Raw genomic sequence first — 230,686 nt, 5'->3', positions numbered from 1 at the left:
TCCCATGATGCATTGAGGGTCATCGCCAATGCGTTCATTACTTCTTCTATACTTTCATCATTAAAGGTGGTGCTGACAGTCAGTTTTAGCAGCGCGGTATTTTCCAGTTCCACTTTTACGTCATACACTTCCGTGATGGTTTGCAGTACTTCCTCCAATGGGGTATCGTGAAAAGCAAGTGATTTTTTCTCTATATCAGCTACATGCGTCGCAATACGGAAAGCGGGGCGGAGACTATCATGCCGCAGCAGCATGCCTTGTGTAAGCACTACGCTGTCTGCCTTGTCATGATTGATCACCATTACTTTACCGCTGGCCACATGCACCGAAACGGCCTGCCGGCCGGGTACATAGTGTACGGTAAAGCGGGTGCCCAGCACTTTTATTTCCGTATGGCCCAGCAGCACTACAAACGGCTGGCCTGCGTTTCCGGCCACATCGAAGGTGCCCGCGCCCTGCAGGCTAACGGTCCGGTTGCTGTTGTTATAGCCTTTGGCCAGTTCCAGCCTGGAATCTGACAGCAGCTGCACGCTGCTGCCGTCCGGCAGTTGAGCGGTAGCCGGCCCTGCAAAAACAGCTGAAGGCTGCTTTCCTGTCAGGAACCACCATCCCGCGCCCAGCGCTATCACTAATACGGCTGCCACTTTCAGCAGGGTATAAATATAACCTTTTTTACGGATAGGTATGGCCTGCTCCGGTTCCGGTATGGTAAACGCCGTTGGCGGCGTTACGTTCATTTTGGCATACAACTGCTGCCAGGAGCGGTCGGTTTCCACCGGCACCGTTACCGCCTGATCAGCGGCCGTTTGCAGTACCTTACCCAACGATGCCAGTAACCTGGCATTGCCGGTATCATCCTGCAACCAGGCTTCCACCCAGGCACGCTCCTCCATATCCGCTTCATTCAGCAGATACTTGCAAAGCAAGGTATACAGTGCCTCATCAGAATAGCTTGATGTCATGCGCAGTTGTACGTTTTTTTATCAGGTCCGCCTTAGGCGGCTGTCCATATAAGTAGACGCATGGAGAAATGTGCCTCCCCTATGCGCCCCTCCAATTTTTTAAAATAAAAAACCAGTTAACAACGGCAGGTACTCCTTCAGCTCCTGGTGCAGGATACGAAGGGCCTTGCCCATGTGGTTCTCGACTGTCTTTACTGAAATGTCAAGGGTCGCTGCAATTTCGGCATATTTCATCTGTTGCTGGCGGCTCAGGACAAATACTTCCCGGCATCTCTCCGGTAACCTGTCCAGCGCCTGCTGGTACAGCCTCTCCAGTTCGCGGGCCTGGTCGGTGGCCTCTGTGGCTGTTTCCCGTATGGTACTGTAATGGGTTTCCCTGTCCACCCTCACCGTCTCCTTGCGCCACTGGCTGATAGCGGTGTTCCGGATGGCTGAAAACAGATACGCTTTCACCGGCCCGGTGATAGTAATACTATCCCGCTTTTCCCAGAGCCTCAAAAACACTTGCTGTACGACCTCCTCTGCCGCATGGGAGTCTCCCATATAGTGAGTGGCAAAGGCGACGCATTGCGCATGATTTTCCCGGAACAATGATTCGAATGACTGGAGTTCCAACATGATGAGGCACAAATATAACTATGATTTAGATGATTTCTACCGATTCGCCGGATGAGCCAATATGAATTATGCCAATTTTTTGTTATATTTTTTCAAAAAAGATTTTTGGGGACACCGCCATGGGGTACAACTCCAGGCAAATAACTATATAAAGATCCATGCAACACAGCAGACACAAATACCTGTGCAAAAATATCTATATCCGCTGAATCAGGCTAATCAGTAGAAATCATCTAAATCATAGTTATCTTTGACCCCGCAATGTATCAACTGATTAAAAAACTGTTATTCCGCGTTCAGCCGGAAAAGATCCACCACACTGTGATGCGTGGGATGAAAACAATTTATGCGCTCCCTTTCGGTAAAAATATACTGCGGGCCTTTTGCGACGTTAAAACCAAAGGGCTGGAGAGGGAACTGTTTGGCCTCCGTTTCTCCAACCCGGTAGGACTGGCCGCGGGGTTTGACAAAGACGCCAAATATATTGATGAACTGGCCTGCCTGGGATTCGGTTTCGTGGAAATCGGCACCGTAACACCGCTGGCACAACCCGGCAACGATCAGCCCCGCCTCTTCCGCCTGCCGGCAGATCAGGCACTGATCAACCGTATGGGCTTCAACAATGAAGGCGCCGCGGCCGCAGCCAAAAGGCTGCGCCGGAGAAAATCCGGCATCATCGTGGGAGGCAACATCGGCAAAAATAAAAATACGCCCAACGAAGAAGCGGTAAGCGACTACGAAAAATGTTTCCATGCGCTCTATGACGTGGCCGACTATTTCGTGGTGAATGTAAGCTCTCCCAACACCCCGAACCTGAGAGCCTTACAGGAGAAAGAACCGCTGAAACAGCTGCTGCATCATCTGCAGCTGCTCAATGCGCAGAAACTGAAACAAAAACCCATCCTCTTAAAGATAGCACCCGATCTGACGAACGAACAACTGGACGATATTATCGAGATCGTACAGGAGACGAAACTGGCAGGCATTGTGGCTACCAACACCACCATCAGCCGTGAAGGACTGGCCACTCCGGCGGCTACCATCGCGGAGATCGGCGCCGGTGGCCTTAGCGGCCGCCCGGTAAGGGAGAAATCCACCGCCGTTATTAAGTACATTCATCAGCACAGCCAGGGCAGCATTCCCATCATCGCCGCAGGTGGCATCTTCACCGCAGCCGATGCTCAGGAAAAACTGGACGCAGGTGCTTCGCTGGTACAGGTATATACCGGCTTCATCTACGAAGGACCGACCATTGCGAGAAAAATTTGTGCCGGCCTGGGCAGATAAAGCAGCATTTCAACTACAACCTATATGGAACAATTCCTGACAGCTGAATCTATCATCAGCCTTCTGACGCTGATACTCATGGAAGTGGTACTGGGTATCGACAATGTGATCTTCGTTTCTATTGTCATGAACCGCCTGCCCCCGGAAAAAAGACCTGCGGCACGCCGCATCTGGATGTTTACCGGCATCGCTGTACGCATCATCCTCCTCCTTTGCATCGGTTACATCGTGAAGGCCGTTGACCCGCTGTTCCACATCGGCAGCCACGGCTTCAGCCTCCGCGACCTGATCATGCTCGGCGGTGGCCTCTTCCTGCTCATCAAAACAACCCTGGAAATCCACCACAAACTGGAAGGTGAGGAACCCGGCGGCCAAACCCAAAACGGCAACAAACCCGTCGCTTCCATGCTCAATGTGGTCGGACAGATCATCCTGATCGATACCGTGTTCTCGTTCGACAGTATCATCACCGCCGTTGGCCTGGCCAAACAGGTGCCCGTGATGATCATCGCCGTGATTATCGCCATGATCGTTATGTTCCTGTTTGCTCCCCGCATCAGTGACTTCATCCACAAACACCCCACGCTCAAAATGCTGGCCCTTTCCTTCCTGGTGATGGTTGGCGCCATCCTGATCGTGGAAGGCTGGAATGCAGAGAAAGCACACGAACTGCACCTGAAGAACTATGTCTACTTCGCCATGGCCTTCTCTTTCGGCGTGGAAATGCTCAATATGCGCATGCGGAAAGGCACTGCTCACCCGGTAGAACTCAAGGAACCTACCCTGAAAGCCACAGAAAAACAGGATTAACACTTACGGGTAAACGATAAAAAAAGACAGCCCGGAACATGGTGTTCCGGGCTGTCTTTTTTTATAATATCCCTCCGCTATTCAGAAGCATCGGTATTTAACATATTCATGACCGTTACAGACACCATTCCCGCCGTTTCCGTCCTCAGCCTGTTCTTTCCCAGCGACACCGGCTCAAATCCCTTGTCCAGCGCCAGCTGTATTTCTTCCGGCGTAAAATCCCCCTCCGGCCCGATTAAAATAATAGCATCTTTTCCGGGCTGAAAGTGATGTATCAGCTCCCGCTTCTGTCCGGGCTGACAATGTGCGATCAGCCGCTGCGGATCGGTATTGGTGCCCACCACCCTCTCAAACGGCTGCGGTTCCAGCAGCTGCGGCAGATGAAACTGCTGCGATTGCAACATGGCCGATACCAGTATATTCTGCAGCCTCTCGGCTTTGATCTTTTCCTTTTCCGTGCGCTGGCTCACCAACGGAATAATCGTAGTGATCCCTATTTCAGCGGCCTTTTCCAGGAACCACTCTATCCGGGACGTGTTTTTGGTAAATGATATGGCTATACGAAGCGCCGGCGATGGCGCCGGCAACGTATCGCAGGCGGTAATCCGCACACCGCAGCGTTTGCGGTTATCATCCGTGATCACCGCGTGAAACCGGTGCCCGCGGCCATCGGCCAGCAACACCTCGTCACCGTTTTCATGCCGGAGCACCTGAATACAATACCTGGATGTATCCTCGTTCATAGTGTAGGCCGCAGCGTCTGCAGCTATATCCGGCGCATAAAAGATAGGCTTGTCCATGGGCGCAAAGATAAAACCATTTGAGATTTGGGGATTTTTTGATTTACAGATTTTGGGATTTCGGGCACTAAATAAAGGGAGATGATAATATGAGCATTCCTGGTATTAATCCTGAAATGCGTAAATCAAAAAATCCCAAAATCACAGAATCTACTTACCCGCGACAAGCTTCCGGCTCTTGATATGGAACCTGAAAAACAACAGCACGGAAGCGGTCAGCAGCCCCAGTAGCAGCGCCCACCATACGCCTTCCACACCATAATTCAACCGGATACCCAGCACATAACCCAGCGGGATGCCAATGCCCCAGTAAGCCAGCAGCGTGATAAACGTAGGCACCCGCACATCGCCAAGGCCGCGAAGGATGCCCAGTCCCACTACCTGTGTACCGTCAAACAACTGGAAGAAGGCGGCGATCACCAGCAGTCCCGCAGCGATATGTATCACCTGCGGATCGTTGATATACATGGCGGGCAACAGGTTTTTAAACAGCATAAATATCAGCGCGGTAGTACCCATCAGCACCAGCACCATATGGTAACTGGCAATGGCGGAATGGCGCAGGGACTGGTAGTCTTTTTTACCGAAGTTGTTACCGCTCCTGATACCGGCGGCAGCGGAGATACCGCTGGCCATCATGTAGGTCATGGCCGCCAGGCTGAGCGCGATCTGGTGTGCTGCCAGTTCAGCGGCGCCCATCCAGCCCACGATCACGGCCGCGCCACTAAAGGCGCTGATCTCAAAAATATACTGCAGCGCCACCGGCGTACCGATGCCCAGGATCTTTTTGACAGAGGCCCACTCCAGGTGCCGGAAGCCGAATGATTGCAGGTAAGGCTTGAAACGTGGGGATTTCAGGACATAAAAAGCCATGGTAATGCCCATGATCAGGCGGTCGGTGAAAGTGGCGATACCCACGCCGGCCACGCCCATGCGGGGCATACCGAAGAGACCATACACCAGGGTGATACCGATAATAATATTGATGACGTTACCGATAATGCTGATGTTCATCGCCTGCCGGGTGAAGCCCAGCCCTTCCGCGAACTGTTTGAATGACAGGAACAGCATCAGCGGGATAAAAGAGAAGCCGAGATAACGGAGGAAAGGGCGGGCCTGCTCCGCTACGTCCGCCTCCTGTTTGAGCAATACGAGGTGACTGCTGCCGAAGTAGATGACCGCAGACAACAGGAAACCTACGGCCATATTGATGATCAGGCTGTGGCTCAACAGGTGGCCGATGGCTTTTTTATTACCGCGGCCGTTTTCCTGCGCAATAAGCGGGGTGAGGCCGTAAGACATGCCGATGCCGGTCACCATAAAGATACTGAACAGGCTATTGCCCAGGGATACCGCCGCCAGGGGCACTTTTCCGGTGTGACCGATAATGATACTGTCAGACAGGGCTACCAGCGTGTGGCCCAGCTGGGAGATAACAACAGGATAGGCTAAATGGAAATTGTCCTTGTAATAGGGCCGGTATTTTAAATAAAGCTGTTTCATTGATTCGTCTGATTAATTATTTACTGACTTCTTGTTTATAGACTGATAACCGGGTATTTTTTTCCGGTAGTGATAAATTTGTCCGGTACCAACAAAAAGGCCGGCGATCAGGTGATGCCGGCCTTTAAGCAAATATCGTTACAGGTGCTAAAATGGTGCATCTTCAAAACCTTCGTCAAAGTTCATGTCATTCATTTTGGAGCCTTTCTGTATGTACAGCTTCGCCTCATCGTTGCCGCCTTGCGGGCGGGAGATGCCGGCGAACGGACTTCCTCCCCCTCCGGGGTTTTCCAGGCTGCCATCATCTTCAAAGCGCTGGAATTCCAGGACCGCCCTTAATTTGATGGTATCCAGCTGACCGTTACGGTGTTTCGCAATACGGACGTGTGTTTCCCCTTTGTTGGATTCGCCCATTTCGTTGGCGTTGATCTCGTAGTATTCGGGGCGGTACAGGAACATTACCATGTCAGCATCCTGTTCGATCGCACCGGATTCACGGAGGTCACTCAGCTGGGGCATTTTATTACCGTCTTTACGTTTTTCCACATCACGGCTCAACTGTGACAAGGCGATCACCGGTACCTGCAGCTCTTTTGCGAGGCCTTTCAGGTCACGGGAGATCTTACTGATCTCCTGTTCGCGGTTGGAGCCTCTGCCATCGCCGCTGCCGCTCATCAGCTGGAGGTAGTCGATGATGATCACCCCCACGCCGTGGTTGTGTACCAATCGCCGGCATTTGGCTCTCAGCTCGAAGATGTTGAGGGCCGGGGTATCGTCGATGAAGATGGGCGCTTTCGCCAGGCGTTCGATACCGTGGGTCATCAGCTTCTTCATTTCGTATTCTTCCAGTTTACCACGGGAGATTTTTTCCAGTTTGATTTCCGATTCCGCGGACAGGATACGTTGTACGATCTGGCCGGAAGACATCTCCAGCGAAAACACGGCCGCTCCTTTCGGGAAGCGGGGGTGAAGGGCCGCGTTACGGGCGAGGTTAAGGGCGAAAGCCGTTTTACCTACCGAAGGACGGGCCGCGATGATGATAAGGTCAGTAGACTGCCAGCCGTAGGTCACTTTGTCGAGTGACGGGAAGCCGGAGGGCACCCCGGTAATATCATCGCCTTTATTACGCAGGTCCTCGATGCGTTTCATGGTGTTTACCAGTACGCGGTCGATGGAGTCGTAGTTTTTACGAAGGTGGTTGTTGGTGATCTCGAAGAGTTTGGATTCGGCGCTGTCGAGCAGGTCGAACACGTCGGCCGTATCTTCGTAGGATTCGGTAAGGATCTCTCCGGAAATGCGGATCAGTTCCCGCTGAATGAATTTCTGCAGGATGATACGGGCGTGCGCCTCGATATTGGCCGACGACACCACCGCATTGGTGAGTTTCATCACGGTAAAAGGTCCGCCAACCGCCTCCAGCGAGCCCATGGACTTGAGCTCTTCTGTCACGGTGAGAATGTCTACCGGCATCGATTTCGACGCCAGACGGGTCATGGCGGAAAAAATCAGCTGGTGTGCTTCCACATAAAAACACTCTCCTTTCAATATCTCTACAACAATATCAAAAGCACCCTTTTCCAGCATGATGGCTCCCAAAACAGCTTCTTCCAATTCTTTAGCCTGTGGTGGTACCTTGCCGTACACCAAGGACGACACTTCAATGGCCGGTTTTCTGCGAACATTGCGGTCCTTCTTAAGATTGAGATCCATTTATGGTCAGAGTATTAAAAAAAGTTAATAAAAGGTTACAGTCAATGGGCCTTTCCGGTATTTATTTGCATTATTCCTGTATCCGGCAGCATTTGCCGCTTTAAGAAATTGTAAATTTTTCTCGAGCCGTACAAACTAAGGTAAAGGCATTTTTTTAATTAACCTTTTTTATTTGACGACTAAATTTATTAAGCCCCGTGCACAGTTTATCCACCGTCAATAAGTAGGTTATCCACTATGCATCACAGGTTATCCACCAAAAACCGGAAAAACCACATGCAAAGGTCTGATTATTCACACACATTGTGTGAAAAAGATTTTCACATCAGCCGGCGGGGCCACCGGCAGGCTGTCGTAACAGGGGCCTGGCAGGGATATACGGGAAAACGGAGGCCGGGAAACCGCTGTTCATCCCTCCTCCGGGATATTTTTTCCCGGCAATGCGGCTGTAAAGGGGTAATTCGCAATTCGTAATTTGTAATTCTTTAACTTTACGCTTCTTTATAAACCAAGCAGACAAATGACGATTTCATACAACTGGCTTTGTGAGTATTTACCGGTCAAACCTACACCGGAGGAACTGTCCACCATCCTGACAAGAATAGGCCTGGAAGTTGAGAGCCTTGAAAAGTTCGAGGCGGTAAAGGGCAGCCTTGCCGGCTTGGTAATTGGTGAAGTGCTGACAGCCGAGAAGCACCCCAATGCTGACAAACTGAAACTGACCACTGTCAACACCGGCAACGGCGAACCGCTGCACATTGTATGTGGTGCGCCCAACGTTGCGGCAGGACAGAAAGTGGTGGTAGCGCCCATCGGCACCACCATCTATCCCCTGGGCGGCGAGCCCCTGACCATGAAAAAAGCGAAGATCCGCGGCGAAGAAAGCCAGGGTATGATCTGTGCAGAAGACGAAATCGGCCTGGGCAACAGCCACGCCGGTATCATGGTGCTGGACGCCTCCCTGCAGCCCGGCACACCGGCCGCCGATGTGTTTAAACCGGCACAGGACTGGACCTACGAAATAGGCCTCACGCCCAACCGCATGGACGCCATGAGCCATATCGGCGTAGCGAAAGACGTATGCGCTTTCCTCAATAACCTGGAACATACCCACAAATACCAGGTACAGCTGCCGGAAATCAAAGCCCTGCCTGCCGCAGCGGCGCAGCTTCCGATCAGCGTTACCCTCGAAAATACCGATGCCTGCCCCCGTTATGCCGGCATCAGCATCACCGGTGTTACGGTAGCCCCTTCTCCGGAATGGCTGAAGAACTACCTGCAGACCATCGGCGTACGCCCGATCAACAACATTGTGGATATCACCAACTTCGTACTGCACGAAACCGGTCAACCGCTGCACGCTTTCGACGCAGCCGCCATCAAGGGCAACGCGGTGGTCGTGAAAAACCTGCCGCAGAATACTCCTTTTGTGACGCTCGATGAAAAAGAAAGAAAACTGGACGCTACAGACCTGATCATCTGCAATGGCGCCGGAGAAGCGATGTGTATTGCCGGTGTTTTCGGCGGACTGCACTCCGGTGTGAGCGACAGTACACAGAACGTGTTCCTGGAAAGCGCTGTTTTTGCTCCGGGCGGCATCCGTACCACCTCTTTCCGGCATGGCCTCCGCACCGACGCCGCCACCCGCTTCGAAAAAGGCGTGGACATCTCTAACGCGGTCTTTGCCCTGCAACGCGCTGCGGCCCTCATCTGTGAACTGGCCGGCGGCAAAGCCGCGTCCGACATCATCGATGTATATCCGGCACCGAAAGTGAAAACACAGGTGGAAACCACCTATGCTTATATCCACAGACTCAGCGGCAGCAACTATGCGCCGGAAAAAATCAAAAATATCCTGCGCAGCCTGGGCTTTGACATTATCGCAGCAACCGCCGAAAGCCTGCGGGTAGCCGTTCCCTTCAGCAAACCGGACATCAGCCTGCCGGCTGACCTGGTGGAAGAAATCATGCGGATAGACGGACTGGACAATATCGAAATCCCGTCCCATGTCACCATTTCCCCCTCCCTGTCTGCCCATCCTGATGAGGAAGGTATCCGGGAAAAAGTGGCCAACTACCTGGCCGGCAATGGCTTCAACGAAATTTTCACCAACTCCATCACCAACAGCAAATACTATACGCCGGAGGTGCTGGAGCACGCCGTAAAAATGATGAACAGCCTTACCGTAGAGCTGGACATCATGCGCCCTTCTATGCTGGAAACAGGCCTGGAGAGCATTTCCTACAACCTCAACCGTAAGAATGAAGACCTGTTCTTCTTCGAATTCGGTAAGACTTACCAGGTACTCGAAAAAGGTTATGCAGAGAACAACCACCTCGTTTTATACCTGACCGGTAAAAGAACAACGGAAACCTGGATGCAAAAAACCAGTCCGGTTGACTTCTACGACCTGAAAGGGTTTGTACTGAACGTCCTGAAACAGCTGGGTTACCAGCAGTTTCAATGGGTGGAAGCCACAGACGCCAGCCTGCAGCCAGCCTGGGAAATCAAAGTAAAAAACCAGGTGGTGGCCACCCTGGGAGGCGTTACCACACAGAAACTGAAACAGTTCGATATCAGGCAGCCGGTATGGTATGCCACTTTTAATTGGGATAAAATACTCGGACTGTTACAAAAAAGTGATAACTTTTACAAAGAAATCCCCCGCTTCCCCGCCGTTAGGAGAGACCTGGCGCTGGTGCTGGACAAACAGGTGCGGTTTGCAGCCGTTGAGGCCGCTGCCCGCGCTGTAAAATCACAGCTGCTGCAGGACATCAACCTCTTCGACGTATTTGAAAGCGAGAAGCTGGGAGCCAATAAAAAATCATATGCAGTAAGCTTTACCTTCCTGGACACCCAGAAAACCCTGACCGACAAAGAAATCGACGGGGTGATGGACAAGCTGGTAAAGACTTTTGAAACGCAGCTGCAAGCGGAAATACGGAGATAATTTTCGATTTTCGATTTTTTGATTTACAGATTTGAGCGATTGATCAACATCTTTTAATCCCGAAATCCGTAAATCAAAAAATCGAAAATATATTAATTGTTTAAAATGGTATTGGAGCAATATATTCAACGGGTAGAAGAAAAGCTGCAACTGCTGGTGAAACGGCTTCACCAGGTGCAGTCGGAGAATACATTGCTAAAAGACGAAATCAACCAACAACAACAGACACTGCAACAGCAACAGCTGGCCATACAGGCAATGGAAGACAAACTGCATCTGTCGAGGATTGCAGCTACCGCCCATGGAGGCGCCACAGCAACAGAAGACGCAGCTTTTAAAAAAGAGATCCGGAACAAAATCAATGAGTATATCAAAGAAATTGACCGTTGTATCGCATTATTAAACGGCTGATATAAAATAATTTCAACATATGGAACAACTCATTCCCATCAATATTGTCGTATCTGACCGCTCTTACCGGATAAAAATACGCCCGGAAGAGGAGGAAGAAGTACGTCGTATCATGAAGGAAGTGAATGAGAAGATCGTTGATTTTAAGACTGCCTACGCTGGTAAAGACCAGCAGGACTACATTGCTATGGCCCTCATTATGTACGCGACCCACCCGGGCACCAGCGGCGGCAAGGCACAGGCCGTTACTGCTCCCTTTCTGCAGGAGAAACTGGAAAAGCTGGAAGAAATCATCAACCAGGCATTGGGTTAAATTCACTTTACCCGTTGCTAAACAATGACTTAGCTAATTCGCTAATTATCACGTATTAAACACGCTTTACTGCTATTTTTTTGTATTTTCGCGGGTCAGTTCTCGCCCCTGTCGCGTTTTAGCAGTGACTTGGGTATGAGGATACTACATAAATCAAGTATAAATAATTCATATGGATGTTACACTTTATACGACAATAGCTGCAGTAGTGGCATTGATCATAGGAATAGTGCTAGGTAAGGTGATATTTGCCAAGAACACACAGCAAAAAATTGACGAAGCCGAACAACAGGCTAAAAAAATCGTCGCAGATGCACAGGTAAGCGCTGAAAATCTGAAAAAAGACAGGTTACTCGAAGCAAAAGAGAAATTCCTGCATTTGAAGAGCGAGCATGAGAAAGAAGTTACCCAGCGCAACCAGAAAATAGCGGAGTCTGAAAACCGCATCAAACAGAAAGAGCTGTCCCTGAATCAGAAAAATGAACAGCTCCAGAAGCACATCAACGAAAATGAAGCCATCAAGGAAACGCTGAACCGCCAGATGGAACTGGTAACGATAAAGCGTACCGAGCTGGAAAAACACCAGGAAGAGCATATCCGCCGCCTGGAAAAGGTAGCCGGCCTTACAGCCGAAGAAGCCAAACATCAGCTGGTGGAGAGCCTGAAAGAAGAAGCCCGCAGCCAGGCGCTTTCCCATATCCAGGAAATCATCGAAGACGCCAAGCTGAAAGCCAACAAAGAAGCCAAGAAAATCATCATACAGTCCATCCAGCGTACTGCTGCAGAGCAGACGATCGAAAACACGATCACTGTATTTACCCTGGAAAGCGACGAAATCAAAGGCCAGATCATTGGCCGTGAGGGACGTAATATCCGCGCCATCGAGGCCGCTACCGGCGTTGACCTTATCGTGGACGACACCCCTGAAGCGATCGTACTCTCTTCTTTCGACCCGCTGCGCCGCGAAATCGCCCGCCTGTCTCTCCAGCGCCTGGTACAGGACGGCCGTATCCACCCTGCCCGTATCGAGGAAGTGGTAGAAAAAACCAAGAAACAACTGGAAGAACAGGTAATGGACATCGGTGAAAGGACCGTGATCGAACTGGGTATCCATGGCCTGCATAAAGAGCTGGTACGCCTGGTAGGTAAAATGCGTTTCCGCTCTTCCTACGGCCAGAACCTGCTGATGCACTCCAAAGAAACAGCCAACCTCTGCGCTGTGATGGCTGCCGAACTGGGCCTCAACCCTAAACTGGCCAAACGCGCGGGCCTGTTGCACGATATTGGTAAAGTACCGGACGAAGAAACAGAACTGAGCCACGCCCTCCTCGGCGCCAAACTGGCTGAAAAATATGGCGAACATGCCGCAGTGGTAAACGCTATCGGCGCCCACCACGATGAAATGGAAATGCAATACGTGATTTCTCCGATCGTTCAGGCCTGCGACGCCATCAGCGGCGCCCGTCCCGGCGCCCGCCGCGAAATCATGCAGAGCTACCTGCAACGTATCAAAGACCTGGAAAATCTCGCCCTCGCTCACGACGGTGTGGAAAAAGCCTACGCTATCCAGGCCGGCAGGGAACTGCGCATCATTGTGGAAAGCGATAAAGTATCCGACAACGACGCCGACCGCCTGTCCTTCGAAATCGCCAATAAGATCCAGACCGAAATGCAATACCCCGGTCAGATCAAGGTGACGGTTATCCGCGAAAAACGTGCGGTGAACATCGCCCGTTAATCATTTCTGATTTAGATATCTGGAATTTTGATATTATATTGGAGTCCTCCGGCCAACACCGGGGGACTTTTTTATCCGGTGAACAACGAAACCACGTTTATAATACTCATCTCAAAAATCCAATAATCTATATGAAGCGGTCTTTTTTAAAATTTGTATTGGGTGCCGCCCTTGTACTGGGCACCAGCAGCACGTTTGCACAGAAAGCCCAGTCCCTGTTCAATGGTAAAAACCTGGACGGCTGGAAAATACACGGTACTGAAAAATGGTATGTGGAGAAAGGCGAATTAATCTGCGAAAGCGGTCCGGATAAAGAATACGGCTACCTCGCCACGGATAATAAATATCAAAATTTCGAACTCACCCTCCAGTTCAAACAGGAAGCCGACGGTAACAGCGGCGTATTCTTTCACTCCTCCCTCGAAGGCACCAAAATCGCCGGCTGGCAGGCAGAAGTAGCGCCTCCTAACATGCATACCGGCGGTATCTACGAATCTTATGGCCGCGGATGGCTCATCAAACCCGAAGCGGAAAAAGAAAAATACCTGAAAATGGGCGAGTGGAACACCATGAAGATCCGGGTAGATGGCGATCAGGTGACGACCTGGCTCAATGGCCATGAAATGATTACCCTGAAAGACGAAAAAATCGGCGCCATCGACGGACAGATTGCCCTGCAAATCCACTCCGGCGGCGGTATCAAGGTAAAATGGAAAAATATTAAACTGGTTCCCCTGAAGGGATAATACAACCTTATGTCCTACCAAGACCAGGTGATCTTTATTACAGGCGCCAGCTCCGGTATAGGCCGGCAGCTGGCGCTTTTGTTGGCGCAGGAAAAAGCCCGGCTGATTCTCGCCGCCAGGCATACAGACACATTGGAGACCGTACAGCGCGAATGCCTGCAATACACCCCCTTCTGCGATATCCTCACCATGGACATCACTCACCCCGAACAGGTAGATGCCGGCGCACAAAAAGCCTGGCAACTGCATGGCCGGATCGACGTGCTGATCAACAATGCCGGCGTTACCCAACGCTCCAAACTCATAGATACACAGGTGTCTGCCATCCGGCAACTGATGGAGGTCAACTTTTTCGGCCCCGTGATGCTTACCAAAGCCCTGCTGCCTTACTTCCGGCAACAGCAACACGGCCAGATCGTCGTTGTCAGCAGTATGGCCGGCCTGATGGGCTACCCCTGGCGCTCCGGCTATAATGCCGCCAAACATGCCCTGCAAGGTTACTTCGAAACGCTGCAAACGGAGCAGCCCATCCCTCAGCTACACACCACGATCGTTAGCCCCGGCCGTATTCACACGCCTATCACCTACGCCGCCATCACAGCCGATGGCACTCCCTTCGGCAAAATGGACCCCGGCCAGGCACACGGCATCCCGGTGGAAAAATGCGCCCGCCGTATTATCACTGGTATGCGTAAACGAAAAAAACAAGTCCTGATAGCCCGGGAAGAACGGGTCCTGTTATGGTTCAAACGTTTCTTCCCTCCGCTGTTTTATGTTATTGCCCGCAAAGGGAATTGATACCACCCTCTCAATAGAGAATGTTGATTATCTGCAAATGCCTGATTGACAGCACAAACAACTAACGAACTGATCCAATCATCAAAAATGTTTAAAAACGTCAAAAAAATCACTTTTTTGAAAAATCCGACTTTAAACAACGGCTACTATAGTTCAAACATTATGTCATTTTGACGATCCCCATCAGGTAATGTATGCATGACCAGGAAGAACGCTGATGTCTGCCGTTGTAGCTATTGCTAACTCACAAGGAAAAATCAGGCTGCCATACCCTGGAAAAGGAGTCGATAGCGCCCCCTCAGCCATGCACGGAAAGAAAGCAGGATTCCGCTGTTTTTGCCATGTCCGGAAAGAAGCTTGATAACACCGCTCCGGGCATTCACGGAGTGAGTCAGATTCCGCTGATTTAGTGTTGCCAGGCAAGAAGCGGAGTTTTGCCCCGATAGATTAATGGGATTATCGCCATGTCTTAATGACATAAAAAAATGAACCGAAGCACATCATGGAGACGTACGTCCATCTAAAAATGTCGAAAATCGTCAAAAAACATTTCATTTTCCAAAAAACAACCCGACACATCACCCAACCTGATGACATCCTGACAATACTCAAGGATGTAACGTCGCGCGCAGCGCATAAAAAAAGCCTGCAAAAAAGCAGGCTGTTATATTAGTCTTTTTTCTCTGTATCTTCGTCAGTTGCACTTTCCTCATCATCCTCATCATCCTCATCATCCTCATCATCCTCATCATCCTCATCATCCTCATCATCCTCATCATCCTCATCATCCTCATCATCCTCATCATCCTCATCATCCTCATCATCCTCATCATCCTCATCATCCTCATCATCCTCATCATCCTCATCATCCTCATCATCTTCTTCTCCCTCATCTTCATCGTCCTCATCTTCAGATGCGGGCTCATCGTCTTCCGAAGGAATTTCCAGGGCGTCTTCCATCATACCGTCCGGATCTTCGTCGCCGTGTTCATCTACGGTTTCCGTGTCTTCGGAGGTTTCATCTTCCATGGCAGGCGCTTCCTCCTGTTCATCGGCTTCGGGAGCCACTTCTTCATCGGCTGGCATTTCTTCTTCACCGGTTATCTGCGCGCCCTCAGCAGCCACATCTTCGTCCGGGGTTTCTTCCTGTTCTTCATCGGTTAGCTCCGAAACGACGGCGTCTTCCGGGGCGGGGGTATCTTCGGTGGTATCGTCTACGGTATAAGTATTAAAAGCGATGATTTCATCATCGGGTTCTGCTTCTTCATCTTCAGCGGCGGGTATCTCCGGGGTATTCAGCTGGTCCAGTTCATGGTCGGGATCCAGCAGTTCGCCGTCTTCAGAGACCATCATACTGTGTGTCGTTTCGGTAGCCACATTGTCTCCGCGGCCGATAGTGGCGGTGTCGTCGTTGATCAGCGTGGGCTGCACGAGATCTTCTTCAAAGAGTTCTTTGAGTTTGGGCAGATCGGCGGCGGAATTGATACCGAAATAGTCCATAAAAGAGCGGGAAACGGCGTACAGCAGCGGTTTACCGGGGAGATCTTCACTGCGGCCGGAGATAACGATCAGCTCTTTCTCCAATAGTTTCTGGATAGAATAATCCGTGCTCACGCCGCGGATGTATTCAATTTCCCCTTTGGAGATAGGCTGGCGGTACGCGATGATGGCCAGTGTTTCGAGGGCGGCGGTAGACAGGCGTTTCAGGAATTTATCGCCGTTGAGCTGGGCCACGGTCTGATAGTATTCCTTTTTGGTCATGAACTGGTATCCGCCGCCGCTGCTCCGGATCTCAAAAGCGTAGAATTCGGAGCTGTATTTCTCCCTGATGGCTTCCATGGCGGCTTCTACCTGCTCCAGCGTGGCGCGGTCTTCCAGGAATGCCAGCGCGTTATTGAGCAACTCCACTATTTCCAGCAGGGGTAAGGGGCGATCGGCTGCAAAAATAAGTGCTTCCACATGTGGGATGAGCTGTGATATTTCCATGTTGCTATCAGAGGTGTGAATGACAAAAAAAGGTCAAAGACTAAAAATACAGTCTTTGACCCTAATCTGAAAATATTTCAATATTCAGTATTGACGTAGTGTTATCAACCTGCCAGTGCAGCGGCGCCGCTCACGATCTCTGTCAGCTCGGTAGTAATGGCGGCCTGACGGGCACGGTTGTAAGAAATCTTCAGTGTACGCAGCAGTTCCTGGGCATTTTCCGTAGCCTTGTCCATGGCAGTCATACGAGCGCCGTGTTCAGAAGCGTGGGAGTCCAGTACCGCTTTGAAGAACTGGGTGTTCAAAATTTTCGGCATCAGCTCGGCAATCAGCACTTCTTTCTGCGGTTCAAAGATGAAGTCCGCTTTCAGCTTGCTGTTTTCATCGTTTTCCACTTTGGCGATGGGCAGGAACTGTTCGGAAACGTATACCTGTGTGGCAGCGTTTTTGAATTCGCTGTAGATGATTTCCACCGCATCGTAAGTACCGTCAACGAAGCCGTTCAGTGCTACCGAAGCCGCTTCTTTCACATTTTCGAAGGTGAGGCTGCCGAACAACTGCCAGTATTTGTCGATTACCCTGTAACCGTTCTGGGCAAAATGCTCGTAACCTTTTTTGCCGATAGGCAGTATCTCAACTTTACCTTCTTCAAACTGCTCCTGGTATTTTTCGCGGATTACGCGTTTGGCCGTTTTGATCAGGTTGGAGTTGAAGGCGCCGCACAAGCCTCTGTCTGAAGTGATCACCACAATCAGTACTTTTTCAACCGCACGTTGTGCCGCCAGGGGAGTGCTGATATTGCCTTCGCTGTTGGAAACAATATTCTGCAGCATTTCCTGGAGTTTCAAGGCGTAAGGACGCATCAGTAAAATAGCATCCTGTGCACGTCTTAATTTAGCAGCACTCACCATTTTCATGGCTTTGGTGATCTGCTGACCAGATTGAATAGATTTGATTCGGTTACGAACTTCTTTAAGCTGTCCGGACATATATTTTAATCAATTACGGAATGACAAATTACTTTGACGATCATGCATTCAGGCTGTTGATTTCCTGAATTTGGCTGCAAAGGTAAGCAATGAAGGTATAATTTGAAAATCCGTAAGGAAGATAATTAGACCTTTCTTTTAAGGGCTAATTATCAATTATATATAAATATTAAAATATTCGACTAACTATTATAAGATAATCGTGGTGCCCAGCACCTGCAGAAATGCTGCAATCCACTGGGGATGGGCCGGCCATGCCGGTGCAGTCACCAGTTTACCATCCACCACGGCTTCCGTAACATTCACGGACACGTAAGTACCGCCGGCAGCGGTTACTTCCGGCGCCACGGCAGGATAAGCCGTCAGCTTCTTGCCCCGCACCACATCGGCAGCGGTAAGTATCTGGATACCATGGCAAACAGCGGCTACCGGTTTGTCTTCTGTAAAGAAGTGCCGGATCAGCTCGATCACATTTTTATTGAGCCGCAGGTATTCAGGCGCCCGTCCGCCGGCAATCACCAGTGCATCGTATTCACCCGCCGAAATATCCGAAAAAGTAGCGTTGAGCACAAAACCATGACCAGGCTTCTCGGAGTAGGTCTGGTCGCCTTCGAAATCATGGATAGCTGTTTTCACCTTATCGCCGGCAGCCTTATCGGGGCATACCGCGTGTACCTCGTGCCCGATCATTTGCAGCATCTGGAAAGGTACCATCGTCTCATAATCTTCCGCAAAATCTCCTGTCAGTAATAAAATCTTCTTCTGTGCCATATGGTTACTGTTTTAAGTTCTTCAAGATACACAAAATAACGGGATAAAAGCAGGCGCTCCGGACGTATTACCCGGAGCGCCTGTTAAGAAATCGTGAAGTAACGGTTAGTACCCTTTGTTCTGCGGGAAGGGGGTAGACGATCTGTCTATCTGGTCCTGCGGAATAGGGCGCAGCAAATGATGTTCATCGATATTGGCGGAAGCTTCCGGATTATGTTTCCGTACTCTTTCCAGCAGTTTACCGGTCCGTTTCAGGTCAAACCAGGCCAGCTGCTCCCCGATCAGTTCCCGGCCTCTTTCGTCCAGCAGGAAATCGATGTTGATATCGGTAGCGGCCACTTTCATGGCCAGCTGGTGGGCCTGTGTTTCCGCCGGTGTAGTGCCCTGGCGGGCTGCTCTCATACGCACGGCGTTCACCATATCGGCGGCGCCCTGCGCGTTGCCCAGTTTGTACAGGGCTTCGGCTGCAATCAGGTAGGTTTCCGCCAGGCGGAAAGCGATGAAAGGCCTTACGCCGGAAGCCTGGTTGTCGGGCCGCAGGGCGTCAGCGAATTTATTGAGCGACGGGTACAGTTTCTCTGTGTATTTATCGGAACCCACCAGCAGGTAATGTTTGCTGGCCACTTCTGCCGGCGTTACCGGACGGCCCGGCATATATACGGCGGTATCGCCCATTTTCATCACCCAGGGGGTGGTGACCGGCTTGTTCACAAACCAAACGGTGGTGAACCATTTTTCGTAGCGGGTATCATGCACTCTTTCCTTGTAGAGGGTATCGATCAGGAAAGCGGTTGGCTTAAAACGTTTCCAGGGCGTACCGTTGGCCAGGTCGCGCTGCATACCGTTTTGCACGTCGTACTGCATGAGGAAGAAACGGCAGGCGTTATTGTCCGGCGATGCATACAGCGGGTCGGTGGTATACTGTGCTGCGAAGATGGTCTCTGTATTCTTTTCATTGCCCTGCGCCCATACTTTTCCGGGGTCGTCCAGCAGCTTTAAGCCATAATTTTTGATGACGCCGTCCGCGAACTTGCTGGCGTTGGCATAATCATCCGGTTTGGCATCGGGCGAAGAAGCACGGGTAAGGTACACCCTCGCCAGCAGGTGCTCTGCAGCAGGCTTGGTGGCCCGTCCCCAGTCGCTCTGCGTGGACGGCAGGTATTGCGCCGCCCTGGTCAGATCGGCGATAACAGCTTCGTATACTTTTGAAGTGGTGTCGCGGGTGGCTTCTGTATTGATCACTTTATTTTCGTGCAGCCGTAAGGGTATGTTACCGAAAGTCTGCATCAGCAGGAAGTGATACTGCGCCCTGCAGAACAGTGCTTCTCCCACACCTTTGACTTTGGTGGCGGAATCAAGGCCCGGCACCAGGTCTGCGCGGTCTACCGCCACGTTACAGTTGTTGATGGCCTGGTATAAACCATTCCACACTTCTTTCACGTGGTCATAACGGGCGTCCAGCTGTGAGGTATACTGGTTGGCGAATTTGAAGTTCCCGTCGGAGCCGTTGGAGTAAGTATCTGTTCCCGGAACGGTGAGGGTCATCCCTCTTTCGGTGCTGTAGAAGATACGCATACCGGCGTAACCGGCATTCACAGCGGTAGTGAACCCGTTGCGCGTATTATAGAAATCATCTGTTGCATTGGAAACCACATCTTCCTCCAGCATTTTGTTGCACCCGGTACCGGCGAGTGCGGTTAATGCTATTGCCCACAAAATATTTTTCATGTTGAATGTTTTTGATTGAAAAAAATTAGAACCGTGCATTCACGCCAAACTGCAGCATCCAGGTGGCGGGAGCGTCGATACCGATGACGTTCACATCTTCAGGATCTACCCCTTTGTATTTCTGCCTGTAGGGCGCCAGGATGAGCGGTTGTTTTACGCTTACGTTGAAGCGCAGGTCCTGCATCTGCATCCGTTTCACGGTAGCTTCCGGCAGCGCATAGCTGAGGGAAATGTTCCTGATTTTGAAGAAGGAGCCGTCGAAATAGCTGAGTGACTGGTAGTTGACCGGACGTTCCTGGTTGGCATTGGGCCGCGGGAATTCATTGGTCGGATTAGTGGGCGTCCAGTAGTTGATGTTCAGGTTGTTGAAGCGACCGAACAGGGTGTTGGTGTTTTGGTAGAAATCACTCTTCACCATACCGCCTACACGGGCAAAGGCTACGACGGACAATTCGAAGTTTTTATAAGAGAGCCGCTGGGTCATACCGGCGGTCCAGTCAGGCTGCGGTGTACCGAGTATTTTACGGTCGCTGGCGTCGATTTTCTTATCGCCGTTGGTGTCTTCTACTTTGATTTCTCCCGGTTTGGGTTTATAGTTCAGTCCATCGTATTTATCGCTTGTCTGCCAGATACCGATTTTGTTATAGTCGTAGTACACATAGGTAGGCTGACCAACAAACCAGCCGTTACCGATATCTTCTTTTTTACCGCCCATCAGTTCCAGGATTTTAGAGCGGTTGCGGGAGAAGTTCACGTCCATGCTCCAGTTAAACCCGTTCGGGTTGTCGATGATGATGCCGGTCAGTGCAGCTTCCCAGCCGGTGTTGCTGGTAGCGCCCACGTTCTGCAGTACGCTGTTGAACCCGTTGCTGTAAGGCAGCAGGAAAGGCATGAGCAGGTCGGTGGTTTTCTGTTTATAGAAATCGATGGTACCGGTCAACCGGTCTTTAAAGAAGCCGAAGTCCAGCCCTGCGTCGAAGGAGGTGGTCGTTTCCCAGGTGAGGTTGGGGTTACGCAGCATTTGCGGCGTATAGCCCAGTACACCTTTACCGCCGAAGGAGTAAGGGATGCGGGCCAGCAGACCTTGCGTAGCATATGGATCGATACCGGTGTTGCCGATGCGGCCAAAGCTGGCGCGCAGCTTCAGGTTGCTGATGTTACGGCTGTTTTTCAGGAATTGTTCGTTGGTCATGTTCCAGGCGGCGGCGATGGAAGGGAAATAGCCCCATTTCTGTCCCGGAGCGAAGCGGGAGGAGCCGTCAGCACGCATGGTGAGGGTTACCAGGTAACGGTCATCATAGCCGTAGTTGAGTCGTCCCATATATGACAGGATGGTCCAGGTACCGAGGCTGCTGCCTACGCCGGTAACGTTCATGGCCTGACCGAGGTTGTAGTATTCCTGTGACTCCACCAGTACGCCGCGTACGTTAGCAGTGGAGCTGTCGCCTCTTTGTCTTTGTACGCTGTATAAACCGGTGAAACCGATGTTGTGTTTCTTGTTGAAAGTTTTGTTGTAGGTGACAACGTTTTCCACGGTGTATGCAATCGTTTCGCCACTGGTTTTGGAGGCGGTAGCGTCGCCGCCGCCGATCAGGAGGTCGAAGTTATTTTTGCCCTGGAACAGGCCGTAGTTGTATTGAGAGATATCCGGGCCAACGTTGAGCCGGTATTTAAGTCCGTCGATAATTTCCACTTCACCATACAGGCTGGTAAAAAGACGAAAACGTTTGCGGTTTTCGACACGGTTACCGCTGACATAGTCGAGCAACGGGTTGGGCAGGTTGCTGTCGTTGTTCGGGAAGGTGATGAGGTTACCGTTATCGTCGTAGGGAGAAGAGATGGGAAGCATACGGATGGCGTTATTGATGCCATTGTAGGTTTCTCCTTTGCGGTTGCTGTAGGATGCCAGCATGGTGGCGCCGACTTTCACGCGGGAGCCGATCATCTGATCGAGGCTGATATTGATATTATAGCGCTCGTAGCTTTGCAGTTTCAGCACGCCCTGGTCTTTGAAGTAGCCGAGGCCGACAGCGTATTTGGTTTTCTCTGTGCCGCCGTTCACGCCGATGGAGTGGTTGGTCTGGTAGCCGGTGGAGAGGAGCAGTTTCTGCCAGTCGGTGTTAGTGCCTTTCCGGATGCCGTCATATTCCTGTGGTACAAAGATGGCTTTATCGGAGGAGTCGCGGTTATTGTCGTTATATCTGCCGATGGTACGGTAGGCTTCGCGGCGCATTTCCGCAAACTGGGCGCCGTTCATCAGGTCTGTCTGTCCGAGGTTTTTTACCATGCCGTAGGAGCCGGAATAGGTCACTACCGGCCGGCCTGTTTTGCCGCGGGTGGTGGTGATCAGCACTACGCCGTTAGCGCCGCGGGAGCCGTAGATAGCTGTGGCGGAGGCGTCTTTAAGGATTTCCATGGACTGGATCGTGCCCGGACCGATATCGTTCAGGCTGCCGGAATAGGGGATACCGTCTATAACGTAGAGCGGATCGTTGCCGGCAGAGAGGGAGCGGGTACCGCGGATGCGGACGGTGGGCTCATCGCCGGGTTTGGCGCTGTTGCTCACTACGTCCACGCCCGGTGTACGGCCTTGCAGGGCCTGCTGGGCGTTGGTTACCGGCACTTCCTGTATCGCTTTGCTGCTGACAGAGGCGATGGAGCCGGTCACATCTTTTTTCTTTTGCTGGCCGTAGCCTACCACGACAATCTCTTCCAGTTTTTTCTGGTCTTCTTCCAGCACGATGCTGATGACGCTGCGGCCGGTGACAGGTTCTTCATGCCGGGTGTAGCCGATGAAGGAAAAAATGAGGACAGCGTTGGTGGCGTTGGGGACCTGTAATTTAAAGTGTCCGTTGGCGTCGGTTTGTGTACCGGAAGTACCGCCCTTCAAGGCGACTGTAACGCCTACCAGGGGGGATTTATCTTTTGCCAGTACATTCCCCTCCACCTGTTTGGATTGTGCCCGAGCGACCTGATGGCATAGCAGGAGGCATAACGCTGCAAGGCATAAGCGTGAAATCCTATTCATAACGTTTATCAGTTTTTCAGAAAATGGAATTGGGTACTAACTTATCCAGCCCAAAATAGTAATTATTTACAGAGATGCAAACGATTGCAATTTTGAAATGGAAATTTTTTTCTGTTGTTTATTTTTTGCAACGGGCGAAAAGTGGTTACCAGAACACGGGAAGATGAAAAAGTTTTCAAGTCGGAAAACGCTGAAAGATTTTTTTCAACACATTATGGATGAGTCTTTTACGCAGGTGTTTTTTGCGTATTTTCATGACAGGGGACCCAGGCGCGTATCGCAGGAAAGAACCTGGCAGAAAATAGTGTGAAAGCCGGTTAGGGTCCACCGTATTTATTTTCAAACAAGCCAGCCCATCCATATACTTCTTCTTCGAAAGTACTTTCTTTTGCAATCGGTTGTAAAAATCATTTTCATTGATTAATTTGACACCTTCATTCCAGTATAAAAAGTTATGAAAAAGACGATTTTATTATGTGGCAGCCTGCTTTGTATGTACGGCAGCATGTTTGCACAAAAGGGCCAGTGGCAGACACTTTTTAATGGTAAAGACCTGAAAGGCTGGAAACAGCTGGGTGGCAAGGCCGTATACAACGTAGAGGACGGACAGATAGTCGGCACCACCGTTACCGGTACGCCCAACTCCTTCCTGGCCACCGATAAGGAATACGGCGATTTCATCCTCGAGCTGGAATTCAAACTGGGCGCCCCTTTTAACTCCGGCATCCAGTTCCGCAGCCAGAGCCGCGACGACTACCAGAACGGCCGCGTGTTCGGCTACCAGATGGAGATAGACCCGTCTGACCGCAAATGGAGCGGCGGTATTTACGAAGAAGGCCGCAGAGGCTGGCAATACCCGCTGGAATTAAACCCTGCCGGGCAAAATGCATTCAAACCGACCGAGTGGAACAAATACCGCATCGAATGCCGCGGCAATGAAATCCGTACCTGGGTAAACGGCGTTCCTGCCGCGCACCTGGTAGACACCGCGCTGCCCAAAGGATTCATCGCACTGCAGGTGCATGGCATCGGTAAAAACGCAGCCGACGAAAACAAACATATCTACTGGAAAAACATCCGTATCATCGACAAACCGGCGGCTTCGCAATACGCACCCTACGACAATATCTACGTGGTGAATAATGTGGACAACACCGTTTCCGGTCAACAGAAAAAGAACGGTTTCCAGTTGCTGTGGGATGGTAAAACCTCCAAAGGCTGGAGAGGCGCCTACAAGAAGGACTTTCCCGCCAAAGGCTGGCATATCCAGGATGGCATGCTGACCATCATGCACTCCAACGGCGACGAAGAAGGCAGCGGCGGCGATATCGTGACCGAAAAGGAATACGGCGCTTTTGAGCTGGAATTTACCTTTAAACTCACGCCCGGCGCCAATAGCGGGGTCAAATATTTCGTAAATGAATCATATGAAACCGGCGGAAAATCGGCGATCGGGCTGGAATACCAGGTCCTGGACGATGAAAAGCACCCGGATGCCAAACTGGGACGCGACGGAAACCGGACACTGGCATCACTTTACGATCTCATGACAAGAAAACAGGAAAAACGTGCCCTGCTACCTATTGGAGATTGGAACAAAGGTCGTATTATTGTGTATCCAAATAACCACGTAGAGCACTGGCTGAACGGTTTTAAAGTATTGGAATATGAACGGGGCTCCCAAGCCTTCAAAGACCTGGTGGCGATTAGCAAGTACAAAAACTGGAAGAATTTTGGTTTATGGCCGGAAGGACACATCCTGTTACAGGACCACGGTAACGAGGTATCCTTTAAAAGCATTCGTATTAAAGTATTGAAATAAACATATTTTTTATCTTTTTTTTCATTGTTCACTGTTCTAAATAAGCATTCCGATTCTTCGGAATGCTTTTTTGTTTTGGGGATTTGATTAAATTGTTCCCTTAATCCATACACAATATGAGATACGCCTCTTTATTGTTAGCGGGCAGTTTGCTGACAGCCGTTGCCTGTCAGCAGCAAAGTTCCCGCAACAGCCAACAAGCCCCGGGGGACTCCCTGCATCAGCTGGTGGAGCGCTATTACGACGCCAATATGGCCCTGCAACCACTTCAGGCCACTTTCAACGGTGAAATGAGATATAATGACCAGCTGCCGGTTGATATCGGCGCTGACTTCCGCCATCGCGCCGATTCCTTCTATGCCGCCTATCAGCAAGCCATGAAAGGCATCGACACCGCGGTGCTGTCAGGCAACGACCGCATCACTTACGATATGCTGCAACGGGAACTCACACTCAACCGGGAAGCGCTCACTTATCACGATTACCTGATGCCGGTACAGCAGTTCACCTGCCTGCCCATCACCCTGGCGCAACTGGGCTCCGGGTCAGCAGCACAGCCTTTCAAAACAAAAAAAGACTACGAGAATTTCATGCATCGCATGGAAGGCTTTGCCGCATGGGCGGATACCGCTATCTCCAATATGCGGCAAGGCATCGCTACCGGTTATGTGCTGCCGGAAAAACTGGTGATCAAAACACTGCCGCAGCTGAAAGACCTGGCGAAAAAAGATACCGCCAACGTGTATTACGCTCCGCTTAAAACACTGCCCGACTCCCTCGATGCTGCCGCCAAACAGCAGCTGACAGCTGATTATACCGCCGCCATCGAAAAATACATTCTCCCCGCTTACGGTAAACTGTATACTTTCATGCAAACCGAATACCTGTCTAAAGCCCGCAAAACCAGCGGCATCGAAGGTATTCCGGACGGTAAAAAATACTACGAATATCTCGTGCGGTCCTGGACTTCCACCAACAGAACACCGGATGAAATCTATGCCCTCGGCGAACGCGAAGTGGCCCGCATCCGCAGCGAAATGGAAGAAGTGAAAAACAGCGTCGGCTTCAAAGGCGATCTGGCAGCATTCTTCACGGCAGTACGCAACGATAAAAAACTGCGCATCTTCAAAACACCCGGCGCCATCCTCGACTCCTTCCAGGCAATCGAAAATAAAATCATGCCCGGTGTCAAAAAAATGTATGGCCATCTCCCGAAATCCAAATTCGAGATCAGGCAAACAGAAGCCTTCCGCGCCGCTTCCGCTTCCGCAGAATACCAGCCAGGCAACCCTGACGGGTCCCGGCCGGGCATTTTCTACGTGCCGATCCTGAATGCATCCGAGTTCCCATACCCCGGCATGGAAAGCCTCTTCCTGCATGAAGCTATCCCCGGGCACCATTTCCAGTTCTCCCTGCAACAGGAAAATGATTCGCTGCCCAGGTTCCGCCGCTTTACCTGGGTGGGCGCCTTCGGCGAAGGATACGCCCTCTACTGCGAAAGCCTCGGCAAAGAACTGGGCCTGTACACCGATCCGTATATGTACTTCGGCCGGCTGACCGACGAAATACATCGCGCAATTCGTTTAGTCGTTGACGTTGGTATGCACCATAAAGGCTGGTCCCGTGAACAAGCCATCAAATACATGATGGACAACGAACCGGTGTCTGAACATGATGCTACCGCTGAAATAGAACGTTATATGGCCATTCCCGGCCAGGCCTTGTCCTACAAAATAGGAGAACTGAAAATCCGGGAATTGCGGGAAAAATATACCAAAGCACTGGGCGATAAATTCAGCCTCCCCGCTTTCCATGATGAACTGCTGAAAGACGGTTGCGTACCGCTTTCTGTACTCGAACAGAAAATGACACGGTTTTACGGTCAGTAGGCATTTGTTTATTTGTTATACAAACACCTTCCTGTACAAACGCCGCCCGGCTATGTGTAGCCGGGCGGCGTTTGCCGTTACGATGCCGCGTTTTGTGTTCCCCTTAAACCCTTCATCAAAATTTTTATCCCCGCTAAAATATTCTTGTTATTTTACCTCTGCAACCGATTGCTAAAAACTTATTATTTCAATTGGAGAGATCCGTTATGAAAAGAAGAGACTTTATCAAAACCACTTCCCTGGCCGGCGTAGGGGCCGGGCTGACGATTCTGAATTTCCCGGTGTTTGGCAAACAGGCGCCGAGCAATAAAATCGTGCTGGGCGTGATGGGGGTTAACTCCCGTGGCAACTGGCTGGCGCAGGTGGCGGCGAAACTGCCTGGCGCTGAAATCGGCTACATCTGCGATGTGGAAGACGGCGCTATCGAAAAAGGCCTGAAAGCCGTAGCCGGCGCGCAAGACCGCAAGCCTGCCGTGATAAAAGATATCCGTAAACTGCTGGAGCGAAAGGATTTTGACGCGCTGATCGTAGCAGCGCCCGACCACTGGCACGCCCCCGCCGCCATCATGGGCACCGCCGCCGGCAAACACGTATATGTGGAAAAGCCCTGCGCCCATAACCCGCATGAAGGTGAATTACTGGTGGCAGCAGCCAAAAAATACAACCGCCTCGTGCAAATGGGCAACCAGCGCCGCTCCTGGCCCAACCTGCAACAGGCCGTCAAAGAAGTAAAAGAACAGGGCATCCTCGGCAAAGTACATTACGGGCGCGGATGGTATGTCAACGACCGCCAGCCTATCGGCACGGGCAAAAAAATCCCGGTGCCTTCCACCCTCGACTGGGACCTCTGGCAGGGCCCTGCGCCACGCAAAGACTACCTGGATAACATTGTGCATTACAACTGGCACTGGCGCTGGCACTGGGGCACCTCCGAAACCTGTAACAACGCCACCCACGAACTGGACTGCCTCCGCTGGTTCATGGACCTGGAATACCCGACGAAAGTCACCTCCGCCGGCGGCCGCTACTCGTTTTCAGGTGACGACTGGGAGACTCCAGATACCCAAACCCTGAACTTCGAATTTGAAGGCAACAAAGCCATTGCGTGGGAAGGCCGCAGCTGCGACCCCTTCACCCTCGAAGGCAGTGGCCGCGGATTCGCCATCTTCGGCGAACAGGGCGCCCTGTACAACTCCGGCGGCGACAGCTACAAAATCGTGGACAATAAAAACAAAGTGGTAAAAGAAGTGAAGCAGGCCGCGAACCCGAACCAAAGCGTGACCAACACGGTAAGCCCTGCCGGCGAATTCTATGATGCCGTGCACCTCAACAATTTCCTCGAAAGCATCCGCGGAAAAGCTACCCTCAACTCTGAAATCAATACCGGTTATAAAAGCACGCTCCTTTGCCTGCTGGGCAACATCGCCCAGCGCACCGGGAGGATATTGCACACCGACCCGGCTAATGGCCGCATCCTCAATGATAAGGAAGCGATGAAACTATGGAGCAGGGAATATGAAAAAGGCTGGATGCCTAAAATATAACTTAGTGGTCCGCCTCCGTTTTAGGCAGCAGGTATTTGGCGATGTCAAAACTGGGCGGGGCGGATCTTCTATATAAGCGCTTTCAATGGCTTCCCGGGATGGAAACAGCTTAAACCCTTTCTGCCACACCGGCTTGGAACGGTCTTCTTCTTCCAGGCCCGGCGTCACTTCCAGCTTTAGCTTGTGGAATATGGCAGCCAGGCAGTTTTCCAGCCGCGGCGCATTCAGCTCCGCCAGCCCTATCTGCCAGTTGTAATTATCCGCGTCATCCTGTACCACCGGCACCCAGATGGTTTTGGCGGTAGCGATCTTAAAACTTCTTTCGGTAAACCGCAGGTCTGCTACGTGCACCATGTCTTTCAGCACCGCTTCTTCCCCGTTGGGCAACTTTACGATCCCGTGGCCATAAACAGACAGTTTCTGCTTCACCACCCGGGACCGTACCCACTGCCGTATCTCCGTCACAATATCATCGATACCGGTACCGGAAAACCCGAACTTCCTGGACCGGTTCAGGTTAGTGGGTATTAACAACTGTGCCGCCTGCAATATCTCCAATACACGGTGGATATCCTCAAAAATCCGCTCGTCAGGAACGCCGATCGTATTGTAATCTTCATAGATATGCTGGTCCGGGTCCTTGTACAGCCATTGCAAGGAGTAATCAGCATTGGGGAAATCCACTTTCTTTGTCATATCACAATTTAACTGCTATACGTTAGCGGTATGAAAATAACGAATATTCAGTTCATTAGCTTTATAGACTAGCAATAAATATAATATATTGTTATCTCCCATAACTTTTAGTTATCGTCATAATTAATCAATGCCCCCTACTTTTGACGGACCTGTAATTGAGACAAACCAACCACCAACCATTAGTTTGCACGTTCCCGAAGGAGGGATGATTGAATGGAATATTTACAACAATCCAACTACCTGCCAGTATTGGTCATAGGAGTAGTAGTCGGCTACTTATCGGGCCTTTTGGGCAAAGGCGGCAGCGCTATCAGTACCCCTGCGCTACAGATTTTTGCGGGCGTAAATCCTTTTTTTGCCCTCGCCTCACCATTACCGGCATCTATTTCCAGCACGCTGTCTGCCACGGCGGTATATAGCCGTGAAAAGCTGTTCAACAAACGGGTAGTGGTATTAGGGGCGGCCTTCGGGGTACCGGCCACCATACTGGGTTCCTGGTGCAGCAGCTACCTGCCGGGGAAAACGCTGATGATCCTGACAGCGCTTTTCATTGTTACACTGGGAGGTTCCCTGCTGTACTCCTACCTTCGTCACAAAGGAGCATCTGTAGAAACACCGGTCAACAGCGATGATATTAAGGCTTCTCAAATTGTGGGGGCTGCTTTGTTCATCGGTTTCCTTTCAGGCCTGCTGGCCAATGCGGGAGGCATCCTGTTCAGCACCTTCTTCATCCGCCGCCTGAAAATGCCCATTAAACAGGCGCTGGCATGTGCGGTGATCCTTTCTGCGGTACTTTCCGTTCCCGGCGCCATCACGCACTGGTGCCTCGGGCATATCGACTGGAACATTGCGCTGCTGCTTTCCCTGACTGCTTTCCCGGCCTCTTACCTGGGCGCCAGGACAGCCGTAAAAATGAAGACCCCGCTACTCGAAAAGTTATTTGCGGGCACCCTTGTCGTCTTTGGCCTGTACGACATTTTCTTTACACTCTGGAAATAAACCATCAGGCATTCAGTTTACGCAGCTTTTCGATGGCTTCCCGCTCATAGGGCGGTAAAGATCCAAGGATAAGATCGTAGGCGTCATGCAGAAAGTGCTCCAGTTCCGGGGCCGGCATAATGTCTTCCCGCTGCAGCTGCACCCAGTGGTAACGCGCCAGATGGGGAGCGGGCACGATACCCCGTTTCGCGATCAGCTGATGATACTGGTTAGGCGTGCATTTGAAAGAAACCCGGTGCGGCGGGTCAAGGGATATCATACAAAACAATTTTTCGCCTACAAAAAATCGCAGTTCGTTATCCCACTTCTTCTCAGTGGTAACAGCCGGTAAAGACTGGCAATAATCAAGGGCATTGTCAAACATAGCAGCAGGTTTAAACATAGTTTATATTCCCGTTTCCTGAACGGATACCGCAATTAAAATCTAACCACAAACAGACATAAAAATATGCCACGTGTGGAATGGGTGTTTGCTGTAAATAGAGATGAAACTGCCTTATAAAAATAATGAATTAATTGCAGAAAATAACGCATCAAAAGCGTGCAGAAGCAGGGAATTAACCAGATTTTAATACGATTCGCGCCCCCGGGCCTGCCATCGCGGTTTTGATAGCAGGGACTCTGCTCCGGCAGCACGTCACCGGGATAACGGTCCCGGTAGCCTGCTCCCGCCCGGAAACAGGCTGCCGGCCAGGGTCTTTCTTCATTTATATTTACGGGAATGATCTAGTTCACCAACTGGTTCCATATCACCTCATATACGTCGGTCGCCTGCAGCTGATTTTGCCGGAACGGCTGCTTGCTGATCACCACCGCGTGGTTGGCCGGGTTTTCTTCGAGACGGCCATGCGAACCTTTGATCAGCGTGGCATCCAGCGGTATCACATTCATCAGGTAACGGAACCCGAGCTTTTTCTTCAGCAGTTTGGCGGCTGCCTTCAGCTTGATCAGCGGGTCGGCAGGATTCATAAACATCTCCACCGGGTCATATCCCGGTTTACGGTGAATATCCACAATACGCGCAAAATCAGGCGCCTTGTTGTCGTCCAGCCAGTAGTAATAGGTGAACCAGCTGTTGGCATCGGCCATCAGCACCAGGTCGCCGCTGCGTTCATGATGCATGTGGTGTTGCCGTTTCCCTTCCCGGTCCAGCACCAGCTGTACGCCGGGTACCTTTTGAACGAGGTCGCGCACCTGCTTGTAACAGGAAGGATCGTTGACGTAAATATGCGCTATCTGGTGATCAGACACGGCAAAGGCTTTGGAAGCGCCGGCATCCAGCAGCTCCAGCCCTCTCTCCACGCGCACGGCAATCAGACCTGCTTCGCGCAGCACCCGGTTGATATGCACCGGATGATTCACATTGGTGATGCCGTATTCCGACAAAACGATCGGGTCACAACCTTTCTGCTGGTACCAGGAAATCAACTGCCGGCATACCCCGTCGATTTCCTGCAGCTCTTTGGCAATACCTGCCGGGTCCTGCCCGAATTTCTGCAGACAGTAGTCGAGATGCGGCAGGTAAATAAAGGTCAGTGTGGGATCATAACGTTTATCTGTCAGGATGGTGGCATCGGCAATCCATTGGGAAGACCTGATATTGGCGGTAGGCCCCCAGTAGTTGAACAGCGGGAAAGGCCCCAGTTCCTGCGTCAGATAGTCACGCAGCGTATCCGGTGTGGTGTAGCAGTCGGGAATTTTACGGCCGTCCGACAGGTAATTGGGACGGGGCGTCAGGGAGTAGTCCACATTGGCGTACATATTGTACCACCAGCACATCTGTGCCACGGTAAAGGAAGGGTCCAGGCGGCGGGCTTTGTCCCATATTTTGGACGATTCCACCAGTTTGTTGGACTGTTTCCAGAATTTGATCTCACAGTCGGTACGGTCATACCATCCATTGCCTACGATACCGTGTTCACTCGGCCACTTACCGGTCAGATAGGTACTCTGCACCGATGTGGTGACGGCGGGCAACATAGGGGCTACTGTAGCCACATGCCTTTGCTGCGCATATGCTTTCAGGAAAGGCATATGCTCCAGCAAGGAGGAAGATAGTCCTACAACATCTAATACGACTGTTTTTCTCATAGATACAACCAACGTTTCTTTTTCCGGTATAAAGCTATTAAAACAATTACGAATTACGAATTACGAATTACGAATTGAGGGCTTCCTTTTAGAAAGGTTACTTAATAACCGCTCTATAAAGAAACCCTCAATTCGTCATTCGTCATTCGTCATTCGTAATTCTCTCTTTGATCCAGTTGAGCTCTCTCGATACAGACACCGCCATTTCTTCTTTCAGGCCCTGTGGCAGCACGTCCCAGGTATAGGTTTCCGCCTCCATATGTGCGGTAAACGGCTGTTGCCGCTGCAATTCCAGTACCCTTACGATATCGGACTGCGTGGAATGCAGCACTTCATACCGCTCGGCAAACAGCGGCACATGGAAATGGGAGCGCCATTCCACCACGGCCGGATTACCGGCGTCTTCCAGGGCCTGCGGCAGGTCCGGGTAGCGTACCAGGGAGCCGTCGGCTTTTCTGCCGATCACCTGGTGCAGGTAAACGGGCTCATTGAACTGGCGGAAAGCGTCGATCACCTTTTTACGTTGGTCCGTTCCCGTAGGCAGGCCGGCTTTCAGCGCCGCGCTGATCTGCAGTTTACCCACTTTAAGGCCGTAGTGCCGCAGCTGCGCCAGCACCGCTTCCGGCGCTTCATATTCGAGCGCGAAGTGACAGACATCATAACAAAGCTGTACGTGATTTTTGATGATGGTGGCCGCTTCGGCTTCGTCCACCCGCAGTTTGTCCATGATAAACGGAATACCTGCCGGCAGCAGGGAGCCCATATACCAGCCGATATATTCGGCGGTATTTTCCAGCAATCCATCGGGCTCCGGCTCCACATCGAGGTGCATCAGCGGGCCGCCGCCACGATGGATGCGGGCCAGCTGCTCCACTACCAGCAACATATTAAGGGTGGCGCTTTCCGTGAAGGAATTTTTCTCTTCTTCACAGCGGTTGCACCAGTATTTATAAGATAAGGGCGAAGTGGAGATGCCGCCTTCCAGTCCTTCCGGCAGCAACGCCGCCAGCAGGCGGAACAGGCGGATGGTATAAGCCACCCTGTCGGCCTGCGTCCAGTCAGGCGCATGCACCTGGTCTTTCACCACGGTATCGTGAAAACCGCCGTAAGGGAAACCATTCATCGTAAACACATAACAGTTTTCCTGTTGCAGCCATGCTTTGAAAGCCTCCAGGTTTTCTTCCTTTGTCAGTTCCAGGCTGGCGGTATTTGCCAGGCGCAGGCCGATGCCAAAGGGCTGGTCAGGCGCTACTTGTTGTTTAACGGCGGGTATATACTTCCGGAGTTGCGCGAAATGGTCATCCCATTTCTCCCCGGGGTGAATATTGGTGCAATAGGTCAGATGTCCGTATGCTGTTCTCATGACTGTAGTTTTTGGCAGATGTCTGCTGCTTTGTACAGCATATCCAGGTCTATATGATGTATTTCCGCGCCTCTTCCGATAGCCCGCAACAGGGAGATCGTGAGCTGTCCGCCGAGATGTTCGCGGAACTCTTCCAACCCGGCGATCACGGGAGATGGTTCGTTATCCTGCTTTTCCAGCAGCGGGTGCCAGATGGGCAGTTGCATCGCTTTAAGTACGCGAATAATACGTAGCATCGCCGCTTCGTCGATCCATCCTAACAGGCAGGAATATACGCTGTCGAGCGCTATCCCGATGGATACCGCTTCTCCGTGCCGCAGGGAGAACGCCGTCAGCTGTTCCAGCTTATGGGCGCTCCAGTGGCCGAAGTCCAGCGGGCGGGCCGAGCCGCTTTCGAACGGATCGCCGCCGCCACCGATGTGGGCCATATGCAAGGCCGCGCAACGGTAAATCAGCTCCTCCATGGCCGGCATATCGCCGTTGGTAAGGGCTTCCGCTTTTTTCTCCATCCATTCGAAGAAAGGCGCGTCGCGGATAAGGGCCACTTTCACCGCTTCCACCATACCGGAGCGCCAGTCGCGCCCGTCGAGCGTGGTCAGGAAAGTACTGTCGTTAAACACCGCTGCCGGCGGGGCGAAGGAGCCCAGGAAGTTTTTCTTGCCTTTATAATTAATCCCGTTTTTCACCCCTACGCCGGAATCGTTTTGCGACAATACGGTGGTGGGGATACGGATGTGTTTCACGCCCCTGTGGGAGATGGCGGCGGCAAAACCGACGAGGTCCAGCAGAGACCCGCCGCCGATGCCGATCACATAGGAATGGCGGTCGATGCCATGCTGGTCGATGGCGTCTACGAGGGAAAACAGCTGTGACAGGTCGTTTTTCACGCTTTCTCCGCCGGTGAGCGTTATCATTTCCGGCGCCAGCCGGAAGCCGCGCACCTGCATCAGGTAGTAGGAAATCTTCCCGGCAAGGCCGGGGTGACTGGCAGCTACGCCTCCATCGAGGACGACCAGTAATTTCTTCTGGAACGCTGCATCGGCTTTAGACTCCAGAAAGGCTGACAAACAGGTATTGGCCGGATCAAATAAATCTCTTGAAAAAAAGACCCTGAAAGAAAAGTTAACGTCGAATTGTTGTTGAATGTACTCCATGGCTTAGTTCCGCTAGCATCAATCTTAAAAAATTCAATAGCCTTTAAAAGTACACATAAAAATGAGATATTTCCATAAAGAATAAGGCTCCGGGAACGGAGCCTTTTTTGGGGTTCTACCTGTTTGTTGTTATCGGTATGCAATAGAGAAATGGTTCATTACTGCTGCAAAGAAACCCGCTTTTATGGGGGTATGTACCGGTACAAACCATTATTTTAAAAATTGCGTATTTCTACGGAGCTGTCCACAGCTGCGGCAAAGCCTTGCCAGCAGCCAGCTGCCACCTGCCATAGGGGAAAATACGTTTATCCCCTGTTTCCGTTCATCCAGCTACCTGTTGCGTATGACCGGGGAAATGAAGATATTTACCCTTCGTTGCAACGCCCTCCGGGCTTATTGCAAGCCAACGTATGTTGTTTGTTTGGATAGATTTCCGGCGAAAGCCCCCCATGTTGTTAACCCTGTAACACGGATGTTTTTCATACTTCTCTTGTTGCACATATAGATCTGATTGTTAACAGGTAAGCGCATTAAGCGATGTTTAAAAAAATATTGTTTGCTGTCTGTCTGGTAGCAGGGCTCTGTTCATCTGCCCGTGCTTTCAATACAGCAGCGCAGGACAGCCTTTTCAGGGTGCTGCAGCAACAAAAAGCCGATACCGGCCGGGTGAATACCCTGATTGCTTACGCCATGAGTTACATGCCGGACAGCCTGGGGAAGGCGGATGGCATTTTCAGGGAAGCCCTCCGGTTGAGCCGGCAGCTGGGTTACGCCAAAGGCGTAGCCGATTTCGCCTGTTACTATATGTATATACAGGATATGCAGGGCCGGTATGAAGAATCGTTGTTCATGGTAGATAATGCGGTAAAGATCTATGCAGCCCTCCGGGATACGGTCAGCCTGATGCGCGCACTCAGCTTCAGCGGCAATGAACATCACCAGCTGGGCAATTTTACGGCGGCCGCCGGGCGCTACCTGGAAGCGCTCAAACTGTCCGACGCCACGAAAGACAGCCTTTTCTCCGGCCTGATGAATAATAACCTGGCGACTGTTTTTATCGTGCTGAAAGACTACAACAAAGCATATCGATATGCCGAAAAGGCCTATCGTAACGGGATTGCCATCGGCAACCAGCGGCGCATCACTTCCGCCCTGATTACGATGGGTTCCTGTATGGTGGTCCAAAAACGGTACCAGGAGGGAGAACAGTATTACTATAAATCCATCGCGGCCGGCCGGGGGCTGGAAGACAGCGCCTATGTGCTGAAAGCCTATGTAAACCTGGGCAACCTGTATTTCGAACAGGACAAAAGGCCGCAGGCTTACCAGTACTACGCACGGTCGCTGGAACTGTCCCGCAAATACCCTGACCAGGAACTGCTGACGTATATCTACCTGGGTTATGGCCGGGAGCTGTTTAACCTGAAAAGGTACACCGAAGCGTTGTCCTACGTGGAGCAGGCCATCACGATGGCGCGCCGGTACAAAGCCACCAACGAGCTGAGATGGGGGTACCTCGTGGCCTCCAACCTGAAAGCTACCCTGGGGCATTATGAGCAGGCTTTCGCCCTGCGAGAACAATTTGAAGAACTTAACGATTCGCTCGCCGGCGATGCCGCGCGCAACAACGTGATGCTGCTGGAAATGCAGTACCAGTCGGAGAAAAAAGACCGCGAGCTTACCGCCAAAGAACTGCAACTGGCCCTGAAAGACCTGCAGATACAACAACAGAACAGGTGGATTTTCGTTTTCCTCATTTGCGCCGTGGTATTGCTGGCGATGGTGGCCGTCGTCTGGCAGCGGTTAAGACACCGCCACCATCTGCAGGAGCAGCAGCTGCATACGATGGAAGCAGAGAAAACGGTACAGGTGCTGGAAGCCATGATACAGGGCGAAGAAAAAGAACGCACCCGGCTGTCGAAAGACCTGCATGACGGGGTAGGTGGCCTGTTATCCGCTGTGAAAATGCATTTCGGCGCTCTGAAGCACGACCAGCCCGCACTGAAGACAGACGCTAGTTTCAGTCATGCCATGGGCATGCTGGACGACGCCATCGGCGAGGTGCGTAAAACGGCCCATAACCTGATGCCGGAGCTACTGGCCAGAATGGGGCTGGCAGAAGCGGTCCGTTTCTATTGCCGCAACGTCAGCCATTCACGGCATCTGGCCATTTCGTGTTATGCGCCGGATAACATCGGCCGCTTCAAGGGCAATTTTGAGCTGTCTGTTTACCGGATCGTACAGGAACTGGTCAATAATATCATCAAACATTCCCAGGCTACCGAAGCGCTTGTGCAGCTCACCCGCCAGGACCAGCTGCTGACCATCACAGTGGAAGACAACGGGATAGGAATACAGGAATCACGGGAAACACAGTCAGGCATGGGGCTCAACAGCCTGCAGTCGAGGATCAGGGCGCTGAACGGCAACCTGGAAATTGCGGCTGCCAACGGACAAGGGACTACCGCCTATATAGAGTTTAATATCGCAATTATGCAACTGGCAGAAATAGGATAGCTGCCCCAATTATTTTTTATGAAGATAAAATTAGCCATCACAGACGATCATCTGTTGGTCATCAATGGTTTAAAAGCCATGCTGGCGCCTTATCCGCACATTACGATCGTATACGAAAGCAGTGTGGCCACCACACTGATGGAAGCATTACCTGCCGCGCAACCCGATGTGCTGCTGTTAGACATACAAATGCCGGACATAGACGGACTGGAACTGTGCAAACTCGTACATAAAAATCACCCGGATATCAGGATCATTGCGCTCACCAACTTCATGGAATCGCATTATATCAAGCAGATGTTACGCAACGGCGCCAGTGGTTACCTGCTGAAAAACACCGATCAGGAAGCGTTGGTAGCTGCCATTGAGCAGGTTTACAACGGAGAGCAGTTTCTGGATGCCGGCATCAAGCAGCAGTTGCTCCATGAAATGCTCACCGGGCAACGGTCATCCGGTTATGAGATTCCGCTTACCCGCCGGGAAAAAGAGATTTTGCAGCTGATAGCAGAAGAACATTCCAATCAGCAGATAGCAGAGAAACTGTTTATCAGTCTCCGTACCGTAGAAACGCACCGGCTTAACCTCACACAGAAGCTGGCCGTGAAGAACACCGCCGGGCTTGTGAAGGAAGCCATTAAAAGAGGACTGGTGGATTGATTCGAATTACGAATTACGAATTGGAAGGTGCTACCCGGCAGTGCATTTAGTGACCGGCTCATGTAACGGCGAAAGCTTTTCCCAGCGACATGGAGATGGGCAGCAACAGCAGTACCGCGAGTGCATAGCTGAGTGCATCGAAAGCCGCCACCCAGGAGGCATTCATGACGATCAGCGCTACGATACCGGCTTTCACCGCCTTCCCGATATTGGGTCCCACAGGATTTTTCCAGGCGTTGCGCAGTGGTTTAAAAATCATCCAGGCGAACAAGAGCAGGAAGGGCAGCACTTTCCAGCCGTTGTGATGGAAGATGGCCACTGTACCGATGGTCAGCAATACGATGGCATAACAAACCGCTGTTATGCGGATACTGTTGGTGGTCCCGCCATACACTTCACCCCGGCTGATGTTGGTCACCGCCGCGATATAGAGGATAGGCACCAGGCCCACCCACCACCAGGTGGCGACAGCTCCCGGTACGATAGAAATACCGAGGAGGAGATTCAGGCCGCGGCACAGGCCCATATTCACAGGGCCGAGGAAGCTGTGGTGTTTTCCCCATTTATCATAGACAAGTGCAGCTACCGCTGTGGCGATGGCCAGCCAGCCGGTGAGGCCGTTGATGCCTCCCACTGAAAAGGCCGCCAGGATCCCGACGAGCAGCAGGTAACTGCCCAGGATAATCGCCTGGGTCAGCGAGATAACGCCGCTGGGGATGGGTCTTTCCGGCCGTTCTGTGCCATCCAGTTCCGCATCAAAAACATCATTGAATACTACGCCGCCGCCGTACAGGCCGGCAGTGGCAAGACACAGGCATACCACGGGAAGGGTCTGGTCCAGTGTCAGCGTTTCAAAGGTCACTTTCAGGAAATAGCCGGAAATGGCCACGCCCGCCAGGATATCCGCGATAGCGGTGACAATATTGGCCGGGCGCATCAGGCGCAGGTATCCGATTACTTTGCTAACAATATAACTCACCGAATAACAGGTTTTCATGGTTCATTGCCAGCAGTAACGAAACTGCCAGGCCTTTACCGGATGATGGTTGTATTTTTATTGATTCTTGGCTGCTGGCCTCCGCGTAGAACGGTGCTTCCATTGAATTTCTCACTTTGGTCAATATTTCCGGCTATATCAAAATCCGCTTCATTTATCTGACCGCTCTGCGCAAACGCCTTTACAGCATTAACGTAAGTTACCAAATGAATGTCATTCGAGTCAATACCACTTTCGTGCATCAGGGCTGCTGTCTTCGGTACGGCGAGCGGATCGCTGATGCCCCAGTCGGCTGCTGAATTGACCATGATTCTTTCGCTGCCGTATTGTTTTACCACTTCCACCATTCTTTCATTTCCCATTTTGGTAAAGGGGTAGATGGTAAAGGCGGCCCAGAAGCCGCGGTCCAGCACTTCTTTCACGGTTTCTTCATTGTTGTGGTCTACGATCACCATGTGAGGCGGCAGTCCGTGTTCAATGGCGATGTCCATGCTGCGCTGCGTGCCTTTTTTCTTGTCGCGGTGAGGCGTATGTATCTGTACCGGCAGATTGGCTTCCTTTGCCAGTTCCAGCTGGGCGCGATAGTATTTTTCTTCCAGCGGGGTCTGGTCGTCGAAGCCGATTTCGCCCACGCCTACTACGCCTTCTTTATAGATAAATTGTGGCATTATTTCCATCACGGCTTCCGCCAGCGCTTCATTGTTGGCCTCTTTGGAGTTGAGCCCGATGGTACAATAATGTTTAATACCGAACTGAGACGCGCGAAAACGTTCCCAGCCGAGGAGGCTGTTGAAATAATCGCGGAAGGTGTCTACCCCGGTACGGGGTTGTCCCAGCCAGAAAGCCGGTTCAATAAGGGCAACCACGCCTGCATCGGCCATAGCCTGGTAGTCGTCGGTGGTACGGGAGGTCATATGCACATGCGGGTCGAAGAAGCGCATGCCTTTTATTTTATCGAGATAAGCCGGTGTATAGGTCAGCGGTTGAAGGTCTTTTTCGGTCAGTTCATGAATTCCACACATAATTTTTCAGATTTAGTTCTGGGTTAATTTAGCGGCGACGACGTCCCAGGAGAGGGCGCCACTTTGTATTTCAGCGGTCAGCGCCGGGTCTGACGCGAGCAGTGTTTTAGCCGGTGCATAATCTGAACCAGAAAATACGAGGGCGGCGGCGGCTTTTTCCACCTGGTCGGCCGAGTGCCAGACGCGGGTGAGGTCTGCCATATTATCCGCTGTCACAAAGGCGGTCAGCAGCCGCCATTGCATCGGCGATACTTTTCGGCCGGCGGCCCACCGTTCGTGCGCAAAGTCCGTCAGGATAGCCGCTAATGCGGCATTACTGCGCTGATCGAGGCCGGAAATAAGATGCAGGGGCTTATCGGTAAAAATAGCTTTCATCACCAGCTGGTTCCAGGCGGGCTCGTCCAGGTAGCGGGCGGGATAGGGATTCTGCAGCATGACTGCTTCCTGTACCACCCCGATATTGGACCGAACGCCTTCGGCTGTACGAAATATCCATGTTTCCGGGTAAGCGAGTAACGGCAGGGCGCTGTAGAGCGCTGCCAGCTCGTTCATTTCGGCCGACAGGAAAAGCTTTTCCACGGTATCCAGGTACGCGGCTTTATCGGTTGCATCCAGTTGCAGCAACCACCACACCCTTATCAGGCGGTCTAACGTCCACCCGTGTACGAAGAATCCGGGCACCAGCTGATGCAATACCGCAGCCTGTTCCGGCGACACAGTGACAATATTTTTTCCGGTGAACCTTGGAATCGCGGTAAAAGTCTGATTAAACTGCGGTATGGAAGCGGCTTTCTCCAGCCGCTGCTGTAGCCAGTCTCTGGCTGCCTCACTACTATTGCCGGCAATAATGGCGGTCAGCGCTTCGCTCATTTTCTGCCTGTCATATACATATTGCGCCACTTGAAGATTCCTGTTTAGAATAGGTGAACACTGATTTCTGATTAAAAATAAACAGGATTGTGCAGATTTTCCGAATTACAGGGCTAATATTTGATAGGTGGTTATTAAAATAAAAGAGAGGCATTGCTGCCTCTCCTTCCGCCATTCTAAAACCTGATTATGCATCAGGATATCTTTATACATGTTGCCCGGCGACAGCACCATGAAAATATCTCTTTGTTATAATGAGCTGAATTGAAAGAGCAAAGGTACGTTACATCCGTAACAATTAATGCATTTATTTGCAGCGTGTGACCCGACATATGTAAGTACCCGTTCGTGGAAATATTTACCGGCTGTAATATACATATTATTCTACTTCTTCTCCAAATAAACCGTCGATTTTTACGTTACCGTTTTTTACTTCCGTTTGTTCTCCAGCACTATAAAGGGTTGATACTCCTTCCAATCAGGCGTATATCCATCCAGTATATTAAATCCCTTTCCATAGTTTCCTAGTATGATATCCTGATCACCATCACCATCCATATCTTTTACGTCCATGCATATCCAGCGCCCTTCCTTTTCTACAGGAGGCGCATGGGGCGTGAAGTTCAGCTGATGGTCCTTCCCTTCGAACAAAATAAATTTTTCTGCAGGATTATTTTTCATGTCTGCGAAAAAAGCAATCGCCGCAATATCTGTTATGCCGTCAAGGTTAAAATCCGCGGCTACAGCCTTCGTACAGCCATTCACGGGATAAAACCATGCCTGGCGGTAACTGTTGTTACCTTCGTTCCTATAGACATATAAACCGTGAAAAGGTTTAAGCACCATCGAAAAATCTGCATTGTCTCCGCAGGAATATAGTATATCCAGTTGACCATCTCCGTTAAAATCCACCAGCTGGAAGCTCGTAGAACCGTTGAGCGGCGGGAACCGCAGGAGATTGGTCGATTTAAAACCACCCTTCCGGTCGTTCTCATACAGCCAGATACCTTCATCTGCCGCAGCAAAAAGCACCATGGCGTCCGGCCATCCGTCGCCGTTGAAATCTCCTACTGCAGCCTGTATGGCACCCGGCACTTCTGTAATGGTTTTTTGCTCGTAACGGTGACCGGGCAACTGCTTTAGCCAGTATAGCCCGCCCTGGTTATGCCCGAAAGCGCATACCAGCAGGTCAACCAGACTGTCTTTATCAAAGTCCGCCTGCAGTGTTTGCACCGGGCGTTTCAGGAAAGGCATCAGGTCTGTCTGCTTACTATGCGGGTCATTAATGTTGAGCTTGCTTATAATACCTGACGGTTCGTCAACCGCTCTCATATTACCTATCTGGGTGATGATGGCAGATGATGATTTTCCGCTATCCCGGGTGTACAGGATATTGACTACCGGAGAAGGCAGTTTCCAGGCGTTGTTTTTACGCAGGGAACTATCCCAGGCATCGAGGGTACTGGTATAGGTATCGCTGGTGAAAATGCGCGCGGCGGCGGTATCGAAGGAAACCATCGTGGTTCCCGCCACACCGGACGAATCTCCCATGGGACGTTTAATGGTGAATCCGAACCAATCATGCTGCAGCGGTACCGGCGGTTTTGCCGGCTCCAGTTTCACAGGCGCCTGCTGTTCAAAGTACTTTACCAGTTCCATCCATTCCTGGAAAGAAATCTGCCCGGGCTGCCGCTGGCCTTCCACGGGATAATACTGATCGCCGGACCATACCCGTATGCCCAGCCTGGGTGCCATGGCCGGCAACACATGTTTGGTCCACGTCTCTTTGTCGAGCATAGAAGGATCTACTGGCAGATGACAGGAAGTACAGTATTTGTCGGCCAGCATTTTTCCCTTCTCTTTGGCCGACGGGGCAAAACAACCCAGGAATGCGGTACATAAGGCTGCCAGGAATATTCTCATTTCAATTACGAATTACGAATTACGAATTTAAAAGCGGAGTATAAAATATGAAATATAAAAGATGAATTACAAATTTTGATTGCCGGTTATAAATTACGAATTAGGGGCCCCCGTACGGAAGCCCCTAATTCGTAATTCGTAATTTGTAATTCGTAATTAATACCCGGTGTTCTGTTTCAATACCGGCTGGCCGTTCTTCAGCGTCAGATCAATCTGCCGTTGCGGAACAGGGAAGTATTCATTTCTCCCTTTTGTAAAATGGCCGCCTTTCACATCGTCTGTAATGGCGCTTTCAAAAGCGAAATAGGCGTTCATCACCTGGTCTGCAATGCCCCAGCGGGAGATATCGAAGAAGCGGTGTCCTTCCATTGCCAGTTCCAGCTTACGCTCAAAGCGGATCGCTTTGCGGGCGAAGTTCACATCACCGAAGGCGGTGTACAAACCTATCTTATAATAAGGCAGTGGTTTGTTGGGATCAAAGCCCTGGATAGGATTAGCAGGGTCTTTGTAGTCATGCACCCAGCCTTCAGGATGGTCTTTCATACGGCTGCGCACTGTATTTACATAAGTAAGGGCTGTTCCCAGGTCTCCGGTTTCGGCAGCACATTCCGCGGCCATCAGCAGCACGTCGGAGAAGCGGATCAGCAATACGTTGATCGCGCTGCCGGGCGCCCAGGAGTTATTGTCCATGTACTTGTCCTTGTTATAGTTCCAGTAAACCATTTTTTTGGTGGCGTACGGACCGGCATACCGTTGGGTTTGATCACGGATCCAGGAGGAACCCGCGAAGTAACCCCAGTCATGATAAGGAACGCCGCGGCGACCTACCGTCCAGTCCAGGCGGGGATCAACCGGTCCGGCATCCGGGGTGAACGGTTGGGTGGACCTGATGCCCATATCGGATTTCACCGGATGCTGGTTGTAATCGTCCAGGTAAGGCAAGCCGTTAGCATCTACCCGGTAGGAGTTCACCAGATCGAAAGACGGTTGATAGAAGCCGCAGCATTTGAAGTTGGCGGGGAAGTTCAGCATATCACCCATATTGGCGTTAGCGATACCGTTGGTACCATCGTTGGCCGACATCTGAATGGCAAATACGGACTCCGAATTATTCTTTTTGGATGCATCGAAGTTATCCTCGAAGTTATCGGTCAGTTTGTATTTGAGGCCATTGGAAGTGACGCCGCTGGCGATGGCATCTTTAAACAGGGGCAGGGCTTCTGCGTATTTTTTCTGATAGAGATACGTTTTAGCCAGGTATATCTGTGCCGCCCATTTATTGGCGCGGGCTACCTGTGGCTGTGTAGGCGGCAGGTTAGCCTGTGCATATTTAAAGTCGGCTTCGATATTGGGCCAGATGTCTCCTTCATTAGGTATCACCGGGTCGGCGGTTGTTTCGGTGATATAAGGCACCTTGTTGAACATTTTCTTCAGTTCAAAATAATAGTGCCCCCTGAGAAACCGTGCTTCCGCTTCTACTTTCGTTTTATCGGCATCAGACATGTCTTTGGCCTGTGCCATCAGCCTCAGGGTGTTATTGCAACGGGCTACGCCTTCGTATACCGCTCTCCACTTGGTATTGAAGAAAGAGTTGGCCACATTGGGCTGCCAGATGGCGATTTCATTGATGGGCGTCTGGTCTGTACCTTCACTGCCTTTGTGAGCATCGCCACCGGCCACGCTGCCATATACCCAGTTGGTGGCTGCCGCCTCCCAGGCGTTACCGCCACCGAGTGAAGCGGTGGGAGCGCCGGCGCCGTCGAGTGCGGCATAGGCGCCTACCAGCAGGTAATTAACACCGTCTTTGTTGGCCACGATCTCTTCTGATAATGAACTATAGGCCGGCTTTTCGAGGAAGCTTTTTCCGCAGCCACTGCCGAGCAGCGCCGCTACCAGCAATATTCCGCTTGTATATCGTAATGTTTTCATTTTTCTCAGTTTAACAATTCAGATAATCAGATCAGAAATTCAGTGTAACGCCCACCAGGTATTGCCGCTGGTTAGGATAGGCGCCCTCGTCGATACCGAAGGAGTCTGTGTTACCGGTAATTTCAGGATCGAGACCTGTGTATTTGGTGATGGTGAACACATTGGCGGCCTGCACATATATCCTGAATTTTTCTACGCCCACTCTCTTCAGCATGTAAGCGGGGAAAGTGTATCCCAGCATCATGTTTTTAGCGCGGAGGTAAGAACCGTTTTCAACATAGTAAGATGTTGGAGGATCGGAAGTGCTGAAGTTAGGTTTCAGCTCCTGGATAGGCGCGGTGGCGTTTTTACGGTCAGGCAGCCAGGAGTCGTACAATGCTGTTTTGCTCTTGGCACCGTTGAAAGAACCGTAGATATCTGTCCACCATCTTACCTGGTTCCAGATCTTGTTACCATGCACACCATAGAGGAACATGGAGAAGTCCCAGTTTTTGTAAGTAAGACCGATATTGAGGCCGTAGGTGAAGTTCGGGTTAGGACTGCCGAGGTAGGTACGGTCCTGTGCATCGATTTTGCCGTCGCCGTTCACATCTTTATAACGGAAGCGGCCGGGGGCGGCAGCCTGCTGATATTCGCTTATATCAGGATATTTGGCTTTGGCGGCGTTGTTGGCGGCATCCACTTCTTCTTTGCTATCCCAGAATTTTTCGATCTGATAACCGAAGAATTCGCTGATGCTGCGTCCTACCGCATTACGGATGATCGCTACACCATAGCGGCGGTTTTCTCTTTCGAAGTAGGGAGCGGATTCGGATATCTTAAGGATTTCGTTTTTATAGCTGGTAAATGTACCGGTAAGCGTCAGCTTCAGTTTGGAAGCCAGTTGAATGTTACCGGTGGCGGAGAAATCCCATCCGTGGTTTTTCATTTCCGCTACGTTGGCAAAAGGCGGTGCAGCGGCGCCGTATACGCCCGGCAGCTCAGGGTTGAACAGCAAGTCCTTAATACGTTTGCTGTAATAGTCCAGCGAGAATTCCAATGCGCCTTTAAACAGGGTCGCATCGATACCAATGTTGGAGTTGGTATTGCTTTCCCACTTGGCGTTGGGGTTGCCGATCCTTCCCTGCATAAAGCCGTTGGCGATGGTGCTGGTGCTACCGGTCAGGTCATAGAACGAGGTGGCTTTGTTAAACGTAAAGGTCGTAAAGGCGTTGGCCGGGTCCACGTTGATCTGGTTACCCATAATACCCCAGCCGCCACGAATTTTCAGATCGGAGAGCCAGGTGAGGCCTTTCATGAATTCTTCCTGTGAAATACGCCAGGCCGCGCTCACCGCGGGGAAGTTACCATAGCGGTTGTTGGCGCCGAAGCGGGAAGAACCGTCACGGCGGACCAGTGCGCCCAGCAGGTATCTGTCTTTAAAGGAATAATCCAGTCTGGCGAACAGAGAGAACAAGGTATTGGAACCGTATCCGCTGCCATTGATCGGCGTTCCGAAGCCGGAGCTAAGGGTGGTAAAGTTAGGATCGAAAGAAAAATAATTGGTGGTGCTGCCTGTCAGTGTACGGTCTACCTGCTGGAAGGCTTCTGTACCTATCATCGCTTTCAGGTCGTGATTACCGGCTATTTTTTTATGATAACTGAGCGTGTTGGTCCAGGTCCAGTTATAACCGTTGCCGGTGGTTTCTGTATAGGTGTTTACGCTTGTATTTTCCTTGTTTTCATATTCCGGATAGGTGAAGCTGTGGTTGTTGAAAGAGTAGATTTCACCACCGAAGGAAGTACGGAGAGTGAAATCTTTCAGGATGTCGGCTTCCGCGTATACGTTGCCCAGCAACCTGCTGGCCAGCGCTTTGGTGCTGCCGAAGCGGTCCTGGATAGCAACCGGGTTACGCGCGTTGCCCAGTGCACCGCCCCAGGTACCGGCATAGTTCCCTTTGATATCATATACCGGAATAATGCTTTGCTCGCGGAAAGCCATACCGATACCGCTGCCTTCGGTGAGGATACCTATCTGCGGGTTTTGGATGATGGAGTATTCCATGTTTTCACCCACGCGGATATGGTCGGTGATGTTGAAGCTGGAGTTAGCCCTTACCGCATAACGTTTGTTATAGGTATTTTTCAGCGTACCCTGCTGATTGAAATAATACATGGAGAAGTAATAACTGCCGATATCGCTGCCACCTGCCACGGAGATGTTATGGCTGGTGATGGGAGCTGGCTTGAATATTTCATGGTACCAGTCAGTGCCCTGTTTGTTGGCTTTGTTGATACGATAGAAGCTGTTCAGCATCCCTGCATCTTTGTAATCCGGTATCAGGTAGTACTTAGAGGGATCTACGCGGGGATCTCCTTCCATGGCTCCTTCCGGGAAAATATAATCCGGCAGCACCGGTTTATCGCCTTTACCATAGAGCACGTCATCAAATACGGGGGTACCGTTGGTACTGTTGCGGGTAGCCATCCATAACAGGTCCGCCTGTTCCTGCGGATTCAGGATATGAAAGGGATTACCGCCCTGAGGTCTTTGCGTGCCGTAGTAACCGTCATACTGTACTTTTACTTTGCCGGTACCTCTTTTGGTGGTGATGATAATAACGCCGTTGGCCGCGCGTGCGCCGTATATAGAGGCAGCGCCTGCATCTTTCAGTACCTGCATGGTCTGTACGTCGTTGGGGTTCACATCGGCCAGGTTGGAAATGGGCACACCGTCCACAATGTAGAGCGGAGTGTTGTTGCCGAAGGTGTTTTTACCGCGTACGGACACCTGTGGTTCCTGGCCAGGCTGACCGGTACCCACGATGGTGATACCGGAAACCTGCCCCTGCAGCTGGTTAGCGATCTGGGAGGTCGGCTGTTTGGTGATGTTTTCCACCTTTACAACGGCGACAGCGCCGGTCAGGTCTTTTTTCTTCTGGCTGGCATAACCGGTCACCACCACTTCTTCGAGTGAACCTACTTTTTCGGATAACTGTACATTGACAGTGCCCGAGCTTACGACGGCCTCCTGCGGGTCGTAGCCTACAAAGGAGAACACCAGTGTTTCTCCCGATTTGGCCTGAATGGTAAAACCTCCATTGGGATCGGTAGCAGTACCGCGGTTGGTACCTTTTACATATACCGAAACGCCTGGCAGCGGGTTGCCTGATGCTTTATCAGACACCTTACCCGTAACTTTCGTTTGTGCGAATACGTTACTACTGCCCAGTAATAGCAGTATGCCGCATAGGAGAACGGCCAGTCCTTGGTAAAAATGTTTTTTCATAACGTGGTTGAAGGGTAACGTTTTAGAAAAATCGGTGAAAAAATAGAGTACCTGTCTTGTATGTTCCTTTGTCCGGCAGACAGTTGAAGACATAAGCATCCCGTTGCGGGCGATGGGTGCAAGCGCCGGCAGCAAACAGGTGTCATGTACAGGCATTAGATGCCCCGGCTTCTGTATGATGCATTACAGCAGCGACGACGCAAACAATAACTGTCTGTTTAACAATTAAAAACCACAAATTTGACGATGCAAGACATGGATGCGGACATGTTTACACCTATGATCAACTACATGAAATAAAGCAACGTTTTTAGTAAACAATTGATTTGCTAACAATGAACTTTGTGAGAATCGGCTCAATTTAGTATTACACTTTCCTACTTCAGATTTTGGTTCTCACGTGGAATTTTTCTTATAATACGTCGAATATATAACAATAAATTAGCTCAGACAAGTGTTCTTTTAACATTTCTCTAAATAAAAAAAATTTACGGGGCCATTCTTACAGTAATCCGCACTGGCGGGATAAAAAAGTATAATACTTTAGGGATAAAAAAGTACAAGCACGTGATCTTTTATGTATGTTTAACGTCTCAATTATCCGGGCCATGAAAGTATTCAACATTATCTTTTGTTTTCTTTTTATTGTTTTCGCGGGGCTGCAATACAATGACCCCGATCCCTATGTGTGGATGCCCATTTACCTGTTTTCCGCCGTATGTTGCGGGATGGCAGCGCGGCAGCGGTTCTATCCCCGTTTGTACCTGACGGGCATAGCCGTTTATTTCGTATATGCCATCTATTTATTCTTTACTAAAGACGGGGTGGTGGACTGGGTATCGCAGCACCAGGCAGAGAATATTGCACAGACCATGAAAGCCGAAAAACCATGGATAGAAGACACCCGTGAATTCTTCGGGTTATTTATATGTATCGTAGCTTTGGGCATCAATTATTTTTACGCCAAAAAGAAAAAACCATATGAGAAAGCAGGCTATTCATCCTGATCCCGAATATTTCAGCCGGTACATTGACCAGGTACCGGACGTTCCGCTGATGGAAGCCCTGGAGCAGTCGCTGCGCGACCTGCAGACGCTGGACAAAGACAAGCTGGCTGAACGGGGCGACTATGCCTATGCTCCGGGAAAGTGGACCGTCAAAGACGTGTTGCAGCATATTACTGATACTGAGCGGGTTTTTTCCTACCGGGCGCTCGTATTTGCGCGCAACGATAAAAACGCTACTCCCGGCTTCGACCAGGACCTGTATGCCGGCGAGGCCTTTACGGCACATCGTTCTTTTGAAGACGTGCTGCAGGAACTGGTGGCAGTCAGACAGTCCACCATTGCGTTCTTCCGCAGCCTTCCCGACGAAGCATTGCTGCGGACCGGCACCTCCTGGAAATACCAGATGTGTGTGCTGGCCATGGGCTTTACGATGGTAGGTCACCAGATACATCATCTCCGTATTCTCCACGAAAGATATCTATGAGGGTTAAGGACTAACATTTATGTTAGTCCTTAACAATTACATCTCCTCTTCTTTAATCTCCGCGCCCCATCTAGCTTTGCAGGCATAAAATCATTTTGTATGAAACGTCTGGAAAACAAGATAGCCCTGGTAACAGGAGGCAGCCGCGGCATGGGCGCCGCCATTGTGCAACAACTGGCAGATGAGGGAGCAACCGTAGCATTTACTTATAACAGGGGCGCAGACAAGGCGGCCGGCGTGGCGGACGCCCTGGCGCGTAAAGGCCAGCGCAGCCTGGCCATTGCGGCCGACAGTGCAGATCCTTCCGCAGTAGTGGCGGCAGTGGAAAAAACCGCAGCCGAGTTTGGCCGTATAGACATACTCGTTAACAATGCCGGCATTGCCGTGATGAAGCCGTTTGAAGATTACACGCTCGAAGAATACAATCAGACCATGGACATCAACGCCAGGGCGGTATTTGTAGGCACGCAGGCAGCAGCCAAACACATGGGCAGGGGCGCGCGTATTATCACGATCGGCAGCTGCATGGCAGACCGGGTGTCCGGACCATACGGCACGCTTTACGCCATGAGCAAGTCGGCGCTGACCGCCTTTAATAAAGGTCTTTCCCGGGATCTGGGCCCCAGGGGCATTACGGTCAACCTCGTACAACCCGGCCCTGTCGACACCGACATGAACCCTGCAAACGGTGAACATGCCGATGCACAAAGAAAAAATATTTCACTGGGAGAATATGGCAAGGTGGAAGATATCGCTTCACTGGTCACCTTCCTCGCCTCTCCGGAAAGCGGTTATATTACCGGCACCGCCATCACCATCGACGGCGGGACCAACAGTTAATAACGCTTTTCCCCTACCAGCAGGTAAAACATGTAGTCAGTCATAGGGGCGTCGGTAAAACCAAGGTGACGCCCCATGGTTACTACCTGTCCGCGGTGGTAAGTGGTGTGGTGCGTGATCTGTGACAGCATTTCGTAAGCCGGAATGTTGAAATCACCGGTGAACGGGATAGTAACGGGATAAGCCTGTTCCAGTTGTTCCGGTGTCATGGCACTGACCAGTTCCATCAGTTCTTCCGCCTGTTTTACGATTCCCTCCAGCACCTCCGCGACGGATTCTTTGCACTCCAACGGGCCAAAAGTGAGTGACGGATGTTCGCCGCGGAGGTTTTTTGTCCACCATGCGGAAGTGCTCCACATATGTTTCAGCGTTTCTTTAACAGATCCAAAGCTGGAAGTCACCGGCGCTTCCAGGAGGGCGGCGTTTTTCGTTTTCAACCATTCCACCAGGGTTTTATTGGCCCATAATTCATAGGCAGCAAAGCCTTTAGCGTAGTCAACCAGGTTTGTAGCAGGAGCAATAGCAGTGTTTATCATAGCGTTGTTTGTTTTGTAATACAAAGAAAACACCCCGAGGTGACAACCCTTTGTCAGCAGCTTTTTACTTTTCTGAAAAAAATTTGCAGTAATGAAAAATACATTTACCTTTGTTGTATATACAACAGTGGTAATTGTAATTATGAGACTGGAAGATGAAATAAAACAGGTAAAATTTGCTAACGACTATCAGCGGGCCATGTTAAATATCATGTTTACGGCTAACTGGCTGGAAGTGGGCATTTCACAGCTTTTGAAGAAGTATGACATGTCTTCCCAGCAATATAATGTACTGCGTATACTGCGGGGCAGCCGGCCTAAGCCGCTGAACCTGCTGGACATACAGGAGCGCATGATGGATAAGATGAGCAATGCTACCCGGCTGGTGGAGAAACTGCGCCAGAAGGGACTGTTGACGCGTATTCAGTGTCCGACCAACCGCCGTAAGGTAGAGATCGAAATCACCGATAAAGGCATGGAGGTACTGAAAGAGCTGGATCCTTCCATGGACCAGAATGATCAGTTGCTGGCCAAAAAGCTGACAACAGACGAAGTGAAGTTATTGGGCGACATGCTCGACAGGCTGAGAGACTAAACTGAGATGATATAAGCATCGCCGGATCTCCTTGCGGAGATTATTTTTTACCCAAACAATTGTATAGACAATATTTGTTTACACCTACATAGTTTACTACCTAAACACTATAACAATAAAAACACCCTTTATGTTAAAGCGCTTATTGCAAACAGACGATAGCATTACTTCGTTTATTATTCGTGTAACAGTGGCCATCGTTATGCTGCCGCATGGTTTACAGAAACTTCTCGGCATGTTTGGCGGTCATGGCTTCAAAGCCACGATGAACTTTTTTACCTCCAGCGGCACCCCGGCTTTCCTTGCGTTCCTGGTAATTATCTCGGAAAGCATCGGTTCCCTGTTGATCCTGTTTGGTTTCACCACCCGCCTGTGGGCGCTGATGCTGACCATCATCATGGTGGTAGCCGCTTCCATGCACACCGGAAATGGTTTCTTTATGAACTGGGGCGGCACACAGGCTGGCGAAGGTTTTGAATTCCATATCCTGACACTGGGTATCCTGGTGGCGCTGCTGATCAAAGGCGCAGGCCGCTGGTCTGTAGACCGTCAACTGACTAAATAATTCTGATTTCTTTTCATACAACAACAAACAATAAAACATGAAGAAAGCGTTTTTTTCTACCGTCCTCCTGGTATTGGCCAGCATTGCCTCTTTTGCACAGGTAAATTGGAATGCCGATCCGGCCCATACAGCCATCATTTTCAGCGTGAAGCACCTCGGCATCAACTATGTGCAGGGGCATTTCGCTAAATTCACCGGCACCGTTGAAACCGCCGACAGCACTAACTTCCAGAACGCCAAAGTAGATTTCACCGCCGACGTGAACAGCATCAACACCGGCATTGAGCAACGTGACGGCCACCTGAAAAGCGATGACTTCTTCAACGCCGCACAGTTTCCCGATATCAAGGTAAAAAGCGTGTCTTTCAAAAAAGTGACCGGCAACAAATACATCATGCTGGCTGACGTGACCATCCGCAACACGACCAAACGTGTACCCTTCGACGTTACTTACAATGGTGTGGTAAGAGACCCATGGGGCCTGTGGAGAGCAGGTTTCACCGCCAAAGCCACTATCAACCGTCTGGACTTCGGCGTGAAATACGCAGACAAGCTGCCTTCCGGCGTATATGCAGTAGCTCCGGCTGTTGATATCCTGGTAAACGCAGAAATCGTTAAAAAATAGAAATTTCAAAATTTTATAAAATAAAAAACGGAGACCAAAGCGGGTTTAAACTGCTTTGGTCTCCGTTCTTTTTGATCCCCGACATACCAAAATCGTAAATCATAAAATCTCCAAATATTCATAGATTTGTCTGTATCCTTAAAACCCGTTCTACATGGCCATTGGCAGCATTTTCCTCGGCGCAGTCAAAAAATACAACCAACAGCAGATTGAAACCAGGTTCACCCTGGTCATTCTTCCCCTGAAACCGTTATACTCCATGGTGATCGTGGGTAAGCAGGGACAGGAAAGAGAAGGTTTCCGGATCAAACTGAACCGGCAAAGCGTTGTTGCCGGATACCTGCGTTCCCCGCTGATCGTGGGCAGCATTGCGGCTATCCTCATAGCGGGCGACCGGCCAGGCCAGGTATCTGTCGCTATTGCGGTTATCCTTACACTGGCGGCCTTGTATATGGTCCTGTTTTATGGCCGTTCACGTCCGGAGGAACAGGAAGAGCGGGCGCTGATGGAGGAGCTGACCGGCATTGCCGCCATGGCCGGATGGTTTGACGAAGAGAGTTGCCAGGTACAGTATGATGCCATGGAGGAAGCCTACAAAGACAACTACGGCGGCAATAACTGGAAGAACGACCTTCACAACAACAATATTAACTTCCAGAAGATACCGCTGCTCTATGGCATGGCGCTTCTGAACGCCGAACTGCATCCTTCTGCTGAAAGCCGCGCCATGCGCAATAAAGCGCAGATGCTCTACCGCAGCATGAAAAAAGTGTATGGGTGAGCGTTATTACTTCTTTTTCTTCTTTTTCTTGCCCAGTTTTGCCATTTCTTCATGATGCTGGTCAATGAGCAGCTGCCAGTTATCATTGGGCGCTTCTTCCGAAAAGCGGATGGTATCTTCGTAGTCTCCTTTATTGATTTTCATTTCCGTGATTTCCTTACCCAGGAATTTCTGGATAGCGTCCAGCAGCGGTTTTTCTTCAGTGCTGCAGAAAGATACCGCACGGCCTTTCTGTACGCCGCGGCCGGTACGGCCTACGCGGTGCACATAATTCTCCGGCACGTCCGGCAGGTCGTAGTTAACGACGTAGTCCACATTGGGGATATCAATACCGCGGGCGTTCACATCGGTCGTTACCAGTAAACGCGCATCGCCTTTTTTGAATTCTTCCATTACCTGCAGGCGGTCATCCTGTTCTTTGCCGCCGTGCATGGCGAGGGCTTTGATTTCCACGCGGGCCATGGCGGCCACTACTCTTTCTGCGCGTACTTTCGTCCGTACGAACACCAGTATTTTTTTGTCCGGGAATTCCCGAACCAGCCGTTCGAGGAAAAAGCGTTTATCGTCCATTTCCACGTAGGCTACGGAGTGGGTCACGTTTTTAGACACCGGGTCATCGGGAGAGATCTGTATACGGATAGGGTTGTTGACCACGGAGTAAGCGAGGTCTTTAATGTCTTTATCGAGAGTAGCGGAGAAAAACAGCGTTTGGTGCTGGCGGGGAATGCGTTTGATCACATCGCGGATATCGCGGATAAAGCCCAGGTCCAGCATATGGTCTGCTTCATCGAGGATCAGGATTTGTACTTTGCTGAGGTCCAGGTGCTCCTGGTTCAGCTGGTCAAACATACGGCCGGGGGTGGCGATGAGCACATCCACGCCCTTTTCCAGGTATTTGATCTGCGGTCCCTGGTCTACGCCGCCTACGAGGGCGAGGATACGGAGTTCCGTATACTGGCCGATCTGCTGGAACACTTCGGCGATTTGTATGGCCAGTTCGCGGGTAGGCACCATTACCAGGCATTTCACCTCATATTTGTCTTTCCGGTAGCGGCGGTCCTGTTGCTGGAGCCGGTGCAGTACCGGAATGGCAAAAGCGGCCGTTTTGCCCGTACCTGTCTGGGCAATGGCCATTACATCGTCTCCCTTCAGAATAGAGGGGATGGCTTTGAACTGAATGTCCGTAGGACGTTTAAAGCCCAGTTCAGCCAGGCTATCCTTAATTTCAGGAGATATATTGTATTGTTCAAATTTCATTTACGCTGGTTATCTCCGGCGAAATTACGAATTACGAATCACGAATTACGAATTGAGGGCCTCCTTTTAGAAAGGTTGCTTAATAACCGCTCTACAAAGAAGCCCTCAATTCGTAATTCGTAATCCGTATTCGTAATTGATTCAGGATTTGACCAATTGTATTTCCATGTTGAGTTTTACCTCGTCGCTGAGGACAATGCCGCCGGCTTCGGTGGTGGCATTCCAGCGCAGGCCGTAGTCAGTGCGGTGAAGGCGGCCTTTCAGGGCAAAGCCGGCCTTCTGCTGGCCCCAGGGGTCGACGGTGATACCGCTGTGTTCCACATCCAGTTCAATTGGGTGGGTTTGCCCCTTAATAGTGAGATTTCCCGTCAGTTTATATTTTTCGTCATCTATCTTTTTCACTTTGGTAGAGACGAAGCTGATTTTCGGGTGGTTGGTGGAGTCGAAAAACTCGCCGTTGCGCAGGTGTTCGTCTCTTTGTGCGTTCTGTGTGTCGATACTGTCAGCTGCTGCTTCGAAGGAGATCGTTGCGTCGTGAAAATCCTCGCTTTCTGTCTGGATACTACCGGAGAAGCGGGTAAAGTAGCCGCTTACGTTAGTGATCATGAGATGTTTTACTTTGAATCCTATTTCGCTGTGTGATTCATCAATTTTCCAGTTAGTCATAGCACATTGTTTTTTTATGTTTTCAAAGACCTGACAAATTTAGTTCCCGTCTTTCTTTTATGCATTGGATTAAATACCGGAAATGATGGACATTTTGCCTTCAGGGGATAATTTAACTTTTCGAATTTTAACATAATATCTACATATGCGTTAAATTTAGTCACAACTATGCCGCTATGCCTTTTACGATCTCTCATATAGCCATTGTTTTGCCGCTTGCCTGCAGACAGCGACCCTTCTTTTCCATGACCGGCCTGATGATAGGCGCCATGGTACCTGACTTTTTCTATTTTTTATTGTTTGACCCTTATTTTGATGACGGCCATGAATGGTGGGGCATTTTCGTATATGACGTGCCGCTTGCGCTGCTGTTGGCCTTCTTATATCATGAAGCGGCCAAACCTGCGCTGATCCGTTATCTGCCGGTATGGGCCGCAGCGCGGCTGCATTATTTCCGGTATTTCCACTGGGGCAGTTATTTCCGGAAAAATTATGGGGTTGTGATATTGTCTGTCATTGCCGGTACGCTTACGCATTTTTTCCTGGATGCTTTTACGCATGGGCCAGGGTATTTTGTGCAGTTATTTTCTTTTTTACAGGGTGACGTGATGGTTTTCGGTTCACCGATGGAGACCTGGTACCTGCTGCAATACCTCACTTCCGCGGTGGGATTGCTGTTATTGTTCTGGTTTTTCCTGCGGTTGCCGCGTCCTTTCCTGCCGAGGGAGGTACAGGGGCGCCATAAGCCCGTTTTCTGGCTGCTGATGATTGTTGCCGCCAGCGCGATCCTACTGTTTTACCGGCAGCAGCCGCATGTTTTCAGGAAAAGCATCGATTATCTTGCCATTGTGATGGGCGCTCTTTTTTATGGATTCTTTGCCGTAGTATTGGGGCAAAAACTAACGAGGTTATGACCAGGTACGTTGCATTCCTGCGGGCCGTCAATGTAGGTGGCCGACAGGTAAAAATGGAGGTATTACGGGCGCTGTTTGAGCAGGCGGGTTTTAAAAATGTGAAGACCTATATCCAAAGCGGCAATGTTATCTTCGATGCCGCCGGTAAAGGTGCAGCGCTGGAACCTGAAATAGAGCGGTTGCTGGCCAAAAACCTGGGTTTTGAGGTGCCGGCCTGTATCCGGAGCGTGGCCGACCTACAGGCAGTGCTGAACAACAATCCTTATCCTGGTATTGTTCCGGACAAAGACCTGCAGATATATATTGCTTTTCTGCAAACGCTGCCGGGTGATAAGGCCGCGGCGGTGCTGGAGACCATGCAAAGCGACATAGAGACCTACCGGATGAACGGGAAAGAGGTATATGTGCTGATGAAAAAGAATATGGGCGCACCACCTTTCTCCAACAACTATCTCGAAAAGAAGCTGGGCCTTGTGGCCACTACCCGCAATTTAGCGACTGTGCAGAAAGTTTCAGTATTTTGATATTGGGTTATTGGGCTATTGGGGGGCTGTCTATAGGAAACAGCCCTCAATAACCAAATTTTAAAATTTCCACGCCATCTGTAAGTTTTTTTGCTTCCGCAGCAACTAATATCCCCAAACAGCTGCTGTTCATGAACCAGGAAACATTTTTAGGTCTGCTGCGGCAGCATGAGGGCATTCTTCATAAGATATGCCGTTTGTACCGCGACACGCCGGAAGACAGGGAAGACCTTTTTCAGGAAATCGTTTACCAGCTCTGGAAGTCGTATCCATCCTTCCAGGGCCAGGCGAAGCTATCTTCCTGGATCTACCGGATTGCGCTGAATACGGCGCTGGCGTCCTTTCGTAAAAAGAGTCCCCGGGTGAGTTATCCGGATACGCTGCCCGATCATGTGGCCGTTCCTGCCCCGGCGCTGACGGAGCAGCAGGAGCAGTTGTTCCAGGCGCTGCAGCAACTCTCCGATGCAGAGAAAGCCATTATCACCCTTTACCTCGAGGACCTTACCTATCAGGAGATTGCCGCTATTACCGGCATTGACGTGAATTATGTAGGCGTAAAGCTCAATCGTATCAAAACCAAACTAAAGACCATTCTAAAATCATGACCCATGACAAATGATCCATTAAAAGCCGCCTGGCAACAGGCAAAACTACCGGCGCATAGCGATCTTTCCGCGCTGCTGCGTACCAGGGGCGGGCACCCCGTCATGTCCCGCATCCGCCGGCAGCTGATACTGGAGAGCGGTTGCTATGTCCTGTTCCTGCTGGCATATTATGATTTTTTTGACGGCCATACCAGGCCGCTGTACCTGAACATTATACTGGTACTGTCGGTGGCCTGCATGCTGGTGCAGCATATCAATGGTTACCTGCTGGCGGCAGGCCGGCTGAAAGCGCCGGACATCTTACAATCCCTGCAGCTGAAAGTGCGGCAACTTCAGCAATATGCCTGGCTATCGGTAGGGTCAAGGGTACTGGGCTGGGGCGGCATACTGTTGTTTTTTTGCAGCGGCATCAACTGGACCACGCCCAAATACTGGCTGCTGGCCGGCATCACCATCGCGATAGTCATACAAATGGTACTGTTGTGGCAATTGTGGCAACGGCGGATCAACCGGATCAACGATACCCTGCTGGCGCTGAAGGAGTGAGTCAGCGGGGTGCGAACAGGTCTGCGTCCGGCCATACCAGCTGCCGGTCGTTAACGATCTGCCATACCAGCCCGTCGAGATCATTGAAAAAAGATCTATCCGTGCGGGTATTGCAGAGTACCACCCAGTTAAACCCGTTGGCCGCACGTACGATTTCGCTGGCGGTACCGGGCAGGGATCCGGCATGCCACCAGTTGTTCCACGCATTCACGGCCCATCCGAGCGCATAGCCGGCATTGGCGTGTGAGCCGGTAGTCATGGCTTTGACGGCAGCCGGGGACAAGATATCCGGGCGGGAGGCAAAACCGTCCACAGCGGTGAGAAAACGGGCCAGGTCGGTGGCCGATGCTATCCAGCCGCCATGGGCGTCCATTCTGGAGAGGTTAAAATTGTAGGGACCCTGGCCGAGCTGCCCGTAGTACACCACTTCTCCGGGCTTCCTGTCTGACAGCGTGTTGCCGCCGATCTCCATATGCCGGATACCAGCGGGCTGTAACACTGCTTCCTGCACATAGGCGGCGTAGCTTTTGCCTGATACCTTCTCTATAATACGTCCAAGGATACAGTATCCGAAATTGGAGTAGGCGTATACCGTGCCGGGATCGTTTTCCAGCGGCTGCTGGTCAATCGTGCGGGCCAGTAAAGTAGCTGCCGGCCATTCCGGGTGGCTGAACATGGGATCGTTGGCGTTGTTGGACCATCCGCCGGCGGTATGCTGCAGCAGGTGTTCTACTGTAACAGCCTGTAGCCGGCTGCTATAGGGCTTGCTGCCATAGACATTGCCCAGCAGGCAGCCGGGGCCGAATACCTTATCCTGCAGGGAAATTTTTTTAGCCTCAACCAGTTTCAGTATAGCCACTGCCGTTATACTTTTAGAAACACTGGCGATACGGAAACGGCTGTCTGCCGTCACTTGTTCGCCGGTGCTGCGGTTGGCCGTACCAAACCCTTTGGCGTATACCAGTTTACCGTTGCGGGTAATGGCGACAGCCATCCCCGGCACCTGGTACTGCGTCATAAAAGCCCGGATGACATTGTCAGCTTTCGGCAGGGAAGAAGTTGATACCGCACTGTTTGCCGCAGGTGCCGCGGTGTCCGCAGAATGTGGCCTGACGAACGCTGTACAGTCGTTCCCGGCTGTCGCTGCGGCCTTTACCGGTGGGTATATCGAGAGGCCTGCGGCCAATACTATGCAACCAAACATCTTTTCTTTTTATTATACCAAGATAATGAAAGCGGGATGTATGGTTAAATTTAGTTTATGATTCCTGCTGCGATGCGGATGGGCTATTATCGCGGAGACGAATATTGTATCTTGGAGGGCAGATTCAAAAATCATAAAAGATATGAAACGTATCCTTGTTTTATTGCTGGGAGGAAGTCTTTTCGGGATTCACAGCAACGCCCAACAGAAAACGGATGTACAGGCCCACCGCGGGGGCATGGGACTGATGCCGGAAAACACAATTCCGGCCATGCTCAATGCGGTTAAACTGGGCGCCCGTACGCTGGAACTGGACTGTATCATCACGGCAGACAATAAGGTGGTGGTATCACACGATGCTTACATGTCGGCAGAATTTATGCGGAAGCCGGACGGCAGCGATATCACCAAAGCAGAACAGAAAAAACTGGCGCTGTTTTCCATGACTTACGACAGTATCCGTAAGTATGATGCCGGCACCAAACCGCATCCCCGGTTTCCGCAGCAGCAAAAAATGAATGTACACCGTCCGTTGCTGGCCGATCTGATTGACAGCGTGGAGGCCTATGTAAAACAACATCGGCTGAAACCGGTGTATTACAACATGGAAACCAAGTCATCCCCGGATGGCGATGGCATATACAATCCTGCGCCGGACGTATTCGTTGAGCGGGTGATGGCAGTACTGCAGCAAAAAAAAATCACCAACCGGGTGACCATTCAGTCTTTCGACATCAGGACCTTGCAGGCCTTACATAAAAAATGGCCCAAACAGCAGACAGCGCTGCTCATCGGCAATCTGCAGTCCTTTGCGGCCAACATAGCTGAACTGGGTTTCGTACCTGATATCTACAGCCCTAATTTTAAGCTGGTGACAGCCGAACTGGTGAAAGAAGCGCACGCTAAAAAAGTAAAGGTACTGCCATGGACAGTAGATGAAGAAGCTGATCTGCAGCAGATGCTTTCGCTGGGCGTTGATGGTATCATCACCAACTATCCTGACCGGCTCATTAAAATCGCAGGCAGTTATCAACGCTGATTGTTTTCCCTCCGGGATGTCATCGACTACCCCACCGGACTCGTGTTGCTGGTGGTATCAACGCTGATTGTTTTCCTTCCGGAGCCCTGGGTTTCCAGGGATCCGGGGATTTCGGGGTTTCAGGGTTTCAGGATTTTGGCGCCTCGTTCTCCGACGCGGACGTCACCTGCCGGCCAGTTGTGGAGGCTGCACACATCGTTGGCTGCAAAACATTGGCTGGCCTCTTAGCCGGAGCTTCATTACGTTGGAATGCGGTTTTTCTTTGGCTGAAAAACATTGGCGGCATCCCCCTGAAGCAGACATTACCCACCTGACGGCATAGCGCTCCCATCCGGCCGCAAACAAAATGTACAAGAATGTTGTTATACCCACACATTGAACACCCAAGCCGGAGGCCATCTACCTGGTACCGGATGGCATTGAAAAACTGAGCCTATTCAGAAACCGATCATAAGAACCGGTAAACAATTCTCTTACATATATTTTTATCTACATATTATAGATATTCATCACAACAAATTGATAATCTGAAATTTAGATACCTTTGCAGCCAAATAAACAGGATATGAAAAGAATGTTAATGACCTCACGTTACTGGGTATACGCTTTGCTGGCCGTTACTTTTATGGCTTCCTGCGCCTCATCTAAGAAAAGCGCCAGTCCGCATGTATATATGACGAAACAGTACAAGGAACTGAAGAATGTACTGAACGAAGCGGAAGTAAGCATTATCAGAGACAGCCTGAAAGTAATTTTCCCCAACAACGTACTGTTCGCCTCTTCTTCTGATGAACTGAAACCTGAGATCAAACCTACATTTGAACATTTTGCCGATGTATTGAACAAATACAACAAAACCAAAATCCTCATAACAGGGCACACAGACAGCACCGGCTCTTCCGGCTATAACCGCGAGCTGTCAGAAAACCGTGCAAAACGCGCCAAAGACCTGCTCAGTGAGTTCAAGGTAAACGACGACCGTATGTTTACCTGGGGTCTGGCAGACCGTCATCCCATTGCCTCCAACAACACTGAAGAAGGTAAAGCTAAAAACAGGAGGGTGGAATTTGTGATCCTTTACGACGTAAAAGAATAAACGCTGTTTAATCGATAATCGGGGCCGCATCCGTATGGGTGCGGCCTTTTTCATGCGTTTGTGTGAAAGGCAAGAAACGGGTTTCCGCAGCAGTTGCAAAGCGCCAACTTTGACGGATAAATGAATCAGCTATGCATGTAGACAGTCAAACCGCCATCCTGTATTTCGGCACACCTGTGGTATTGATCAGCACTGTTAATGAAGACGGCAGTTACAATCTTGCGCCCATGTCATCCGCCTTCTGGCTGGGCTGGCGCTGCATGATCGGGCTGGGGAGCACCTCGCAGACCGCCCAAAACCTGTTACGCACCCGCGAATGCGTACTCAATCTTCCTTCTGTGGCCGAAGCTGCGGCAGTAGACCGCCTCGCGCTGACAACCGGCGCTGATCCCGTACCGGAGAAAAAACAGCAGCGGGGCTACCGGCATGTAAAAGAGAAATTTACCCTTGCCGGATTTACCCCCGTCGCTCCGGGAACCGTAACCGCCCCTCGGGCAGCAGAATGCCCTGTGCAGCTGGAAGCCACGGTTACGGCCGTACATAGCCTCGGTCAGGACGATCCGGCACAATACGGGCGTATTATCACTTTTGAACTGAAAATCCGCCAGGTATACCTCGACACAGCTATCCTGCTGGATGGAAGCCCGGACCGGGTAGACCCCGACAAATGGCGCCCGCTCATCATGAGTTTCCAGCATTTTTACGGACTGGGCGACAAAGTACACCCATCCGCGCTGGCACAGATACCGGAGCGCCTGTACAAATAACAAATAACACGGTACCGGTGCACCTGCGGTCTGTTGTATTATCTTGGCAGCACTACAGCAGACAACGCTACGGTTCCCTTTTCTACGGGGCAACAATATCTGCCAGCCGTCTGTTAAGTAAGTGATCCCTGATCATCTTTAAACACCTGGTCACCATGAAAAAACGATTGCTCCTACTGTTAATGCTACTGCCGGCTTTCAGCATCGCGCAACAAAATGATAAGCTTTTATATGGTTATGCCTACGGCATGATACATGATGGCGCTTTTGGTGGTGGTCTGGCCGGTAATGTGGAACTCTGGGACCTTGTCAACATCGGCCCTGCGGTAGAACTGACTTCCTTCGATGGCCATACCATGATCCCGGTATTTCTCGATCTCAAAATCAAATACCGGCTGGAGAACTGGTCCCCGTATGCATCGGGGCAGTTTGGCTACAACAATTACAATGTAAAAAAAGTACAGAATCTGACGGCTCCGTCCGGCATAGAGCAAATGACCACTTTCAATGAAACCGGCAAACATTTTTACGGGGTGGGCGCCGGTATCATCCGGCATTTCAACAAGTTCGGCGTATATGCCTCCTATTTATACCGTGGTTACACCTATAAATATCCCAGCGATATTAAGATCAATGATGAGATCGTGAACCTGGACAACAAACGGGTGAGTACCAACGTGTTCATTCTCGGCGTTACATTTTAATCAGTGGCAGGCTGTCAGCAGGCTGCAATTGACGCCAGATAGCAGTTTTAGTTTGTAGCATTGTGTGATTTTTGAAACCCACTTGTCTGGCCCGTTCAGGCAAGTTTAAAACTTCACCCAAAATCTTACCAATGAGACACACCAAAACCCTGGTTAAGTCAGCTATTGCCCTGCTGTTAACCATCACCATCCAGTATGGTTGTAAAAAAGCTGATCAACCTGCTGTAGCCCCGGAAAAACCTGTAGAGCAACTTGTTGAAGACCACCTTACCATCACACCGGAAAGGCAAAAGATCATCGACCTCTTCAACAAAAACAAAAATGCCAAAGGTGAAGCCACCGGCATGGTAGCAGCTGCCAGCTACCGCTCTTTTAACATCAACTATTACGGCACCGTGCCTAACGACATCAAAACACTGGTCAACGGAGAAATCGATCAACTGTACACCACCAGCACTACTTCCACTACCAAATCCAGGATGACCGGCGCGGTTATCAACGTGTATAACGCCCCGGGACAGGGAGACCTGTTTTACACTAACGGGAACGTCTATATCGTAAACTTCAGTGTTTACCGCAACGTACACACCGGTCCCGGCAACGTCATCTTCCACGAGCTGATCCACTATTTGCATGACAGGTGGATATCCGGCGGTTTCAACAATGCCACTATCTATAACCTGTGGCAGAACTGCCGCTACTCCAATGTTTACCCTGCAGGGTCTTATGTACTGAGCAATCAGGCTGAATATCTTGCGGTATCTGCAGAAGCCAAATACTGCAACACCAGCCGTCCTCCTTACAATGCCGGCACATTAGCCAGCTCCGATCCTAGCTGCAATAACTATCTGTCGTCTAATTTCTAAGCACACAGTTATTGGATGGTCCCCGCCGCGGCTCACAGGCAGCAGCCGTGGCGGGGGCTTTTTTTTACCGATTCAGCTGGCGGTCGCCGTTGCGCCCGGAAAAGCATCATGTATTGCGGTCTGTTTTCCGCGCAGCATGCCAGCATTAGAGAGAGAAAATGATCCGAGGCAAACGGACATACCTACCGGCGGCTATATTGCAGATTCACGGGGACCGGCGTTGGATCTTTGGCCTGGATAGCACTGGGGATAATATAACTCAGTCTTAAGCCAAAGTTTTCGTTTTTATGCAGGTACTCCAGCCGGAATTGATAAAACCCTTTTTTCAGCGGCAATATATAGGAGGAAGTCCGGTTGGCCGAAGAACCGGCCCATCGTATCAATAACTGGTCATTCAGATATAATCTGGAACCGGTATCAGCATCCAGCACAAAAATATAGTAGCCGTCTTCTTTGGTCTCCAGCCATCCGTCAATCAGCAGGGCATAGTTATTTTTGCGGGGAAGTTTTTCCGGGTTGAAAGCGCTGTCTGTGATGCCTGTTTGTTGCGGCGTTAGTCCCTTCAGTTGCTGAAATTGAGACGAATCCACTTCATAGTAGGCATAACGGAAGCCTCCCGGCCGTATACGGGCCGGTTTTGCCACCGGCTGCAAAGTTTTGCCTGCAGCAAAAACCCCTGATTTCATCTTATCATAACGGGCGCGGCGGGTGAACTGCTTTACGGTAACCGTAGCTGCCTCCGTAAGCAATATTTCCGGTTGTATTATCTCCGATGCCCTCGTAGGCTCTGCCCCATTTAGCGTATAATGCACATTGACTGTATCGCCGAAATACCATACCCGTACGGTATCGTTTTTCCGGATGATACCACTCCGCGGATGGAAGTCAATGCTTCCGTTCTGCCATCCGTAGGAGAACTTCAGTCCATCGTATATACTTTTCAGTCTCACAGAGCTATGTGTTTCGTCCGGATAAGCGATGTTTTTCCACATCAGACCGGCCGGGGCCATCTGTTGCAGGACAAGGTCCATGCTGTCGATTTTCATGACAGCGCCTTCCTTTCCTTCTCTGCCGCTGATGAACAACGTAGTATTTGAACCCGCCAACGCAGGCAGCTTACCGGGAGCCATCTTTTGGATATAACAGTTATCCCACCACAGGCTGGGGTCAACAGCAATGTAGGATTTAAATGCCTGCGGTGCATTTAAGAGCGCATTAACCACGAACAAGCCGCCCAATGAATGGCCCCACAATGTATTATCTCCATTGGATGGGTAATTTTTATTGATATGTGGTATCAGTTCATCTTTGATAAAAGCGAGGAAATTAGCCGCCCCACCGGAAGTATTCCAACCCTCTATGCGGGTAGGCGTGAGGTCTTTGTTACGGTCTATTCCCATAATGCTCACGATGATCATGGGCGGTATATAACGCTCGTCTTCCAGGAACCGGCGGACTTTCAGGATCAACCCCGTGTTCCAGTTACCTCCATCCAGTACATACAGCACGTCGTATTTATCTGCGCTACCGGGTTTATATGCCGGCGGGACAAATACCTGTATCAGTCTTTTTTCTTTTAAGACAGTGGAATTCAGCGAATCGAGTTTTCCGGTGTCAAATACTCTCCATACCGTGTCCTGGGCATGTATGACAGTTGGAGTAATAATCAATACTAAAATGAAAAAAAACAAAACCAGCTTACTTTTCATGTGGGTGGTGTTTACTGCCTGTTAAACCATGCTATCACCAACAGGACAGGCTGGCGGAAGTTCTGCCTGCCTTGTTCACTTAAACTTAAGCATAACTGTTCAATCCTTTATAAGATTTTTTCGTTTGTTTTCATCCGGAAATTTAAAACGTTACTTATACAGGCGTCCATCGCTGGCAAGGAAGACAAGTAGCCTGAGGCCCCAAAGCCATGATAGTGAAAGTAACATTCTACCTGCGCGACGAGCGGACGAGTGCCGCTACTTTCGCCGGTTAATTTTCCATCTGAGCATCAGCTCCACCTGCGGTACAGGCTTCATGTTCATACCGGTGGAATCTCTTGCCGTGTGCAGTACCGGAATGACCGTACGCAGGGCTGCCTGCCATCCGGCGTGGTCGTAATGGATTTCGCCTGTTAGCTGCCCCTGGAAGTGGCCGATGTTATTCCAGATCTTACTTTTCTCACCGTAAGTCGTTTTTTTAGTGTGAGTGCCTGTGGTATCGCGGTACTTTACCGTTTCAAGGATCGAAGCGGTATGACCATAGTAGCCCTGAATACCGGCACCTCCGAAGAAATTGCCGGCAATCCTATGATGATATGCCAGCGATACACTATAGCCATATGTTTGCAGGAGCGTGCGGGTAATCATGTCATTGGCACCCACCGGACTTACTTTGTCATAGTAGGGGTCATTACGGTACAGCTGCGTGGTCATCAGATTAAGGTCGAGGCTGAGGGCAGCGTTGTTCCACGTACGCTGCACTCTGACACCCGGGACCAGCAGCCGGTATACCTGGGCGTTACCATCAGGACCGTTGTACAAAGCCGGGTTGTTACCCAGTGGTACCGGAATTCGCCATTGCGCCATCAGTTGCCAGTATCCCGGGAAATGGGGCCGGGGAAGCGGTATACGGCGCTTGGTAAGCTGGTCCATGGTTTCGCGGCTGACCTTCAGCGAACTGTTAACGGTGCGATTAACAGGCCGGAAAAGTGGTTGCAGGGTCAGTCTGACAGGTAACCCAGGTTTTAGCATGGCGGTTGCGTCAGGGAGGTTAACGTCTGCCAGACCTATTACTGCAACAGGATGATCTCCCGGGCTTGCCGCCGGAAGACCGGTATTGTTTTCTCCGCTTCGCTGCTGGTCTGCGGATGGTAAAGTATTTTCCTGGTGCGTATCCGCTTTTATCATGCTGCCGGCAACCAGGGCAGCACTATCGGCGGCAGCTTTGGCGGCGCCTGCATCATGAGAAACCTTTCCGCCAGCAGGGATAATCGTTTTGGGTGCAGCTGCTTTCCCGGCTGACGGGAGCTTTAGCGCAATGGCTCCGGCAGCAGGAGGCTGTGAACTTTTAATCGTCCCGGCACCTGCCGGTGTATTCATTGCCGGCCTGCCCGCTGGCGTATTTGCGCCTGTGGACGCAGCCACTATTGTGCTGCTGCTGCCGGTAACCGCAGGCGTATCCCCGATTAAGTTACCGCTGGCGGTGGCCGGCGATGTTCCGGCACTATCGGCAGCGTTAACTGCCGGTGTTGTATTGTTAACCATCCATGCAGTATCCGGCCAGACAGCTGCGTTGGTGCGGTCCTTCAGCGAGTCTGTCGTCTTGCTGGTGCTATCGTTTTCAGAAACAGGGCTGGCTTCCTTCTCCGGAGTGGAAGCCGGACCGCGATGATTGATTTTATGTATGCCATATAGCACCACACCGGATACCACCAGGGCAGCGGCTGCATATTTAACAGCAGGCAGTATTTTATTGATAATACCAGTCGGACCAGGGGCGGCCTGTCCGCCGGCCAGGTGGGCCACAGGCATTACTTCATTCAGGCGCCGTTCCATGAGCTTCCAGCTGTCGTCAGCAGGAGGTATGGGAATGGGGACATTGCCATCGTCCCGGAAGTGTTGATGCAGGTTACTTTCACTCACGCGGGTATCATTTAAGGTAAAATTGCTCCAATATCGGTTTCAGTTTACTTCGTGTTTCACTCAGGTGCCACTTCACGGTTCCCTGGCTCTGTTGCAGCATTGTTGCTATTTCCTTTACCGGGAGCCCTTCCAGGTAAAACAACGAACATACAGCCCTGGTGGAGGGCGGCAACGCATCGAGCAGCTTGTAGATATCTTCCCCCTCCAGCTTGCTCAGAATATTGTTTTGCGTTACGGCTCCCTCTTCGTCAATTTCGTGGTGAGGCGGCCACTTACGGCTTCGTATTTTATCCAGCGCTGTATTTCTCACAACAGTATACACCCAGTTGAAGAGTTCTCCTTTGGCGGCGTCGTATTTATCCAGTTGTGTAAATACACGCAGCATACCATCATTCAATACCTCCACCGCTTCTTCATGCTGGCTGAAGAACTTCCTGCACAATAGGAATAGTGCCGGGTAAAACCTCCGGTATAATTTCTCCTGACTTCGCCTGTCGTTCGTCAGGCACTCACGTACCAATTGCTGTAAATCTTCCAAAGGGCAATCCTGTTACAGTAGAAATGTGGGTTACCAAAACGGGGAAAGTTGCTATAGACGGTGAGTCTTACAGCAACTATCGTTTTATCAGTTCTGTCTGCAAATGTAGAACAGAATCCTGTTTTCTAACTTGATAGCATATACGTTATCAGGCTAATTACTCCGTGCACTGTACGGACGGGAGTGCCGGAACGTATCTACCGGATGCCGGGGACTATCCACCGGAACCCTGGGGCTGTCTACCGGAATTTTCGGACTATCCACGGGCCAGTGAGGCCTGGTGGTATCACCCGGATGAGGAATGGAATCATGACGGGTGGTATCTCCGGGAAGACCAACAGAATCGCTTGCCAGCTTAGCCGCTTTTTGCGCTGCCAGCTCTTCGCGGGTCACCTGGCTCATATCTTTACTGCAACCAATCATGCAGCAAATACCCAGTACTACCGCTAAAAAACAAAGTGGAAGATATCTCATAGAAAAGTCGTTTACAAAGGTAAACGGCAGACATCATCGGAGAGGTTGGGTCAACACAGAAAAAAAATAAACGTAGATAAGTTGAGGCGCCGGTAATCACATCAGCTGGTAAATATATTCTTCTATCTCCGCCTGCCGGGCATTGGCAAAACCTTTGTCTGTCCCGATCCTGACAAAGCCGCATTTTTCGAGTACCTTCTGCGAACCCGGATTATCAAATGCCACGCGGCCGCGGACAGGCCGGGCAGGGTCCATGGCTAAAAGCGCTTTCAGCGCATGGGTGGCGATACCCTGCCCCCAGTACTTTTTATCAATCCAGTAGGTAACTTCCGCCTCTCCTTCTATTTCAAACCTGGCAATACTTCCCACGATAACATCATCCACCATGATCGTGCACATGTTGATCGTTGGGTCCTGAGCGTGCCTGGTGTATTTTTCAAGATAGGCCGCTTTGTCTGTCGGGTCCTTTGAAGTAAAGGCTGCCAGATGATTGGCTTCTTCATCGAGCTGGAAGAGGAAAAAAACTTCTAAATCAGCAACGACTGTTTTACGCAGTGTGATGTTAGGTGTGATCATAATACCATCAATGATAGTATTAAGGTACAATTTTTCCATAACAATGTCCAACATAAACAGACGTAATAAAATGGACAAAAGGAAGTGTTTTCCTTTTGTCCTTTACCAGTCCGGCTTGTACACACACGGCCTTTGAGGAACGTTTATCCTACAAACAATCCGGAAGACTCAGTAAGTTATTGGGGCTGTATGCATCAGGTTCAGTTTTGAGGTATTTCTGGTTGTTATGTAACGCGACGATAACATCTGCGTTCCGGCCGTTTACACTAACAAAAAACTGATGCGTGCCCTGTTCAATTGACTTGATGGCCTCATCAACCGTCAATTTCCAGCGAGTGCCATTACCGGTTGTCCCTCCGATATGGGTAATTCGTTCATGAGCGTCGTAGTAGCTGTCACGCTTGTTACTACAGGTAACTTGAAGTCTGGTCATAGTAAATAATTTATTGACCTGCAAAATGGGGTTTTTGATCACAAACAGTTTACGGGAAACCGCACTTCTGTTAAATTGAAGGGTCCACTATACAGAAAGCTATCACGCCATTATATTCAGGTTGATGAAACATCAGGCTTTGGCTTAACAGACCCGGAGCGGAATATTGACGATGAAGGATGACAATGCAGTTAATTTCCGGCAGCGTATAAAAATAAAAAACCCGCTCATAGAGCGGGTCCTTATTTCCGTCGGGGCGGCAAGATTCGAACTTGCGACCTCCTGCTCCCAAAGCAGGCGCGATAACCGGGCTACGCTACGCCCCGTTCCGACAGGATACCGTTTCCGGCAATTCGGGATGCAAATGTAGGTATAAATTTCACAAAACCAAATTCTCTGAAAAAAAATCCCGTCAGGCCTCCTTTCGCAGACAAGCGGCAATAGCGATGGCGGTGGCGATAATACCGGCATACGTACGCGTAGTATGCCACATGTTCCACGGCACGGCGAATTGTTCGCGTGCAGTCTGCAGCCGTTCCGCAGAAGCGCCGGATACCGTGACTTTCGCGAGGGCCTCGTTCAGTGGTATGTTGCAGACGAAAGTGATGCCCAGCACGCCAGCGATATACAACGCTGCTGCCATCCACAAAAGATTTCTTCTGCGGCCCTCTTGTTGTAAAGCAGCCAGTGGCAGTAATATGGCGGCGCCGAGGAACACGGAAATAAACACCGGGTTAACGATCACATCGTTGATAGCCTGCATAGCGGTGATATACGCTGCATCATTCAAACGGGCAAATGCCGGGTTAATGGAGACTTCAAATCCGAAAAATATACCGGACAGCAGGCCGGTGGTCAGCACTGCGAGCAGCAGCACCATCTGTTTTGCGTTCATGGGATGGATTGTTTATACCTCAAAGCTAGGGCAGGCAGGACTGATAAAATTGAACAAAACCGACAAGGGTCTATTTACTTCTCATGATTTCTTCTCCGGCTTCGTCGAGCAGCTTCTGGAACTGGTAGGGCGAGCAACCGGTAAATTCCTTAAAAGAACGGATAAAATGGGATTGGTCGGCATAATCGTTTTCAAAGGCGATGTCCGATAGTTTGCTGTAGTCGTTTCTTTTCAGCTGGTGCAGGGATGCCTGGTACTGGCATATCCGGGAAAATAATTTGGGGGTGATGCCCACCTGCTCTTTGAACCGCCTTTCAAAAGTGCGTTCTGTGAGCTGCAGCTTCTCCTGCAGGTCCCGGAGGGAGATGGCGCCGTTGTTAGCAGCTATCTGCGCCACGGCATAGTCCACCTGCGGGTCTGTTGACACGGCGTTACCGGTGATCCGTTTATGCAGCCAGGCAGAGAGGATGTCCACCTGCGTGGCGGAAGAACCGGCGGCAGCCAGTTGCTCCGGCAGCTGATGATGGCCGGGCAGCAACTGCACGTCCACACAATCGTTGGTCAGTTCACCTGCATTGAGGCCGAATACGGACTTCAGCCCGTTTGGCTGAAAAATGACGCCGGTAGCTTTGGCGGCCCCCAGCGACGCGATTTCCACGTTTTTGGTGGTCTGGCCATACAGGAACATTTCAGGCAATTTTTTACTTTCCCGGATGAAAGCGCCAACATCAGGGCGTTGAAAAATCAGGCCCGGACACCCATCCACCAGCGAGCCAAAGGCTTTGGCCAGCGCCTGCGGATCATCGCCTTCCAGCGTCCAGAAATAACGGATGTAAGCCTGCAGGTGTACAGGCGCCGGAATGAGTTCGTACCGGATATGAGTGTCTGCGGTCTTCATCTGCCTAAAATTACATAAAAACGGCCATCGCGCAGGTCCGCAGGAAAATTATCTGTAAACTTATAACATTCTTAACTTTAAGGCATGTATCAACAGGTTATTCAGGCAATCGAAAATATCATCCCGCTGGACGCAGCGGAAAAGACTTTTATCACTTCACTTTTTAAGCTTAAAAATTACAATAAACAGGATTATTTCCTGCGGGAAGGTCAGGTATGCAGGGCTGTAGGCTTTATCAACAGCGGGCTCGTACGTTATTACGCTACCGATGCCAACGGAGAGGAACAGCTTTACGATTTTGGTAAAGAAAATGACTTCATGTGTAACTACAGCAGCTTCCTGGACCATTCCCCGTCGGCCAGCAACATCCAGTTTATGGAAGACAGCGAGGTACTTTCTATTTCCTATGAAGATCTGCAACGGCTATACGCCGGCGTAAAACAGGGAGAACGTTTCGGCCGCCTGGTATGTGAACAACTCTACGTGTATGCCATCAAAAAAATAGCGTCGCTCTATGCCGATTCGCCCGAGCAACGGTACCTGCAGTTCCTGGCAGACTATCCCGGCCTGCAGCAACGCATCCCGCAATACTACGTTTCCTCTTTTGTAGGCGTAAAACCGCCGTCCCTGAGCCGTATCCGTAAAAGAATGGCTTCCCGGCAGATTTATTAACCCGGGTGAACGGACAGGTTTTAGTGTCGTCATAGCTTTGTTTCAACATTCAACAAAGCATATGAAACAGTTTTTTTATTACCTCACCCTGCTTACCGGTCTGCTCCTGGTCTTTATCGGCGCCCGTTTCCTGCTGCTGCCTATGCCGGCCGAAACCGCCTTTGGCATTCACACCGCCACCGGCGGCGATTATTCCTTTCATTATATCAAAGGCATCCGTGACCTGTTTACCGGCGCTATCATCGTGATCCTGTTACTGGCGCGGGAATTCAGGGCAGCCGGCTTCCTGTTGCTTGCCGGCAGCATCATCCCTATGGTGGATTTCTCCATCGTGATGAGCCACGCCGGCTATGAAACGGCCCATCTGTACCCACATGCCATCGCCGTAGTACTCTGCCTGACACTGGGCTTCCATTATATCCGCACGACCGCTAAATCCTAAGATCCATGTTACTTTTCAATATCCTGCTGATAATACACTTCGGCGCTTTCGCCGGCTACCTCTTTATCCTTGCCTCTTTATGGAAAGATGTCACCGTTCCCCGCGACAAAACCGGGTTGATACTGGGCATCACTATCCTGCTCACCGGTATCGCCCTCGCAGCGCTGAAATACCCGGCCATCAACTATTACAAGGTGATACCCAAACTGCTGATATTCGGAGTGATCACAGTGCTGAACGGCCGCTTTTCCGACAAGCCTTTTACACGGCCGGCCTATTACTGGCTGACAGGCCTCACCCTGCTGGCAGCACTGATTGCTGTCGTCCGTGTGTAAATACCGGTAAAACGTCGTATCTATGTAAAACCGGACGTACAGATGTATCAAAACCGGACGTACCACTGTTTTCAGCGTGCCGTAACTACCTGACAATCAACAGAACGGTAAAGTGGCACCATCCTAGTGGCAGCACTGTCTAAATTTTCCATCATGCTTCGGAGTCATTTCAGGATCGCTACCAGGAATCTGTGGAAACACAAGGGGTTTTCCGTTATCAATATCGCCGGACTCGCACTGGGCATCGCCTGCAGCCTGCTGATTTTCCTGTGGGTACAGGACGAAAGGAGCGTAGACACCTTTCATGCCAATAGCACACGGATTTACAGCGTATACAAAAGACTGTACCACGAGGGTTCCATTGACGGCGGCTACCAGACGCCCGGTCTGCTGGCGGATGAGCTGAAACGCACCATGCCGGAGATAGAAAAAGCTTCCGGCCTGGGATGGGCCAGCACCAAAGCTTTTGCTTCCGGCGATAAAATACAGCGGGAAGAAGGGCGGGCAGCCGGCGCCGACTTTTTTGAAATATTCAGTTACCCTTTGCTGGAAGGCACCGCCCGCGAAGCGCTGAGCGCCCCGGAAAATATCGCCATCTCCCGGAAGATGGCCACCGCTTTCTTCGGCAGCCCGGAGAAAGCCATGCATAAAACGATCCGGTATGATAACCGTGCAGACTTCACCGTGAGCGCGGTATTCGAAGACCTGCCGGCGAATGCGTCGCAACGGTTCGACTTCCTACTCAACTGGGAAGCCCTGAAAAAGGAAAACAGCTGGCTGCTCGATTGGGGCAACAACGGCCCGGAAACCATCATCCTGCTGCGCCCGGGCGCCAATGCCGCGCTGCTGGAACAAAAGATTGTCAGCTTCCTGCGCACCTATAACCGCCAGAACCCCGGTTACTACGCCGAACTGGGCCTGCAACGCTATGATGAACGTTATCTGCACTCCCGCTTCGAAAACGGAAAAATCAGCGGCGGCCGCATTACCTATGTCAAGCTGTTTAGCCTGGTGGCGGTATTTATCCTGCTGATCGCCTGCATCAATTTTATGAACCTGACCACCGCCCGCTCGGCCAACAGATTAAAGGAGATAGGCGTGCGTAAAGCAATGGGCGCCGTACGTGGCCAACTGGTCCGCCAATTCATCGGGGAAGCGGTACTGATTGCATTTCTGGCGGGCATACTGGCCTTGCTGCTGGTGATGCTCGTACTGCCGGCGTTCAACCAGCTGGCAAGCAAAGCCATTGTTCTGCCGCTGCACCAGCCGCTGTTCTGGGCCTCTCTCGCCGGACTAACGCTGTTCACCGGCGTTATTGCCGGCAGTTACCCGGCCCTGTTCCTGTCGTCCTTTCATCCGGTAAAAGTGCTGAAGGGGCAGCTGCAGCAAAAAGGCAGCAGCCTGTGGCTGAGAAAAGGACTGGTCACCTTTCAGTTTACCCTGTCTATCGTACTGATCATTTCCACCATCCTGGTGTCCCGTCAGATACACTTTATACAGGCCGCGAACCTGGGATACGACCGGGACAACCTTGTCTGCATCCCTGTAGAAGGCGACCTGGCAGCTCAGAAAACGGTGTTTAAACAGGAAGCGCTTCAACTGCCGGGCGTTATGGCTGTCAGCCAGATGCTGGGCAGCCCCACCGATCTGACCCTTCAGACCAATGGTGTTGACTGGGAAGGCCGCGACCCCAATGTAAAATCTTATTTCAATCACTCCACCGTAGGATATGATTTTGTAAAGACCATGCATTTGCAACTGACGGCAGGCAGGGATTTCTCCCGGGAATTTGCCACCGATTCTGTGGGTTATGTGCTGAATGAAACCGCCGCCAAAAAAATCGGGTTTAAAGCGCCGGTCGGGCAACAGCTCAGTTTCTGGGGTAAAAAAGGACAGATCATCGGCGTGGTCAGAGACTTCCATTTCCAGTCGCTGCACAAGCAGATAGAACCGTTGATCTTACGGCTGGACAACAGCCGGGCCAGCGGTATCTTCGGCACTTTCCAGGCAGGCAGCTTCCTGGTACGGATACAACCGGGAAAAACGCGGCAGGCATTGAGCGCCCTTGAACAGCTGCACCAACGGCTAAATCCACGGTATCCGTTCAGTTATCAGTTTTCTGACCTTGAATATGACCGGCTGTATAAAAGTGAGCAGGTAATTGGCCGGTTGTCCGTTATCTTCGCAGTGCTGGCAATTTTTATTTCCTGTCTCGGATTATTGGGACTGTCGGTTTTCACCGCAGAGCAGAAAACCAAAGAAATCAGTATCCGGAAAATACTTGGCGCCAGCAGCCTGTCCTTGTTCCGTGTCCTGTCGGCCGACTTCATGTTGCTGGTGGGCCTGGCTTTCCTGATTGCCGTGCCCCTGGCCTGGTATGCCATGCATCAGTGGTTACAGCAATTTGCCTATAAGACCAGCATAACCTGGTGGACATTTGCACTGTCGGGCCTGCTGGCTGTGATGATTGCCCTTGGAACGGTGAGTATACAGGCAATCCGCACCATCAACATCAATCTTATTAAAAGCCTGAGAGGCGAGTAAAAATATTGCGTTAAAAAGCGAACGCAGGTATGTTAGAAGTATTATACAGCAGGGTGTCTTTTACAGGCGCCCTTTTTTAATGCTATCACCAGCCTTCAACGACTGTCAGCATATCTGACGACCATAAAAAAGCCGGTGCAACTGCACCGGCTTTTCACAGTATATCCTGCAACGTTAGTTAACGCTGCCTAATATCGTATTACCGCTTCCAGCCGGCATATCATACAGCTTCGTCAGGTTCTTGCCTTCAATATCGCAGGAATAGATATCTTCCTTATACGTTTCGTTGGTGCCTGATGACACGATGAAGAAAAGTTTTCTGCCATCCGGAGAAAGCCGCACTTCGTCGCCCAAAGACTGGCCGGCGCCCAGGGCAACATTTACCTTAACTTTTCGGGAACCATCAGGGTTCATGGTCCATATTTCAGATCCTACGTTATGACGGTACTGTAAAAACACAACTTTGTTATTCAACAGCGTTACAGGTGTTTCCGCCTCTGCAGATTTTTTACAACTGATCTGGAATATCAGTATGGAAGCTGAAAACATCAACAGAGCGAAGGATCCAAGGATGAGTTTTTTCATGGTTTAAGTTTACATTTAGGTTGAACGCCCAATATATATAACGGAAACTTTACATTGTAAAATATTTTAAATCAAGTTCTCATGTAATCCATTTACGATTTTTCTGTAAAAATTGTAAGTTCGTTGAAACAGTATTCCCAAGATGGAGACATTGCAAACCGAACGGCTATTCATACAACCCATCACAACCCATGAAGCTGCCTTTATTTTTGTACTGGTGAATACCCCTGCCTGGAAACGGTTTATCGGCGACCGGCATGTACATCATATCGACGACGCTATTGGTTATATACAACGGGTGATAGACAACCCGGACACTGATTTCAGGGTGGTATGCCGGCAACAGGATCAGCAGCCGCTGGGAATTGTTACCGTTATCAAGCGGGCATATCTGCCGCATCATGATATTGGCTTCGCTTTCCTGCCGGAGCATGCCAGCCAGGGTTATGCTTTTGAAGCCGCATCCGCCCTGCTGGAAGCGCTGAAAAAAGATAAAACGCACACCCATATCCTGGCGACCACGCTGCCGGACAACAAACGTTCTATCCACTTACTTGAAAAGCTGGGACTTCATTACAGTGAAACAATCCTGTACAATGGCGAAGAACTGTTGTTGTTTGAAAAGTTGCTGGCTTAAGTATATCCATCACCCTGTAAATTTTCCATGCTCATGCTACTCCGGAACAAAAATGCTGTTATTTATGGCGCAGGCGGCTCATTGGGCGGCGCCGTGGCAACAGCGCTGGCACAGGCCGGCGCCCGTGTATTTTTAACCGGCCACCGGCTGGCTTCCGTTCAACAAACGGCCGACAGGATAAAAGCTGCCGGCGGACAAGCCACCGAAACTAAATAAAAAAGGCAGCCGCAGTGGCTGCCTTTCCTTGCAGTTATAACTGATATAATGGTTTATAAAGTCCGTCCGACAATAGCACCACGTCGCGGTGCAGTGCTTTCAGCCGCTCCACATTTTCCGTGATCGTTGTTTTGGATACGCATAGCACCGCCTCCATTTTCTCCTGCAGGCCGGCCGGCAGCTTCGCAGCGCCCTGCAGTTGCGCCGTCACTCTTTTATCTCCCAGCGGATACCGTTCATTGATCGCAAACAAAGCCGCCATCATATTCTTCACCGCCCGGGCCAGGCAACCGACCGTGTTATACACATCCTGCTTCTCCGCAAAACCGGCAGTTTGCCAGAGTGTAAAATCAGCCGACCATAGTGATTCCCGGATGATCGTTTCCTTCAGCGCCGGCGGGTATACTGATACTATTTCTTTCCAGGCCGCCAATACACCGGCAGGATCGTACAATGGCCGGCAGATACTGACTTCCGCCAGGTAAATGACAGAAGAAAAACCATAAGGAGGCTGCTGCTCATAATGATTTTCCCATATACCCTGCTGCGCCTTGTCGATGGTTTCCTGCACCTGCTGTACATTCCGGTATAAAAAATCTACTTTACCCGCTGTCGTCATCATCCATGCGCCACCATTCACCCAGGGGCCCCATTCGTAAAAACCGGTCACCGTAGCGGGACTCACAGCATACTGCGCTACCACGCGGCTGATATCTTCGGCCTTAAACGGCTTATCGGCATGATAGTAAATCCCGATATCCAGGTCAGACTGATCCGATGCCATTCCTGCGGCGTAAGAACCACCCAGCACAACGGCCGCCACACCTTCCACCTGTTGCAGGCTGTTGGCGATCCGGGTTAATAGTTGTTGTTTATTTTCAGATAAATGCATGATTACGGGTTGATTAACTGACCGGACAACCAGCATTCCACCTGGATGATTTCATTGACCAGCGGCGCTTTTTCGAAAAAGCCGGCATCCGCCACCACGTCTATCTCTCCGCCGAGCGTATCTACCAGCAGCACGTAGAAGATCTGCCCGGTAAGAGCGTTCTTCCTTCCCTCCGCGCGTTTGATAGTGCCCGTAAAAAAACCGAATGCCTCCGGCATATCAGGCTCTCCCTCTTCGGACGCCGAAAACAATCCACTGGGAATAAATGACTGTACCGCAAATTTGGGCTCTTTTGTTTGTGCAGCGTCGAAAGCTGCTTCGTTTTCATACAGCTGCACATCCTGTGCAAAGGCCGTCAGCTGAATTTCGACATCGGCCGGAAAGGACAAGGGATCCAGCGTTTTGAAATCAGGCACGTCGAATACAAAAGGATAAAGCCCGCTTTCCGGCTGTTGTTGCGCCGCAGGTTCAGCCCAGGCATAAAAGCCGCCGTCCAGCGGCCTCTCCGGCCTTTCCACCGTGGCTGTCAAACAAACTTTCCGCCGGCTGCTTCCTTTATAATGTGGATTAGCGCCAATACATTCGTTCGCGTTATTGAGCTGTATCCACAGTTCTGCGCCCGATTCATCCGCATACACCGCATATGTTCCGTCATTCACCCTGATGAGCGTACTCTCGTGATACGTCTTCTCCAGCAAATCCTGAAATTCCTCTTCCGTATTAATATCAAAACCGATGTCTGAAAAGTTGCTCATATCATTTCCGTTTAAAGCGGGAAAGGTACAAAGTCGATCACAATCCCGGAAGATATTTTTACGTTAAACAGGTCTAAATTTTTAATTAATTATTGTTTTACGATAATTAATTATTATTTTTGAAACATCAATTTAAATTCCCATGTAAAATGCGCCGCACTAAAATCATCTCGAAAATACTGTTTTATATCAGCAGGACGCTGGCCATGGGCTACCTGCTGATGATCGTTTATGCCGTTGTTTGTTTACTGACAGGATGGAATGTACAATCAGCAACATCGGGAGGGGCGTTTGTCAATATCCTGTTTCCCTTTACCAACAGCCCGTTTCTGATCATCGATACCGCACCCACCTATATCATTTTCTCTTTTCTGTTGCCGCTCGTGCTCTACAGCCTTTTTTTCTGGCTGGCATCAGAAGTGTTCAAAGTATTTCACCAGCCCAGGCTGTTTTCTTCAGAGAATGTCGTCCACCTGCGGCGCTTCTATCTTTTCAATGTGTTCATCCCCGGCGCGGCAGCCTTGTTGTCAAGGCCTTTCACAGTAGTAGAAAAAGATATCTGGCTGTTGGTCATCGTTCATTTTTTCCTGGGTATCTTCATCTATTTTCTCGCCGCGATTTTCACACAGGGCTTACAACTACAAAAAGAACAGGACTTATTCATATAGTTATGCCAATTATCGTAAACATCGACGTAATGCTTGCCAAACGTAAAATGCAAAGCAAAGAATTGGCAGAACGGCTGGGCATCACCCCGGCAAACTTATCGATACTGAAAACAGGGAAAGCCAAAGGTATTCGTTTTGACACCCTCGAAGCGATCTGCCAGATCCTCGACTGTCAGCCCGGCGACATCCTGGAATACAGACCGGAAGTATAATCCATCCATATCATACGCTAAAAAAAGCAATGAATTTCATTGCCAGGAATCGTATTGCCCAAACATTTATGCCATGAACAGACTTGACATTGATCAGCTATCCGTTACCTATCAGAACGGCGTAAAAGCATTGCAGCATATATCGCTGGATATCTCCAACGGTATGTTCGGCCTGTTGGGACCTAACGGCGCCGGCAAGTCCACCCTGATGAAAACAATTATGGGCCTGCAACGTCCCCGGCAAGGCACCATTACATTCAATGGAGAAGACGCGGTGGAAAACCCCGCTTTTCTCAGAAGACAAACCGGTTTCCTGCCCCAGGACTTCGGTGTTTACCCCAAAGTGTCCGCCTATGACCTGTTACAACATCTTGCCATATTAAAAGGGGTAAATAATGCACGCCAACGGAAAACACAGATACTGGACCTGTTAGCGAAAGTGAACCTGTATGATGTGCGGCACAAAGCCGTACATACTTTTTCCGGTGGAATGAAACAACGGTTTGGCGTGGCGCAGACGCTGCTCGGCCATCCGCAGATGATCATTGTAGACGAGCCTACGGCCGGACTGGACCCCGAAGAGAGAAACCGTTTCAATATCCTGCTCAACGACATCAGTGAAGAGATGATCGTTATACTGTCCACGCACCTGGTGGAAGATGTGCGGAACCTTTGTTCGCGGATGGCCATTATCCGCCAGGGCACATTGCTGGCCACCGGAGCGCCGGAAGACATGATAACCGGCCTGCAGGGAAAAGTATGGACAAAGGTGATCCCGGCCGCAATGCTGTCAGCGTACCGGGAGCATTACCCTATCATCGGCCAGCAGCTGATTTCCCGGGAAATGCATATCTCGGTATACGCAGACCATCAGCCGGCAGACTTTTCAGCCGCTGTGCCCACCCTCGAACATGTTTACTTTCACACCTTATGCCTCTCCGCATGAATGCTGTTTTTCTGTTTGACGTCCGTCAGTCTTTCAAAAGCGGACTTTCCTGCGCCGGCGCTGCACTGTTGCTGCTGACGGGCGTATTTGCCGGCTATAACTTCCACCTCTACGCCGGAGAGGGCGTTGGCCCCAACGCCCCCTACAGCATCGGTTTTATACTGGGCATACTCAGTTTATCCGTCATCTTTATCGCCACCGTATGTGCCTCCACGTTATTATTCCGGGAATGGGACAACCGTTTCGACGCGCTGCTGTTCAGCACTCCGCTGAGCAAAGGACGTTACATATCCGGACGGCTCCTCGCCCTGTATGCGGTTACCGCTGCCGGCTTTCTGTGGATGACCATCGGGTTTGCAGCCGGGCAGCATCTGCGCACAGGCGCCACCGTATCATATTATTATTACGGTTACGCCTATATCATTTTCGGCGCTATCAACAGCCTCTTTGTATGCAGCGTATTGTTTTTCCTGGCCTGGCAAACAAAGAACAAACTGATGATGGCGCTGGGTGGCCTGCTGCTATATGTATTATACATGGTTACGCTGCTTTTTTCAGATGCGCCTTTTATGGCCCAGGCCTCCCCGCAGCCGCTCTCCGCCCAACAACTATCCGCCCTGACAGATCCTTTCGGCTTATCGGCTTACTTTTATAGGAGCCGGGATTTCATGGTCATACAGCGTAAAACATTGCTGGTACCGCTGTCAGGTTATTTCCTTGTCAACAGGCTGGGTACAGTGGCTTTATCCCTGCTGTTGATCACCATCGGTTACAAACGATTCAGTTACACCCTGCGGCAGACACCGAAAGCCAGTATAGCGCCGCCGGCAGATAAGCTCAGCACTGCAGTCTACACACCGGCAATCACCGGCAACGACTTACGTACACGGGCACACGCTGTATGGTCGTTTACCCTCATGGACATCCGGCAAACGCTCAAAAGCATCCCCTTCGCCGCCAGTGTGCTGCTGCTGCTTTTTTACATGGGCATGGAATTGTACGGCACCATAGAAAGCGGTATCCGTTTGCCGCAACAATACGCCAGCTCGGGACTGCTGGCCGGTGCTATTCTAAAGAACTTTCACCTGGCAGGCGTACTGCTGCTGGTTTACTTTGTACATGAACTGTACTGGAAAAGCAGTATGGTCAGGCTTACGGCCCTGGAAAACACGACCATTCACCGCGCCGCCAAACTATGGGGGCACTGGTGCAGTTGCCTGTTGCTGCTGAGCGGTTACACAGGCATCCTTATTTTACAGGCCATCCTGTTCCAGGTGGCATACGGCTATCCGCACATCGACCTGGCCGCGTATGGCGGCATCATTTTGTTTAACACCTGCCCCTTGCTGCTGCTGGCCGCGATGCTGTTGCTGTTCCATCAATGGGCCCGCCATCACTATGTAGCGTCGGGGTTATGCATGCTGACCGCGCTCATCACCGCAAGCCCTCTATCGCGCTATGTCCTGACGACGCCATTACTACGTTTCTTCACAGGGCACAGCGGTCCCTACAGTGATTTTACCGGTTACGGCAGTTATACATTCTTCTTTACGCAACGGCTTCTCTTCGGCACCGGTGTAGTGGCATTACTCTGGCTGATAAAGGATAAACCAAAGGGTAAGCGATGGGGACTGTACATTATGTTGCCTGGAATCGGCGCATTCTCTGCCATCCATCTGATGACAGCATATCATCCCCGGGATGACAGGGCACAGCACGCTGCAGCAGCCCGTTACGAAAAACAGTATCGTCATTATCGATCCGTTCCCCAGCCGGTGGTTACTGCCGTCACCACCAACATCCAGCTCTATCCGGCACAACAGCGCTATACAATCGCCGGTCGTTATGTTATAAAAAACAAGTCCGGCGTACCGGTCGATAAGGTATTACTCAATTTTGATGAAACGCTGGACATTGTACAGGCGGATTATATTTCTGCAAGGGATTCCATCCGTATCCTTCCACACGTGTCCGAGCTGACGTTAAAACATCCGCTGGCGCCCGATGACAGCGCTACCATTCATTTTGAACTTTCTTATCACTGGTCTGCCGTCAACGGCCATCAGTCATTCAATGCCATCATCGGCAACGGCTCCTTTATGCGCATCAGTCGTTATTACCCGCAAATTGGCTACCAGGCGGACCGTGAGCTGACTGACACCTTGTTGCGGCAGCAATATGCTTTAGGCGCGGCTACGGCTGTACCGAAGCTCGAAGATACCGTCCGGGCGCCGCAGGACTTTGTCCGGCTCGACATGGTCATCTCCACGGATTCCGCCCAGACCGCCATCGGCACCGGCGAGCTGACCTCCCAATGGCGGGCAGGCGACAGGAATTACTTCCGTTATCAGCCCGGGGTACCGGTACCGTTCCGTTTTGCCGTATCATCGGCCGGCTATCGCATCCAACGGGAACGGCACAACGGCGTTGAGATCAGGGTCTGTTATCATCCCCGGCACGCAGAGAATGTGGTGCGCCTGATCTCCGACGCACGGCAGGCACTGGACTATTGCAGGCAAAATTTCGGTCCTTATCCCTTTCGCAGCATCACGTTTGCCGAAATATCCTCTTTTACACGGGGCTTTGCCGGCACGGCTTATCCTGGTGTTATTTTTATGGCGGAAGACATGGTATTCCGTGCCAACATCGGTGCAGACGGGCAACAGGATGCAGTACATGAAATAACCGCCCATGAACTGTCACACCAGTGGTGGGGCAACAGCCAGATAGACCCCGACTACCGGGAAGGCGCCGTCCTGCTGACCGAAACGCTGGCTATGTACACCGAAATGATGTTATACAAGAAAAAATATGGTAAACAAAAAATGCAGGAAAGGCTGAAAATACATCAGCAGATTTATGAAGCGGAGAAAGGACTAACGGTCAATCAGCCCTTATATAAAGTATCAGGACAAAACACGCACATCGCTTATTCTAAAGGCGCGATGGTGATGGTAGCGCTGACAGACTTAATCGGGGAAGACAAAGTGAACCTGGCGCTGCAACATTTTCTGCAGCAGCACCATTACCCGCTCCCCAAGCCGGTTTCCACCGACCTGATACAGGCCTTCCTGGCAGTCAGCGAAGCCAGGCACCATGCACAGATCAAAAAAATGTTTATGGAGATATAATCAAAAGGCCCCGGAAATTATTGCCGGGGGACCTTTTTATTGTATTTTTTCAATGAGTGAAATCTTAATACCGTTAAAACAATCGTCTGCGCAGTTGTCCGGCACAAAGCCGCAGCTGGATATCAGCCCATTGTTGTTGGCTTCAAAATACACCTTTGCGTCACTTCTTTTCTTCAACCATTCTTCCCGGGCTTTCTCATATATTTCGTCCAGTGTGAGTGAAACGCCGAGATCCGAATGAGCATTGAGGTTGGATTCATTTTCTTCCCACTGTGCGTACACTTCTATCTTTGGTGGCTGCGTATCGTGGTTAAGGCGTTTGGCTACATAAGCGCGGTGCGCCACTTTCCCTGATTTTACCGTAACGGTTACTTCAGTGCTGCTGCCGGTCCAGGAGCCCCAAATCTGCTTGTAGCGGTAGGAATTATCACTGGAGGTCTTAAATTCCTGCCAGGCCCGGTAGCTCCGGTTAAAATCATTTTTGTATTCTATCTTGTCTTTTTTGCATGCTACAAACAAGATAGCAGTGATCAACAGTACAAGGGTGTAAATGTTGTTTTTCATGCACGTAGATTTATGCGTAGAACGGGCCGGGAGGCAATAATGTTACAACACATTATTCTTATCATGCATGAAATATGGGGACAGGCTCCCCGTGGTTATTTATCACCGGGTTTCATCGTGGCCTGGCGGTGGCCCAGGCCCCAGGTGATCATAGCGTCAAACACCGGCTTAATGTCTTTACCCGACTTCGTCAGTTCATACTCAACGATGACCGGCAAGCTATCATGTACTGTCCGGGAGATGATACCGTTTACCTCCAGTTCCTTTAACTCTTTAGACAGCATCCTCGGGTTGATGTCCGGGATAAACCGTTCTATTTCGCTGAAGCGTTTTTTGCCGGTAGTCAGTGCACCGATGACGTGAAGCTTCCATTTGCCGGTCAGCACGTTCAGCGCATCGTTTAACGCGAGCATATACTCTTTGGGACAATCCTGCGGCGACAGGCGGAAATCGACCCAGGAATCGTATGGCTTTTTCATATGTAACAATTGAAGGCTCCTATACGCTGGTATAGGGCTATACTCCTGTATAGCACTTACTCTTTTATAGTAAAGCTAGCCTAATTTTATGGCATCAAAAATCAATTTTATGCAACAACAAAAGTCTGCGCTCAACATCCTGATCTGGACAGTACAGTTACTGCTGGCAGCGCTGTTCCTGCTATCAGGCATCATGAAGCTGGGATATCCCATCGCGAAACTGGCTGCCATGTACCCGTGGACGGGACAGGTATCGCCGGTATATGTACGTCTGCTGGGAGTGGTAGATCTCGCGGGAGGATTGGGGCTGCTATTGCCATCGTTACTGCGAATCCGGCCGACGCTCACCGTATGGGCCGCTATTGGCATTATTGTACTGATGCTACTGGCCACCTTATTTCATATTTCACGGGGAGAAGCGTCCGTTACAGGGTTTAATATGATCGTGACTTTGCTGGCAGCCGTAGTCGTGTGGGGAAGAGCACGCAAATATCCTGTCTACCCCAAAGCTCATTGCCGGCAGGCCTGATCACCGGCACGCCGTTACAACTGAATCGGCTTATAGGCAAGCGCCTTATCCACAATTTCTTCGGGCGTTAAATCATCGTAGAATATATAGTTGGCGATATTCGGGTCAGGAACATTTTGTATCAGCAGGTCCAGCAGCCGGTCCTGTTCAGCCTCCGATCCCTGGGCATCGACTATCTTTCCGGCGATATTTATCAGTTCACTTCTTGTCATTGCGTTAAGGTAGCATTTAATTGCTATTTTAGTTTTATGAAGATGATGACCGGATATGAGCCCATCCTGCAGAATGTAGCCAAACACATTTCTCTTACCGGGGAGGAAACAGCTTTCTTTTGTTCGTTGCTGCAGGAACGGCAGTACCACAAAAAAGAATATCTCCTCCGGGAAGGGAGTGTCTGTAATCAGCTGGTCTTTCTCACCAGTGGCTGTGTAAAAAGCTATCTGCTGGACCAGAAAAGCAATGAGCATATTTTAACCATCGCCATCGCCGACTGGTGGGTAGCCGATTATCAAAGCCTGGTTTTTGACACGCCGTCGGAGTTGTTTATCGAAGCGGTGGAACCTACTACGGCGCTGCTGCTGACGAAAGCAGACCGGGAACTCCTTTTTTCCCGGATACCCCGCTTTGAACAGTACTTCCGGATACTCACCGAAAGGGCGTTTGCCATGAGCCAGCAGCGGATCACCGATATCCTGAGCTTGCCGGCGGCGGCGCGATATGAGCAGTTTCTCCGGCGCTACCAGCGTATTGCGGCTTCTTTCAACCAGCAACAGATTGCCTCCTTCATTGGCGTAACGCCGGCATTTTTTAGCCGGATGCTGAAGTCAAAGCGGTCTTCCTGAAAATTTTTTCCTGCCACTTGACCTAAGTCAAGTGGCATTTTTTTGTTTATCCCCACCTTTGCCCTGTAAAGCGCTTTACTCCTTTTTTTTCTGATTTAAATTTTCTCAGCTCATGAACATACGCCACCTGCGGGTGTCCGTACCGGCACTCGTTTTACTGCTTCTTGCAGGAAACTTATTTGCACAAAACAAAAAATCAGCTATGAAAAAACAAGCGCTCCTGATCATCGATGTACAAAATGATTATTTCAAAGGCGGCAAAATGGAACTGGCGGGCCCGAAAGCCGCTGCCGCCAACATCCGCCTGATAGCCGACAACTGCCGCCAAAAAGGTATCCCGGTGATGTATGTTCAGCATAAAGCAGATCCTTCCGGCGGTTTCCTGATTGCCAATACCCCCGGCGCGGATATATACCCGGGTGTACAACCGCTGGCCGGCGAGAAAATCATCGTGAAGCATTATCCTAATAGTTTCCGGGAAACGGAGCTGCTGACACACCTGCGGCAGGCCGGTATTACCGACCTGATCATTACCGGTATGATGACCCACGCCTGTGTGGACGCCACTACCCGGGCAGCCAAAGACTATGGCTTTAACTGCACCGTGGTGGCCGACGCCTGCGCCACCAGGGACCTGGAAGTCAACCGGCAGACAGTGCCTGCCGCAGAAGTACAGCGGTCGCTGATGGGCGCCCTTGGCTTCTATTACGCCAACATTGTCAACACACAGGCATATTTACAATAGCCTTTCTTCTAAAAAACAAGCAGCGTTATAAGGGTATAACGCTGCTTATTTTTACATTTACAGCAGTAACCCACTGCTATGTCTACCGATAACCTGACAAACGAACAACGACCGAAGGAGCTTAACAAGCTGCCTAGAGCTACCAATGCCGCTATCCGGACTATGTTTACAGACATAGATGAAGTATTCATTAAAGAAGACGGTGTATATAACGACAAGGCGATGTCCGAAAACGTACTGCTTCATCTTACACAAACAGCCGATGTCAGCCGGCTGGGGCAACTGCTTGAAATTGATGAAGCCAATACCGGCTTCTATTGTATGTGCCCTGGCACCTACGCCATAGAGCTCCACTCCCGTGGTAAGATGCGTCATATCATAGGGTTTCATCATGAAGTATCCATTCGTTACAGCGGCTGGAACGGCGACGCAGCGCTTTCCAACAATGAAGCCCTGCTGGCTTTTCTCTCGGAGCTTGGCTTCTCCCGGCCATGGGAGGATTATATGCAGGCGCGGAGAAACAGGCAGGCCGACCAGGTAGCAGAAGAAAACTGGTTTTCAACAGCACCTAAAACATTCCGGAAGTACCGGGACAAAATGGGCGGCCTGGAAACGGGTTATCTTCCTGCGCTGATACAGGACCTGGATAACGAAATACCGGACCGGCAACAACAGATCGTTGCGCTGCTCCGGACATACGGACAAAGCGATAAGTTCTGGAGCGGCTATCCCAGCTACGAATCTGTACCGGAAGATATCCTGAAGACTTTTGACATAAAGAATATCATCCATGCCTATTTACAGTCAGACAGAAATTACAAAACCAGGGCAGGACTTGGCCGGTTCCTTTGTTCATTTGACTTTAAGACGATAAGAAAGAACTTCCTGAAGAACATTCCCCCGGCGGTGGTGGCCGATCTTGAAAATTACTTTAATCACATCAAGGACCAAAGAGGGATCAATGAAATATTCAGTTTAAAGAAAGAACTGGAAAAGATAATGTCTTAATTCCGCATATTCCTGTGCCCGTCATACACATAGCCCCACCTTATGCTATTTTGTTAACGTGCTATTATATTATTAGGAATCCAAACAAATTTATTAACTTAACATCCCCAATAACTATATACGTTATTCGACTTTTACTTTCTACCCTCAAAATACCATTACAATGGAACCTAAAACCGTAAACGAAGCACCACCCAAGCCTGTACAAGTGCCGTACCGGCCCGAAACATTGCCATTATCCTGACAACCGGACAAGAAAGCCACCGCACTGCCATCGTGGGCCAGGCAGACAATCATAGCGGCGGTGTAAACGATTAAATGCGACTGCTGTATGTTTAGCCATACAGCAGTCGTTGTTGTTTATTGCTGCCAATACTCCGCTTCCGGACCTCGCCGGGAGCCGCCAGCATTCCTGGCCATTGCATCGTTTACCGTAAGCCCGGGCGCTTTCGCCACTAACACCATGGCTAAAGAGGCTGCGCAGCTGAGGACATACCTGTTGTTTAGCTTTTAACGCCGTTATGCGTTGCCGGCAGCGGCGTTGTACTTTTTTTCATCCGTTGTCATCGCCCGTCCGGTTTTGTTGGGCTGGCCCTTACCGGTGGTGATCAGGCTATACAGGCTTTCCCGTATGTAATGGTTCCAGCCGTTGACGCAAACGTCGTAACATTCATAGTCGGGCAACAACCCTTCATGTACGAAATGTAGTTTGGTCTTGCCGTTTTCTTTTGTGATGTCGAAGACAACACGGGTATCTACCCATTCCGCTTTGGCGTTTTCGGACCCGTCATGTACAACATGCTCCCCGAAGAGATGGGGTTTGAATTGATTTTCCAGCACCAGCCAGACAACCCTTTTGTCAGGTACTGATTCTATCAATTCCATTTTCGAGCGATGGATGTCTTCAAAATGATAATCGAAGATGTCGCCTGCTTTGCTTGTATCTCCTTCAATTTCTTCTGACCACCAGGCACGGGGGTTGGTAATGGCTTTATATACTTCAGAAGGGGACTGGTCTACCAGCAAGGTGGTAGTGAAACTTTGATCTGCCATAATGCATGATTTGGTTTAGTTAAACTGATGATGATTTAATTAGTAACCGATCGGTTACACAATTTCTGACCCGAAGGTATCACCTAAACAGAATTTACAGCCAGTGCGTAATAGACATTCTTACGGGGTGATCCGGACATTCTTTTATCCCTGCTGACATAACGTTGTCCCGAGTATGCAAGCGGCGCTCTTGGGGACTTTATCAGCACTAATTGCCTGGACTGTTAAAACTTTTAATGGTATTACCATCATAACGATACACGCCACCTAAGGCGCCAAACCAGATATTTCCTTTATCATCTTCCAAAATCCCGAAACACATCGGGTTATGGGCTATTTCGGTTACCGTTGGCTTTTTACCGGACAAAGACTTCCCGTCATAACGGGACAGCGCCCAGGCTTCATTGGAATAGTACTTTCCGTCATACTTCGGAAGTGCCAGCGCCTGGTTATGCGCCCTTTCTGAACTGGTCCAGATATTACCTTTTTTGTCCTCCATGATGTAACCAACAAACTTCCGGGTGAAATTGGTAAATGTACTGCCATCATAGCGCCAAAGACCATCTGCTCCGCCCAGCCAGATATTGCCTTTTTTATCTTCGATTACAGTACGAACATTCTTAAAAGGTTGGCTCCCGCGGGTAACAGCAGTAAATGTTTTCCCATCATAGATGAAGGTATTGCCCCTGGTAGCCAGCCACAACCGGCCTCTTTTGTCTTCAATCATGGCGTTCACTTCATAAGGGGGTCTATGCGAAAACGTTTTGCCTGTCCGGTCTTCATTCATTGTTTCTCCATTGATGATAAAGTTCTGAAAAGATTTCCCATCATAACGGCTGGCGCCTCCAAAAACCCCCAACCAGATGTTCCCTTTTTTATCTTCATAAATACTGCCCACATCATTATTCAAAAGACCGTCCGCGGTGGTGAAATGTTGAAAGGATTTCCCATCGTAATAATAAACACCCGAGCCGATAGAGCCGAACCAGTAGTTTCCTTTACTGTCTTCCAAAACAGAAAAAAAGCGGGCGGAACTCACTTTACCTGTGATTTTGGTAAAAGCCTTTCCATCATACCGGAAAATACCATCAAAAGCAGCTACCCAAATGTCGCCCTTCCTGTCTTGCAGGATATTCCGGGTGATCTTTTTAGGTCCGCTGGTATCGGAGCTGCTAATAGTCTTGCTCCCTTCTGTTGGTGTTTGTCCATAGGAGACAAAAAAAGACATTAAGTACAAAGTACAAGCGAGAATATATCTCATAATTCATTTATTTAATTTTAGTAATCGCTGAACGGGTCCGATTATGGTCAATGCAGCTTTTCTTTTTTTGTAAACCCCGGGGCATTTTTTACCTTTCATAGTATATCAACGTTGATACGGCAAAACTACTTTGATATCCTCAGCGCGGAGCATCCGGACTGTAAATAGAATTGTAAATTTTGTAAATAAACACTTGACACTATGCATGTTAGTCAGCATTTGCTGCCCGGAAAACGCAAATACCTGTTGGGGGTGCTACTGTTCCTGGTGATGGTTATTATCTGCGTGGCTTTCAGTATGGAGGACAGTGATGATTTTAATATTTCCAGAAGGGAAGTTTTACTCCGCAGGATCGGACATGAACTGCTTTTACAGTCGGGCGACAGCACGTCGAGGGTACTCCCGGTGAAAAAGATCGCAGACAATGAGTATCAGATCAGGTTTGAGCATGACCTTACCTTTCAACCGGACTCGCTGGTGAATACTACCCGGCGTTTACTGGCGCAGGACCCGCTGGCGCGTGATTATATTGTAAATGTGCTGAACTGCGGCACCACCAGCGTTGTCTACGGGTACGCTATAGCCCAAAACAGAAAAGATGATATTGTAGCCTGCAGAGGAAGGCACCAACCTACCGCATGTTACATGATTAACATCAAGTTTAAGGCGTTGGGCATGAATACTGCAAAAAGCAAATATCTGTTGGGGAGCCTGCCATTTTTAGCATTGGCGGGGTTTCTTTTTTTCAGATCTGTTAAGCCGCGAAGAACCTTACCTGAAAATAGTCAACCTGCGGGCATGATTACTTTAGGCGCAATTTCTTTTGACGCACGGCATCGTCAGCTTATCATAAATGGGAATACGGTAGATCTAACCGGAACAGAAGCCCGCGTATTGCACATTTTCGCCTTATCACCCAACGAGGTAATTGAGAGAAGCCGGCTGCAAAAAGAAATCTGGGAAGATGAAGGCGTTATTGTGGGGCGTAGCCTGGATATGTTCATTTCCAAACTCAGAAAAAAACTGGAACCTGATCCGGATGTTAACATTGTTGTGGTACGGGGGAAAGGGTATAGGCTGGAAGTTGGCGCTTGAGAAGCATCTTTTTGCGTGCGGAATTGCCAAAACAAAAAAGCCCTGCATAAATGCAAGGCTTTAATTCCCTAAGTCGGGGCGGCAAGATTCGAACTTGCGACCTCCTGCTCCCAAAGCAGGCGCGATAACCGGGCTACGCTACGCCCCGAAGTCCCCGCGGGTTCCGCTTTTCAGTACTATTGTCCTGATTAGTGGAGTGCAAAGGTAGGGATATTACAACGATATTCAAACATTTTTCAGGCAAAAATCTGATCATTCGCTGAAGACACCCGTCAGCAGGGCATCTTCAGCGAATATTTTTTATGCGGACACCGGCATCCGGATAATGATTTTCCCCTGCGCGGTCCCTTTGTGCTGTGCAGCGAAGGCTGCTTTCATCCCGGAGAACGGGAACACGCCGGCTATTTTAGTAACGATGCTGCCATCGTGCAACAGCCGCGCGATGTCTTCGATAGCGCTTTCTTCACTGGTCACCATTTTAAAGGCGGCATTGAGTCCCTGCGCTGCATAGCGCTGCTGCTGCACTTTAGTCAGACCGGAAGGCAGGTAAAACAGCGGCGCACCGGGCTTCAGGTGACGGGCAAACCAGGTGGCGTCATTGCGGCCGCCGGCATCCAGGATAAAGTCCAGCTGCAGGGGCGCTGCGGTGGCTGCGTCGAAGGAGGCATAGTCCAATACCTCGTCGGCGCCCAGCTCAGCAGCCAGCGCCACGTTGCCCGTGCTGGTCAGCGCAATAACATAAGCGCCCAGGTGCTTTGCCATCTGCACGGCATAATGCCCTACGCCGCCGGTAGGCGCGGTGATCAGGACACGGTCGCCCGCTTTTACGCTGTAATGCCGCGTGAGGCACTGCCAGGCGGTAACGGCCGCCAGCGTGGCGCCGGCGGCTGCTTCGAAGCTGACATGCGCGGGCTTCGCCGCCAGGTGGGCGGCCGGCGCAGCCACATATTCGGCATAGGCCTTACCATGACCAGGGAAACGTACCATCCCGAAAACGGCATCACCGGCTTTAAACTTGGTGACATCGCTGCCCACGGCAGTCACCACACCGGCAATATCCCATCCCAGGATAATGGGCGAAACGCCGTCCAGTACGCCGGCAGCGCTGCCGCGTATCGTTTCGCCGTCACGCACAATGGTATAATCTTCCAGCGTTTTTATATCCACCGGGTTGATAGCCAGCGCATGGGTCTTCACCAGCACTTCATCGGCGGCAATATCGGGAATGGCAGTTTCGGTAACCGCCAACGGAGCGGCAGGGTCGAGTTTTTCTAATACTATAGCTTTCATCTTGCGGTATTTTTAATACCCGCAAAGGTAGCCGGGCTACCGCCGGCACAGCGGTAAACAAAAAGGTAACACCGGTAACGAGATGGGATACCCCCGGCGGGACAACTCCCAAATCCGTAAATTAGCGGTATGGAAAAAGCACATGCGCCTTTTAGCGTCAGCATAGAAACACTGGACCACTGGGAGAAAAGAAACCGCCGGAACAACTTTTTCGAACTGGTATATATCATCGAAGGGAAAGGGGAACAGTGCGTCAACTACAACCAGATACCCTACGGACAAGGCAGCGTCTTCCTGCTGCCGGCTTCGGACTGCCATACATATACGATCACGGAGAAAACTACTTTTCTGTTCATCCGTTTTACCGCCACTTATTTCTCCAGTGATGAAGACTGTGTGATCGACTTCGGCAAGTGGTTCTGCCGGCTCAATTTCATCATCGGCAACTACAACCGGCTGCCGGGGGAACTGGTCAGCGACCCGACGGACAAACGCCACCTCGTTCACCTGCTGCATTTGCTGATGACAGAAACGGAACGGAACGACCCGCACACCCGCCGCATTATGCAGAGCTCTATGGTTACCGTACTGGAGCTGATTGCCCGCAACGTGGCGTCGGTGATGTCACCGCAAGCATTATACGAAGAGAAAAAATTTGCGGATATCCTGCTGCACATCCATTATCACCTGCTGGATGACGAGATGGTCTCCCCGCAATATCTAGCGGAAAAATTTCATATATCAACGACCTACTTCAGCGAATACTTCAAACGTAATGCGCATGAAACCTACCAGGAGTTCATTTTACGGTCCAAGCTGAAACTGGCGGAAGCCAAGGCCCTGTATACCGATATCCCGTTTAAGGAAATAGCATACGACCTCGGCTTCACCGACAGCAGTCATCTCAACAAAATGATGAAACGCTTTTATAACAAAGGGATGTCAGCTATCCGAAAAAGCGCTATAGCCGCCCCTTTGGCTTGATTTGTTCGTAGTCTGCCACACCGGTGCGTTTGGCCCATTCAAAATAAGCAGCCGACAACTCGTTGACCAGCTGCGGATTTTTCGCGGCCACATCGGTGGTTTCTCCCCGGTCTTCTTCTATGTTGTACAACTCCCACCGGTACTGCGGATAGATAGACACCAGCTTCCACTTGCCTTTGCGAACCGCGCGGTTACCGGCCCTCTCCCAGAACACCGGCTCGTCGCGACGCAGCTCTTCTCCATGAAAGAAAAGCCCTGTCAGGCTCCGGCCGGGTAACGGGTTCGGATGTACGCCTTTGTACTGCTGCGGATACCGTGCTCCGGCCAGCTCATAGAAAGTAGGCGCCAGGTCAATCAGGTGCGCAGTGCCCCGTGCAATGCTTCCAGCTTTGATTCTGGCCGGGTACCAGGCGATCAGTGGGGAACTGATCCCCCCTTCATACATGAAGTTTTTAAACGCGCGGAAAGGTGTATTAGACACATACGACCAGTTTTTACCCTGCGACTCAAAAGAACCGGCAGTACCTACCGGGCCTGTGTTTCGCGCGGCACGCTTCCCGCCCCAGTGCGCCACGTCTTCCGCCGGCGCACCGTTGTCCGAAATGAAAACGACCAGGGTGTTGTCTTCTTTTTTTAACGCTTTCAGCTTATCCAGCACCTTGCCCACGCCCTGGTCCATACGGTCTACCATAGCGGCATACACTTCCATCTTCGCTTTCCACAGTTCCTTTTCATCGTAGGTAAGGCTGTTCCATTCGGGAACGTCCGCATCCCGCGCAGCGATCGTCTGTTTCGGGTCCAACAGCCCCAGCTGCCGCTGCCGCGCCAGCCGTTCGCTACGTAACGAATCCCAGCCGATATCATAGCGCCCTTTGTATTTGGCGATATCTTCCGGAAGCGCCTGCAGCGGCCAGTGGGGCGCGTTAAAAGCGAGATACAGGAAAAAAGGTTTATTGCTTTTATTTTGTTCGTCGAGGTATTTCACGGCATGCGCTGCAATCTCGTCGGTGAAATAATAACTGTTGTCCGCCGGATGCAACCGCTGGTTGTTTTCTACCAACACGACCGGGTACTCCGTTCCAAACAGCGGCATCGGTTTGGCGTCAAAATAATCTGCGCCGCCGCCGATCACGCCGTAGTACCGCTCAAAACCACGCTGGTTAGGCCATGCGAGGCTGTCATTTCCTACATGCCATTTGCCGGACATCAGCGTACTGTAACCTGCTGTTTTCAGCACTTCCGCCAGCGTGAGGGATTCTTTATTAAGAAACCCCTGATACGCGGGCAACCCGAGGTTGACATCGAAATAACCGACACCCGCTTTATGCTGGTACTGCCCCGTCATCAGCGAAGCGCGTGTAGGTGCACAGATAGAGTTGTTGTAAAACTCCTTCAGCCGCAGGCCTTCTTTGGCAAGACGGTCCAGGTTGGGCGTGTGGATCTCCGACCCATAAGCGCCCAGATCGGAGTAGCCCATATCATCTACCATAATGAGGATGATGTTGGGCTTTTTTTGTTGTGCGTGTATATTGCCCGCAACGGCCACCTGTATGATGGCCGCCAGTGCTATCCCTATTTTTTTCATGTTTGTTTTTTTTAGATGATGACCTTATTGTTTCCTGCCTGCCGGCGATGCACCCCCTCCTGTCGGACCAGCAAATCCTGCAGGACCAACGGGTTTGATCCTGTCATAATCCACCACATTGTTGTCTCTGGCCCACACGTCGTAAGCGGCTGACAGCTCTTTCACTACCTGCGGCTGTTGCGCGGCGAGGTCGGTGGTTTCACCACGATCACGGTCTATGTCGTACAGCTCCCATTGTTTGGAGGGATAAGAAGATATCAGTTTCCATTTACCTTTGCGCACGGCCCGGTTGCCCGCCCGCTCCCAGAACAAAGGCGTGGCTCTGTCTATCTCCCGGAGGGAGAAAAATAAAGGCGCAAGGCTCTCTCCCTGTAAGGGATTGGTGGTAACATGCTGATAACTGGCGGGATAAGCCGCGCCTGCCACTTCATAAAAAGTAGGGGCCAGGTCTATCAGATGGGCAGTGCCACGGGCAATACCGCCACCTTTGATTTTGGCGGGGAACCAGGCGATCAGCGGAGAACTGATACCACCTTCATAGGCGCTGGCTTTGTATGACCGGAAAGGAGCATTAGACACATGCGCCCAGCTTTGCTCCTGGTAATCATATGAACCGGCAGTCCCGACAGGGCCGGAGTTACGTTGTCTTTTTCTTCCGGCAGGTATAAAACCACCCTGAGCACCATTGTCGGAGATAAACACGATGAGCGTATTATCATCTTTCTTCAGCGCTTTCAGTTTATCGAGTATTTTGCCAATACCCTGGTCCATACGGTCTATCATGGCGGCATACACTTCCATTTTTTTCTCCCACAGTTTCTTTTCATCGTAGGTAAGTCCTTCCCATAACGGCACCTCCGGATCAGGCGCAATCGTTGCATCTGCTTTGATCAGCCCCAGCTTCTTTTGCCGGGCGATCCGCTCGTTGCGCAAGGAATCCCAGCCAATCGCGTAACGGCCTTTGTATTTGGCGATATCTTCCGGGAGCGCCTGCAAGGGCCAGTGTGGCGCATTGTATGCGACGTACAGGAAAAAAGGTTTGTTGGTATGACTTTGTTCGTCGAGGAATTTCACCGCATGACCGGCAATTTCGTCTGTCAGGTAATGTCCTGGTTCGAGGTTAAAGCGCCGGTTGTTTTCTACCAGCGGCACCGGTGGTACTTTATCGGAATAACTGCCGATATCAAAATAGTTGCTGGCGCCGCCGATGAAACCAAAGAAACGATCAAATCCGCGCTGGTTGGGCCAGTAGATACTGTCGTCGCCAACATGCCATTTGCCGGACATCAGCGTGCTGTAGCCGGCTTGTTTCAGCACTTCCGCCAGTGTGAGGGATTCGCGGTTCAGGTATCCCTGGTAAGCCGGTAGTCCCAGGTTGACATTAAAAAAGCCAATGCCGGCTTTATGGTTGGACTGGCCCGTCAGCAGGGAGGCACGGGTAGGCGCACAGATGGAGTTGTTGTAAAACTCCTGTAACCGCAGGCCTTCGGCCGCCAGCCGCGACAGGTTGGGCGTTTGTATTTCTCCGCCATAGGGCGCAATGTCGGAGTACCCCATATCATCTACCATGATGAGGATGATGTTGGGTGGCTGTTTCTGCTGTGCCATGCTCCAGCTGAAGCAGCCGAGCAAAGCAAGGGTGGTGAGCATTTTCTTCATCATACATACTTTAAAAGCGGTATCAATAGTTGACCCACAGCGGGTCTTGTTTCAGTTTAGGATTGAGGTTCAGCTCCCGCTGGGGCGTTGGAAAATGGATATGCCGCGGCGCGGCCTGGGTTTTACCGGCGGCCTTCAGCACTTTGACGTAGTAGTCCGGCCCGCGCCGTACCAGGTCAAACCATCGCTGGTATTCATACACCAGCTCTTTACGTCTCTCCTGGAACACCGTATCGCGGAAGTTGCCGGTACTTAAAGCCGGGGCCACGTCCTGCAGGCGCGCTACGCCCGAACGCTGCCGCACAGCGTCAATCGCCTGGTAAGCTTCCGCCACGGGACCATTCAGTTCATTCAGCGCTTCCGCATAGATGAGCAATACTTCCGCATAACGGATGATAGGGAGGTTTTTGGAAGATTCCCCCGGATTGCCCACCACAGCGGGATCATAGTATTTATTGAAGTGGGGGTCAAAGATGTACAGCTTTCCGTCGGCAGGGCTCACCATCTGCGTCACAAAGGTGACGGCTTTGCGGGCGTCGCCTTCCGCAAAACTTTCGTATAGCCCTCCCTGTTTGTGCAGCGCGTCGGCGTAATCACCGTTGATACCGGGCACCTCATTCGGTGCGGAGCGGCTGGCGAGGCTATTGCCCTGATAACCGGCGTTGCCCAGGAACTGTGCAGAAAAGATATGTTCGATACCATTTTTCTTCGCCACGTTGAACACATCCGCAAAGTTCTCAAACAAGCCATACCAGTGGCTGTCAATCACCTCCTTGCTTTTAACGGCCGCCTTGGCCCAGTCTTGCCGGGTGAGGTATACTTTCGACAGCAGGCTTTTGGCGGCGCCGGCGGTGGCCCTGCCGATGTCGTTGGCGCCGTATTCGCCCGGAGCAGGCAGGCTCTCCGCCGCTGTGAGATCGCTGATGATCTGCGCATACACGTCTGCCTCCGGCGCCTTTTCTACGTACAGCGCTTCGGGTGACAGTGAGGCCGGTTCGTGTAATATCAGCGGTACGGCTCCAAACCACCTTACCAGGTTGAAGTAATGCAATGCCCGCAGAAACTTCGCTTCATTGATCAGCCGGGCGCGCGCAGCTTCGGAGATGTTCTCTTTTTTAATCAGCGCGATCCGGTCGATAGCGATGTTGGAAACATTAATGGCATCGTAGCTCTGTTTCCATAACTGTTCCATCCTGTCGTTGGAGGCATCGTGCGTAAGCCCTGAAATGGCTCTTACATGCGCATTGCGGGCCCTTGGACCAGCTTCGTAATCGTCGGTGGCCATTTCCACACCGATCTGAAAGAGGCTGTTATACAGCGACTGGCCGGTTTCGTACAGTTTCCGGTAAGCCGCTGTCACAGCGGAGTTAGCCTGTGCTTCATTCTGATAGAAGTTATCGGTGATCAGTACTGATTCCGGATGTTCATCCAGCTTGGAGCAGGAAGCTGCTGACAAAAACAGTAACACACTATATCGTAAAAAGGCTTTTTTCATACGTTCATTTTTTTGGGAGATGATTAACGACTACAGGGTAACGCGGACGCCTGCACTGACCGTCCGGGAGACCGGATAAATACCCAGATCTGTTCCGGGAGAGACATTGTTGCCCGAGGTCACTTCCGGATCAAACCCGGTGTAGGAAGTCCATGTCAGCAGGTTTTGAGCGGATACAAATACATTGACCGCCGATATTTTCCTGATGATCGACTTGGGCAGGGAATATCCCAGCGTGACATTTTTCACCCGCAGGAAAGAACCATTTTCGATGAACCGGTCGGAGAACACGGGGGCGGGGTCCAGTTTTGCGCGTGGCATGGTTTGACTGGGATTGGACGGTGTCCAGCGGTCGAGGGCTGAAGCGGCAGCGTTCTGCTGACCGGTAAACAGTTCCAGCGACTGCCGGTTGGAGTTGAGGATTTTATTCCCGTAGGAGCCCTGCAGCAACACAGAGAGTGAAAATCCTTCCCAGGAGAAGTTGTTACCAAGGCCGAGTATAAAATCCGGTTGCGCATTACCGATGATCGTACGGTCGTTGGCGGTAGTAAAAATCCCGTCCCCGCTGATGTCTTTATACAGCCGGTCGCCTGCTTTGGGAGTGGCGTTGCCGGTATATTTTCCTTTAGCCGTTTCTTCCCCTGTTTGCAGGATGCCGTCTGTCACGGTGCCGTAGAAGCTGCCCAGCGGTTTACCTACTTGTATGATATAATTGCCGCTGATATAAGACTTCGCGCCATTTCCGATTTTCAATACTTCATTGCGGTTAAAGGAGAAATTAAAATCCGTGTTCCAGGTGAAAGCGCCGGTAAAGTTCCTGCTGCTGAGGCTCAGCTCTATGCCTTTATTGAGCACGGAGCCAAAGTTCTGCAGCGAGGACGTTTGCCCGGAGGTCCACGGTATTTCTACATTCAGCAACAGGTTGGTCGTTTTTTTATAGTAAGCGTCTATGGTAAACAACAAACGGCTATTGAGGAAAGCCGCATCCAGGCCGGCATTGTACTGGTAGGTTTTTTCCCATCCCAGCTGGTCGTTGGCCAGGCGGGAAGGGGCGAAGCCGGTGGCCATATTTTTACCGAAGAGATAGTTCAGGCTGTAGAGGGTAGCCAGTGACTGGTACTCGCCTATTTCGAGGTTACCGGTAGTGCCGAAGCTGGCGCGTAGCTTCAGGTCGTTGACGGTCCTCGCAGCGTCTTTAAAAAACGGTTCGTTGCTGATGCGCCAGGAAGCGGCGGCAGAGGGGAAATATCCCCATTTGTTGCCTTTACCGAAACGGGACGAGCCATCTGCCCGGATGCTGGCCGTAAAATAATAACGGCTGTTGTAGTTGTAGTTAACGCGTGCCAGGTAGGAATGCAGCACCCATTCGGTGGCGTCGGCAAAGGGGCGCACCAGCGTGGCCCCGCTTTGTAAACTGTTGTAGGTAAGGTCGTCTGTAACAAAGTTCTGCGCCCCGGCCCTGACGATATCACTTTTGAATTCCTGCTGGGTGAACCCGGCGAGCACATCAAAGGTATGCTTTGCAATATTACGTGTATACGTCACCGTATTTTCATTCAGCCAGGAGTAGGCGTTGTAGGTACCGCGGGCGGCGCTGCCTTTAGTTTGTATGCCTTCGTAGATGGTGGAGGGGATGTAGTTCTTTTCGGAGGTATTGTTGACATCTGCGCCGAGCAGCACTTTCACATGAAGGCCATCGAGGATGCCGTATTCTGCAAAAGCCGTTCCCAACAGCCGGTTCGTAGTGGATTTATTCAGTTGTTCATTGATGGTGGCCACCGGGTTGGCAAAAATGTTTTCAAAAGGGTTACGCAGCGTATAGCTGCCGTTGGGTTCATAGATAGTGGCGGTAGGCGGCATCAGCAGCAGGGAGGTGATAAACCCGGAAGGGGCCACGTTGGCGTCTGACTTATTAACAGAAAGGCTGGCGCTGACCTTCAGCCTGTCTAACGGCTGCGCATCTACGTTGGCCCGTATGCCCAGTCGCGTGAAGTCGGTATGTTTAACGATGCCCTGCTGATCGAAGTAGTTGCCCGAAAGCAGGTAGCGGGTTTTGGTGTTGCCGCCGCTGATGGACAACTGGTGGTTCTGTACCGGCGCCGTGCGGAACACGGCATCCTGCCAGTCGGTGCCTTTGCCCAGCTGGCTGATTTGTCCCGGTGTCAGGTACTGGTTGGGGCCTTTCGCGGGATTGGCGTCATACAGTGCTTCATTACGCAGGATGGCGAAATCATGTGCGTCCAGCAGGTCAATTTTTTTACGGAGCGACTGTACGCCATAAGAGCCTTCATAATGGAGCGTGTTCCTTTCCGCTTTGCCTTTGCGGGTGGTGACGATCACCACGCCGTTGGCGCCGCGGGAGCCATAGATAGCGGTGGAGGAGGCGTCTTTGAGGATATCGATACTTTCGATGTCAGCGGGATTAATGGCCGCCAGCGGGTTGACAGGCGTACCTGTGAGGATACCGGGGCTGGCGGTGCTGTTGTAGATCGGGAAGCCGTCAATCACATACAGCGGTTCGTTGCCGCCCTGTATAGAGCTGCCGCCGCGGATGCGGATGCTGACGCCGCCGCCGGGCTGTCCGGATGTCTGCGTTACCTGTACGCCGGGCACTGCGCCTTTCAATGCCTGGTCGAAAGAGCTGACCGGCTGTTTGAGCAAAGGTCCGGAGACAGAGGCTATCGCGCCGGTGAGGTCACTTTTTTTCTGGGTGCCGTAGCCCACTACCACCACGTCGTTCAGCTGGCTCTGTATGGCTTCCAGCGGGATTTCAATATGGCCGCCGGTAGCGGTGACTTCTGTTTTGCGGTAGCCGATATAACTGATGATCAGGGTGTAAGGAAATTTTTGGCCGGTGACGAAGACAAAGCGTCCTTCTGCATCCGTGGAAACGCCGTGGGTAGTGCCTTTGATGTTGACCACCGCGCCCGGTAAGGGTTCACGGGTGCGCGCATCTACCACCCGCCCTGTAAGGTGTGAATTGATCAGGGGCGTGGTAGGCACCTGCGCTGCCGCCAACAGCGGCAGGAGATAAAGCATGGATAGCCCTATCCATGCCAGTATGTTTCTGCGTGACATTCGTTGCATGTTTTAAAAGTTTGGACCGCTGCCGCTGGTTGCCTGCAGCAGGACATAACAATACCAGCCCGGAGAAAACGGGCTTCTCAGAGAAATGATGAAAAGGGAAAGTGCCGGAAAGCTGTTACCGTCTACAACAGCATACGAAACAGCACCGCGCTCCGCATGAACGGTTAATGTTGTCAGTGGTTGACATCTACTTAAAGTTTAGTATTGAAGAATAAGTTGCCGCTAACACTGCTGCCGGTAGTTTTATCGGGTGGTGCTAAAAACTACACAGGGCCTGTTCTGCTGTAAATAGATTGGTTTTGCAGTGTATCTGATAATGACAACGGCGTAAAAGTAATACTATTTTTATTAGTACACAATATTTGTAGACTATTAGTAGTAAGATTTTTTTGGGGGGCTGTCCCGCCGTTCAAATTCCTGCGCAATAATGGGATAAAAAATGAGGGGAATTTTTGAAAGTCACCGCGTAAATACACTGCGTAAGCGGACGGTAACTTTGAAACACATATCTTATATCCGCCGGCCGGCAGGTAACCATTGTAAACCCTTATTCCTCATTGCGGTTTCGCGCCGCCATATTTAAAAATACAGACGATGCAAAAGCTATTGTTCATGGTTGTTTGTTTCCTCGCATTTCGGGGAAGCATTCAGGCCGCCCCTCCTTCCTTTACACGCCCGCATTCTTTACCAGCAGATATTACAGACAGCCTTAACTACATCGATGTGAAAGCCATGGGTGCCCAGGGCGACGGAGTCACTAACGACAGCGCAGCGCTCAGGGCAGCAGCAGCTCTCGCCTGCAGCGAGGGTAAAAATTTATACTTCCCGCCGGGTGTTTATAACCTGGGAGATCTTAAAAAGTCACAGCATGTGATAGACATTTATGGTGCACGCGGTATGGTCATTTCCGGAAATCAGGCCACACTTATCTGCAGGAGCACCACAGCTGGTGATAATCAGTCTGATCCTCCCCGTATATTCCAGGTATCCGATTCCCGGGGTATTACTTTCAGAGGGCTACGATTTGTGGACGGCGGGTATTCTGATTCCGCTACCTATAAGGGGGCATATGGCATCTATATTCCCGCTACCTCCGGCGATGTTACCAATGTAATCGTCGAAAATGTAGAGGGCAGCTCTGTACTTGGACTGATGTTCAGGGCTTACTCGTCCAGCCGCTTTGAAAACATCAACATACGCAACGTACGGGTGGAGAAAAGCTACTATGGCTTTATCCTGAACGATCCCAGGAACCTCCGTATCAGCACTTACCGGGCCGACAGTCTGAAACGGGCCCTCTTTCTTACCGGCGGCCAGTTCATTACTGCCGACATTCACAGCAATAACCATCAGGCAGCCAGTGCAGAGGTGCTGCTGAAATGTTATGGCATCCCGTTAAAAAATGTCAGAATTCATTACCGCAGTGACAATAGCAAGTCTGCCGGTAATGCTTTCGTATCACTGGAGCAACAAGGTACCTCCGGCGAATTTCTGATAGACAATGTGGACATAGACGTGGATTGCAGCGGAAGCACTGTTGGCTTTCCTGTAGTCATCAAAGCGCTGGATGCGGAGGGAAACATTGTGCCCACTACCGACAAACACTGGGACAATATACGCATCCGGGGGCTGTCGGCCGGAGTGCCGGGAAGGCAGGTCCAGGTACTTTCCATACAAAACAAACCGGGATTGATAGAGGTTTCACCACAGCTGGACCCTAACAACTTTCTTCCGTCCTATTACCCGGGCTTCGTCAGATTAACAGGCCACACATGGAACTACACGATACCGGGCCCGCTGACCGCGGCCAGTCACTTTATAGACCTGTCTAAATTCCCTGGCTTTCCAGGCCGCGTAGGCACTATAAAAGTACGCGCTGTGCTCATAGAAAACACCGGCCTGGGTGCCGCCACCAGCATGACGTTCCAGGAAGACGTACTTTTTGTGTCCGTTGCTAATAACGGCATTGTGACGATCATCAATCAGGCTAACCTGCAGAAGAAAAGTACGGGCAACACTGTTTCTACCGCCAGTTATACGGCCAGCGGAACAGGAGTGAATGTTACTTTCTCCGGTTATGGCAATAGCCTCTCCGTAGGCTATCTGGCAGCGGAACCTTTTCAACAGTAAAAAAACAGCCCCGCCGCCTGACTATCAGGTAGTGGGGCTGCCACATAAAAAGCATTATATAAAAGTGCTGTTCCGAACCTCCACCACCGCATAGTATTTCTTGCGGCCGGAAAGCTGCCAGGTAAAACTCTCTCCTTGTTGCAGTCCCATCAGGGCCAGTCCAAACAATGACAATGCGGAGATACCGCCGGCTTGCTCGTCTGCTTCATCCGGTGGCATCAGTTTGTATTCCAGGTTGATCCTGTTCACCGTATCCCGGATGATAACGGTGGAGTATAAACGGGAAGCACTGTTAGGAAAATCGTCGACCGGTAATATACTGGCTGTTTTGATTTTCTCCAGCTGTTGCTGTTGTATCTGTTTGTCATACATCAGCGGCGGATCGTTTTTCTGCAGGTGATCGATCAGCAGTTCATAATCTTTCTTTAGTAATAACAGCGGTGCTTTATGAGTGGTCATGATGTGCGGTATTTTTTTCAGACAATAGACTGCCTGCTGCCGTTATATACAACGGCAGGCAGCAATGGCGGCCCGGTTGACGATGGTATTATGATCGTCAACCGCTTGAAATAATCCCCGTTCCGCGCTAACAGCCGGAGCGGGGATTAATTATTGAAGTCTTTATAGTTTGAAAAGAAATACAGCCTGCCACCAGCAAATGGCGTAACGCCTGCCAGCTGGAAGAGATTGGCAGGAGAGAAGAAAATGAATATGGAAAAAAGATTTTTCACTTCCCGCAAAGATACTAAAAATAGCGGGAAGGCATCCGGGTAGTCAGCGGGTACGCATAAACGAAAACGGACAGGCTAACAGCAGGATGGATAATCAACGAAGGCTCCTGGTCATCAGGGTTTCATCAAAACCTACTCCATAATGATAAGCAGTGAAGTCCCTTACTTTCTGCCAGCCATGTTTATAGTAAAATGCCAGTCCCACCGGCGATGCGGCCAGTTGCAGCGTGTCCAGTCCCTGGGCGCGGGCATAGTCTTCCAGGTGCGCCATTAATCGTTTTCCGATCCCCTGGTTTACATTTTGGAGCCTTGTATAAAAGCCAAACACCCAGTTATCCTCCAGTGCCACGGTACCTACTATTTCGCCGTTGATTTCCGCGCAGAAGACGGCTTGTCGTTGCAGCTTTTCCATCATGACCTGTTCGGAATAGTATCTGATAAAGATGTCCCACTGTTCGTTGCTGTAGTGGGGCTTCAATAAGGCGTGCGCGTTTTCGCAGATTAAATCGCTTAACTGTCTGGCGTCTGAAAGGGTGGCTTCTCTGATAATAACTGGTTCCATGTTAAACTATTTAGTGGCAGAAAAGGTATGCTACGCCGGCTATCGCACATTGGCCCGGGCGTAAGGACCGTCGGAAGGCTTTATCTCCCTTTGTAGTGGTGTGGCAAAGCGATCAGCACAAAACGCAATAAACCGGGAAAGATAAACTTGTATAAAGTTGCTGATTATTGCGCGGGGATACAACAGGTTATTAATAAAAAAGGGCGCTCTTTTCAGAACGCCCTTTTGCCTGCGGTGAGGGAGGGATTCGAACCCTCGGTACAGGTTTAAGCCCGTACGACGGTTTAGCAAACCGTTCCTTTCGGCCACTCAGGCACCTCACCATTTCCTCCGGAAGGGGCTGCAAAAATAGGAAAAGTTTTATATTCTCCAAAAGCAATTTGATTTTTTTCGGATTTTTTTTGTCCGGTGGTGACTTTGCGGCTGAGTATCATGTAATACGGCCGGCCATCTTCCGTCCATACGGATGGCTCAAGGCCCTTTCTGGCAAAGTGTTGCAGGGCATTTACGCCATACGCTCCCGTTTTCAAATTGTACCTATAGCGGCAGTGCCGGTCAACTATTTTATCTTTTCGATATCGCGCTAAGCGGGAGCATGATATTTTCTGCCGCACAGGAATGCATCCTGTCAATTGCTACGCCGGTGCGTTTGTTGGCTCACCGCCTGCGGGCCTGTATTTCTTTATATGGACGCACCGTTTTCTGTTGCCGCTGTTTCCGGCTATAGTTGATTTTATGCAGGCAGGCGCGCGGCGCTTTCTGTGTGTGGGTAATATTCAGCCTCTTTTCCGGTTCGCCCGGTAGCTGCAGATCCCGGTGGATAATGCGCCCAATCCTCACTGGTAGTGTTGAAGCGCACCTAAACATATAAAAATAACATAATATAAATAATAAAAAATAATGCCGCTTCAGTGTGAAGCGGCATTACTCAAATAGGTTAGGGGAATGGCCTTACATAGCGGCCAGCTGTACTTTTTGCTGTAGTTCGATGACGCTGTCGCGAAAATTATTATCGGTATCCATCAGGTCTTTAACGGTCTGACAGCTGTGGATCACGGTAGTATGGTCCCTGCCGCCGAAATGTTCGCCGATGGTTTTCAGGGAATTTTTTGTAAATGACTTAGCGAGGTACATGGTTATCTGCCGTGCCTGTACGATTTCGCGCTTACGCGTTTTCTGCAGCAGTTTATCGTAAGGAACGTCGAAGTATTCGCAGACCATTTTCTGGATACTTTCTATAGTAATTTCTTTGGAAGAAGTTTTGACGAAAGACTTCAGTACGCGTTTGGCGAGTTCGAGGTCTATCTCTTTACGGTTCAGGGAGGACTGCGCCAGCAGGGAGATGAGGGCGCCTTCGAGTTCACGCACATTGGTTTGTATGTTGTAGGCAACATACTTCACCACTTCTTTGGGCATTTCCAGTCCGTCGTTTTTCATTTTGAGTTCCAGTATTTCCATTCTGGTTTCAAAATCCGGGATCTGGATATCCGCGCTGAGGCCCCAGCGGAAGCGGCTCAGCAGACGCTCCTGTACGCCATCAAGGTCCTTTGGGGCCTTATCCGACGTAAGGATCAGTTGTTTGCCCGACTGGTGCAGATGGTTGAAGATCGCAAAGAAAGCGTCCTGCGTTTTCTCCGCACGGGCAAAGAACTGGATGTCATCCACGATCAGCACGTCTATCAGTTGATAGAAGTGAATGAAGTCGTTGATGATATTATTTTTCGAGTGATCAATAAACTGGTTGATGAATTTCTCGGCGCTTACATACAGTACCGCTTTATTCGGATGAATACGCTTTACTTCATTGCCCACTGCCTGCGCGAGGTGTGTTTTTCCCAGTCCAACGCCACCGTAGATCACCAGTGGGTTGAAAGACGTACCACCTGGTTTTTCCGCGACCGTTTTTCCTGCCCGGCGCGCCACACGGTTACAATCTCCCTCTATATACGCATCAAACGTATAGTTTGGATTGAGCTGAGAATCGATCTGTACCCGTTTGATCCCCGGGATAACAAATGGGTTCTTTACCGGGTTATGTATGGTTAACGGAAAGTCTACCTCATTATCTTTCTGGGGCTTCGTGAACTGCGTAGGCATGTTCACAGTTCTGGGATGCTGGTGTGGTGTACCGTTCTCTACTACAATGCGGTATTCCAGCCGGGCTTCTTTACCTAATTCTCTTTTTATTGTTTTCCCTAACAATCCCACATAATGCTCTTCAAGGTATTCATAAAAGAATTGGCTGGGGACCTGGATGGTTAAAACATTGTTTTCAAGTTTAATGGGCTTAATAGGCTCAAACCAGGTTTTAAACGGCTGCCATTCCACAATATCCCTAATTATATTAAGACACCTTTCCCAAACTTGTTCGCAAGTTTTATTCATTGAGATAAAAAAAATTAGTTGTTTCTTAATTAAGGATGCTGCTTAGTTCTCGAATTTTAGAAATCTTCCAACGCAGGATGTTGAAAAATTTTTCAGACAGGACGACGAATATCTGTAGAAAATGTTGAAAAAAAAAATTTATCTACCCTTGTTTATATTCTATCGACAACAGTGTGTTGATACTGCGCCATGCCCTGCTGCCAGCGCTTTACAGCACTAACGTTACACGGATTTAAGTACTATAAACTCCGTTGATTAGCAGCATCTTTGTCTTTCTCATTGTCCTTTTTATCATAAATATGGATATATAACTGATAAAATAATATCGCACCTTCTCATGGCAAAAAAAACGACCACCGGAAAAGGGTGAGATATTCACAATTTTTTCCGCGAGGGTGCAAAACTATGTTAGTATCTCCATTTAAAAAAATGTGTTTCGAATTAGTTATTACCAGATAAATTCAGTAGATCTTCGCGCGCCTGCTTTAAATAAAAAATATTTGCACGCACTTGGCTGAATACCGTATCTTTGGTGCTTCTGAATTTAAAAAATTTTTCTATGAGTTTTGAAATTACCGGAAAGCTGATTGTGAAGTACAACACGGTACAACGCAGCGAAACTTTTAAAACAAGAGAGTTCGTTATTGAGAAATCTGATGATATCAACGGCCGTGTGATTAACAACTATATCAAATTCCAGTCCGTACAGGACCGTACAGGTATCGTTGACCGGTTCAATGAAGGTGAAAACGTTAAAGTTTATTTCAATATCAAAGGCACCAGATGGGAAAAAGACGGCAAGGTCAACTACATCACCAACCTGGACGCATGGCGTATGGAATCTGTAATGGCAGCTCCCGCTCCCGGCGCAGACCCCATGCCTAACTACAATACTCCGCAGATGCCTGCTGCCGGCGATGGTGGCGACGATCTGCCATTCTAATTACGAATTACGGATTACGAATTACGAATTAAGGACTATCACATTATAAAGGGCTTCCAATGAACTTTAAAGTTTAGAACCCTATATAACGTGATAGTCCTTAATTCGTAATTCGTAATCCGTAATTCGTAATTGATTTTCCTAACTACGCTTATGCAACAACAGATCTCCCTGAAGCTGACGCCTGCCGACGCAGCGCATCCCCACCGTATTACCACACAGGCCGCCGCCACGCTCGGCGTGAAGCCCGCCGCCATCACAGGCTACCACCTCCTCAAACGCTCTATCGACGCACGTTCCAGGCAACAGGTATACTTCATCCTCACCCTGCTCGTATTTGTCAATGAACCCTTCCATGAAAGGGTACATGCGCACCCGGTGTACAAACCACTCGCCGCCAATGCGCCCGCTGTCATCATCGCAGGCGCCGGCCCCGCCGGCCTCTTTGCCGCCCTGCGCCTCATCGAAGCCGGTATCAAACCCGTTATCCTCGAAAGAGGTAAAGATGTACGCGCCCGCCGCCGCGACCTCGCGGCCCTCAACAAAACGGGCATCGTAAACCCCGACTCCAACTACTGCTTCGGGGAAGGCGGCGCCGGCACCTACTCCGACGGGAAACTATATACCCGCTCCAACAAAAGAGGCGATATCAACCGCATCCTCAACATATTCGTGCACTTCGGCGCCGACGAGAAAATCATGATCGACGCACACCCGCATATCGGCACCAACAAACTGCCGCATATCATTACGGCCATGCGCGAACAGATCATCGCCGCCGGCGGAGAAGTACACTTCGAACAGAAAGTCAGCAGCCTCCACATACACAACGGCGCCATCACCGGCGTGGAAACCACCGCAGGACACACTTTCAGCGCCCGCCACGTTATCCTCGCCACCGGCCACTCCGCCCGCGACATCTTCATCATGCTGCACCGGCAAAACATCCTGCTGGAAGCCAAACCCTTCGCCCTCGGCGTAAGGGTAGAACATCCACAGGAGCTGATCGACAGCGCCCAGTACCATTGCGACCTACGCGGCGAATACCTCCCGCCGGCCAGCTACAGCCTCGTGGAACAGGTGGAAGGCCGCGGCGTATTCTCCTTCTGCATGTGCCCCGGCGGCATCATCGCCCCGGCCGCCACAGATCCCGGTGAACTGGTGGTCAACGGCTGGTCGCCCTCCAAACGTGACAACCCCTACGCCAACTCCGGCATGGTCGTTACGGTAGATGAATCCGACTTCGCCCCATTCGCCCACCATGGCCCGCTGGCAGCCATGTACTATCAGCAGGCGGTGGAACGCCAGGCCTTCCTCGCCGGCGGCGGCCACTTTGTGGCGCCCGCCCAGCGCATGACCGACTTCGTGAAAGGGAAAATATCAGCCACACTGCCCGAATGTTCCTACATCCCGGGCGTCAACAGCACCGACCTGCGCACCGTACTGCCCGCAGCCGTACACCAGCGCCTCGCCGGCGCCTTCAAAGCTTTCGGCCGTAAAATAAAAGGCTACTATACAGATAATGCCATCCTCGTGGCCACCGAATCACGTACTTCCTCTCCCGTTAGAATACCGCGCGACAACGATACCCTCGAACATCCGCAACTGACGGGCTTATACCCCTGCGGCGAAGGCGCAGGATACGCCGGCGGCATCGTCTCCGCCGCGATGGACGGGGAACGCGTGGCCGCTATGATCGCCACCCGCCTCCACCACTGATCCTGATGAAAGACACAGCATATTATTCACGAATAATTGCTAAATTTTCATCATGAATCTACTCGAAGTCAAACACCTGAAAAAATACTATGCCACCCACAAAGCTGTGGATGATATCAGCTTCGATATCCGGCAAGGCAGTATCTTCGGTCTGCTCGGCCCCAACGGGGCCGGGAAAACCACCCTGCTGCGCATGATCACCGGCATATTCTATCCCGATGAAGGTTCCATCCGGCTCAATGGCCACCCTTTCGACCCCCAGCGGGATGCCTCGCTCATCGGTTACATGCCCGAAGAAAGAGGCCTGTACAAAAAAATGAAAGTAGGCGAACAAACCCTCTACCTCGCACGCCTCAAAGGCCTCAGCGAAAAAGAAGCCACGGAGAAAATCAAAAAATGGTTCGATAAGTTCGATATCAACTCCTGGTGGAACAAACGCGTGGATGAACTCAGCAAAGGCATGCAGCAAAAGGTACAGTTCATCTCTACCATCATGCACGATCCCAAACTGCTCATTCTCGACGAACCCTTCTCCGGCCTGGACCCCATCAACTCCAACCTGATCAAACAGGAAATTTTTAACCTTGCGCAACAAGGCACCACCATTATCTTTTCCACCCACCGCATGGAACAGGTGGAAGAGATATGCGACCACATCATGCTGGTCAACAAAGGCCATAAAATACTCGACGGCAGCGTCAAACAAATCAAACAGGACTTCAAACAGGGACTCTTCCGCATAGGCCTCGGGGTAACGCCCAACGCGGCACAGATGGCCACCTATCACTTCACCATCGTCAGCATGCACGAAAATACCGTGACGGTCAGGATGAATGAAGACAGCTCCACCAACGACATCCTGCTGCATTTCATCCATCAGCGTATACCCGTTACCTATTTCGAGGAAATATTACCCACCATCAACGAAGTATTTATCACCCAGGTACAGCAAACGGAGCAAGCACCTGTTGCCACAGCTGCGCAGCAACCCGCCTGATCACCCCCAGCACATCAACTATGAACAAGATATGGCTCATCATTAAAAGAGAATTCCTGACCCGCGTCCGCAAACGCTCCTTCCTGGTGGTTACCCTGCTGGTACCCATCGCCTTTGCCGCCATGATCGTCATCCCCATCCTCATGGCTGTCAGCGGCAACGAAAGCAAACGCATCGCGGTCATCGATAAAAGCGGCATTTTCAACAACAACCTGCCGGACAAAAAAGGCGTCTACTTCAAATACCTGCCAGACGCCAACCTCGACAGCCTCAAACGCCACTACGAAGCAGCCGATTACTCCGGTATCCTTTATATACCGGATATTGATATTAACCGTCCCGCCGGACTGGAATACTATAGTAAAGGCCAGGCAGGCATCTCCCTGGAAACGGCTATCAACAACGATATCAACAATGTTATCGAGAAAAAACGCATGGAGCAGGAAGGGATCGACAAATCCAGGCTGGATGCACTGCGCTCCAATATCACCGTGGAATTCAAAAGCGGTGACGATGAAAAGAAAGGCAACTCATGGGTAGCCTATGGCGTTGGTTATGCCAGCGGCTTTACCATCTATATCGTACTGCTGCTGTTTGGCACCTCCGTGATGCGCGGCGTGATGGAAGAGAAAGTGAACCGCATCGCGGAAGTAATGATCTCCAGCGTGAAACCTTTCCAGCTCATGATGGGTAAAATTGTGGGCATCGCCGCTGTAGGCCTGCTGCAGTTCCTGATCTGGGGCGTGCTCATCAGCGTTATCTATGCCGTGATCCCGCTGTTCCTGTCGCCCGAAAGTATCCAGGCCGCCAGCCAAAGCAATATGATGGCGCAGAACAACAATGCAGAAGCAGCCGAAGCCTTCCGCCGCGTATCCGACGTAGTGGGCAGCATTAACTGGTCACTGCTGCTGTCCTGTTTCATATTTTATTTCCTCGGCGGCTACCTTTTCTACTCTTCGCTGTTTGCCGCCATCGGCAGCCTGGCGAACGAAGACGCCACCGACGTGCAACAGCTTACCTTTCCCATCACAGTGCCCATCATCATCGGTATTATGATCATGATGAAAGCCGTACACGATCCGGGAAGCCCGCTGGCCGTATGGGGCAGCATCATTCCTTTCACCTCGCCCATGGTGATGATGGCCCGCCTGCCTTACGGTGTGCCGGGCACCGTGCCTTACTGGCAACTCGGGCTGTCTTTTGCCCTGCTGATCGGTGGATTTATCCTGACCACCTGGGCCGCCGGAAAAATATACCGTACCGGCATCCTGTTATATGGTAAGAAAGTGACGCTGAAAGAAGCCCTGAAATGGGTGATAAAGAAAGGATAAGGCATTTAGAGATTTTTTGATTTACGGATTTTTTGATTTCGTGAATGTATAAAGCGAAGACCAGGGCGAGTATAAAAGCCGCTCTGGTCTTCGCTCTTTATTCTAAAAATCAAAAAAGCCGTAAATCAAAAAATCTCTAAATATCTCCTGCCAGCTGCCTGCGTACAACCTGGAATTCATTCCAGATGTCCTCCACGATGGCCGCAGCGGGTTTAATATCGTGAATCAACGCGCTGACCTGCCCTATCTCCAGCTCTCCTTCTTCCAGATTACCTTCGAACATACCGGTTTTAGCGCGGGCGCGTCCCAGCAGAACTTTCAGCGCATCGGGGTCTGCGCCGCCGTCTTCCGCGGTTTTCACCGTTTCGTAAAAATGATTTTTAATAAGACGTACAGGGGTTAATTTCTTGAGGCTTAACATGGTATCGCCTTCTTTGGCGTTGACCACCGCTTCCTTGAAATTAATATGGGAAGATGCTTCGGGGGTTGCCACAAAACGGCTGCCTACCTGCACTCCGGAGGCGCCCAGCGCAAAAGCTGCTGCCATGGCTCTTCCGGAACCAATGCCGCCCGCAGCGATCACTGGTATCTGCACTTTTTCACAGACAGCCGGTATCAGCACCATGGTGGTGGTTTCCTCCCGACCGTTGTGCCCTCCCGCTTCAAAGCCTTCCGCCACCACAGCATCCACGCCGGCCGCTTCGCTTTTCAGGGCAAAAGCCGAGCTGGACACCACATGCACCACTTTCACGCCCGCCGCTTTCAACACCGGCGTCCATGTCTTGGGATTACCGGCAGATGTAAACACCACCTGTACTTTCTCTTCCAGGATGATGTTGATCAATTGCTCAATATCCGGGTACAGCAGGGGCACATTCACCCCAAAAGGCTTGTTGGTAGCTTCTTTACAGCGTTGGATATGATGCTTCAGCACATCGGGGTACATACTGCCTGCGCCGATAAGGCCCAGCCCGCCTGCATTACTCACTGCACTGGCTAAACGCCACCCGCTGGCCCATATCATGCCGGCTTGTACAATCGGGTATTGTATCCCGAACAAAGAGGAAATCCGGTTCATGCAACGAATATAACATTTTAGCCCAGATCGATTTCTGTATTGTCGCCGATATTAAGGCTCTGGCTAAGGCCGCGGATATTGGCATCGCTGCCTATCAGCGAGGACTTCAGCACCACCTCATACAGGTTGCTGAATGAACCGATAATGGAGTCCTTCACGATGGAGTAGTTGATCACCGTATTATCGCCTACGGCCACGTTAGGGCCGATGATGGAGTTCTTGATATTACAGCCTTCTCCGATACTTACCGGCGGTATGATAATAGTGTTCTCATACGGCAGTACCGGATTATTGGCCAGTTTGTACTTTTTCAGCAGGATGGCATTGGTTTCCAGCAGGGTATCCTTGCGGCCGCAGTCAAACCAGTTGATCACCTTGAAAGCGTTAAAACGCACGCCGTGTTCTATCATACATTCCAGCGCATCAGTGAGCTGAAACTCGTCATGTGACTTGATATGATTGTCGATATTGGCTTGCAGGCATTCATAGAGCTGCGCGCTCTCCTTGATCTTATAAAGGCCTACCAGCGCAAGGTTGGACTTGGGGATCTGCGGTTTCTCCACCACCCGGGTGATCTTGCCGCTTTCATCCAGTTCCGCCACCCCGAAGTTGCGCGGATCATCCACCTTCTTCAATCCCAGTACAGAGTAAGGAGAAGACACCACTTCCTTGAAATCACACTCACAGATGGTATCGCCCAGTACGATCAGCACTTCATCGTTGCCTACTACTTCGCGGGTCAGCAGGATAGCATGCCCCGTGCCTTCGCGGCTGTTTTGATGCACGAAGTGGCAGGTCAGCTGCGGGTATTTCTTTTCAACGTAGTGCTGGATTTTTTCCCCCAGATACCCTACCACAAAAACAAATTCCGTGATGCCCGCTTCCACCAGCTGATCCACAATGATGCTCAGTATGGTCCTGCCGGCTAATGGGATGAGTGCTTTGGGTTGTGTATATGTATGTGGCCTGAGCTTAGTGCCCGCCCCGGCCACGGGTATTATTGCCTTCATGTAGTTGTAGTTAGGATAAGCTCCGAATGCCGCGAAAATAGACAATTATTTAGTTATTTGGCCATTTGGTCACTGGGTTATTGGAGAGTTCATTTACACCCGACACTATTAATGAACTCCTTAAATAATCAAATAACCAAATATCTAAATACCAAAATATTCCGAATTGCATTTGATCGGGAGTTATTCTAAATTTGCAGCAAATTTTAAGGCATCATGCAAAGAGACCAGCAAATATTTGATATTATCCGCCAGGAATTGGAGCGTCAGCGCCATGGCATCGAATTGATCGCATCTGAAAACTTTACCAGCTTGCAGGTAATGCAGGCCATGGGTAATGTGATGACGAATAAATACGCCGAAGGCTACCCTGGCAAAAGATACTACGCAGGCTGCGAAATCGTGGACCAGAGCGAACAACTGGCCATTGACAGGGCTAAACAAATATTTGGGGCTGCTTATGCCAACGTACAACCTCACTCCGGAGCACAGGCCAATGCCGCAGTAATGCTGGCCATCCTGCAGCCCGGTGATAAAATCCTCGGCCTGGACCTCAGCATGGGCGGTCACCTGACCCACGGTTCTGCTGTAAACTACTCCGGCAAGCTTTATGAACCTCATTTCTACGGCGTTAATAAAGAAACAGGCCTCGTGGAATACGATAAAATGGAAGAAATCGCCAACCGCGAAAAACCCAAACTGATCGTATGCGGCGCCTCTGCCTACAGCCGTGACTGGGATTATAAACGTATCCGCGAAATCGCTGACCAGGTAGGCGCTTTCGTACTGGCAGACATTGCGCATCCTGCGGGCCTTATCGCCAAAGGACTGCTCAACTCACCGTTCGAACACTGCCACTTCGTAACCACCACCACCCATAAAACACTGCGTGGCCCCCGCGGCGGTATGATCATGATGGGCAAAGACTTCGAAAATCCTTTCGGCCTGAAAACTCCGAAAGGCGAAATCCGCCTCATGAGCTCCCTCATCGATACCGCTGTATTCCCCGGTATCCAGGGTGGTCCGCTCGAACACGTCATCGCTGCCAAAGCCGTGTCTTTCTTCGAAATCCTGTCTGACGAATACGACGTGTACGCCAAACAGATCCTGAAAAACGCCCAGGCCATGGCTAAAAGCTTCGTGAACAGAGGCTACCAGATCATCAGCGGCGGTACAGACAACCACCTCATGCTGATAGACCTGCGCAATAAAAACATCTCCGGTAAAAAAGCCGAACAAACCCTGGTGAAAGCAGAAATCACTGCCAACAAAAACATGGTTCCGTTCGACGATAAATCTGCTTTCATCACCTCCGGTATCCGTGTAGGCGTTCCTGCCATCACCACCCGCGGCCTGAAAGAAGGTCATATGGAGCAGATCGTTGACTGGATCGATCAACTGCTCATGGACGCTGATAATGAAGCCCTCATCACCAAAGTAAGAGGTGAAGTGAATGGCTTCATGCAGCAATTCCCGCTGTACCCGGAACTCTAAGAAGACCACAATACCAGTATAGAAGGCTGACCTCACCGGTCAGCCTTTTTTGTTCCCCATGGACAACCCAGCCCCCCTGCGCTTACGCCCCCATTTCAACACCTTCCCATCCCCCCTAAAAAAAAATTTTGATTTATGATCTAAAGTCGTACTTTCACAGTGTACTAGTTAAGTAGTACACTAAATCACACGATATGATTAACATCCAATCCCTGAAATTCAGCTACCGCCCCAACAGGCCCCTGTTCGAGGATCTCAGCCTCCGGCTGGAAGCAGGCCATATATATGGCCTCCTCGGCAAAAACGGCGCTGGCAAGTCCACCCTGCTCAAACAGATCGCCGGTTTGTTATTCCCCGACGGAGGCGCCTGTGAGGTAATGGGTTATAAAACAGCGAAGCGGCAGCCGGCCTTCCTCCGGGAAATATTCCTCGTACCGGAAGAGTTCAACCTGCCTAAAATCAGCATCCGCACCTATGTAAAGGCCAACGCTCCTTTTTACCCCCGTTTCGATGAACAGGCCTTTTACAGCTACCTGAGGGAATTCGCTATCCCGCAGGACCAGCAACTGACCAACATGTCTTACGGCCAGAAGAAAAAAGTCATTATCAGCTTCGCACTGGCAACCAATACCAAAGTGCTGATCATGGACGAACCCACCAACGGCCTCGATATTCCCTCCAAAAGCCAGTTCCGCAAAGTAATGGCAGCCGCCGTTACGGACGACAAATGCATGGTGATATCCACGCACCAGGTAAGGGACCTCGACAACCTGATAGACAGCATCGTCATCATCGACGACCACAAAATTATCTTCCACCAGGATGTAGGCACCGTAACGGATAAACTGAGCTTCAAACTGCTGGCCCAGCTGGACGACCGCCTGCCGATACTGTATGCAGACAGTAGTCTCCGCGGCCACTCCGTGATCATGAAAAATGAAAACATGGAACAAAGCAAAATCGATATGGAGCTGCTGTTCAACGCTATCCTCTCCAACCGCCAACCCATTCAAGAACTTTTTAACTGATTAAACCCATGCAATCTAACAACGTACTGGATTTCCGCCGCCTGGGCTACTATTTCCAATACCATATACTCGCATCGTGGAAATCGTATCTGCTGGGAGCCCTCTCCATCTTTGGCCTGTTGATGCTGGTTCCGGCCTTCATGCTGCTCACAGACAACGCTCCGCATGAACTGAGCGAGGTAGTCGGCTTCTATTATTTCGGTCTTTTCTTCGGAGGCCTGCTGTTCACCAGCATGGCTTTCAGCGAGCTGGCCAGCAAAGAAAAAGGAGCGCAGTTCCTGATGTTGCCCGCTTCCCATTTTGAGAAATTCATCACTATTTTCCTGATCACCACGGTGGGTTACCTCCTTGTTTATCATATCGCGGCCTATGCAGCATTGCTGTTTCTCAACAAAGTATCGCTTATCAGAAACGAAAGGTCTTTACAGCTCGACTGGAGCTTTCTGACCAAAGAGGACGGCCATATCTATATCTACTACGCTTATCTTTTCTGCCATGCGCTGTTTTTACTGGGAGCTATATACTTCGCCCGGCTGGCCTTTATCAAAACACTGGTGGCCACGCTCGTTTGCCTTGCAGGCCTTTATCTGCTGAACACCCTGTTTGTGTGGATACTTTTTGCCGGCCATATGCAAACACCTTTTCAAAACGCGCCTTTTATTCTCGTAGGGGTCCACGACGGCATGTATAAATCGAATGTATACGTGATTTCAGAAAAGATGATCAACAGTTATATATTCAGCGCACAATACCTGCTGGCGCCCGCTCTCTGGACCATCGCCTATTTCCGGTTAAAAGACAAGGAAATCTAAAACATTGCGACATGGAATTCAAAGACTCTCAAGCCATTTATCTGCAGATCGCAGACTATATATGTGAACAGGTGCTGTTGAACAAGTGGCAACCGGAAGAACGCATCCCTTCTGTAAGAGAACTGGCCGTTCAGCTGGAGGTCAACCCCAACACCGTCATGCGCACCTGTGAACTGCTCCAGCAACAGGAAATCATCTCCAACAAAAGAGGCATCGGGTATTTCATCACCCCGGACGCCGTTAAAAAAATCAGGCAGTTCAAAAAGGAAGCGTTTATCTCCAACGAACTGCCCAGCCTCTTCCGCAGCATGTACCTGCTGGATATTGATGTGGATGAACTGAAACCGTATTACGAAAAATTCAAAAAATCTAATTTCAAATAACATGAAAACCAGCAATAAATTATTACTCGGCTTCCTGGGGGCACTCGTGTTATTGATGCTGTGCACCGATATTGTGCTGCGTGCCAATTACAGCAATGGAATTACCAATGTCAATTCCGGCGGACCGCGGGATTATGCAGCTCCCACCACGATAACGCTGCAACCGTTTCAGATAGTGAAAGTGGAAACTGCTTCCGGCCAGCCACAGCATGATAGTATCCGCTCGGTCAAGGTCAAACAAATCAAAACGATGGATGGCAATACCACCAGTGAGACGACGATCACCAGCACCTGGCCTGCAGGCTTCCTTAGCATAAAACCGGACGAAAAGTATACGCTGACCAAATATACATCCGACAGCATATCGGTACGCTACGCCGCCGACACGCTGATCATCACCGTATTCAAATCCGGCGACCTGGAACTGAAAGCGCCGGCGATCAAACAGGTCATTGCACCTTCTTCGCATTTGCGGTTTAACGATATGAAGTCCTCTTCACTGACTGTTACCGCGGGGCCGAAAGCAGAGACGTACTTTTCGAACAGCCAGATAGGCATCCTTTCTTTTTCCGGCGGTCGTGAAAGCAATCTCGTTATTGATGATGCCACGAAGATCGACAGTGTGGACATTCTCCTGGCCAGAGGCTCCAGGCTTGAATTCCGGGGCGCTTACGAGCGGGGGACCATGCAGCTGGACAGCCTTCGGGAAATCCATCTTTCACCAATGGTGTTGCAGCGTATCAGGGAAATAAAATAAATACTAACGTTAAGGATTATACGATTTACGACTTTACTTCAAATCACGGGGACGACTATCCATTCATCCTCCTGTCATCACAAAAAGAATCGAAATAAAAAAGCGTCCCGATGTTTATCGAGACGCTTTTATTATGATGTTTTACCTCTCTCAGAATTGGGTGGCCAGGTAAGCCATGGTGCCCATTCCTATTTCAATGGCTCTTTCGTCTACATCGAAAGTAGGCGTATGTACACCGGAGGTGATCCCTTTTTCCTTGTTACCGGTACCGAGCCGGAAGAAGCAGGCTGGTACGATCTGCGAATAAAACGCGAAGTCTTCCGCGCCCATGCGCAGTTCTGTGTCTTCCACCTGCTCTTTGCCGATGTAGTCTTCAGCCAGTTGCCTGGCTTTGGCGGTAACGGCTTCATTATTATACAGGGTGGGGTAACCCACGAGAATGTCGATATCGATATCAGCGCCCGTCGCTTCTGCGATGCCGGCTGCCTGTTTGCGGATCAGCTCATGCGCTTTAAAACGCCAGGTTTCGTCCATCGCTCTGAAAGTGCCCATCAGTTTTACTTCGCTGGGAATCACATTGGTGGTGAAACCGCCGTTGAAAGCACAGATAGACAGTACCGACGGGGAGAAAGGGTTGTTGTTGCGGGAAATCACCTGTTGCAGGCTTACCACCAGCTGCGAAGCCACCAGGATGGTGTCTACGGTGAGATGCGGCTGGGCGGCGTGCCCGCCTTTGCTTTTCACCGTGATATAAATCTCGTCGGCGCTGGCCATGTATTTACCGGCGCAGAATCCCAGTTTGCCGGTCTCCATGGAAGGATGCACATGCAGGCCCAGGATAGCGTCCGGACGGGGGTTTTCCAGCGCGCCTTCTTCGATCATGATGCTGGCGCCGCCCGGGTGTTTTTCTTCACCGGGCTGAAACAGGATTTTGACCGTTCCTTCCAGCTCATCTTTCAGTTCATGCAGTATTTTGGTAGCGCCCAATACCACAGTAGTATGTACGTCGTGGCCACAGGCGTGCATAATGCCGTTGTTCACCGACTTATAGGACACATCGTTGGCCTCGTTGATGGGTAGCGCATCGATGTCTGCCCGGAGGGCGATGGTTTTGGAAGCAGGATTTTTACCTTCTATGAGCGCGATAACGCCTGTTCCGGCGATACCTGCTTTATAGGGCACGCCGAATTTATCCAGTTGCTGCTGAATAAATTCGGAGGTTTTATATTCCTGGAAAGATAGTTCGGGATGGGAGTGAATATGGCGCCTGATGTCTATAAAAGCAGGTGCATAGGCTTTAGCCAGCTCTTTAATACGGTTCTTCATTCGACAGTTCTTTATCCGGTGACACGTTGATAATGGCTGGAACTACAAATACGCCGCCTGAAAAGAGGCTGGAGAGCTTGTCGCGCAACTCGCTGGCTTCCTCGCGGGTTTTGAAATCGCCTACGCGCACTTTAAAATAGGGTGCCTGATAATCCAGGTATGTACGATAATCACTGTACAGCTGCATTACCCGGGCTTTGGCTTCATTGGCATCGCCGCGCTTGTTGGTAGAGATCACCTGTACCCGGAAACCGGATTGGTTGCGGATGGCCAGGGTGTTGATGTAGATCTGTTTTCTGATCAGCGCGTCCAACCGGCTATCCTTGATCACTTTTACCGAACCATTGCCGGACATGGTATAGTCCTGCGCCATGGCCCAGCTACTTCCCAACAGGCAGCAAACCAGGATGAATAATTTTTGCATGAATACTGTATAATTAAAAATTAATAATCTGAATGAGCAGTGTCTTCTCCGCCTTCCTTCACGATCTGAACGCTGGCACTGGCCCCGATACGGGTGGCGCCGGCTGCTATCAGTTCCGCTGCAAAGGCAAAGGTACGAATACCGCCGGAAGCTTTGATCTGTATATTATCAGGCAGATTAGCCCTCATCAGCTTCACCGCCTCCACGGTAGCGCCTTTTTCAGCATAACCGGTAGAGGTTTTCACAAAGTCCACCCCGTATTTACTGTAGAGCTGGCAGCATTTGATGATCTCTTCTTCCAATAATATGCCACTTTCAATGATCACTTTGATCACTTTTTTCTTTTCCCGGACGATATACATCAGATTGGCGATCTCTTTTTCGAGGTATTCCCAGTCGTTGTTTTTAACTGCGGAGATATTGATGACCACATCCAGTTCGTCAGCGCCATCTACAATGGCCAGCACTGTTTCCGCCACTTTCGCTTCGATGGCAGAGTACCCAAACGGGAACCCTATAACGGTGGCTACTTTGGTATTGGTGGCGCCCAGAAACTGTTTGGCGACTTTCACATAGGGCGGGGGCACGCAGGCTGCAGCGAACTCATATTCCACACATTCCATGCACAGCTTCTTAACATCTTCCAGCGTGGTAGTGGGTTTTAAAATCGTATGGTCAATATATCCATTTATCATGGGATAAAATTACGAATTACGAATTACGAATTACGAATTTGGGGTGGTTTTATTGTTGGGGTTTTTAATGGATTTTTGGATAGAGCCAATAATGCGGGCCAGTTCTTCGCTGTCTTTGAGCATTGACGCGGCCATTTTTTGTTCCGGAATTTGAGTGTCTCTCAGAAGTTTTAACCAAAAAATCGTCTCCCTGGTTTCCCTATACGATATGTCCAGCTTATAGATAAAGTCTCTTCCGGACGATGCTCCTACCGCTTCTTCAACATTCGCTACTATAGAAGTACCGCTTTTTAATAGCTGTCGCATTAAAACCTGTTCGGCACCCTTCTCTTTCATATATAAGAACAATTTTACAGTTCTAATCCCAAATAAATAGCTTTTTTCAAGAATAACATTCCGTTTCATCAAACAATGGTTAATGGTTAACAATAACAAACAACAAAAAGCAAAAAGCAAAAAAAAAGCGGACTATGGAAATCAACATCTAAAATGTCCAAATCCATAATCCGCCAATATTCCGCACGAACCCCGAATTCGTAATTCGTAATTCGTAATTGACTACAGGTCTTTACCGTGGCAGTTTTTAAATTTCTTGCCACTACCGCAGGGGCACAGGTCGTTGCGGCCTACTTTGGGACCTACTCTTACCGGCTCCTGTTTTTCTTCCGGCATTTCATATTCCGGTGCTGTCTGATGTCCGTTGTGTTGTTCCACGATATCTTCATGGGAAGCGCGCATGCGGCTCATGTCAGTTTTCTCTTCATGGCCTTCGCGGATTTGTTCATCCTGCGGGCCTTGGTCCTGGCTTACGGGGATACCGCATTTGCAGAGGAAGGACACGATATCGCGGCTGGTTTCGCCGTCCATCTGTTTAAACAGCTTGAAGGCTTCCAGTTTATAGATCAGCAGCGGATCTTTTTGTTCGTACACGGCTCCCTGAACAGATTGTTTCAGTTCATCCATGGCACGCAGGTGTTCTTTCCAGGCCTCGTCGATGAGGGCCAGGGTGATGCTGCGTTCCAGTGCGTTCATGGTTTCGTGGCCTTTGGTGTCTACTACTTTTTTCAGGTTGGCCAGTACGTTGATCCCTTTTTTGCCGTCGGTAAACGGAATGGAGATATTCTCGATGTGGTGTCCCTGTTCGTGGTAGATACGTTCGATCACCGGCAGGGTGTTGGAGGTGATGTCCTGCACTTTGCGGTGGTAGTTTTCCAGCGCCTGATGGTACAGTTTGGAGGCCAGGGTAGGCACGTCTGTACGGGTCAGTTCTTCCTGTGTGATGCTGGCGTCGATGCCGAAGTTGATGATAGCGTCCATTTTGAAAGCTTCGTAGTCGCCGCTTTCTTTGTGGGTGATCACCATGTTTTCGGACACGTCGAAGAATGCGTTGTCGATATCGATGGCCAGGCGTTCGCCGAACAGGGCGTGGTTACGTTTGGCATAGATAACGGTACGCTGTTTATTCATTACGTCATCGTATTCGAGCAGTCGTTTACGGATGCCGAAGTTATTTTCTTCTACTTTTTTCTGGGCTCTTTCGATGGAGCGGGTGATCATGCTGTGCTGGATCACTTCTCCTTCTTTATAACCCATGCGGTCCATCAGGCCTGCGATACGGTCGGAGCCGAACATACGCATCAGGTCATCTTCGAGGGATACGAAGAACTGGGAAGATCCCGGGTCGCCCTGACGACCGGCACGACCACGCAGCTGTCTGTCCACACGGCGGCTTTCGTGTCTTTCCGTACCGATGATGGCCAGGCCGCCCGCTTCTTTTACGCCGGGGCCCAGTTTGATGTCGGTACCGCGGCCGGCCATGTTGGTGGCGATGGTCACTGCGCCGGCCAGACCTGCTTCAGCCACGATCTGGGCTTCACGGGCGTGCTGTTTGGCGTTCAGTACGTTGTGCGGCACTTTTTCGAAAGTCAGCATTTTGCTCAGCAATTCGGACACTTCCACGGAGGTAGTACCTACCAGTACCGGGCGGCCTTTTGACTGCATCTGCTTGATTTCGTCGATAACGGCTTTATACTTGTCTCTTTTGGTTTTGTATACCAGGTCTTCTGCGTCTCCGCGGGAGATAGGCAGGTTGGTGGGGATGGTTACCACATCCAGTTTGTAGATTTCCCAGAACTCACCTGCTTCTGTAGAAGCCGTACCCGTCATACCGGCCAGCTTGTGATACATACGGAAGTAGTTCTGCAGGGTGATGGTAGCGAAGGTCTGGGTGGCGGCTTCCACTTTCACATTTTCTTTCGCTTCGATCGCCTGGTGCAGACCGTCGGAATAACGGCGGCCATCGAGAATACGGCCGGTTTGTTCGTCTACGATCTTTACTTTGCCGTCCATTACCACGTATTCCACGTCTTTGTCAAACAGGGTATACGCTTTCAGCAGCTGCTGAACGGAGTGGATACGGTCTGACTTCTGGGCGTAGTCTGCCAGCATAGCGTCTTTGCGCTGCAGTTTTTCTTCCGGCGTAACTGCCATTTTTTCAATCTCCGCCAGTTCGGAACCTACGTCCGGCATTACGAAGAAGTTAGGATCTTCACCGCCCTGTGTGATCAGGCCGATGCCTTTTTCCGTCAGGTCTACGCTGTTATGTTTTTCTTCTATCGCGAAGAACAGGCCTTCGTCTACTTTTGGCATCTCCCGTTGCTGGTCTGCCAGGTAGTAGTTTTCAGCTTTCTGTAATAATACTTTGACACCGGGTTCGCTGAGGTATTTGATCAGCGCACTGTTTTTCGGCAAACCTCTCCAGGCGCGCATCAGGGCCAGACCACCGGTTTTGGGGTCGTCTTTACCTTCAGCGATCAGCTTTTTGGCTTCCAGGAGGTATTGGTTCACCGCTTTTTTCTGCATATCCACCAGGTACTGGATACGTGGCTTCAGCGCATGGAACTCCTGTTCTTCTCCACGGGGGATAGGACCGGAGATGATGAGCGGGGTACGCGCATCGTCGATCAATACGCTGTCCACCTCATCCACCATCGCGAAGTGATGTTTACGCTGCACCATTTCATCCGGGCTGTGCACCATGTTATCACGGAGGTAGTCGAAGCCGAATTCGTTGTTGGTGCCGTAGGTGATGTCTGCCAGGTAGGCATTGCGGCGTTCTGCGGTGTTAGGCTGGTGTTTATCGATACAGTCCACTGTGATGCCGAGGAATTCGAACAGCGGTCCGTTCCACTCGGAGTCACGGCGTGCCAGGTAGTCGTTCACGGTCACGATGTGCACCCCTTCGCCGGCCAGGGCGTTGAGATAGGCCGGGAGGGTAGATACCAGTGTTTTACCTTCACCGGTAGCCATTTCGGCGATTTTACCCTGATGCAGTACGGTACCGCCGATCAGCTGTACGTCGTAATGCACCATGTTCCAGGTCACTTCGTTGCCGGCGGCTTTCCAGCTGTTTTTCCAGGTGGCCTTGTCCCCTTCGATGGTCACATAATCTCTCTGAACGGCCAGCTGGCGGTCCATATCGGTAGCGGCGACAGTAAGGGTGGGATTGGTGGAAAAACGACGGGCGGTTTCTTTCACTACGGCAAAGGCTTCCGGCAGGATGGCTTTTAGCACCACTTCCAGTTGTTTGTCGCGGTCTTTTTTCAGGGTGTCGATTTCCTGATAGATAGTATCTTTTTCGGTTATATCTTCTACGGCTTCTGCCGCTTCTTTTTTCTCAGCAATTTCTTTATCGATGTCCGCCAGGTGGGCAGCGATACGTTCGCGGAACTCCCGGGTTTTATGACGCAGGTCGTCGATAGGCAGGGATTGCAGCTTTCCGTACTCATCGTTGATCTGCTGCACTATTGGAGTGACAGATTTAATGTCTCTGTCTGATTTATTCCCTCCAAAAAGTTTTGTTAAAAAACCTAACATGTTGAATGTTTAATTACGAATTACAATTTTAGTTTCTGTAACATCTCCCCGTCCTGAAGCTATGTCAGTTGGTTTTTCCTTTCTACCAGCCTGTGGCACGGAAGCTGCGGGCGAAGTTGTTGGATAGACGGAGAATACCAGTTACTCAAATATTATGCTTGGAAAAGCCGGGCTGCCAAGCTGTCAGTTTTGTTGTAGCCGCTTTATCAAGGAGGGTAAAATTAGGAATAAATTCGGGGAAATGAAGGGATTTAGGCGGGAATTCCATCGATAATTGAGAATAACGGACTTACAGGGAGGATATAGGAAAACTCCCTGCAAATCCGTCACATAAAGGGTTTTATCTCTCGCGGTAGGCAAGGTCCACGATTTTACCCAGGCCGGCATGGCTCCAGGTAAGCTGCAATTGTTCATTTCGGGCAGGAACACTGTAAACGCGGATAGCGCCGTTTTCGGTGTCCGGCCGGGACGGGTCATAGCTGCCCACTACCAGGGAATTGGACAGGTTAACATAAAACTCTTTCCCGTATGGATTGAAAAGCAGACATTTCAGCACGCTCACCTGTTCTCTGCCTAAATCGGCCATGAGCCAGGCTTTATTGGTAAAAACATCATATTCGTACACCCGGCTGCCGGCGGCATAAAATACATATCCCAACTGGTTGCTGACGGAGAAAGCCGTCGCCTTGTCCAGTTCCGGCGCACCAGTCATTTCTGTATAATGTACCTGCTTGATGCCGCTACCCCCAACATTCATGCAATACGTGTAGAACTTACCGGCTTTATCTTTCAGAATAGCATAAACATCTCCCCAATTGTAACCGGTATAGGTCATATACACCATATCCCTGCCGGTGTTATAAGAAAAGAGGCTGCCGTCTCTCAGGCTGCTGCAACGGGTCCCAAACATCGGGTCGTGGGCCACAAAACGCTGGCGGTCCTGGTCATACAGCAACGCTCCGCCCATTCCGCAAGCCACAAAAGGCGCCGGTCTGAAAGGCGTTTTCTCTTCGTCGACATAGTTAACCGGAGCGCCGAAAGCAGAGGCGCCCATCATCATGCTGCGGTGAAAAACCTGGTTGCCCGCAATAACATAATCCACGCCGGGAAGCGAAGCGTTGTTATAAAAATAATCCGGGGCGAAATCAGCTCCGGCCGGCGACATCATTTCATACCGGATATTATAGGTGCTCTTCCAGGTCAGCGCCTCCCCATCAATGCGCTCCAGTCCTTCCGCACTACGCAGGTAAAACTGGTGGGCAGCAGGACGGTAAGCAAACAACAACTGCTTCGGCTGGCGGCGCACCGGCATACCGGCATTGGTAAAGGCCAATACGTCTGTTATCAGCTTGTCGTCGTCTCCCAGACGGGTCACCATGTCTATACGGGTGCCTCCCCCGACATCACACAACACCACCCATCCCTGGTAAACAGCTGACTGCACGGTCAGTTTACACTTTTTAAACCACTCCACCCCGGTCTGTTTATCCTTTACCCGGAGATAGACATCATAAGGCGCAGGCCTCAGCTTCACGGGGCAGACCAGGTCCCTGCCCCTGCCAAGGACAACAATAGGAGCGTCGTCGGCCAGCCGGGCCGTCCCTTCTATCAACGCTTCCCACTGATAAGTATAGCGGCCGGTATCTGTACCGGCTTCTGTAGATAGTATCTCCGGCACAATACGCAATGTATCTCCGTACAATAAAGCATATTTATCGTTTATGCCTTTAATGCCGGACACCTCGTTGATTTCATGGTAGTCATAGTTGCCCCTGTCTTTATAGCAGGCGGTAAAACACAGGCTAAGAAGGTATCCGCCCAATAACAACTGAATATAGTTCGTTTTCATCCTTTTCATTTTTACTGCATGTATTTACCCATTTTCATCGGCGTGCCATCGTCTTCCAATACAGGAGTGCCGGCAGCTTCCATGTCTTTCAGGTATGTTTTCAGGTAATTAGCATAGAAATTGGTGGCGCCGGGATCAGCCTTCGCGATTTTACCATACAGCTCCTGCACGGACAATTCCAGCAAGCTGCTCATCAGCAGCATCTTTTTGGTGCTGAATGGACCGTAAAAATCGTCATACCAACCCCTGTCAGGTTTATTCAGCTTATTATCCACAACAATTACATGTCTTACCAGCGACGTGAACCGGTTATTGGCTTTGTCCTTTACCAATACCTGCAGGCGCGTGTGAAAGTCATCGTTGGGCTCCAGTTGCAGGGTGATGGTGAAAGTTCGTGTAGACATGTCCGGTGTTTTGTGCATCACCACCGGAAGATAGCAGCTAACGCTGTCCGGAGGCACCACCAGACTGGCCGGCAGGTCGAAATGAGTATGCTGCGCGGCGGCGCTGGCGCTGGTGTCAACAACACGATAGCGCACATGCCTTTTCCTGTTCACCGGCTTGCCCAGCGTAGCCACTTTCAGCAACAGGGTGGTATCCCGGGTCAACGGCGTGTAGGCAAATGTGACGATCGTTGTATCATAAGTAACAAAGTCCCGTACCACAGAGAAATAGACATCGTTATCTGTTTCGTAGAAAGGTATCTCCGCTTTGCGGCAGGATGCCAGCAACTGCAGCCCTGCTGCTGCACCGGCGATGTATCGAAGAAGCTTGATCATAACAAATACATTGGATTAGTTTCTGAATCGGGATTCGTCCAACGGAACAGGCAGCACGTACTTTTCTTTTCCCATGGCAACGGAGCTGCTGCCGGTACCTCCGGGAATGCTGGCGGTAGCATTCCGCTTGTAATAAAAAAACATCTGCCCTTCACCGTAGAACTCCCGTTTATAGTCCTTGAGCAGTTCCGTGGCTATAGTGGCGCTGGCAGCCAGGTCGCTGATACCACGGTGGCTGCGCACCATATTCAGATAAGCCACCGCCTCTGCCGGCTGCGGCGTACACTCCGCAGCAATGAAACACATTTCAGACATCCGTATCATAGGTATCAGGTTACGGAAACGGAAATCGGTATCCTCCACATCGGCATATTTGAAAAAACAACGGTAGTTCTTCTGATTAGATCCCGGTATCAGCCAAACATTTCCATAACGGTAATCATTCGTATTGCTCTCAAATTCGGAAGTCAGGCGGTTCTGCGCCGCTGCGAGGATGTCTCCATCCTTTAGCGACGGGTCAAAGTAAGCTCTGTATTTATCATTTCTCCGGCTGTCCTGCAATGCAAACAGCAGCTCGCTGGAAAACACGCGGTTGGGGTTACGGGGATCTCCCTGTATATCATTCAGTTTCACGAAAGGAAATATACTGCCGGCTGCTGAGAGCACCTGCTTCGCATAATTCAGGGCACTGGCTTTATCCCCGCGGTACAGGCACACCCGTGCCTTCAGCGCTCTTACAGCGAAGTAGTTTATTCTCAGGTTACGATAACTCCAGGCAACGCCTTCACTGCTTTCGCCGGCATGGAGGGTGGCGCCGGTGAGCACCGGGTCGTCCGCCAGCAGGGCTTCAGCCGCATCCAGGTCGGAGAGTACTTTCTCCAGGAATACATTTCCCTTAAGATAAGTTTCATAGTTGGTGGTAAAAGCGCTGTAATAAGGCAGACTGATAGCTGTGGAGTCCTGCCGGTATACGGGACCGAATAAACGAAACAGGTCAAAATGGATCAGGGCGCGCAGCGCCAGCGCCTCTCCCTTTACCCACGAATGGTGTTTGCCCGTGAATACTTCTTTCTTTTGATCGATGACCGACAGGATTTTGTTGATATTGGCCACCGACCTGTACATACGGCCCCAGGTGTAACCGAACATGGACTGCACCAGCGGATCTGTGTATTGGTAAGACGCCAGGGCATATAGCTTATGGCCACCGCCAACATTATACCGCTGTGCCAATACTTCCGTCATCTGCATGGTCATCTGCGCGCCATAGGCCCTTTCATCCGTCATGTCCAGATACACGCCGTTGAGCGCTGTCAGAAAACCGGTCTCACTTTCCAGCAACGTATTTTCAATGACCTTGTCGCGGGGCTTCACATCCAGCCATTTTTTACAGGAGGCGCCTGTAACGATCACCAGTATAATTACACTGAAGAGTATACGCTTTTTCATTTTTCTTTCATTTAGTCATTAAAACCCGGCACTTACAGAGAAAGAAACCGTGTTGGCAAATGGATAATCGATACCACGCTCACGCTTGATGGCTGACAAGCGGAAGATGTCGTTCATATAGGCGGTCAACCGCAGATAAGACATGCGCCAGCGCCTTACCATGCCGCCGGTAAATTCATATCCTGCATTGATGGACTCTCCGGCAATCACATTTTCACGCTGTACAAAACGGGAAGTCATCGGCGGTATATTGGCGGCTATCGCATTGTCATTGGTGGTCATGGAAATGGCCCTGAACCTGGCAATATCACCGGGCTTCTTCCAGCGGTCATACAGGGCGCGGCGGTCCTGGTTCAGCAGGATATCCGTAGAATTGATGTTCTCCACCTTATCGTACAGCGCCTCATTAAACACGTCAGCACCCATGCGGTAACGGAGGTAAACGCCCACGGTAAAACCTTTATAGCTGAAGTTGGTGCCTGCTATACCTTCCAGTTTCGGACGACTGTCGCCTACCACCACTTCATCATCAGCATCATAATTGAACGTAAGAGCGCCATCCTTTTTAATCAGCACCTCTTTTCCGGTACCGGGATCGATGCCGGCGGAACGTACGGCCCAGATGGCTGTAGGGCTACCGCCATCATAATAACGCTCCAGGTTTTTGGACCGGTTCAGTTTATTGAGCACATCGAGGCTGTTGCCCATATTATCGTAATGTGCATTTTCATGTTTGGCGGAGAAATTAATGCTCCAGTTGATCCGCTCCTGCGGCCGGTACCAGGGCGATACGCTGAACATGAAGTTGTAACCGTTGCCCACCTGTTTGCCGAGATTGGTCATGTAGGTAGTGGTGCCCACAGAAGAAGGCAGGCTGATTTGTGCTACCAGCGGGTCGGTAATGCGGTTATACACATCGATGTTCAACCGCAGGCGGCTGTTCAGCAACACCACATCGGCGCCGATGTTTTTGTCGAGTGTTTTCTGCCATAAAAGATCGGGGTTGCCAAAGGCATCGATGATCGCTCCAATACCAAAATCATTAACAACAGCGGTATTATAACGGTAAGTAGTAAACGACTGGTAGGTAGAAAAGTTCTGGTTGCCGGGCGTACCAACGGAACCGCGTAACTTCAGGAAATTGATCCAGCTCACCCCTTCCAGCATGGGCTCCTTATGCAGGTTCCACGACAACCCGACAGACCAGGAAGTGGTAAAGAAATGATTGGAACCAAACACGGAGGACCCGTCCAGCCGGAAGTTCACATCAGCCATATAACGCTCATCCAGCATATATCCGGCGTTAACGTAGGCGCTGGTGCTACGGGTGGTCGCTTCGGAAGAAGTGGATTTGCCGCCGTCAGGATAGCCCGCAGCAAAAGCCGGAGAGGATACGCCCGGAGGCAATCCTATTACCGTATAGCCGTCACCGGTATTTCTGAATTGCTGGAATTTCCATCCGCCTACCGCGTTAACCTGGTGACGGTTGCTGATCAATTTACCATAGATACCGGTGATCTCGCCGTCGTAGTTGAACACGGACGTTTGAGAGCCGGTAAAACTTCCCCGCTCTGTAGGCACCTTTCCTGCGAACTGTGTATGGCGGGCGTCCAGGAACACTTCCTGTTTGCCATCTTCTTTGGTGATCCCCAGCCGGCCTCTCACCCGAAAGTCACGGTTAAGTTCCCATTCTGCCATAAAATTATTGACCACCGAGAAATTGCGGGTCACGTTCCTGTTGCCGAGGGAAGCGTTCCACAGCGGATTGGTGGTGGTATCAGTGCCCATCGAAGCGGTGTTGGAGCGCTGTTCGAGATAGGGTTGCAGGTTGCCGTTTACGTCCCGTTTGCGATAATAGGGGCTGGCCTGTGCAAAATCCTGGAAGGAGCCATACGGTGACTCTTTCGCGGTGAAGAAGTTAAGTGAAAGGTTGTTATTAAAACTCAGTTTTTTCCTGCGGTACACCAGCTTGATGTTAGCGCCGCCGATGTCTCTGCCGGAGCCTTTCATAACGCCGTTGATTTTTTTATAGTTTAACCCTACACTGTAACGCATCTGGTTATCGCCGCCTTCTGCATAGAGCGAATGTCCGGTGGTGAAACCCGTACGCAACGGCTCGCTGAGCCAGTAGGTATTTACACCCCGCCGTACTTCCGCCAGCCGTTCGCTATATGCTTTTTCCAGCTCTTTCTGTCTCGACTGGTTGGTTTCAAAGCCTGCATTAAGCCGGAATCTTCCGGAGATCCGTTCGAACTCCAGTTTTTCTTCGGCGTTCATCAGGTTGTAATCATGCAGATCGGGGACAGTAACGCTGTTATCTGTTGTGTAATACACCCGCAGCTCACCGGGTTTCGGTTTCTTCGTTTCTATCACAATCACGCCGTTGGCCGCTTTGGAGCCATAGATGGCGGTAGACGCCGCGTCTTTCAGGATGGTGACACTCTCCACGCGGTTAATGTCCAGGTCTATGATGGTACGCAGAGTGGTTTCAAAACCGTCAAGGATAAACAGTGGTTGGTTAGGATCCGTGCCAAACTGCTCTTTCAGCCCCAGCACGCTGGTTTTGCCGCGTATCTCCAGGTTGGGCATCACGTTGGGATTGGAGCCCATCAGGTTATTTTCGAATACAGTAAAGGCGGGATCGAGCGAACGAAGGCTCTGGACGATGTTCTGGTTACCTATCTGTTTCAGGTCTTTGGCGGTATAGGTAGAAGCAGAACCGGTAAAACTCTCTTTGGTTCGTTCATAGATGCCCGTTACCACTACTTCCTTGATTTTTGACGCGTCTTCATCGAGAACAATATTGGAAGCGCCTTTTACAGGCATTTCCACGGTTTTATAACCAACGAAGCTGACTACCAGCACATCGCCGGCGTTGGCAGCGATGTCAAATTTCCCGGCGGCATCAGTATGGGTGCCCTGCGATTTCCCTTTTACCCGGACGGTAACACCTGGTATCTGTTGCAGGTTACCTTTGCTGTCGCGCAGGGACACGGAGCCCCGGATGCGGACGCTCCTGTCCTGTTCCTGGCGGGCCATCACCGCTGCGGCTGTTGCACGGTCAGGCGCGCTTTTCACGATCACCTGGTTACCCACAACGGTGTATTGTACGTCATCATGAAAGATGTCGTGCAATACATTTTTCAGCACGGCGCCGCTGACCCGGATGGTAACAGCCCGGGCCCTGTTGATCTGGCTGCCGTCGTACACAAAGTTCAGATGGGTTTGTTTTTCGATTTCTGACAGTACAACAGCGATAGGTTGGTTATTGGCTTTCACAGTTACTTTCCGGTTCAGCGGGGAAGTGTCCTGCGCTCCTGCCGGCATGGCCGACAGGAGGATGGCAGCCATTGCCAGGGGGCGGTACATACGAATCCCGCAACGGGCGATGCACCGTAGGTAATTTTTACTCATGGCTAAGGCATTTTAGCTTCTGGCTAAAGCATTTTGGTTGGTAATAATGGTACTTATGCGCTATCTCTTTACGGGCAAGTGCACATAGATCGTGTCGTTCAGTTGTTCAAATTGATAATCATATAAGGCAGTCAGTGTTTCTAATATATCCGGTAATGTTTTGTTGCTGAAATTGGCATTGAGCTTCCGTTCTTTGCTGATGCCCGGATCGAGCACCATGGTGACTCCGTAGGCATTGGACAGGGCTTCGCATACGGCCTGCAGGGAGGTATCTGTAAACTGCAGCTCCCGGGTGCGCCATGCCAGCTGGTTGTTACCCGCAGCGGAGTCTGCTTTTATTTCCCCGGTGCGGGTGTTGCAGGAGGCGCCCTGGCCGGCCTGCAAACGGAGGGAATGCTGCTGATGGGCTACGGCTACGCTGCCGGACAGTACATATACCTGTATGGTGGTGTTGGCAGCCTTCACGTTGAAGGAGGTGCCCAGCACATGGATCTGTGCCGGGCCGCTCACTACGGTAAAGGGATGCAGAGGATTAGTGGCAATGTCGAAAAACGCTTCCCCCGCTATCAGCTGCACGGCTCTTTCCTTTCCGGTGAAAGCGGCCGGATATTTTACCGAGGCGTGTTTATTCAGGTAGATTTTAGAGCCGTCTGCCAGCAGTACGGAATCCGGCTGACCGGTGGTTGTTTTGGCGATCCACTGTACGCGATGACGGGAATACTGCCACCATGCGATGGCGACGGCCATCAGCAATACGGCAGCGGCAGCGGGCCACCAGCGGCGGCGCGCAGGGGTGAGCGGCACTACCGGGGCGGCAACCTTCGTCTGGTCCAGCAACTGCAGGAACCGGGCTGTAGCGGCCGGCGCATCTGCCTCCTCGAAAAAAGCCGCATGGGGCGACTGCTCCCACAGCAGGCGTACCTGCCTGTACAGCTCCCGGTGCGCGGCATCCGCCGCGAGCCAGGATGCCAGTTGTGCCTGTAATGCTTCATCCTCCGGCGATTGCAGGCACGAAAGGATAAAAGAATAGTGATCGGTTGGTTTGGTCATCTTACGAAAAAAGGATGCGCTTTAAGCTGAGACAAATCAGCCAAAGCCTACCCCTAAGAGAAATTTAGAAATTTTGATATTTTGATATTTTTAAATTGAGAGGAGCCACAGCAGCAGCTTTAACCGGTCGGCAGCCGGTATGTTTTTCTCCGGCGGGTCGAGCAGGGCCGCTTTGAGTTGCCGCAGTGCGATGGTCATCTGGTTCTCCACCGTTTTTACAGACAGCTGCAGTTCGTGGGCTATTTCCGCGTTCTTCAGCCCGGAGTAGCGGCTTAGTTTGAAGATACGGCGGCATTGTTCGGGCAAACGTTCCACGGCGTAGTGTATCCGTTCCCGCAGTTCCTGTTCTTCCAGGAAAGTACAGAGGTAACTTTCTTCCTGTAAATGCCGGATGGTGTCGTGGTGGCTTTCCAGCAGCCGGTGACGCTGCAGATGGTTGATACACTGGTTGATAACAGCACGGAAAAGGTAGCTTTTAAGCGCAGCGGCGTGTTCCAGGGCGAAGTCTTTTTCCCACAGGCGGAGAAAAACGTCCTGGACCACTTCCTCGGCCTGCTCCCGCTCCCCCAGGTATTTCCGGGCGGTGGCAAAAAGAAGGGGGTAAAAATGTTCGTATACCCGGGCAAATACCGCACGGTCTCTGGCCTGCAAGCCCTGCAACACCTCTTGGCTGTATAACCCGCTAATCATAAAAAAGTAAACGTCAGAAAGGCATAAGTGGGAGCTAAGATAACCCATTACCGGGCGAAAAGGAAATTTTCAAAAAAAATGGCGTTCTACCGGTCAAAAAATGAAAATATGCAAATACTTTTTATAAATTTAATGGCTTTAAAGCCGTTATTCTTAATTTATAAATTTCCACGTTATGACAAACCAGATACAGCCTGAGCGCTGTTTGACCGTGATTGTAATGTCAGGGCTCTCTTCCGGAGCGCTGCCGTTTTCCACTCCGACCAGTGAATTGCCGGGAATGCGACGATAACCGCCACTACGGCCGGTTGTTATATCCCCCGCTAATACCTGTTCCGGGAAACATGCACGCAGATTAAATGTTATGGACGGTACCGGAATATTGTCTGTAGCTGTTATCTTGCCTTTTGATCCGGCACAGCCCAGGCGCAACGCGATTTTAAACTAAAAACAAGAACCTAAACAATATTTTGAAGATGAACCGTAAGTTAAGAATGGGAATGATCGGCGGTGGAAAGGATGCCTTTATCGGCGCCATTCACCGTATTGCGGCCAATATGGATGGCCTGATAGAGCTGGTAGCCGGTGCGCTCAGCATCAACAATGAAGTAGCCGTGGAATCCGGTAAAATGCTGTTCCTCGATCCGGAACGCACTTACCTCGATTTTAAGACCATGCTGCAGAAAGAAGCCGCCATGCCGGCCGACAAGCGTCTCGATTTCGTGACCATCGTCACCCCTAACTTCGCTCACTTTGAACCAGCCATGATGGCGCTGGACCTGGGCTTCAACGTGGTGATCGAAAAACCGATCACTTTCTCCCTGGAAGAAGCCAAACAATTACAGGCCAAGGTAGAAGCCACCGGCCTCACCCTGCTGCTCACCCACACCTACACCGGTTACCCTATGGTAAAACAGGCGCGCCAGATGGTGAAAGACGGCGCACTCGGTAAAATCCGCAAAGTATGGGTGGAATACCCCCAGGGATGGCTCAGCAAACTGAGTGAGCGGGAAGGCAATGCACAGGCAGCCTGGAGAACAGATCCCAAAAAATCCGGTAAGGCAGGCGCCATGGGCGATATCGGTACCCACGCCGCCAACCTGGCAGAATATATCAGCGGCGCTAAGATCGAAAAACTGTGCGCTGACCTGAACATCATGGTCCCCGGCCGTGCCCTCGACGACGACGGCGCCGTGCTGCTGCGCTTCGATAACGGCGCTGCCGGCGTGCTGATGGCCTCCCAGGTAGCTGCCGGCGAGGAAAACGCGCTGAAAATCCGCATTTACGGAGAAAAAGGCGGCCTCGAATGGGCACAACATGAACCTAACACCCTGCTGGTGAAATGGCTCGACAAACCCACGGAAATCTATCGCGCCGGCGGCGGATATTCCTTCCAGTCCAGCTATATGACCCATAACACCCGCACCCCGGGCGGCCATCCGGAAGGATACCTCGAAGCTTTTGGTAACCTGTACCGCAACTTCGCGCAGACCCTCGCCGCGAAGATCGACGGCGTACAACCGGCGCCGGAGTCACTCGACTTCCCCGGCGTGGCAGACGGCGTGCGTGGCATGGCGTTCATCGACAACGTGGTCCGCTCCTCACAAAGCGACGCCAAATGGACAAATTTCGAAATTTAATATACCACTGCTAACTAGTACGATTATATGAAAACGATTAAAGGTCCTGGTATATTCCTGGCGCAGTTCATGGGAGATGAAGCGCCTTTCAACAGTCTGAAATCCATCTGCGAATGGGCGGCCTCCATCGGCTTCAAAGGCGTACAGATCCCCAGCTGGGATACCCGCCTGATAGACCTGCAAAAGGCGGCCGAAAGTAAAACCTACGCAGACGAAATAAAAGGTATTGTCAACGCTGCCGGCCTCGAAATCACGGAGCTGAGCACGCACCTGCAGGGACAGCTGGTAGCCGTTAACCCGGCTTTCACAGAGATGTTCGACGGCTTCGCGCCGGCACAGTACCACAATAATTTACAGGCACGCACCGAGTGGGCGGTCAACCAGCTGAAATATGCCGCCAAAGCCAGCCGCAACCTGGGCCTCAATGCCCACGCCACTTTCAGCGGCGCACTGCTGTGGGCGCCCGCCATGTATCCCTGGCCGCAACGGCCGGCAGGACTGGTGGAAGCCGGCTTCGCGGAACTGGCCAAACGCTGGCTGCCTATCCTCAACGAGTTCGACGCCAACGGTGTGGACGTATGCTACGAAATACATCCCGGCGAAGACCTCCACGACGGGGCCAGCTATGAACGTTTCCTCGAGGCCACCGGCAACCACGCCCGGGCATGCCTCCTGTACGATCCCAGCCACTTCGTGCTGCAATGCCTCAACTACCTGGAATATATCGATATTTACCACGAGAAAATAAAAGCCTTCCACGTAAAAGACGCGGAATTTAACCCCACCGGCCGCTCCGGCGTATACGGCGGATTCCAGGCCTGGATAGACCGTCCCGGCAGGTTCCGCTCCCTCGGCGACGGACAGGTGGACTTTAAATCCGTGTTCAGTAAACTTACCCAATACGATTTTGCCGGCTGGGCCGTTATGGAATGGGAATGCTGCATGAAACATCCGGAAGACGGCGCCCGCGAAGGCGCTCCGTTCATCAAAGATCATATCATCCGCGTCACCGAAAAAGCGTTCGACGACTTTGCCGGCGCCGCCACAGATGATGCTTTCAACAAAAGAGTATTAGGCATTTAGGAATTTTCGTATTTAGTTATTCAGATATTTTGACTTGGTGAGACAGGTCAAGATCAATAAGGAAAGCTACCGGATGAATAGACAAAACATATTCATCCACCTAAAAAATAACACACAGACAGCATACATAAACAACAACACCAATCAAATAAACAAATAACAAAATAAAAAAATCACAAAATGAAAAAGAGGTTACTGGCACCGTTGGTATTAAGCGCGCTGTTTTTTGCAGCTTGCGGCGGAGGTGAAAAGAAAGCAGATCAGCAAACTGACAAAACCACCACCCAGGAAAACAACGCTGTAGATAATTCCATGGTGTCTCCGGGTGCAGACAAGCCAGCCAGCAAAGGAGAGCAACTGATGGCGCAGAGCGATTGCAAAACCTGCCATAAAGAAGAAATCAAAGTAATCGGGCCCGCACTGAAAGACATCGCCGGCAAGTATCCCAACACACCTGAAAATGTGGATAAACTGGCTGACAAAGTTATCAAAGGCGGTTCCGGCAACTGGGGCGAAGTAGCCATGCTCCCGCATCCGAACATCTCTAAAGACGATGCAAAGGAAATGGTACAGTATATCCTTTCCGTAGGAAAATAATGGCTTTTCCATCATCATTCAATCATAGTAAATGAAAAAAATCATCATCGGAGCTTTTATGCTGGGCGCTATCACCGGCGCTACAGCGGTAAAGGCACAGAAAGTAAATAGCCTCTCTGCCAAAGAGAAAAAGGAAGGATGGCAGCTGCTGTTCGATGGTAAAACCACCAACGGATGGCATACCTACCTGAAAGACGCTGCCAGCCCCGCCTGGAAAGTGGTGGACGGCGCGCTCGAATTTGACGTGGACGCCAAAAAAACCGGCGCCCCCGGCGGTGACCTCGTTACCAACGGCGAATACGAAAACTACGAGCTGAGCATCGACTGGAAAATTTCAGAAGGCGGCAACAGCGGCGTCATCTTCAGCGTACATGAAGATCCTGAATTCAAAGCTACTTATCTCACCGGCCCTGAAATGCAGGTGCTCGATGATGATAAACACCCGGATGGCAAAATCATCAAACACAACGCCGGCGACCTCTACGATCTTGTGAAATCCTCACAGAAAGCGGTTAAACCCGTAGGTCAGTGGAACACCGCCAAAATTGTGAAAAAAGACGGCCATCTTTCCCTCTGGCTCAACGGCGTAAAAACCGTGGAAACAACCATGGGCACCCCTGAATGGGACGAACTGGTAGCCAACAGCAAGTTTAAAGACTGGAAAGGCTTTGGCAAATATGCCAAAGGACACATCGCCCTCCAGGACCATGGCAACAAAGTATGGTACCGTAATATCAAATTAAGAGAGCTGTAATCTTTCCTAAGGAATAACTTTTTCACGCGGAGGCGCAAAGCAGCAAAGCAGCAAAGAAAGGGAAAGAAAAACTTTGCGTCTTTGCTGCTTTGCGCCTCCGCGTGATACCAATTACCACGACATGAGAACATTTACCGCGTTTATTACACTCTTGCTGGCCGCCTCCCTGTGCGCGCAGGCCGGCAAAAAACACAAGGCCAGGAAAGTACTGGTCTTCTCAAAAACAAAAGGCTTCCGCCACGATTGCATTCCCGTCGCCAAAACCGCGATCATGCAACTCGGTAAAGACAACGGCTTCGAAGTAGACACCACCGAAGACGCCAGCGCCTTTACCAGCGCCAACCTGAAGAAATACGCCGCCGTCATCTTCAGTTGCACCACCGGCGACGTGCTGGACAGCGCCCAGCAAGTGGCCTTCCAGCAATATATCCGCAAAGGCGGCGGCTGGATGGGCATCCACGCTGCCACCGACACGGAATACGACTGGCCATGGTACAATCAGCTGGCCGGCGCCTGGTTTCTCAGCCACCCGAAACAACAACAGGCCACCCTCCGCGTCACAGACCACAACCATCCCGCTACCCGCCACCTGCCGGATGAATGGGTGCGCAAAGACGAATGGTATAACTTCAAAGACCTTAACCCGGACGTGCACGTGCTGATCAAAATAGACGAATCCACCTATGAAGGCGGTAAAAACGGCGATAACCATCCCATGTGCTGGTACCACGACTTTGAAGGCGGCCGCGCTTTCTATACCGAAATGGGCCATACCAAAGAATCTTATCAGGACCCCGTATACCTGCAACACCTGCTGGGTGGTATTCAGTATACCATGGGCATCAAAAAAGCTAACTAAACAACCCGATGAAGCATACCATCAAACTCTTTCTGCTGCTGGCGTTAGTCGCCACTGCAGGTTGTAACAAATCGCGCCCCGGACAGCCAAAGGTGCTGGTATTTACCAAAACCACCGCTTTCCGCCACGCTTCCATCCCTGCCGGCATCGCCGCCATGCAGAAACTCGGAAAAGAAAACGGCTTCGTGGTGGACACCACCGAAAATGCCGATCGCTTTAATGAAGACTCCCTGCAGCAATACGCTGCCGTGATCTTCCTCAACACCACCGGCGATGTGCTCAATACCGCACAGGAAGCAGACTTCGAAAGATATATCCAGGCCGGCGGCGGATACGTAGGCATACACGCCGCTACCGATACAGAATATGAATGGGGCTGGTACAATCACCTCGCCGGCGCCTATTTCCTCAGCCACCCTCCCGGAACGCACAAAGCCACGGTGAATGTGGTCAACAAATCCTTCCCCGCCACTGCAGGACTGCCGGATAAATTCGAACATACAGACGAATGGTACAACTTTAAAAAGAGAGATACCACCACCACTGTACTGATGAAAGTAGACGAGAAAACCTACGAAGGCGGCACCATGAACAACGACCACCCGGTGAGCTGGTACCACGAATACGATGGCGGCCGCGCCTTCTACACCGCCCTCGGCCATACCGACGAAAGTTATACCGACAGCCTGTTCCTGAAACATGTGCTCGGCGGTATCCAATACGCTATCGGCAAAAACCTGGTGCTCGACTACAGCAAAGCCACCACGCTGCGCACACCGGATGAAAACCGCTTCACCAAACAAGTGCTCACCTCCGGCCAGTTCTTCGAACCCACAGAGATGACCATCCTGCCCAACCTCGACATCCTTGTGGCACAGCGCCGCGGTGAACTGTTGCTCTACAAACAGGCAGATAAAACACTCACACAGGTCGGTTTTCTGAAAGTGTACCATAAAACAGATGTGCCCAACGTCAACGCAGAAGAAGGTTTCCTCGGGCTCGCCGCCGACCCGGACTACAAAGACAACCACTTCATCTACGTGATGTATTCTCCCGTAGATACCTCCGTTAACCGCCTGTCCCGCTTTAAATTTGAAAACAACCAGCTGGACATGTCTTCTGAAAAAGTGGTCCTGCAGTTCTATTCCCAGCGTAATATCTGCTGCCATACCGGCGGCTCCATCGCCTTCGGTCCGGATAAACTGCTGTACCTGTCTACCGGTGACAATACCACTCCTTTCGATGAAGCAGGGCAGAAATATGTAAGTAACGGTTACGGCCCTACGGACGACCGTCCCGGCCATGAGCAGTACGATGGCCGCCGTTCTTCCGCCAACACCAATGACCTGCGTGGTAAAATCCTGCGCATTAAAGTGGCGCCGGACGGCTCTTACAGCATACCGGAAGGTAACCTCTTCCCCAAAGGCACGCCCAATACCCGTCCGGAAATATACGCCATGGGTACCCGCAACCCGTACCGTATCTCCATAGACCGCAAGACAGGCTATCTCTACTGGGGCGAAGTAGGCCCCGACGCCAACAACGACGATCCCAACCGCGGCCCCCGCGGCTATGATGAAGTTAACCAGGCCAAAAAGCCCGGCAACTACGGCTATCCGATGTTCATCGCCGATAATAAACCATACCACGCCTATAACTACGAAACAGGCGAAACCGGTCCGGCGTATGACCCGAAAAAGCCCATCAACAACTCCCGTAACAATACCGGTATCAAAGAACTGCCGCCGGCTGTACCGGCATTTATCTGGTACCCCTACGGCAAGTCCGATGAATTCCCCATCGTAGGCAGCGGCGGCCGTAATGCCGAAGCTGGCCCGGTGTACTACAGCGAATTCTATCCGAAAGAAACCCGTTTCCCGGATTACTATAACGGTAAACTGTTTATCTACGACTGGATACGCGGCTGGATCATGGCCGTGACCATGGACAAAAACGGCGATTTCTCCAAGATGGAGCGCTTTATGCCCGGCACCAAACTGAATGCGCCGATAGACATGGAAATGGGCCCCGACGGCCGTTTATACGTGCTGGAATACGGCAACGGCTGGTTTAGCAAAAACCCCGACGCCGCATTGGCCCGTATCGATTACAACGGCGGCAACCGTGCCCCGAAAGCAGAAATACACAGTACCCAGCTGACCGGCGCGCTGCCGTTTAAAGTGAAACTGTCTGCCGAAGGCTCAGCAGACCCCGACGGAGACAAACTCACCTACCTCTGGTACTTTGGTAACGGCACCAAAAAAGAAACCACCGAACCAACCGTGGAGGTGACCTACACCACCGCAGGCGAATACAATGCCTACGTGGAAGTACTGGACGGCAAAGGCGGTAAAACCAAAAGTAAAGATATCGCGCTGTATGCCGGCAATGAAACACCGCAGGTGACCATTACCTTACAGGGCAACCAGATGTTCTACTTCCCGGGTAAACAGGTACATTATGCCGTGACTGTCAGTGACAAGGAAGATGGTAACAGCGCCGACGGTAAACTCGACGCCAGCAACATCTTTGTGAAAGCGGATTATATTCAGGGCAGCGACAAAGCCGCCATGCCACAGGGTCACCAGATCGTTACCGGCGCCATCGCGGGTAAAAACATCATGGAAGTATCTGACTGTAAAACCTGTCATAAACCGGATGAAAAATCCATCGGCCCTTCTTTCAAACAGATCACCGAAAAGTACCGGAACGATCCCGCAGCACCCGACGCGCTGGCGAAGAAAATCATCAACGGCGGTGGCGGCGTATGGGGCGAAACGGCCATGTCTGCCCATCCGGGCATCTCCGATGGGGAAGCACACCAGCTGGTGGAATATATCTTCTCTATAGGCGGCAATGCCCCTAAAATAGCTTCCCTGCCCGTTACCGGCAGCCTGAACCCAACACTGGGCAACGAGCTGAAAGCCAATGGCGTATTATTGCTGCTGGCCAGCTACACCGACAAAGGCGCTGCCGGCATTAAACCTATCACGGGCAGTGCAGCAGTGCAGCTGCTCAATCCTGCTCTCCCTGCAGCCGGCTATAGCAAAGCAGATGGCGTTTCAACCTTTGAAGTCAACGGTATGAAGCTGCTTATCCCAGCCACTGCCAACGGATGGGTGGTGTATAATGACCTCGATCTGGCCGGCGTCAACGGCCTGGATGTAACCTACATGGTACAGGACCCGCAACAGCAGGGCTTTATCGTGGAAGCCTTCCTGGACAACGCCAACGGTACCCGTTTGGGTGAAACCACCATCGGACCCGGCGCTCAGGCAAAAGTGCCTAACAAAGCAGGTATCAGCTTTGCGCCGGTAACGGATGGCAAAAAACATCATCTCTATCTTAAAATCAGACCGACCGATCCGGGTAAACAGGTGCCGCTGGGCATTGTTTCGTTTACACTGCGCGGTTAGCATAAAAGAAAGGAGGCCTCAACGGCCTCCTTTCTTTTTGAAGATACCTGTGTGCAATAAAAAGGCCCCCGCCATCCATGCAGGGGCCTTCGCTTTATGCATTCGAACGGGTCACTTGTTCGGTTTGCTGCTCATATAAAACGTCATATTTCCACCCTCCATAATGTCACTATGCGTGATATACAGGCGGTTTAACGGCTTTCCGTTCAGTAAAACCTTCTGCACATATACATTTTTATCTCCCTGGTTTTTTACATCGATCACAAACGTTTTGCCGTTCTCCAGCTGCAGGGTGGCTTTGTCTACCGCAGGGCTTCCCAGGGCGTACTGGTCTGATCCCGGGCATACCGGGTAAAAACCGAGAGAGCTGAAGATATACCATGCGCTCATCTGGCCGCAGTCGTCGTTCCCGCCGAGACCATCGGGGCCGGGGTGGTACATCTTTTTCAGGATCATGCGCACACGTTCCTGCGTCTTCCACGGATAGCCGGTCCAGTTATAGAGGTAAGCCACATGATGCGAAGGCTCGTTGCCATGTACATAGTTACCGATGATACCGTCACGGGTGATGTCTTCTGTTTCGGCGAAGTACTTGTCCGGCAGATGCATGGTAAAAAGGGAATCGAGGTGTTGCGTGAATTGTTTTTTTCCGCCCATCATGGCAATCATATCGTCGGGGTTGTGCGGCACGTAAAGGCTGTAGTTCCAGGCGTTGCCTTCAATGAAGCCCTGGTCGTGCGTCTGCAAAGGATCAAAGGCTGCCTTGAAAGTACCGTCGCTCAGTCGGGGGCGCATAAAGCCGGAGGCTTTATCATACACATTTTTATAGTTGGCCGCCCGTTTGATGAACTCATCATAGAGGTCTGTCCTGCCCAGTTTTTTGGCTACCTGCGCGATACACCAGTCGTCATAGGCGTATTCCAGCGTTTTGGAAACGGAAGAACCGTTTTTATCTTCCGGTACGTAGCCCATGTCCATGTAATAGCCCAATCCGTCGTACGTGCGGTGCCGTGCGGTGGTCACGCAGGCTTCGAGCGCTTTGTTCACATCAAAGGGGGCGTTGCCTTTCATGATGGCGTCTGCAATCACCGATACGCTGTGGTAACCGATCATACACCAGTTTTCGTTGGCGTAGTGCGACCATACCGGCAGCATGTGCTGTACGCTCTGTTCGTAATGGTGCAGCATAGACTGTACCATGTCCGCGTTCCGCCCGGGTTGCACTACGTTAAAAAGCGGGTGCAATGCACGGTAAGTGTCCCAAAGGGAGAAAGTAGTATAGTTCGTATATCCGTTAGCGGTATAATTGTTCTGGTCCAGGCCGCGGTATTGCCCGTCTACGTCCATATAGGTAGTCGGATTCACGAATGCGTGGTACATGGCGGTGTAGAAATTCTCTTTCTCTTCCCGGCTGTTGGAGGCAATCTGTATTTTATTCAGCTCTTTTGTCCACAGCGCCTGGCCTTCCCGCTTTACCTGGTCAAAGTCCCAGCCGGGGATCTCTGTCTGCAGGTTTTTGAGTGCGCCGGCGGTGCTCACCGGTGAGATCGCAAATTTTATTTTAATTTTTTCTCCTTCCGTGGTGTTGAAGTCGAAGTAAGCCCTTATCTGGCGGCCTGCCATCTCAGGGAAATTTTTTGTCTGGTCGAACTTGCGGTAAAAGCCTTTGTATACATCGCTGGTATAATTACGATGCCCGTATTCTTTAAAGGGTTTGGAAAACGTCATGGCGAAATAAACGGTGCGGGTGCGTGCCCAGCCGCTGGTTTGGCGGTAGCCGGTAATCAGCGTATCGTTTTCTACCCGTACAAAAGTCCATACGTTTTTGTTGGGGTAGTTATAGATGCCGGACATCAGGTCCAGGACGATGTGTGACTGATCAGAAGCGGGAAAGGTATACTGATGGAAGCCTACGCGGTTGCTGGCGGTGAGTTCGGCGAGGATATTGTCATCCTCCAGTTTCACTTTGTAGTAGGCCGGTTCTGCAACTTCGGTGCTATGAGAGAACCTGCTGCGGTAGCCGCTCTCAGGGTGATCCGCCGTTCCCGGGTTCAGCTGCAGTGCGCCGGTAGTGGGCATAATGAGAAAATCGCCCAGGTCGGAGTGGCCGGTGCCGCTGAAGTGGGTATGGCTGAAGCCTACAATGGTTTTATCTTCATATTGATAACCTGCGCAGTATTTGTAGACGTCCTTGTTGTATTTGCCGTTCATCTCATAAGAGAGCGTGTCTGTTTCAGGGCTGAGCTGTACAGCGCCGAAAGGTACGGTAGGACCGGGATAGGTATGTCCCATGCGTTGTGTGCCGGTAATCGGCTTTACGTAGGACAGCACATTCTCCTGCGCCCGGAGGGAAGTACCGATACAGCAGAGTATCGATAAGAAAATAATCCTGTTGGTCATCGGTATCAGTTTAAAACGTGTCTGGAAAAAAATTACATCCCGAAGAATCGGGATGAATTATTTACAGTGAACAATGAAATTCTTCTATATCGTTTTTTATTTATTGGCTGTTGAATAAGAGTACGGGAAAGCCGCCGGCTGCGTACCTCTTGTTTTTTCAGGGGTAGCGCCCATACGGAATACCAGCTTACCGCCTTTCTGCAGGTCCTGGTGGCTGATCCAGTTTTTCGTATAGGGCTGACCGTTCAGCGCCGCCTGTTGCACGTACAGGTTTGTGGCACTGTTGCCTGGCGCTTCGATCACCATTTTTTTGCCGTCTTCCAGCGTCATGGTGAGTTTGGCGAACAGGGGAGTACCCAATACATATTGCTGTGTGCCGGGGCATACCGGGTAGAAGCCCATAGCGGAGAACACGTACCAGGCGGAAGTCTGCCCGTTGTCCTCGTCGCCACAGTACCCATCGGGCGTAGCTTTATACAGGCGCTCCATTACCTGGCGGATCCAGTACTGGGTTTTCCAGGGCTGGCCTGCGTAGTTATAGAGGTAAATCATGTGCTGGATCGGCTGATTACCGTGCGCATACTGGCCCATGTTCATGATCTGCATTTCGCGGATTTCGTGGATGACGGTGCCATAGTAACTTTCATCATATACCGGCGCCATTTTGAAAACGGAATCCAGCATATTGGTGAACGATTCGCGGCCGCCCATCAGGTTAGCCAGTCCCTGTACGTCATGAAATACAGACCAGGTATAGTGCCAGCTGTTGCCTTCCGTGAAAGCGTCGCCCCATTTGAACGGGTTGAACGGTGCCTGGAAGCGGCCGTCTTTATTTTTGCCGCGCATCAGTTTTGTTTCCGGGTCGAACAGGTTGCGGTAGTTCTGGGACCGTTTGGCAAAACGGGCTATTTCTTCCTTCGGCCTGTTCAGCGCTTTGGCCAGCTCGTAGATGGTAAAATCGTCATAGGCGTATTCCAGTGTACGGGCGGCATTTTCGTTCACGTCCACATCGTAGGGAACGTAACCCAGCTCGTTGTAGTATTTCACGCCTTTGCGGCCTACAGAAGAGAGCGGGCCTTCGTTTTCCGTGTTTTTCAGGATCGCTTCGTAGAGGGTATTGATGTCATAGCCCCGGATACCTTTCAGGTAAGCGTCAGCGATGAGGGAAGCGGAGTTGGAACCGATCATACAGTCACGGTGACCGGGGCTGGCCCATTCGGGCAACCAGCCGCTTTCCTTATAGGAATTGGCCAGGCCTTCCATGATATGTCCGCTGAGGGAAGGATACATCAGGGTGAAGAACGGATGTACCGCGCGGAAGGTGTCCCAGAAACCATTGTCGGTAAACATATAGCCGGGCAGCACCTGTCCGTTGAACGGGCTGTAATGCACCACTTCGTTTTTCGCATTGATTTCATAGAATTTGCGGGGGAACAGCATGGTCCTGTACAGGGATGAGTAGAAGGTGCTTACCTGTTCGGAGGTACCGCCTTCCACAGACAGGCGGCCCAGCTCTTTGTTCCAGCTGTCTTTCGCTTTCCGGCGGGTAATGTCGAAGCCGTCTTTGCCTACTTCACGCTGGAGGTTGAGCTCCGCCTGTTCAAAGCTGATAAAGGAAGAAGCTGTTCTGGCTACCACCTGTTCACCTTTTTTTGTTTTGAAGCCCACCACGGCACCGGCATGGTCTGCCTGCAACTCCAGCTGGTCTTTCAGCAGCGTGGAATCGCGCCATGCGGTGGCCACAGTGAACGGTTTATCAAAATAGATAACAAAATAGTTTTTGAAGTTGGATGGTACGCCACCGCTGTTTTTGGTGGTATACCCCATGATCTTTTGTTCTTTGGGCAGGATCTTAATATAGGACCCCTTATCAAATGCATCCACCACTACAAAGGCACTGTCCGTAGCTGGGAAGGTAAAACGCAGTTGAGCCGCGCGCTCTGTAGGCGTGATTTCTGTTGTCACGTCCGCATCTGCCAGGTATACGCTGTAGTAGTAGGGTTTGGCTACTTCCGTTTTATGGGAGAACCAGCTGGCTCTTTTGTTTTGATCGAATTTCAGCTTACCGGTAACGGGCATCATGGCAAACTGGCCATAGTCGTTGATCCAGGGAGAAGGTTGGTGTGTTTGTTTAAAGCCCCTGATTTTGTCGGCCGTGTATTGATAGGCCCATCCGTTGCCCATGGCGCCTGTTTGCGGCATCCAGAAGTTCATGCCCCAGGGCAGGGCGATGGCGGGATAGGTATTACCGTTCGACAGGCTTACTTTAGAATCGGTGCCCATCAGGGTGTTGACCCATTCCACCGGTTCAGCCACTTTGTACACTGTCTGGCTTTGTGCGCCATGCAGGCACAGTAAAGCAGCTGCCAGCATTCCAACTTTTTTCATATTGTGTGGTTGTTTCTTCATAAATCAATACCCGGCAGGTCAGACAGGGACTGGAATTTTTCCTGCTTAGACAGCGGTATTGCTTTACGCGCAATTATTAGAAAAATCGATTTAGCATCTGTACAGAAAAAAAAGATTCACCGAATCCTTTCCCTGTTTCCGGGGTCTTCCATACGCACTTCCCCCGGAAACAGTTTTTAAATGTATACATATTTTTGGATCTATCGCAGGTATTATCCTTTTTTTTGCCGGAAAAGGGATAAACGGTGGGCCGGCTATCTCCCTGGTCAGCAGGTAAGCGCTGCAACGCAGTGCGGCGGCCGGCTCTTATGCCGATCCCCGCACAATAAACCGTCCCGGCAGCTCCACAGCAGGATTTTTGACAGGCGCCGGCTTTTTGCCCAGCTGCTGCATGAGCATGGCGATAGCGGTTTTGGCGATGCCTTCTATCGGTTGTTCTATCACGGAAATACCCGGCGGATACAGCCGGAAAATATCATGGTCATCGAAGCAGATCACCGACAGGTCGTCAGGCATACGGAGGCCTAAGCTGGCGATGGCTTCCAGGCCGAGGATACCGAGATAGTTGGTGGCAAAAAATATCGCTTCGAGATCGGGATTGCTTTCAATAAACTGCTTCATCTCCCGGAGGGCGTCTTCCCGGAGTTTATGATACTTCAGGTGCAATACATGTTTCTTCCGCAGGGGCAGGTGGTGCTCTTTAAGGGTAGATACATACCCGCGCAGGCGTTCCTGCAGCTGTATCAGTTTTACGTCTACCGTAACAAAGGCGATACGGGTGAAACCCTTTCCTATCAGGTGTTTCATCCCTTGCTGCACCCCTCCGAAGTTATCAATCAGCACATAAGGCGCCTTGATAGCCGGAAAATAGCTATCCATCAGCACAACAGGCTTATGATGCTGTACCAGCTGCTGTATTTCTTTTTCCATACCGGGCGCAGGAGTAATCAGGTAACCGTCCACCATCTGCCGGCCGAGCATACGTATCAGCTCTCCGCCTTTCTGGGCATTGTTTTCCGTACTGCAGTACACCACGTTGTAGCCCATCAGTTCCGCCTCTGTTTCGATGGTTTTGGCCAGGCTGGCAAAGAAGCTGCCAGAGATACTTTCCACGATCAGGCCCAGTGTTTTGGATTGTCCGGTGCGCAGGTTCACTGCCACCCGGTGGGGCTCGTAACCGGATTTCTCCACTACCTGCATAATTTTGGCCGCCACCTCATCCCGTATCCGCATCTGTTTTCCCTTCCCGTTGAGTACAAAAGATACTGTAGAAGGTGCCACACCGGCCATTTTAGCGACATCCTTGAGCGTAAGTCTCTTCATTCGTGCTTGTTAGTTTGATTGGTTTTCCGTTACATCGCCGCCTAAGGTTACAGGTTTAGTTGCCGGGTATGGGAAGGGATGCACGGGGCCGGAAATTACAAAAAACTGTTAAAACATTCCAAACTCTCCGTAAAATGGGTATCTTACAGCAGCACGGCCGGGCATGTGGATACTATCAGCCCTGTAATATGCGTTATACAAATATTAGTAAAATATAAGAACCGGCGTATGTGCCAATTACAACTGGTATTGTAGCCAACTTGTGACATTTTAATACGCAATATGAAGCAACTCACCCATCTTACTGATCCTGTTTACGTTAAACCTTCACGGGAAACTGTATTCGACAGGCTTTTCAAGTCAATGATCCGTGACGAGCGCGATCTTCCCTTTGTATACCTTACTTTGAAAATCACTTTCACCCTCTGGCCGCTGGCGATCCTGATGTACTGGCCGGGCGTCAATAACTGGCTTTGGTGGGCCGCCGCTATTGCGTACCAGTTTTTCAACAACATTACCTTCAAAGGCCCCTTTGGCCTGATGCTGCACTGTACCAGCCACCGCGCTTTCTTTGAAAAGAAATACGGCTTTCTCAATAATTACCTTCCCTGGGTGATAGGCCCGCTGTTTGGGCAAACACCGGAATCCTACTACTCCCATCATATCGGGATGCACCACCCGGAAAACAATATGCCTGATGATGACAGCTCCACCATGACGTACCAGCGCGACTCTTTCCGGGGCTTCCTGCATTATCTCTGGTCTTTCGTGACTTTCGGCGCTTATGATACAGCGAAGTATCATATCCGCAAAAAGAGAAATAAACTGATGGTGAAACTGATCCGGGGTGAAATATTATTCGCCGCCGCCTGTGTAGGCCTCTCCTTCATTAATTTCCCGGCTACTTTTGTGGTGTTCATCCTGCCCTTTATCATCTCCCGTATTATCATGATGGTGGGCAACTGGGCGCAGCACGCTTTTATTGACGCTGACGATCCGGACAACTGCTATAAAAACAGTATTACGTGCATCAATACCAAATACAACCATAAATGCTGGAATGACGGCTATCATATCAGCCACCATGTAAAGCCCAGCATGCACTGGACAGAACATCCCGTGTATTTCCGTAAAACGCTGGATGAGTATATTTCCAACGACGCCATCGTATTTGACGGTATCCACTTCCTCCATGTATGGTTATGGCTGATGACCAAACGTTATGACCTGCTGGCCAAACATTTTGTCAACATCGGCGACAGGTTCCAGACAGACGCGGAAATCATCTCATTCCTGAAACAACGTACCATGCCCATCAGCACCGTGCCCGATACCGCTGCTGCGGTCGCTGCATAAGTACATGCATTATTATATTATCCGGTAATATACCAGGTGCCCTGTCCAACAGCAGGGCACCTGCCTTTTGACGACTGCCGGCCGGGCTTTTTCCCCTTGCCGGATGGCAAAAATTAACACTTTATAACATTACTTTCTTTTCCGGCGCCCCTCCTTACAGCCCCAAAACAGCCACCACATTGAGCTTCCTCCGAAAAGGAGAAAGTTATGCCATATAATCTTAATGAATATGCTTATCTATAACAATAAGTAACTAAATTTGCGCTCTAACTTTTTTTATTAAAGTAAAAAATATGCGTACTGTTACACTGAAAAGGGTTGTGGTTACCGGCATGGGAGCGCTAACACCTATCGGGAATGATGTAAACACTTTTTGGAGCAATCTGAAGGCAGGCGTGAGTGGCGCCGGGCCCATCACTAAGTTTGACACCACAGAGTTCAAAACCAAATTTGCCTGTGAAGTCAAAGGTTTTGATGTGGAAAAATATATGGAAAAGAAAGAGGCCCGCAAAATGGACAACTTCACGCAGTACGCGATGGCAGCTGCCCATGAAGCCGTGGCAGATGCCGGCCTCGACAAGGAAGGAATTGATAAAACCAAAATAGGCGTGATCTGGGCTTCCGGAAACGGCGGCATGCTCACGTTCGAAGAACAGATCGTTGAATTTACCCAGGCCAACTTTGTGCCTAAGTTCAACCCGTTCTTTATTCCCAAGCTGATCTGCGATATCGCTGCAGGACAGATCGCCATGAAATACGGTTTCATGGGTATCAACTTCTGCACCGTGTCTGCCTGCGCTTCTTCCACCAGCGGCCTGGTAGACGCTTTCAACTACATCCGCCTTGGTAAAGCCAACGCCATTGTTGCCGGCGGCTCTGAAGCACCGGTAACCCGTGCAGGCATCGCCGGCTTTAACGCCCTCAAAGCACTGTCTACCCGCAACGAAGATCCGGAACATGCTTCCCGCCCGTTCGATACAGAACGCGACGGCTTCGTTATGGGTGAAGGCGCCGGCGCTATCGTCCTCGAAGAATACGAACACGCTATCGCCAGAGGTGCTACCATCTATGGTGAAATGATCGGCGGCGCCATGACCTGCGACGCCTACCACCTCACCGCCACCCACCCTGAAGGCCTTGGCGCCAGACTGGGTATGGAACAGGCACTGGAAGACGCCGGTGTAAGCACTACCGACGTAGACTATATCAACTCCCACACCACCTCCACCCCGGTAGGTGACGTGAGCGAGCTGAAAGCCATCGTAGCTGCCTTTGGTGACCACGCTGAAAAAGTAAACATCAGCGCCACCAAGTCCATGACCGGCCACCTGCTGGGCGCTGCCGGCGCTATCGAGGCCATCGCCTGCATCAAAGCCACACAGGAAGATATCGTTCCTCCTACCATCAACACCACTGTGCTGGGCGAAGGTATCCCAACCAACCTGAACCTCACCCTGGGTAAAGCACAAAGCCGTCCGGTAAATATCGCCATGAGCAATACCTTCGGTTTCGGAGGTCACAACGCCATCGTGGTATTTAAAAAATACACCAAATAAGCAGGTAACTGCTCAGAAATAGCTGTCAGCGAAGATCTTCCAAAAAAGGTCTTCGCTGCTCTTTTTTTATACCTCTTCCAATTCGTAATTCGTAATCCGTAATTCGTAATTATGCCGTAGCTTAGTAGTTTAATATTATGGCAAAGAAAAAAGAGAATGTAACCGCCGCTCCCGCTCCGGAAATCATGGCAGATGACCAGATTGAAGTATTTGGCGCACGGGAGCATAACCTGAAAAACCTCGACCTGCAGTTGCCCAAAAATAAGCTGGTTGTCATCACCGGCATCAGCGGAAGTGGAAAATCCTCCCTGGCTTTTGATACAATATATGCTGAAGGACAACGCCGTTACATGGAAAGTTTTTCCGCTTATGCCCGCCAGTTTATCGGCGACATGGAAAGGCCTGATGTGGACAAAATCACCGGTCTTTCGCCCGTTATTTCCATAGAACAAAAAACCACCAATAAAAACCCGCGCTCCACTGTAGGCACCATCACGGAAATCTATGACTTCCTCCGCCTGCTCTTCGCCCGCGCCGGTCAGGCATACTCCTACAATACCAACAAGCGCATGACGCGCTTCTCGGAAGAAGAAATACAGGAGCATATTTTCAGACACTATCCCAAAAGGAAACTCGTGATCCTCGCACCCATGGTGCGCGGCCGTAAAGGGCACTACCGCGAACTGTTTGAACAGGTACGCAAACAGGGCTATCTCAAAGTACGGGTAGACGGCGAAATACTCGACCTGAAAGAAAGAATGCAGGTTGACCGCTACAAGATCCACGATATCGAACTGGTGATAGACCGCGTACAGGTACAGGAAGATGCCCGCACCCGCATCAGCCAGAGCGTACAGAAAGCCCTCACCATGGGCAAAGGCCTCATGTTTGTCATGGACAACGACACCAACAAGGTGAGCCAGTACAGCAAACAACTGATGTGTGAAGAAACCGGTATCTCCTACGAAGAACCGTCGCCCAACACATTCTCCTTCAACTCGCCCTATGGCGCCTGCCCCCGCTGTAAAGGCCTCGGCACCATCTACCAGATCGATATGGACGCCATCATCCCCGATGAAAGCGCCTCTATCGAAAGCGGTGGCCTTAAACCACTGGGCGAAGCCAGGGATACCTTCACCTACAAACAGGTGCAGCAGCTGGCTAAAAAATATAAATTCTCCCTCACCGGACCTATCTCCGCTATCCCCGAAAAAGCCCGCAACGTACTGCTGTACGGCGATGAAAACGGGAAGCTGGAAGTAGACCTCTCTTTCGACGAGAACTCAGACACCACCAAATATTCCACTGAATTTGAAGGCGTGGTCAACACCGTTCGCCGCTACTTCAATGACAGCAGCTCCGACCACGTGCGCGCCTGGGCCGAAAGCTTCATGGCGCTCAGCACCTGCCCGGAATGTAATGGCGCCCGCCTGAAAAAAGAAAGTCTCTACTTTAAGGTAGATGAGAAAAATATTTCCGAGCTGGGCAACATGGACCTGGACCACCTGTTGAACTGGTTCAGCAACATCGAAGACCGCCTCGAGAAAAAACAAAACGCCATCGCCAAGGATATCCTCAAGGAAATACGCGAACGCCTCGGGTTCCTGCTCAACGTGGGCCTGAACTACCTGACGCTCAACAGGCCCACCCGCACGCTCAGCGGCGGCGAATCGCAGCGTATCCGCCTCGCCACCCAGATAGGCTCCCAGCTGATGGGCATCACCTATATCCTCGATGAGCCCAGCATCGGCCTGCACCAGCGCGACAATATGCAGCTGATCGACGCCCTCCGCAACCTCCGCGAAATGGGCAACACCGTGATCGTGGTAGAACATGACAAAGACATCATGCTGCATGCCGATCACCTGGTAGACATCGGTCCGGGCGCCGGCAAACACGGCGGCCAGATCATCGCTCAGGGCACGCCCAACCAGATACTCAAACTCAACACTCCCACCGCTGGTTACCTCAACGGTAAACGCGCCATGGAAATACCCGCCGAACGCCGCAAAGGCAACGGCAACAGCCTGGAACTGAAAGGCGCTACGGGCAACAACCTAAAAAACGTCAACCTGAAACTGCCCCTCGGCACTTTCATCTGCGTAACAGGCGTTTCCGGCAGCGGCAAATCCACGCTGATCAACGAAACACTGTACCCGATACTTTCCAAACATGCCTATGACTCCAAAGCGGTACCCATGCCGTATAAGAGCATCAAAGGCCTGGAACATATCGATAAGGTGATAGAAATAGACCAGTCGCCCATCGGCCGCACGCCCCGCAGCAATCCTGCCACCTACTGCGGCTTCTTCACCGATATCCGTACGCTCTTCGCCTCCGTGCCGGAAGCCAAAATCCGCGGATATAACGCAGGCCGCTTCTCTTTCAACGTGAAAACAGGCCGCTGCGATGTTTGTGAAGGCGGGGGCATGCGCGTTATCGAGATGAACTTCCTGCCGGACGTATATGTGCACTGCGAAAAATGTAACGGCCGCCGTTATAACCGCGAAACGCTCGAGATCCGCTACAAAGGCAAATCTATCTCCGACGTGCTGGACATGACGGTAGACGAAGCCGTGGAATTCTTCCAGGCCGTTCCCTGGATACACCGCAAAATCAAAACACTGCAGGACGTAGGACTGGGATACATCACCCTGGGCCAGTCTGCCGTGACCCTCTCCGGCGGCGAGGCACAACGTGTGAAACTGGCCACGGAGCTGTCCAAGAAAGATACCGGCAAAACCATCTACATCCTCGATGAGCCCACCACAGGGCTGCATTTCCAGGATATCGTGCTGCTGCTCAAAGTGCTGAATAAACTGGTGGACCGCGGTAATACCGTACTGGTGATAGAACATAACCTCGACGTTATCAAAATGGCAGACTACATCGTGGACCTGGGCCCCGAAGGCGGCGCCGGCGGTGGCACCATCCTCTGTACCGGCACGCCCGAACAGATCGTCACCTGTAAAGACAGCCATACCGCCCGATTCCTCAAAAAGGAGCTGGGAATTTAATATCTTGCCAACCGTAAACCAAGGAATGAGAACGTTATACCAGATATTACTTGCCTGCGCCGTGCTTGCCGGCATGATCGCCTGTGAGAATGAAACCAAGGTGTGCGACCAGGCACTCCGGGCAGATTTCCGCGTGCGTTTTCAGCGTGATTCCGCCCGCCGGATAAACGATACCACCATCCTGCATAATGTACGCGATACCATTATGCCCAAAGTGTCCGTTTATGCCATCAACAACGGCGTTAACATGGACTCCCTCTACAAAAAGGAACCGCTGAAAGAGATCTTTCTGCCCTTTTCACCGGTGGCAGATAGCTGTATATTCGCCCTGCGCGTGGATTCCACCCTTACGCCGGATACCCTCAGGTTTAAATACTCACGGACCAAAAAATTCATATCGCCCGGCTGCGGATTCGGTACCACCTTTACGCTGGATACCGTTTTCACCACCCGGCATACCATCGATTCTGTAGTTATTAATTCAAAGGCAGTCACCAGCAGTAATGATACGCACCTTACTTTGTTTTTCTTTAATCAGTAGTATCCTGTTGGGCTTCGCCGCACAGGCACAAACACCGGCCCAACCGGCAGCCGCTAAAACTGCGGCCGCCAAAACAGATACTACCCGTAAACCGGCGAAAGACACCACGGCCATCATACCCGTGAAAGACAGCGTCGTACACATGCAGGGAGGCCTCCGCGTGGGGCTGGACCTGAGCCGCATCGTGACCTCCATCTATTATCCCTACCGGAAAGAAGGGACCGCCGTAGCTGATATCCGCCTTAACAGCAACCTGTATGCTGCCGCGGAAATAGGGTATACCAATACCCCGTACAGCGATAGCAACTACACCTATAAAGGCAGTGGTATGTTCATCTCCCTCGGGATAGACTATAACTTCCTGAAAAGACTGTACCCCTCCGAGAAAAACATGTTCTTCGGCGGTATCCGGTACGGATTCTCTCACCTCACCTACGAGGTGCCGACCTATAAAATAAGTGACCGTTACTGGGGCAACAACCTCTCTGGCTCCGTGCCCAAAACCAATGTCAATGCCCACTGGGTGGAACTGGTACTGGGCCTTAAAGCAGAAGTGCTCAAAAACTTCTTCCTGAGCTGGAGCCTGCACCAACGTGTCATGATCAACAACGTCAAGTCCGATGAATTTACCCCGCTGGTAATACCCGGCTTCGGCAGCGGCTCCAAAAAATCGGTATTCGATATGCGGTACACCGTATCCTACCTGTTCCCGCTCTATAAGATAACGGAACATGTAAAGCTGCCGTTGAACGACAAAGACAAAAAGAAAAAATAATTACGAATTACGGATTACGAATTACGAATTGAGGGCTGCCTTTTGGAATGGTTATTAATAAACCGCTCTATAAGGAAGCCCTCAATTCGTAATTCGTAATCCGTAATTCGTAATTGATTTAAGGTTTTACCATCTCGATATGCGGGATACCGTCTTCCATATAGGTATCGCTGGTCTGCTCAAAACCCAGCGATGTATAAAAACGGTGCAGGTATTGCTGGGCGCCGATTTTAATAGGTCCTTTACCATAAGCTTCTTCCACGGCGGCAATAGACTTTTTTATCAGCTGCCGGCCCACGCCGGTACCCCTGGCCAGCTGTGAAGTGATCACCCGCCCGATAGACGCCTCGGCATATTTAATACCAGGTCCGAACAAACGGGTATACGCCACCAGCTGCCCATCCGCATTACGCCCCATAAGATGCAACGCCTTCTGGTCGGAATAATCCAGGTCCTGATAAGCACACTGCTGCTCTACCACAAATATCTCACTGCGCAAATGCAACGCTTCGTACAATTCCTGTACAGTCAGTTCTTCAAATGCTTTAATTGTCCAATTCATCTTGTAGCCGGTTTATCATAAAAATACTGGAAGCTTTCAATATTCCTGCTATTTTTATAGGCGATATAAAGCCTCTTTAGCCCAATCAGGAAATCATGGAAGAAACAAAGCGCCCGTTCCTCTCCCTGGAACATATCACCGTAAGATATCTCGACAAAACACTTTTCGACACCCTCAACTGGGACATACAGCAAAACGAACAATGGGCCATCACCGGCCCCAGCGGCTCCGGTAAAACAGCGCTGCTCAATACCATCCTTGGTAAATTCAACATCATCAATGGTGGCATCCGCTATCATTTTTACGATGACTGGAGAAAAGAAAACACCGTCACGGACCCGTACTTCAACTACCGCAACCTGATAGCGCTGGTAGGCCACCATCACACTTTCCGTAATTTATCCAATACTACTACCGATTTCTACTATCAGCAGCGGTTCAATAGTATGGACGCCGACAATTCCCCCACCGTCAGCGAATATCTCGAAATCACGGAGGTACCTGACCTGGTGAAGCCGCTGAAAATAGCGCCGCTGATGGAAAAACGGTTGATCAAACTGTCCAACGGGGAGACCCGCCGCGTGATGATCGCCCGCGCCCTGCTGCAAAAACCGCAGCTGCTCATGCTCGACAATCCCTATATCGGGCTGGACGTGCAAACGCGGAAGGACTTCTCCGAAATGATCAATGAAATTATCCGCAACGGTTCCATCGTGCTGCTGGCGACTTCTCCAACAGAAATACCGGAACACATTACCCATGTGCTGACGCTGGAAAACGGCGCCATCACCGGTAAATATACCCGCAGCGAATTTGTTCAGCTACCGCTCCCACAGGTGCCGGACCTCCCGCTGCCAGCCATGGAAACGCAGAAAATAGCCGCTATCCTGCAACGGCACCAGCCGGCTTCCTTCGAAACCATCGTCAAGATGGAAGACGTGCGCGTAAAATATGGCGAAAACATTATCCTTGATCAAATCAACTGGACGGTAAAACCCAACGAAAAATGGGCCTTGCTGGGCCATAACGGCGCCGGTAAATCCACCCTGCTGAGCCTCATCAACGGCGACAACCCGCAGGCGTATGCCAATAAACTGTGGTTGTTTGACCGCCGCAGGGGCACCGGCGAAAGCATCTGGGACATCAAGAAAAAAACCGGTTTCGTATCCCCGGAGCTGCACCAGTATTTTACCTCCCGCGATAACTGCCTGCAGGTAGTCTGCTCAGGCTTCACCGACATCATCGGCAGCACCAAGCCGGCTACCCCGGAACAAACCGATATTGCCAAAGCGTGGATGGAAATACTGGAAATAGACGAGCACCAGAAAGCGCCGTTCAAACAAGTCCCCGAAAGCGCCCAGCGCCTTTGCCTGCTGGCAAGAGCCCTCGTCAAAAACCCACCGCTGCTGATCTTCGACGAACCTTGCCAGGGGCTGGACCAGCAACAGAAACAACATTTCAAAAAAGTTATCGAAATGCTGTGCGACCATATGCCGGTAACGCTAATCTATGTAACGCATTACGAAGAAGAGTTGCCCGGTTGCGTTGATAAGTTCATCCGCCTCGCCAACGGCAGAACCATTTGATTATTTGGATATTTATATATTTTATTATTTGATTTACGGATTTGAAGATTTTTTGATTTTGGGATTTAGGGATTTTTGATTTTGGGATTTCAGGAAGATCTGGTCATTCATTAATTCCCCAAATCTCTAAATCAAAAAATCCTCAAATCCGTAAATCAAATAACCAAATATATAAATGTATAAATGAAAAAATAGTTGGATCTTCGCCAGGAATCGTTAATCACCATAATCCTTTCCTGATGCACCCAACAAAACGGCTATTGGCTGTAGTAGCATTATTTGTTTCCCTGGTGGCACTGTCGCTGATCAGCGGCTGCCGGACCACCAAAAAAGAAATGAACCCCGGATTCGCGAAGTATATTGACGCCTATACCGCCGGTATCATCTCCAAGCAAAGCCCCATCCGCATTCAACTGGCCGGGCAGGTAAACGTGACGCACACCCAGAACGAACCACTCGATAAGGAGGTGTTCGACTTTTCCCCTTCCATCAAAGGGAAATCCTACTGGGTAGACGCCACCACCATCGAATTCAGGCCCGACGAGAACCTGCAACCCGGTAAGACCTATCAGGCTAATTTCAAACTCGGCAAGATCATGGATGTGCCTTCAGAACTGAAATCGTTTGATTTCGAGTTCAAGGTCATCAAACCATCTTTCTCGCTGGAGATGTCTGGTCTGAAAGCCAGTACCAACACCACACTGGATAAGATGAACTTCACCGGCGCCGTGTATACCGCCGACGTGGAAAATCCGCAGGCCATCGAAAAACTGATCACCGCACGCTATGGCGGCAAAACGCTGCCCATCACCTGGCAGCATAACGCCGGCGAACGTACGTCGAAATTCACCATCCCTAACATAGACCGTGCTAATATCGCCCGAAACCTGGAAGTCAGCTGGGACGGCGGCGCCCTCAAAGTGGACAATAGCGGTAAAAAAACCGTAGAAGTCCCCGCCGTAGGCGATTTCAAGGTACTGGACGTAAAGGCTATGTCTGATCCGGAACAGCACCTGCTGGTGCAGTTTTCCGATCCTGTCAGCGTAGCGCAAAGCCTCGAAGGCCTCATCGGTATCAGCGGCCAGGGCGACCTCCGTTACACCATCGACGGCAGCGAAGTAAAAGTGTATTCGCCCGTTCGCCTCGAAGGCAGCTACAATGCTGTGATCAACGAAGGCGTGATCAATATCACCGATAAGCGCCTCGGCAAATCCTACAGCTCCAACGTGAATTTCGAGAATACCATGCCGGCCGTAACGATTCCCGGCAAAGGCGTGATCCTCCCCGAAAGCAATAAACTGGTGATGCCGTTCGAAGCTGTCAACCTCAACGCGGTAGACGTCACCATCATCAAAATATACGAGAACAACGTACCGCAATACCTGCAAACCAATAACCTCGACGGCGATGCGGAACTACGTCGTGTAGGCAAACCCGTGGTAGAAAAAACCATCCGGCTGGATACCGACAAATCCGTTAACCTCCACAAGAAAAACCGCTTCTTCCTCGATCTTGATAAATTGCTCCGCACAGAACCCGGCGCCATCTACCGCATCACGATCGGCTTCCGCAAAGCCTATGCGCTGACGGCCTGCACAGAAGCGAAGAAGACTGACAGCACCAGCACAGGCGGAGACGGCGAAGAAGCCGAAGAAGAAGATGAAAGTGAGTACTACGGTTACAGCAACAGCGGGAACTTCGACGAAGACGACGACTTCTGGAACCGTTATGACAGCTACTATCCATACGGATACAACTGGAACCGCCGCAACGACGCCTGCTCCAATTCCTACTACAACAAAGACAAATGGGCGTCCCGCAACGTGATATGCTCCAACATCGGCCTGATTGCCAAAAGAGGCAATAACAACAGCATGTTGGTAGCGGTAACGGATATACGCGACACAAAACCGCTCACCGGCGTGGAACTGGAACTGCTCGATTATCAGAACCAGGTGATCTTTAAAACCAAGAGCGACGGGGAAGGCCTGGCTACCTTTGACCTCAAACGTAAGCCTTACCTGCTGATCGCGAAAAAAGACAATGAAAGAGGTTATCTTAAACTGGACGACGGCAGCTCCCTGCCCCTGAGCCGTTTCGACGTACAGGGCGAGGAGGTGCAGAGCGGCATCAAAGGATTCCTCTACGGAGAAAGAGGTGTGTGGCGCCCCGGCGACTCCATCTACCTGACATTTATGCTGGAAGACAAAGACAAAAAACTCCCGGCAGATCACCCGGTCACCCTGGAGCTATACAACCCTAAAGGCCAGCTGTACAAGCGCATCAACCAGCATGAGAACCTGAACGGCTTCTATAGCTTCGCCACCGCCACCCAACCGGAAGATCCTACCGGCAGCTGGGTAGCGAAAGTGAAAGTCGGCGGCGCTACCTTCCAGAAAAATGTGCGCATCGAAACGGTGAAGCCTAACAGGCTGAAAATAAAAATGGACTTCGGCAGCAATACCGCCCTGTCTAAAACCGGTACCGCCGGCAACCTCTCGGCCATGTGGATGTTTGGCGCTACTGCCCAGCACCTGAAAGCCAAAGTGGACGTGACGCTCGTACAGGCTTCCACCAGCTTCAAAAACTTCTCCGGTTTCACCTTTGACGATCCGGTAACACATTTTGAAACAGAAAACAAAACCATCTTCGAAGGCCCGCTGAGCGAAACAGGTTCCGCACCCATAAAAACCGATTTCCAACTCGGTAAACTGGCGCCCGGACAGCTGAAGGCCAACTTCGAAATAAAAGTGTTTGAACCGGGTGGCGATTTCAGTATCGATCACTTCTCCATGCCTTACAATCCATTTACCTCCTACGTGGGATTGCGGCTGCCACAGGGCGACCGTACCACCGGCATGCTGCTCACCGATCAATCACATACCGTTGAGATTGTGGACGTAGACGACAGGGGCAACCTCACCGCCGGCACCCGCGAAGTACAGGTAGAACTGTATAAAGTTCGCTGGAGATGGTGGTGGGACCAGGGAGAGTCTGAATACTCCAACTTCACGCAGGACAGCTACAACCAGCTCCTGACCAAGGAAACCGTTACCCTGAACAACGGTAAAGGCCAGTGGTCGCTGCGTATCAACCAGCCTGACTGGGGCCGTTATCTTGTGCGTGTAAAAGACCTGCAGAGCGGTCACACTTCCGGTAAGTCCGTCTACATCGACTGGCCGGGATGGGCAGAGCGTATGCAGAAAGAAAACCCTGCAGAAGCAGCCATGCTGGTATTCACCTCCGACAAACAGCACTACAAGGCAGGGGAGGACGTTAACCTCACCATCCCGAGCAGCGCCGGCGGCAGAGGCCTGATCAGCATTGAATCCGGCAGCAAGGTGCTCAAAACTTTCTGGATCAGTACCCAGCAGGGACAAACCACGTTCCGCTTCAAGGCAGAAAAGAACATGACGCCCAATATATACGTCAACGTTACCCTGCTGCAGCCACATGCACAAACGATCAACGACCTGCCGATCCGCATGTATGGCACCATTCCCATCACCGTGGAAGATCCGGGCACCATCCTGAAGCCCGTGATCAGCATGGCCGACAAGCTGAAGCCGGAATCGGAGGCCAATATCACCATCAGTGAAAGCAACGGTAAACCGATGACTTACACCATCGCCATCGTGGATGAAGGCCTGCTGGACCTGACCCGTTTCAAAACGCCGGACCCGCACAGCTCCTTCTATGCCCGCGAAGCACTGGGCGTGAAAACGTGGGACCTGTTTGACTTTGTAGTGGGCGCTTACGGTTCCGACCTGGAACGTATCCTGAGCATCGGTGGTGACGAAGGCCTGAATAAAAACGCCGGCGCCGCCAAAGCCAACCGCTTTAAGCCGGTGGTGAAATTCATGGGACCGTTCTATCTCAAGGGCGGTCAGAAACAAACGCATAAATTCAAATTGCCGCCGTATATCGGTTCCGTAAAAGCCATGGTGGTAGCCGGACAAGAGGGCGCCTACGGTTTTGCGGAAAAAGCCGTGGCGGTGAAGAAACCGCTCATGCTGCTGACGACCGCTCCCCGTGTACTGGGACCGTCTGAAACCATACAGGTGCCGGTGACCGTGTTTGGCCTCGAACCGAATATCCGCTCCGCCAATGTGACCATCAGTACCAGCCCGCTGCTGGAAGTGGTAGGCGAAAGCACCAAAACCGTAACGTTCCCGCAGCCCGGCGAACAAATGGTTTACTTCGATGTAAAAGTGAAACCGCAGACCGGTATCGCAAAAATCAAGGTGACCGCCAGCAGCGGCGCCGAAAAAGCGGAAGAAGCCATCGAAATGGACGTCCGTAATCCCAACCCGCCGATTACTAACGTTATCGAATATACGCTGGAACCAGGCAAAAACTGGAGCTCCGCCTTCAGTCCTGTAGGCATGGCAGGCACCAATACCGGCGTGCTGGAGATTTCCACCATCCCGTCGCTGAACCTCGGCAAACGCCTGCAGTACCTGATCAGCTATCCGCACGGCTGCGTCGAACAAATTACTTCCGGCGTATTCCCGCAGCTGACGCTCAATCAGCTCATGGACCTGAAAGAAACCCAGCTGGCAGAGATAGACCGCAACGTAAAAGCCGGCATCAACAGGCTCAAAGGCTTCCAGGCTTCAGATGGCGGTCTCAGCTACTGGCCGGGTTACGCACAGTCCGACGAATGGGGCACCAACTACGCCGGTCACTTCCTGCTGGAAGCTCAGGCCAAAGGATATACGCTGCCACCGGGCCTGCTGGACCAGTGGAAAAAATACCAGCGTAATAAAGCCACTACCTGGGCGCCCAACACCCAAAACTTCTATGGCGGCGACCTCACACAGGCTTACCGCCTGTACCTGCTGGCACTGGCCAAAGTGCCCGAAGTAGGCGCCATGAACCGGCTGAAGGAATTCAGATATATTTCCACTCCCGCCAAATGGCGGCTGGCAGCCGCTTACAAACTGGCAGGCCAGCCGGAAATAGCGAATTCGCTGGTACAAAACCTGACCACGGAAGTGAAACCGTACAGCCAACTCGGAGGCACCTTCGGTTCCGACCTGCGCGACAAAGCCATGATCCTTGAAACACTCACGATCCTGGGCCAGCGTAACCGCGCAAACGAGCTGGTGAAACAAATCGCTATCCACCTGTCTCAAAACGACCAGTGGTACAGTACACAAACCACCGCTTATGCGCTGATCGCCATCGCTAAGTTCTGCGGCAGCAACAAAGGCAGCAGCAAGATGAACCTGAGCTATACGCTCAACGGCGCTAAAGGCAACGTCAACGGCCAGTCATTTGTAACACAGGTGCCTGTTACCTTTAATGGTGCACAAGGTAACGTGAGCGTGCAGAACAACGGACAAAACGTACTGTACGTACGCCTGATCCTGCGCGGACAGCCGGAAGCCGGACAGGAACCGGTAGCCAGCAACAACCCCGACATACTGGACCTCCAGGTACGCTACAGCACCCGCGACGGCAGACCGCTGGATCCGGCCACACTGAAACAGGGCAGCGACTTCATGGCGACCGTCACGATCAAAAATCCGGGTAAACGCGGCTATTACGAGCAGATGGCACTGTCACAGATATTCCCGTCAGGCTGGGAAATCCTCAACACCCGCCTTATGGACAACGACAGCAGCTTCCATACTTCGCCGCTCACGTACATGGATATACGCGATGACAGGGTGTATACTTACTTCAACATCGAGGAAAACAAAACCCACACCTACAATGTGTTGCTCAATGCCGCATACCTGGGACGATACTATCTCCCGGCCGTTTCCTGCGAAGCGATGTATGACAATAACATCCACGCTTTTGTGCCTGGTAAATGGGTAGAAGTAGTGAAATAAGACCGATATTTCTTTAACGCAAAGCGGCCATCTCCTGAAAGAGATGGCCGCTTTTTTACGTCAACTGGTATTACATTTTTTTTAAATTTTCTCATCAGTGATGAGAAAATTTCTTATTGCTTTTCAGCGCTTTGCTCGAACAATTCATGCATTTTTTGCTCCAATATCTTCTTGTCCGGCAAAAAAGTCTGGTATTCCGAAATGATCGTGGGCGACAAATTTCGGTTCATAGCATACTCTACCACTTCCTTGTTTTGGTCCCTGCATAATAAAATTCCTACGCTGGGCCTTTCATGTTTTCTCTTTACTTTTCTGTCCAGGGCTTCCAGGTAAAAATTCAGCTTACCCAGATATTCCGGCATGAAGTCGGTCGTTTTTAATTCAAAGGCCACGAGGCACTGCAGGTCACGATGGAAAAATAAGAGATCAATATAAAAGTCCGTGCCTCCGACCGTTACCCGATATTCTTCCCCGATGAAAATAAAGCCATCTCCTAACTCAAGGATAAAGTCTTTGATTTTACTGATGAGCGCGTGTTGCAAGTCTTTCTCACTATGGTTTTCCGGGAGATTCAAAAATTCAAACACATATTTATCTCTAAAGAGAATGCTTTCATCACCTTTAATATTGGTGCCTGATACCGGTGACTGGTGCTCTCCTAACTTCACTCGCTCGTACAGGCAGCTTTTAATCTGTCTTTCCAATTCGCGGACAGAGTAATTTTCCTGTACGCACAAACGGAGATAAAATTCACACTCTTCCCGGGATTTTGTAGTCATCAAAGCTAAATGATGCGTCCAGGTAACTTGCACCAGTATCGTATTACGAATATCTGTAAATTGTGCCATCAGTGATGGCACAATTTCTTGTTGTTTTTCAAGCACTTTTATAGATGAATTTTCAACATATGATAAATAAAACGTATAAAATCGAACCATTTTATAGAGACCACGATGTTTGAACCCTTTTAACTCAGGATGCATTTTGGCAATGTAATACGCCAGTTCCTGAATCATTCCTTCTCCCCAACTCGCATTTGTTATCTTCTTATGTATATATTCTCCCACCTGCCAGTAAAGATTGATCATTTCAATATTTACATTTTTTTGCGTGTTATACTGCGACCGCTTAATAAGCGTCACTATTTCCGTAAATTGCTCCGTCATAGAAAAGATTTTTCGGGTTAATTGGATATGGTTTGCAAAAAGAAACTTCGAATTTAAGTATCCGGAAACACAATCTCCTGTTCATTTTGCAGGTGATAATGAACGGATCAGCGCAAATGAATTCGAACCGATCAAAATGAACAAACTTGAACGCCGCAAAACATTAACCCCAACGACAATACGTGTAACTCGGATGAAATTTCAACGCTTCAGGCAATGGTGTAAAAAAAGAAAATGGTGGCTTACCGCTGCCGGTGTATTACTGATTGCCTACTATTTTTGTTTGCCCCGCCAACTGTTTACCAGCCCGACCTCTTTTGTATTGGAAGATGTAAACGGCGACTTGCTCAACGCCGGTATCGCGCCCGACGGACAATGGCGCTTTCCCTACAACCCGCACGTGCCGGAGAAATTTGCAAAATGTATCGTTGCTTACGAGGATAAACGGTTTTATTATCACTGGGGAATAGATCCATTGGCAGTAAGCCGTGCCATCCGGCAAAACCTGCGCGGCAAGAAAGTCGTCAGCGGCGGCAGCACCCTCACCATGCAGGTCATCCGTATCTCCCGTAATCAGCCCCGAACTTTCTGGCAGAAAATGGTGGAAGCCGTACTCGCCACCCGCCTCGAGTTTGCAGCCTCTAAAAAGAAAATCATCGCCCTGTACGCTGCCAACGCACCGTTCGGCGGCAACGTGGTAGGGCTGGAAGCCGCTTCCTGGCGCTATTACGGCCGTAAGGCCGACCAGCTCTCATGGGGGGAAATGGCGGCACTGGCGGTACTGCCCAACAGTCCCGCGCTGGTGCATCCCGGCCGCAACCGGAACACGCTGCTCCACAAACGGAATCAGCTGCTGGACAGGCTATGGCGCAACGAAACCATTGACAGTATCACCTGCCAGCTGGCCAAACTGGAACCGCTGCCGGCGCAACCGCTGGCATTGCCGCAAGATGCACCGCACCTGCTGGACCGCTTCCGGCTCGACTATCAGCAGCAAAAGTCTGATGGTCCCACCCGCATTAAAAGCACAGTGGAAGCCGCGTTGCAGAAAAACGTCACGGCCATCGCAGAGAGATACCACCATGCCTACAAGGCCAACGGCATCAACAACGCCGCCGTACTGGTGCTGGATGTGGAAACAGGCAACACGCTCGCTTATGTGGGCAACATATACAACCCGGCCAATCCCGAACTGGAAAGCCATGTAGACATCATACAAGCCAGAAGAAGTCCCGGCAGCACGCTCAAACCGGTGCTGTACGCAGCCATGCTCAACGACGGACTGATACTGCCCAACACCCTGATACCGGACATTCCCACACAGATAGCCGGCTACTCGCCGCAGAACTTCGACCTCGGCTACGATGGCGCCGTGCCTGCTTCCCGTGCACTGGCGCGGTCGCTCAACATCCCCGCGGTGCGCATGCTGCAGATGTACCGCTATGAGCGCTTCCACACGCTGCTGCAGAAAATGGGCATCACCACGCTCACCAAACCGGCCGATCACTACGGCCTGTCGCTGATCCTCGGCGGCGGGGAAACCACGCTCTGGGAGATGTGCGGCATGTACGCCAGCATGGCCCGTACACTCGTTCATCTCGATCAATACCATGGCAAATACGATATGGACGACATCCATCCGCCTAACTACCGGTCAGACATACAACGTCCTTCACAATACGGATTGAGCAAAGATGGCATACTGGACGCCGGCTCCATCTGGTACACCTTTGAAGCAATGACAGAAGTAATGCGCCCCGGCGAAGAGCTGCTGTGGCAGCAGTTCTCTTCTACACAACGCATCGCCTGGAAAACAGGTACCAGCTTCGGCTTCCGCGACGGATGGGCCATCGGTGTCACTCCTAAATACGTAGTCGGCGTATGGGTCGGTAATGCAGACGGAGAAGGCCGCCCCGGCCTCATCGGCGTGTCCACAGCAGCGCCCATCCTCTTCGATGTATTCAGGCTGTTACGCACCGGCAGCTGGTTTACCACGCCCACCGCCCACCTCCGGAAAGTAGAAGTGTGCCGCAAAAGCGGCTACCGCGCCAACGATCTGTGCGATGAAAAAGATTCCATTTACGTGCCGGCCGCCGGTATCCGCTCAGGCGTATGTCCCTATCACCAGCTGATACACCTGGACCGCACCGGCCAATGGCGGGTAACGGAAAGCTGCGAATCACCACAATTCATGCAGCATAAACCGTGGTTCATCCTGCCGCCGTCGCAGGAATTCTACTACCGCAGCAAAAACTATTATGCGCCGCTGCCACCTTATAAACCGGACTGCATCGCTTCACTGGGACAGGACCGGGCACCGATAGAACTGATCTACCCGCGGCCCAACGCCCGCATCTTTGTGCCAACAGAACTGAACGGACAACCCGGACAGACGATCTTCACGGCCACGCATCGCAACAGTACCGCTAAAATATTCTGGCACCTCGATAACAATTTCATCGGTGAAACAGTGGAATTCCATCAGATGGCGCTACATCCGCCGGCAGGTAAACATACCATCACCCTGGTGGATGAAAACGGAGAAAGGATTGAACAAACTTTTGAAATACTGGAAAAAGAAAAAGAGTAGTCAATTACGAATTACGGATTACGAATTACGAATTGAGGGTGCCCTTATAAAGCGGTTATTTAGTAACCTTTCCAAAAGAGAACCCTCAATTCGTAATTCGTAATTAATAATTGTATTTATCTTTCCACAACTGCTTCAGGTGCCGCCGCAGCTCGTCTTCCCGCGCGTTTTTTCCCGGATCATACAGCTTGGTGCCTTTGATGGCATCCGGCAGAAATTCCTGCACCACGAAATTGTTGTCATAGTCATGTGCATAAGCGTACCCTTTGCCATAATCCATTTCCTTCATCATTTTCGTAGGGGCGTTGCGGATATGCATGGGCACCGGCAGGTCGCCGGTTTTTGCTACCAGTGACTGCGCTGCGTTGATCGCCATGTAAGACGCATTGCTCTTGGCAGAGGAAGCCAGATAGGTCACACATTGCGACAGGATGATCCTCGACTCAGGATAGCCGATCAGGTTCACCGCCTGGAAGCAGCTGGTGGCCAGTAGCAACGCATTGGGGTTGGCATTGCCAATGTCTTCGGAGGCCAGTATCACCAAACGGCGCGCAATAAATTTCACATCTTCACCTCCCTCTATCATACGCGCCAGGTAGTACACGGCCGCATTGGGATCGCTGCCCCGGATGCTCTTGATGAAAGCAGAGATAATATCATAGTGTTGCTCGCCCGTTTTATCGTAGATGGCTACACGCTGCTGTGCGATGTCCATCACTTTCTGATCGGTGATAACAATAGGGTCTTCCTGCAGGGTGCTCACCACCAGCTCAAACAGGTTGAGCAGTTTGCGGGCATCGCCGCCGGAGATATTAAACAGCGCAGCTGTTTCCTTTAATTCAATGTTTTTTGTTTTCAGCCATTCGTCGCGCTCCATGGCCTGATGCAGCAGCTGCATCAACTGGTCGTTGCCCAGTGGCCGCAGTACATATACCTGGCTGCGCGATAAAACCGCCGCATTTACTTCAAAGGAAGGGTTTTCGGTAGTAGCGCCGATGAGCGTGACGATGCCTTTCTCCACGGCCCCCAGCAGCGCATCCTGCTGGGATTTGTTGAAGCGGTGGATCTCATCGATGAAGAGCACGGCATGCCGCTGGCGCCGCGCCATTTCTATCACTTCCCTTACTTCCTTTACGCCGGCTGAAATGGCGCTCAGCGTATAAAACGGGACCTGAAGGGTATGTGCGATAATATTGGCGATGGTGGTTTTACCTACGCCGGGAGGCCCCCACAGGATCATGGAAGGTATTTTTCCCTGCTCAATGGCTTTTCTGAGGATACTGTCTTTTCCGGTAAGATGTTCCTGCCCCACCAGTTCGTCTAACGTCACAGGTCTTAACCGTTCTGCTAATGGTTGCATACACTTTTATTCTACAGGATGATTATTTGGATTGATTGATCTGCTGCATTTTGAACTGCATGATGTCTTTGATAGAGCGGGCGCGGCTGATGGCCAGTTCCGCTTTTTCACCGTTAAACAGCTCATTCACCGTCGTTTCAAACAGAGAGATCCAGCGGTCAAAATGAGCCGGTTGAAGCGGCACTTGCTGGTTTACCGCGAAATGCGGCGCCATGGTGTTTCTGCCGTAACGGTTGCTGTCCAGCAACAGCTGCTCCCAGAAGTCGTACATAATGGGCAGATGTTTGTCCCAGTCCACCCGGGCGACGTCCTGAAAGATATAGCCGATAACATCGTCCACTTTCACTTTCTCATAAAAGCGGTCTACCAGCAACTGGATATCCGCTCTGCTGGTTATCTGCTTCTTTTCCATCACTATGGTCGTTTACTGCTTTCCTTCGTTCCGTCGTGTCCATTCCCGCAGGAAACGGAAAGAAAGGTTGGCATTGAATGTCAGGATAAAGCTGATGAGCAGGAACATAATACTCATCGGCGTCAATATAGCCGGATTATCAGCCCCCAATTGCTGTACCACATCTTTCTTCACTTCCGGTGGCAATGCCAGCAGGCCTACGCCCAGCAAAAACAGCAGCGCGCCGAAAAGCAGGGTGATCACCCCCATGATCCGGATGCCGCTGGGCGTATTCTCCTTTAAGGGAATCTCGGGCAACAGGAGGCTACGCTGAAGATATAATGATAAAACACTATGTATAAAACAGGCGCCCCAGATCATGACAGACACCAGCATCATAGGGTTGAAGCCGGCAGAGATGACCATAAACACACCCAGAAAAGTAAAAAGACCTGTTATCATCAAGGCAAGGGCGGTGAAAATCCTGTATAATTTAAACATCAAACTCATCAAAAAGCTTTTTTAAACGACACAAACCTACCTAATTCCTACCTATTTTAGAGAGAAAATCAGGCTTCTTATCTAGCAATACTTTACATAAACCTTGCCGCTCATACAAAAGCCCTGTTTTTTGCTGCCCGCTTTTCCATAACTTTAAACACTAAACCTGTTTTACATATGAAGAAAAACAATGCGGTAAAACTACCGTTACTGGCTGCCATGGTCACCTTCGCAGCCTGTAACTCCGGTTCCACGCAGCAACACCAGGAGGCATCCACCGACACAGCCAAAGTCCCGGCCTTTAACCTCGCCGACATCGACACTGCCTACAAAGCCTGCGATGATTTCGACAATTACGTTAACGGAGGCTGGAAGAAGAACAATCCTATCCCGTCTACTGAAAGCCGCTGGGGCGCCTTTGGTATCCTCGACAAACAGAACAAGGAAGTTCGCCTCAAAAGCATCATCGCTGAACTCACCAGCAAAACTGACCTGAAAAAAGGCACTGAAGAGCAACAGATCGCAGACTACTACACCTCATTCCTGGACACCGCCACCATTGAAAAAAGAGGTATCACCCCCCTGAAACCTTACCTCGACAAAATTGACGCCATCAAAACGCTGGCTGACTGGGCAGCTGTAACCGGCGAACTCCAGAAAATAGGCGTTTCCTCCTTCACCGGTTTCGGCGCTGATGCCGACGCCAAAGACAGCAAAATGAATGTCCTCTACCAGGGACAAAGCGGCCTGAGCCTCGGTGAAAAAAGCTACTACATGCAACAGGATTCTGCCACCAAAAATGTGCGGGATGAATTTGTAAAACACGTAGACAAAATGTTTACCCTCGCCGGCTTCCCTGAGAAAAATGCCGGTACCACCATCCTCGGCCTCGAAACAGGACTGGCAAAAATCCAACTGTCCAACGTAGAGCTGCGTGACCCGGTTAAAACCTATAACAGGGCCGCTTTCAGCGAACTGAAGACACTGGCCCCGGACTTCGACTGGGATGCTTTTGCACAAAAACAGGACATCAAAACAGATACCCTCGTTCTCCAGAACAAAGGTTATCTCACCAATGCCGGCAAACTGCTCAAAGCAACACCTGTCGACATCCTGAAAACATATACCAAATGGCAGCTTCTCTCCAGCTTCGCCGGCTATCTGCCTAAAGCCTTTGATGAAGAGAACTTCCATTTCTTCGGAACGGTAATGACCGGTAAAAAAGCGCAGAAAACCCGCGCTGAAAGAGCCATCCGTTCTACAGACAGCAAACTGGGCATGCCGCTGGGCAAACTGTTCGCAAAAAAATATTTCCCGGAAAGCAGCAAGGAGAAAGTATCCAAAATGATCGAAAACGTTCGTACCGTATATGGCGAACGTATCGACAAACTCACCTGGATGAGCGACTCCACCAAACAGATGGCCCGCAAAAAACTGGCCTCCTTCACTTACAAAATCGGTTACCCCGACAAGTGGAAAGACTATTCCACTATTCAGATCGATAAAGGCACCCTGCTGGAAAACGCTATCTCCGCTATACTCTACGGTCACAAAGAGAACATCGATAAAATCGGTAAACCCGTGGATAAAAGCGAATGGGGCATGACACCACAAACCGTTAACGCCTACTACAACCCGCTGAATAACGAAGTGGTATTCCCTGCCGGTATCCTCCAGCCGCCGTTCTATAACCCTAACGCCGACGACGCCATCAACTATGGCGGCATCATCGCGGTGATCGGCCACGAATTCACTCATGGCTTCGATGACCAGGGCTCTCAGTTCGACGCTGACGGTAACCTCAAAAACTGGTGGACCAAAACCGATCGTGAGAACTTCGACAAACTGACCAAACGTTACATCAATTACTTCAGCAATATCGAAGCACTCCCCGGCGTAAAAATCAACGGCGCCCTTACCATCGGTGAAAACGTAGCCGACCTCGGTGGCCTCACCCTCGCTTACTACGCACTGAAAAAATCTTTCGAAGGTAAAGAGGAGCCCAAACCAATTGACGGCTTCACCTGGCAACAGCGTTTCTTCCTCGGATGGGGACAGGTATGGCACGGTAACATCACCGATGCTGCACTCCGCCAGCAAATCCAGACAGACCCGCACTCTCCGGCAAGAGACCGCATCAACGGCCCCTTACCACACCTGAAAGAATTCCAGGAAGCATGGGGATGCCAGCCAGGTAGCAAAATGGCATTACCGGATGCTGAAAGAGTAGTGATCTGGTAACTTTGATGTACATGATGATCACTGATTTTCCTGATACAGGGAGATAAAAGCGAAGATCAATATAACACGATACAAACGCCCGCTGTATGCAACAGCGGGCGTTTGTATTCTTACAGAAGATGTTACCAGATTAAAATCAAATAATTAAAACAATAAAAAATCAAATCAAAAGCCGAAATCAAAAAATCGTACATCAAAAAATCCCTAAATATCAATAACCCAATAACAAAATAACCAAATAAACAAATAGCATGATTTATATCAGTTTTGCAAAATGCGCGACTGTTTTATGATGAAAATATCTATTTTTGCAACGCGTGAAAAAACTCTTCTGCATATTATTATGTTTCATCGTCCTGCTGCAAAACTTCGGCACGGCAGTGGTCTTTATCAGCTACAAGATAAACCAGGCCTACATTGCCGCCAATCTTTGCGAAAACAGGAGCAAGCCGGCCATGCACTGTAATGGTAAATGCCAGTTGCGTAAACAGTTACTGCGGGAAGAACAACAGGAACAAAAAAATCCCTACGCGCAAAAAGAAAACAAGGAAGTCACCTTATTCTGCGAACAGATCACCTTCTCAGGCGAAGCGCCCAGCTTCGACATCACGACCGAACTAACGGCATTTTACCTGATGAAACCCACCCATAACCCTGTTAACAGCATATTCCACCCACCGCTCTGCTAGTCCCGTCTGTGTAATTATTTCAGTAAACCGATAGCCGCCAGCTATCCGTTATCCTGCTGTCTTTAATGATTGATTATTGCCTGCCACGCGCGATACGCGCGGCAATAAATGTTATCGCTATGATTTACGTGTAGCCGATACCGTTATTACCTTGTCGATTAAACCCTTGCAATGAAAAAGCTATTTTTCATCATGGCTATTCTCATGCCTGTATCCGTCATGGCCTGCGACATCTGTGGATGCTCCGCCAGCGGCTACCAGCTGGGCATTCTGCCACAATACCATAAAAACTTTATCGGTCTCCGGTACGGATACCGGCAGTTTAAATCCACCCACCCCATGGAGCTGGGCAATACCTCCAACCATGAATCCCGTGAATTCTACCATACTACGGAACTGTGGGGAAGATGGTATGCTACCAAAAGACTACAGTTCTTTGCTTTCGTGCCGTTTCAGTATTTCAGAAGAGAGGAAGGTAAAAGCATCACCACGGTCTCCGGCCTCGGCGACATCACCCTGATGGCCAACTACACCTTCATTGACAACAACTGGGACCTGGGTAAAAAATGGCATCATGTGTTCCAGGCCGGCGGTGGCGTCAAACTGCCAACGGGCAGGACCGGCATCCCTGACGAAGGCGGTAATATCTACCAGAACTTTCAGCCTGGCAGCCGCAGCACCGACTTCGTACTGAATGCCGTATACACCGTGAGGCGCGGCAAATGGGGCATTAATACAGATGCTAGTTACCGCATCAACACTACCAATAAAGAAGAATACCGGTTCGGCAACCGTTTTAATACCTCCCTGCGCGGATTTCTCTATCAGCCTGTCAGCAAAACAGTGGCGCTGCAACCATATGCCGGCCTGATGTACGAGCACGCCTCCGGCGACCACGAGCTGCATAAAACAAAGGAATATACCGGCGGCGACATGCTGCATGCCAGCGTAGGCGCAGACGTCTATTTCAAACGCTTCTCCGCAGGCATACAGGCCCAGGTGCCGGTATACCAGCACCTGTCAGCCGGCTATAATAAAACATATACCCGTTTATCCGCTACCGTTAACTTCTTCTTTTAAAAACAGACTTATTATGAAGCAAAATATTCTACTCTTTAGCCTTCTCGCTGTACTGGCTTCCTGTTCCAAAGACAGCACCACGCCCGTTAATGATCCCAACGAAAAAGGCGTTGTGGTCCTGGAATTCGACAACCGGGCAGGAACAGATGACCTGATCCTGAATAACCAGCAGTACCGCAACGCTGCCGGTGAACAACTGACCATCAGCAAGTTCGCCTACTACGTCAGCAATGTCCGGCTGATCACCGCCACCGGCGAGGCCTATACGGTACCGCAGGACAGCAGCTATCTGCTGATCAGCGAAGACAATAAAGCCTCCGCCTTTCACACGCTGTACAACGTGCCCGCGGGCGACTATGCGCAGGTGAGGTTTATGATCGGGGTAGACAGTACCCGAAACACCATGGACATCAGCAAACGCCCCGGTGTACTGGACCCCGCGGAAGGTGCGGCAGACATGTACTGGTCATGGAACAGCGGCTACATCTTCGCTAAACTGGAAGGCAGCTCACCGGCTTCTACCGATGCGCAGAAACTGTTCCGCTATCATATCGGTCTTTATGGCGGCGGCTTCAACAACGGCCCGCGTACGCTCAACAATACCCGTGAGGTAACGCTCACCATTCCCAACAATGGAAAAGCCATCGTGCGCCGCGACCGCAAAGCCCAGATCCATTTCTTCGCCGATGCGCTTAAAATGCTGAACGGCACCACCAATGTGAGCATCGCCGCTAATCCAAATGTAATGGTGACGCCATTTTCAGCAAAAATCGCGGATAATTACACACAAATGTTTAACATTGATCACGTGCATAACGAATAATATTAATTAATTCTATCATGAAACAACTGATTTTAACCTGTAGCGTACTCCTGGCTCTCGCCTGCAATCAGAACAGCAAACCAGCTGAAACAAAAGATGCACCCATGCCCGAAGCACCCGCTGCAACAGCTGCCGTAGTCAGCGATAAACTGCCCGACCCTGTATGCGAAATGCCTTACGACACGGCCTACAAGGAATGGACTGTTTACCAGAAAGACACCATTCACTTTTGTTCCATCACCTGTAAGGAAGTCTTCCTCAAAGCGCCGGACAAATACATGGCCAAGCTGAAAAAGTAAGCATTCCTTATTAATTATTCGTTTATGCGCCATCGTTACAGGTGGGGTATCGGCATTGTATTGCCTTTACTCTTCCTTCTCATCCTCACCGCCTGTAGTAAAAACAACACGGAAACAAAACCGGAACCGGCTAAAAACATCTCCTTTGTGAAGCCGGCCGGATTCCCGGAACCAGCCTACCGCCTGGCGGATAATCCCGTCACCACGGATGGATTTGCGCTCGGCAAAGTCCTCTTCTACGACGGCCTCCTGAGCCGCGACGGTACTATCAGCTGCGCCAGCTGTCACATACAGGCCAACGCCTTCACGCATCATGGCCACGATGTCAGTCACGGTATAGACGACCGCCTGGGCACCCGCAACTCGCCTCCCATACAGAATATGGCCTGGTCTACCACCTTCTTCTGGGACGGCGGCGTGCACGACCTCGATCTGCAACCCATCGCCCCCATCGAGAACCCGGTGGAAATGGACGACAAAATGAACAATGTGATCGGGAAACTGCAGCGGAACACACGCTACCAGCAACTGTTTGAGAAAGCCTTCGGATCGCCCGGTGTCAACAGCACCCGTATGCTCAAAGCATTATCGCAGTTTATGGTCATGCTGGTGAGTGCAGATTCGCGGTACGACCGATTCATGGCCGGTAAAGAGACCTTCAGCGAAGAAGAAAAGAAAGGACTTGCCCTGTTTGAACAGCGCTGCGCCAGTTGTCATCAACCACCGTTATTCACCGACAACAGCTTCCGCAATAACGGCGTGGCGCCGCGGCCATTCGGCACCGACTCCGGACGCTACAAAATAACACTGCTCGACGAAGACCTGTACAAATTCAAAGTCCCCTCGCTGCGCAATGTGGCGCTTACAGCGCCATATATGCACGACGGCCGCTTTGGCAGCCTGGAAAGCGTCATGAACCACTACGACAACGGCTTTTACGCTACCGCTACACTGGACCCGCTCTTTAAAAACGGCTTCTCACTGGGCGATAATGATAAAAAGGCATTAATAGCATTTCTGAAAACCCTCAGTGACAAAGGATTTATCACCGACGAACGGTTTGCGCCGCCGCCGGGATTTGTGCAGGGGGATTGATACAAAAGCGGGCATATCGATTGATATGCCCGCTTTTTTTTATATAAAAAACCGTCCCGGTATAAACCAGGACGGTGTAAATACAGCTTATGAAATCTAAAAAAAATACTACTGTGTTACTACGATTCTGTCCCAGGCAACCCATTTGGCTTTGGTCCAGTCGTTAGCCGGATCAACAGCACCGAGGAATTTCACTTTCTCGAAGAAAGCGTCCGCCAGTTTGCCGTCGAATTTGGCAGGATCATTAGCGATCGCCGGAGAACCGGTCTGAGGCGCCAGATCAGGAGTTTTGTTATTGAAAGGATCTTTCAGTTTGATATCGCCGGCGTTAGCAGCAGCAAAAACTTTGGTAGCGTCACGGCCGGTCACCAGGTTCTGCAGACCTGCAGCGTCCAGTACCACAGTACCGGAACCGTCAGCAGTGGCAAACAGGTCGGTAGTACCGTGCAGCAGGCTGGTTTTCAGACCGCTGGTAGCGTCAGCATAAAAGCCCAGGGTTACGTTATCGTCTATACGTAAAGCCGCTTTTTTTGCACCCATAACGATTGAGTTACCCAGGATGAACTTGGTACCTCTTCTCCAACGCATGCCATAACCGTAGTCAGCGCTGGTACCCGCAGCATTGTTAGGACCGATAGCGGTGAAGTTGGACAGGATCGGGAAGGTGGTAGGCGTAGTAGTGATAGGCAGGTTCTTCGGGTTGGTATTGTCCACTTCAAAGTTGTTGGACACGTCACCGTCAGATTTTTTGTCAGTGAAAGAAGGTTGTTTCACAGACACGGCAAACTGGATCATACCGTGATAAGCATCATCCATGTCAAAATCGTCGTCAGCGCAGTTGTAGGCAATCAGGTATTTGGCGTTTACGCTGCCACCGAAAAATTCAAAGGCATCGTCCAGGCCGTTCACGATCTGAATGTGGTTCAGGGTTGTTTTGTTACCAACGCAGTACAGTGACAGACCGTTGATTTCATCATTGGCTGCTACCGCTTTACCAGCGTATTCAATTCTTACATACTGCATGCTGCCGGAGTTGTCATCGTCCTGGTTACCGCCGAATGCAGAATAGGCAGCATCGATATTACCTTCCAGCTTGGCGTGGTTGCCGTTGCCGATAGCTTTACCTACCAGGATCACACCACCCAGGTCGCCCGGCTTTTTCTCAGCATGACCGGAAGTAAATACGATCGGATTTTCAGCGGTACCGTTAGCCTGGATCTGTGCACCTTTATATACCAGCAACACACCGGCGGAATCACGCATGCTGATGATTTTTGTACCAGCTTCGATGTTCAGGGTGGCATTATCTACATATACATAACCACGCAGTACATAAGTCTTGTTTTTAGACCATGTTTGGTTGGCAGTGATTTTACCTCTCACCATTACAGTGTCGCTGTTGCCGGATGGAGGCGGAGTTGTATTGTTGTCATCATTTTTACTGCAGGCTGCAAAAGTAGTGGCAGCAGCCATTAAAGCCAATACATAATTTTTGTTCATACTGCTTAATTATTTGATTTACAAATATCAAAAGTCACCTTTACGGGAATATGAAACCCGCGTTATTTAATTGTTACTTTACTTTGGACAGAAAATTATACTTGAACGTAATGGTGAAAGTGGTGCCTGGCTTCAGTGAGCTGATGATGTAATCCTTACCGGCTACGTATGCTGTTTTGTTGTTTCCGGGAAACTTATAATACAGTGCAATAGGCTGGGCAAAAATGTCTGAGATATTCAGCTTTAGCTCCCCTGCGTTTTTGAACACTTTTTTACTGATCTGCAGGTCCACGATATCTCTTGGCTTTTCATACGTGTCGAGCCCTGCATTGGTGCCTCTGAAGCGTAACCGCTGTCCGATCCTGTTGTACAGCAGGTTGAGCGAGAAATTGTTATCGGCCGGAGCGTAGGAGATACCGCCGTTGATCAGGTAAGGAGACTGTCCCTGCAGCGGTGTTTTCTTGTCAGGATCAACAGCGCCTGGCAGATCTACTTTAGAATAGATATAGGCAGCGTTGGCATAAAACACCAGGTTATCAAATACCTTCGCACCGGAGATGAAATTCAGTCTTTTTCTCAGTTCGATCTCCGCTCCATAGTCAGTGGCGCTATTGGCGTTGTTGTAGGAAAGAATGTTGTTACCGTCGTTCGTCTGCTCGATCGGGTTCCTGAATTTTTTATAGAACACGGAAGCAGAGATCACCTCACCGGCGCCAGGGAACATTTCCCAGCGTAAGTCTGCGTTAGTGGCAGTGCTGCGTTTCAGGTATTCGTTGCCCTGTATCAGGAATTCATTATCATAATCATAATACCTGAAGTTAGCCAGCTCTCTGAACTCCGGCCTGTTAACGGTTTGAGAGAAAGACAGGCGCAGGTTGCTTTTTTCGGTGACACCGTAGGTGAGGTTGGCGGAAGGCAGTACGTCCACGTTATCGTAACGCTGCGTAGCCTGACCGGCAGTTTTCAGTTCCTGTACATAGGATTCTACGCGGGCGCCCCACACCAGCCGCAATGCGTCGGTAAACTTGTTATCAAACATCAGGTAGCCTGCGGTCAGGTCGGCAGTACCTTTGTAGTCTTTATTGTTGGCGTCGATCTTTGCCAGCAGGATGCTGTATTTATCGATGTTTTCGTTGCTGAAGATATTCTCTACCGTAACGCCTTTGTCCAGGGGAATCTCCGCTCTTGAAGCAGCGGTGGCATATCCGAGCGCAACGGCGGAGAAATCCCGGTTGCGGTAAGATTTCATGCCGCCGAATTTGAACTTCTGGCTCTCTCCAAATAATTTAAACGGCACGGAAAAGTTCAGGTTGGCGCCGAGGATGTTTTCAGTCAGTTTGGTATAAACGCGGCCTGCATCCCTGATGGCAGGGTTGTTCTCTCCGGAAAGGGTGAGTGAATAATAATCGTTGCCATCGTATTTCTGGAAAGAGAGGATACGCTGGTCGGGCTGATTACGGGAAGAACGCGCATAGGAGAGGTTCCAGTCCATCGTCAGTTTATCGTTGCCAATCACGTGTTGTCCTTCGAGGGTGGAGTTGTACAGGCTGTTCTGCGTGGTTTCGTTGTTATAGCTCAATCGCGGCTGACCGGCATTGTTATCAAACACCAATCCTGTCCTGCGGGTAAACACCGTATTGAAGTCATTGTTATAGAAGTTCTTCAACGCGATCTTGCTTTTTCTGAAGTTGTACGCAAAATTCAGTACGGCGCCCAGGTTGCTGGATTGCGTGTATACATCGTCATTAAAATCGAACAGGTGCTCGCTGACGTTTTTTTCGCTGCGTTCGCGTATATTTCTTTTATTGCTGTTGCCGTAGTTGACAGCGAAAATGTAGCCGAAGCGGTTCTTCTCTTTCACCTGCCAGGCGTTGCCCATAGAGAGCTGCACGCCGATCGGGGGCGGCTTTTGCCGTTGCGTTTACCGCTGCTGTAGGTATTGGGGAACTGTTTGGCGATAGCGATTTTCTCTGCATCGTCCAGCAGGGTGTAGTTGCCTTTGGCCGCGTTTTTATACGCGTTGGGCAATGCGCGGGAACCGTCGTCGAAACCCAGGAAATCATATTTTCCTTTAGGAGGCGCTGTATAAAAATCCTTGAAAGTTGTTTGGGTATTGTAGCCGGTGCTGAGCGACAGGTCCAGGAAACGTTGGTCCGGAAAGTCTTTGGTGCTTACTTTCACCGCGCCGCCGGCGAAATCGCCCGGCAGATCGGGAGAAGCGGTTTTATAGATGGTGATGTTGTCGATCAGTCCGGAGGGGATAATGTCGAAGGAGAATGCTTTTTTGTCCGGCTCGGTGCTGGGCATCTGGGCATTGTTCATGAGCGTGGTGTTATATCGCTCGCTCAGTCCGCGTACCACTACGAACTTATTGTCCTGTATACTGGTACCGCTCACGCGTTTCAATACTTCGCCGGTGTTTTTGTCGGGAGATTTTTTGATGAGATCGGCAGAGATACCGTCGGATACGACCGCATTGTTTTTCTGTGCGGCATAAAGCGCGTTGATCGTTTCCTGTTTAAAGGAACCCCTGATCACCACTTCCTGTAACTCTTTGGATTTGGGTTCATCCATGATGATGTCAAGGGAGGTAGGCTGACCGGCTTTCACTATTACATCGGAGATCGATTTGGTTTGATATCCCATGTATTTGAAGTCGAGCGTATAGGTGCCCGGCTCCATGTTAAAGGCGTAGCGCCCTTCCACGTCGGTGACAGCGCCTTTGCCGGTACCTTGCACCACGATGGTAACGCCAATGAGTGCTTCACCGGTTTTTTTGTCGGTCACTTTCCCGGTCAGCTTTGCGGGATCACCCGCCAGTGCTGTTCCCGTAAAAATAAATTGAAATAAAGTCAGCAATAACAGAGGTACAGATAAGAAGCCCTTCACGATATTTGGTTTTGTTTTGTACGGTTTTAATCTTGTTCTAATCCCGTTTTAATATCGGTGGCAAAATTATCGGCGAGGCATTAACGCAGTATTAAGCTGACGTTACCAGAATGTTAATTGTTAAGAAATGTTTATGGTATTGTTAACAGGAACGCATATACGAAAAAGGAAGAGGACAGGTCATCGTCAACAAGGGATATGGAAAGGCCGGAACAGCAAACAGGTGCTACATCAGATAAGAAGGTGGCGTGGGTCTGTTGTTATTCATCAACATATCCAGTGAAATATCCAGCTGGTAGTTGCGTTCTTCTCTTTTATCCTGTATAGCGGAGGATATCTGGAAAAGGTGCTGACTTTTGTTGGTGAAGGGCTTGTTGTCTTTATTGCACAGTTCGAGGCTGAAGTTGAACCTTTCTTCCAGGTCTTCTTCAAATTCACGCAGGCTGAGCGTTTCATCGATAGGGTATTCCACGAGGGTATCGTCTTCAAAACCGGCTTCTCTCAGGGTATCAAAGGCATTGGCCAGGGAGTGACGTACATATACCGCTACATTACAGGATAACAAACGCTGAATTTGCATCTGTAAGAGGGATATTGTCATTAATGGGTGTAGTTTAAGTACTTTCATTGCGTTCAATCTTCATTTACTGCGCTTCCAAATAGGTTTTCTGAATAGTTTATAAGCAAACTTAGAAGTCTACTTTTAATTTAATATTAAGCACTTGTTATAATTATGTGAAAATCCCAATAAATATATAATTATTTTATTATTTGATAATTTAAAAATTAAAAGGAATCAAATAACAAAATAATCAAATACTAAAATATTAAAATAACTAAATAGCTAAATCAGAAAATGTTTTCGGGTCCCAGTCGGGGGAGGCGTCATCTTCATCTTCGGGGAGAACGGTTTTGGCTTTGGTAACAGGGTGCTGGTACAGGGTCCATTGCTGATGGACGTATTCGAGGGCGGTGAGGCTCTCCACCCAGTCGCCGGAGTTCAGGTAGGTCACGGTTTTATCGCCTACGGGCATCTCCTTGATCAGCGGCTGGTGGATATGGCCGCAGCAGACAACGTCAAATCCTTTATCTACTGCTATTTCCGCTACCGTCTGTTCAAAATCGGAAATGAATTTCACGGCGGACTTCACCCCTTGTTTGACTTTTTTGGAGAAAGACATCTTTTCGCGGCCCATGCTTTCCAGTACGTTGTTGACCAGGCGGTTGATGATAATCAGCAGATCATAACCTTTACCGCCGAGTTTAGCCAGCCATTTGGAGTTTTTCATGGTCACGTCGTACACGTCGCCATGGAAGAACCAGTGTCTTTTGCCGTCTACGTCCAGTATCAGCTTGTTATCAATGGTGAAGTTGCTCAGTTCAAAGCCGGCGTACTTACGGAGGGCTTCGTCATGATTACCGGTCAGGTAGTACACTTCTGTTCCTTTGCCGATCATCTTCAGGATCTTGCGGATTACCTTGGTGTGGGCTTTGGGGAAGTAACGTTTGCTGAACTGCCAAATATCGATGATGTCTCCGTTGAGGACCATGATGCGGGGATCTATGCTGTCCAGGTACTGGATCAGCTCTTTAGCGTGGCAGCCGTATATCCCGAGGTGGACGTCGGAGATAACGACTATATCTAATGCGCGTTTGTCAGACATCTATGTGAAAATGTAACAGGGTTGCAGGTACCTGTTTATGATTATAATTTCTTATACAAAGGAAAAATTGCTATATTACTTTTATATTAATCCAGTGTTAAGGAATTATTAATTCACGTTTTTTTCTGGCTCCGATTGATTCTGAAAGCTATTTTTGCGGCAAATTTTTAAACTCAAACGTATGGGAGGCTTCAATTCCTTTGTTAAACTATTCATGCCGAAAGACCGGGTATTCTATTCTTTATTTGAAGACGTGGCTTCCAACCTCGTGGAAATGGCCCAGGTACTCAACGAACTGGTAGCGACCAATGATCCGGCCGTACGTAAGGACAAAGTGCACCTGATTGAGAGGCTGGAGCATAAAAACGACGATTATACCCACCGCATATTTGTAGAGCTGGGCCAGAACTTCATCACTCCCTTTGACCGGGAAGATATCCACTACCTGGCTGCCACACTGGACGACGTCGCCGATTACATACACGGTTCCGCCAAAAGGATCGACCTGTACAAGGTGAGCACACTGAACGAGAGCATCCGCAAGCTCGCTGAGCTGATCCACCTCGGCGTGCTGGAACTGCACAAAGCCATCCCCGAGCTGCGCAACATGCAGAATATGCGCGTTATCACCGATGCCTGCGTAAAAATCAACAGTCTCGAGAATCATGCCGACGATATCTATGACCGCGCTATTGCCGATCTGTTTGATACCGAACAAAATGCCGCAGAGCTGATTAAAATGCGTGAAATATACCAGGCGCTGGAAATCGCTACCGACAAATGCGAAGACTGCGCCAACGTTATTGAAACCATTATAATCAAATATTCCTGATAAAGGGTATTTCGCCCTGACCGCATAATCCTCGTGTTACCATGACTTTATTAGTAATAATTGTAATACTGGCATTTGTATTTGACTATATCAATGGTTTCCATGATGCAGCCAACTCTATAGCCACTATCGTGTCGACCAAGGTGCTGACGCCTTTTCAGGCAGTGCTTTGGGCCGCAGTTTTTAACTTTGCGGCTTTTTTTATTGCCAAGTACGTTATTGGCGAGTTTAAAGTGGCCAACTCTGTGGCCAGCTCCGTATTTGAACAATTCATCACCCTGAAGGTGATCTTCTCCGGACTGGTGGCCGCTATCACCTGGAACCTGTTCACCTGGTGGCTGGGTATTCCTTCCAGCTCCTCCCACACCCTCATTGGTGGCTTCATTGGCGCCGCTGTTACCAGCGCTGGCACCCTCGATGTGATCAACTACCACAAGGTGCTGCCGATCGTGTACTTCATTGTACTGGCGCCCCTCATCGGTATGGTGGTGGCCTTTATCATTACCATCATTATTGTGAATATCTGCCGCAAGGCCAATCCCTTCCGGGCGGAAAACTGGTTCAAACGCCTCCAGCTGGCTTCTTCCGCTGCCCTGAGCCTCGGCCACGGCAGTAACGATGCCCAGAAAGTAATGGGTATCATCGCTGCAGCCATGGTGGCTGCCGGCTATATTCCCAATATCAAGGCAATGCCCGACTGGATCCCGCTGGCCTGCTTCACCTGTATCGCCCTCGGTACCATGAGCGGCGGCTGGAAAATCGTGAAAACCATGGGTACCCGTATTACCAAGGTAACCCCGCTCGAAGGCGTGGCTGCTGAAACGTCCGGCGCCGTTACCCTGTTCCTGACAGAACACCTCGGTATCCCGGCCAGTACCACCCACGTTATTACCGGTGCTATCATGGGTGTGGGCGCTACCAAAAGGCTGTCAGCCGTTCGTTGGGGCGTTACCGTAAGCCTCCTCTGGGCCTGGGTGCTTACCATCCCTATCAGTGGCCTGCTGGCAGCAGTCACCTATCTCATCGCCAGCATCTTTATCTAACATAATGTTATATAATAATATTAAAAAGCTCTCCGCTGTAAACGGAGAGCTTTTTTTTGTATAAAAATGCCGTCATGTGGATTAGAGCGACTATTTTTGTGCGGTTTTCTAAGAAGCCTATAACATCCAATCAAAACTGATCTACGCATGAAAGGAATTATCCTGGCCGGCGGCTCCGGTACCCGACTACACCCCATCACTTACGCTATCAGCAAACAGATAATGCCGGTTTATGATAAACCCATGATCTACTACCCGCTGTCTACACTTATGCTGGCCGGCATAAAAGATATCCTGATCATCTCCACGCCGCATGACCTCCCTTCGTTTCAGCGTCTTTTCGGCGATGGCAGCCAGCTGGGTCTTAACCTGTCCTACGCGGAACAGCCACTGCCCAATGGACTGGCACAGGCTTTCGTTATCGGAGAACAATTTATCGGTAAAGACAGCGTGGCACTGGTGCTGGGCGACAACATCTTCTATGGCGCCGGCCTGGGCTCACAGCTGGCTGACAATACAGAGCCTAACGGCGGCATCGTATATGCCTACCAGGTGTCCGACCCTGAAAGATACGGCGTGGTGGAGTTCTCCGAAGACATGCGCGTATTGTCCATCGAGGAAAAACCCGCGAAGCCCAAATCCAACTTCGCTGTGCCCGGCCTCTATTTCTACGACAATGAAGTCGTGGAAATCGCCAAAAACCTGCAGCCCAGCGCGCGCGGCGAATACGAAATCACAGATGTGAATAAAGAATATTTGAAGCGCGGCAAGTTAAAAGTTTCTATCTTACCCCGCGGAACAGCCTGGCTGGATACCGGCACCTTCGATTCCCTGATGCAGGCCTCCCAGTTCGTTCAGGTCATCGAACAACGACAGGGCATCAAAATAGCCTGTATCGAGGAAATCGCCTACCGTAAAGGCTTTATCTCCGCCGGCCAGCTGAAGGAACTGGCCAAACCATTGCTGAAAAGCGGCTATGGCCAGTATATCGAAAGAGTACTGGAGCAAAAAATGATCTGACATCTCATTAAAACGTAAATCTGATATTATCATGAAGGTTCTTGTTACGGGTGGTTGTGGCTACATTGGCTCCCATACTATAGTAGATTTAATCAATCATGGCTTCGACGTGGTTTCTGTTGACAGCAACATCAGAAGCTCCACACAGTTGTTGGATGGCGTGGAAAAAATTACCGGTAAAAAAGTGCGTAACTACAAAGTGGACCTCTGCAACCTGGAAGATACCCACGCGGTATTCCATGAAAACAGAGACATTGTAGGCGTTATTCACTTCGCCGCCCTCAAAACTGTCCCTGAATCTGTAGCAGATCCCCTGTTATACTTTCATAACAACCTCACCTCCCTCATCAACGTGCTGAAATGCATCAAGGAATTTAATGTCCCCCATTTCGTGTTCTCCTCCTCCTGCTCTGTATATGGCAATACCAACGCACTGCCGGTAGTGGAAGAAACGCCGCTGGGCGAAGCTCAATCCCCTTATGCCCGCACCAAACAGATGGGAGAGCAGATGATCGAGGATTACAGCCGGGTAAACGATACCCAGTCTATATTGCTGCGTTATTTCAACCCCGTTGGCGCCCACCCGTCCGGCCTCATCGGCGAACTCCCCCTCGGCAAGCCAGACAACCTGGTACCAGTGATCACGCAGACCGCCATCGGCAAAATCCCGAAAATGGTGGTGTACGGTACTGACTACGACACCCGCGACGGCTCCTGCGTACGCGACTATATCCACGTAACGGATATCGCCAACGCACATACCCGGGCCCTGCAATATCTCATTGAACACAAAAACGCCTCCAACTGCGAAATCTTTAACCTCGGCACCGGTAACGGCGTAACCGTACTGGAAGCCATCAAAGCTTTCGAAAAAATATCCGGTGTAAAACTCAACTACACCACAGGCCCACGCCGCCCGGGCGACGTGATCGCCATCTATGCCAATAACTCCCGCGCCAAGGAAAAACTCGGCTGGACACCGGAAATCGGTATAGAAGACTGTATGCGCACCGCATGGCAGTGGGAAGTAAGCCTCCGCAATAAAGTGCTGAGCAATTAACTTCCTGACATTAAATGTTTACTTTTACGCCTCAATTTTAAACAGACCGCAATGGTAAAAGATATTCAACCGCTGAACGAAAAAGAAACCCGCGCCGGATTCGGTGAGGGCATACTGGAAGTGGGCCGCAAAAACCCCAATGTAGTAGCTCTGACCGCCGACCTGCTCGGTTCCATGAAGCTGAACGCTTTTGTAAAAGAATTTCCCGACCGCTTCGTACAGGTAGGCATCGCGGAAGCTAATATGATCGGCATCGCCGCAGGCATGACCATCGGTGGCAAAATACCATACACCACCACTTTCGCCAACTTCTCCACCGGCAGGGTGTATGACCAGATCCGCCAGTCTGTGGCCTATTCCAATAAAAACGTGAAAATATGCGCCTCCCACGCAGGCCTCACCCTGGGTGAAGACGGCGCTACCCACCAGATACTCGAAGATATCGGCCTGATGAAAATGCTGCCCGGCATGACCGTGATCGTGCCCTGCGATTTCAACCAGACTAAAGCCGCTACCATCGCGATCGCTGATCACGAAGGACCGGTATATCTCCGCTTCGGTCGTCCAAAATGGCCCAACTTCACACCGGAAAACCAGGACTTCCAGATCGGTAAAGCCCAGGTACTGCATGAAGGGACTGATGTTACCCTCTTCGCCTGCGGCCACCTCGTATGGATCGCCGTTGAAGCCGGTAAAATACTGGAAGAAAAAGGCTACAGCGTGGAAATCATCAACATCCACACCATCAAACCGCTGGACGAAGCCGCTGTCATCAAATCCCTCAGCAAAACCCGCTGCGCGGTAACTGCTGAAGAACACAACGTGCTCGGCGGCCTCGGCGACAGCATCGCCCAGGTAGCCGCCCGCCATATCCCCGTGCCCATCGAATACATCGGCACCAACGATACCTTCGGCGAAAGCGGTAAACCAGTGGAACTGCTGAAAAAATACGGCCTCGATGCTGAACATATCGTCGCCGCCGCTGAAAAAGCCATGCAGCGCAAAAAACAATAATGCACGCACATAAATAACTGACTGCAGCCCATGGACCCCACGTCCATGGGCTTCTTTTTTAACCGCCTTCCCCGGAGGTAATACCCTCCGCTGCTACCCCCCGGACCCTCAGAGAAATACCCCGCCCCCCGGTTAAACTTTTTCATTTTCTATATATCATAGAAACAACAATACTTTATACCATCATTAAAGTACCTGACAGTGAGTTTTTTCTTTATATTCAGGAAAACAAAACCTGTCCAAGAACCATTTAACCTATGGCCGTTACACAGGACGATAAAACACTCCTGGCGCTATACCGGATGCCGGATACCCGTGAACAGGGTTTCACCCAGATCATCCGCAAGTACCAGGAAAGACTTTACTGGCACATCAGGCGGCTGGTCATCTCTCATGACGACGCCAATGATGTGCTGCAAAATGTTTTCATCAAAGTCTGGAAAAACCTGGACAATTTCCGGGAAGACGCCCAGCTTTTTACCTGGCTGTATAAAATAGCCACCAACGAATGCCTGACGTTTCTGGAACAACAAAAACGTAAATTCGCCGTATCCCTCTCCGAAGTGGAAGACGGTCTTAATAATAAACTGAAAGCGGACACCCAGTTTGATCCCAACAAACTGGAGTGGAAGTTACAGCAGGCAATATTGCAACTACCTGAAAAGCAGAGAATTGTGTTTAACCTAAGATATTACGATGAAATGCCCTACGAAGAAATGAGCAGGGTGCTGGACACGTCGGAAGGCGCACTGAAAGCATCCTACCACCATGCAGTCAAAAAAATCGAGGAATTTATCAGAGGAACAGATATCTGACGACCCGCCATTCCCGGTTTTAAGCTGTCTTTAAAGTTTTTTGGCAAAAGATTAAAATCTCATTAAACTATTGAAGCAGTGACCTGTCTAAAATTTGTATATGAACAAGCACGAACATATCAGCAATGAATTAAAACAACTGGCGCCGGATGCCAACTGGCCCGCCGATGCACCCTATACGGTGCCGGCCGGTTATTTTGACCGGTTGCCGGATGCTGTGCTGCAACAGGTTCATCTACTGCAACCCGGCCACATAGACGCACCCACGTCCCATCGTCCTTTTACAGTACCCACAGGCTATTTTGAGGAACTCCCGCAAGCCATCCTCCAACGGGTACATGCTGCCAGGGAAAACCCGGTCCATGCAGAACTGAAAGAGATATCCCCGCTGCTGGCGGCGATACCCAAACAGGTTCCCTTTACAGTGCCCACAGGATACTTCGGCGCCCTGGCCACCATACCGCCCGTTCCCGTTACGCCATCACTACGCGCAGTACACCGGAACCCGGTAAAAAAATGGCTGAAATATGCCGTGGCCGCCTGCCTGATCACCTTTACCAGCACCACGGCCATCCTCTTCCTGCAACGGGACAGCAACTTCAACGTGGAAAAACAACTGGAAAGAATAGACACCCAGGATATTGAATACTATCTCCAAAACCATACGGATGCTCTTGACAACGATGCTATCTTTGCCGGCTTTGCCGACGACGCAGCTCCGGAATCCCTGCAACAACAACTGAACGAAGAGATTCCGCCCGCGGCCATCGAACAATACCTGCAACTTTCGTCCTTCAAAGAGGTATTACCTAACCAGTAGTGATGCATGAAACGCTTTAATTTTATAACCATAGGGATTGTCCTGCTTATGTTGACCAGTGCCATAACCCAGGCACAGAAGCCGACATCTGATGAAGCGGCCGAAAAAATCAAAAGCCTTCAGATGCAGTATCTGTCTCAGAAACTGAACCTCTCCGCCGAAGAAGCTGAGAAGTTCTGGCCGGTATACAAAAACTATACAAAAGAAGTGGAAACACTCATCGCCGAACGCCATAACAAAAGGCAGCAGGACAAAGAACTGTCCGACCCCGATGATATTGCCAGAAGAAATATGGACAATGACCTCGGCTATGAAAAAAGAATGTACGACATCAAATCCAGGTATACCAACGAATTCCAACGCGTGCTGCCAGCCCGCAAAGCCGGCGCGGTTTTCAAAAGCGAACGGGAATTCAGGAACATCATGATCAATCACCTGAACAATCAGCGTCTCAATAGGATTAATCAACGCGGTAACTTCAGAAAAAGACCTTAGATAATTACGGATTACGGATTACGAATTACGAATTGAGGGCCCCCTTTTGGAAAGGTTATTAAATAACCGCCCTGTAAGGGAGCCCTCAATTCGTAATTCGTAATCCGTAATTCGTAATTATTTGTAGTGAGCCCTCACCTCTACTACCTTGCCGTCTTTCAGCACCATCATCTCCGTACTCAGTAAATTGTTCACGCTCTTATAATACAGCACAACGGAATTAACGCCTTCCAGTATGTGATATAATTCAAAATGCAGGTCGGGATAAGCGGTCAGCGCCCTGCTGAAATAGGCGCGCAGGTTGTCAATCCCCCGGATACAACCTTCCGGATCGTTATTGATTTTCTGAATAAAAGGAGAGTAAAAGGTAATGTCCGGTGAGTAGTGCGACATCACTTCATCGAGATTGTGGCTGTTCCAGGCTGCCACCCAGGCATGCCCGAAGGAGGTCATGTTTTCCATTATGATCACTTTTTTGAAAGAACAAGGTAGGGGTTTTACTACCGCCGGGATTGGCTGGGAAGCTCAATTTCTGCCCGGCGCCATTGCACGGGCGTTACACCGAAACACCGGCGGAACTGCCGGTAAAAGTGCGAAAGGTCCTCAAATCCGGTGCTATAAGCAATTTCCGGCACAGGCAGGTCTGAAGTACGTAATAACAACGCCGACATCTGCAACCGCTTGGCCCATATCCACTGCATAGGGCTGCATTGGTAGGTCTCGCGGAAACGCCGCTTCAGGGTAGCAGGGCTCATATTTCCCATAACGGCCACCTCTTCCAGCAACCGCACGTCCTGCATGTTTTTATGCAACCGGCCCATCACCTGTTGCATGGAAACAGACGGCCTGCCAGCCAACGCCGCTTTCACCGCTGCAGTTTCTTTCTGCAACAAATGCAATACCCGGTCCATCATATTTTCATACGCGGGCATAGCGCCGTCTTCCCGGAAATCGCGCAACAATGCCTGCGTCAGCTGTTGCCACTGCGAGGAAGCGGAAAGGGTCTGCGTAGTCCCCGCTATATATCTGCCGGTGGCGGCGGAAGCATAATGCATAGCCAGCAGGTCCTGCGGCAGGAAAAAATTGATACTGGCATAGTCCTCCGATGGCTGCAGTATCTCCGAGCAGATAACGCTGCCGGACGGTATCAGAAAAACATCGCCGGCCCGCAGGCGGTGCACCTGCAAGCCGTCGTATATTCTTTTTTCACCACGTACCACCAGGTTGAGCACCGGGTGTGGTATGTACAGCCCATGAGCGGCCGGCCGCCGGTAATTGCTGTAAGCTGCCCAGCTATGGCCCTGTTGCTCCCATGTCCTGATATGGTGTTGCCCTGTTAATGTAAAGCGGTCATACAAGGTGTACATAGGTGTGTGCTCCTGTTGCTGATGCTCAGAATTTGGCAAAAGGTTCTTTGGTATCGTGATAGAAGAGGAAGGTCCATCCTTCCTGCTTACCACGCTCCATAAACTCCTGACGCAGCTCCATACTGCGTTTGCCATCATAGTCATATTTGGCTACAAAGCGGCTCCGCATCTGGGAAATCTGTGGCGCCACATCGCCGCCGAAAAATACTTTGTCCTCCCCGTCATCTACCAGGAATACCTGGTGATACGGACAGTGGCCGCCTGTCAGTTCATAATGAATATAGCCGTCGATAGTGCCGTTGCCGGTAGTAAACACCACATTATCGCGCTGTTGCAGCAATACGATGTCTTCTGCCAGATAGGATTTGCCGGCATGCTCCATCGCATACAGCATCTCTTCATTGTTGACATAATAGGTGGCATTGGGAAAGGTGAGGGTACGTTCCCCGGTAATAGGATCTGCCGCGGATACGCCCCCCGAATGGTCTTTATGCAGGTGGCTCATGAGCACCTTGGTGATTTCCATGGGATTGATGCCATGGTCTATCAGGTGCTGATGGATCTGCAATACGCCGTCTTCGTTGCGAAAACCCAGCCCGGCGTCAAACAATATATAGTCACGGTCAGTGATCACCAGAAAAGGCTGTATCTCTACCAACAGGGAACCGTGCGGACGGTCCTGCAGATTATCTGTGCCCAGTCTGAAAGGAGAAAACCGTTTGGTAGCGTCTACCGTAAATGAACCTTCTGATAATGGAATAATTCGTGCCATGATGCAAAGATAGCCCATTCACCATTAGGTTGCAGCCCCGGTTACCGCAACACCATCTGCCGGTCGGCATCCAGCCGCAGCATAATAAATATCAGCATGGTGAAAGTCATCAGCGACGAACCGCCGTAACTCACCAATGGCAAGGGGATACCGATTACCGGCGCCAGGCCGATGGTCATGGAGATATTAATGGCGAGGTGGAAGAAGATAATACTGGCCACGCCATAGGCATAAACGCGCGAGTAGGTCGATCGCTGTCGCTCCGCCACGAAGATGATCCGGAAAAGCAACGCCACATACAGCCCGATGAAGATCACGCTGCCGATGAAGCCGAAGTCTTCCCCGATGGTGCAGAAGATAAAGTCGGTACTCTGTTCCGGTACAAAGTCAAAACGGGTCTGTGTGCCCTTCAGGTAGCCTTTGCCCCAGAAGCCGCCGGAACCGATGGCAATCATACTTTGCCGGGTGTTGTAAGTCGCCTTGGGGTCGTTTTCCTTGCCCAGCATCACCTCGATACGACGCACCTGGTAGTCCTTCAGCACCTTGGTGAAGGCAAAAGGCACTACGAACATTACGAATATGGAACAGAAGGCGTATACGCCCAGGATCACGAGCAGGCGCGACCGCTTCCGTTTGATTTCCCGTCGCATGAAGTAAATGACCAATGCGGTGATCACAGAGAAGATGGAGAACAGGACGTACTTGTCTACCAGCAGGGCCGAGAGTACCAGCACAATACCGGAGAAAGCAATCACCAGCAGGATACCCGGTAACCCTTCCCGGAACATCACGAGGAAAAAGGCGAAATATACCAGCGCCAGCCCTGTTTCATCCTGCAGGATGATGATAGCCGCCGGTATCAGGGCGATGGCAGCGGCGATCAGCCGCGACCGGAGCTTGGTGAAGTCTGTCTCCTGCGACGACAGGTATTTGGCCAGGGCCAGGTTGGTACAGAGCTTGGTCAGCTCCGCCGGCTGGAACTGGAAACCGCCGATCACCAGCCATGAGTGAGAGCCTTTTACATCTTTACCGATCCCCAGTACCAATAGCAGCAGCAGCAAACCGCCTGCGTACAACAGGTTGGAGGTGGCGGTAAAGAACTTACTGTCCGTCAGCCAGATAATGGCCGCCAGTACCAGTGATACGCCAAACCACATGATCTGGCGTGAATAGTTTTTATTCAGGTGGATAATATTTTGCCAGATATTATCATCGCCCCGGTATTCCGCAGCAAAGATGGACATGATGCCGATGATCACCAGCGCCAGGTACAGGCCTACAATTGGCCAGTCAATCCCTTGTGTCAGTTTGGCTTGCGAGCGGTTCATGAGCGGTTTCTCCTGTTTTCGTTTTAGTTATTTAGTTCCGTTTTTCTTGATAAGGGCGCTGGCGTTGAGTGAGTCCAGCTTGGATTTAGCCACCATGGCCGGGTCCAGTGTTACCGTTTCCATTACCGTTTTCATCAGGGCCTGTCTTTTGGTGGAGATGGAGTCCTTCAGGTATTTCTCCATCATGAGACTGGCGATAGGCGCTGCGTAGCGGGCGCCGAAACCGGAGTTCTCCACGATAACGGCGATGGCTATACGCGCATTTTCCGCCGGGGCAAACGCCACGAAGGCGGCGTGGTTTTTCAGTTTGGTGCGTTTACCGTCTACGATGCCATAGTTTTCCGCCGTACCGGTTTTACCGCCGATGGAGATCCCTTCGATCTGCGCCACGCGGCCGGTACCGCTTTCCACCACGTCGGTCATACCATGGATTACAGCGCTGTAGGCTGTATCGGAGATATGGGCTACTACGTGTTTTTCCTTGTATTTGTCGAGTAAATGGGTATCGTCGCCATCGATGCTTTGCACAAAGTGCGGGATATAGTAAGAGCCGCGGTTGGCCACGATACACATAGCGTTAGCCATCTGCAGCGGCGTGAGGGTCAGCTCACCCTGGCCGATACCGAGGAACACGGAAGTACAGGAATTCCAGCTGCCTCTATACATCTTATCGTAGAATGCCGGCGTAGGCACGATACCACGGGCTTCGCTGGGCACGTCCACCCCGATGCGGTGGCCGAAGCCAAAGCTGTTCATATAGTCGGACCATTTCTGGAGGCCGCCGTTGCGGATACCGCCGAACTTACTTGCATCCACACAGAGGCGGTATACATGCGAGAAGTAGGAGTTACAGGAGTGGGAGAGCGCCAGCCGCAGGTTGGCAGCGTGACCGGCATCGTGGTGCTCGCACTTGATGGGCCTGCTACAACCATAATAGGCGCCGCCGCAGGGATAACCGAAGCTGGGCGTGATCACGCCTTCATCCAGTCCCACCAGCGCAATCATCGGCTTAAAGGTGGAGCCCGGCGGATAAGTAGCCTGGATAGCGCGGTTGAACGTTGGTTTGGTCGTATCGCGATTGAGCAGCACCGAGTTGGTACTGCGGTAGGAACCGGTGAGCAGGTTAGGATCAAAAGTGGGTGCGCTGACCATGGCCAGGATACCGCCTGTTTGCGGATCTATTGCCACGATGCTGCCCATTTTACCTTTCATGAGTTTTTCGCCGAACTGCTGCAGTTCAATATCGAGTGACAGGCGCAGGTTCTTGCCGGCAACGGCGGCGCTGTCGAACTCACCGTTTTCATAGGCGCCCTGTGGCCTGTTGAGGTTGTCTTTCACCAGGTACTGGATACCGCGTGTGCCCATGAGCACCGATTCGTAGGTTCTTTCCAGGCCGGCCAGACCGAGATAGTCGCCGGAGTTGTAAGAAGCGTAAGCGGAGTCTTTGAGGCGTTCCGGCGAAATCTCCCCGATATAACCGAGGATATTGGCTGCAGCCGCAAAAGGATAGGAGCGGATCTGGCGGGGCACCAGTTCAAATCCCGGCTGGAAGAGGTACATACTTTCCTGTAGCTGGCCGAAGACTTCTGCCGGCAGCAGGGCCGCGAATACCGATTGTCTTACGCGGCCGTTTCTCACGATGGCGTTAACAATCCGTTTCCGGAACTCTTCCTTATCGATGTTTAATATTTTACAGAGGTAGGCCGTGTCAATAGCTTTCACGCTGGCAGGTGTTACCACCAGGTCGTAAAGCACGTCGTTACTGAGGATGGCTTTGTTCTTCCGGTCATAGATAATACCACGGCTGGGGTACACCACCTTTCTGAGTACGGCGTTGGCATCCGCCAGCTTCGCGTACTTCTTCTCCACGATCTGCAGGAAAAACAACCTGGTAATGATCAGCACCACCATCCCAAGTATAATCGCCTGTATAACTCTTTTTCTGGGCTGATTAAAAACTGACATGCTATTGAGGACGGATAAATTTTAAAATGCTTGTTGTTGGCATTGACTGCTGACAACATCCTTTTTTTCCGATGTATAAATTTAATAGTAATATTTGGCAAACGCTTATTGCAGACTGCTATTTCTTTGTGAAAAAAAGCAATTCATATAACACGATCAGAATAAGGCTGGCAGCAGTAGAAAGCAGGATTTTCAGCATCAGGTACAATGGATTGCCGAAACCGAAAACTTCCAGGATGAAAAAGATCACATGATGCAGGAATACCAGTACTGCCGCATAGATCAGAAACTGCGAGACGCCCATGCTGGTCATGGACGGCGTTTTCTGGGTGGTTTCAAAGCCACCCTGGGGCGACAGGATATTGATAATAAACGGTCGCAGGTAAGCGATGAACACGCAGGCTGCCGCATGTATCCCCATGGTGTTGGAAAACATATCGAGGGAGATACCCATCAGGAATCCCAGCAGCATCACCACCGGGCGCGGCAGGTTAAAAGGCAGCGCCAGGATGAAGAGCATGTACAGATAAGGGCTCACCAGCTGGTGGATCAGTATCTTGTTGAGCACAAACACCTGTATCAGCAACAGGAATACAAAACGGATAATATTTCTTAACAGTATACTCATTTGATCAACTTGTAAGTTGAGTCTTCTAGTCGTTGTTGTTCATCTTTCAGCAGATTTTCTATCACATACACGTATTGTACGTTATAGAAATTGGTGGCCAGCCTCAACCGGATATTATAGGAAGTGCCGGCTTTATCAGACATCATCACCGTATCTACGTAACCAATGGGAATATTTTCGGGGAACAGGGCGGAAAAGCCGCTGGTGACCACGGTATCCCCTTTATGTACTTTGGCGCTCTTCGGAATATCCTTCAGCTGGGCAAAGGTGGCGTTGTCGCCGTCCCAGTGTACGGACCCCATTTCCTTGCCCTGCCCCAGCCTGGCGCTGATGGACACGGAGTTGGATTTGGAGAGCATGGAAAGTACTACTGCATAGTTATCGCTCACGCTTCTTACCACGCCTACCACGCCACTGCTGCTGATAACGCCCATATTGGGACGGATACCCTGCAGGCTGCCGCGGTGGATGGTGAGGTAGTTGATCGGCTTGTTAACGGAGTTGTTGATCACCTTGGCCTCAAAGTACTTATAGCGGCGGATCTGGGTACTAATCACCCGGTGAAGGGTATCGTCGCTGTATTGGCGGATAGTATCTATTTTGAGGCCGGTGCCTGTCACCACAGAATCAAAGCTGGTGTGAATGGCATTGTGCAGGCGGGTATTTTCCGCTACCAGGCTGTCGTTGGTAGCTTTCAGGTGAAAGTAGTATTGTACGTTGTTGTATTTGTCGTACAGCTTCCCACTAATATCATTGGCGGAGTTAAGGTAGGCAGAACGCTGCAGGTTATTGTTCTGGAATACCAACACAATACAAATCACTTCCAGCAGCAGAAATAAGAAGAAGTTAAAATATCGCCTAAAGAAAATGATTAAATTCCGCACAAGCGCGAGTCATTTAGAGATTTGATCATTTGGATATTTGGTTATTTACAGGGTTCTTTCTTCGAAAGAAATCTGTAAATAACCAAATATCTAAATATCTAAATAGGTTTATTGCATCAGGAACGGATATTTACCCACATGTTTCAGAGCGATGCCAGTGCCTCTTACTACGGCACGCAGCGGATCGTCTGCCACATGGACCGGCAGTTTGATTTTCTGGGCAAGGCGTTTGTCCAGGCCGCGCAACAGCGCACCGCCACCGGTCAGGTACAAGCCTCTGCGGTAAATATCTGACGCCAGCTCCGGAGGCGTTGTTTCCAGCGCTTTCAGGATGGCTTCTTCGATTTTAAAGATAGATTTGTCCAGTGCTTCGGCGATCTCCTGGTAAGATACCATGATCTGTTTGGGGATGCCTGTCACCAGGTCACGACCGTTAACCGGGATATCATCCGGTGGGTTATCCAGTTCTTTCAGGGCTGATCCGATATGGATCTTGATCTGCTCAGCGGTTCTTTCACCGATCAGCAGGCTATGATAGCGGCGCAGGGCTTCCATGATATCGGCGGTGAACTCGTCACCCGCAATACGGATACTCTGGTCGCAAACGATACCCGCCAGGGCGATCACAGAGATACCGGTGGTACCCCCTCCGATATCGATGATCATGTTACCTACCGGTTCTTCCACATCGATACCGATACCCAGGGCAGCGGCCATCGGTTCGTGCAGCAGGTACACTTCCTTGGCGCCCGCCTGCTCGGCAGAGTCACGTACCGCTCTCTTCTCCACTTCCGTAATGCTGGAAGGGATACAGATCACCATACGCCAGCTGGGAGCAAACAGCGGCTTTTTAGGATAAACCATTTTTATCAGTTCCCTGAGCATACCCTCTGCGGCGTTGAAATCCGCGATCACACCATCCTTCAGGGGACGTATTGTACGAAGATATTCGTGTGTTTTTTCGTGCATCATCATGGCCTTCTTTCCGACTGCCACAATTTTACCGCTAGCCCGTTCTATCGCTACAATGGAAGGCTCGTCCACAACCACTTGGTCATTATGTATTATCAGCGTGTTCGCTGTACCCAGATCAATCGCGATTTCCTGCGTTAAAAAATTAAAAAATCCCATTGTTGATACGGTCAAAAATTAGAATGCAAAAATGAATAATTCTAACGAATATACGATGCAAAAAGTGGATATTCTTGCAATAATACGGCTAAATATTAAAAAAAGTTATTTGTTGTTTAAACGGCAACCGCACAGGAATATTTTGTCATTTTGATATTTTGGTATTTGGTCATTGGGAGGGCACGTTTCCGGGGGAAAACCCCTTAACAACAAAATACCCTCATCATCCAATAGTCCCATCTCAATAACCAAATAACCAAATGATTAAATAACCCAATGACTAAATGAACTCATAGCCGATATCCCGACGATACGTTTTGCCTTCAAACGAAATCTGCTCCGCGGTCTGCACCGAGTGGGCCAGCGCCAGCGGCAGACTGGCTGCCAGCGAAGTAATGGCCAGCACACGACCGCCATTGCTCACGATGGCTGCTCCCGACTGTTTGGTACCGGCATGAAACACCACCTGATCGTTGGTAGGCGCCGGTATCCCACTGATAGCCTTGTTTTTCTCATACGCTTCCGGATAACCTTTAGACACCAGCATCACGGTAGCGGCGGCACGCGGATCAGCGTCAATGGTTTGTTCTGACAGCTTACCGGTTGTAACGGCGGTAAACAGTTCCAGTAAATCGTTTTGTAAACGGGGCATTACGACTTCCGTTTCAGGATCGCCCATGCGACAGTTGTACTCAATAACAAAAGGCTCTCCCTCTACATTAATCAAGCCAAAAAAGATGAACCCGTTATATTTAATGCCTTCTTTTGACAACCCCGCTACAGTGGGACGGATCACCTGGTCTTCCACTTTTTTCATGAAAGCGGCATCGGCAAAAGGCACCGGAGATACCGCCCCCATACCGCCCGTGTTCAGGCCTTTGTCGCCTTCCCCGATCCGTTTGTAGTCTTTGGCTTCCGGCAGGACCTTATAGGAATGGCCGTCCGTCAACACAAACACAGACAACTCAATACCGGTCAGGAACTGCTCTATCACCACGGTTTTGCTGGCGTCGCCAAATTTGGCGGCACGGATCATCTGCTCAAACTCGGCCACCGCCTCATCATGCGAACTGGTGATCACCACGCCTTTACCGGCAGCCAGCCCGTCGGCTTTCAATACAATTGGTAAGGAATGCTGCTGAAGATAAGCTACCCCCTCCTCGAAATTGTCAGCGTTAAATTCGCGGTAGGCAGCAGTGGGGATCTGATGCCGCTGCATGAACAGTTTGGCGAAAGCCTTGCTGCCTTCCAGGCGGGCGCCTTCCTGCGACGGGCCCATTACAGGGATATGCTGCAGCGCAGCATCTGCGGCAAAGAAATCATAGATACCATTCACCAGGGCCTCTTCTGACCCCGGCACTACCAGGTCGATGGCGTTTTCAAGGCAAAAAGCCCTGATCTTCTCAAATTCACTCACGCCCATATCGACGTTCGTGCCACATTGCGATGTGCCGGCATTACCCGGCGCTATAAATAACTGACCACACTGTGGACTTTGGGACATTTTCCGGGCCAGAGCGTGTTCCCGGCCACCACTACCTAGTAATAAAATGTTCATATGAATTGCCTAATAAATGCAGGTGCGAAAGAAAATGCAAAGAAAGATGAAAAAAGCACAAAAACCCACAAAAACTGCCCATTTCCACCATTTTTTTACGTAATTATCTATTTTACTTTAAATTGCCCCCTCTGAGACTTAACAGAACCTTAAAACAACTATTGCTAAAACTAACCATTTATGATGCAAACTGCTGTTGCACAGAAGTCTGTCGATGCCTCGTCAGAGGGGCACCCGAAGGGGCTGGCTGTGCTCTTTACCACGGAGATGTGGGAACGATTTAACTTTTATGGCATGAGAGCGTTACTGACGCTCTTCCTGGTAAACGCACTGGCATTCTCTGAAGCCGATTCCTCCTATGTCTATGGCGGCTTTCTGGGCCTCTGCTATCTCACCCCTATGCTTGGCGGCTACATTTCCGACCGCTACCTTGGAAACAGGAACTGTATCTTATTAGGTGGTTTCGTGATGGGTATCGGGCAGCTGCTCATGGTACTCAGCGCCACTATCTACGCTACCAACGTGGAAACAGCCAAACTGATCGTATGGCTGGCCCTGCTGGTGATCATCATGGGCAACGGCTTCTTCAAGCCCAACATCTCCTCCATGGTAGGCCAGCTGTATCCTAAAAACGACAGCCGTCTGGATGCCGCTTTCACCATCTTTTACATGGGCATCAACGTAGGCGCCTTCCTCGGCATGCTGATCTGCCCTATCCTGGGAGATGTAAAAGTAGACAACGTAAGAATGGTAGGCGCCTTCAAATGGGGCTTCCTCGCCGCCGGCCTGGCTATGTTCCTCGGCTCCATCCTTTTCTATTTCCTGAAAGACAAATACGTGATAACGCCCGACGGCAAAGCCATCGGCGGTAAACCAGACTTCTCCAAACCGGCTGCTAACCTGGCGGAAGGAGAAGCTGACAAAGCCAAATTCTCCAGCGGCGCTATCTTCGGCGTACTGGGCCTCATGGTGGCACTGTTCTTTATCATCCACTACCTCTCCCTCGATCCCAACCCGATCAAATCCTGGTTATATCCCTTCATCTATGCGGCAGGTATCAGCCTCGCGGTATTGATCCTCACCGATAAAAGCATTACCAAAGTAGAAAGACAACGTATCCTCGTGATCTACTTTGTAGCGTTCTTTGTAATCTTCTTCTGGGCCTGTTTTGAACAAGCCGGTTCTTCCCTCACCTTCGTGGCCGACTACCAGACAGACCGTCGCCTGCTGGGATGGGATATGCCGCCAAGCTTTGTACAGAACGCCAACTCCATCTTCATCATCGTATTTGCACTGCCTTTCAGCTGGTTGTGGATGAAACTCCAGAAACGTAACCTGGAGCCTATCTCCCCGGTGAAACAGTCCATCGGCCTGGCGCTGCTGGCACTGGGCTTCTTCATCATCGCCCTGCAGGTGAAAAACCTCGGCGCCGGTCAGAAACTTGGTGTAATCTGGCTGATCGTGATGTACCTGTTCCACACCCTCGGTGAACTTTGCCTCTCTCCCATAGGCCTGTCGCTGGTATCCAAACTGGCGCCTCACCGCTTCTCCTCCCTGCTGATGGGCGTATGGTTCCTCGCCAATGCCGCCGGCTATGCGCTGGCAGGTACGCTGGGCGCCTTACTGCCGCCTACACAGGATAAGTTTGAACTGGCAGCTAAAAACAATATCAACCTGCAGGGCATCCTGGACGGTACCATCACTGCCACCGCCCAACAGCTGGAACAATTGAAAGAACTGAAACTGGCCGCCCACTACCCAACCTTCGCCGGTTTCACCATCCATAACCTCTATGAGTTCTTTATGGTGTTCGTGATCCTGCCGGGTGCAGCAGCAGTACTCCTGTTCCTCTCTACCGGCTTCCTGAAAAAATGGATGCACGGGGTAAGATAAAAACATACCTTCTATGTATAAAAAGGAAGACCGGGACAAAGGAATTTGTTCCGGTCTTCCTTTTTATACGCGGTCAGTAACCCCGTAATTCGTAAATTTCACCCTTAACACCTTACCTCCTTATCATTATGGCTGACAACAATTTCAAACCTTTCGTGCCACCAGGCGCACAAATGAAAGAATTTACCCTCAAATCCATTTTACTGGGCTGTATCTTCGGAATCATCTTTGGCGCTGCCACCGTATACCTCGCCCTGAAAGCCGGTCTGACCGTTTCCGCGTCTATCCCGATTGCCGTTATTGCCATCACCCTCGGCAGGAAGTTCTTCAACACCACCATCCTGGAAAACAACATCATCCAGACCACCGGCTCCGCCGGTGAATCCATCGCTGCCGGCGTAGTCTTCACGCTGCCAGGCTTCCTGTTCCTCAGCGACGGCGGTGGCGCCCAGTTCTTTAACTACTTCACCATCCTCATCCTGGCCATCTTCGGCGGTATCCTCGGCACCCTCATGATGATACCACTCCGCCGGTCACTGATCGTGAAAGAACACAAAACACTCCCTTACCCGGAAGGCACCGCCTGCGGCGATGTGCTCATCGCCGGTGAAAAAGGAGGCGACTTCGCCCGTACCGCCTTCTATGGCCTCGGGTTCGCCTTCGCCTATGCTATCTTCCAGAAGATATTGCATGTTATCGCCGAAACACCGGCCTACATGACCAAACAGACCAGCAAATTTTTCCCCTCCGCTAAAATCAGCGCAGACATCACCCCGGAGTATATGGGCGTGGGCTATATCATCGGTCCCCGCATTGCAGGCGTACTGGTAGCCGGCGGCGTACTGTCCTGGCTCGCCCTCATTCCCCTGCTGGCATCCCTGCTGCCGGGCGAGGTGATTGCTTCCCAGCTGGTAAAAATAGGTTACCTCGCCAGCCTGCAAACACCCGGCGGACAAGGTAACTGGGACCCGGTGACCCGCACCTTCTCCGACTATTCTGCAGCGGTATACTACGCCTACGTACGCCAGATCGGCGCAGGCGCCGTGGCTGCCGGCGGTTTCATCACCCTGCTGAAAACCATCCCTACCATCATCTCTTCCTTTAAAGGCAGCATCGGCGCAATCAAAGACCGCAAAGAAGATGGCGGCGCATCTGCCGGCGTATTGAGAACAGAGAAAGACCTGAGCCTGAAAGTAGTACTGTTCGGCAGTATCGCCCTCGTACTGCTGATGGCGTTCCTGCCACAGCTGCCAGGCGACTCTATCGGTAAAAAAATGCTGGTAGGCTTGCTGGTAGTAGTCTTTGGCGCGTTCTTCGTAACAGTGTCCAGCCGCATCGTAGGCCTCATCGGCTCATCCAACAACCCCATCTCCGGTATGACCATCGCCACCCTGATGGGCACCTGCCTCGTATTCATCGCTGTTGGCTGGACCGGCAAAATATATGAACCAATGGCGCTGGTAGTAGGCGGCATGATCTGTATCGCCGCAGCCAATGCAGGCGGCACCTCGCAGGACCTGAAGTCCGGTTACATCGTAGGCGCCACGCCCATGTACCAGCAGCTGGCCCTCTTCATCGGCGCCATCGTATCGTCCGTAGTGATCGGACTCACCGTGAAATTCCTCGACAAACCCACCGCCGAAATGATCAGCAAGGGAGTGACAGAACACGCCATCGGCAGCGCCTACTACCCGGCGCCACAGGGTACGCTCATGGCTACACTGGCAAAAGGCATCCTGTCATTTAACCTCGACTGGCAGTTCGTGCTGGTAGGCGTTTTCCTCGCCATCGTGATGGAACTGTGCAACATCAATTCGCTTTCCTTCGCGGTAGGCGCCTACCTGCCGTTATCCACCACACTGCCCATCTTCATCGGTGGCGCAATCCGTGGCGTGGTAGACCATAAAAACAAAAAAGCCAACAAACACACCTCCGCTGCGGAAGAAGAACTGGGCAAAGGCAACCTCTTCGCTACCGGCCTTGTGGCCGGAGGCGCCGTAGCCGGCGTTATCATTGCCGTTCTCGCCGGATTCGACAGCTCGGCGGCCATTCTGGCCAAACTCAATATGGAAGGAGGACTCACCGGCGCATTAGGCCATGGCGGCTACTATGTACTGGGATGTGCTTTCTTCGCCTTCATGGGCTGGTACCTCTATCGTACCGCCCGCAAAGCATAACATCCAACTTATCAGGATATTTTAAGATGCCGGCACCGGAATGTAACAATACCGGGCCGGCATCCGTTTTTCTATTCTGAAAATGATTATTTTTATCGGAATTTTTATTACATCTTTCTATAATAAGTACCTATGCGCATACTTGTAACCGCATTACTCAGTGCCGTTGTTATCCTCGGCAGCTCCTGCGGAAAAGATAAAGACGATAGCAAAGACCGTAAGTTTGTTTCCGTAAAGCTGGATACCAAAATCTATCTCAGCGAAAATCCGAAAGGCATAGCCTATGCGCCCGACTTCCAGGACGAAGATCCTACCAACGATTACTACAGGCTGGAAATCACCGGGAAAACCAATAACAACGATATCATCAGCATCACCATGGCCGGATTGAAAATACCCTTTCCTCCCGGCGTATATCCCTGCACCAGGACAGGCAACAGCATCCTCGTGGTCATCAACAGCGGCGGCTATCCCGCCACCTACAGCTCACAGGGCAGCACCGACTGTTACCTCACCATCACACGCAGCGATAATATCATGGTAGAAGGCACCTTCTCCGGCACCGTAAAAGACCTCAGCGGCATGGCCGGCACACGGACCATCCAAAACGCAGCCTTCAGAGCTATCTACACCGTTACGGCTCAATAAATTTTTCCGCATAAAGGTCCCCGGGCTCACGCCCGGGGCTACGATGTTCTTCAGATTCTTTAACCGGGGTAGGCTTCAATGATGCACTATGGCTCATTCAGCATAACAACCTTATGGTTAAAGCCTTCAAACGAATACAGTTTCATAAAGCTTTAACAACCTTATGATTAAAGCCGTATAAACGAATTACTCCTTTATACAGCCCGACAAACATCGTTGCCCAGGGCGTGAGCCCTGGGATCTGGGAGCCTTGGGGATATGAAAACCTTTGGGATCTGAAAACCTTGGGATCTGGGAGCCCTGGGATCTGAAAACCCTGGGATCTGAAAACCCTGGGATCTGAAAACCTTGGGATCTGAGAACCTAGGGATCTGAAAACCTTGGGGATCTGGGAGCCTTGAGATCTGGGAGCCTTGGAATTTGAGAACCTTGGGATCTGAAAACCTTGGGATCTGGGAGCCTTGAGATCTGGGAGCCTTGGGATCTGAGAACCCTGGGATCTGAAAACCTTGGGATCTGGGAGCCTTGGGGAATCTGAGAACCCTGGAAATACTGGAAACCTGGAAATCCGGAATTAAATGAAATCCAGTTTCGCGTAGTCAGCTTTCAGGATCATTTTATCATCGGCCCCCAGCCATTTGTCCAACAGGGTGGCATACACGCTTTTGAAATCCACCTTATACTGCAAATCCCCGTCTTTCAGGTTCATCAGGTCAGGCCCTTCATTCAGCACGCCCTGCCGCTTTAAGTCACCACCTATCAGGAACATATTATTGGCCGTGCCGTGATCGGTGCCGCCACTCGCATTCTGGCTTACCCGCCGGCCAAATTCGGAGAAGGTCATTACCATCACGTCCTGGAAGCGGTTGTTCTTTTTAAGATCGCCTGTAAATACGGTCAGCGCATCGCTCAGCTGCTTAAAAAGCCGTGCCTGCTGGTCCTGCTGGTTCACATGGGTATCAAAACTGCCGTGAGACACATAATACACTTTGGTGTTGATGTCAGACATGATCAGGTTAGCGATAATGCGCATATTACGGCCCAGCTCCGTTGCGGGGTAACTTTCTTTGGATTGATAAGTCTTAAACTGTTGCTGGATATACGTTGCAGAAGAAATAGTTTCGCCCATGGTTTTGTAGAGGTATTCTACGTTATGATGTTCATCTTCCACCACGTGCTGTTGCAACAACTCTTTGAAAAAACGGTCGTTGCTGGTGTTGGAAAGACGGCCCGGATCGGTGAGGGCCAACCCCTTGTTATGCTCACCTTTCAGTGCGAGGCTCAACGTATCGTCTATCTCCAGCGCTTGTGTGGGTTTATCACAGCCATTACACTGCGCGTCGAGATAACGGCCCACCCACCCATCGTTCCATATTTCAGCTGATTGGCTGGCGGAATGCCAGATGTCCATGGAGCGGAAATGTGACCGGTCGGGGTTAGGGTAGCCTACGTTATTAAGAATACCCATCGCGCCATCGTCGTAGAGGGCTTTCAGTCCCTGCAGCGCAGGATGGATGCCCAGGTCATCATTGAGCGACAGGGCCGCTTCCCGCCGGATGCCCAGCGCAGGGCGCGAGCGGTAATAAATATCGTTACGGTAAGGGATGATGGTGTTCAGACCGTCATTACCGCCTGACAACTGTACAATCACCAGCACTTTATTTCCCGGGGGCACGAGCGCTCCGGTTTCAAAAGCTTTCAGGAACTTAGGCATCAGCAAGGTTGCGGAAGCCAGGGAACCTACCTGTAAAAAACGGCGCCTGTTAAGTATATACATAACTTATAGCTTTCTGAAGATGATTAACAAAGTTGATATTCCGGTGTGCTCATCACATCAATGGTCACTGTTTTGATGTAGCCTTCGCGGGAGCTGGTATCTGCGTATTTCTCCAGCAGGTTTTTCCTGACGTTGCCCGGTTGTTGCAGCAGTGCGCCGGCGATGGCATCGGCAAGGTTTTCGCGGGGGATATCGCTGAAGCCCTGCAGATAAGGCTCCCAGTTTATCCGCGCATTCACTTTTTTGGCAAATTGCTTTTTCAGGAAATCGTTGATCTGCAAAGTCATTTTATAGTTGCCGCCATCCCCCATTTCCGGCGTTAGTTCTTTAGGCCGTACGTTCAGCACCTGTGAATACAGGATCACCTGCGGCACCCGCATCCGGAACATCAGGCTGGAACTGTCTATCCAGTTACGTCCGCCGGGCCAGCCGGCCACATTGGGCGGGTAAAACAGCACCTGTCCCAGGATGCGCTGAAACACCAGCATTGTTTCTTCCTGTTCAAAGGCCATGGGAATGGTACGGCGTATGCCTACCAGCAGTTCCACCGGCGATTTGATACGGTTACCGATGTATTTGCTGTCATAAAACCAGTCGGCCATGAAGATTTCGCGCATCAGCGTCTTGATGTCGTAGCCGGATTGGTAGAATTTCCCGGAAAGTGATTGGATCAGGGTATCGTCCGGGTTGTCATCTACAAAATACCGGAATATTTTAGTGGTGATGTAAGTGGCGGTCTGTTGCTGTTCCAGTAATAACTTCAGCACGTCGTCACCATTGTAGCGACCGCTTTTTCCGAAGATATTTTTGACGCCGTCGTCGTGTTGTTTTTCGCGGAACACGAACTGGCCGTCTGCATCGAAGCCCCATCCGGTAAAGGCGCGGGCAGCTTCTTTGATGTCTGCTTCCGCATAGTGTCCGCGGCCCATGGTGAACAGCTCCATGACTTCGCGGGCGAAGTTTTCGTTGGGATGTTGTTTACGGTTCTGCTGGTTGTTGAGGAACTGCAACATGGCCGGCGATTTGGAAACGGCTGTCAGCAGATCGCCGAAATTGCCCAATGCATTTTCCCGGATCACGCCTATCAACTGCTGGTTGAACAACACGTTCTGCGTACGGCAGGCAAAGTGCCCATGCCAGAAGAGGCTCATTTTCTCGCGCAGCGGGTGTTCGCTTTTCTGCATCATGTTCATCCAGGCCACGTTGAGATCTTTGATGCCCTGGGTGTTCATCTCCCGGACGGTTTTCCGCTGCTCTTCCGTCATGTCTTTAGCGCGTTTGTAGTCCGGCAGGTCGGTGGCGTTGATCACATCTACCGATTCAAAGGCTGCGTGTTTGGGCCCTGTCAGCACCTTGTGCACCATTTCCTTCCGCCGTCTTTTTTCCCAGCCGGAGATGACGGGCAGGGTTTCACCGAAGCCGGCGCGCCAGGCGAGATGTTGCATTTCCAGTTTTTTGGCAACTACAGGCATACGTAAATAATTTAATGTAAGACTGTATTTGGACGCCGGGGTTTAACGAAATTTCCAAACGGGATAACAACTGCCTTTTTCAAAGACATGTTTATCCTGCGGAAGTGCCATAAAGGCGTCGGCATAAAGCAGGCTGGCAAGGTCTCCGGAGCCATGGTAGGGCTGCGGAACAGCGCCCGTTGTACCATCAGGCATGGACTGCAATTTAACAGGAAGGTAATATTCCAGTGATGGGTTAAACGTCACTTTTTCCTGCAGGACTGCATAGGCCGGCGCTGCTTCCTGTGCGCCCATGGCAGCTTTCAGCCAGGGCAGCACGTAGCGGTAAAAACACATAAAGCCTGACACCGGGTTGCCCGGCAGGGCAAACACTACCGGCCCATTGGCGAAAGTGCCGAACAGGAAAGGCTTTCCCGGTCTTTGCTGCACCTTGTGAAAAATCTGCTGCATGCCCAGCCGCTGCAGTACCGCCGGCAGATGGTCAAATTTGCCGGCAGACACAGCCCCCGAGCTGATCCACACGTCTGTTTCCTGCAATAATGGTTCCAGCCGTTCGCGCATGGCCGCCTCTTCATCGTTCAGGTGTATATAGGCTGCGGTAATACCGCACTGTTGCAGCGAGGCCATCAGGCTGTATACATTGGAGATACGCACCTGGTGTTCTTCCGGCGTGGCATCAACGGGGACCAGTTCGTCACCGGTAGCGATAACGGCAACACGCGGCAGCCGCGCCACCTGCACCTGCGTTTTACCGACAGAGGCCAGCACCCCTGCTTCGGCAGGACCGATCAGCGTCCCCGGCGATAACAGCACCGTGGCTTCCGCCACATCCGAGCCTTTGCGGTGTACATTCTGTCCCAGCGTTACATCACCGGTGACAGCAAAACGGCGGAAGCCCTCATGATCGGAGGCTTCCAGCTGTTCGTACGGGATCACGGTATCTGTCAGTTCCGGCAGGATGGCGCCGGTCATGACTTCTATGCAATTGGCTGTATTGGACAGCTGCAGCCGCGGGAGCCCCGCGGCCTGGACATCTTCTACCCCGAAAATCTGTTGCCCGCGGGCAAAACTGTCATACAGAATGGCGATACCATCCATGGTAACCCGGTCAAAAGGCGGGAACGGCCTGTCAGCCCTGACAGGCTCACGCAATACACGGCCGGTGGCCGCCTCAAAGGGCAACACTTCCGTGCCCATGTCGCGCACGGTCTGTAATACAGCAGTATACGCAGCAGCAACAGTCAGCATCATTTTGTATTATTTTTGTACAGGTGAAGATGATTAAATTTATGATATTATGGCCAATCCATCAAGCAGCGATTTTACCCATCTCGATTCTTCCGGTCAGCCGGCGATGGTAGATATAAGCGGCAAAGGCAGCACTTATCGTGTAGCCGTTGCCGAAAGCCGGGTGTACTTACCGTCACTGGTAAGGGAACAGTTCCGCGACAATGATATCCAAACCCGCAAGGGCGCTGTATTCCAGACCGCCATTATAGCGGGTATCATGGCAGCGAAAAAAACGCCGGACCTCATCCCGCTCTGTCATACCCTGCTGCTGGACGGTTGCGATGTACAGATACGCCTCGAAGAAGAAGAGGCCATTATCCGCTGTACCGTGAAAACAACAGGCAAAACAGGCGTGGAAATGGAAGCCCTCACCGGCGCCAGCGTGGCGGCACTCACCATCTACGACATGTGCAAAGCCTTCACCCAGGAAATGATCATCCGCCAAACACGGCTGATCAGTAAAACCGGTGGAAAACACGATCTCGCAGAGGGGGCAAAGTGAGGGTAAGCGCGCGAGGGAGCGGAGGGCACGCAAAGGCGCAAAGCAGCAAAGAGCGCAAAGAAACAAGATTGATTTTTAAAAAGAGGATATGACGGAAAATAACAGTGCCCCATTGAAAGGGTTGGTCCTCTGCGGCGGACAAAGTACCCGGATGCAGGAGAATAAAAGCACGATCCATTATCATGGTATGCCCCAGTGGCAGTACCTGGCGGACCTGTTAACAGCCTGCGGACTGGAGACTTATCTGTCCTGTCGGACCGATCAGCAAGCCGATTTTAACGGTTATCCCCGGTTGATACCCGACAGCGTTTCTTATGGCGGCCCTTCTGCGGGACTGCTCAGCGCCCACCGGTCGCAACCGGACACTGCCTGGCTGGTGCTGGCCTGTGACCTGCCGCTGATAGGCCCCAAAAGCCTGGAGATCCTAATTCAGGAACGGGATGCGCACCAATCTGCCACCGCCTTTATCAGCCCGGTGAACGATCTGCCGGAACCGCTGATTGCTATCTGGGAGCCCACAGGGTTAAGTGCCTTGTACCAAAATGTGGAGGCAGGCAAAAACTGTCCGCGTAAAACCTTGCTCAATACGAATATCCGGTTATTGCATAACCCTTATGCAGCCGAACAATACAATGCCAACACGCCTGAAGAAAAGGCTGCGGCCATGCAACAGGTCACTGACCAATCCCTCCGTCGGTAAAAAACTCTTTTTTCCAGATAGGCACCGTTTCTTTCAGGGTGTCGATCGTAAACTCACAGGCATCGAAGGCGATGCCTCTGTGGGCGGAGGCTACGGCGATCACCACGGCGATATCGCCGGGATATTTATCGCCGATGGCGTGCAGCATCGCCAGCTTTTTGATGTCCCACCGGGCCTGCACCTGGTCTGCGATTTTCTGCATTTCGCTGAGCGCCATCGCCTCATAACATTCGTAAAATAATTTCGTCACCCCGCGGCCACGGGTATCATTCCGTACCGTACCCGTGAAAATGACCTCCCCGCCACATTCCGGCGACTGGATGAAGTCCAGCGCCTCCTGTACCGTGATGGTATCTCTGATGGCTATTAATGTCTCCATAGTTGTCTTTTAATTATCCTCCACTCACAGGCGGTATCACCGCTACCTCATCGCCCGCACCGATCGGCTGCGTATCGCCCGCATACTCGCGGTTGACCGCCACCATCAGGGAGCTGAGCTGCCGCATGGCCGGATAACGGTCATACAACCACTGTTTCAATTCCGCTACGTTGGTCACCGTTTCCGGAATACCTACCAGCGCCGCACCGGCAATATCTTTCGCCACACCAAAAAGCAGAAGGCCCATAGATGAAATTTGTTGGTTAAAACTACAATATAGCAGCGATAAAATAGTACTTTTAATACCGGAGAAAATCACTTTCTATGAAGATCAGGATAAGAGGGAACAGCATCCGTTACCGGCTGGACAAAACAGATGTGGAACTGCTGGAAATGACCGGCAAAGTAGAGTCTATCACCCATATCGGCGCCGGCGTGCTGCATTTCTGCGTGCGGTCCAAAAACATCACCGACCCGGTGATTAAAATGGAACACGACGGCGTACACCTGTTGCTGCCCGCTGAGCGGCTGCAGGGCTGGTATACGCCGGACCAGGTGGGCTTTGAACTGATACTCCCCAATCCTGACGGCTCCGAACTGAAAGTACTGGTGGAAAAGGACTTCCAATGCCTTTCCCCGAGGAATGAAGACGACAGCCAGGCTTTCGAGAACCCGAATGCAGGCAAAAACTGCTGATCATGCTGACGGACGCCCATCATCGTATAATCGATTACGTTAGACTGTCTGTAACAGACCGCTGTAATCTCCGCTGCACCTACTGCATGCCGGAACAGATGCGCTTTGTGAAATCGTCCGCCCTGCTCACCGACGCAGAAATCATCACGCTGCTCGAAACACTGGCTGCTGCCGGTATCTCCAAAGTCAGGATCACCGGCGGAGAACCGTTCCTACGCCCGGGCCTGGTGCCGCTGCTGGCAAAGATCAAAGCCATTCCGGGCATACAGCAGATCGCCGTCACCACCAACGGCGTACTTACCCGCCATCATATTCCGGAACTCAAAGCACTGGGCATTACCCATATTAATCTCAGCCTCGATACCCTGCAACCTGCACGTTTTCAGCAGATCACCCGCCGCGACCAGTTTGCCGCAGTGATGCAAACGCTGGACAGCCTGCTGGCCCACCAGCTGCAGGTAAAGCTCAACGTGGTGGTAATGGACCAGGTAAACACCGATGAACTGGTGCATTTTGCCGCCCTCACACGGGATCAGCCTGTCAGCGTAAGGTTTATTGAAGAAATGCCGTTTAACGGCCAGGGACATGGTTTTTCCGGCATCCGCTGGAACTATGAGGCCATCCTGCAAACGCTCCGGGAAACATACACCCTGCATAAATTACCCGACGCACCCCATTCCACTGCGCTCAACTACAGCATACCCGGCCACCTGGGCAACATCGGGGTGATACCTGCTTATAGCCGCACCTTCTGCGGTACCTGCAACAGACTTCGTATATCCGCTACCGGTAGTGTGAAGACCTGCCTCTATGGCCAGGATGCATTAAACGTAAAAGACCTGATACGGTCAGGAGAGGAGTTATTGCCGGCTATTCAACACGCACTGCACCACCGCGCCGCCAACGGGTTTGAAGCCGAACGGCTGCACACCACCGCACTGGAAAGCATGTCTGTTATCGGAGGATGAATCAATTACGAATTACGAATTACGAATTCGGGTTCCTTTATAGAGCGGCTACCGGGTAACCTTTCCAAAAGGCAGCCCCAATTCGTAATTCGTAATCCGTAATTCGTAATTATTTAACAAGCATTCTCACTCCTGCATACAAAATCAGCACCGCCGTGGCGCCTGCTACCCACCTGGGTTTCAGCACGCGGGCGCTCAGCCGTGCGCCGATTTGTCCGCCGATGATCACCGCCAGCAGCAGCGGCCCGGCGAAAGCAGGCTCAAATAGGATGGCATTTTTAGCAGCCTGTCCCATCAGGCCGGCAATGGAATTGACGAGGATAAAAAAGCTGCTCAGTCCCGCTACATTCTTGGCGGTATCGTATTTTCCTAACCGCAATACCGGCGCCAGGTAAATACCGCCGCCGATGCCGGTCATACCGGAAAGCAGACCGATAGCTCCGCCGATAACGCCGTACAGCACGCCGTTGCCCTCCCGCAATGTCTCCGTTTCCTGATTACGCTCGAAAAAGAGCCGGTAGCACATGAACACCGCCGCCAGCGTGAGGGCTATACCGAGCAACAGGAAAAAGGTTTCCTGCTTAAGCGGCAGGTAGCTGCCCGCAAAAGCCAGCGGCACGCTGACGAAAGACAGCAACAACGCCTTTTTCATCGGCAGGTGGCCGCTTTTATAAAAATGGTATACACCTCCCGCCACCACCGCCACATTGCAAAGCAGCGCCGTCGATTTCATCAGCTGAAAATCAATGCCCCACAGGGCCAGGATAGCGAGATAGCTGGAGCCGCCGCCGAAGCCGGCAGCCGAATATACCAGCGCTACCGCAAAAAAGAGGATACAGAGTTCTATGGTCACATCAATAAGTTTGCATCTGGTCATCGATGACACAAGCCCAGGCATGAATGCCGCCTTCTATATTATACACCTGTGTGAACCCCATCTCCACCAAACGCTGTCCTACCGCACGGCTGCGCATACCATGATGACAAAGCACCGCTACCGGCGCGTCCGGCTGTAAGGCGCTCACACGGCCCAATACCTGTCCCATAGGGATATGAATGGCCTGCGGCAGATGGCAGATCTCCCATTCGTCATCTTCTCTCACGTCCAGCAGCTGCAGGGCTTTCCCTTGTTGCAGCCATTCCTGTAGTTCCTCTACCGAGAGGGATTGCAGATTATTCACTTCACAAACAGTTTGCTGGTAGTTGCCGGCCAAACGCGTTATCTGACGGTTAGCCGCTACCGGTGTAATAGTAAAAGTCAGGTGCGTATTATTCAGCGTATCGATCGTCAGCAACTGGTTTTTCAGTGGTGTGCCGATGCCCGTGATCACCTTCACTGCTTCATTGGCCTGGTAACAACCGATGATACCGGGCAATACGCCCAGTACGCCAATCTCACTGCAGTTCAGCATCTCGCCGGACTCCGGCGCTTCGGGGAAAATACAGCGGTAAGTAGCGCCGCCCTGGTAATTAAACACGCTCACCTGTCCTTCGTATTTATAGATGGCGCCGTATACCAGCGGTTTACCGGAAATCACACAGGCATCGTTTACGAGGTAACGGGTGCCAAAGTTATCGGAACAGTCTACGACCACGTCGTAGGCGCCGATGATTTCCAGCGCATTGTCTGTCGTAAGCCAGGTATCGTGCGGTACGATCTCCACTTCCGGGTTGAGCTGGTGGAGGCGGGCAGCCGCCAGCGCCAGCTTGGGTTTCCCCTGGTCGGCCGTATGATACAGCACCTGCCTTTGCAGATTGGTCACCGATACGGTGTCGTGCTCCACGATACCTATTTTTCCAACACCCATGGCCGTCAGGTACTGTAGTACAGGAACACCGAGGCCGCCGGCGCCGATCACCAGTACGGAAGCGGCCTGTAATAAACGTTGTTTGTCCGGGCCGAAGCCTTCCAGTCTTGTCTGCCGGTCGTATCGTTGCATAACATATCGTCTTTAAGGATCATGGTTTCACCCGGCGGTACATCGTCACCAGGTCTGTAAATTGTCCGTCTCGCTGTTGTATGCCATAAGGCAGGCGGCCACATTCGAGAAAACCGAAGTTGCGGTAGAGGTGTATGGCCTTATCGTTGGAGGCAAACACCTGCAGGTATATCAGCTGTATTTTTTCATGTTCTTCCGCCCAGCGCAACATAGCCGTCATTAGCCGGCGGCCGATGCCGAGGCTGCTCCAGGCGCGTTCTACGGCAATACCCATTTCGGCGGTATGACCTCTTTTATGGTATCCGCTGTGGTTGACCGTAATGGAGCCTACCAGCGTATCGTTGGCAATAGCCACCAGCATCAGCTGGTCGGGATTCTTCAGGTAAGTTTTAATAAAATCCTCTTCTGACTTTTCGCTCATTTCAAGCGCTTCTCCGGGGGTGAACAACAGGAAATCCGTTTCCTGCGTCATCCGCTGGAAATTGCGCAGCAGCCCCAGGGCGTCTTCTATCACAGGTGGCCGGATGATCAATTCCGCTCCGTTAGGCAAAAAGTGTCTCATAGTACGAAAATAAAAAAAAGCAGCCGGTTTAGGGCTGCTCTTTATTATCAAAAGCTGATCGTGTTTATGCAATCTTGTCTGCCCCGAAATAGCGGTGCAGTACGGCCGGCAATTGGATACCCGCTTCCGTCTGGTTGTTTTCCAGCACGCAGGCCATGATACGGGGCAGCGCCAGGGAGCTGCCATTCAGGGAATGCGTCAGCTGCGGCTTACCGTTGGCTTCTTTGAAACGGATCTTCATGCGGTTGGTCTGGTAGGTCTCGAAGTTAGACACAGAGCTCACTTCCAGCCATTTTTGCTGCGCGGCGCTGTATACTTCAAAATCGTAGGTGATGGCAGAAGCAAAGCTCATGTCGCCGCCGCACAACCGCAGGATGCGGTAAGGCAGCTGCAGGCTGTTGAGCAGTTTTTCCACATGCGCCACCATCTCGTCCAGCGCTTCGTAAGATTTCTCCGGATGAACGATCTGTACCAGCTCTACTTTATCGAACTGGTGTACCCGGTTGAGGCCACGTACGTCTTTACCGTAGGAGCCGGCTTCACGGCGGAAGCAGGGGGTATAACCGGTCATTCTGATCGGCAGATCGGTGTCTTTCACGATTTCATCGCGGTAGATGTTGGTCAGCGGTACTTCTGCCGTGGGGATCAGGAAATAGTTGTCCTCCGTGGCATGGTACATCTGTCCTTCCTTATCGGGCAGCTGGCCGGTACCGAAAGCGGAAGTTTCGTTGACCAGGTAAGGCGGTGCATACTCAGTATAACCGTTGTCGAGGTTGAAATCGAGGAAATACTGTATCATAGCGCGCTGCAGGCGGGCGCCCTGTTTTTGGAAAACGGGAAATCCGCTGCCGGTAATTTTATTACCCAGTTCAAAATCAATCAGCTGGTACTTTTTGGCAAGGTCCCAGTGAGGCACCGCATCAGCAGCCAGTGTGGGAATATTGCCACCACGGCGCACTTCCACGTTCTCTTCCGGCGTGTGGCCGGGAGGTACGATGGCGGCAGGCAGGTTGGGTAATTTTACCAGGGTGTCATGCAGTGCTTTTTCGGTAGCATTCAACTCCTCGTTCACCGGTCCCAGTTTCTCTTTCAGGGCGTTAACGGCAGCGCGTTGCTGTTCGCCTTCTTCTTTTTTACCCTGTGCCATCAGTTTACCGATCTCTTTGGAGAGACTGTTGACCTGCGCTTGTGTTTCATCATATTCCTGGGTGAGGCGCTTACGCTTGTCGTCCAGGGCCAGCACTTCGTCTACCAGGCCCAATTCCTTAAAGTTTTTCAGGGCGAGGCGCTCTAATACCAGTTCTTTATTTTGACGTATAAACGGTACTTGTAACATGTTGTATTATTAAAAAATTTGCTCAAAGATAGAAAAATAGCATTTAGCTGAGATATTTACCTACTATCGGTATCCTGCGGCCCACACCAAAGGCCTTGGACGATACGCGGATGATAGGGCAGAATTGATTCCTTTTGTATTCATTGGTGTTGACCATTTTTAAGGCCCGCGAAACCAATGCGGAGTCAAATCCCTGAGCAATAATTTCTTTAGGTCCCTGACGGCGTTCGATGTACTGGTACAGCAGTTTGTCCAGCACAGCGTAGTCCGGCAGGCTGTCGCTGTCCTTTTGATTAGGGCGCAGCTCTGCGGAAGGGGCTTTGTCAATGATGTTTACCGGAATGATCTCTTTGTCCCGGTTGATATACCGTGCGAGGGCGTATACCTGCATTTTGTACACGTCGCCCAGTACGGACAGTCCGCCGGCCATATCGCCGTAAAGCGTACCGTAGCCGGTAGACAGTTCACTTTTATTGGAGGTATTCAGCAGGATGTACCCGAACTTATTGGAGAGCCCCATCAGCAGGTTACCGCGGATACGGGACTGGGTATTTTCTTCTGCCACATTGAAGGGCAGGCCCTTGAAATACGGTTCCAGCGTGGCAAGGAAGCTCTCGTAAATATCGTTGATGCGGATAATGTCGTAAGGGTTGTCCAGGTTTTTGGACAGCGCCACAGCATCATCTACAGAGTGTTCGGTAGAATAGGGAGAAGGCATCAGCACAGCGCGTACGTTCTCACTGCCCAGCGCATCGCAGGCAATAGCGAGGGTGACTGCGCTGTCGATACCGCCGGAAGAGCCCAGGATGGCCTTTTTGAAGCCCATCTTACCGAAATAATCGCGGATACCCATCACCAGCGCATCGTATATCCGGTTAATGTTATGATCGTACACCAGTTCCGTGAGCGGTGTGAAAGCGACCATTTCAGCAGGCGCTTCCCCTTTGGACACCAGGTCTTCCAGGTCCATGCCGCCTATGGCCTCTTCGAAGTAGGGCAGCACTTTCGCTATATTACCGGCAGCGTCGTAAATGAGGGAACCGCCGTCGAACACGATCTCTGTCTGGGAGCCCACGGTATTGCAGTAATACATGGGCAGCCGGTATTTAAGCACGTTGGCGCGGATGATCTCTTTACGGTCTTCATCGTGGTCATAGTCGAACGGAGAAGCGGAGAGGTTGATCATCACGTCCGGCTCCTGTCCCATCAGCATATCCATAGGGCACACGCGGTACAGCGGGTTATCGCCCAGGTTCCAGATGTCTTCGCAGATGGTCACCGCCAGTTTCTTTCCTTTAAACGGAATGATGTTCCATTCATAGGAGGGCTCGAAGTAACGGTATTCATCAAAAACGTCGTAAGTGGGAAGCAGGGTCTTATGTACCACCTGCTTTACTTCGCCTTCATGGAGGAACCAGGCGGCGTTGAACAGGTCCTTGCCTTCCCGCTGGGGGTTACGGGCCGGGCAGCCTACCAGCACAGCGATCTCCTGTGTATGGGCTTTGATCACGTCGATGGCGTGATAACACTGCCGGATAAAATCTTCAAATTCGAGAAAGTCACGCGGAGGATAACCACAGATGCACAGTTCGGAAAACACCACCAGGTCTGCGCCCTGCGCTTTGGCTGCGGCTATGCCCTCGATGATCTTCTGCGTATTGTGTTCGAAGTTACCTATATGATAATTCTGTTGTGCCAGTATAATTTTCATACCCTTGAAAAAAGTTTAGATTGGCTGTTACTAAAAATATACGCCCAGCCGCAGCGCAAAGCTATTCATATTTACTTTACCATCATTCCATTTGCCGTTCCGCGTCACGTCCACGAAACCGTTCTGGTAGGTAAGGCCGACGATACCGGTCAGCGTTTCGCCCAGGGGATATTCCACGCCGGCGCCGATGAGCATGCCGATATTGATGCGGTTCATTTGGGGCAGTATGTTTACCCTGTCATGGGTTTCATTCAGGGAGATGACATCCGCCCTTCCGCTGACCGGGAACGCGAAAAAAGTACCGAACTGTCCCCAGAAATTGAGATTATCCGACGACGTGGTCCGCAGCTTCAGCGCCACCGGTATCTCAATATAGGTGAGTTTCATATTATACTCCGAGGGATTGGCTTTAAAATCGTTCAGCCCCTTGTCCGCGTCATATTTCAGCTTACTGCCACCGAGCACTACGTTGAATCCTGATGCCAGGGCATAGTTACCGGCTTCATTCAGGCTGAAGTCGGCCATGAGCCCGAAACTCAGGCCCGCTTTGGCGCTGTTGCGGTTTACGCCCGATTCCTGCGGTTTCAGGATCGAGATCATCGGATCTAACTTAAACCCCAGCCGTACCTTGCGGGTGAAATCACCATACCCGCTCTGTGCCATCCCCGCAGTAGCTATCCCTAATGTTAATAGTAGCAAAAAAAACCTTTTCATATGAATCAAAATTACGAATTACGAATTACGAATTACGAATTGAGGGCTGCCGTTTGGAAAGGTTCCTTAACAGCCTGCCTGAAAACAAATTACCAATTTGTAATTCGTAATTCGTAATTCGTAATTCGTAATTCGTAATTTTACCCAATGCGAAACACCCCTACATACTCCCTGCTGACCGGCTGCCTCACGGCGCTGTTTCTCTATGCCTGCAATACCGGTCCCAAAGCGCCGGATGTAAGTCATATACCCATGAACGTTAGTATCCACCGGTTCGACTCGGCGCTGTTCACTATCGATACCAATAATATACAACCGGGCCTCACCCGCCTGCATCAGTCTTATCCGCTTTTCATGCCGGTTTATATCTCGGAGATCATGAACTTCGGCGCTTTTGCAGACAGCAGTAAGGAAATACAGCATCAGTTGCGGCTTTTCCTTGCCAACCGCGATTTCCGGCAACTGGAAACGGCGGTGTCCCAAAAGTATGCTAATACCGGTGCCCTTCAAAAAGAGCTGGAGCAGGCATTTCGTTATACCAGGTACTACATCCCCGCTTTCCGGGCGCCCAAAATAGTTACTTTTACCTCCGGTATCGCCAATTATGGTGCCATTACGATCGACTCCATTTTGGGAATAGGCCTGGACATGTATATGGGAGCCGATTTCCCGCCATATGCCCAGATCCCGGACTACCCTGATTATATGATCCGCCGTTTTGCGCCGGAGTATATTACCACCAACTGTATGCAGGTGCTGCAGCAGCAGCTGTATCCCGCGCCCCGTAGTGGCGGCGGCCTGCTGGAACAGATGATCGAGGCCGGCAAACAACAGTATTTCCTGTCCAAAGTACTTCCTCATACGCCCGATTCTATCCGTCTCGGCTACACGAAAGAGCAGTTGCAATGGTGCCGTGACAATGAAAAAATGATCTGGCAGTTTTTTGTACAGAACAACCTGTTATATACAACAGACTGGCAGCAGATCAACCTTTTCATGAACGATGCACCGGCTACCCAGGGCATGCCGGAAGGGTCTCCCGGAAAAATCGGCTACTTCGTGGGCTACGAAATCGTGAACAAATACATGGAAAAACATGCTGACGTAAGCGTTCAGCAACTAATGGAGTCGAGAAATCTGCTGGAAATATTTAAGGCGTCTAAGTACAGACCCTGAATCAATTACGAATTACGAATTGAGGGCTGTTTTTTGGAAAGGGGACTTAGTAGTCGCCTATAAAACAGCCCTCAATTCGTAATTCGTAATTCGTAATTCGTAATTGATTTAGTTGAGCTTGAAAGGAACAACCATCTGGAATTCAGGAATCCTCACTTCGAAGATTTTCTTATCCAGCTGGTTTTCCATCTGGTAGGTACCGTACATCTTTCCTATTTCAGTGCGGAGGTTGGACCCCGAGACGTATTGATAAGTCTCGCCGGGGGCCAGTAACGGCTGTACGCCTACAACGCCTTCACCCTCCACTTCGCGGTGGGTCCCGTTGGAATCGATAATATACCAATGGCGGCGCAGCAATTTGATGGGGAAAGTATTGTTGTTTTCAATGGTGATACGGTAAGCAAACATGAATTCGCTTCCAATAGGATTAGAATAATCCGGCTGGTAGAATGTTTCCACGCTGATAGTGATTCCCTCTGTTACCTTCTTAACCATAAAATCAACCTTTGACGTAAAAATAAGAAAAATAAAGCCAGTGGGGGTAAAAATTATATTTCCCGCAACACTTTAACGATTTTTTAAATAATTTCTATCCCCTCAAGGATGCCCGGGTCTGCTTCCGCCTTTCTGGCGGCCACTTCCAGCGGATTGTCGTAATACCCCCGCCGGGCACACTGGTAAAGATACCGGGCCAGGAAACCTATCATGCCGTATTCCCTGTACTGTTTCACATGGCAGGCCTCGTGCCGGAGCCAGGCAGTATTGGACAGGAACTCTAACCGGGACGCCCCATGCAGATGAATGGTGCGTCCCAGTACCATGGCCACTCCCTTTACCCGCATCACCTTTGCGGCAATGCGGGCCAGCCCTGAATCAACCCTTATACGGCATCTTATTTTTTCCAATCCTTTTTCCCGAATAACGTAAATCTACGGGAAATATTGAAACCCCAGCGGAACTGCCCCTGCAGCCACGAGGTGGTGGTTTCGGGGAGAAACTGGCTCTCCTGGATGGCGCTGGAGTTGGTAAAGTTGAGATGGAACACGTGGCCCCCGGTTTCTATTTCCAGTCCCACGCCGAGCGGATTATAAAAGGTGATGCCCTGCGCTTTGTAGTAATCGCGGCTCGCCTGGGAGCGGAACGGGTAAAAATATTCCGCCACAATGCCTATCCTTTTGGACAGCTTCAGCCGGCCGCCCACGCCAAGGGCAAACATATTGTTCATGTCCATATATCCCACGCGGTTACGGTGCACGTAGGTGGGCGACAGGGAGAAGGCCAGCCGGTCGCCGAACTTGCGGGACACGATGCCCTGGGCCACATAGCTCAACCGGTCGGAAGCGTCGCCAAACCAGGCCGCGTGGTGCGGGTCTTCCTCCGAGCTCATCATCGACATCACGGCCGTGCCCAGTACGGCCACGGACACCGGCACATAGTTATCCTGCGTTTGCTCCACCAGCCTGTATTTCACCAGCAGGTCCAGCAACTGGTGCTGCACCCCGGAGCCTTTGGAACGCCCGATGCCCGCCATCAGCCGGTCGGTGATGCCATACTCCAGCCCGATACGGATGTCAGTGGAGTTATCGATGCCGTAAAATGTTTTAGCCCCGCCGAACTCGCCGCCCAGGTCGCCAAAGCGGTGGTCCACACGGACGTCCAGCTCATGTTTGCGTAACATGTCTGTAGAATGTCCCATAATGATACGGGTGCCCTTGTAAGTGTACAGTACTTTCGGGTGCGCCGGACCGGTAGAGTCAAACAGCTGGCTCAGGTCCTGCTGGGCCTGCGCATAAATGCTGATGCCGGTACACAGCATCAGAAAAGCAATAATTTTCATGGGTACTTTTAAATAATGTTTACAATGATTACCGGTTTACCACGGTGTACACCGCGTTGACAGTTACCGCCACCACTTCGGCAATATTTTTTACCACCATGGTAGGCACGTCGATGCGATGGTCTGCAATACGGATGTTGAAAGTAGAACCGGCCGTGATGCTACCGTCTTTCACCGTGATGGTGCCTTTTTCACGATAGGGCTTGTCCACCCCGTGCAGGTTGAGCGTACCTTCCACGGTCACCTGGTAGGTGCCGTTACGGTTGAGGTCTGCGTTCTCCAGCACTTTTCCTTTGAATTCGGCAAACGGATACTTGTCGCTCTCCAGATAATTTTGGTTGAAATGGTCCTGCATCAGCTTTTTCCTGAACTGGAAAGAGGCGATGGGGACCTTAAAATAAATAGCGCCGGTTTTTACGTTGATGGCAGACACGCCTTTGTCGGTTTTAGCCTCTATATCTTCCAGCGGCGCTGAGGAAAAGAAAGAGAACCGGGTATTCCTACAGGAGAATACATCCTGCGCTGATACCGCACCGGTGATGATCACCATGGAGAAAAGAAGGAACAGGTTTTTCATGAGCAAAAAAGATTTGGATTTACTGATCAGGCATACCATGTTCTATCCAACAGGCGATGGAGTCCTTCATTCCTTTCGACAAAGCGGGGAACCGTGATGGCGGCATATCTGCCTGCGCACTGGTAACCCGTTGCACAAAAACTGCCCGGGAAGCTGTAATGTAGGCCTTCAGCTTATCCGGGGAAGAGAAGTCAGCGCGGCCTCTCGGGATATTGCCGGTATGGCATCCGCGGGAGGTACAGTTGGCCTGGATGGCCTGATCGGCATAACTGGTGACAATACGGGCTACTTTACAGTCAAGGCCCTCGTTCGGGATCACCGGTGCCGGCGCCTGTTCATTTTTACAGGCTGCCAGCAGGATACATCCCGCTAACAAAAGATGGGTTTTCTTTTTCATAATAGCTTATTAACCTGTATCTGATACGAAAGATGCAGTGAATGGGTTGCCAGGGTTATACTATTTGGATTTAGTTGTTATTTTGCAGAAAATATGCTACCCGTGACCATAGAACAAATCTATCATATCTATCTGCAGCATTTTAGCATCCAGACAGACACCCGCAAGTTGCAACCGAATGATATTTTCTTTGCCCTGAAAGGGGGTAATTTCAATGGCAACGAATTTGCCGCTAAAGCGCTGGAGATGGGCGCTGCCTTCGCCGTTGTGGACGAAGCGGCCTATTATACGCAGCCGGATAAAATGGCACTGGTAGATAATGCGCTGGAGACTTTACAGGCGCTGGCCCTGTGGCACCGGAAACAATTAAACATTCCTTTCCTGGCCATTACCGGCACTAACGGTAAAACCACTACGAAAGAACTGGTAAACGCCGCCCTCTCGGCCGGCTTCAAAACATACGCCACCGTCGGCAACCTCAACAACCATATCGGCGTGCCGCTGACCATCCTGGCCATCAAGCCGGACGTGGAAATAGCTGTGATTGAAATGGGCGCCAACCATCAGAAGGAAATTGCGGGTTACTGCAAAATTGCGCTGCCCACACACGGCATCATCACCAATATTGGTAAAGCCCACCTCGAAGGCTTCGGCGGCGAGGAAGGCGTCCGCATCGCCAAAGGGGAGCTGTATGATTACCTGCGCGACAACAACGGTACGGTGTTCGTGTGCAACGATTACCCCTATCTCCTCGAAATGAGCAAAGGCATTCCGCACATGGTGACCTATGGCAGCAAAGAGGCCGATTACACCGGTACTCCCGCGGCGGATAAGGCATTGCTGGGTGTGCAGGTCAACAACAATAACATCGGATTTATACAAACCAAACTTACCGGCGCCTACAATTTCCCGAACGTGATGGCTGCCGTGGCCGTAGCCAGCCACTTTAAAGTGCCGGCAGAAAAAATCGGTCCCGCCATCGCCGCCTATACGCCGTCCAACAACCGCTCGCAGGTGATGCAGCAAGGCACTAACACCATCATCATGGACGCGTACAACGCCAACCCATCCAGTATGAAAGCCGCCATCGACAACTTCCTCGGCATCGAAGCGCCGAAGAAAGTACTGATGCTCGGCGCCATGATGGAGCTGGGTACCGACAGTATTAAAGAACATGAAGCACTGGTGGAACAATTACAACGCCATCACTGGGAAGCGGTCGTATTAGTAGGCGGTGATTTTAAGAAAGTGAATCATCCGTATATTTACCTCGACAATTCCGCGGAGGCTGCCAAATGGCTGCAGCAGCAACAGTTCCAGGACACGCACATACTGATTAAAGGTTCCCGCAGCACCGGCATGGAAAAAGTGCTCGCCTGATCAGCAATAATCATGTCCATCACAATTACGTTACAATAATTTGAAAACAAATGCGTTTAATACCGTAAACGCATATATGCGGACCATGGGTACACTGAATTTTAAATGCATCGTGTACCTGCAACAACGATAGAAAACCAGTAATGCAGTGATGATACATGTAGTTAATGCGAACTGATCTTATCAGCTGCTTTCATTGCCATCTAAGATATCCTATAAACTATCCGCCCTTTTGATTTTTTGTTTCTTTTAAAATATCCAAAGAAACGAAATGGAAGAAGTGTGGAGTTAGCTAAAAAAAAAGACCTGCAAGCTAAAAAACCCGCAGGTGTTCATAACCTATGCCAACTTTAGAGTAATCGTGAAAGCTTAGACTTTATATTAACTATAAAAATCAAGCTTTATAATATCTTGAGTTTATAAGGATCTGTCTTTTTAATTTTTGTTTTTGATTGTCTTTTATTGAGATAACATATCAGAAAATATATTTGTTCAAAAAAACTGAAAAATTTTTGGGCAATTATTCTCTCTGATTTTGGTTTTTGGGTTCCCTTTCGGGGTCACTCTATTTATCTACGTATCACAGGATCTCTTTGGATTGCTAAAATGGAAAAAAAATTTAAATAATTTTAATTATTAAAATTCATTATGTCTAACTAATTCGTTATTTGATATCTTGACAAATTTCGATCAAAACCCCGTTGGTATTTTTGGGGTGCAGAAAGCAAATCAGCTTGTTATCAGCCCCTTTTTTGGGTGTTTCCTGTAATAACACAAACCCTTCCTGCTGTAATCTGGCCATCTCCGCATAGATATCCGCCACCTCAAACGCAATGTGATGCATGCCTTCTCCCTTTTTAGCCAAAAATTTAGCTATGGCACTGTCCGGCCCCGTCGCCTCCAGTAATTCTATCTTGGTTTCCCCCTGTTGAAAAAAAGCCGTCAGCACCTGTTCGCTGCTAACCTCTTCCTTTTTATAACAGGGCGTATTCAATAGTTTCTCGAATAACGGAACAGACACGTCCAGGGATGCTACTGCGATCCCGATATGTTCTACTTTCAGCATGAAAATTCTTTTGTCGGTATGATGAATGGCGTCTTGCCTAACCCGGTAAAAATAGAACTTATGTCGTAGATTTGGATTGTTTGCGAGATGATATAAAAAATAAAGAGAATATGTTAGACCTGCCTGTTTACCTGGACAATAACGCTACCACGCCCTGCGACCCGCGGGTGCTGGAGACCATGTTGCCGTATTTCAGCGTCATGTTTGGCAACGCGGCCAGCCGCAGCCACGCTTTTGGCTGGGCGGCGGAAGCGGCGGCAGACCAGGCCCGCGAACAGGTAGCCCGGCTGATAGGGGCGCAACCGCAGGAGATCGTATTTACCTCCGGCGCCACGGAGGCCGTCAACCTCGCCATCAAAGGCGTTTTTGAGACCTATACGGCCAAAGGCAACCATATTATCACCTGTCAGACCGAACACAAGGCGGTGCTGGACACCTGCAAACACCTGGAGAAGAAAGGCGCCGTGGTGACTTACCTGCCGGTCAACAGTGACGGGCTTCCCGACACGGCCGCACTGGAAGCTGCTATCACCCCGCAGACGATTCTCCTGGCTTTTATGTATGCCAACAATGAAACCGGTGTGATCCATCCGGTGCAGACCATAGGCGCCATCGCCAAAAAGCACGGCGTCATCTACCTCTGCGACGCTTCCCAGGCCGTGGGAAAAATACCGGTCAATGTGCTCAGCGACCATATCGACCTGCTGACGCTCAGCGCCCACAAGATGTACGGGCCCAAAGGCGTGGGCGCCCTTTACGTAAGGCGCCGCGATCCCCGGGTAAAACTTACTGCGCAGATGGACGGCGGCGGCCATGAAAGAGGCATGCGCTCCGGTACCCTCAACGTGCCCGGCATCGTAGGACTGGGCAAAGCCTGTGAGATCGCCCAACAGGAAATGGCCGCCGACGCAAAAAGATTGTCGCTCATGCGAAACCGCCTCCAGGAAGCGTTATTACAAATAGAACATGCTTATGTGAATGGTTCCGTAGAACACCGTCTGCCGCATGTGATGAATATTTCCTTTAAATATATAGAAGGCACCACCTTACTGATGGGATTTAATAAAACAATTGCACTCTCTTCCGGCTCCGCCTGCACGGCGGCCTCCATGGAGCCCAGCTATGTGCTGAAAGCCCTCGGTATCGGCGACGACCTCGCTCATGCCTCCCTGCGCTTCGCCCTGGGCCGGTTCACCACGGATGAACAGATCGATTACGCTATCCGCACCGTTACCGGTACCGTTGAACAATTACGGGCAGAAAGCCCTCTCTGGGAAATGTACCGGGAAGGACACCTCGCCGATAGCGCTTCCTGGGCTCATCCATGATTTTCCTGCCGGCAACCATAATCTTATATATTTGTATTTTTATGTATCCTAATCCTTACAAAACTGTCCATGCTTGCCATCTTTAAGAAAGAGATCAACCAGTTTTTCAGCAGCGTCACCGGCTATGTGGCCATCGTACTGTTTTTACTGGCAAACGGCCTGTTCCTCTTCGTCTTCCCCGATACCAGCCTGCTCGACACCGGTTACGCCAACCTGGACCCGCTGTTCGACCTCGCTCCGCTGATCTATCTGTTACTGATACCCGCTATCACTATGCGCTGCTTTGCCGACGAATTTAAAACCGGCACCATGGAACTGTTGAGCACCAAGCCACTCAGCTGGTGGCAGATCGTGATGGGTAAATTCTGGGGCAGCCTGCTTATTGTAGGCATCTCCCTGATACCAACCGTAGTATATTATATCGCCGTACGGCAGTTGAGCGTAAACCCACAGCAGCTCGACAACGGCGGCATGCTGGGCGCTTATACCGGCCTGTTCCTGCTGGGCGCCGTTTTCACTGCTATCGGCCTGTGGGCGTCTTCGCTGACCGCCAACGCCATGATCGCCTTCCTGATCGCCGTTTTCACCTGCTATATTTTTTACAATGGCTTCGACGCGCTCAGTAAAATCCCTGCTTTCAGCGGCGGGGCCGACTATTATCTGCAGATGGCCGGTATCCGGTTCCATTACACGTCTGTCAGCCGCGGGGTGATCGACAGCCGCGATATCATCTACTTCATCAGCGTTATCGGCCTGATGCTGTATCTCACCAAATTATCCCTACAAAGAAAACTCTGGCAGAACGGTTAATATAAACAGTATGGCTAAACGAAAAAAATATATACAACAGGCGCTCGTTATTATCCTCGTACTGATTGGCGTGAACATTGCCGCGGCCTACTTCCATGGCAGATGGGACCTGACTGCGGAGAAAAGATATACGCTCACCGGCAGCACCAAACAGATGCTGCGGCAGCTCAACAGCCCGGTAGATATAGAAGTGTTCCTCAAAGGGGATTATCCGGCCTCCTTCAAACAGCTGGCCCAGTCCACGCAGGAGCTGCTGGAGGAATTCCGCGAATATGGCAAACAGAACATCCGCTTTACTTTCATCAACCCCGGCCAGGGCCTTTCAGACTCCGCCCGCATGAAGTTCTTTGGTGAGCTGACCGCGCAGGGCATCATGCCGTTTAACATGAAAGTGCAGGAAGACGCCAATGACAGTTACGCTGAAAAACTCATCTTTCCCGGCGCACTGGTGCATTACAAGGGAAAAACCATCGGCGTCAACCTGTTGAAAAACCAGGGCGGGCAAGACCCCATGCAAACCATGAACAACTCCGAAGCCCTGCTGGAGTACCAGTTCGCCAACGCCATCAGCAAATTGCAGGAGGAGAAAAAGCCGCTGGTAGGGTATATGCTGGGCCATGGCGAATCGCTGGGCGCAGAAGTGTACGACGCCCTCACAACGCTCCAGGCCGGCTACGGTCTGGACACGCTCACGCTGCAATCCGTTCCGCTGATTCCGCATGACTTTGACATCATCCTGTTTGCCAAGCCAGCAGCGGCTTTCAGCGATCAGGACAAATTAAAGATCGATCAGTATGTGATGAATGGCGGAAAAGTGTTCTGGTTTCTCGATGAAACCAACGCATCGATGGACAGCCTGCATCAACGGTCCGAATTCCTCGCTTTCGACAGGGGGTTGAACCTGGAAGACCTGTTATTCCGCTATGGCGTGCGCATCAACCAGGACCTGGTACAGGACCTGCAATGTGATATTGTGCCGCTGGTAGTAGGCAATGTGGGCAACCGGCCGCAGATCCAGCCGGTGCCGTTCCCGTATTTTCCCATGCTGACGCCAACGGGCGCACATCATATTGTAAAAAATATGGATATGGTGCTGAGCCGCTTTGTCAGCTCTCTTGATACCGTAAAAGCGGAAGGCGTGAAAAAAACCATTCTGCTCACCACCTCCCGCAGCAGCCGCCGCGTACGCATCCCGGCGCAGGTGAGCTGGGATATTGTAAAAACAAAACCCAATGTCCGCGAGTACCGTGAGCGCAATATACCTGCGGCCGTATTGCTGGAAGGGCATTTCACCTCGCTGTTCCGCAACCGGCTGGACCAGGCCACCATGGCCGCTATTCAGCAGGCAAGCGGCAGGCCTTTCCGGGAAACAGCTGATACTGTCAATACGATGATCATCGTCAGTGACGGCGATCTTATCGCTAACGCCGTATCCCGTAAAGACGGGCCCCTGCAGATGGGCATCAACGAATTTAATCCGGGCTTTGCCTTTGCCAATAAAGAGTTTTTCCTCAACTGTCTCGAGTACCTGAGCGGCAATAGCGGCATCATGGAAAGCCGGAACAAGGAGTTGACCCTCCGTTTGCTGGACGCAGAAAAAGTTAAAAAGGAAAAAACAAAATGGCAGGTGATCTGCTTCCTGGTGCCGATAGGGCTGGTGCTGCTTTTTGCGATGGTATTCCAGTTTGTGCGCCAGCGTAAGTTTGCAGAGTAGGCACGCAAAGGGAGAAAGGGAGCAAAGGGCGCTAAGAAGCGGAGAAGAATGACAAAAAAACATCTGTCTTAATATTAGAGTAATAACCCATGCATATAGCAGATGACCAGCGTCATCCGTTTTTAATTTTTTTATATGCATTTTTAGTTTCGGGTGGCATGGCGCTTTTCCATGTATATCTTCGCGCTCTTTGCGCGCTTATGTGCCTTTGCGTGTAGAAATACCTATCTTTGCCGTTCACAAAAAGCGTGCGTTTCATGACACCTATCCAGTGGACATATCTCATTTTTAGTATTGTGATAGTCCTGGCTTTAGTTTTTGATTTAGGCTTATTCAGTAAAAAAAACACCAAAACAACGTTAAAGACTGCGCTGTGGCAGAGTATTTTCTGGGTGGGCCTGGCCATACTGTTCTTTGGATTTATGTGGTTTGAAGATGGAGCGGAAATCGCCATCAGCTTCATGAGTGCTTATCTCATGGAGAAATCACTGTCGATGGACAATATTTTTGTGTTTATTCTCATTTTCAGTTTCTTTAAAGTAAAGGAAGAGCACTACTCGCGTGTATTATTGATAGGTATCCTGATGGCGCTGGTCTTCCGGGCTATTTTCATCAGTGTGGGCGTGGTGCTGATTGCCCGGTTTCACTGGATATTGTACCTTTTCGGCGCATTCCTGTTGTACACCGGTTATAAAATGTTTACCGCGAAAGCGGACGATGAGTTCAAGCCGGAAGAAAATATGGCTTACCGGTTTATGAACAAATACCTGCGGGTGACGCATGAAGAGGCACATGGAAAATTTGTGGTCCGCAAAAATAATAAGGTGTACCTGACGACGTTATCTGTAGTAGTCATGATGCTCGCCGTGACCGATATTATTTTCGCCCTGGATTCCATTCCTGCGGTATTTGCCATCTCACAACAGCCGGTTGTGGTATATACCTCCAACATATTTGCGGTACTGGGATTACGTTCCCTGTTCTTTTTGTTGAGAGGGGCGGTAGATAAATTCGATTATCTGCCTCAGGGGATTGCGATCGTACTGATATACATCGGACTGAAAATGCTGGCAGATTACTTTATCCATATACCGGTATACGTATCGTTGCTGGTGATTGTTTTTTGCCTGGGAGGGTCTATCTGGTACTCCCTCCGTCATCAGAAAAAATGAGATACCGGAAACCGAAAAGCCTAGTAATAAAACGGCTGCTATAAGAGTCATAGCAGTGGTTAGTGATTATTCAAATCTGATAAAAGTGTATAACGCAGCAAGCATTAACAAGACACTCAAAGGGGAATTGTTGCAAGAGACCGGATTTTCTGAAATTGAACATCTGTTACTGGACAGCCGGAAGCTGAGTTTTCCGGAAACATCTGTGTTCATACCCCTTGTTAGCCCCCGGCGCAATGCTCATCAATACATGGAGGAGCTGTACCGCAAAGGGGTTAGCAATTTCATTGTGAGTGAACCCGTGCCTTTGGAAAAATATCCTAAAGCCAACATCATCCTGGTAAAAGATACGCTGCAGGCCCTGCATACGCTGGTAGCATTCCACCGGCAGCAGTTCCATATTCCTGTCATCGGTATCACCGGCAGCAACGGTAAAACCATCGTTAAAGAATGGCTGTACCAGTTGCTGGAAAAGGATTACAACATTGTACGCAGCCCGAAGAGCTACAACTCCCAGACAGGCGTGCCGCTCTCCGTATGGCAGATGAAACCGGAACACCAGCTGGCTATCTTCGAGGCCGGCATTTCTCAGCCCGGCGAGATGGTGAACCTGGAAAAGATCATCCGTCCTACCATCGGTATCTTTACCAATATCGGCGAAGCCCACAGTGAAGGATTTCTCAACATCCGGCAGAAGATCAACGAAAAGCTGGTCCTCTTCGCCAAAAGCGATATTCTTATCTATTGCAAAGACTATCTCGCCCTGAATGAGTGCGTATTGTCTTTCCACAACCAGGTCGGCAAGAAAGAAAACCAGGAAGGCGGTGGCGGCGGTCCGGAGCTCTTCTCCTGGTCCCGCAAAACAGACGCTGACCTGCGTATTGTTACCATCGAGAAACATGACAACCAGACCCGTATTGAAGCGCTGTACAAACAGGAAACACTGCACATCAATATTCCTTTTGTAGATGAAGGCTCTATCGAAAACGCCATTCACTGCTGGGCCCTCATGCTGTATCTCGGCAAGGAACAGGAAGTGATCCAGCAACGGATGGACCTGCTCAGTAACATCGCCATGCGGCTGGAACTGAAACAGGGCATCAATAACAGCTCTGTGATCAACGATGCGTACAACCTCGATCTGGGCTCGCTGACCATTGCGCTCGATTTCCTCCAGCAGCAACAGCAGCATGCCACCCGCACCGTCATCCTGAGCGATATCCTGCAAAGCGGCAAAAGCGACGCCACCTTATATGAAGAAGTGGCCGACCTGTTGCAGAAAAAGGGCATCAATAAACTGATCGCCATCGGGAAAAACATTGGCCGGGAAAAGAAAAGTTTCCAGCAGGTGGAAGGCTTAAAAACACAGTTTTTTAATACCACCGATGAATATGTTCAGCAGTTCAACGCCGATGATTTCGAGAACGAAACCATCCTGGTGAAGGGCTCCCGCGTTTTCCAGTTCGAGCGGATCGGAAAACTGCTGGAGCAGAAAGCGCATCAGACTATCCTCGAGATCAACCTGAGCGCTATTGCACACAACGTGAAACAATATCAGTCGTTGCTGAAGCCAGGCACCAAGCTGATGGCCATGGTGAAAGCATTCTCCTATGGCAGCGGCAGCTTTGAAATTGCCAATCTGCTGCAGTTCCATGGCATTGACTACCTCGCGGTGGCCTATGCAGACGAAGGTGTGGAACTGCGCCGCGCCGGTATTACCATGCCGATCATGGTAATGAATCCCGAGCCGGCCAGCTTTGACGCAATCCTGCACTGGAACCTCGAACCGGAAATTTATTCCATGGGCATCCTGTTGCAGTTTATGGAAGAAGTGAGTGCTGCAGGCAAGACCGAATTCCCGATCCATATCAAGCTGGACACGGGTATGCACCGCCTCGGCTTTGTGAAAAAGGATATCCCCGCATTGTCGCAGGCGCTGACAGCCAACGAGCTGCTGAAGGTACAGTCCATTTTCAGTCACCTTGCCGCCAGCGAAGACCCGGAGAAAGATGCGCTGACACAGCAGCAGGGCCGTTTGTTCTATGAAATGAGCCATGAACTGCAAAAAGCGCTGAGTTATACCGTGATCCGCCACATTTCCAACAGCTCCGGCATCACCCGGCATCCGGAACTCCACCTGGACAT

Annotated in this window: 202 protein-coding genes and 3 tRNA genes (2 of these 205 only partly in view); 99 read left to right on the top strand and 106 right to left on the bottom strand. The window is 50.8% G+C overall.

Annotation, left to right across the window (positions count from 1 at the left end):
* Together HF324_RS04405 and HF324_RS04400 are read right to left on the bottom strand one after the other, a co-directional pair.
* Positions 1-962, bottom strand: the 5' portion of a protein-coding gene (locus HF324_RS04405) for a FecR domain-containing protein (protein WP_168861984.1). It extends 34 nt beyond the left edge of the window; 962 of the gene's 996 nt are visible here — the first part of the coding sequence; it begins with the start codon at positions 960-962; the stop codon falls past the left edge of the window.
* 99 nt (positions 963-1,061) lie between these two features.
* A complete protein-coding gene (locus HF324_RS04400) occupies positions 1,062-1,580 on the bottom strand; it encodes an RNA polymerase sigma-70 factor (protein ID WP_168809898.1) in 519 nt (172 codons plus the stop codon).
* A gap of 261 nt (positions 1,581-1,841) precedes the next feature.
* Between HF324_RS04400 and HF324_RS04395 the strand changes: the two genes are divergently transcribed.
* Positions 1,842-2,867: a quinone-dependent dihydroorotate dehydrogenase gene (locus tag HF324_RS04395; protein ID WP_168809896.1), complete on the top strand. Its 1,026-nt coding sequence runs from the start codon at positions 1,842-1,844 to the stop codon at positions 2,865-2,867.
* Positions 2,868-2,891: 24 nt separating this feature from the next.
* Entirely contained in the window at positions 2,892-3,677 is a 786-nt protein-coding gene (locus tag HF324_RS04390) for a TerC family protein (RefSeq protein ID WP_168861983.1), read from the top strand.
* Positions 3,678-3,754: 77 nt separating this feature from the next.
* Here the strand turns inward: HF324_RS04390 and HF324_RS04385 are convergent, their stop codons facing one another.
* The 3 genes from HF324_RS04385 to dnaB form a co-directional block, all read right to left on the bottom strand.
* On the bottom strand, positions 3,755-4,477 hold the full coding sequence (locus HF324_RS04385; protein ID WP_168861982.1) for an RsmE family RNA methyltransferase: 723 nt from the start codon (positions 4,475-4,477) through the stop codon (positions 3,755-3,757).
* A 150-nt stretch (positions 4,478-4,627) separates the two neighbouring features.
* A complete protein-coding gene (locus HF324_RS04380) occupies positions 4,628-5,980 on the bottom strand; it encodes an MATE family efflux transporter (RefSeq protein ID WP_168861981.1) in 1,353 nt (450 codons plus the stop codon).
* A gap of 147 nt (positions 5,981-6,127) precedes the next feature.
* Complete coding sequence (gene dnaB / locus HF324_RS04375) at positions 6,128-7,690, bottom strand: replicative DNA helicase (RefSeq protein WP_078669014.1); 1,563 nt, start codon at positions 7,688-7,690, stop codon at positions 6,128-6,130.
* Between the two features lie 520 nt (positions 7,691-8,210).
* Between dnaB and pheT the strand changes: the two genes are divergently transcribed.
* The 6 genes from pheT (at position 8,211) to HF324_RS04345 (ending at position 14,646) form a co-directional block, all read left to right on the top strand.
* Positions 8,211-10,640, top strand: a complete 2,430-nt coding sequence (gene pheT / locus HF324_RS04370) for a phenylalanine--tRNA ligase subunit beta (RefSeq protein ID WP_168861980.1) — start codon at positions 8,211-8,213, stop codon at positions 10,638-10,640.
* Positions 10,641-10,745: 105 nt separating this feature from the next.
* Positions 10,746-11,051, top strand: a complete 306-nt coding sequence (locus tag HF324_RS04365) for a hypothetical protein (protein ID WP_078669017.1) — start codon at positions 10,746-10,748, stop codon at positions 11,049-11,051.
* Positions 11,052-11,070: 19 nt separating this feature from the next.
* The gene (locus HF324_RS04360; protein WP_078669018.1) at positions 11,071-11,364 is read left to right on the top strand and encodes a cell division protein ZapA; all 294 of its coding nucleotides are present in this window, start codon (positions 11,071-11,073) and stop codon (positions 11,362-11,364) included.
* A gap of 172 nt (positions 11,365-11,536) precedes the next feature.
* A complete protein-coding gene (gene rny, locus HF324_RS04355) occupies positions 11,537-13,102 on the top strand; it encodes a ribonuclease Y (protein ID WP_168809886.1) in 1,566 nt (521 codons plus the stop codon).
* Between the two features lie 131 nt (positions 13,103-13,233).
* Entirely contained in the window at positions 13,234-13,848 is a 615-nt protein-coding gene (locus HF324_RS04350; protein ID WP_168809884.1) for a 3-keto-disaccharide hydrolase, read from the top strand.
* A 9-nt stretch (positions 13,849-13,857) separates the two neighbouring features.
* Entirely contained in the window at positions 13,858-14,646 is a 789-nt protein-coding gene (locus tag HF324_RS04345; protein ID WP_168809882.1) for an SDR family oxidoreductase, read from the top strand.
* Positions 14,647-15,315: 669 nt separating this feature from the next.
* Here the strand turns inward: HF324_RS04345 and scpB are convergent.
* The 5 genes from scpB to HF324_RS04320 all read right to left on the bottom strand — a co-directional run bounded on the left by scpB (position 15,316) and on the right by HF324_RS04320 (position 23,148).
* A complete protein-coding gene (gene scpB / locus HF324_RS04340) occupies positions 15,316-16,632 on the bottom strand; it encodes an SMC-Scp complex subunit ScpB (RefSeq protein ID WP_168861979.1) in 1,317 nt (438 codons plus the stop codon).
* A gap of 104 nt (positions 16,633-16,736) precedes the next feature.
* Positions 16,737-17,621 carry an ATP synthase F1 subunit gamma gene (atpG, locus tag HF324_RS04335; protein WP_078669024.1) on the bottom strand — a complete coding sequence of 295 codons (885 nt, stop codon included), beginning with the start codon at positions 17,619-17,621 and terminating at the stop codon, positions 16,737-16,739.
* Positions 17,622-17,810: 189 nt separating this feature from the next.
* Positions 17,811-18,392, bottom strand: coding sequence for a DJ-1/PfpI family protein (locus HF324_RS04330; protein WP_168861978.1), 582 nt, complete (start codon positions 18,390-18,392; stop codon positions 17,811-17,813).
* A gap of 105 nt (positions 18,393-18,497) precedes the next feature.
* The gene (locus tag HF324_RS04325; RefSeq protein WP_168861977.1) at positions 18,498-20,120 is read right to left on the bottom strand and encodes a RagB/SusD family nutrient uptake outer membrane protein; all 1,623 of its coding nucleotides are present in this window, start codon (positions 20,118-20,120) and stop codon (positions 18,498-18,500) included.
* Positions 20,121-20,145: 25 nt separating this feature from the next.
* Positions 20,146-23,148, bottom strand: a complete 3,003-nt coding sequence (locus HF324_RS04320; RefSeq protein WP_168809872.1) for a SusC/RagA family TonB-linked outer membrane protein — start codon at positions 23,146-23,148, stop codon at positions 20,146-20,148.
* A gap of 454 nt (positions 23,149-23,602) precedes the next feature.
* On the opposite strand from HF324_RS04320, the gene HF324_RS04315 reads away from it, so the two are divergent.
* The 3 genes from HF324_RS04315 (at position 23,603) to HF324_RS04305 (ending at position 28,403) form a co-directional block, all read left to right on the top strand.
* Positions 23,603-24,970 carry a 3-keto-disaccharide hydrolase gene (locus HF324_RS04315; RefSeq protein WP_168809870.1) on the top strand — a complete coding sequence of 456 codons (1,368 nt, stop codon included), beginning with the start codon at positions 23,603-23,605 and terminating at the stop codon, positions 24,968-24,970.
* A gap of 116 nt (positions 24,971-25,086) precedes the next feature.
* The gene (locus HF324_RS04310) at positions 25,087-26,859 is read left to right on the top strand and encodes a DUF885 domain-containing protein (RefSeq protein WP_168861976.1); all 1,773 of its coding nucleotides are present in this window, start codon (positions 25,087-25,089) and stop codon (positions 26,857-26,859) included.
* Between the two features lie 206 nt (positions 26,860-27,065).
* Entirely contained in the window at positions 27,066-28,403 is a 1,338-nt protein-coding gene (locus tag HF324_RS04305) for a Gfo/Idh/MocA family protein (protein WP_168809866.1), read from the top strand.
* On the opposite strand, the gene HF324_RS04300 is transcribed toward HF324_RS04305, so the two are convergent.
* Positions 28,359-29,099 carry a hypothetical protein gene (locus tag HF324_RS04300; protein ID WP_168861975.1) on the bottom strand — a complete coding sequence of 247 codons (741 nt, stop codon included), beginning with the start codon at positions 29,097-29,099 and terminating at the stop codon, positions 28,359-28,361. The genes HF324_RS04305 and HF324_RS04300 overlap by 45 nt on opposite strands.
* A 216-nt stretch (positions 29,100-29,315) precedes the next feature.
* On the opposite strand from HF324_RS04300, the gene HF324_RS04295 reads away from it, so the two are divergent.
* Positions 29,316-30,101, top strand: a complete 786-nt coding sequence (locus HF324_RS04295; protein WP_168809862.1) for a sulfite exporter TauE/SafE family protein — start codon at positions 29,316-29,318, stop codon at positions 30,099-30,101.
* A gap of 4 nt (positions 30,102-30,105) precedes the next feature.
* Here HF324_RS04295 and HF324_RS04290 read toward each other — a convergent pair whose 3' ends face one another.
* The 4 genes from HF324_RS04290 to HF324_RS04275 all read right to left on the bottom strand — a co-directional run bounded on the left by HF324_RS04290 (position 30,106) and on the right by HF324_RS04275 (position 34,709).
* The gene (locus HF324_RS04290; protein WP_168809860.1) at positions 30,106-30,465 is read right to left on the bottom strand and encodes an MmcQ/YjbR family DNA-binding protein; all 360 of its coding nucleotides are present in this window, start codon (positions 30,463-30,465) and stop codon (positions 30,106-30,108) included.
* A 362-nt stretch (positions 30,466-30,827) separates the two neighbouring features.
* Positions 30,828-32,192, bottom strand: coding sequence for an alkaline phosphatase family protein (locus HF324_RS04285; RefSeq protein ID WP_168809858.1), 1,365 nt, complete (start codon positions 32,190-32,192; stop codon positions 30,828-30,830).
* Between the two features lie 142 nt (positions 32,193-32,334).
* On the bottom strand, positions 32,335-33,555 hold the full coding sequence (eboE, locus tag HF324_RS04280) for a metabolite traffic protein EboE (protein WP_168861974.1): 1,221 nt from the start codon (positions 33,553-33,555) through the stop codon (positions 32,335-32,337).
* Positions 33,552-34,709, bottom strand: a complete 1,158-nt coding sequence (locus HF324_RS04275; protein WP_168809853.1) for a 3-dehydroquinate synthase — start codon at positions 34,707-34,709, stop codon at positions 33,552-33,554. Before HF324_RS04275 ends, eboE begins: the two co-directional genes overlap by 4 nt.
* Positions 34,710-35,246: 537 nt before the next feature.
* On the opposite strand from HF324_RS04275, the gene HF324_RS04270 reads away from it, so the two are divergent.
* Positions 35,247-37,226 (top strand): tetratricopeptide repeat-containing sensor histidine kinase, encoded by a 1,980-nt coding sequence (locus tag HF324_RS04270; protein WP_168861973.1) that lies wholly within the window; start codon positions 35,247-35,249, stop codon positions 37,224-37,226.
* Between the two features lie 18 nt (positions 37,227-37,244).
* A complete protein-coding gene (locus tag HF324_RS04265) occupies positions 37,245-37,883 on the top strand; it encodes a response regulator (RefSeq protein WP_168809849.1) in 639 nt (212 codons plus the stop codon).
* 58 nt (positions 37,884-37,941) lie between these two features.
* Here the strand turns inward: HF324_RS04265 and eboC are convergent, their stop codons facing one another.
* The 6 genes from eboC to HF324_RS04235 all read right to left on the bottom strand — a co-directional run bounded on the left by eboC (position 37,942) and on the right by HF324_RS04235 (position 47,892).
* Positions 37,942-38,862: a UbiA-like protein EboC gene (gene eboC / locus HF324_RS04260; RefSeq protein WP_246269412.1), complete on the bottom strand. Its 921-nt coding sequence runs from the start codon at positions 38,860-38,862 to the stop codon at positions 37,942-37,944.
* A 53-nt stretch (positions 38,863-38,915) separates the two neighbouring features.
* On the bottom strand, positions 38,916-39,902 hold the full coding sequence (locus HF324_RS04255; RefSeq protein ID WP_168809847.1) for a TatD family hydrolase: 987 nt from the start codon (positions 39,900-39,902) through the stop codon (positions 38,916-38,918).
* Positions 39,903-39,914: 12 nt separating this feature from the next.
* On the bottom strand, positions 39,915-40,802 hold the full coding sequence (locus tag HF324_RS04250) for an EboA domain-containing protein (RefSeq protein ID WP_246269410.1): 888 nt from the start codon (positions 40,800-40,802) through the stop codon (positions 39,915-39,917).
* Positions 40,803-41,201: 399 nt separating this feature from the next.
* Positions 41,202-42,695 carry an FG-GAP repeat domain-containing protein gene (locus HF324_RS04245; protein WP_168861972.1) on the bottom strand — a complete coding sequence of 498 codons (1,494 nt, stop codon included), beginning with the start codon at positions 42,693-42,695 and terminating at the stop codon, positions 41,202-41,204.
* 156 nt (positions 42,696-42,851) lie between these two features.
* Positions 42,852-44,624, bottom strand: coding sequence for a RagB/SusD family nutrient uptake outer membrane protein (locus tag HF324_RS04240; RefSeq protein ID WP_168809843.1), 1,773 nt, complete (start codon positions 44,622-44,624; stop codon positions 42,852-42,854).
* Between the two features lie 31 nt (positions 44,625-44,655).
* On the bottom strand, positions 44,656-47,892 hold the full coding sequence (locus tag HF324_RS04235; protein ID WP_168861971.1) for a SusC/RagA family TonB-linked outer membrane protein: 3,237 nt from the start codon (positions 47,890-47,892) through the stop codon (positions 44,656-44,658).
* A 608-nt stretch (positions 47,893-48,500) separates the two neighbouring features.
* On the opposite strand from HF324_RS04235, the gene HF324_RS04230 reads away from it, so the two are divergent.
* From HF324_RS04230 to HF324_RS04220, 3 genes are all read left to right on the top strand, one after another.
* Positions 48,501-48,899, top strand: a complete 399-nt coding sequence (locus HF324_RS04230; protein ID WP_168861970.1) for a transmembrane 220 family protein — start codon at positions 48,501-48,503, stop codon at positions 48,897-48,899.
* The gene (locus HF324_RS04225; RefSeq protein ID WP_168809837.1) at positions 48,874-49,383 is read left to right on the top strand and encodes a DinB family protein; all 510 of its coding nucleotides are present in this window, start codon (positions 48,874-48,876) and stop codon (positions 49,381-49,383) included. Before HF324_RS04230 ends, HF324_RS04225 begins: the two co-directional genes overlap by 26 nt.
* A 99-nt stretch (positions 49,384-49,482) precedes the next feature.
* Positions 49,483-50,223, top strand: coding sequence for a 3-oxoacyl-ACP reductase family protein (locus HF324_RS04220; protein WP_168809835.1), 741 nt, complete (start codon positions 49,483-49,485; stop codon positions 50,221-50,223).
* Here HF324_RS04220 and HF324_RS04215 read toward each other — a convergent pair.
* Positions 50,220-50,759, bottom strand: a complete 540-nt coding sequence (locus HF324_RS04215) for a DinB family protein (RefSeq protein ID WP_168809833.1) — start codon at positions 50,757-50,759, stop codon at positions 50,220-50,222. The genes HF324_RS04220 and HF324_RS04215 overlap by 4 nt on opposite strands.
* 91 nt (positions 50,760-50,850) lie before the next feature.
* Here HF324_RS04215 and HF324_RS04210 point away from each other — a divergent pair, with 91 nt between their 5' ends.
* From HF324_RS04210 to HF324_RS04195, 4 genes are all read left to right on the top strand, one after another.
* Positions 50,851-51,354 (top strand): MarR family winged helix-turn-helix transcriptional regulator, encoded by a 504-nt coding sequence (locus HF324_RS04210; protein WP_220101270.1) that lies wholly within the window; start codon positions 50,851-50,853, stop codon positions 51,352-51,354.
* 130 nt (positions 51,355-51,484) lie between these two features.
* The gene (locus HF324_RS04205) at positions 51,485-51,919 is read left to right on the top strand and encodes a DoxX family protein (protein ID WP_168809831.1); all 435 of its coding nucleotides are present in this window, start codon (positions 51,485-51,487) and stop codon (positions 51,917-51,919) included.
* Between the two features lie 37 nt (positions 51,920-51,956).
* A complete protein-coding gene (locus tag HF324_RS04200) occupies positions 51,957-52,544 on the top strand; it encodes a YceI family protein (protein WP_168861969.1) in 588 nt (195 codons plus the stop codon).
* A gap of 154 nt (positions 52,545-52,698) precedes the next feature.
* The gene (locus HF324_RS04195) at positions 52,699-53,325 is read left to right on the top strand and encodes a hypothetical protein (protein WP_168861968.1); all 627 of its coding nucleotides are present in this window, start codon (positions 52,699-52,701) and stop codon (positions 53,323-53,325) included.
* A gap of 6 nt (positions 53,326-53,331) precedes the next feature.
* Here HF324_RS04195 and HF324_RS04190 read toward each other — a convergent pair whose 3' ends face one another.
* Complete coding sequence (locus HF324_RS04190; RefSeq protein ID WP_168809826.1) at positions 53,332-54,582, bottom strand: DEAD/DEAH box helicase; 1,251 nt, start codon at positions 54,580-54,582, stop codon at positions 53,332-53,334.
* A gap of 141 nt (positions 54,583-54,723) precedes the next feature.
* Entirely contained in the window at positions 54,724-55,248 is a 525-nt protein-coding gene (locus HF324_RS04185) for a YceI family protein (RefSeq protein ID WP_168861967.1), read from the bottom strand.
* Positions 55,249-55,424: 176 nt separating this feature from the next.
* Between HF324_RS04185 and HF324_RS04180 the strand changes: the two genes are divergently transcribed.
* The 4 genes from HF324_RS04180 to HF324_RS04165 all read left to right on the top strand — a co-directional run bounded on the left by HF324_RS04180 (position 55,425) and on the right by HF324_RS04165 (position 57,837).
* Positions 55,425-56,162 (top strand): DUF4184 family protein, encoded by a 738-nt coding sequence (locus tag HF324_RS04180; RefSeq protein WP_168861966.1) that lies wholly within the window; start codon positions 55,425-55,427, stop codon positions 56,160-56,162.
* On the top strand, positions 56,159-56,686 hold the full coding sequence (locus HF324_RS04175; RefSeq protein ID WP_168809820.1) for a DUF1697 domain-containing protein: 528 nt from the start codon (positions 56,159-56,161) through the stop codon (positions 56,684-56,686). The genes HF324_RS04180 and HF324_RS04175 overlap by 4 nt, the downstream gene beginning before the upstream one ends.
* A gap of 131 nt (positions 56,687-56,817) precedes the next feature.
* Entirely contained in the window at positions 56,818-57,291 is a 474-nt protein-coding gene (locus HF324_RS04170; protein WP_168809817.1) for an RNA polymerase sigma factor, read from the top strand.
* Positions 57,292-57,294: 3 nt separating this feature from the next.
* On the top strand, positions 57,295-57,837 hold the full coding sequence (locus HF324_RS04165) for a hypothetical protein (protein WP_168861965.1): 543 nt from the start codon (positions 57,295-57,297) through the stop codon (positions 57,835-57,837).
* A 1-nt stretch (position 57,838) separates the two neighbouring features.
* On the opposite strand, the gene HF324_RS04160 is transcribed toward HF324_RS04165, so the two are convergent.
* Entirely contained in the window at positions 57,839-58,855 is a 1,017-nt protein-coding gene (locus tag HF324_RS04160) for a serine hydrolase domain-containing protein (RefSeq protein WP_168861964.1), read from the bottom strand.
* Between the two features lie 19 nt (positions 58,856-58,874).
* Positions 58,875-59,033, bottom strand: coding sequence for a hypothetical protein (locus HF324_RS04155; RefSeq protein ID WP_168809812.1), 159 nt, complete (start codon positions 59,031-59,033; stop codon positions 58,875-58,877).
* A gap of 150 nt (positions 59,034-59,183) precedes the next feature.
* Between HF324_RS04155 and HF324_RS04150 the strand changes: the two genes are divergently transcribed.
* The 5 genes from HF324_RS04150 to HF324_RS04130 all read left to right on the top strand — a co-directional run bounded on the left by HF324_RS04150 (position 59,184) and on the right by HF324_RS04130 (position 63,513).
* On the top strand, positions 59,184-60,080 hold the full coding sequence (locus HF324_RS04150) for a glycerophosphodiester phosphodiesterase family protein (RefSeq protein ID WP_168861963.1): 897 nt from the start codon (positions 59,184-59,186) through the stop codon (positions 60,078-60,080).
* Between the two features lie 565 nt (positions 60,081-60,645).
* A complete protein-coding gene (locus HF324_RS04145) occupies positions 60,646-61,176 on the top strand; it encodes an OmpA family protein (protein WP_168861962.1) in 531 nt (176 codons plus the stop codon).
* A 131-nt stretch (positions 61,177-61,307) separates the two neighbouring features.
* The gene (locus HF324_RS04140; RefSeq protein ID WP_168861961.1) at positions 61,308-61,943 is read left to right on the top strand and encodes a flavin reductase family protein; all 636 of its coding nucleotides are present in this window, start codon (positions 61,308-61,310) and stop codon (positions 61,941-61,943) included.
* A gap of 155 nt (positions 61,944-62,098) precedes the next feature.
* Entirely contained in the window at positions 62,099-62,647 is a 549-nt protein-coding gene (locus HF324_RS04135) for a hypothetical protein (protein WP_168809804.1), read from the top strand.
* A gap of 131 nt (positions 62,648-62,778) precedes the next feature.
* Positions 62,779-63,513 (top strand): hypothetical protein, encoded by a 735-nt coding sequence (locus HF324_RS04130; protein WP_168861960.1) that lies wholly within the window; start codon positions 62,779-62,781, stop codon positions 63,511-63,513.
* Between the two features lie 182 nt (positions 63,514-63,695).
* On the opposite strand, the gene HF324_RS04125 is transcribed toward HF324_RS04130, so the two are convergent.
* From HF324_RS04125 to HF324_RS04085, 9 genes are all read right to left on the bottom strand, one after another.
* On the bottom strand, positions 63,696-65,222 hold the full coding sequence (locus HF324_RS04125; protein WP_168861959.1) for an alpha/beta hydrolase-fold protein: 1,527 nt from the start codon (positions 65,220-65,222) through the stop codon (positions 63,696-63,698).
* Positions 65,223-65,480: 258 nt separating this feature from the next.
* The gene (locus HF324_RS04120; RefSeq protein WP_168861958.1) at positions 65,481-67,145 is read right to left on the bottom strand and encodes a hypothetical protein; all 1,665 of its coding nucleotides are present in this window, start codon (positions 67,143-67,145) and stop codon (positions 65,481-65,483) included.
* 7 nt (positions 67,146-67,152) lie between these two features.
* A complete protein-coding gene (locus tag HF324_RS04115; protein WP_168861957.1) occupies positions 67,153-67,683 on the bottom strand; it encodes an RNA polymerase sigma factor in 531 nt (176 codons plus the stop codon).
* 153 nt (positions 67,684-67,836) lie between these two features.
* The gene (locus HF324_RS04110) at positions 67,837-68,157 is read right to left on the bottom strand and encodes a hypothetical protein (RefSeq protein ID WP_168809795.1); all 321 of its coding nucleotides are present in this window, start codon (positions 68,155-68,157) and stop codon (positions 67,837-67,839) included.
* 96 nt (positions 68,158-68,253) lie between these two features.
* Entirely contained in the window at positions 68,254-68,787 is a 534-nt protein-coding gene (locus tag HF324_RS04105) for a GNAT family N-acetyltransferase (RefSeq protein WP_246269408.1), read from the bottom strand.
* Between the two features lie 94 nt (positions 68,788-68,881).
* Positions 68,882-69,166, bottom strand: coding sequence for a DUF3892 domain-containing protein (locus tag HF324_RS04100; RefSeq protein WP_168861956.1), 285 nt, complete (start codon positions 69,164-69,166; stop codon positions 68,882-68,884).
* 251 nt (positions 69,167-69,417) lie between these two features.
* Positions 69,418-69,492: transfer RNA gene (locus HF324_RS04095), tRNA-Pro, on the bottom strand.
* Positions 69,493-69,578: 86 nt separating this feature from the next.
* Positions 69,579-70,061: an anthrone oxygenase family protein gene (locus HF324_RS04090; RefSeq protein ID WP_168861955.1), complete on the bottom strand. Its 483-nt coding sequence runs from the start codon at positions 70,059-70,061 to the stop codon at positions 69,579-69,581.
* 70 nt (positions 70,062-70,131) lie between these two features.
* Positions 70,132-70,959: a helix-turn-helix domain-containing protein gene (locus tag HF324_RS04085; protein WP_220100670.1), complete on the bottom strand. Its 828-nt coding sequence runs from the start codon at positions 70,957-70,959 to the stop codon at positions 70,132-70,134.
* Between the two features lie 84 nt (positions 70,960-71,043).
* On the opposite strand from HF324_RS04085, the gene HF324_RS04080 reads away from it, so the two are divergent.
* The 4 genes from HF324_RS04080 (at position 71,044) to HF324_RS04065 (ending at position 74,952) form a co-directional block, all read left to right on the top strand.
* The gene (locus tag HF324_RS04080; RefSeq protein WP_168809788.1) at positions 71,044-71,631 is read left to right on the top strand and encodes a Crp/Fnr family transcriptional regulator; all 588 of its coding nucleotides are present in this window, start codon (positions 71,044-71,046) and stop codon (positions 71,629-71,631) included.
* A 61-nt stretch (positions 71,632-71,692) separates the two neighbouring features.
* Positions 71,693-72,073: a DUF4267 domain-containing protein gene (locus tag HF324_RS04075; protein WP_168861954.1), complete on the top strand. Its 381-nt coding sequence runs from the start codon at positions 71,693-71,695 to the stop codon at positions 72,071-72,073.
* 5 nt (positions 72,074-72,078) lie between these two features.
* A complete protein-coding gene (locus tag HF324_RS04070; protein ID WP_168809784.1) occupies positions 72,079-72,408 on the top strand; it encodes a hypothetical protein in 330 nt (109 codons plus the stop codon).
* 153 nt (positions 72,409-72,561) lie between these two features.
* The gene (locus HF324_RS04065) at positions 72,562-74,952 is read left to right on the top strand and encodes an ABC transporter permease (RefSeq protein ID WP_168861953.1); all 2,391 of its coding nucleotides are present in this window, start codon (positions 72,562-72,564) and stop codon (positions 74,950-74,952) included.
* Between the two features lie 174 nt (positions 74,953-75,126).
* On the opposite strand, the gene HF324_RS04060 is transcribed toward HF324_RS04065, so the two are convergent.
* Positions 75,127-75,537, bottom strand: a complete 411-nt coding sequence (locus HF324_RS04060; RefSeq protein ID WP_168861952.1) for a TolB-like translocation protein — start codon at positions 75,535-75,537, stop codon at positions 75,127-75,129.
* A gap of 142 nt (positions 75,538-75,679) precedes the next feature.
* Between HF324_RS04060 and HF324_RS04055 the strand changes: the two genes are divergently transcribed.
* Entirely contained in the window at positions 75,680-76,174 is a 495-nt protein-coding gene (locus HF324_RS04055; protein ID WP_168809779.1) for a GNAT family N-acetyltransferase, read from the top strand.
* Positions 76,175-76,207: 33 nt separating this feature from the next.
* Positions 76,208-76,390, top strand: a complete 183-nt coding sequence (locus HF324_RS04050; RefSeq protein WP_192023225.1) for a hypothetical protein — start codon at positions 76,208-76,210, stop codon at positions 76,388-76,390.
* A 34-nt stretch (positions 76,391-76,424) separates the two neighbouring features.
* On the opposite strand, the gene HF324_RS04045 is transcribed toward HF324_RS04050, so the two are convergent.
* Both HF324_RS04045 and HF324_RS04040 read right to left on the bottom strand, forming a co-directional pair.
* On the bottom strand, positions 76,425-77,282 hold the full coding sequence (locus HF324_RS04045; RefSeq protein ID WP_168861951.1) for a nucleotidyltransferase domain-containing protein: 858 nt from the start codon (positions 77,280-77,282) through the stop codon (positions 76,425-76,427).
* 2 nt (positions 77,283-77,284) lie between these two features.
* Positions 77,285-78,037, bottom strand: coding sequence for a hypothetical protein (locus HF324_RS04040; protein WP_168861950.1), 753 nt, complete (start codon positions 78,035-78,037; stop codon positions 77,285-77,287).
* A gap of 149 nt (positions 78,038-78,186) precedes the next feature.
* Here HF324_RS04040 and HF324_RS04035 point away from each other — a divergent pair, with 149 nt between their 5' ends.
* The 4 genes from HF324_RS04035 (at position 78,187) to HF324_RS04020 (ending at position 82,994) form a co-directional block, all read left to right on the top strand.
* Positions 78,187-78,705 carry a DUF2975 domain-containing protein gene (locus HF324_RS04035; RefSeq protein ID WP_168861949.1) on the top strand — a complete coding sequence of 173 codons (519 nt, stop codon included), beginning with the start codon at positions 78,187-78,189 and terminating at the stop codon, positions 78,703-78,705.
* A 2-nt stretch (positions 78,706-78,707) separates the two neighbouring features.
* Positions 78,708-78,917: a helix-turn-helix domain-containing protein gene (locus HF324_RS04030; protein ID WP_168809771.1), complete on the top strand. Its 210-nt coding sequence runs from the start codon at positions 78,708-78,710 to the stop codon at positions 78,915-78,917.
* Positions 78,918-78,990: 73 nt separating this feature from the next.
* Positions 78,991-79,863, top strand: coding sequence for an ABC transporter ATP-binding protein (locus HF324_RS04025; protein WP_168809769.1), 873 nt, complete (start codon positions 78,991-78,993; stop codon positions 79,861-79,863).
* A complete protein-coding gene (locus HF324_RS04020; RefSeq protein ID WP_168861948.1) occupies positions 79,860-82,994 on the top strand; it encodes an ABC transporter permease/M1 family aminopeptidase in 3,135 nt (1,044 codons plus the stop codon). Before HF324_RS04025 ends, HF324_RS04020 begins: the two co-directional genes overlap by 4 nt.
* Before the next feature lie 36 nt (positions 82,995-83,030).
* Here the strand turns inward: HF324_RS04020 and HF324_RS04015 are convergent, their stop codons facing one another.
* Positions 83,031-83,558: a hypothetical protein gene (locus HF324_RS04015; RefSeq protein WP_168861947.1), complete on the bottom strand. Its 528-nt coding sequence runs from the start codon at positions 83,556-83,558 to the stop codon at positions 83,031-83,033.
* 95 nt (positions 83,559-83,653) lie between these two features.
* A complete protein-coding gene (locus tag HF324_RS04010) occupies positions 83,654-84,037 on the bottom strand; it encodes a winged helix-turn-helix transcriptional regulator (RefSeq protein WP_168809764.1) in 384 nt (127 codons plus the stop codon).
* Positions 84,038-84,146: 109 nt separating this feature from the next.
* Here HF324_RS04010 and HF324_RS04005 point away from each other — a divergent pair, with 109 nt between their 5' ends.
* Positions 84,147-84,566, top strand: a complete 420-nt coding sequence (locus HF324_RS04005) for a DoxX family protein (protein WP_220100669.1) — start codon at positions 84,147-84,149, stop codon at positions 84,564-84,566.
* Between the two features lie 14 nt (positions 84,567-84,580).
* Here HF324_RS04005 and HF324_RS04000 read toward each other — a convergent pair whose 3' ends face one another.
* On the bottom strand, positions 84,581-84,778 hold the full coding sequence (locus tag HF324_RS04000) for a bacteriocin immunity protein (RefSeq protein ID WP_168809760.1): 198 nt from the start codon (positions 84,776-84,778) through the stop codon (positions 84,581-84,583).
* A gap of 36 nt (positions 84,779-84,814) precedes the next feature.
* Between HF324_RS04000 and HF324_RS03995 the strand changes: the two genes are divergently transcribed.
* The 4 genes from HF324_RS03995 to HF324_RS03980 all read left to right on the top strand — a co-directional run bounded on the left by HF324_RS03995 (position 84,815) and on the right by HF324_RS03980 (position 87,675).
* A complete protein-coding gene (locus HF324_RS03995; protein ID WP_168809758.1) occupies positions 84,815-85,408 on the top strand; it encodes a Crp/Fnr family transcriptional regulator in 594 nt (197 codons plus the stop codon).
* A 202-nt stretch (positions 85,409-85,610) separates the two neighbouring features.
* Positions 85,611-86,153 (top strand): cysteine hydrolase family protein, encoded by a 543-nt coding sequence (locus tag HF324_RS03990; RefSeq protein WP_168861946.1) that lies wholly within the window; start codon positions 85,611-85,613, stop codon positions 86,151-86,153.
* A 78-nt stretch (positions 86,154-86,231) separates the two neighbouring features.
* Positions 86,232-87,161 carry a hypothetical protein gene (locus HF324_RS03985; RefSeq protein WP_168809754.1) on the top strand — a complete coding sequence of 310 codons (930 nt, stop codon included), beginning with the start codon at positions 86,232-86,234 and terminating at the stop codon, positions 87,159-87,161.
* 331 nt (positions 87,162-87,492) lie between these two features.
* Positions 87,493-87,675: a hypothetical protein gene (locus tag HF324_RS03980; RefSeq protein WP_168809752.1), complete on the top strand. Its 183-nt coding sequence runs from the start codon at positions 87,493-87,495 to the stop codon at positions 87,673-87,675.
* 5 nt (positions 87,676-87,680) lie between these two features.
* Here HF324_RS03980 and HF324_RS03975 read toward each other — a convergent pair whose 3' ends face one another.
* Positions 87,681-88,214 carry an SRPBCC family protein gene (locus HF324_RS03975; protein ID WP_168809749.1) on the bottom strand — a complete coding sequence of 178 codons (534 nt, stop codon included), beginning with the start codon at positions 88,212-88,214 and terminating at the stop codon, positions 87,681-87,683.
* Positions 88,215-88,422: 208 nt separating this feature from the next.
* Positions 88,423-89,442, bottom strand: coding sequence for a ligand-binding sensor domain-containing protein (locus HF324_RS03970; protein WP_258539418.1), 1,020 nt, complete (start codon positions 89,440-89,442; stop codon positions 88,423-88,425).
* Positions 89,443-89,676: 234 nt separating this feature from the next.
* Here HF324_RS03970 and HF324_RS03965 point away from each other — a divergent pair, with 234 nt between their 5' ends.
* Positions 89,677-90,570, top strand: coding sequence for a winged helix-turn-helix domain-containing protein (locus HF324_RS03965; RefSeq protein ID WP_168809745.1), 894 nt, complete (start codon positions 89,677-89,679; stop codon positions 90,568-90,570).
* A 73-nt stretch (positions 90,571-90,643) separates the two neighbouring features.
* Here HF324_RS03965 and HF324_RS03960 read toward each other — a convergent pair.
* Positions 90,644-90,718 (bottom strand) — tRNA-Pro (locus tag HF324_RS03960).
* 152 nt (positions 90,719-90,870) lie between these two features.
* Entirely contained in the window at positions 90,871-91,860 is a 990-nt protein-coding gene (locus HF324_RS03955; protein WP_168809743.1) for an NADP-dependent oxidoreductase, read from the bottom strand.
* A 129-nt stretch (positions 91,861-91,989) separates the two neighbouring features.
* Here HF324_RS03955 and HF324_RS03950 point away from each other — a divergent pair, with 129 nt between their 5' ends.
* Positions 91,990-92,844: an AraC family transcriptional regulator gene (locus HF324_RS03950; RefSeq protein ID WP_168809741.1), complete on the top strand. Its 855-nt coding sequence runs from the start codon at positions 91,990-91,992 to the stop codon at positions 92,842-92,844.
* On the opposite strand, the gene HF324_RS03945 is transcribed toward HF324_RS03950, so the two are convergent.
* Genes HF324_RS03945 through HF324_RS03930 form a run of 4 tightly spaced genes read right to left on the bottom strand, consistent with a single transcriptional unit; the run spans position 92,822 to position 100,661 of the window.
* A complete protein-coding gene (locus HF324_RS03945; protein WP_168861944.1) occupies positions 92,822-94,429 on the bottom strand; it encodes an arylsulfatase in 1,608 nt (535 codons plus the stop codon). The genes HF324_RS03950 and HF324_RS03945 overlap by 23 nt on opposite strands.
* 24 nt (positions 94,430-94,453) lie before the next feature.
* Complete coding sequence (locus tag HF324_RS03940; RefSeq protein ID WP_220100668.1) at positions 94,454-96,091, bottom strand: arylsulfatase; 1,638 nt, start codon at positions 96,089-96,091, stop codon at positions 94,454-94,456.
* 19 nt (positions 96,092-96,110) lie between these two features.
* Positions 96,111-97,583: a RagB/SusD family nutrient uptake outer membrane protein gene (locus HF324_RS03935; RefSeq protein WP_168809737.1), complete on the bottom strand. Its 1,473-nt coding sequence runs from the start codon at positions 97,581-97,583 to the stop codon at positions 96,111-96,113.
* Positions 97,584-97,613: 30 nt separating this feature from the next.
* On the bottom strand, positions 97,614-100,661 hold the full coding sequence (locus HF324_RS03930; protein WP_168861943.1) for a SusC/RagA family TonB-linked outer membrane protein: 3,048 nt from the start codon (positions 100,659-100,661) through the stop codon (positions 97,614-97,616).
* Between the two features lie 603 nt (positions 100,662-101,264).
* Between HF324_RS03930 and HF324_RS03925 the strand changes: the two genes are divergently transcribed.
* Positions 101,265-102,800 (top strand): glycosyl hydrolase family 28-related protein, encoded by a 1,536-nt coding sequence (locus HF324_RS03925; RefSeq protein WP_168861942.1) that lies wholly within the window; start codon positions 101,265-101,267, stop codon positions 102,798-102,800.
* Positions 102,801-102,854: 54 nt separating this feature from the next.
* On the opposite strand, the gene HF324_RS03920 is transcribed toward HF324_RS03925, so the two are convergent.
* From HF324_RS03920 to dnaA, 5 genes are all read right to left on the bottom strand, one after another.
* Positions 102,855-103,259 (bottom strand): GreA/GreB family elongation factor, encoded by a 405-nt coding sequence (locus HF324_RS03920; protein WP_168809733.1) that lies wholly within the window; start codon positions 103,257-103,259, stop codon positions 102,855-102,857.
* A gap of 366 nt (positions 103,260-103,625) precedes the next feature.
* Positions 103,626-104,093, bottom strand: a complete 468-nt coding sequence (locus HF324_RS03915) for a GNAT family N-acetyltransferase (RefSeq protein WP_168809731.1) — start codon at positions 104,091-104,093, stop codon at positions 103,626-103,628.
* A 232-nt stretch (positions 104,094-104,325) separates the two neighbouring features.
* A tRNA-Ser gene (locus tag HF324_RS03910) sits at positions 104,326-104,416 on the bottom strand.
* Positions 104,378-104,623, bottom strand: coding sequence for a hypothetical protein (locus HF324_RS03905; RefSeq protein ID WP_168861941.1), 246 nt, complete (start codon positions 104,621-104,623; stop codon positions 104,378-104,380). The genes HF324_RS03910 and HF324_RS03905 overlap by 39 nt, the downstream gene beginning before the upstream one ends.
* 421 nt (positions 104,624-105,044) lie before the next feature.
* Positions 105,045-106,478, bottom strand: coding sequence for a chromosomal replication initiator protein DnaA (gene dnaA, locus HF324_RS03900; RefSeq protein WP_078669113.1), 1,434 nt, complete (start codon positions 106,476-106,478; stop codon positions 105,045-105,047).
* A 559-nt stretch (positions 106,479-107,037) separates the two neighbouring features.
* Between dnaA and HF324_RS03895 the strand changes: the two genes are divergently transcribed.
* The 4 genes from HF324_RS03895 to HF324_RS03880 all read left to right on the top strand — a co-directional run bounded on the left by HF324_RS03895 (position 107,038) and on the right by HF324_RS03880 (position 111,468).
* Positions 107,038-107,421 (top strand): DUF3127 domain-containing protein, encoded by a 384-nt coding sequence (locus HF324_RS03895; RefSeq protein ID WP_078669114.1) that lies wholly within the window; start codon positions 107,038-107,040, stop codon positions 107,419-107,421.
* A 153-nt stretch (positions 107,422-107,574) separates the two neighbouring features.
* Entirely contained in the window at positions 107,575-109,140 is a 1,566-nt protein-coding gene (locus HF324_RS03890) for an NAD(P)/FAD-dependent oxidoreductase (protein WP_168809729.1), read from the top strand.
* Positions 109,141-109,192: 52 nt separating this feature from the next.
* Positions 109,193-110,137 (top strand): ABC transporter ATP-binding protein, encoded by a 945-nt coding sequence (locus HF324_RS03885; protein ID WP_168809727.1) that lies wholly within the window; start codon positions 109,193-109,195, stop codon positions 110,135-110,137.
* Between the two features lie 20 nt (positions 110,138-110,157).
* Positions 110,158-111,468 (top strand): ABC transporter permease, encoded by a 1,311-nt coding sequence (locus HF324_RS03880; RefSeq protein ID WP_168809716.1) that lies wholly within the window; start codon positions 110,158-110,160, stop codon positions 111,466-111,468.
* Positions 111,469-111,604: 136 nt separating this feature from the next.
* Here the strand turns inward: HF324_RS03880 and HF324_RS03875 are convergent, their stop codons facing one another.
* Positions 111,605-112,546, bottom strand: a complete 942-nt coding sequence (locus HF324_RS03875) for an NAD(P)H-dependent flavin oxidoreductase (protein WP_168809714.1) — start codon at positions 112,544-112,546, stop codon at positions 111,605-111,607.
* A 17-nt stretch (positions 112,547-112,563) separates the two neighbouring features.
* Entirely contained in the window at positions 112,564-113,556 is a 993-nt protein-coding gene (locus HF324_RS03870; RefSeq protein ID WP_168809712.1) for a sugar phosphate nucleotidyltransferase, read from the bottom strand.
* A 216-nt stretch (positions 113,557-113,772) separates the two neighbouring features.
* Here HF324_RS03870 and glyA point away from each other — a divergent pair, with 216 nt between their 5' ends.
* From glyA to HF324_RS03845, 5 genes are all read left to right on the top strand, one after another.
* On the top strand, positions 113,773-115,050 hold the full coding sequence (gene glyA, locus HF324_RS03865) for a serine hydroxymethyltransferase (RefSeq protein ID WP_168809710.1): 1,278 nt from the start codon (positions 113,773-113,775) through the stop codon (positions 115,048-115,050).
* A 194-nt stretch (positions 115,051-115,244) separates the two neighbouring features.
* Positions 115,245-116,078: an ABC transporter ATP-binding protein gene (locus HF324_RS03860; protein ID WP_168861940.1), complete on the top strand. Its 834-nt coding sequence runs from the start codon at positions 115,245-115,247 to the stop codon at positions 116,076-116,078.
* A gap of 8 nt (positions 116,079-116,086) precedes the next feature.
* Positions 116,087-116,890 carry a hypothetical protein gene (locus HF324_RS03855; RefSeq protein ID WP_168861939.1) on the top strand — a complete coding sequence of 268 codons (804 nt, stop codon included), beginning with the start codon at positions 116,087-116,089 and terminating at the stop codon, positions 116,888-116,890.
* Between the two features lie 11 nt (positions 116,891-116,901).
* Positions 116,902-117,273, top strand: a complete 372-nt coding sequence (locus tag HF324_RS03850; RefSeq protein WP_168809704.1) for a GntR family transcriptional regulator — start codon at positions 116,902-116,904, stop codon at positions 117,271-117,273.
* A gap of 1 nt (position 117,274) precedes the next feature.
* Positions 117,275-118,030 (top strand): hypothetical protein, encoded by a 756-nt coding sequence (locus HF324_RS03845; RefSeq protein WP_168861938.1) that lies wholly within the window; start codon positions 117,275-117,277, stop codon positions 118,028-118,030.
* Between the two features lie 150 nt (positions 118,031-118,180).
* On the opposite strand, the gene HF324_RS03840 is transcribed toward HF324_RS03845, so the two are convergent.
* The 11 genes from HF324_RS03840 to HF324_RS03790 all read right to left on the bottom strand — a co-directional run bounded on the left by HF324_RS03840 (position 118,181) and on the right by HF324_RS03790 (position 133,582).
* Positions 118,181-119,356: a M20 metallopeptidase family protein gene (locus tag HF324_RS03840; RefSeq protein ID WP_168809700.1), complete on the bottom strand. Its 1,176-nt coding sequence runs from the start codon at positions 119,354-119,356 to the stop codon at positions 118,181-118,183.
* On the bottom strand, positions 119,340-119,780 hold the full coding sequence (locus HF324_RS03835) for an SPOR domain-containing protein (RefSeq protein WP_168809698.1): 441 nt from the start codon (positions 119,778-119,780) through the stop codon (positions 119,340-119,342). Before HF324_RS03835 ends, HF324_RS03840 begins: the two co-directional genes overlap by 17 nt.
* Positions 119,781-119,800: 20 nt before the next feature.
* Positions 119,801-120,475 (bottom strand): deoxyribose-phosphate aldolase, encoded by a 675-nt coding sequence (gene deoC, locus HF324_RS03830; protein WP_168809696.1) that lies wholly within the window; start codon positions 120,473-120,475, stop codon positions 119,801-119,803.
* 30 nt (positions 120,476-120,505) lie between these two features.
* Positions 120,506-120,811, bottom strand: coding sequence for a four helix bundle protein (locus HF324_RS03825; protein WP_258539417.1), 306 nt, complete (start codon positions 120,809-120,811; stop codon positions 120,506-120,508).
* Between the two features lie 222 nt (positions 120,812-121,033).
* Positions 121,034-124,351 (bottom strand): preprotein translocase subunit SecA, encoded by a 3,318-nt coding sequence (secA, locus tag HF324_RS03820; protein WP_168809692.1) that lies wholly within the window; start codon positions 124,349-124,351, stop codon positions 121,034-121,036.
* A 340-nt stretch (positions 124,352-124,691) separates the two neighbouring features.
* Positions 124,692-126,200, bottom strand: coding sequence for a PKD-like family lipoprotein (locus HF324_RS03815; RefSeq protein ID WP_168861936.1), 1,509 nt, complete (start codon positions 126,198-126,200; stop codon positions 124,692-124,694).
* 11 nt (positions 126,201-126,211) lie between these two features.
* Positions 126,212-126,979, bottom strand: a complete 768-nt coding sequence (locus HF324_RS03810; RefSeq protein ID WP_168861935.1) for a DUF4843 domain-containing protein — start codon at positions 126,977-126,979, stop codon at positions 126,212-126,214.
* Between the two features lie 15 nt (positions 126,980-126,994).
* Positions 126,995-128,428: a RagB/SusD family nutrient uptake outer membrane protein gene (locus tag HF324_RS03805; protein WP_168861934.1), complete on the bottom strand. Its 1,434-nt coding sequence runs from the start codon at positions 128,426-128,428 to the stop codon at positions 126,995-126,997.
* Between the two features lie 18 nt (positions 128,429-128,446).
* Positions 128,447-131,842, bottom strand: coding sequence for a SusC/RagA family TonB-linked outer membrane protein (locus HF324_RS03800; RefSeq protein ID WP_168861933.1), 3,396 nt, complete (start codon positions 131,840-131,842; stop codon positions 128,447-128,449).
* A 60-nt stretch (positions 131,843-131,902) separates the two neighbouring features.
* A complete protein-coding gene (locus HF324_RS03795) occupies positions 131,903-132,892 on the bottom strand; it encodes a FecR family protein (protein WP_168861932.1) in 990 nt (329 codons plus the stop codon).
* Between the two features lie 90 nt (positions 132,893-132,982).
* On the bottom strand, positions 132,983-133,582 hold the full coding sequence (locus tag HF324_RS03790) for an RNA polymerase sigma-70 factor (protein ID WP_168809680.1): 600 nt from the start codon (positions 133,580-133,582) through the stop codon (positions 132,983-132,985).
* Between the two features lie 476 nt (positions 133,583-134,058).
* Between HF324_RS03790 and HF324_RS03785 the strand changes: the two genes are divergently transcribed.
* The 6 genes from HF324_RS03785 (at position 134,059) to HF324_RS03760 (ending at position 141,931) form a co-directional block, all read left to right on the top strand.
* Positions 134,059-135,222 (top strand): Gfo/Idh/MocA family protein, encoded by a 1,164-nt coding sequence (locus tag HF324_RS03785; RefSeq protein WP_168809678.1) that lies wholly within the window; start codon positions 134,059-134,061, stop codon positions 135,220-135,222.
* Positions 135,223-135,249: 27 nt separating this feature from the next.
* On the top strand, positions 135,250-136,305 hold the full coding sequence (locus HF324_RS03780) for a sugar phosphate isomerase/epimerase family protein (RefSeq protein WP_168861931.1): 1,056 nt from the start codon (positions 135,250-135,252) through the stop codon (positions 136,303-136,305).
* 180 nt (positions 136,306-136,485) lie between these two features.
* A complete protein-coding gene (locus HF324_RS03775; protein WP_168809674.1) occupies positions 136,486-136,902 on the top strand; it encodes a c-type cytochrome in 417 nt (138 codons plus the stop codon).
* 31 nt (positions 136,903-136,933) lie between these two features.
* A complete protein-coding gene (locus HF324_RS03770) occupies positions 136,934-137,656 on the top strand; it encodes a 3-keto-disaccharide hydrolase (protein ID WP_168809671.1) in 723 nt (240 codons plus the stop codon).
* Between the two features lie 121 nt (positions 137,657-137,777).
* Positions 137,778-138,515, top strand: coding sequence for a ThuA domain-containing protein (locus HF324_RS03765; protein ID WP_168809669.1), 738 nt, complete (start codon positions 137,778-137,780; stop codon positions 138,513-138,515).
* A gap of 8 nt (positions 138,516-138,523) precedes the next feature.
* Positions 138,524-141,931 (top strand): ThuA domain-containing protein, encoded by a 3,408-nt coding sequence (locus HF324_RS03760; protein ID WP_168861930.1) that lies wholly within the window; start codon positions 138,524-138,526, stop codon positions 141,929-141,931.
* Positions 141,932-142,042: 111 nt separating this feature from the next.
* Here the strand turns inward: HF324_RS03760 and HF324_RS03755 are convergent, their stop codons facing one another.
* The 3 genes from HF324_RS03755 to HF324_RS03745 form a co-directional block, all read right to left on the bottom strand.
* Positions 142,043-144,331, bottom strand: coding sequence for a GH92 family glycosyl hydrolase (locus HF324_RS03755; RefSeq protein WP_168809665.1), 2,289 nt, complete (start codon positions 144,329-144,331; stop codon positions 142,043-142,045).
* Positions 144,332-144,427: 96 nt separating this feature from the next.
* Complete coding sequence (locus tag HF324_RS03750; RefSeq protein ID WP_168861929.1) at positions 144,428-146,719, bottom strand: GH92 family glycosyl hydrolase; 2,292 nt, start codon at positions 146,717-146,719, stop codon at positions 144,428-144,430.
* Positions 146,720-147,046: 327 nt separating this feature from the next.
* Positions 147,047-148,063, bottom strand: a complete 1,017-nt coding sequence (locus tag HF324_RS03745; RefSeq protein WP_168861928.1) for a LacI family DNA-binding transcriptional regulator — start codon at positions 148,061-148,063, stop codon at positions 147,047-147,049.
* A gap of 282 nt (positions 148,064-148,345) precedes the next feature.
* Here HF324_RS03745 and HF324_RS03740 point away from each other — a divergent pair, with 282 nt between their 5' ends.
* From HF324_RS03740 to HF324_RS03720, 5 genes are all read left to right on the top strand, one after another.
* A complete protein-coding gene (locus HF324_RS03740) occupies positions 148,346-149,419 on the top strand; it encodes a fatty acid desaturase family protein (RefSeq protein WP_168861927.1) in 1,074 nt (357 codons plus the stop codon).
* 293 nt (positions 149,420-149,712) lie between these two features.
* Positions 149,713-150,975: a beta-ketoacyl-ACP synthase II gene (gene fabF / locus HF324_RS03735; RefSeq protein WP_168809657.1), complete on the top strand. Its 1,263-nt coding sequence runs from the start codon at positions 149,713-149,715 to the stop codon at positions 150,973-150,975.
* Positions 150,976-151,112: 137 nt separating this feature from the next.
* A complete protein-coding gene (gene uvrA, locus HF324_RS03730) occupies positions 151,113-153,992 on the top strand; it encodes an excinuclease ABC subunit UvrA (protein ID WP_168809655.1) in 2,880 nt (959 codons plus the stop codon).
* Between the two features lie 25 nt (positions 153,993-154,017).
* Complete coding sequence (locus HF324_RS03725; RefSeq protein WP_168809653.1) at positions 154,018-154,533, top strand: DUF6452 family protein; 516 nt, start codon at positions 154,018-154,020, stop codon at positions 154,531-154,533.
* Positions 154,496-155,308, top strand: coding sequence for a DUF6048 family protein (locus HF324_RS03720; protein WP_168861926.1), 813 nt, complete (start codon positions 154,496-154,498; stop codon positions 155,306-155,308). The genes HF324_RS03725 and HF324_RS03720 overlap by 38 nt, the downstream gene beginning before the upstream one ends.
* A gap of 118 nt (positions 155,309-155,426) precedes the next feature.
* Here the strand turns inward: HF324_RS03720 and HF324_RS03715 are convergent, their stop codons facing one another.
* Positions 155,427-155,870, bottom strand: a complete 444-nt coding sequence (locus HF324_RS03715; protein ID WP_168861925.1) for a GNAT family N-acetyltransferase — start codon at positions 155,868-155,870, stop codon at positions 155,427-155,429.
* Between the two features lie 95 nt (positions 155,871-155,965).
* Here HF324_RS03715 and HF324_RS03710 point away from each other — a divergent pair, with 95 nt between their 5' ends.
* Both HF324_RS03710 and HF324_RS03705 read left to right on the top strand, forming a co-directional pair.
* Complete coding sequence (locus tag HF324_RS03710; protein ID WP_168809647.1) at positions 155,966-157,456, top strand: ATP-binding cassette domain-containing protein; 1,491 nt, start codon at positions 155,966-155,968, stop codon at positions 157,454-157,456.
* 239 nt (positions 157,457-157,695) lie between these two features.
* Entirely contained in the window at positions 157,696-163,299 is a 5,604-nt protein-coding gene (locus HF324_RS03705; protein ID WP_168861924.1) for an alpha-2-macroglobulin family protein, read from the top strand.
* A 113-nt stretch (positions 163,300-163,412) separates the two neighbouring features.
* Here the strand turns inward: HF324_RS03705 and HF324_RS03700 are convergent, their stop codons facing one another.
* Positions 163,413-164,465 (bottom strand): PDDEXK nuclease domain-containing protein, encoded by a 1,053-nt coding sequence (locus HF324_RS03700; RefSeq protein ID WP_168861923.1) that lies wholly within the window; start codon positions 164,463-164,465, stop codon positions 163,413-163,415.
* A gap of 193 nt (positions 164,466-164,658) precedes the next feature.
* On the opposite strand from HF324_RS03700, the gene pbpC reads away from it, so the two are divergent.
* The gene (gene pbpC, locus HF324_RS03695; protein WP_168809633.1) at positions 164,659-167,055 is read left to right on the top strand and encodes a penicillin-binding protein 1C; all 2,397 of its coding nucleotides are present in this window, start codon (positions 164,659-164,661) and stop codon (positions 167,053-167,055) included.
* 103 nt (positions 167,056-167,158) lie between these two features.
* Here the strand turns inward: pbpC and HF324_RS03690 are convergent, their stop codons facing one another.
* The 3 genes from HF324_RS03690 to HF324_RS03680 are packed head-to-tail and all read right to left on the bottom strand — an operon-like array spanning position 167,159 to position 169,316.
* Positions 167,159-168,415: a replication-associated recombination protein A gene (locus HF324_RS03690; protein ID WP_168809631.1), complete on the bottom strand. Its 1,257-nt coding sequence runs from the start codon at positions 168,413-168,415 to the stop codon at positions 167,159-167,161.
* Between the two features lie 22 nt (positions 168,416-168,437).
* On the bottom strand, positions 168,438-168,827 hold the full coding sequence (locus HF324_RS03685) for a group III truncated hemoglobin (protein ID WP_168861922.1): 390 nt from the start codon (positions 168,825-168,827) through the stop codon (positions 168,438-168,440).
* Between the two features lie 12 nt (positions 168,828-168,839).
* Entirely contained in the window at positions 168,840-169,316 is a 477-nt protein-coding gene (locus HF324_RS03680; protein ID WP_168809627.1) for a hypothetical protein, read from the bottom strand.
* 168 nt (positions 169,317-169,484) lie between these two features.
* Here HF324_RS03680 and HF324_RS03675 point away from each other — a divergent pair, with 168 nt between their 5' ends.
* From HF324_RS03675 to HF324_RS03650, 6 genes are all read left to right on the top strand, one after another.
* Positions 169,485-171,548 carry a M13 family metallopeptidase gene (locus HF324_RS03675; RefSeq protein WP_168861921.1) on the top strand — a complete coding sequence of 688 codons (2,064 nt, stop codon included), beginning with the start codon at positions 169,485-169,487 and terminating at the stop codon, positions 171,546-171,548.
* 308 nt (positions 171,549-171,856) lie between these two features.
* Positions 171,857-172,237 carry a hypothetical protein gene (locus HF324_RS03670; RefSeq protein ID WP_193114983.1) on the top strand — a complete coding sequence of 127 codons (381 nt, stop codon included), beginning with the start codon at positions 171,857-171,859 and terminating at the stop codon, positions 172,235-172,237.
* A 171-nt stretch (positions 172,238-172,408) separates the two neighbouring features.
* On the top strand, positions 172,409-173,317 hold the full coding sequence (locus HF324_RS03665; protein WP_168809621.1) for a transporter family protein: 909 nt from the start codon (positions 172,409-172,411) through the stop codon (positions 173,315-173,317).
* A gap of 13 nt (positions 173,318-173,330) precedes the next feature.
* A complete protein-coding gene (locus HF324_RS03660) occupies positions 173,331-174,140 on the top strand; it encodes an MbnP family protein (RefSeq protein ID WP_168861919.1) in 810 nt (269 codons plus the stop codon).
* A gap of 17 nt (positions 174,141-174,157) precedes the next feature.
* Positions 174,158-174,439 (top strand): YHS domain-containing protein, encoded by a 282-nt coding sequence (locus tag HF324_RS03655; RefSeq protein WP_168809619.1) that lies wholly within the window; start codon positions 174,158-174,160, stop codon positions 174,437-174,439.
* Positions 174,440-174,463: 24 nt separating this feature from the next.
* Positions 174,464-175,534 carry a cytochrome-c peroxidase gene (locus HF324_RS03650; protein WP_168861918.1) on the top strand — a complete coding sequence of 357 codons (1,071 nt, stop codon included), beginning with the start codon at positions 174,464-174,466 and terminating at the stop codon, positions 175,532-175,534.
* Between the two features lie 108 nt (positions 175,535-175,642).
* Here HF324_RS03650 and HF324_RS03645 read toward each other — a convergent pair whose 3' ends face one another.
* The 5 genes from HF324_RS03645 to HF324_RS03625 form a co-directional block, all read right to left on the bottom strand.
* Entirely contained in the window at positions 175,643-177,034 is a 1,392-nt protein-coding gene (locus HF324_RS03645; RefSeq protein ID WP_168809615.1) for a beta-helix domain-containing protein, read from the bottom strand.
* 73 nt (positions 177,035-177,107) lie between these two features.
* Positions 177,108-178,925, bottom strand: a complete 1,818-nt coding sequence (locus HF324_RS03640; protein WP_168861917.1) for a TonB-dependent receptor domain-containing protein — start codon at positions 178,923-178,925, stop codon at positions 177,108-177,110.
* Positions 178,892-179,923, bottom strand: a complete 1,032-nt coding sequence (locus tag HF324_RS03635) for a carboxypeptidase-like regulatory domain-containing protein (RefSeq protein ID WP_168861916.1) — start codon at positions 179,921-179,923, stop codon at positions 178,892-178,894. The genes HF324_RS03640 and HF324_RS03635 overlap by 34 nt, the downstream gene beginning before the upstream one ends.
* Positions 179,924-180,149: 226 nt before the next feature.
* Entirely contained in the window at positions 180,150-180,524 is a 375-nt protein-coding gene (locus HF324_RS03630; RefSeq protein WP_168809611.1) for a hypothetical protein, read from the bottom strand.
* 235 nt (positions 180,525-180,759) lie between these two features.
* A complete protein-coding gene (locus HF324_RS03625) occupies positions 180,760-181,587 on the bottom strand; it encodes a UDP-2,3-diacylglucosamine diphosphatase (protein WP_168861915.1) in 828 nt (275 codons plus the stop codon).
* 181 nt (positions 181,588-181,768) lie between these two features.
* Between HF324_RS03625 and HF324_RS03620 the strand changes: the two genes are divergently transcribed.
* From HF324_RS03620 to HF324_RS03585, 8 genes are all read left to right on the top strand, one after another.
* Positions 181,769-182,419 (top strand): DUF47 domain-containing protein, encoded by a 651-nt coding sequence (locus tag HF324_RS03620; protein ID WP_168809607.1) that lies wholly within the window; start codon positions 181,769-181,771, stop codon positions 182,417-182,419.
* Positions 182,420-182,460: 41 nt separating this feature from the next.
* A complete protein-coding gene (locus tag HF324_RS03615) occupies positions 182,461-183,462 on the top strand; it encodes an inorganic phosphate transporter (protein WP_168809605.1) in 1,002 nt (333 codons plus the stop codon).
* A gap of 147 nt (positions 183,463-183,609) precedes the next feature.
* Positions 183,610-184,482 (top strand): glucose-1-phosphate thymidylyltransferase RfbA, encoded by an 873-nt coding sequence (rfbA, locus tag HF324_RS03610; protein ID WP_168861914.1) that lies wholly within the window; start codon positions 183,610-183,612, stop codon positions 184,480-184,482.
* A 31-nt stretch (positions 184,483-184,513) separates the two neighbouring features.
* Entirely contained in the window at positions 184,514-185,542 is a 1,029-nt protein-coding gene (galE, locus tag HF324_RS03605; RefSeq protein ID WP_168809601.1) for a UDP-glucose 4-epimerase GalE, read from the top strand.
* 51 nt (positions 185,543-185,593) lie between these two features.
* The gene (locus HF324_RS03600; RefSeq protein ID WP_168809599.1) at positions 185,594-186,556 is read left to right on the top strand and encodes a transketolase family protein; all 963 of its coding nucleotides are present in this window, start codon (positions 185,594-185,596) and stop codon (positions 186,554-186,556) included.
* 257 nt (positions 186,557-186,813) lie between these two features.
* On the top strand, positions 186,814-187,371 hold the full coding sequence (locus HF324_RS03595; RefSeq protein WP_168809597.1) for an RNA polymerase sigma factor: 558 nt from the start codon (positions 186,814-186,816) through the stop codon (positions 187,369-187,371).
* 100 nt (positions 187,372-187,471) lie between these two features.
* A complete protein-coding gene (locus HF324_RS03590; protein WP_168861913.1) occupies positions 187,472-188,191 on the top strand; it encodes a hypothetical protein in 720 nt (239 codons plus the stop codon).
* A gap of 123 nt (positions 188,192-188,314) precedes the next feature.
* Entirely contained in the window at positions 188,315-188,686 is a 372-nt protein-coding gene (locus tag HF324_RS03585) for a hypothetical protein (protein ID WP_168809593.1), read from the top strand.
* Between the two features lie 117 nt (positions 188,687-188,803).
* Here the strand turns inward: HF324_RS03585 and HF324_RS03580 are convergent, their stop codons facing one another.
* The 9 genes from HF324_RS03580 to purD all read right to left on the bottom strand — a co-directional run bounded on the left by HF324_RS03580 (position 188,804) and on the right by purD (position 198,319).
* A complete protein-coding gene (locus HF324_RS03580) occupies positions 188,804-189,148 on the bottom strand; it encodes a nuclear transport factor 2 family protein (protein ID WP_246269404.1) in 345 nt (114 codons plus the stop codon).
* Between the two features lie 38 nt (positions 189,149-189,186).
* Positions 189,187-190,092 carry an AraC family transcriptional regulator gene (locus HF324_RS03575; protein ID WP_168809591.1) on the bottom strand — a complete coding sequence of 302 codons (906 nt, stop codon included), beginning with the start codon at positions 190,090-190,092 and terminating at the stop codon, positions 189,187-189,189.
* Complete coding sequence (locus HF324_RS03570; RefSeq protein WP_168861912.1) at positions 190,079-190,825, bottom strand: MBL fold metallo-hydrolase; 747 nt, start codon at positions 190,823-190,825, stop codon at positions 190,079-190,081. Before HF324_RS03570 ends, HF324_RS03575 begins: the two co-directional genes overlap by 14 nt.
* 41 nt (positions 190,826-190,866) lie before the next feature.
* Positions 190,867-192,153 carry a rod shape-determining protein RodA gene (rodA, locus tag HF324_RS03565; protein WP_168809589.1) on the bottom strand — a complete coding sequence of 429 codons (1,287 nt, stop codon included), beginning with the start codon at positions 192,151-192,153 and terminating at the stop codon, positions 190,867-190,869.
* Between the two features lie 27 nt (positions 192,154-192,180).
* Entirely contained in the window at positions 192,181-194,118 is a 1,938-nt protein-coding gene (gene mrdA / locus HF324_RS03560; protein WP_168809587.1) for a penicillin-binding protein 2, read from the bottom strand.
* Positions 194,119-194,236: 118 nt separating this feature from the next.
* On the bottom strand, positions 194,237-194,746 hold the full coding sequence (gene mreD / locus HF324_RS03555; protein ID WP_168809585.1) for a rod shape-determining protein MreD: 510 nt from the start codon (positions 194,744-194,746) through the stop codon (positions 194,237-194,239).
* Entirely contained in the window at positions 194,743-195,630 is an 888-nt protein-coding gene (gene mreC / locus HF324_RS03550; RefSeq protein WP_168809583.1) for a rod shape-determining protein MreC, read from the bottom strand. The genes mreD and mreC overlap by 4 nt, the downstream gene beginning before the upstream one ends.
* 108 nt (positions 195,631-195,738) lie before the next feature.
* Entirely contained in the window at positions 195,739-196,761 is a 1,023-nt protein-coding gene (locus HF324_RS03545) for a rod shape-determining protein (RefSeq protein WP_078669179.1), read from the bottom strand.
* Positions 196,762-197,041: 280 nt separating this feature from the next.
* A complete protein-coding gene (purD, locus tag HF324_RS03540; protein WP_168861911.1) occupies positions 197,042-198,319 on the bottom strand; it encodes a phosphoribosylamine--glycine ligase in 1,278 nt (425 codons plus the stop codon).
* Between the two features lie 180 nt (positions 198,320-198,499).
* Between purD and HF324_RS03535 the strand changes: the two genes are divergently transcribed.
* The 3 genes from HF324_RS03535 to HF324_RS03525 all read left to right on the top strand — a co-directional run bounded on the left by HF324_RS03535 (position 198,500) and on the right by HF324_RS03525 (position 203,037).
* Complete coding sequence (locus HF324_RS03535; protein ID WP_168861910.1) at positions 198,500-200,212, top strand: peptide MFS transporter; 1,713 nt, start codon at positions 198,500-198,502, stop codon at positions 200,210-200,212.
* A gap of 128 nt (positions 200,213-200,340) precedes the next feature.
* Positions 200,341-202,389 carry an OPT family oligopeptide transporter gene (locus HF324_RS03530; RefSeq protein WP_168809578.1) on the top strand — a complete coding sequence of 683 codons (2,049 nt, stop codon included), beginning with the start codon at positions 200,341-200,343 and terminating at the stop codon, positions 202,387-202,389.
* A 132-nt stretch (positions 202,390-202,521) separates the two neighbouring features.
* Positions 202,522-203,037, top strand: a complete 516-nt coding sequence (locus HF324_RS03525; protein WP_168809576.1) for a hypothetical protein — start codon at positions 202,522-202,524, stop codon at positions 203,035-203,037.
* A 574-nt stretch (positions 203,038-203,611) separates the two neighbouring features.
* Here the strand turns inward: HF324_RS03525 and HF324_RS03520 are convergent.
* Genes HF324_RS03520 through HF324_RS03510 form a run of 3 tightly spaced genes read right to left on the bottom strand, consistent with a single transcriptional unit; the run spans position 203,612 to position 207,537 of the window.
* On the bottom strand, positions 203,612-204,814 hold the full coding sequence (locus HF324_RS03520; RefSeq protein ID WP_168809574.1) for a DUF1501 domain-containing protein: 1,203 nt from the start codon (positions 204,812-204,814) through the stop codon (positions 203,612-203,614).
* Between the two features lie 23 nt (positions 204,815-204,837).
* Positions 204,838-206,286, bottom strand: coding sequence for a DUF1800 domain-containing protein (locus HF324_RS03515; RefSeq protein WP_258539416.1), 1,449 nt, complete (start codon positions 206,284-206,286; stop codon positions 204,838-204,840).
* A 42-nt stretch (positions 206,287-206,328) separates the two neighbouring features.
* On the bottom strand, positions 206,329-207,537 hold the full coding sequence (locus HF324_RS03510) for a molybdopterin molybdotransferase MoeA (RefSeq protein WP_220101269.1): 1,209 nt from the start codon (positions 207,535-207,537) through the stop codon (positions 206,329-206,331).
* A gap of 46 nt (positions 207,538-207,583) precedes the next feature.
* Here HF324_RS03510 and moaC point away from each other — a divergent pair, with 46 nt between their 5' ends.
* Together moaC and HF324_RS03500 are read left to right on the top strand one after the other, a co-directional pair.
* Positions 207,584-208,078, top strand: a complete 495-nt coding sequence (moaC, locus tag HF324_RS03505) for a cyclic pyranopterin monophosphate synthase MoaC (protein ID WP_168809572.1) — start codon at positions 207,584-207,586, stop codon at positions 208,076-208,078.
* A gap of 88 nt (positions 208,079-208,166) precedes the next feature.
* On the top strand, positions 208,167-208,778 hold the full coding sequence (locus tag HF324_RS03500; RefSeq protein ID WP_168809570.1) for an NTP transferase domain-containing protein: 612 nt from the start codon (positions 208,167-208,169) through the stop codon (positions 208,776-208,778).
* Here the strand turns inward: HF324_RS03500 and HF324_RS03495 are convergent.
* Complete coding sequence (locus HF324_RS03495) at positions 208,753-209,157, bottom strand: molybdopterin synthase catalytic subunit (RefSeq protein WP_078669187.1); 405 nt, start codon at positions 209,155-209,157, stop codon at positions 208,753-208,755. The two genes, HF324_RS03500 and HF324_RS03495, sit on opposite strands and share 26 nt — an antisense overlap.
* A 13-nt stretch (positions 209,158-209,170) precedes the next feature.
* Entirely contained in the window at positions 209,171-209,404 is a 234-nt protein-coding gene (moaD, locus tag HF324_RS03490) for a molybdopterin converting factor subunit 1 (RefSeq protein WP_168809568.1), read from the bottom strand.
* Positions 209,405-209,481: 77 nt separating this feature from the next.
* On the opposite strand from moaD, the gene HF324_RS03485 reads away from it, so the two are divergent.
* Both HF324_RS03485 and moaA read left to right on the top strand, forming a co-directional pair.
* Entirely contained in the window at positions 209,482-209,853 is a 372-nt protein-coding gene (locus tag HF324_RS03485) for a DUF7009 family protein (RefSeq protein ID WP_168861909.1), read from the top strand.
* Between the two features lie 2 nt (positions 209,854-209,855).
* Complete coding sequence (gene moaA / locus HF324_RS03480; protein WP_168809564.1) at positions 209,856-210,821, top strand: GTP 3',8-cyclase MoaA; 966 nt, start codon at positions 209,856-209,858, stop codon at positions 210,819-210,821.
* A gap of 109 nt (positions 210,822-210,930) precedes the next feature.
* Here moaA and HF324_RS03475 read toward each other — a convergent pair whose 3' ends face one another.
* From HF324_RS03475 to HF324_RS03450, 6 genes are all read right to left on the bottom strand, one after another.
* Positions 210,931-211,674 carry a sulfite exporter TauE/SafE family protein gene (locus HF324_RS03475; RefSeq protein ID WP_168809562.1) on the bottom strand — a complete coding sequence of 248 codons (744 nt, stop codon included), beginning with the start codon at positions 211,672-211,674 and terminating at the stop codon, positions 210,931-210,933.
* 1 nt (position 211,675) lies between these two features.
* A complete protein-coding gene (locus tag HF324_RS03470) occupies positions 211,676-212,761 on the bottom strand; it encodes a HesA/MoeB/ThiF family protein (protein ID WP_168861908.1) in 1,086 nt (361 codons plus the stop codon).
* 19 nt (positions 212,762-212,780) lie between these two features.
* Positions 212,781-213,323, bottom strand: coding sequence for a GNAT family N-acetyltransferase (locus HF324_RS03465; RefSeq protein WP_168809558.1), 543 nt, complete (start codon positions 213,321-213,323; stop codon positions 212,781-212,783).
* A 64-nt stretch (positions 213,324-213,387) separates the two neighbouring features.
* Positions 213,388-214,659 (bottom strand): serine--tRNA ligase, encoded by a 1,272-nt coding sequence (gene serS / locus HF324_RS03460; protein ID WP_168809556.1) that lies wholly within the window; start codon positions 214,657-214,659, stop codon positions 213,388-213,390.
* 43 nt (positions 214,660-214,702) lie between these two features.
* Positions 214,703-216,370: an NAD+ synthase gene (locus HF324_RS03455; protein WP_168861907.1), complete on the bottom strand. Its 1,668-nt coding sequence runs from the start codon at positions 216,368-216,370 to the stop codon at positions 214,703-214,705.
* 30 nt (positions 216,371-216,400) lie between these two features.
* Positions 216,401-217,084, bottom strand: a complete 684-nt coding sequence (locus HF324_RS03450) for a porin family protein (protein WP_168809552.1) — start codon at positions 217,082-217,084, stop codon at positions 216,401-216,403.
* Between the two features lie 147 nt (positions 217,085-217,231).
* Here HF324_RS03450 and gldB point away from each other — a divergent pair, with 147 nt between their 5' ends.
* On the top strand, positions 217,232-218,260 hold the full coding sequence (gene gldB, locus HF324_RS03445; RefSeq protein ID WP_168861906.1) for a gliding motility lipoprotein GldB: 1,029 nt from the start codon (positions 217,232-217,234) through the stop codon (positions 218,258-218,260).
* 108 nt (positions 218,261-218,368) lie between these two features.
* Here gldB and apaG read toward each other — a convergent pair whose 3' ends face one another.
* The 5 genes from apaG to HF324_RS03420 all read right to left on the bottom strand — a co-directional run bounded on the left by apaG (position 218,369) and on the right by HF324_RS03420 (position 221,071).
* Entirely contained in the window at positions 218,369-218,755 is a 387-nt protein-coding gene (gene apaG, locus HF324_RS03440) for a Co2+/Mg2+ efflux facilitator ApaG/CorD (protein WP_078669198.1), read from the bottom strand.
* 83 nt (positions 218,756-218,838) lie between these two features.
* The gene (locus tag HF324_RS03435) at positions 218,839-219,165 is read right to left on the bottom strand and encodes a DUF4157 domain-containing protein (RefSeq protein ID WP_168809548.1); all 327 of its coding nucleotides are present in this window, start codon (positions 219,163-219,165) and stop codon (positions 218,839-218,841) included.
* On the bottom strand, positions 219,153-220,097 hold the full coding sequence (locus tag HF324_RS03430; RefSeq protein ID WP_168809546.1) for a DUF5777 family beta-barrel protein: 945 nt from the start codon (positions 220,095-220,097) through the stop codon (positions 219,153-219,155). The genes HF324_RS03435 and HF324_RS03430 overlap by 13 nt, the downstream gene beginning before the upstream one ends.
* Positions 220,098-220,125: 28 nt before the next feature.
* Positions 220,126-220,674 (bottom strand): YceI family protein, encoded by a 549-nt coding sequence (locus HF324_RS03425; protein WP_168809544.1) that lies wholly within the window; start codon positions 220,672-220,674, stop codon positions 220,126-220,128.
* A 19-nt stretch (positions 220,675-220,693) separates the two neighbouring features.
* Positions 220,694-221,071, bottom strand: a complete 378-nt coding sequence (locus tag HF324_RS03420; protein WP_168809542.1) for a hypothetical protein — start codon at positions 221,069-221,071, stop codon at positions 220,694-220,696.
* A 93-nt stretch (positions 221,072-221,164) separates the two neighbouring features.
* Here HF324_RS03420 and HF324_RS03415 point away from each other — a divergent pair, with 93 nt between their 5' ends.
* A complete protein-coding gene (locus HF324_RS03415) occupies positions 221,165-222,451 on the top strand; it encodes a UDP-N-acetylmuramoyl-tripeptide--D-alanyl-D-alanine ligase (RefSeq protein WP_168809539.1) in 1,287 nt (428 codons plus the stop codon).
* 664 nt (positions 222,452-223,115) lie between these two features.
* Here the strand turns inward: HF324_RS03415 and mce are convergent.
* On the bottom strand, positions 223,116-223,517 hold the full coding sequence (mce, locus tag HF324_RS03410) for a methylmalonyl-CoA epimerase (protein ID WP_168861905.1): 402 nt from the start codon (positions 223,515-223,517) through the stop codon (positions 223,116-223,118).
* A gap of 110 nt (positions 223,518-223,627) precedes the next feature.
* Here mce and HF324_RS03405 point away from each other — a divergent pair, with 110 nt between their 5' ends.
* The 5 genes from HF324_RS03405 to HF324_RS03385 form a co-directional block, all read left to right on the top strand.
* On the top strand, positions 223,628-224,845 hold the full coding sequence (locus HF324_RS03405; protein WP_168861904.1) for an IscS subfamily cysteine desulfurase: 1,218 nt from the start codon (positions 223,628-223,630) through the stop codon (positions 224,843-224,845).
* Positions 224,846-224,914: 69 nt separating this feature from the next.
* Positions 224,915-225,655, top strand: coding sequence for a gliding motility-associated ABC transporter permease subunit GldF (gene gldF, locus HF324_RS03400; RefSeq protein ID WP_168809534.1), 741 nt, complete (start codon positions 224,915-224,917; stop codon positions 225,653-225,655).
* Positions 225,656-225,665: 10 nt separating this feature from the next.
* Positions 225,666-227,369, top strand: coding sequence for a gliding motility-associated ABC transporter substrate-binding protein GldG (gene gldG, locus HF324_RS03395; protein ID WP_168861903.1), 1,704 nt, complete (start codon positions 225,666-225,668; stop codon positions 227,367-227,369).
* A 257-nt stretch (positions 227,370-227,626) separates the two neighbouring features.
* The gene (locus HF324_RS03390; RefSeq protein WP_168809530.1) at positions 227,627-228,541 is read left to right on the top strand and encodes a TerC/Alx family metal homeostasis membrane protein; all 915 of its coding nucleotides are present in this window, start codon (positions 227,627-227,629) and stop codon (positions 228,539-228,541) included.
* An 85-nt stretch (positions 228,542-228,626) separates the two neighbouring features.
* A protein-coding gene (locus HF324_RS03385) for a bifunctional UDP-N-acetylmuramoyl-tripeptide:D-alanyl-D-alanine ligase/alanine racemase (protein WP_168809520.1) crosses the window boundary here: on the top strand, positions 228,627-230,686 show its 5' portion. It continues 454 nt past the right edge of the window; the window shows 2,060 of its 2,514 coding nt (coding positions 1-2,060); it begins with the start codon at positions 228,627-228,629; its stop codon lies beyond the right edge, outside the window.

Source organism: Chitinophaga oryzae, assembly GCF_012516375.2.
GTDB classification, from domain to species: Bacteria; Bacteroidota; Bacteroidia; order Chitinophagales; family Chitinophagaceae; genus Chitinophaga; species Chitinophaga oryzae.
Note: the sequence above shows the minus strand (reverse complement) of the source record. Positions and strands in the feature narration are given on the sequence as shown.

Excerpts from the sequence above, each read along its gene's own strand:
- HF324_RS04400 (WP_168809898.1), bottom strand. The coding sequence starts at position 1,580 with ATGTTGGAACTCCAGTCATTCGAATCATTGTTCCGGGAAAATCATGCG.
- HF324_RS04395 (WP_168809896.1), top strand. The coding sequence starts at position 1,842 with ATGTATCAACTGATTAAAAAACTGTTATTCCGCGTTCAGCCGGAAAAG.
- HF324_RS04390 (WP_168861983.1), top strand. The coding sequence starts at position 2,892 with ATGGAACAATTCCTGACAGCTGAATCTATCATCAGCCTTCTGACGCTG.
- HF324_RS04385 (WP_168861982.1), bottom strand. The coding sequence starts at position 4,477 with ATGGACAAGCCTATCTTTTATGCGCCGGATATAGCTGCAGACGCTGCG.
- HF324_RS04380 (WP_168861981.1), bottom strand. The coding sequence starts at position 5,980 with ATGAAACAGCTTTATTTAAAATACCGGCCCTATTACAAGGACAATTTC.
- dnaB (WP_078669014.1), bottom strand. The coding sequence starts at position 7,690 with ATGGATCTCAATCTTAAGAAGGACCGCAATGTTCGCAGAAAACCGGCC.
- pheT (WP_168861980.1), top strand. The coding sequence starts at position 8,211 with ATGACGATTTCATACAACTGGCTTTGTGAGTATTTACCGGTCAAACCT.
- HF324_RS04365 (WP_078669017.1), top strand. The coding sequence starts at position 10,746 with ATGGTATTGGAGCAATATATTCAACGGGTAGAAGAAAAGCTGCAACTG.
- HF324_RS04360 (WP_078669018.1), top strand. The coding sequence starts at position 11,071 with ATGGAACAACTCATTCCCATCAATATTGTCGTATCTGACCGCTCTTAC.
- rny (WP_168809886.1), top strand. The coding sequence starts at position 11,537 with ATGGATGTTACACTTTATACGACAATAGCTGCAGTAGTGGCATTGATC.
- HF324_RS04350 (WP_168809884.1), top strand. The coding sequence starts at position 13,234 with ATGAAGCGGTCTTTTTTAAAATTTGTATTGGGTGCCGCCCTTGTACTG.
- HF324_RS04345 (WP_168809882.1), top strand. The coding sequence starts at position 13,858 with ATGTCCTACCAAGACCAGGTGATCTTTATTACAGGCGCCAGCTCCGGT.
- scpB (WP_168861979.1), bottom strand. The coding sequence starts at position 16,632 with ATGGAAATATCACAGCTCATCCCACATGTGGAAGCACTTATTTTTGCA.
- atpG (WP_078669024.1), bottom strand. The coding sequence starts at position 17,621 with ATGTCCGGACAGCTTAAAGAAGTTCGTAACCGAATCAAATCTATTCAA.
- HF324_RS04330 (WP_168861978.1), bottom strand. The coding sequence starts at position 18,392 with ATGGCACAGAAGAAGATTTTATTACTGACAGGAGATTTTGCGGAAGAT.
- HF324_RS04325 (WP_168861977.1), bottom strand. The coding sequence starts at position 20,120 with ATGAAAAATATTTTGTGGGCAATAGCATTAACCGCACTCGCCGGTACC.
- HF324_RS04320 (WP_168809872.1), bottom strand. The coding sequence starts at position 23,148 with ATGAATAGGATTTCACGCTTATGCCTTGCAGCGTTATGCCTCCTGCTA.
- HF324_RS04315 (WP_168809870.1), top strand. The coding sequence starts at position 23,603 with ATGAAAAAGACGATTTTATTATGTGGCAGCCTGCTTTGTATGTACGGC.
- HF324_RS04310 (WP_168861976.1), top strand. The coding sequence starts at position 25,087 with ATGAGATACGCCTCTTTATTGTTAGCGGGCAGTTTGCTGACAGCCGTT.
- HF324_RS04305 (WP_168809866.1), top strand. The coding sequence starts at position 27,066 with ATGAAAAGAAGAGACTTTATCAAAACCACTTCCCTGGCCGGCGTAGGG.
- HF324_RS04300 (WP_168861975.1), bottom strand. The coding sequence starts at position 29,099 with ATGACAAAGAAAGTGGATTTCCCCAATGCTGATTACTCCTTGCAATGG.
- HF324_RS04295 (WP_168809862.1), top strand. The coding sequence starts at position 29,316 with ATGGAATATTTACAACAATCCAACTACCTGCCAGTATTGGTCATAGGA.
- HF324_RS04290 (WP_168809860.1), bottom strand. The coding sequence starts at position 30,465 with ATGTTTGACAATGCCCTTGATTATTGCCAGTCTTTACCGGCTGTTACC.
- HF324_RS04285 (WP_168809858.1), bottom strand. The coding sequence starts at position 32,192 with ATGAGAAAAACAGTCGTATTAGATGTTGTAGGACTATCTTCCTCCTTG.
- eboE (WP_168861974.1), bottom strand. The coding sequence starts at position 33,555 with ATGAGAACAGCATACGGACATCTGACCTATTGCACCAATATTCACCCC.
- HF324_RS04275 (WP_168809853.1), bottom strand. The coding sequence starts at position 34,709 with ATGGAGTACATTCAACAACAATTCGACGTTAACTTTTCTTTCAGGGTC.
- HF324_RS04270 (WP_168861973.1), top strand. The coding sequence starts at position 35,247 with ATGTTTAAAAAAATATTGTTTGCTGTCTGTCTGGTAGCAGGGCTCTGT.
- HF324_RS04265 (WP_168809849.1), top strand. The coding sequence starts at position 37,245 with ATGAAGATAAAATTAGCCATCACAGACGATCATCTGTTGGTCATCAAT.
- HF324_RS04255 (WP_168809847.1), bottom strand. The coding sequence starts at position 39,902 with ATGTGTGGAATTCATGAACTGACCGAAAAAGACCTTCAACCGCTGACC.
- HF324_RS04245 (WP_168861972.1), bottom strand. The coding sequence starts at position 42,695 with ATGAGAATATTCCTGGCAGCCTTATGTACCGCATTCCTGGGTTGTTTT.
- HF324_RS04240 (WP_168809843.1), bottom strand. The coding sequence starts at position 44,624 with ATGAAAACATTACGATATACAAGCGGAATATTGCTGGTAGCGGCGCTG.
- HF324_RS04235 (WP_168861971.1), bottom strand. The coding sequence starts at position 47,892 with ATGAAAAAACATTTTTACCAAGGACTGGCCGTTCTCCTATGCGGCATA.
- HF324_RS04230 (WP_168861970.1), top strand. The coding sequence starts at position 48,501 with ATGAAAGTATTCAACATTATCTTTTGTTTTCTTTTTATTGTTTTCGCG.
- HF324_RS04225 (WP_168809837.1), top strand. The coding sequence starts at position 48,874 with ATGAGAAAGCAGGCTATTCATCCTGATCCCGAATATTTCAGCCGGTAC.
- HF324_RS04220 (WP_168809835.1), top strand. The coding sequence starts at position 49,483 with ATGAAACGTCTGGAAAACAAGATAGCCCTGGTAACAGGAGGCAGCCGC.
- HF324_RS04215 (WP_168809833.1), bottom strand. The coding sequence starts at position 50,759 with ATGATAAACACTGCTATTGCTCCTGCTACAAACCTGGTTGACTACGCT.
- HF324_RS04210 (WP_220101270.1), top strand. The coding sequence starts at position 50,851 with ATGAAAAATACATTTACCTTTGTTGTATATACAACAGTGGTAATTGTA.
- HF324_RS04205 (WP_168809831.1), top strand. The coding sequence starts at position 51,485 with ATGTTAAAGCGCTTATTGCAAACAGACGATAGCATTACTTCGTTTATT.
- HF324_RS04200 (WP_168861969.1), top strand. The coding sequence starts at position 51,957 with ATGAAGAAAGCGTTTTTTTCTACCGTCCTCCTGGTATTGGCCAGCATT.
- HF324_RS04195 (WP_168861968.1), top strand. The coding sequence starts at position 52,699 with ATGGCCATTGGCAGCATTTTCCTCGGCGCAGTCAAAAAATACAACCAA.
- HF324_RS04190 (WP_168809826.1), bottom strand. The coding sequence starts at position 54,582 with ATGAAATTTGAACAATACAATATATCTCCTGAAATTAAGGATAGCCTG.
- HF324_RS04185 (WP_168861967.1), bottom strand. The coding sequence starts at position 55,248 with ATGACTAACTGGAAAATTGATGAATCACACAGCGAAATAGGATTCAAA.
- HF324_RS04180 (WP_168861966.1), top strand. The coding sequence starts at position 55,425 with ATGCCTTTTACGATCTCTCATATAGCCATTGTTTTGCCGCTTGCCTGC.
- HF324_RS04175 (WP_168809820.1), top strand. The coding sequence starts at position 56,159 with ATGACCAGGTACGTTGCATTCCTGCGGGCCGTCAATGTAGGTGGCCGA.
- HF324_RS04170 (WP_168809817.1), top strand. The coding sequence starts at position 56,818 with ATGAACCAGGAAACATTTTTAGGTCTGCTGCGGCAGCATGAGGGCATT.
- HF324_RS04165 (WP_168861965.1), top strand. The coding sequence starts at position 57,295 with ATGACAAATGATCCATTAAAAGCCGCCTGGCAACAGGCAAAACTACCG.
- HF324_RS04160 (WP_168861964.1), bottom strand. The coding sequence starts at position 58,855 with ATGACGCAGTACCAGGTGCCGGGGATGGCTGTCGCCATTACCCGCAAC.
- HF324_RS04150 (WP_168861963.1), top strand. The coding sequence starts at position 59,184 with ATGAAACGTATCCTTGTTTTATTGCTGGGAGGAAGTCTTTTCGGGATT.
- HF324_RS04145 (WP_168861962.1), top strand. The coding sequence starts at position 60,646 with ATGAAAAGAATGTTAATGACCTCACGTTACTGGGTATACGCTTTGCTG.
- HF324_RS04140 (WP_168861961.1), top strand. The coding sequence starts at position 61,308 with ATGCATGTAGACAGTCAAACCGCCATCCTGTATTTCGGCACACCTGTG.
- HF324_RS04135 (WP_168809804.1), top strand. The coding sequence starts at position 62,099 with ATGAAAAAACGATTGCTCCTACTGTTAATGCTACTGCCGGCTTTCAGC.
- HF324_RS04130 (WP_168861960.1), top strand. The coding sequence starts at position 62,779 with ATGAGACACACCAAAACCCTGGTTAAGTCAGCTATTGCCCTGCTGTTA.
- HF324_RS04125 (WP_168861959.1), bottom strand. The coding sequence starts at position 65,222 with ATGAAAAGTAAGCTGGTTTTGTTTTTTTTCATTTTAGTATTGATTATT.
- HF324_RS04110 (WP_168809795.1), bottom strand. The coding sequence starts at position 68,157 with ATGAGATATCTTCCACTTTGTTTTTTAGCGGTAGTACTGGGTATTTGC.
- HF324_RS04105 (WP_246269408.1), bottom strand. The coding sequence starts at position 68,787 with ATGTTGGACATTGTTATGGAAAAATTGTACCTTAATACTATCATTGAT.
- HF324_RS04100 (WP_168861956.1), bottom strand. The coding sequence starts at position 69,166 with ATGACCAGACTTCAAGTTACCTGTAGTAACAAGCGTGACAGCTACTAC.
- HF324_RS04090 (WP_168861955.1), bottom strand. The coding sequence starts at position 70,061 with ATGAACGCAAAACAGATGGTGCTGCTGCTCGCAGTGCTGACCACCGGC.
- HF324_RS04085 (WP_220100670.1), bottom strand. The coding sequence starts at position 70,959 with ATGAAGACCGCAGACACTCATATCCGGTACGAACTCATTCCGGCGCCT.
- HF324_RS04080 (WP_168809788.1), top strand. The coding sequence starts at position 71,044 with ATGTATCAACAGGTTATTCAGGCAATCGAAAATATCATCCCGCTGGAC.
- HF324_RS04075 (WP_168861954.1), top strand. The coding sequence starts at position 71,693 with ATGAAACAGTTTTTTTATTACCTCACCCTGCTTACCGGTCTGCTCCTG.
- HF324_RS04070 (WP_168809784.1), top strand. The coding sequence starts at position 72,079 with ATGTTACTTTTCAATATCCTGCTGATAATACACTTCGGCGCTTTCGCC.
- HF324_RS04065 (WP_168861953.1), top strand. The coding sequence starts at position 72,562 with ATGCTTCGGAGTCATTTCAGGATCGCTACCAGGAATCTGTGGAAACAC.
- HF324_RS04060 (WP_168861952.1), bottom strand. The coding sequence starts at position 75,537 with ATGAAAAAACTCATCCTTGGATCCTTCGCTCTGTTGATGTTTTCAGCT.
- HF324_RS04055 (WP_168809779.1), top strand. The coding sequence starts at position 75,680 with ATGGAGACATTGCAAACCGAACGGCTATTCATACAACCCATCACAACC.
- HF324_RS04050 (WP_192023225.1), top strand. The coding sequence starts at position 76,208 with ATGCTACTCCGGAACAAAAATGCTGTTATTTATGGCGCAGGCGGCTCA.
- HF324_RS04045 (WP_168861951.1), bottom strand. The coding sequence starts at position 77,282 with ATGCATTTATCTGAAAATAAACAACAACTATTAACCCGGATCGCCAAC.
- HF324_RS04040 (WP_168861950.1), bottom strand. The coding sequence starts at position 78,037 with ATGAGCAACTTTTCAGACATCGGTTTTGATATTAATACGGAAGAGGAA.
- HF324_RS04035 (WP_168861949.1), top strand. The coding sequence starts at position 78,187 with ATGCGCCGCACTAAAATCATCTCGAAAATACTGTTTTATATCAGCAGG.
- HF324_RS04030 (WP_168809771.1), top strand. The coding sequence starts at position 78,708 with ATGCCAATTATCGTAAACATCGACGTAATGCTTGCCAAACGTAAAATG.
- HF324_RS04025 (WP_168809769.1), top strand. The coding sequence starts at position 78,991 with ATGAACAGACTTGACATTGATCAGCTATCCGTTACCTATCAGAACGGC.
- HF324_RS04020 (WP_168861948.1), top strand. The coding sequence starts at position 79,860 with ATGAATGCTGTTTTTCTGTTTGACGTCCGTCAGTCTTTCAAAAGCGGA.
- HF324_RS04015 (WP_168861947.1), bottom strand. The coding sequence starts at position 83,558 with ATGAAAAACAACATTTACACCCTTGTACTGTTGATCACTGCTATCTTG.
- HF324_RS04010 (WP_168809764.1), bottom strand. The coding sequence starts at position 84,037 with ATGAAAAAGCCATACGATTCCTGGGTCGATTTCCGCCTGTCGCCGCAG.
- HF324_RS04005 (WP_220100669.1), top strand. The coding sequence starts at position 84,147 with ATGCAACAACAAAAGTCTGCGCTCAACATCCTGATCTGGACAGTACAG.
- HF324_RS04000 (WP_168809760.1), bottom strand. The coding sequence starts at position 84,778 with ATGACAAGAAGTGAACTGATAAATATCGCCGGAAAGATAGTCGATGCC.
- HF324_RS03995 (WP_168809758.1), top strand. The coding sequence starts at position 84,815 with ATGAAGATGATGACCGGATATGAGCCCATCCTGCAGAATGTAGCCAAA.
- HF324_RS03990 (WP_168861946.1), top strand. The coding sequence starts at position 85,611 with ATGAAAAAACAAGCGCTCCTGATCATCGATGTACAAAATGATTATTTC.
- HF324_RS03985 (WP_168809754.1), top strand. The coding sequence starts at position 86,232 with ATGTCTACCGATAACCTGACAAACGAACAACGACCGAAGGAGCTTAAC.
- HF324_RS03980 (WP_168809752.1), top strand. The coding sequence starts at position 87,493 with ATGTTTAGCCATACAGCAGTCGTTGTTGTTTATTGCTGCCAATACTCC.
- HF324_RS03975 (WP_168809749.1), bottom strand. The coding sequence starts at position 88,214 with ATGGCAGATCAAAGTTTCACTACCACCTTGCTGGTAGACCAGTCCCCT.
- HF324_RS03970 (WP_258539418.1), bottom strand. The coding sequence starts at position 89,442 with ATGTCTTTTTTTGTCTCCTATGGACAAACACCAACAGAAGGGAGCAAG.
- HF324_RS03965 (WP_168809745.1), top strand. The coding sequence starts at position 89,677 with ATGCATGTTAGTCAGCATTTGCTGCCCGGAAAACGCAAATACCTGTTG.
- HF324_RS03955 (WP_168809743.1), bottom strand. The coding sequence starts at position 91,860 with ATGAAAGCTATAGTATTAGAAAAACTCGACCCTGCCGCTCCGTTGGCG.
- HF324_RS03950 (WP_168809741.1), top strand. The coding sequence starts at position 91,990 with ATGGAAAAAGCACATGCGCCTTTTAGCGTCAGCATAGAAACACTGGAC.
- HF324_RS03945 (WP_168861944.1), bottom strand. The coding sequence starts at position 94,429 with ATGAAAAAAATAGGGATAGCACTGGCGGCCATCATACAGGTGGCCGTT.
- HF324_RS03940 (WP_220100668.1), bottom strand. The coding sequence starts at position 96,091 with ATGATGAAGAAAATGCTCACCACCCTTGCTTTGCTCGGCTGCTTCAGC.
- HF324_RS03935 (WP_168809737.1), bottom strand. The coding sequence starts at position 97,583 with ATGAAAAAAGCCTTTTTACGATATAGTGTGTTACTGTTTTTGTCAGCA.
- HF324_RS03930 (WP_168861943.1), bottom strand. The coding sequence starts at position 100,661 with ATGTCACGCAGAAACATACTGGCATGGATAGGGCTATCCATGCTTTAT.
- HF324_RS03925 (WP_168861942.1), top strand. The coding sequence starts at position 101,265 with ATGCAAAAGCTATTGTTCATGGTTGTTTGTTTCCTCGCATTTCGGGGA.
- HF324_RS03920 (WP_168809733.1), bottom strand. The coding sequence starts at position 103,259 with ATGACCACTCATAAAGCACCGCTGTTATTACTAAAGAAAGATTATGAA.
- HF324_RS03915 (WP_168809731.1), bottom strand. The coding sequence starts at position 104,093 with ATGGAACCAGTTATTATCAGAGAAGCCACCCTTTCAGACGCCAGACAG.
- dnaA (WP_078669113.1), bottom strand. The coding sequence starts at position 106,478 with ATGAATAAAACTTGCGAACAAGTTTGGGAAAGGTGTCTTAATATAATT.
- HF324_RS03895 (WP_078669114.1), top strand. The coding sequence starts at position 107,038 with ATGAGTTTTGAAATTACCGGAAAGCTGATTGTGAAGTACAACACGGTA.
- HF324_RS03890 (WP_168809729.1), top strand. The coding sequence starts at position 107,575 with ATGCAACAACAGATCTCCCTGAAGCTGACGCCTGCCGACGCAGCGCAT.
- HF324_RS03885 (WP_168809727.1), top strand. The coding sequence starts at position 109,193 with ATGAATCTACTCGAAGTCAAACACCTGAAAAAATACTATGCCACCCAC.
- HF324_RS03880 (WP_168809716.1), top strand. The coding sequence starts at position 110,158 with ATGAACAAGATATGGCTCATCATTAAAAGAGAATTCCTGACCCGCGTC.
- HF324_RS03875 (WP_168809714.1), bottom strand. The coding sequence starts at position 112,546 with ATGAACCGGATTTCCTCTTTGTTCGGGATACAATACCCGATTGTACAA.
- HF324_RS03870 (WP_168809712.1), bottom strand. The coding sequence starts at position 113,556 with ATGAAGGCAATAATACCCGTGGCCGGGGCGGGCACTAAGCTCAGGCCA.
- glyA (WP_168809710.1), top strand. The coding sequence starts at position 113,773 with ATGCAAAGAGACCAGCAAATATTTGATATTATCCGCCAGGAATTGGAG.
- HF324_RS03860 (WP_168861940.1), top strand. The coding sequence starts at position 115,245 with ATGATTAACATCCAATCCCTGAAATTCAGCTACCGCCCCAACAGGCCC.
- HF324_RS03855 (WP_168861939.1), top strand. The coding sequence starts at position 116,087 with ATGCAATCTAACAACGTACTGGATTTCCGCCGCCTGGGCTACTATTTC.
- HF324_RS03850 (WP_168809704.1), top strand. The coding sequence starts at position 116,902 with ATGGAATTCAAAGACTCTCAAGCCATTTATCTGCAGATCGCAGACTAT.
- HF324_RS03845 (WP_168861938.1), top strand. The coding sequence starts at position 117,275 with ATGAAAACCAGCAATAAATTATTACTCGGCTTCCTGGGGGCACTCGTG.
- HF324_RS03840 (WP_168809700.1), bottom strand. The coding sequence starts at position 119,356 with ATGAAGAACCGTATTAAAGAGCTGGCTAAAGCCTATGCACCTGCTTTT.
- HF324_RS03835 (WP_168809698.1), bottom strand. The coding sequence starts at position 119,780 with ATGCAAAAATTATTCATCCTGGTTTGCTGCCTGTTGGGAAGTAGCTGG.
- deoC (WP_168809696.1), bottom strand. The coding sequence starts at position 120,475 with ATGATAAATGGATATATTGACCATACGATTTTAAAACCCACTACCACG.
- HF324_RS03825 (WP_258539417.1), bottom strand. The coding sequence starts at position 120,811 with ATGAAAGAGAAGGGTGCCGAACAGGTTTTAATGCGACAGCTATTAAAA.
- secA (WP_168809692.1), bottom strand. The coding sequence starts at position 124,351 with ATGTTAGGTTTTTTAACAAAACTTTTTGGAGGGAATAAATCAGACAGA.
- HF324_RS03815 (WP_168861936.1), bottom strand. The coding sequence starts at position 126,200 with ATGAAAACGAACTATATTCAGTTGTTATTGGGCGGATACCTTCTTAGC.
- HF324_RS03810 (WP_168861935.1), bottom strand. The coding sequence starts at position 126,979 with ATGATCAAGCTTCTTCGATACATCGCCGGTGCAGCAGCAGGGCTGCAG.
- HF324_RS03805 (WP_168861934.1), bottom strand. The coding sequence starts at position 128,428 with ATGAAAAAGCGTATACTCTTCAGTGTAATTATACTGGTGATCGTTACA.
- HF324_RS03800 (WP_168861933.1), bottom strand. The coding sequence starts at position 131,842 with ATGAGTAAAAATTACCTACGGTGCATCGCCCGTTGCGGGATTCGTATG.
- HF324_RS03795 (WP_168861932.1), bottom strand. The coding sequence starts at position 132,892 with ATGACCAAACCAACCGATCACTATTCTTTTATCCTTTCGTGCCTGCAA.
- HF324_RS03790 (WP_168809680.1), bottom strand. The coding sequence starts at position 133,582 with ATGATTAGCGGGTTATACAGCCAAGAGGTGTTGCAGGGCTTGCAGGCC.
- HF324_RS03785 (WP_168809678.1), top strand. The coding sequence starts at position 134,059 with ATGAACCGTAAGTTAAGAATGGGAATGATCGGCGGTGGAAAGGATGCC.
- HF324_RS03780 (WP_168861931.1), top strand. The coding sequence starts at position 135,250 with ATGAAAACGATTAAAGGTCCTGGTATATTCCTGGCGCAGTTCATGGGA.
- HF324_RS03775 (WP_168809674.1), top strand. The coding sequence starts at position 136,486 with ATGAAAAAGAGGTTACTGGCACCGTTGGTATTAAGCGCGCTGTTTTTT.
- HF324_RS03770 (WP_168809671.1), top strand. The coding sequence starts at position 136,934 with ATGAAAAAAATCATCATCGGAGCTTTTATGCTGGGCGCTATCACCGGC.
- HF324_RS03765 (WP_168809669.1), top strand. The coding sequence starts at position 137,778 with ATGAGAACATTTACCGCGTTTATTACACTCTTGCTGGCCGCCTCCCTG.
- HF324_RS03760 (WP_168861930.1), top strand. The coding sequence starts at position 138,524 with ATGAAGCATACCATCAAACTCTTTCTGCTGCTGGCGTTAGTCGCCACT.
- HF324_RS03755 (WP_168809665.1), bottom strand. The coding sequence starts at position 144,331 with ATGACCAACAGGATTATTTTCTTATCGATACTCTGCTGTATCGGTACT.
- HF324_RS03750 (WP_168861929.1), bottom strand. The coding sequence starts at position 146,719 with ATGAAAAAAGTTGGAATGCTGGCAGCTGCTTTACTGTGCCTGCATGGC.
- HF324_RS03745 (WP_168861928.1), bottom strand. The coding sequence starts at position 148,063 with ATGAAGAGACTTACGCTCAAGGATGTCGCTAAAATGGCCGGTGTGGCA.
- HF324_RS03740 (WP_168861927.1), top strand. The coding sequence starts at position 148,346 with ATGAAGCAACTCACCCATCTTACTGATCCTGTTTACGTTAAACCTTCA.
- fabF (WP_168809657.1), top strand. The coding sequence starts at position 149,713 with ATGCGTACTGTTACACTGAAAAGGGTTGTGGTTACCGGCATGGGAGCG.
- uvrA (WP_168809655.1), top strand. The coding sequence starts at position 151,113 with ATGGCAAAGAAAAAAGAGAATGTAACCGCCGCTCCCGCTCCGGAAATC.
- HF324_RS03725 (WP_168809653.1), top strand. The coding sequence starts at position 154,018 with ATGAGAACGTTATACCAGATATTACTTGCCTGCGCCGTGCTTGCCGGC.
- HF324_RS03720 (WP_168861926.1), top strand. The coding sequence starts at position 154,496 with ATGATACGCACCTTACTTTGTTTTTCTTTAATCAGTAGTATCCTGTTG.
- HF324_RS03715 (WP_168861925.1), bottom strand. The coding sequence starts at position 155,870 with ATGAATTGGACAATTAAAGCATTTGAAGAACTGACTGTACAGGAATTG.
- HF324_RS03710 (WP_168809647.1), top strand. The coding sequence starts at position 155,966 with ATGGAAGAAACAAAGCGCCCGTTCCTCTCCCTGGAACATATCACCGTA.
- HF324_RS03705 (WP_168861924.1), top strand. The coding sequence starts at position 157,696 with ATGCACCCAACAAAACGGCTATTGGCTGTAGTAGCATTATTTGTTTCC.
- HF324_RS03700 (WP_168861923.1), bottom strand. The coding sequence starts at position 164,465 with ATGACGGAGCAATTTACGGAAATAGTGACGCTTATTAAGCGGTCGCAG.
- pbpC (WP_168809633.1), top strand. The coding sequence starts at position 164,659 with ATGAAATTTCAACGCTTCAGGCAATGGTGTAAAAAAAGAAAATGGTGG.
- HF324_RS03690 (WP_168809631.1), bottom strand. The coding sequence starts at position 168,415 with ATGCAACCATTAGCAGAACGGTTAAGACCTGTGACGTTAGACGAACTG.
- HF324_RS03685 (WP_168861922.1), bottom strand. The coding sequence starts at position 168,827 with ATGGAAAAGAAGCAGATAACCAGCAGAGCGGATATCCAGTTGCTGGTA.
- HF324_RS03680 (WP_168809627.1), bottom strand. The coding sequence starts at position 169,316 with ATGAGTTTGATGTTTAAATTATACAGGATTTTCACCGCCCTTGCCTTG.
- HF324_RS03675 (WP_168861921.1), top strand. The coding sequence starts at position 169,485 with ATGAAGAAAAACAATGCGGTAAAACTACCGTTACTGGCTGCCATGGTC.
- HF324_RS03665 (WP_168809621.1), top strand. The coding sequence starts at position 172,409 with ATGAAAAAGCTATTTTTCATCATGGCTATTCTCATGCCTGTATCCGTC.
- HF324_RS03660 (WP_168861919.1), top strand. The coding sequence starts at position 173,331 with ATGAAGCAAAATATTCTACTCTTTAGCCTTCTCGCTGTACTGGCTTCC.
- HF324_RS03655 (WP_168809619.1), top strand. The coding sequence starts at position 174,158 with ATGAAACAACTGATTTTAACCTGTAGCGTACTCCTGGCTCTCGCCTGC.
- HF324_RS03650 (WP_168861918.1), top strand. The coding sequence starts at position 174,464 with ATGCGCCATCGTTACAGGTGGGGTATCGGCATTGTATTGCCTTTACTC.
- HF324_RS03645 (WP_168809615.1), bottom strand. The coding sequence starts at position 177,034 with ATGAACAAAAATTATGTATTGGCTTTAATGGCTGCTGCCACTACTTTT.
- HF324_RS03630 (WP_168809611.1), bottom strand. The coding sequence starts at position 180,524 with ATGACAATATCCCTCTTACAGATGCAAATTCAGCGTTTGTTATCCTGT.
- HF324_RS03625 (WP_168861915.1), bottom strand. The coding sequence starts at position 181,587 with ATGTCTGACAAACGCGCATTAGATATAGTCGTTATCTCCGACGTCCAC.
- HF324_RS03620 (WP_168809607.1), top strand. The coding sequence starts at position 181,769 with ATGGGAGGCTTCAATTCCTTTGTTAAACTATTCATGCCGAAAGACCGG.
- HF324_RS03615 (WP_168809605.1), top strand. The coding sequence starts at position 182,461 with ATGACTTTATTAGTAATAATTGTAATACTGGCATTTGTATTTGACTAT.
- rfbA (WP_168861914.1), top strand. The coding sequence starts at position 183,610 with ATGAAAGGAATTATCCTGGCCGGCGGCTCCGGTACCCGACTACACCCC.
- galE (WP_168809601.1), top strand. The coding sequence starts at position 184,514 with ATGAAGGTTCTTGTTACGGGTGGTTGTGGCTACATTGGCTCCCATACT.
- HF324_RS03600 (WP_168809599.1), top strand. The coding sequence starts at position 185,594 with ATGGTAAAAGATATTCAACCGCTGAACGAAAAAGAAACCCGCGCCGGA.
- HF324_RS03595 (WP_168809597.1), top strand. The coding sequence starts at position 186,814 with ATGGCCGTTACACAGGACGATAAAACACTCCTGGCGCTATACCGGATG.
- HF324_RS03590 (WP_168861913.1), top strand. The coding sequence starts at position 187,472 with ATGAACAAGCACGAACATATCAGCAATGAATTAAAACAACTGGCGCCG.
- HF324_RS03585 (WP_168809593.1), top strand. The coding sequence starts at position 188,315 with ATGCAGTATCTGTCTCAGAAACTGAACCTCTCCGCCGAAGAAGCTGAG.
- HF324_RS03580 (WP_246269404.1), bottom strand. The coding sequence starts at position 189,148 with ATGGAAAACATGACCTCCTTCGGGCATGCCTGGGTGGCAGCCTGGAAC.
- HF324_RS03570 (WP_168861912.1), bottom strand. The coding sequence starts at position 190,825 with ATGGCACGAATTATTCCATTATCAGAAGGTTCATTTACGGTAGACGCT.
- rodA (WP_168809589.1), bottom strand. The coding sequence starts at position 192,153 with ATGAACCGCTCGCAAGCCAAACTGACACAAGGGATTGACTGGCCAATT.
- mrdA (WP_168809587.1), bottom strand. The coding sequence starts at position 194,118 with ATGTCAGTTTTTAATCAGCCCAGAAAAAGAGTTATACAGGCGATTATA.
- mreD (WP_168809585.1), bottom strand. The coding sequence starts at position 194,746 with ATGAGTATACTGTTAAGAAATATTATCCGTTTTGTATTCCTGTTGCTG.
- HF324_RS03545 (WP_078669179.1), bottom strand. The coding sequence starts at position 196,761 with ATGGGATTTTTTAATTTTTTAACGCAGGAAATCGCGATTGATCTGGGT.
- purD (WP_168861911.1), bottom strand. The coding sequence starts at position 198,319 with ATGAACATTTTATTACTAGGTAGTGGTGGCCGGGAACACGCTCTGGCC.
- HF324_RS03535 (WP_168861910.1), top strand. The coding sequence starts at position 198,500 with ATGATGCAAACTGCTGTTGCACAGAAGTCTGTCGATGCCTCGTCAGAG.
- HF324_RS03530 (WP_168809578.1), top strand. The coding sequence starts at position 200,341 with ATGGCTGACAACAATTTCAAACCTTTCGTGCCACCAGGCGCACAAATG.
- HF324_RS03525 (WP_168809576.1), top strand. The coding sequence starts at position 202,522 with ATGCGCATACTTGTAACCGCATTACTCAGTGCCGTTGTTATCCTCGGC.
- HF324_RS03520 (WP_168809574.1), bottom strand. The coding sequence starts at position 204,814 with ATGTATATACTTAACAGGCGCCGTTTTTTACAGGTAGGTTCCCTGGCT.
- HF324_RS03515 (WP_258539416.1), bottom strand. The coding sequence starts at position 206,286 with ATGCCTGTAGTTGCCAAAAAACTGGAAATGCAACATCTCGCCTGGCGC.
- HF324_RS03510 (WP_220101269.1), bottom strand. The coding sequence starts at position 207,537 with ATGATGCTGACTGTTGCTGCTGCGTATACTGCTGTATTACAGACCGTG.
- moaC (WP_168809572.1), top strand. The coding sequence starts at position 207,584 with ATGGCCAATCCATCAAGCAGCGATTTTACCCATCTCGATTCTTCCGGT.
- HF324_RS03500 (WP_168809570.1), top strand. The coding sequence starts at position 208,167 with ATGACGGAAAATAACAGTGCCCCATTGAAAGGGTTGGTCCTCTGCGGC.
- HF324_RS03495 (WP_078669187.1), bottom strand. The coding sequence starts at position 209,157 with ATGGAGACATTAATAGCCATCAGAGATACCATCACGGTACAGGAGGCG.
- moaD (WP_168809568.1), bottom strand. The coding sequence starts at position 209,404 with ATGGGCCTTCTGCTTTTTGGTGTGGCGAAAGATATTGCCGGTGCGGCG.
- HF324_RS03485 (WP_168861909.1), top strand. The coding sequence starts at position 209,482 with ATGAAGATCAGGATAAGAGGGAACAGCATCCGTTACCGGCTGGACAAA.
- moaA (WP_168809564.1), top strand. The coding sequence starts at position 209,856 with ATGCTGACGGACGCCCATCATCGTATAATCGATTACGTTAGACTGTCT.
- HF324_RS03470 (WP_168861908.1), bottom strand. The coding sequence starts at position 212,761 with ATGCAACGATACGACCGGCAGACAAGACTGGAAGGCTTCGGCCCGGAC.
- HF324_RS03465 (WP_168809558.1), bottom strand. The coding sequence starts at position 213,323 with ATGAGACACTTTTTGCCTAACGGAGCGGAATTGATCATCCGGCCACCT.
- serS (WP_168809556.1), bottom strand. The coding sequence starts at position 214,659 with ATGTTACAAGTACCGTTTATACGTCAAAATAAAGAACTGGTATTAGAG.
- HF324_RS03455 (WP_168861907.1), bottom strand. The coding sequence starts at position 216,370 with ATGAAAATTATACTGGCACAACAGAATTATCATATAGGTAACTTCGAA.
- HF324_RS03450 (WP_168809552.1), bottom strand. The coding sequence starts at position 217,084 with ATGAAAAGGTTTTTTTTGCTACTATTAACATTAGGGATAGCTACTGCG.
- gldB (WP_168861906.1), top strand. The coding sequence starts at position 217,232 with ATGCGAAACACCCCTACATACTCCCTGCTGACCGGCTGCCTCACGGCG.
- apaG (WP_078669198.1), bottom strand. The coding sequence starts at position 218,755 with ATGGTTAAGAAGGTAACAGAGGGAATCACTATCAGCGTGGAAACATTC.
- HF324_RS03430 (WP_168809546.1), bottom strand. The coding sequence starts at position 220,097 with ATGAAAATTATTGCTTTTCTGATGCTGTGTACCGGCATCAGCATTTAT.
- HF324_RS03425 (WP_168809544.1), bottom strand. The coding sequence starts at position 220,674 with ATGAAAAACCTGTTCCTTCTTTTCTCCATGGTGATCATCACCGGTGCG.
- HF324_RS03420 (WP_168809542.1), bottom strand. The coding sequence starts at position 221,071 with ATGAAAAAGAAAACCCATCTTTTGTTAGCGGGATGTATCCTGCTGGCA.
- HF324_RS03415 (WP_168809539.1), top strand. The coding sequence starts at position 221,165 with ATGCTACCCGTGACCATAGAACAAATCTATCATATCTATCTGCAGCAT.
- mce (WP_168861905.1), bottom strand. The coding sequence starts at position 223,517 with ATGCTGAAAGTAGAACATATCGGGATCGCAGTAGCATCCCTGGACGTG.
- HF324_RS03405 (WP_168861904.1), top strand. The coding sequence starts at position 223,628 with ATGTTAGACCTGCCTGTTTACCTGGACAATAACGCTACCACGCCCTGC.
- gldF (WP_168809534.1), top strand. The coding sequence starts at position 224,915 with ATGCTTGCCATCTTTAAGAAAGAGATCAACCAGTTTTTCAGCAGCGTC.
- gldG (WP_168861903.1), top strand. The coding sequence starts at position 225,666 with ATGGCTAAACGAAAAAAATATATACAACAGGCGCTCGTTATTATCCTC.
- HF324_RS03390 (WP_168809530.1), top strand. The coding sequence starts at position 227,627 with ATGACACCTATCCAGTGGACATATCTCATTTTTAGTATTGTGATAGTC.